Genomic DNA, 230686 nt, shown 5'->3' on the forward strand with positions numbered 1-230686 from the left:
AGAAGATGGAGTGGTTGGTGTGGCCGCCCAGGTTGAACGCGAGGTTCTTGGACAGGGCGCGGATCTGGTCGGGGTTGGTGCCTTCCTCGCGGGCCTTCTCCAGGGCGTCGAGGGCGGTGTTGGCGCCAGCGACGTAGGTGGCGTGGTGCTTGTCGTGGTGCAGCTGCATGATCTCGGCGGAGATGTGCGGCTCGAGGGCGTCGTAGTCGTAGGGGAGGTCGGGAAGCTCGTAGACAGCCATGTTCTCGATCCTTTCATTGTCGGTAATCGTTTGTCCGTCCACCAGTGTGGTCAGTTTCCGTGCACCTCGCAATGATTTGCCTATTGAATTAGTAAGTTCAATGGGTTGAACATATGAATGCACCCGTTAAATCCCATCCCACCTGCAGTGTTCCACCTCTCGGGGTACGCTGGGGATTGATTCACCGTGGCCCACGCACGCCGACCGACACCCACAGGAGCAGCCATGAGAGCCAGCGCAGGTACGAGGATCGTTCTGATCGGGGCGGGGGACGTGGGCGTGGCCTACGCCTACGCACTGGTGAACCAGGGACTCTGTGACCATCTCGTCATCATCGACGTGGACGAGCGTAAGACCTGGGGTCACGTCCAGGATCTCAACCATGCGGTGCCCTGGTCCGGTCACGGGACACGGGTCACCCAGGGCGACTACTCCGACTGTGCCGACGCGTCCATCGTCTGCATCTGCGCCGGGGCCGCACAGAAGCCCGGGGAGACCCGCCTGGATCTCGTCGGTAAGAATGTGTCCATTTTCCGGGACATCGTCGGTAAAGTCCGCGACTCCGGCTTCGACGGCATCTACCTGGTGGCGTCCAACCCGGTCGACATTCTCTCTTACGCCACGTGGAGGATCTCCGGGGTTCCCTCGAACCAGGTCATCGGTTCGGGCACCATTCTCGACACAGCCCGTTTCCGGTCCGCTCTCGGGGAGTACTTCCAGGTGTCCCCGACCTCGGTCCACGCCTACGTCATCGGCGAGCACGGGGACACCGAGCTTCCGGTCCTGTCCGCCGGTTCCGTCGCGGGTGTACCGTTGCCCGTCCGCTTGGCGCAGTCGCCCGACGGTGGGGAGAGCGTCAGTGAGATCTTCCGACGCACCCGCGACGCCGCCTACGAGATCATCAACGCGAAAGGGTCCACGAGTTTCGGTATCGGCGTCGGGATGGCCAGGATCAGTCGGGCCGTCCTGCGCAACGAGGATGTCGTTCTGCCGGTGTCGGCACTGGTCGACGGCCAGTACGGTAGGGATGACGACCCGGCGATCTACATCGGGACCCCGGCCGTGATCAACCGTCGGGGTATCCGGGAGGTCATCGAGCTCGGTCTGGACGACACAGAGCAGGGGCAGTTCGACACCTCTGCGGACACGCTGCAGCAGGTCATGGATGATGCGGGAGTCTTCCGGCTCTGACGCGGCGCATAGTCGGGTGCGGAGCTCAGACCCGCAGGAAGCGCCGGATCAGCGGCATCTCCTCGCGAGCCTGGGCCAGTCCCGCCTCATAGGTCTCCGCCAGCTCGTTGAGCTTGCGGGTGCCGTTACCCAGGGGCATCCGGTGCGGGGCGAAGATGTACGCCTTGCCCCGCCTCTCCTGCTCGAAAATCCAGTCCCGGGTCCGGTTGTACCGGGCGTGACGGTCCAGCATCGACTGTGCCAGGGCCGGGTACTGGGGAAACGCCCGCTTCACGAACCAGGTGAACTTCGAGGCGCTCTTACGGTAGGACCGGGTGCGCGTCATCACCACGAGGAATCGGTCGAAGCCTTCCATCTCGATCGCGGAATCCACCGGGATGCCTCCGGTGGAACCGAACGCGCCGTCGAAGTAGACCTCGGTGCCGATCTTCGTCGGCGGCATGACGATCGGCAGCGATGCGGAGGCACGCGCATGGCGCAGGAAATCATCCAGGCCGTGCATGTCCTCACGTGACCAGTGCACCGTCTCGCCGCTGCGGCCGTTGAAGCCGGAGATACGGAAGTTCCCCGGGCTGGCGGTGATCGCATCCCAGTCCGGCACCATGCTCCGGTCCTCGACCTGGGCGTCGGGGCCGAAGATGTAGCGCGCGTTGAAGAATCCGTCGCCACGGAGGAACGGCCGGATCCCGCCGAAGAGGGGGTCCCCGGGGAAGACGGTGAAGTAGTCGCGTGCCAGCCGGGTGTCATTCGAGAGGTACGTGGCCACGTGCACGGCCGACGCCGAGTTGCCGTAGGTCCAGTCGAACTGGATGCCTTCCTCGAGCAGGGCCTGGACCATCGCAGAGGAGAATGCGGCACGCATGGCCCCACCCTCGAACACCAGCGCGGTGTCGCTGACCGACCTGCTCGGGACGTCCCGTGCCGGGCCCCCGTGCAGAGGGGGTCGGACACCTGCCGGAAAATCTGCCACGGGGAGTCATACTACAGTGCGGCGGTCCGCACCATCGGCCGGATCGGGTAACAATGGGGGACGTGAAGATCATCGCGCACCGCGGGGCGAGCGGTTACCGGCCTGAACTGACCCTCGACGCCTATGAACTCGCCGTTGAGCAGCGGGCGGACGGGGTCGAGTGTGATATTCGACTCACCGCCGACGGAGTCCCCGTCGTGATCCACGACGCCACGGTCGACCGCACGTCCGACGGGACCGGGACCGTCGCGGCGATGTCGTTGGCGCAGCTCCGGGAGTTCAACGTGGGAACAGCGGAACGCCCCCAGCGTGTCCTGACGCTGCAGGAGCTGCTCGGGTTCATCCAGGACGCACAGACCAGTGACTACCGGCCCGAGCTCTTCGTCGAGACTAAACGGTTGGGCAGCGCCGGTGAGCGTGACGGACGTCTCGAGGCGGCGATGAACCGCGAACTGCATGCCGCCGGCCTGGCGGACGGTGGCCCGGACGGCCTTGTCCACCTGATCTCCTTCGACCACGGCTCCCTGGCCCGATTCTCCGCCCTGAATCCGAAGATTCACCGGATCTACCTGCGGAAGGAGTACGTCCTGTGGCGCCTGCTGAAACACGTCGAGCCGATGGACGTCGCCCCGTCGCAGGGATTCTCGGTGTACCGCGCACGGCAGGCGCCGCAGCAGGTCGTCGGCGCCGGTGACCGTACCTACGTCTTCACCGCCAACCGGCGGGACGATCTCCTCTGGCTGCATCGCCACGGTGTCAGGTGGGCCGCCACCGACTACCCCGACCACGCCCGACGGGTGCTCGACGGCGCCGTGAGACTTCCCTGACCGCTAGACTGTGGGCCGTGGCTAAGAAGAACAGGAAGAACAAGAACCAGGACGATCTGCCGGAGGGCATGAGCCGTCGTCAGGCGAAGCTCGCCAAGCGTGCCGCCGAGCGTGCCGCGCTGGAGCGCGACCCCCGCCCCTACGACGGGTTCGCCGCCGAGGCCGACCTGATTGCGCTGCAGGAGTTCGTCCCCTCCGCGTACTTCACCGCGGAGACGGAGAAGGACGCCGGTTTCACCCGCACGGTGACGATCTGCACCGTCCTCCCCGGGGCCGCGGCAGCACTGGTCCGGGCCGACGAGGAGGGCGGCGAAGCACTGGTCGCCCTGCAGACCCAGCACCGCGGTGACAACCCCAACCGGGACCTGGCCTTCGCCCTGGACTGGGCCAGGGACGCGGCACCGGGCAGCAGCCTGGAGGTCGCCGTCGCAGACGGTTCGGAGCCGGCCCTGTCCTCCCTCCTCGTCGCCGACCAGAAGCCGACGATCCAGGTGCGGGACGACTTCAACTGGTGGCTCACCGAGGACCAGCGTGACAACCCGCAGGTTGTCGCCTCCCTCGACCAGGCCAACGCCTCGGTCCTGCCGAGCACGCGTGTGGATGCGGAGATCACCGGATCCGCCTGGTGGATCGACCCGGGGGAGAAGGCGCACATCCGCTGGGTCCGGCCGGAGACGGAGGCGCAGCTGCTCCCCGCGCTCGCCCGCGTCCACGCCGCAGGCCAGCTGAACCTCGGCGAGGACACACGCTTCGCCGGCGTCTTCCGCACCCACGGCATCCTCGTCCCCGTATTCGACCTGGACAACACCATGGACGCCAGCGAGTTCGCGGCACCGTTGCAGGAACTGGACGCCCGGATCGCCACCGCGCTGTCCGAGATCGCGGATGGTGGCTCCCTCACCGCGGAGGAGCAGAAGTCGCGTCAGACGATCATCGCCCGCGAGGTCACGATCCGCTGATCGGCAATCTGTGCCACCATGGGTGGCATGGCTGATACCGCATTCCAAGGAACCCCCGCCCACACCGTCGGTGACCTGCCCGCAGTCGGCGAGCAGGCACCCAACTTCACCACCGTGTCCGCCGAGCTCAAGGACGTCAACGGCGACTCGCTCCGCGGCAAGCGCGTGGTGCTGAACATCTTCCCCTCGGTCGACACCGGCGTCTGTGCCGCGTCCGAGCGGGAGTTCAACAAACGGGCCACCGACCTGGAGAACACCGCCGTCGTCTCCGTCTCGAAGGACCTCCCTTTCGCACTGGGACGGTTCTGTGCCGCAGAAGGCATCGAGAACGTGGAGGCCACCTCCGCCTTCCGATCCTCCTTCGGTGAGGACTTCGGTGTGACTCTCACCGACTCCCCGCTCGCCGGCCTGCTGGGCCGCTCGGTGGTCGTCCTGGACACCGACGGCACCGTCCTGCACTCACAGCTGGTCCCGGAGATCACCACCGAGCCCGACTACGACGCCGCGCTCGCCGTCCTGAACTGACAGCAACCGGTTGGCGCCCGTCAGCGCCGGTCAGCGCAGTTCGCTGAAGAGCTCCTCGGCGGCACCGTCGTCCCAGAGGACCACACTTCCCGCGTCGGTGTCGGCGAATCCGCCGACCGGGACGGTCTGCTGCTCCGCGCCGCGGATCATGCCGAGCGCGAGGCGTGCGAGGTGCCAGACGTGATCGCCCTCGTCCACGGTCAGTGCGTCGGAGAATGCGTTGATCAGGGGAAGGGCCCGGAAAGGGTTGGCGAGGGTGCCGAACGACCCGACCTTCGAGACCACGGCGTTGAGGAACTCGCGCTGGCGTTCCACCCGGTCCAGGTCACCGTTGGCTGAGGTGTACCGCGTGCGTACGTAGCCCAGAGCCGTCGGCCCGTCCATCTCCTGGCAGCCTGCCTCGACATTCAGTCCGGCCATCGGGTCGTCGATGGCTTCGGTCGGGCACAGTTCCACTCCACCGACCGCGTCGACGATCTTCCCGAAGCCACCGAACCCGATCTCCATGTAGTGGTCCATGCGCATCCCCGTGGCGCCCTCGACGGTCTGCTGCAGGAGCTGCGGGCCACCGAAGGAGAACGCGGAGTTGATCTTGCCCTCGCCGTAACCGGGGATCGACACATAGGAGTCGCGGGGGATGGACACCATGGTCGGCTTGCCGCCGAAAGAGGGGACGTGGACGACGATGATCGTGTCCGTCCTGGCCCCACCGTCGGAAAGGTCACCGGCGGCGTACCGTTCGCCGTCCTCTTCACTCATCCCTGCCCTGGAATCGGAGCCCACGAGCAGCCAGTTCGTTCCTGACGTATTGCCGATGCGGCCCTCGTAGTTGGTCAGTGCGTCGACCCGGTTGAGGTTCGAGTCGACCCACCATGCGGTGCCGCCGGCGACCAGGATGATCACCAGGAGCAGTGCTCCGATGATCCGTAGGGGACGGATCCGCCGACGCTTGCGTGGTCGTCGGGACCGTGGTGGCGGACCGGACGGTTGCCCGGACGGTTGCTCAGGCGGCGGCTGCTGCCGGTACTGCCGTTGCGGCTCGTACTCCTGCCGCGGCGGCTGGTAAGGGACGGCCTGTGGCGGCTGTTCCGGCTGCCGACGGTACTGCGGCGGCTGGGCCTGATTCTGCGACCGGGCCTGGCCCTCGCCTGCCGCCCGGTGCCGTGGTTCCGCCCGGTGTTCCCCTCCGTAGGCGCGGGTGGCGTCCTGTGGCGGCGGAACCGCGCCCGAGGAACGACGGGGTACGGGACGCCCGTAACGGTCGAGGATCGGCCGACCGTGCCTGTCGCGGGCGACAGGATCTCCGGAGCGGCCGTCGTTGTCGGGCGGGGTTGGTGACATGGGGACATACTACGGGCTGGACGGGTGGAAAACGGAGTCCCGTAGGATGCTGCTCATGAGTGATGCATTGATGGCAGTGGCGTTTCCGGCGGTCATGGCGGTGGTTCTGTCCATGGTCATCTCGCAGGTGACGAAGGCTGCTGCCCGAGGCGACCTGCCACGATCCGGAGCGGTGGGGATCCGGACGTCCGCCACGAAAGCCAGTGACGACGCGTGGACGGCGGGCCACGAGGCGGCGGCCCCGATGGCCAGGACGGTGACGTTGGGAACGTCCGTGCTGGCGGTGCTGATCATCATCCTGTCGTTCATCTTCGATGGTGCATGGGTGACCGCACTGGGGGTTGTCCCCTTTGTGGTTGTCATCGTCAGCCTCGTCCCCCTGGTACGTGCCGCGAACCGTGCCGCCCGCGCTGCAGAGGCGGCGAAGAAGACAGGGGAGACGGCAACGAAGCGGAAGCGCTGAGAAGGACTCCATCGTCAGCCAGGGGAGCCTTTCCTGGGTGTACGATAAGTCGGTCGACGTTTCCCTGACCGAGGAGAAGTATCCCCATGGCTGTCACGATGGTCCACGGACGTGCTGTCGGGTGGGGTGGAGACCGGCCGGCCCGGGTGCGGTCAACACTTGTTGCTCTCGTAGCCACCGTGTCGTTGGTGTCCGCCGCCTGTTCCTCCGGTGACGGGGGAGGTGACGCCTCGTCCACCGCCGATGAGGATTTCACTCCGGTGACGTTCAGCTCGCCCTGGGGTGACAGCACGCTGGAGGCTCGTCCGGAACGCATTGCCGCGGTGGGGTACAAGGACACCGACATCGTCGCTTCGATGGGTGAGACTCCGGTGATTGTGCCCGAGAACACCGTCAAACAGGAGACCTGGACCCTTGACGCGTTGAGCAAGGATCCGGCGGCGACCTTCGAGTACACGGAGAATGGGATGCCTCCGATGGAGGAGCTTGCGGCGGCCGACCCCGACCTGATCATCGCCAGTCAGCTTGACCTGAAGGATGTCTACGACCAGTTGTCGGACATCGCGCCGGTCATTGCCGCGGAGACCCAGGACGACATCGTGGGCAACTGGCAGCAGACCCTCATCAACCTGGGCGAGGCGCTCGGCGAGGAGGAGCGGGCCGACGAGGTCGTCCAACAGACCGAGGACGCCGTGGTCGCCGTCCGCAAGAAGCACCCGGAGTTCGCCGGTAAGACCGTGTCATTGATCCAGTACTTCGGGCTCGACGAGATGAGACTGCTCAACCCTGCCGGTGGCGATGCGGCGGCATTGTTCAGTGAGATGGGTTTCGATGAAGACCCGGAGACCACGGAGCTTCAGGGCGTGCAGCTCGGCGGGGAACGGGTCGACGACCTGGCCGCCGATGTCGTCATCGTCCTCGACAATTCCGACGGACGGATCGGCGAGCTCGAGGACAGTGCGGTGTTCCGTAGCATCCCCGCCGTCCGGGACGGACACAGCCTGGTGATCACCAACAACGCTTTCACGGAGGGGAACGACCCCTCGTTCGAGGCCAACGGCAAACATTACGAGGGCAACCTCGCCTGGGCCGTCGCCTACCCCGGGCCACTCTGGACGCAGTGGGCGGTGGAGACGCTGACGCCGTTGTTGGCGGACACCGCCCGCTGACGGGGCCTATTCTCCGACGACCGGAGTAAGTTCTCCGCTGCCGCTATCGGTCCACCGTCGAGTACCACTGGTGAACGGACCTGCCTCGTGCTCCCGGAACCAGTAGGTCTCGTCCGGCGACCAACCGGCCATCATCGTCTCCGCAGGTTCCGGATACTGCGTGCCGTCGGGAGGGGCACCCACCGGAACTGCGCGGGTGGCTGTTCGCAGGTATCCGGCGACCGTCAGGTGGACGGCATCCCACTTCTCCGCGACCGCGGACCAGTCCGGCACTGTCCATCGGCCGTCGCGTCCGGTGACTTTGAACCACTCTCTCCGTAGCGTGTACGTCTGATCGAGTGGGAATTCGTCGCACAGTCTGACCCAGTCCTCAGGCTCATTGACTTCGTAGATACGGGGATTCGGCGGCGGTGCGTACGGGAAAGCATGGGCTGTACTGCCGAACCGGTCCTCCTGGAGCGGAACTCCCACCGGCATCTCTGTACCGGGGAAGGTCCTGGTCGAGGGGAGTGCCGGCGCGGGAGGTGTTGTCCACCATGCTCCCCCGGAGCCGGAGAGGGGTGCTTTGGTTGCCGACCGACGGTACTTCTCTTCCGTCGATTTCTGTTCGATTCGCCAGGTCGTGAGCTTCTCGAGGATGTCGCAGTCACTGAGTCCACGGCGTTGTGTGCTCGGGGTACGCTCACTGCGTTTGCCCCAGTAGACGAACCACTGGTCGGCAAGATCGGCCGGGCTGGACCACCAGCGGGTGTGTGGGGATTCCGCGATGAGGGCGGCAGTATTCTTCAGCGCCCCGTGCACGGGGGCTGTGCCGGCGAGGACATCCTGGCCCACGGGGTGCTGCCAGTACACAGCGGATTCGACAGACGTGGTGAGCGCGGCCAGGAGCAGGTCGGGGTCCGGGGGAAGCAAGGTTGTCCGGAGGATCTGCTCGGCAACCTGTTCCGGGGTGATCCTGGAATCCGGGTCCGGTGGGGAACCAGGGTCCTCGTAGATTCGTGACGGGCTGTCGGGGGCAGCAGACGACCGGAACGCGTATCTCCGAGCCTCGGGAACAGGGACCAGGTACTCGGCGGCCTGGCGGACCATACCCCACAGGGAATGTGCAGTTCCCTGGTTGTCGCGGCCATGGCGGTCCTCGCAGGCGATAACGTACTCCAGCACCATCCGTCGGCCTCGGGGACCCTCCAGCAACGTCGTTCCGTCCAGATCCATGTGTCCCAGCGTAAGCAACCGGGGCCCGACGGTCAGAAGAAGACCGTCGGGCCCCGGTTGCGGGGACACGGGGACGTGTCAGGCGTTCGCGGCGGCGCGTCCCATGGCACGCAGACCGGTGTCGGTCATGTGCAGCGGGAGGTTACGACGCTCGGAGGTGGTGTCGATCAGGCCGACGACCCACCGGTCGTTCGAGCACATCTCGTGGCCGCGGCTCGGCCCCTTGAGGTCGACGAAGCTGCCACCGGCGCCGGTGGCTCCGTCACGCAAGGCACGTTCCAGAGCCCACTCGACGTCGGAGACCTGAATCAGGGCGCTCGGCACCTGCACGTTCGGGATGACGTTGATCGGGCAGACCTGGCCGGCGCCGTTGGTGATGTGCGGGAAGCCCAGCACCTTCACATTGGCGTTGGGGGCGAGGCGCTTGACGTGGGAGACGGTGCGGTTCACCGAGTCGCGCAGCTGGCGCTCGATCTGCGAGACCGGCAGCTTGTCGCCGAGGATGTAGGGGTAGGTGTCGTTGGCGCCTGCCCAGATGACGACCTCGTTGGTGCCGGCGTTCAGGGCACCTCCGCGGTTGGCCCGGTCTGCCTGCTCGGTGACGTGCATGCCACCGGTGCGGTAGGAGCCGCCGGCACAGGAGTAGTTGTCGACGTGCTTGCCGGACGCCTGGCCGTAGGAGTTGGCGAACCGGTTGTCCGTGCCGCAACCCGAACCGCTGAGGATCGGGTCGGGCAGGGGGAGGCCCTTGCCGGCAGCCCAGTTGTAGATGTCCGGGTTGGCGACGATGGAGTCGCCGAGGACGACGGTGTTTCCGGGGGCGGCCTGGCTTTCCGGTGCTGACAGCAGCGTCCCGGACAGGGCGGCGACCGTGGCTACGGCGGCGGCTGCGATTCCGGCGATGCGGCGGCCTGCCCGCGATGCCGTGCGGTGTCGTGCGCTCATTACTGAGGTTCCTCTCCTGAAACGTGTCATGTGTCCCGACGTGTCCCCGACAAGCCGTAGACGGATTCGGTCTCCTGAACCGTTTCCTGGGACAACGACGTTACATTAGCGTGACTTTATCCACTAATCATCCAAAATGTAACCCCTGTGGCTAAAGTTGCAATTGTTACGTATGTGGCTGAAGGTGTCAGCCCGGGTTCGGAGCCGCCAGGTAACGCCAGGCGGCCTCGGCCCGGTATGGTAGACGAAAGTAATTTGACGACCCCGGCCCTGGCGCGCCGCCCCGACGTCCGCCCCCTCGTCATGCCGCGCGTACGTTTCACGGGGGAGCGCGAGACGACCACGTACGAGACCACCGAGACGACCGAGACCACCAACCACAGACTCAGAAAAGGAGCGACAGTGTTTGAACAGCTGTCCTATGACCTCAAAGGTGCCGTAAAAGGTGCCAAGGCCTTCGTGAACACAGGATTCCTCAAGGGATCCACCCCTGCCGGCGGTCTCGGGGTGGCTAAGGCGCTGGGACGCTACGGCACCAGTCTCGCCGGCCTCCTCGAGGGGACCACCGCCCGGTTCCCCTCCCGACTGGCGCTCGTCGACGATGACGGCGAACTGACCTACCAGGAGCTGACCAACTACTCCCGGCTCACCGCCCACACCCTGGCCAGCCACGGCATCACCTCGGACAGCCGTGTCGGCATCATGGCCCGCAACGGTCGCGGATTCCTCTTCCCCCTGGCAGCCAAGGGGTACCTCGGGTACACCGTCTTCCTGCTGAATGTCGGTGCCAGCAAGCACCAGATCGCTGAGATCGTCAAGGAGCACAAGCTCGACGTCATCTTCTACGACTCCGAGTTCGACGACCGGTTCCCCGATGACCTCACCGACTTCGGCGCCACCCTCGTCCACGCGGACGCCGCCGAGGGGCACCGCACGGACATCGACTATCCGACGATCGAGGACTTCTGGGCCAACCCCGGTCCCGACAACGACGCATTCCCGGCCCGTCCCACCCAGGGCGGGGTCATCCTGATGTCCTCCGGTACCAGCGGCACCCCCAAGGCTGTCTCCCACACCGAGCCCAGTTTCCCGGTGGGCGTCCTCGGCCCCGTCCTCAAGGGCCTGGACGTCAAGGCCGGGGACCGGCTCCAGCTGACCGCGAGCCTCTTCCACGTCCTCGGCTGGGGTGCCGCAGTCCTGGCCATCACCGCGGGGTGCACGCTGGTGACCCAGCGTGTGTTCAAGCCCGAGGTCGTGCTGCAGCAGGTGCAGGACTACAGGTGCACCGGCATGCTCAGCTCCGCTGTCTTCCTCAAGGACGTCCTGGCCGTGGATGACGGGTCCTACGACCTGTCGACAATGACGTGGATCCTCAACGCCGGCAACGCGATGAGCGAAGACCTCGTGCGTGGCCTGCAGGAGCGCTACGGCAACATCCTGTCCAGCGGCTACGGTTCTACCGAAGGCCTGCTCGTGGCCTACGCCACCCCGGAGGACCTCGCAGAGGATCCGCTCACCGCCGGACACCGGGTGTGGAACGGCCGCCTGGAACTGCTCGACCCGGAGACCGGTAAGCAGGTGGCTCCCGGTGAGGTCGGCATCATCCACGCCCACAACGCCATGTCCATGAAGGGATACCTCGGTAACCGGGACAAGCCTGACTACCGTGACGGCATGCTGGACCTCGGTGACAAGGGTGTCATCGACCCGAAGACCGGTCGTCTGCGCGTGCTGGGGCGCAACAACGACATGATCATCGTCGGCGGCGAGAACATCTGGCCGACCTCGGTGTCCGACATCATCGACCGGGTGGACGGCGTTGCCGAGTCCTACTGTGTCGGGGTGGAGGACGACGAGAAGTTCCAGCGCGTCAAGGCCTATGTCGTCACCGACGGGTCCACCGAGCTGAGTGAGGACGACATCCGCACCCACGTGCGGGAGAACTTCATGGCCCCGGCTGTGCCGCGCGACGTGGTTCTGATGAATCAGCCGCTGCCGCGCAACCCGATCGGCAAGGTCGTCAAGCGCGAGCTGGAGGCCTTCGGCTGAGCGACGTCGTCCGGTTCCGGTGTTGTCGTCTGAGTCACCGCCCAGAACGCTTCGGAGCCGTTTTCTGTTCTGTGCGGTGACTCAGATCGTGTGAGCGGCATGGGGCCACAGGACACACGGGCACAGGGGCACAGGGGCACAGGGGCACAGGGGCACACTGACGTCACAGCCCCGGTGTGGACCCCAGCACCTGGTAGCCCACGAACGCCACGGTGTCGATCAGGCCGTGCGCGATGATCAACGGCCAGACACGGCCTGTGCGGTAGAAGAACCAGACGAAGACCAGCCCCATCACCATGTTGCCCAGTCCGGCGGAATACCCCTGGTAAAGGTGGTAACTTCCGCGAAGCACCGCCGACGCCAGGAAGACCCAGATCCACGGCACCCGGAGTTGGCGTAGTCGGCAGCACAGCCACGCCACCACGAGGATCTCCTCGGCGAAGCCGTTCGCCCACGAGTTCAGGATCAGCAGCAGCAGATCCTGGACGCTGCGGTCCAGTCCGGTCGGGATGACCTCCTTGGACAGCCCCAGCTGTACTGCTCCGACATAGAAGGCCAGTCCCGGCACGCCGATCAGCGCTGCCAGACCCGCGCCGGGAAGAGTGTCGCGCCACCGGGGGCTGAGGTGCACCCCGGACGCGCCGGGCCGCCCCGCCAGTGTCGGCGGCACATGCCGCAGCAGCAGGAACAGCGCCAGCCCACCCCAGGCGACGAGCACGCCGGTGGAGACCAGCTGGAATGCAGGATCGAGCCAGGTCAGTGTCGACTGACGGGCGTTGAGGGTGGTGCTCTGCTCATTGAGGTCCTCCGGCATCGTGGCGGCCTCGAGAAGCCGCAACGCCGAGCGGACCCCGGAGGCGCCGAATGTGACGGCGAGGGCGATGACCAGCTCCCACCGGAGAGCACGTCGGTCGGACCGGTTCATCGCCTGTCCCTGGAAGCGTCCTCGATCAACGCCTCGAGGTCGCCGGGGTCGGCGACGGTCACGGCATCGAGCACGGACGGGTCAGCGTCCACCATCCGTGCCACAGTCTCCTGCAGATGCTGTGCCAGGCCGAGGAGCTCGGCGGCGGAGACCCGGTCAGCGACGGCGCCCAGGTGGACCGAGACCGGCCACCGCCCGGGTGCGGCGTCGGGTGTCACCAGGGGCACGGAGAGTCCCGCCCATCCGGTGAGGTTCCAGAGCGTGGCCCACGGCGTCCAGGCGGTCTGCGCCAGGAAATCCGCGGCGGGGTCAACGACACCAGGTGCCTCCTGCCGGGACATCCGGGCGAAAGCGCCGATGCCGGGCGGCGCGCATGCCAGCATCGGAGTCACGACCACGTCCACGGGACCGGCCGGGTCGCCGTCCCATGCCCTGAGGACGTCCCCCGGGAGCGCTGAGACCGCGTCGGTGGCGTCCGCGATCTCAGCGGGGGTGAGGGCCCGGCCCCGCCGTCTCAACCAGGTGGGCATCATCGTCACAGGATCAGGCAGGTCACGGCACCGGGCTGCCATGATCCGCGAGTACACGTCGAAGCGCTCCACCGGGTACGGGGCCGCCACCGGGCGGACACCGCTGACGGCGGGGTGGGTGACAAGCAGGGACGCGGCAGCCGCCGTGGCGTTGGCCACCGTCGGCTCCACTGCGGTGGCGGTGTGGAACGGACGGTTGGTGTGCCCCAGCCGTAGCGGCCGTGTCGGCGCGGACGGCGTTGACGGTGCGGAGATTCCGTAGGCGCGGGCCGTGAGGTCGAGGTCGCGGGCGATGAATCCCTGCGCCGCCGGATTCGGCAGACCACCGTTGTCCACGGTGTGTGCGGGTTTCAGCCCGGGCAGGCCCACCGCCGCTGCAGGCACGCGGATCGACCCGCCACCGTCGCTGGCGTGGGCGACGTCGACGATGCCGCGTGCCACGGCCACCGCAGCGCCGGACGAGGAACCACCGGACGTCATCCGTCGGTCGACCGGGTTCACCGGACCGGGACCGTGGGCGGGTTCGGTGTAGACCGTCGCCCCGAATTCTGCGGTGACACTGGCCCCGACCAGCCTGGCGCCTTCCTCCAGAAGTCGTGTCACGGCGGTGTCGTCGGCCTTCGCGACCACGGCATGTCCGACAGAACCGAAGGTCGTGACCTCGCCGGCCACGCGGTTGAGGTCCTTGACCAGGACGTCCAGTCCCCGTAGCGGGCCGTGCTCCCGACGATCCTCGTGAGCCCCGTCGTAGATCCTGGCCACACCCAGTTCTTCGGGGGACAACCCGGTGCGCGCGCTCAGTCGGGTGAGTCGCAGCGACACGGCCTCGGTGCTGTTGGAGCTGCCGGTACTGCGGGTGTCTGCAGTGCCTTCCCTGGGTGGTGGGGGATTCATGTCGGACACACTACCGGCGCCCGGTAGATTGGTGTCATGAGTGACATCGAGACGGTGGCCTATCTCGGCCCACGTGGAACCTTCACCGAACAGGCCGTCCTGAATATGACGGCCGCCGGTCACCTGCCGGAGGATGTCGCCCACCGCACGGTGGCCTCCCCTGCGGAGGCTCTGGACCTGGTCCGGCAGGGTGAGGTCGACCGGGCCGTCGTCGCCCTGGAGAGCAGCGTGGACGGGCCGGTCACGCAGACCTTCGACTCGCTGGCCGACGGAGCACCGGTGCAGATCCTGCGGGAACATGACGTCCCCGTCGTTTTCTCGATCCTCGTACGCCCCGGCACCCGGCTCGAGGACGTCCGGACCTTCACCACCCACCCCGTCGCACAGGCTCAGGTGCGGCGGTGGGCCGCCGAACATCTGCCCCACGCGGAGTTCATCCCCGCAAGTTCCAATGGTGCCGCCGCTGCCGCTGTCGCCGCCGGGGAGGCGGACGCTGCGGCGGCGCCGGCACGTGCCGGCGTGCTCCACGAGCTGGAGACCGTTGCGGAGGGTATCGCCGACGTGGCCGGGGCCCACACCCGGTTCGTCCTGGTGGGCCTGCCTCAGGAGCCCACCGCCCGCACCGGGCACGACCGCACCGCCATTGTCCTGCAGGTTCCCAATGTGCCGGCGTCACTGGTGATGGCACTGATGGAACTGGCCACCCGCAGGGTCGACATGTCACGCATCGAGTCGCGTCCGACCCGGGAGAAGGCGGGAACCTACAACTTCCACGTGGAACTTGTCGGACACCTGCAGGACGACGCCGTCGCCGAGGCCCTGGCGGGCCTGCACCGCTACTGCGACCGCATCCGGTTCCTCGGATCCTGGCCACAGGAAGGGTGGGTCGGCGGTGTCGACGGTCCCGACGGCTCCGTGCCGCCCGACTACGCCGCCTCCTGGGAGTGGATCCGGGGGCTGAGAGGGCTGAGCGGTCGGGGTGGACAGCCGTGAGCCGACTGCTGCTGATCCGACACGGGCAGACCACCTCGAATGTCAGCCACGCCCTCGACACCAACCTGCCCGGGGCTGCGCTGACCGACCTAGGCTGGTCACAGGCCCGGGCCGCGGGGGAACGGCTCGCCAGAGAACGAACCGGGGAAGGGGCCGAGGACGGGGACGGACAGGACGCCCCCTTGGCGATGGTGTCCTCACAGGCGTTGCGTGCCCGCCAGACCGCGGCCGGAATCGCCCTCGGCGGCAGCGGCCGTGGTCTGCAACTGGAACGCACCGCGCCGGGCAGTGATTTCGCCGACGCCCTGGCACAACTGGCGGAGCTCGAGGTCACCGACGGTCTCGACCACGTGGACGTGGGACCGGAGGAGTCCGCGACGGCGGGGGCCCCGGCAGCTCTCGGTGGCGGTACCACGACTCATCCCACGGCGTCCGGATCACTCACTCCGTCCGATGTGTCCTCGGTGTCCTCGGCGCTGCACCGCCCGCTTCCCCTGGTGATGCCGGGTGCGGTGCCCGGGATCTCGGAGATCCCCGCCGGACAGTACGAGATGCGGGTGGATCCGGACGCGCACTACGGATACCACCGCACCTTCGCCGAATGGTTGGGTGGGTCGATGGACCTGCCCGTGCCCGGCGCATCCACCGGACGTGAGGTTGTCGGACGGTACCTCGGCACACTGCTGCCGGTGCTGTCCACCGCTCAACGCGCCGGGTCGGATCTGGCGGTCGTCAGCCACGGTGCGGTGATCCGCCTGATTGCCGCCTACCTGGGAAGGGTGGATCCCGAGTTCGCGGTACGGACGCTGCTGCCCAATACCCTGCGGGTTGATCTGGAGGTCCCCGACCTGGGTGGTTCCCTTGCACCGGAGGACCTCAGTGAGGCAGTCGCCGAGGGGTGGAAGGTCACGGACTGGGCCGGGCACGGTGAACCGCCGCGGGCAGGGAGGGGCTGACCAGGACGGTCTAGCCCCACCCGAGTTCGTGCAGGCGGGCGTCGTCGATGCCGAAATGGTGGCCGATCTCGTGGACCACGGTGACCGCCACTTCCTCGACGAGCTGTTCGTGGGTTGAGCAGTACCGGCAGAGGGCGTCCTTGTAGATGCTGATCTTGTCCGGGAGGAACGTGGGCCACTCCACGGAGCGTTCCGTCAACGCCACGCCATGGTAGAGCCCCAGGATCGACGGATCCTCGTCGTTGTGGTCCTCGATGACGATGGCGACGTTGTCGAGGGAGTCGAGCAGCTGCCGGGGGATCAGGCGGAGTCCGCGGTCGACCAGGTCCTCGAAGTCGTCGTCGCTGACCTCGATCACGGCGCCTCGCTGCCGGAAGCCGAGTCGGAGTTGTTGTCATTGTCGCGGCGCGGGTTACGTTCCGGCTGCTTCTCCGGCGGATTGCCGTCGATGGTGAAGTCGCCGCGGACATCTCCCTGCAGGTCGGCGAAGCCGCCACCGTCCCGCGCCTTGGTCAGTGCGCAGTTGACGGTCCGTGACCCGGCGTTCCAGGACTCCTGCGGCAGCGTCGTCCAGAAAGGGGTCAACGTGGACTGGTAGAGGTTCTCGTCGTCTCCGCCACCGAGGAACTCGATGGCCGCGGCGGTGCACACGTCGTCGAGATGGTCGTTCTGCTGCTCGATCGTCGGCCATGCGCCGTCGAAGGTGTCGCCGAGGTTCACCACCGAGGTCACCTGCCAGGAATAGGGCCGGTCACAGTCGGCGACGTCCACCGCATCGCCCTGGGCGCGCATGCACGTCTCCGCCGGTTCAGCGGGCGACTGGTCGGTCTCTGCGGCACGGCCGGTGGCCTCGGCGTAGTTCCCGTCGGCCTGGGGCACGGCCACCCCGCACAGCATCGTGCGGTCACCACCGTCCCACGCGGCCTCCGGGGGCAGGATCGGGACAATGGAGTAGCGGCCCTGCGGGTCGAGGCGCCCGTCGAGGTAGGTGCGGGTGGGACCTTCACACAGCTCGGAGGTCAGCTGCCCCTGCCGCTCCAGGTCGGGTTGCGGGGCGTCCGGCCCGAACTCGCTGGTCGGGTACTGGGACAGGTCCTCGCGGGTGGCGACCTCGAAACGGTGGGGGGAGGCGCAGTCGACCACGGCGAAGTCGGTGGCGATGTCGCCGTCCTGCGACCAGTTCACGCAGTCGGCGGTGTCGGCGTCGGTGAACGCGACCAGTTCCGGGGCTTCTTCAGTGCGGTCCGCGCCACGCTGGGCGACCACCGACGCGCCCTGCGGGGCGAAGTACTCGTAGGCACCTGCCCCGACCGCTCCGGCGAGGGCCGCCGTGAGCAGCACGGTGACCGTCCTGCGGCGGCCTTTGTTCGGGCGTGCGTCGACAGGACGGTCGGATGCTGAGGACGGGGTGCTGGACGACATAACACGCATTCTCTCACGGGGAGTGGACATCGTTAGACATCACTGGACATCTCAGGCAGTGGCGGACAGCGCTGCACACGGTTGGTTCCACTGTAGCTAAACTACGGGGCATGATTGATCTCAAGTTCCTGCGGGAGAACCCTGACGTCGTCCGTGAATCCCAGCGCACCCGTGGCGAGGACCCGGCACTCGTCGACCGGCTCCTGGAGGCCGACCAGCGTCGCCGCGAGGCCATCGCCGCAGCTGACACGGCCCGGGCTGAGCAGAAGGCGTTCTCGAAGACCATGGGTAAGGCCATGAAGGACGCCTCGGACGAGGAACGCGAGTCACTGCGTGCGGAGGGCAAGACCCGTTCCGCCGCGGTGAAGGAACTCGAGGACACGCAGTCGGCCGCGGAGTCGGACGTGCAGGACCTGCAGATGGCGTTGTCGAACGTCGTCAGCGGCGCCCCCGCTGGTGGGGAGGACGATTTCGTGGTGCTGGAGCATATCGGTGAGCCCCGTGAATTCGACTTCACCCCGAAGGACCACCTGGAACTGGGGGAGTCGCTGGGCCTGATCGACATGGAACGGGGCGCGAAGGTCTCCGGCGCCCGTTTCTACTTCCTCACCGGCGACGGGGCGTTGCTCCAGCTCGGCATGCTGCAGCTGGCGGCGCAGAAGGCGCGTGACCACGGCTTCCAGCTGATGATCCCACCGGTGCTGGTGCGGCCGGAAATCATGGCCGGCACCGGGTTCCTCGGCGCCCACGCCGACGAGATCTACCGGCTCGAGGCGGACGACATGTACCTCGTCGGCACCAGTGAGGTCGCGCTGGCCGGCTACCACAAGGACGAGATCATCGACCTGTCGGACGGTCCGGTGCGCTACGCCGGCTGGTCGTCCTGCTTCCGCCGCGAGGCCGGCTCCTACGGCAAGGACACCCGCGGGATCCTGCGCGTGCACCAGTTCGACAAGGTCGAGATGTTCGTCTACTGCCGTCCGGAGGACGCCGAGCAGCAGCACCAGGAGCTCCTGGCGATGGAGAAGGACATGCTCGCCGCCGTGCAGGTCCCGTACCGTGTCATCGACGTGGCCGGTGGCGACCTCGGTTCATCGGCGTCCCGCAAGTTCGACACGGAGGCCTGGGTCCCGACCCAGAGCGCCTACCGCGAGCTGACCTCCACGTCCAACTGCACCACTTTCCAGGCGCGGCGTCTCAAGACCCGTTACCGTGATGAGGACGGCAAGGCACAGACGGCCGCCACCCTCAACGGCACCCTGGCCACCACCCGGTGGCTTGTCGCCATCCTGGAGAACAACCAGCAGGCGGACGGATCGGTCGTCGTGCCCGAGGCCCTGCGACCCTTCGTGGGCAAGGACGTCCTGACCCCGAAGTGAGCCGCGCAACACAACAAGGAGACATAACACGGCATGTGGATTCCCAAAGGCTTCGAGATCCCCACGGGTGTGCCTGACACACCCGCCCACCCGGAATCGAAGGAGCTGTTCTACGGGCGGTTGATCATCCCCCTCGCGAAGTTCTGGATGCGTTATGTCCAGCGGCTGAAGGTCGAGATCTACCACCCGGAGCGCATCCCCACCGACGGCGGGGCGGTGCTCGCGGTGAACCACACCGGCTACTGGGACTTCGTCTTCGGCGGTATCCCCTCCGCGATGAACGGGGGGCGCCTGGTGCGGTTCATGGCGAAGAAGGAGATCTGGGACAACCCGGTCGCCGGCCCAGCCATGTCGGGGTGCCACCACATCCCGGTGGACCGTGCCGACGGGGCCGGATCGGTCCGTGAGGCGACCCGCCGTGCCGCGGGTGGTGAGCTCATCGGGATCTTCCCGGAGGCCACCATCTCCCGGTCGTTCGAGATCAAGGAATTCAAGGACGGTGCAGCACGGATCGCCCAGGACGCCGGGGTGCCGTTGATCCCGGTGGTGCTGTGGGGATCGCAGCGTATCTGGACGAAGGGGCGCAAGCCGATCTGGCGTCCCAAGGACGCCTCGCTGATCCTGTCTGTCGGTGAGCCGGTGGACCTCAGCGGCTCGTCGCGGGAGGCCACTGACCGTCTCCACGAGTCGATGGTCGAGATCCTCGACACGTCCCGCGCGCGTTACGCGGAGGCGTTCGGACCGTTCGAGGACGGCGAGTACTGGATGCCCGCCTCCCTGGGAGGATCGGCGCCCTCATTAGAGGAGGCCACGACCCGGGACCGTGAGGACGCGGCGAAACGCAAGGAGGAGCGGATCCGGCAGGACGCGGAGAAAGCGGCAGGCGTGACCCCGGAGAAGAAGTCCCTGCTGGGACGTCTGCGTGGGAAGCTGGGACGCTAAGTGACTGAGTCGGCTGTACCGGCCGCCCCCACGTTGGTCGTCAGCGACCTCGACGGCACGTTGGTCACCTCCGCCGAGCGGGTGTCGCCACGTGCGTGTGCGGTGATCAACCGCCTGGTGGCTGCCGGGGCGACGTTCATTCCCGCCTCCGGCAGGCCCGCCCGGTGGATGCTCCCGGTGATTGAGCAGCTGGGACTGCGGCCGGTGTGCGTGTGTGCCAACGGGGCAGTGGTCTACGATTCGGCGTCCGACCGGATCACCTACGCCGCTGAGCTACCGGCGGACGTTCTGACCCGCGTCACCGCCACCATTTCAGAGGCGACGGGGCCTTGGCTGGCTGACCGGGGCCTGCCGCCGGTGACGTTCGCTGCGGAGCGCGCCGGGCGCAGCGCCTTTGACCGCGCCGACGAACTTTTCGCCGTGCAGCCGGAGTATCCGCACGCCTGGGACACGGAGGAGCACTCGGTGGAGCCTCTCGACGCCCTGTGCTCGGTGCCGGCGGTGAAGCTGCTCGTGCGGCACGAGGCGATGGAGAGTTCGGAGCTTTTCGACCTGGTCAACCCGGTTGTTGATCCGACAGTTGCGCACGTCACCTGGTCCTTCAGTGGCGGGCTGCTGGAGGTCAACGTCCCGGGTGTCTCGAAGCTGTCCGGTGTGGCGCACGCGTTGGGGGGCGTGGCCGACCATGCGGCGGCACCGGGGGAACGGATGATCCCCGCGCTGGACCCGTCGCGTGTCGTGGCGTTCGGGGACATGCCCAACGATGTGGCGATGCTGCAGTGGGCGGGGACAGGTGTGGCGATGGGCAACGCCGTGGATGAGGTGGTGGCGATCGCCGACCAGTGCACATCCTCGAACGACGACGACGGTGTCGCCGAAGTGCTGGAGCAGTGGTTCTGACAGGTCGAACGCGTGGTTCGAACACTGGCTCGCGGTGTCCGTGGGGGTGAGTAGAACTTGGGGGACCAGCTCAGCGCCCCGACACCAGAGGAGCACCCCACCATGAATGATCTCGACCGTATCTCCGGTATCTCCGGCTCCGTCCCAATCGCGATCCTCGAACCCCTGTCGCGCCGTCGCGTGATGGAGACACTGGAGCGACTGGGCTTCGCCTACCGTGTCGACCGGGAGGCGGAGGTCAGCACGGAATGGGAACACGCCACATACTGGTTCTCCATTGCGGGGAAGGACAACAACGTCCTCTCGGTCACCGGCTACTGGAACGGGTGGATACCCGCTGAGTACCGGGAAGGTCTGCTGGAGGACTGCAACCGGTGGAACAGGGACCACTACATGCCGAAAGCCCATCTCGACGTCGACAGTGACGGTGACCAGCACATTCTGGTCGAGCACGCCGTGGGCTACGAGTTCGGCGTCACCGACGAACAGCTCTACCAGCACATCGGGGTGACGATTAATCCCGGCAACGTCTTCTTCGACGAGTTGAGTGAGACGTATCCCGGCTGGGTCCGCTGACCTCCGTCGGAGGGAGCCGTACTCACACTTGTACTGAGGTGCTTTCCCACAGACATCATGGCAGATGACCGGCAGGTGGGGCGGACCCAGGAATCTTGCCGTTCTCACGCCCGCACGGCCATGATTCTTAGTAGTATCCTTGGTGGAAGGCATCGGCGGAGCTTCTCGTCTCCGTTCCGGTGAACACCACGACAACCACGTCACCATGAAGGAGTCCATATGTCCCAACGCACAGCAATCGTCACCGGCGCCGCCCGCGGCATCGGTGCGGAGGTGGCCGCACGTCTGGCCGACGACGGTATGGCCGTCGCCGTCCTCGACCTCGATGAAAACGCATGCCAGAAGGTCGTTGACCGCATCACCTCCGCCGGAGGGAAGGCACTCGCCGTCGGCGCGGACGTCTCCGACGAGGACGCGGTCAAGGCCGCCGTCGACCGGGTCGCCGACGAACTCGGCGCTCCCACCGTCCTGGTCAACAATGCCGGAATCATCCGAGACAATCTCCTGTTCAAGATGGGTACGGATGACTGGGACGCGGTGATGTCCGTGCATCTGCGCGGCGCGTTCCTCATGTCCCGCGCGGTGCAGGCCTACCAGACCAAGGAAAAGTGGGGCCGCATCATCAACCTGTCGTCGACCTCAGCTCTGGGCAACCGCGGACAGGTCAACTACTCGGCGGCGAAAGCGGGTATGCAGGGCTTCACCAAGACCCTCGCCATCGAACTCGGCAAGTTCGGTGTCACGGCGAACGCCGTCGCCCCCGGTTTCATCGCCACCGAAATGACCCAGGCGACCGCAGAGCGGGTGGGTGTGAGCTTCGAGGACTTCAAGGCCGCCGCGGCCAAGGAGGTTCCCGTCCAGCGCGCCGGTGTTCCGGCCGACATTGCCCATGCCATCAGCTTCTTTGCCAGTGAAGGCGCCGGATATGTGTCCGGACAAGTGCTGTACGTCGCCGGCGGACCGAAGGACTAGAACAATGCGTGTACTCAATGGACTTGATGAACTGCAGGCCGCTGTCGGCGAGCACCTCGGCTACAGTGACTGGCTTGAGATCGACCAGGAACGGATCAACCAGTTCGCCGACGCTACCGGCGACCACCAGTGGATCCACGTCGACCCGGAGCGCGCCAAGGAAGGCCCGTTCGGCTCGACCATCGCCCACGGTTACCTGACGCTGTCGCTGGTCTCGATGCTGGTGTGGCAGATCTACACCGTCAAGGGGACGACGATGGGAGTGAACTACGGTACGGAGAAGGTGCGTTTCCCCGCTCCGGTCCCCGTGGGCTCACGGATCCGGGCGGGGGCGGAACTCCTCTCCGTCGAACCCGGTGGCGGCGGACAGCGTGCGGTGACCCGCGTGACGATCGAACGTGAGGGCGGCGACCGCCCGGTATGCGTCGCCGACGTCCTCTCCGTCCTGAGGTTCTGAGACGACGGGGGACTGGACCTAGATCCGCACCACGATCTTGCCGGTCACGTGCCCACGCTCGATCTCACTGTGGGCCTCGGCCAGGGTGGCGGCGTTCATGCCGATCATCGTCTCGCCGACGGTGGGGATCAGCCGGCCGTCATCGACCATCCCGGCGATGCGGTCCAGGATCACACCCTGCTCATCGACGTCCTCGGTGTCGAACACGGTGCGGGTGAACATCGACTCCCAGTGGATCGAGATCGACTTCTGCTTGAACGGCGCGATCTGGAAATCCTCCGGGTCGTCGATCAGACACAGACGCGACTGCGGTGTCATGATCTCGGCCAGCTCCTCGGCGTGGCCGGAGGAGTTGGAGGTGAAGACCAGGTCGATGCCGTCCGGCTCGAGGTCGAGTACCTGCGGGGCCAGATTGCGGCGGTGGTCGACGACCTCGTGGGCACCCATCTCGACGACCCAGTCGCGCGATTCCTCACGGGAGGCGGTGGCGATCACCGTGAGGCCGGTGAGCGCACGCGCGAGCTGGATCATCACGCTGGGTACACCGCCTGCACCGCCGAGGACCAGCAGCGAACCGTTCGAGTCGATCGACGCGCCGAGCCGTTCGAACAGGGCCTCCCAGGCGGTCAACGCCGTCAGCGGGAGCGAGGCGGCCTCGGTCGCCGAACAGGTGGTGGGGCGGTGGCCGACGATGCGCTCGTCGACCGCGTGGAACCGGGCGTTCGTACCGTCGCGCAGCTGGCTTCCGGCGTAGAACACCCGGTCGCCGATCTCGAAACGTTCGACCTCGCCGCCGACCTTACGGACGACGCCGGCAGCATCGTAGCCGAGGATCGGCTGCTCGCCCCGCGCGAGGGCGTCACCCGAGCGGCGACGCATCTTCGTGTCGATCGGGTTCACCGACACCGCCTGGATCTCGACCAGGAGATCGCGGGGGCCGATCTCCGGCAGGGGGACGGTCACGTCGGTCAGGCACCGGGGGTCATCCACGGGAAACTCACCTGTGACTGCGACGGCCGACATGGTGGTGGGCAGCTCGATTGCGCGGGAACTCATGGCGCCCCATAGTAGGGCCACCGGCATGGCGCCGCACCCGGGCAGGCCACGGGCTGTATCGTTACTGTTCATGAGTGACCGGAACAGTGAATATGATCTGATCGTCGTCGGGAGCGGGTTCTTCGGGTTGACGGTCGCGGAGCGCGCCGCCAGCCAGCTGGACAAGAAGGTGCTCGTGCTCGAGCGCCGCAGCCACATCGGCGGCAACGCCTACTCCGAAGCGGAGCCGGAGACGGGCATTGAGATCCACAAGTACGGTGCGCACCTGTTCCACACCTCGAACAAGAGGGTCTGGGACTACGTCAACCAGTTCACCGACTTCACCGACTACCAGCACCGCGTGTTCGCCATGCACGACGGCACCGCCTACCAGTTCCCCATGGGCCTGGGCCTGATCAACCAGTTCTTCGGGAAGTACTACAGCCCGGACGAGGCCCGGGAACTGATCAAGGAGCAGACCGACGGGCTCAACCCCGAGGACGCCGCCAACCTCGAGGAGAAGGGCATCTCCCTGATCGGCCGCCCGCTCTACGAGGCTTTCGTCCGTGACTACACCGCCAAGCAGTGGCAGACCGACCCCAAGGAGCTTCCGGCGGCGAACATCTCCCGCCTGCCGGTGCGTTACACGTTCAACAACCGGTACTTCAACGACACCTACGAAGGACTGCCGGTCGAGGGGTACACCGCGTGGTTGGAGAACATGGCGAAGAACGCCAATATCGAGGTCCGTCTGGACACCGACTGGTTCGAGGTCCGGGATGAGCTGCGCGCCTCCAGCCCGGACGCACCCGTGGTCTACACCGGCCCGTTGGACCTGTACTTCGACTACGCCGAAGGCCACCTGGGGTGGCGCACCCTCGACTTCGAGACCGAGGTGCTGGAGACCGGTGACTTCCAGGGCACCCCGGTGATGAACTACAACGACGCGGACGTCCCCTACACCCGTATCCACGAGTTCCGTCACTTCCACCCGGAGCGCAAGAACTACCCGGAGGACAAGACCGTGATCATGAAGGAGTTCAGCCGCTTCGCCGAAGGCGAGGACGAGCCGTACTACCCGATCAACACCCCCGAGGACCGGGAGAAGCTGCTACGTTACCGCGAACTCGCCGATGCCGAGACCGCGGACAACAAGGTCTTCTTCGGCGGACGCCTGGGCACCTACCAGTACCTGGACATGCACATGGCCATCGGTGCCGCGCTGAGCATGTTCGACAATAAGGTTTCCCCGCTGCTGGAAGGGTAGCGGCGCGAGGGGCGCGGCCCTTCTGAGAAACAGGCACCATCCTGTGCACGCGATAGCTCTGTTCCACGTGTCCGGGATGGTGCCTTCTTGTGCTCTGAGGTACGGGTGCCGGTCGGTCGTCAGTCGTCTGTCAGTCGTCGAGGTCGGTGGCCACCACGGAGAAGTCGTCGGCCAGGTCGACATCGACCTCGCGTCCGTCCTGCCCCTGGACACTGACCTCGTAGGTCACACCCCGGTCATCGGAGGAGGACACGGAGTCCACGACGCCGTCCCGGACGCCGGCCTCACCGGACGCTGTCAGGGCCGCGTCGATCACGTCGTCGAGCGCATCCAGGTCAAGGACCGGATCCTGCCGGTCGGACTTGTCGGCTTCCTCGGTCTCGACGCGCATGGCACCGTCGGCGGCGACATGAACCTCAGCGGACCCGCCGTCGTCGAGTTCAACCTCGACCTCGTGACCGCTCCCCTCGATGTCGACGGAGCTGGCTCCGTTGCCACCGGCTTCGGCGACGGCCTGTTCCGCAGCGTCCCGGAATGAGGCGGCGTCCGTCCCGGCGGTGGTCGGTGCGCCGTCAGTGTCAGCCCGGTTCTCGGCGGCGACGGTACGCACGCTGTTGTTGCTGTCATTGCCGTCATCGTCGGAGTTCTCCGAGACACCGTAGGCGACGCCTCCGGCCAGGAGCAGGGCGGCGACCGCGCCAGCTCCGATGACGATGCCCTTACGCTTCTTACGCGGCACCGTGGCCGTGTCGGTGGTTTCTGTGTGTGCTGTGTTTCCTGTGTTTCCTGTGTTTTCTGACATGCACCCACCATGTCTGACAGGTACTGAACCCTTTCTGAAACTTGCTGAAAGCCTCTTTATCTCGGCAGGGCAACCGTGAAAACTGCGCCTCCGTGCGTCGCGTCGTCCGTACTCTCGCCAACCACCACCTGCCCGTGGTGGGCCTGGACGATCTCCTTGACGATGGCGAGTCCGAGACCGCTCCCTCCGGCGTCGCGGGCGCGTCCCTCGTCCAGGCGGGCGAACCTGTCGAAGATGCGCTCCCGGTCGTTCTTTGGGACACCGGCACCGTCGTCCGCGACGGTCAGCACGACAGCGGAAGTGGTCCGGTCGGTGATTCGGAGACCGAGAACGACCCGTGACTCCGCATGGCGGGCGGCATTGTCGACGAGGTTGCGCACCGCCCGGCCAAGCAGTCGGGGATTACCCTCCACCTGGGCTGCATCCACACCGGAGGTATCCACAGTGAGTGCACTGATCCGCTTCAGCCGGTCCGCCTCCGCCAACAGCAGGTCGTCGAGGTCCACGGGCTCCGTGGGAGGACGGTGGTTCTCGTCGAGCCGCGCCAACAGCAGCAGCCCCTCCACCAGGTTCTGCATCCGCTCCCCTTCGTCGAGGACGACCTCACTGAGTTCGTGCAGGGAGGTGGCGTCCGGGTAGGACGCCCCGAGCTCCGCGTGCTGGCGCATGGTCGCCAACGGTGAGCGGAGCTCGTGGGAGGCGTCGCTGACGAACCTGCGTTGTACCGCCTGTGAATGCTCGAGTCGTGCAAGCATGCGGTTCATGGTTGTCGCCAGCGCCCCGAGCTCGTCGTCCCCGGCGTCCACTCGGCGGGAGAGCTCGTCGGCGGTGATGCTGTCGACCTGACGGCGGAGGCGTTCGACCGGACGCAGCGCACGCCCGGTCACGATCCACACCACCGCCCCCACCAGCACGATGACCAGTGGGACGGCCACGGCCAGCAGGATCGTCGTCGCGCTGACCGTCTCGTCGACGTGCTCGGTCGTCCGGGCGACGGTGAACGTCCCGGCGTCGGTGTCCTCGGAGACCACCAGGTAGGGTTCGTCGTCCACGGTGACCTGTCGGGACGACTCGCCGGGCTCCGGGAGCTGGTCAGCCTCGTCGTCATTGACCACGGTGCCGGTGTCGCCGGCAGCGTTGAACCGGACGAGCTGGTCATCATCGACTCCGGTAATGATGCTCTCTGCCCGCGAGGGGTCGTTCTCGACCTGGGAACTGAGGGAGTCGAGGTCCTGCTCCGCGGACTCTTCGACGGACGCCGTGAGCACCCGTCCGAGCACCAGTACGGCGACCACCGCGCTGACGACGAGGATCAACGTGACGATGGCGGTCGCCCCTGCCGTGACCCGGGTACGGATCGAGTGGCGTGTCCCGTGACGTGTGGTGGGTTGTGTGCCGGGCACGACTTATCCACCCGTCCCGGACAACCGGTAACCCACGCCCCGCACCGTCTCGATCGCGTGCCGTCCGAAAGGCCGGTCGACTTTGGCACGCAGGTGCCCGATGTAGACCTCGATGATGTTGGCGTCCCCGGTGAAGGAGTCGCCCCAGATATTGGCGATGATCTCCTGACGGGTCACGACCTCCCCGCGGCGGCGCAGCAGGAAGTCCAGCACCGCCATCTCGCGCGCAGTGAGCGTGATCTCCTGATCGCCGCGGAACGCCTGCCGCGCAGCCGGATCGAGGGTCAGGTCACCGGCCTCGAGGACGGCGGGACGTTCCCGGGCCCCGCGCCGGGCGAGAGCCCGGAGACGGGCAATGAGCACCGGGAACGAGAAGGGTTTGGTCAGCCAGTCGTCGCCACCGGTGTCGAGGCCCTCGACCTCGTCCCATTCGCCGTCTTTCGCGGTGAGAAACAAGACAGGGGTGTGGTCGCCGTCGGCGCGCAGTGCCTGGCAGACGCGGTAGCCGTTCAGTCCGGGCATCATCACGTCGAGGACGATGACGTCGTAGTCTGCGTCGGACGCCATGTCGAGTCCGGTGGCGCCGTCATGGGCGACATCGACGACCATGCCTTCGGCCTCCAGGCCGCGGCGTACGCCGTCGGCGAGACGCTTCTCATCATCCACCAGCAGAATCCGCATGGAGTCCAGTCTTGCACGACCCGGCTGAACCGTTGCTGAAGGACAGTGGCCTCGCGGGGGTGGGGTGTGCAGTCGTGAGATCCTCACGAACAGTCCGGCCGCGACTGTGGAAGCCGCTTTTCGGGAACCGGAGGCTGATCAGCAGTGGGGGAGTTATTGGAGCTGATAGCAGGTGTTATTCAGGCCGAACTCCTGCATATTGCAACAGATGAATCATCTGACGCTACCCTGCTCCGGTGGCGGATATCCGGCTCCTAGCTGGGAAGATGTGCGTCTTGGGATCGGCTTGGATGGCCGATTCCTGGTGGACTGTCATCGCTGGCGTTATGCCTTGCACTTTTCTGACCTCAGGTTATTGCGCCACGTCTCATCGGGTGCAGCTTGTGTACGATCGGCCGGTCCTCCGGCCTGTGGAAGAGGTCGTTGAGACCGTGCTGGATGGCTGGCGCAATCAGCAACTCTCACGCAGCCTGCAGTTCGACATGATCCTGGCCTTCCCCGCAAATTGTGGACAGGTAACTAAGCTGCTTCGGGTAACTCAGCAGCAGGTTTGTTGAACAGAATCATTTCAGACTCCACTGGTGGAACGTAGTCAAGCGCGGAGTGAAGCCGCCGACGGTTGTAGACCACCTCAAACCAGCGGGCGACAGCCTGTCGAGCCTCATCCCGGGTCGGCCAGGCGTATCGGTTATAGAACTGAAGTTTTCAACGTGGCCCAACACGCTCGGCCATCGCATTGTCCCAGCACACTCCGGTACGGCCCATCGACTGCAACACCTGCAGGTCCCGGCACACGTTATGCATCTGTTCGCTGGTGAACTGGCACTCGCGATCGGCATGGAACACCAGGTCAGAAGGCCGTTCGCGGCGTAGGGTGTGCGCCATGCGCAGGGTCGTTCCACCAGGTCAGTGTGCATGCGTGTCTATCTCCCAGCCGATGATCCGCCGGGAATGCGCATCGGTGACCGCTGCCAGTTACACCTAGTCTTCACCGTTACACAGGTAGGTGATGTCAGAAACCCAGCAGCGATCCAGCACGCCCTGGTCCCAGCTGCATTTAACCAGGTCGGAGATTACGTGGGCGTCGACGCAAGGCAACGTGGGCACCGGGGAGAACTTCTTCGGGCTGATGCCCTCGAAGGCCCCGGTGGGCCATTGACTCCGCCACGGTCTTCACATCCACGGCGGTGCCTTCACGGGCCGGCTGGGCATGCACCCGGGGAGCGGCGTAGACCTTGTCGGACTCCGCAAACACGGTGAGGACCTTCGCGTCGAGAAGGTCACTCCCACGGCGCTGTGGGCAGGGATGCTCGGCCTGCCGTGCAGACCAGGCGTAGAACCCGGAGCGGGACACTCCCAGCAGGTGTGCATGCGGGTGAGCTCGTAGTTCGCCTTCTTCCGTAGCCATCAGTTCGAACCGACCGTCGGTTGTTGGCAAGGCTTGCGAAGAAGGCTGCTGCTTCTCCCAGAAAATCATTACCTTTGTGCAGATCAACGACCTGACGGCGTACCCGTTTGAGTCCGGCGCGTCCATCCAGGTCCAACTTGCAGGTGGGCTCACCGGCACGGTCGGCGTGTTCGGTGGCGACCCAGTTGCCCAGCGTCTAGGCGCCGACATTGAGCTCACGGGCGACTTCGGCGATACTCCGCCCGGTGTCGATGAGCAGTCGGGCTGCTTTGTGCTTGTACTCGCGGCTGAAGCTGCGCCGTGGTCGCTTGCCGACAGTATTGTCGGTCATGGTGACATCCTCTCGTGCGGGACAGGTCCCGCTAAATCGGGTGTCCACTCAACGAGGGTAGGGCCAACACTAGGAACTTTGCGCCGCCGTATCTGTACGTGTTGCGGCATTCCCGGCCGTCGTATCGATACGTTCGACATGTGCTGGCCAAAATCCGTCCGGCACTTCCGTGTCGCGCGGTTTCGGCGAGCAGGAGCCACGTTGGGAAGGGTGCTTGCGTCGACATGCCGGTACGGTTCGGTCTGAGACGATCCGTCGAAACGCGGTTGCTAGTGGGAGCGCTGGCGTAGTCCGGTTTCGATGATGGTGATCGCGGCGGTGACCAGCGAGTCAGGTGCGACAGTTTCTGGGCGCATGGCGTCGTTGCGTAGCGCGACTGACAACATGCCGTTGAGCATTCCCCACAGGGCGGTGGCGGCGGACTCGGGGTGCAGGCCCGCGGTGAGCTCGCCGGCGTCCATACCCTCGCGTAGGAGGTCGGTCAGTTGTTGATGCTGCTCGGTAGCCAACGCGGCGATTTGCTCGATGGCCCCGGGGTCCTCGGGAGGGTTGACGAAGATCTTGAATGCTTGTGGCCGGTCGAAAGCCAGACGGATGTAGGTCTCGCCGACTCGGCGTAACCGCTCGTCTGCGGACCCCTTGCCATCGTAGGCGGACCGCATGAACTCGCGGGTCTGTTCGAGGGCGCGTTCGGCCACCGCGACGAGCAGCGCCTTCTGTCCACCGATCCGGTTGTAGACGGTCTGCAGGGACACGTCGGCGCGTTGGGCGACCATTTCCGCGGTCACGGCCGGGGCGCCGCCCTCGAAAAGCAAGTTCTCGGCGACGTCGACAAGGCGGGCACGCATTTCTGCGACGCGGCGCTGCGTACGGGTCGATGTGGTCTCGGAGTTCGACGGTGTAACCATGCCTTGACTATAAACGAATACACCATTAGAGTCAGATCAATCAATAGAGTTCACTCCATTTGGGAAGGTTTGGCCATGGCGACACGCACCACCATCCAATTCACCTCGCACGGCGAGCAGTGCACTGGGTGGCTGTACCTTCCCGACCTTCCCGCCTCCGCAGCGCCGCCGCCGGTTATCGTGATGGGCCACGGCCTGGGCAGTGTGCGCACGATGCGTCTGGATGCGTACGCCGAGCGGTTCGCTGCCGCCGGATATGCCTGCCTGGTGTTCGACTACCGCTACTGGGGTGACAGTGGGGGGCGGCCTCGACAGGTGATCGACATCACCAAGCAGCGCGAGGATTTCGCCGCGGCGCTTGCGTACGCCCGCAGCCTGTCGTCCGTGGACGGGAACCGCGTGGTGGTGTGGGGTACGTCGTTCGGGGGTGGGCACGTCATTGCCGTTGCTGCCGACGACGGCCACGTCAGCGCCGTGATCGCGCAGTGCCCGTTCACCAGTGGTCTGGCCTCTGGCTTGGCGATTCCGGCCCGGACCTCGATCCGGCTGATGGCGCTGGCCATCGTCGACCAGATCCGCGGGGCCGTGGGTGCGGCGCCGCTGTTGATTCCCACCGCCGGCCCTCCCGGCACGGTCGCGCTGATGACCGCCCCCGACGCCGAAAAGGGCTTTCTCAGCCAAGTGCCCGTCGGCGGTGCTGGTGGCTTTGAGAACAAATCGGCCGCCCGGATCTCACTCCACCTCATGCGCAACTTTCCTGGCCGCCGTGCGGCCGAGATCACCGTCCCGATCCTGTTTGCGGTGTGCAAGACCGATTCCGTCGCCCCGGCCGGTCCCACCCTCAAGTACGCCCTCACTGCACCCGCTGGCGAGATCAAGCTCTATCCCGAGGGTCACTTCGACATCTACCTCGGGGAACCGTTCGAGAGGGTCGTCGCCGACCAAATCGACTTCCTGGCCCGCAACGTCCCTGTCGAGGAGCCGTAAGCTTCTAACCGGGTAGCTTCAACCAGCCCGCCATCACTGTCACGGAGGCTCCTATGAGAGTGCTAGTGCCGTTGCCTGACAACGATTTTGACGTCACCGAAGTCGCCGTACCGTGGCGCCTGATCACCGATGCCGGGCATCAGGTTGTGTTCGCCACCGAGCACGCAGGCGTAGTACCCCAGGCTGATCCGCGTCTCCTCGCCGGTGTGCTGTTCGGGCAACTGGGCGCCGAGCCCGAACCGAAAGCGTTCTACCGAGAACTCGAGGCCTCTCCCGAGTTTCGGGCCACCCAGGCTTGGTCCGAACTGGATATGACGCAATTCGACGGGTTGATCCTTCCAGGCGGCCACGCGCCCGGCATGCGACAGTACCTAGGATCAATCGAGCTTCAGCAGCAGATCGCCCGCTTCTGGGCTCTCAACCGGCCCGTCGGCGCAATCTGCCACGGCGTCCTGGTCCTCGCGCGCACTCAGGACCAAGACACCAGTTTGAGTGTGCTGGCGAGGCGCAACACCACCTGCCTGCCGAAGTGCATGGAGCGTGCTGGGTACCTCCTGACCGCCTGGCGTCTCGGCCGCTACTACCGCACATATCCAGCGTATGTAGAAGACGAAGTCCGATCAGCGCTCATCGACCCTGGATCACAATTCCACCGAGGCCCCCTCGAGATCGCGAGGCGAGGAACCGCCACGGACCACACCCACGCATTCACCGTCGCGGACGGCAACTACCTTTCCGCACGATGGCCCGGCGATGCGTACCTGTTTGCCGATCGCTTTTTGGAACTCCTCACTTCGAAGTCATAGATGTGAGAACCAGACTCACTCCTGTCGTGCTGCACCATCGCGACGGTCGAGTGGTAGCTGGACTCAACCTGACGCTGCGATCGTGGTTGCGACCCTGAAAACTACAGCCGAGAGCACGAGCACAGTCGACGTGTGCAACATTCCGGCCCCATTACGCGATAATCGTTGACTGACTGTGGTACCCGACTCTGCGCCAAGACCCTCCCCATCACTGCCATACGCGCGTATTTCGCGTTCGGCCGGGGTAGAGTGTGAAGTCCGGTCGTGAATGTGCAGTGATCGACTATGCAGGGTCTCCAGTTAGTGGCCCAGATGTCAATATGAGTCAAACCGCTAACACGAAGTACGTGGCACACCCTTTCGTCATCAAAGTGGATCGGTATGACACCATCATGACGAATCTAGAGAACTGCATCTACTGCCCAGGGACCTGTACGAGACAGTTGGCCATACCAGTGGGTATGGCCAACTGGGGTGGAGGAGAAAAAACATAAATCAGTGAAGAACAGTACGGATTCCGCCGGAATATGCTTCTCCCATCCAGGGCAAGCCTGTGATGACAACAGGGTCCTCGAGATCGAAATCGCGCAAGGTCGTCGCCTACCACACTCCTACCGAGCCGCCCTCAAAGATACCGGTTGTGGCATCGTGGATAGATCTAACAGTTTCATACCCTTCCCCGATTCCCAACGCGACAACGAGCACGTGCGCATGGCCCTGGACGCCGCACTGGCGGGTATCGGCGGGTGGGGTTCCACTGGAACGGCTATGACCTGGACGTGACGATTGTGCATGACCTGCTGCTGGTCGAGACCGGGGTGTACATCGGTGGACTGGATCGGCCGGAGCTGGAATCCATGGCCAGTGCTGTTGCCGCGCACAATGACAATGTCACCGGCACTGCTGCGGCGTTGGTGAATCTGGGTAGTCAGGAGCAGCCGGACTGGGTGGTGTGGGCGTTGAACCATCGGACGGCCAGTGCGATGGATGACGGGCAGTTGGAGTTGACGGTCATGAGTAGTGCGGCAATGGTGTCCACGACCGTCGCTGATCTGCTGGGGCGACCCGCACCAGCTGCCTGATGCGCGTCGTGCAGTGCACACGCGCCGGGGTGCCGCCCTTCCTACCCCAGCCCCGTCAACCGGAGCGCGGTGGCGATCTGGTCGCGGATAAACTCGTCCTTGGCATTGTCGTCTGCTTCGGACAGCCGCATGGAGCCGGAATGGATACCGTCCCTGAGGATGTGGGCCAGTCGTTCAGGCGGCACCGCCAGATCCGCCTCACCGGCACTGAGATTGCCGAGGAAACGGCTGTACCGCCTCACCGTGAGTTCCGGCGCGCGTGACCAGACTGCATTGACCTCAGGATCGACTTTGGCGGCGAGTTCGATTGTCCCCACCAGGCCACCGTTGGCGAAGATCGCGTCGATGTAGGCGCGGGTCGTGGCTGCGATGATGACCGCAGCACTTTCCCCTTCGAGTCCGTCGAGGAACTGCGCCTCGATCAGCTCGGTCCCGACTTGCTCCACCAGCGCCAGGAAGACTTCGTCCTTGGACTTGAAGTAGACGTAGAACGTCGGGCGGGAGGTTCCCGCCCGACGGGCGATCATCTCGATCGTCACGGAGGCGTAGCCGACGTCGTTGAAACACTCCGCAGCAGCGGCGAGGAGTTCCTGGCGACGGAGGTTTCCGGACGCCTGGTGGCTGGCCCGCTGTCGGCTCTCGATGGTCATGGTGTGGTGTCCCCTTTGGCAAAGTCATCCGACAGGGGCAAGCTTACAGTCGGCTATCGCGCTGCCGGAGATGCCGTCGGTGTCTCGGGGGCACCGGATTCGGCGGGAGCTTCGGTGCGGCCGCCGGTATCTGACATACGGGTGTGCTCGATACCGGGGACGGCGTGGGGGTCGTCGCGGACGAACTTCGGGTTCGTCTCCGGGAGATACCAGGCGCAGAAGACGTTGATTGCCGCCATGGCGATCATGTAGATCGACACGCCCCAGGTTCCGCCGTTGGCCGTGGCGATCAACCAGGTCATCACCAGGGGAGCTACGCCGGAGACCGCGACGGCGGCGATCTGGTAGGCCAGGGACGCTCCGGAGTAGCGGATGCGGGGCTCGAAGAGCTCGGCCATGAACGCTGCTAACGGCCCGAAGATCAGGGCCTGTCCCACCGAACTGATGAACATGGCCACGACGAGCAACGGTGCAGAGGTCGTTTCCGCGAGCCAGAAGAAGGGGAAAGCCCATACAACCAGCAGCGTGGCGCCGGCGATGATGAGAGGGCGGCGTCCGATGGAGTCGGACAGTTTGCCGGTGTACATGATCAGCAGCGGCATGAGTACCGACGCGACCATAATCGCGGTCAGTACCGTGTTGCGATCCATGCCCAGGCCGTTGTCCTCGGGTGAGGCGGTACCGAAAGACAGGAAACCGGCGATAGACACGTAGAACGCTGAGTTTGTTCCGGCGAGCAGGCCGGCACCGAGCAGAATCTTGCGCCAGTGCTTCGTGATGGCCTCGCGCAGCGGGGCCTGGGCGACTGTGGCCTGTCCGGATTCCGCCCGGACATCGGCGACCTCTTCCTTGAGCTCCCTGAACTCCGGGGAGTCCTCGACCTTGAGATGGATGTAGGCGACGATCGGGATGAGTAATGCGGAGCACAGGAACGGGATGCGCCAGCCCCAGCTGATGAAAGCCTCGTCGGACATCGCCAGGCTGCAGCCGATCATCATGAGGTTGCCTAGGAACAGTCCGAGCGGGACGCCCATCTGGCCGAACGTTCCCGAGAACCCGCGCTTCTTGGGTCCTGCGGATTCGGTTAGGAGGAGGACGATACCGCCCCACTGTCCGCCGCATGCCAGGCCCTGGATGAGACGCATCGTGACCAGAAGGATCGGTGCCGCTGCTCCGATAGCTGCCTGGGATGGGAGGCAACCGATGAGGAAGGTGGCCAGTGCCATCGCGCTGAGCGTGATGATAACCATGGGCTTGCGTCCGACCTTGTCGCCGTAGTGGCCGGCGAGAATGCCGCCGACGGGGCGGGCGATGAAGCCGACGGCGAAGGTGCTGAAGGACAGCAGGGTGCCAACCAGAGGTGAGACTTCAGGGAAGAAGACCTTGGGGAAGACCAGTGCTGCGGCCGTTCCGTAGATGAAGAAGTCGTACCACTCGATGGAACTGCCGGCCAGGCCGGCGGCAAGCAGTTTGGAGTGGGCCTTCCGGTTGGGTTCCGCTGTGGACTGTTCCGCGGAGGAATGTCGTGTCATGAGGTGACCTTTACAGGTGGGGTGTGCGGTGGGTCACATCGATTCCACTTTACATTGACGTCAATGTCAAGAGTTTCGAAAACAAATCTTCCGACGGATACGAAAAGACGCCCTGCCAGCGACAGGGCGTCCTTTTTCTGACGTGCTCAGGCCTGGTAGACCACACGTCCGACGGTCGTGCCGTCCGCCAGGCGCTGCAGTCCGTCCGGCACCTCGTCGAAGCTGAGATGCTCGCTGACCAGGGGGGCGACCTTGCCTTCGTTCGCCAGCGCCGTCAGCTCCTCATGGCAGTGGCGCACGGCGGCGGGGTCGAACTTGTTGTACAGGCCCCAGTGCAGGCCGAGGATCGAGTAGTTCTTGATCAGGGCGTGGTTCAGTGCGACCTCCTGGATCTCACCGCCGGCGAACCCGATCAGGACGATGCGGCCCTCGAAGGCGATGCATTTGGTGGAACGGCGGTAGGTGTCCCCGCCCACCGGATCGAAGACGACGTCAGCGCCGCGTCCACCGGTCTCCTCCTTCACCACCGCCACGAAGTCCTCGGAGTGGCGGTCGACCACGACGTCCGCACCCAGCTGGCGGGCGATCTCCGCCTTGTCCGGGCCGCCGACCACACCGATGACGCGTGCGCCGGCAGCTTTGCCGATCTGGATCGCCGCACTGCCCACGCCGCCGGCCGCGGCGTGGACGAGCAGTGTCTCACCGGCCTTCAGCTGGGTGCGTCGGTTCAGGGCGAACCATGCCGTCTGGTAGCCGATGAACAGCGATGCAGCCTGACCGTCCTCAAGTGACTCGGGCGCGGGGAAACACGTTGCGGCACTCAGGACGGCGTACTCGGCGAAGCGCCGTAGGGAAGTTCCGAGGTGCCGTAGACGCGGTCACCTAGAGCGAGCCCCTCAACGCCCTCGCCGACGGCGGTGACGTCACCGCAGAGTTCGACACCGGGGGTGAAGGGTAGGTCGGGGCGTACCTGGTACTTGCCCCGACACATCAGGACGTCGGGGAAATTGGAGGCCGTGGCACGCGTCTTGACCACCACCTGCCCGGGACCGGGCTCCGGGATGTCCGTCTCGACGGCGGTGAGGACCTGCGACGGCTCACCGAGTTCGGGTACCTGCCATGCTCTCATTACTGCTCCTTGCTCTCGATAGTCCGTGCGATCTTGTTCATGCCTTTGAGCCACCGGTCAGGTGTGGTGGCCCGCTTCGCGTAGTAGTCGGCCACTTCCGGGTGGGGGAGGATGTAGAAGGTGTCACCCTGGAGGGCGTCCATGACGGTGTCCGCCACCTGCTGCGGCGTGAGGGCTGTGTCCCGGCCGAGCAGCTCCTGGTACGGGCCGGTGCCGGCGAGCATGCGGGTCTGAACCCCCTGCGGGCAGATGGCCTGGACCACGACACCCTGGTGGCGGTAGGTGGCCGAGAGCCACTCGGCGAAGGCCACGGCACCGTGCTTCGTCGCTGAGTACGCCGGAGCACCCAGCATGGTCAGCAGGCCCGCCGCTGACGCGGTCACCACGAAACGTCCCCGACCGCGTTCTGCCCAACCCGGCACCAGCAGCCGTGCCGCGCGGACGTGGGCCATCATGTTGACCTGGACGGAGGTGTCCCAGTCTGCCTCGGCGGCGTCGAGGCCGTGTCCCCGGTCGACTCCCGCGTTGGCGAACCACGCGTCGATCTCGCCGTAGGCGGCGCGGGCCCGTTCCACGAGGGACGCCACGCCTTCCTCAGAGGCGGCGTCGCCGACGACGACCAGGCTCTCGCCGCCGGCGTCGATGATCTCCTGGCCGGTCCGTTCCGCGCCGGCTTCGTCGAGGTCGGAGACGACGACCCGGGCACCGTTCCGGGCGAGGTTGCGGGCGATCGCTGCCCCGATACCGTTACCGGCCCCGGTCACGACGACCGCCGAGCCTTCTGTGGTGAACGCCGTCGTCTGTCCGGCGTTGTGTGCTTCTGTCATCCTGAGTGGTGTCCTTTCGGGTGCTGTCCGTTCTCGCCGGGACGTGGCCCGAGTGGTGTCCCGGCGGACAGCGGAGTGGTGACCGGGGCAGGTGACCCGCGCGGGGTACCTACTAAGCAGTCGCTTAGGTACACTCTACTGTGCACTGTGATGTCGACCACGTCAACCGTGTACTCATGAGGTGCCCCACTCCATGCCGGAGTTGCCCGCCAGCGTTGCAGGAAGAACCGACAATGACGCCGTCCGAGGGAGAAGACGACAGTGACTGAAGGCAAGAGCGACGACAATCCGACTGCCCGTACCGCCGGTGCCAGGGACCGGCTTCTGTCGGCCGCCGCGGAAGCGTTCGCCGACCGTGGCTTTCACGGCACCACCACCCGCGACATCGCGGGGGCCGCGGGGATGAGCCCGGCAGCGGTCTACGTCCACTTCCCGTCGAAGGAGGAGTTGCTGTACCAGCTCATGCACGACGGGCACCTGCAGACACTGGAGGTGATGGACGATGCGGATCTCCCGGAGGCCCCGGCCCCGCAGCGGTTGGCGTCGGTGATGTCCGCCTTCGCCCGCTACCACGCGCTCGAACACACCGGGGCGAGGGTGGTGAACTACGAACTGGCGTCACTGTCAGCCGAGCATGCTGTGGTGGTGTCCGCCTTGCGGCGCGAGGTCACGGCACGTCTACGGGACATCGTGGATGCCGGTGTCGCAGAGGGCGAGTTCCGCACACCGGACTCGCGGACCTGCACGGAAGCGCTGTTGTCGATGGGGGTCGACATCGCGCGGTGGTACCGTGACGGCGTCTACATCAGCCCGGACGAGATCGCGGACTTCTACGCGCAGCTGGCGCTGCGCTGTGTGGGGCGCGACCTCGAGTGACACCCGGACGAGGGCGGGCAGCGGGTCAGGGCTGGTCGCCGGAGGAGACGTTCACCATCCAGGAGACCCCGAACTTGTCGCGGACCTGGCCGAACCAGTCGCCCCACATCTGCTTCTCGAGAGGGAGTACGACGGTGCCGCCGGCGGACAGTCCCTCGAACCAGCCGGCGACCTTGTCGTACTCACCGGCATCGCCGCCGATGCAGAGGTCGACCGGAGGCGCGTCGAATTCACGCGGATCGGTGTCTGCGGTGTCACAGGCCATGAACGTCCACCCGTCAGGGGTCTCCAGGTGGCCGTGCATCAACAGGGGCTCACGTTCCGGCGTGTCGGCAGCTCCTGCCTGGCCGAAGGTGAGGGTGTCTGCCTTGCCGCCGAAGACCTCGGCATAGAAGGCCAGGGCATCCGCGGCAGTGTCGCGGAACTTAAGGTAGGGGTTGAGCCAGGTGGACATGACGGTGACCTCTCGGTGGTGGTGTCTGCGTCGTGGGGCTGTGGGCACCACGAGCACCACGAGCACAGGGGGTGACCTATGTTACAGGCGTAACCTGACACAGTATGGACGACAGCAACAGCCACAGGACCTGGCGGCAGTACTACCCCGAATGGACCAGCCCGGAACTGGAGTACGACGGGGCCGGGGAGCGTACTCTCGCGGCCGTCTTCGACCACGCGGTGACGACATGGCCGGACCGTGCCGCCATGACGTTCTTCGGCTCCACCCTCACGTACGCCGACTATGGACGACAGGTCCGCAAGGCGGCGTCGATGCTGCACAACCGCGGTGTCCGGAAGGGTGACCGCGTGGCGATCGCGCTGCCGAACTGTCCGCAGGCGCTGATCAGCTTCTACGCCGTGCTGTCGTTGGGGGCGACCGCCACGCTGCACAACCCGCTCTACACCGCCCGCGAACTCGCCGTCGCGTTCAAGGACCACGGTGCGAAGGTCGGCATCTTCTGGGACAAGGCTGTGGAGGTCGCCCGCGAACTGCGTACTGTCGCCCCGCTCGAGCAGATCATCCCGGTCACCGTCACCCGCGCGATGCCGGTCTACCTGCGCGTGGCGCTGAAGCTTCCGGTCAAGCCCGTCAGGGCCATGCGTGACAAACTGCAGGGCAGTACCGACGGGCTCACCGAATGGTCCGACCTGGTCAAGGACGCCTCCGAATCCGAGGGCCGTGCGTTGATCGAGACGGCGGAGGTGGAGCCCTCCGATCCGGCCATCGTGCTGTACACCTCGGGCACCACAGGGACGCCGAAGGGTGCGGCGCTGTCGCACGCCAACCTCTGCGCCAACATCATCCAGGGGGTCGCCTGGGTTCCGGAGCTGGGGCAGAGAGCGGAGCCTGAGCGGATGCTCGCCGCGCTGCCGATCTTCCACGCCTACGGGCTGACGATGAACATCACCCTCGCTCCGCTGATCGGCGGCACCGTGGTGCTGTTGCCGGCACCGGAGAAGCCCCTGCTGGCCTCGGCGATGAAGAAACAGAAGCCACCTGGGTCCCGGGGGTACCTGCCCTCTACCAGACGATCATGGACATCGCGGAGAAGCAGAAGATCGACATCTCCGGGGTCAAGGCCAGCTTCTCCGGTGCCTCCGGGTTGCCGGTGGAACTGGTGAAACGCTGGGAGAACATGACCGGTGGACTCCTGGTCGAAGGGTACGGACTCACGGAGACCTCACCGATCGTGATCGGCAACCCGATGAGTACCGACCGTCGGCCCGGATACGTGGGCATCCCGTTCCCGGACACCGATGTGCGGGTGGTCGACCAGGACGACCCCACCCGCGAACTCCCCGACGGTGAGGCCGGCGAGCTGGTGGTGAAGGGACCGCAGGTCTTCGGCGGCTACCTCAACCGTCCGGACGCCAATGAGAAGGCCTTCGTGGACGGTTGGTTCCGTACCGGGGACATGGCGGTGAAGGAGTCCGACGGTTTCGTCAAGATCGTCTCGCGCATCAAGGAGATGATCGTGACCGGCGGGTTCAACGTCTACCCGGCAGAGGTGGAGGAGGTGCTCACCGAGCACCCGTCCATCGCCCAGGCCAGTGTCGTGGGCCTACCGCGTGACGACGGTTCGGAGACCGTCGCCGCCGGCATCGTCCTGGAGGACGGTGCCCGGTTGGACGAGGAGGTGCTCAAGGAGCACTGCAGGGAGGGGTTGGCCCGCTACAAGGTGCCACGGGTCTTCCAGGTGTTCGATGAACTGCCCTCCGACCAGTTGGGGAAGGTCCGCCGGGTGGAGGTGCGGGAGCAGATGCTGGGGTAGCAGGGACATCTCCGGTCCCGGGCTCCTTCTCACCCGCTGACGCAGCAACCCCAGAGGTTGGTCCCACCGACCTGCGGGGTTGCTGGGCGCCGCAGGAGTCGTTGCAGTCATTCCGGCGGGTGCATACTCCTCCCGAAGGCTCCGGGAGGGGTGTGGCCCGCCACACGGTGTCACGGAGTCACGGAGCCTGCATCTGCCACGCATCCCACAGCCGTGAGTAGTGGCCGTCGCGGGCCAGGAGATCGGTGTGCGTCCCGGACTCGGCGATCGCTCCGTCGTCGAGCACCACCACCAGGTCAGCGTCGCGGGCCTGGGAGAGTTGGTGGGCGACGATGACGGATGTCCTCCCGGCCGTGACCGCGTTCACCGCAGCGTCCAGCAGGGAGAGGGCGTCGCCGGCCCCGGCATGGGCGGTGGCTTCGTCGAGGACGATGACCGGCGGATCGGCGAGAAGCACGCGGGCCAGCGCCAGCAGCTGGATCACCGACTCGTCGAGTGGACCGGTGTCATCGAGGGTGACCCTCTCTCCACGGTCCGGTGCCACGGCCCTCAGCGCCGCGAGGAGTTCGGCGTCCGTCGCGTCCGGCGCGGCGAGCCGCAGGTTGTCCGCCACCGACTGCGAGAACTGGTGGAGTTCCTGGGTGACCAGCGCACAGGCAGGCGACCCCTCCACAGTGACAGCATTGTCGGCGGGAACATCGCCAACGGTGACGCTGCCCTGGTCGGGTCGTAATGCACCGGCGATGAGGCGCGCGAGCGTCGACTTCCCGGACCCGGAGGCACCGACCAACACAACCCGCCGTCCGGCGGGGATTGAGAGCGAGACCCGGTCGAGGACCACGCCGGTGCCGTTGTACCGGAACGAGATGTCCCTGATCTCCACTGGTAGAGGCAGCCTTCCGGCGCAGTCCGCGACGGTCTGTGGTTCGTGGACGGAGCGGGGAGCCACCAGAACGCCGACGAGCCGGGCCAGTCCCACCTCCGCCCGCTGAAGATCGTCGATGCCGGCCAGCAGGACACTCACCGGGGTGAAAATCCGCTGGAAGAATAGCGCTCCAGCCGTTGCCGCCCCCACAGTGAGTGCCCCGGCGTCGACCCGCCAGAACCCCACGCAGAGGACGGCGGCGAGACCGAGGAACTCCGCGGTATTCAGGCCGCCGTTGAAGACGTTGCGCACCTTCGTCGCCGCACGGCCGATCTCCACGGCGGCGAGACTCCGCGCGGCGATGAGGCCCAGGCGTGCGTCTTCCTCGGCGTGCGCGCACACCGTCTGCGCGCCGTTGACAGTCTCGATCAGTGCCTGGCCGCGTTCGGCGTCCATCCGTTGTTGACGGACGTACAACGGCCGCGACCTCCGCAGAAAGACCACACCGGAGAGAAGTTGGACGGGGACGGCCACCAGTGCCGCCAGCGCCAGCCACGGATCCAGTACGGCGAACCCCAGTGCGGTGACCAGCAGAGTGAACAGCGACTGGGTGGTGCGTGGAAGGACCTCGGTGACTGCGGTGGTCACGGATTCGACGTCGCCGGTAATGCGCGAGACCACATCCGAGCTACCTGCGTTCTCCACGTCGGTGGTGTCCAGATTCACCGCGGCCTCGAGGACGTCTTCCCGCAACCCTGCCAACACCGCCTGCAACGTGCGTACCAGAAGACGCCCACCCCACAGGACGAGTATGGCGGCGACAACGCCGGCCACCACGATCCCGCTGACAGTGAACGCGACACGTCCCAGGCCACGCCCGTCGATGACGTCGTCGACGATGCGTCCCTGCAGGACGGGGACCACGAGAGCAGCGGCGGAGCCGACGGTGAAAGCTGCGACTGCGACGGCCAGCGCCCCCAGCCGGCCACCCAGCAACGAGCCGACCGTGCGGAGTGTCTGCCGGACGGTGGCCTCGGGGAGGCAGGACCCCACCGCGCTCACAGGTCCACCACCGTGTCACAGTGGCCGAGGACCATACGGTCGGACGACACCATCAGCACGGCCCGGGATCCGTCGCGACGGGCGTGCGAGACAATCCCGGCAGCCACGTTCCGGGACGTCACCGGGTCCAGGGATATCGTCGGCTCGTCGAGGACGAGGACGGGGCCGGCCGTATGGAGGGCGCGCGCCAATACGACCCGCTGGCGTTGTCCCCCGGAGAGTCGGCGGCCGTCTTCCCCGATGGCGGCCTCGGCGGACCCCAGGTGACCGATCACGTCGTCGAGCGCGGTGGCGGCCACGATGTCAGGATCTGCCGCGTCGTCCGTGAAGGTCACGTTTTCCCGGAGGGAGCCGGTGAACAGGGTCGCGCCCCGAGGCGGCACGGTGACCGTGTGCCGCCACGCCTCCGGGCCCAGATCGAGGGCGTCCACTCCGCCGAGGAAGAGTTCGCCACGGCGCGGGGCGGTACGGAATCCGAGGAGATCCGTCACCCGCCGCGCGTCTGTGGCGTCCGTGACGTGCAGGCCGACAACATCGCCGGGAACCACCGTCATTGTGGTGCCCGAGTCCGTCATCCAGGTCAGTTCAGTACCGGTGGGGGCGAGAGCGCCCGACGTGTCCCTCGCGCCGGGAAGCAGGAACTCCCCGGAGAGGAACTCCTGCAGTCGTGCCGCCGAGGCGCGTTTATAGGCCCAGTTCGCGCCGAACGTCCCGATGTGCGCCAGCGAGGCCTTGAGGAACTGTGCCAACCCGATCACCGTCACCAGTTCGCCGGGGGTGATAACCCCGTTGACGGTCATCCATCCGGCGGCGAAGGTCAGCAGTGCCAGATAGAGCAGTGACACGATGTCACTGACCGCGTCGTAGCTGCGGAGTGAGACCGCCGAGGCGACCGCGGCGTTGCGAGACCGTGTGCTGGCCTGCCGGTAACGCCGTACGATCTCGCCCTGTGCCCGCAGCCCACGGAGGATGCGGAGGCCCACCATGCGTCGGTGGCGACGTCACTGGCTGCGGCGACGGCGCGTTGTTCGCTCCGCCCGCGGTAGAACATCGGTCGGGCGAGTCGCTGCATGAGGAACAGGACCGCGACAGCACCACCGAGGACCCCGATGCCCAACGGGACGGAGATGACCAGCAGGGCGCCGGTGGCGGCGACGAGCCCGGCCACCGTGGCGAGTTGCTGGGCGATGCTCCAGGCGACACCGGCCACCTGGAACGTGTCGTTCGTGGTGATGGAGAGTGTCTCGCCAGTGGGACGGGGAACGTGGCGACGGGCGTGGAGGACCCGGCCCACCGCGAGTTGTCGCAGGTCGTGCTCGGCGTGGCCGTAGACCCGCACCATGCCGAGCATCGCCCGCTGGTAGGCCAGCGACATCAGCAGGAAGGCTCCGGCCAGGACACCGAGCCAGGTGACCAGGGCATGGAGGTCGCCGGGCATGACCGCCCGGTCGATGATGACACCGATGAGCACGGGGACGGCCGCCTCGCCGAGATCGTGGACGATCAGTCCGCCGGTGCAGAGCGCGAGGCGCCCGGCGCGTCTGTCACGTGTCAGCGCGATGCGCAGAATCTGCCTGGTGGTGACGGTGCTGGGGTCCTCCGGCAGGTGGGTGTTCGGTGGGGTCCGCATGACAGTTCACGCTAGGGACGCCGGGAAAGTCCGGGAGGACGAGAGTTGTCGTGCAGCGGACACTGCGTCGGCAGCATTGTCTTGTCCCGCCGTTCTGTCCGTTCAGCGACCCAGACTGACCGAACCGCAAAGGGTACCCTCAGTAAAATTCGCCGCATATGCCGGATATCCGGTAGATCCGTGAACGAGAGGAACAGCGATGCAGTCAGTCCGTACCACAGGCCGCCGTGCGGTCGTAGCCCTGCTGACCGGAGCCGCCGTCCTGACGGCCGCGGCTTGTGGGACGTCCGCCGACGGGCAGGACGCCGACGGACGTCGCACAGTCGACAGCGCGTACGGTCAGGTCGAGGTTCCGGACGACCCCGAGCGTGTCGTCGCCGTCTCGTACGACACCCCGTGGCAACTCAAATCCCTGGACGTCACACCGGTGGGTGCCCAGGACTACGGTGACTACTCCCAGGGTTTCACCGACGAGCAGATGGAGTTCGTGGAGCAGGCTGACCCGGTCGGGAAGTTCTTCGACCTGGATATCGAGGCGGTGGCGGCCGCTGAACCCGACGTGATCGTCGGTGATGTCCTCGAGATCGACGAGGACATCTACACGAAGCTCTCCGAGATTGCCCCGACCGTCATTGTTGAAGGGGAGACCCGGGGGGACTGGAAGACCATCGTCGGTGAGATCGCTGCCGCGGTCGGCGCCGAGGACGCTCTCGCGGAGACGACGGCGGCCTATGAGAAACGGCTGGGGGAACTACAGGACGAGTACCGTGACGTGCTCGACACGTACTCCTTCGCCTCGATCGGGCCGATGGCGGATTCCGCGAACTTCTACATCAACTACCCTTCCGGGATCCTGGGCGCGGTGTACGAGGAGATCGGCATGCGCACGGCGCCCTCGGTCCCGACCGGTGAGTTCCCTAAAGGCTGGGAGGAATACTCCACCGAGAAGATCGGCGAACTGCTCGGCGAGGCCGACGTTGTCCTCGTCCCCGTCCTCGCGGACGGGACAGTGGACCCGGTCATGCAGGAGATCATCGACAGTCCGCTGTTCCGGCAGCTGAAGGCTGCACAGGACGACCATGTCGTCCGCATTGACGGGCTTGTCACCGACTACGAGTCTGCGACGGCGTATCTCGACGTCATCGATGACAAGGTCCTCGCGCCGCTGCAGGACTGATCCCCACCACCCTCCCCGATCGGAGCAATCATGTCCCCAGTGACATCCCCAGTGACATCCCCAGTGACCAGATCCCGTCGTACCGTGGCCACCGTAGCCCTGGCACTGGCGGTCGTGCCGACCCTGCTTGCCGGATGCTCGGCCGCGGATGAATCGACACCGGATGGTTCGTCCACCGCACGTGACGGAGACACACGGGTCTTCGCCGAACCGGATGACGGGGCGTTCCCGGTCACGCTGGACCACGCCTACGGTGAAACGACGATCGAGGAGCAGGCAGAGCGCGTGGTCGTCGTCGGCTGGGCGGGAGCGGACCTCGCGGTCCAGCTCGGTACGGTCCCGGTGGCGCAGGGAGTAGCCGGGGGAGAGGGCGACAGCGCGGACTACCACCCTGGTTCCGGGAGGCGGTCGAGGAACTCGGGGCTCCACTGCCGGCCACCGATCCATCCTGGAACGGGGAGAGGTCGACGTCGAGTTCGTCGCGACACAGGAGCCCGACCTCATCCTCGCCATCAGCTCAGGAATTAGTGCCGACGAGTACGACCGTCTCTCCGACGTCGCGCCGACCGTCGCTTTCCCGGACGAGGCCTGGGGGACGTCCGCAGAGGACCACCTGACGATGGTCGGCGATGCCTTGGGGCGTTCCTCCGAGGCAGAGAAGATCACCCGGGAGCTCGACGAGAAAATCAGTGAGGTGGGTGCCGGGCACCCCGAGCTGTCGGATGTCTCGTTCCTCTACGGGTTCCTCCCCACGGACGGGCAGACGGTGATCTTCTCCGAGGCAGACCCGCGTGTCACGACACTGGAGCAGTTGGGGCTGGTGCCCTCGTCCGATCTGGACGAGCTCGCCCGGGAGGCGGACGGGGTGTCGAGCTTCAACGTCGCCGTCGAACGACTGATCACCACGGACACGGACATCTACGTGACCACCGTCGACCGCGCGGAGTGGGACGCCGCCGTGGCAGAGGACCGTGCCTTCGCCGCGTGGGGCCCGGTCGCCGCGGGGAATGCGGCGGTCATCGACGACCCGGACGTCGGCCTGGCGCTGGCGACCTCCACTCCGCTGAGTCTGGCCTGGGCCGTCGAGGATATCGCGGACGATCTCTCCGCAGCGGTGGACTGACCTTCAGTGCACTGAACCGTGCAGGTCAGGCGGAGAGCTGTTCGACGACGTACTCGGCGAAATCCGCTCCGACCTTCGAATAGCCGGCACGGTGGTTGTAGAGGAGTTGAGGGGTCTTCCCGTCCATCACGGCCGGCAACCGCTTCCAGAGTGCGTCATCGGCGACGGGGGAGTCTGGATTCTGTACCAGGATGACGTCCGCCTCCGTGAGAATGTTGAGGTTCTCCTTGCTGTACAGCCGCAGTGATCCGTCGGGCTCGCGGGAACCGCTGTCGGTGAGCAGTGAGAGGCCCAGGTCCGTGAGAACCTCAGGGGCAAGGTTCTCGTCCTCGAGAACGAACTGGTCGTCCTGCAGCGCCACCACGGCGACGGTCTTCCCTTCGTAGGCGGACAGCGTGCTGCGTCCCTCGTCAATCACGTGGTGGTAGTCGGCGATGCTCTGTTCCGCGTCGTCCCGTCTGCCCATTTGTTCGGCCTGGTCCAGCAGGGGCTGCAACCACGCGTCGGAATTCTCGGCTCCCTCTGCCTCTGATTCGGACGTCAGGTCACCGTCAAGCCCCAGCACCGGCGCGATGCCTTCCAGGCGTTCCTGTTGTTCACTGTCGTAGGTGTCGAACCATGCTGCAGTCGTGATGATCAGGTCAGGCTCCATGTCCGCCACCACCTCGGCATCGGGGGCGGTCGTGTCGAAGGGGTACCTGGTCACCGAGTCGGGTAGATCATCGTTGACCACGTTGTCCTCCGCGGATTCTGCTGTGATCTCGGGCGTCGCCACGAGGTTGAGCCCGGTGATCTCCGCGAACTCGGGGCAGAGGCGGGTCTCGATACACACCACCCGCTGGGGGTCGGCGGGAATCTCCACCTGTCGGCCCGCGTAGTCGAAGGTGATGGTGTCGGCGGCGTCGGTACCACTGGTGCCGCTGTGTCCGTCTCCGTCCGTCGCACAGGCGGTGAGGACGGTAAGGACGGTAAGGGATGTCAGGGATACAGCGTACACACCGGTGAGCAGGCGCCCGGTGAAACGTCTTCTGGGTGTCATGGCGTTGACGCTAACCGCAGGAGGGTGTGTGAAACGGACAGATTCTGTCTGCCGTACGACAGTGCCGCACGGTCCGGTCGCTGCGCGGGTGACATCTCCGCGAGGTGAGCTGTCCGTTCCGCGAAGACATGAACACGTAGGGTTGCCTTAGCAAATATATCGGGAGTAGGGGCCGGGTGGGCCTCACTCTGACGGCAGGAGACTGATATGAGTGCAGGTCAGGTAGACCCGCAACCTCGGATCCACCGCGCGGACGTGACTGCGGTGACACGGGTAGGCAAAGCGATGGTCCGGGTCACCCTTGGTGGACCGGACATGGTGGACTATCCGACCACCGGTGTCGGCGACGAATGGGTACGGGTCTTCTTCCCCGACGTGCCGGGGGAAGCAGTGCGTCTACCGCGGCTGGAGGGGCGTGGCTGGGTCTACGACGACGGCGTCGAGCCGTCTGAGATGCGCACCTACACCATCCGTGACTGGCGTCCCGGTGAGGTGGACGTCGACTTCGTCGTCCACGGCACGGGCGTCGCCACAAACTGGGCGACGTCGGTGGACGTCGGCGGACAGGCCGGTCTGACGGAGCCCGTCGCCGTGTACCGGCGGGCGGAGGACGCCGGCCACCAGTTCCTCTTCTGCGATGAGCCGGGGCTTCCGGCTGCCTTGCGGATCTGTGAGGAGGCGCCGGAAGGGCTGGCGTCCACCCTCGTGTGTGAGGTCCGGGACAGTGGCTACGAGATTCAGCCTGCCCGGGACGACATCGACTGCATCTGGTTGGCAGGTGCGGGCAACGGTGTGGCACCCTCCCGACTACCGGACGTCCTGTCCGGGATGGACATCCCGCAGGGAGCCGCGGTGTGGGTGGGTACGGAGTCACGTGTGTCACGGACCCTGCGCCGTCAGCTCCGGGAGGAAAAGGGGCTCGCACGAACTGCGGCGACCACGATGGGGTACTGGGTCCATGACAAGGAAGGATGGATCGCCGCCTATGACGCATTGGGCGAGGAGTTCGCCGACAAGGTCCGCACCCTGTACGACAGTGACCGGGACCCGGACGAGGTCGCAGACATCGTCGACGGGCTCTACGAGAAGAACGGCCTGTGACCGTCCTGCAGGGGGCTCCCGCGGAACTGGCCACCGACGCATTGACACCCGACGCCTGATACCCGGGGACTACCTGTTGACCATGCGCGAACTCCGTTACCCGAGCCCTCTCGAGCCGGAGATCTGTTCCTCCGTAGACCATCGGCACGACCGGCATCACGTGGTGTTCTGGCCGATGCGGGGTAGTGCTCACGTCGACGTGGACGGATACCGCCACCACCTGCCGCTCGGGCACGGGATCTTCGTGCCGGCGGGGACGGTCCACCGCGCAGACACGAGCCCGTCGACGACATTGACGGCCGTGTACATCAGACCGTCGGCGTGGGAGGGGCAGGACGACCGTGTCCGGGACGTGACCGTGAACTCCGCGACGCGGGAGATGCTCGTGCTCCTGGCATATCAGGGGTTGAGCCGTGACCAACGGTTCCGGGCGCAGCGGCTGTGCCTGGAGTTCATGTCGGAACCGTCCCTGCCGGGCCTGGAGCTCCCGCTGCCGGACAGTCACCTGATCCAGCCGATCACCCGTCATATCCTGGAGCGACCGGACGACGCGCGTTCCCTGGACGACTGGGCGTGGATCCTGAACACCAGCGGTCGGACGATCGCGCGTGCGTTCCGGGCGGACACCGGGCTGACCTTCAGCGAGTGGCGGACCGTCGCGAGGATGTCGGCGGCGGTTCGGCTGCTGGCGGACGGGGTGCCGGTGGGCGCCGTGTCCCGGAAGGTCGGTTACACCTCCGCCAGTGCCTTCAGTACGGCAATGAAGCGTGTCACCGGCCGGGGGCCGCAGTACTTCCGGGCGGTACGGTGACCCGCTACCTCCTCACCACGGTTGAATTCCCGACGTCGCGTCTGCGAACGTGGCGGGACGAGGTCCACCGTCGAGACGAACTGATCTGGGTGACGTCCGGGGCGGTCACCGTGCACACCCCGTCGGGCGTATGGGACTGTTCGCCGGGACGTGCGATCTGGGTCCCGCAGGGGGTGCCGCACACCATTGACGCAGCGGCGGACAGTGTCGTGCAGGCCACGTTCTTCGCTCCGGGAGCGGTGGCTGGAGCCGCCACCGAGGGGGCCGCACGGCTGTCCCTGGACGAAGCCGTCGTCGTCGAACTCCTGCCCGCCGTACGCGAGCTGCTGGTCCTCAACGCCGGGCGTGACATGCCCGACGCCAGTCGACTGCGCCTGCAGCACCTGGTGCTGGACCTGCTCTGCCCGGCGACGGAGATCATGGTCGGGCCCCGATGCCGGAGTCACCCCGGTTGCGCACCGTGGCCCTCCGTATCCTTTCCCGGTTGGACGCGAAGGACTCCACCGCCGACTGGTCCGAACTGGTCGGGGTGTCCCAACGTGAACTCGTCCGTTCCTTCGTCCGGGAAACCGGGGTGTCCCCCATCCAGTGGCGTATCCGTGCCCGTGTGAGGGCGTCGCTGCCGCTCCTGTACTCCGGGATTCCGGTGGCGTCCACGGCGAGACGTCTGGGTTACCGGAGCGCCGGGACCTTCTCCGAGCATTTCCGCGACGTGATGGGAAGAACCCCGGGAGCCTACGCCCGTAACCGGATGAAAACCGGGGAAACCGGGCCGGATACCGGTGCCGTTGCCGGTTAGCATCATCCCCGTGAAAACAACCAGGTCAATGCGTTCGTCGTCTTCGTCGTCTTCGTCCCGTCGTTCTGCCGCCAGTGCTCTCCTTCTCGCGGTCACGGTCGCCCTTGCCGGGTGTTCCGGTGCCGAGGAAGGTTCCGGTTCTCACACCGGTGACACCAGGACGGTCACCGACGCCCTCGGCGAGGTCACCGTCCCCGCTGATCCACAGCGTGTGGTGTCCACCGACTTCTTCTCGTCGAGTGTGCTCATCGACGTCGGGATAACCCCCGTCGGCGTGATGGAGGGAGTCGCGGAGCCGGACAGTCGTCCCGCCCGTTACGTGGAGGCGTTGGACGGGGTGGAGCAGCTGAGCACCTACGCCGAGATCGACGTCGAGAAAGTCGCACAGCTCGATCCGGATCTGATTGTCGTCGACGCTGAATTTCCGGAACCGGAGACCCTTGAGCGGCTGGAGAGGATCGCCCCGCTGTTCCACGTGGATCTCACCGGGGACTGGGCTGACCGGGCCCTCAGCATCGCCGACGGCGTCGGACGTCTGGACGAGGCAGAAGCGCAGCAGCGGGATTACCGTGGCCGGGTAGAGGCGGTCTCCGAGGAGTACCGCGATGTCCTGGACTCCACGCCGCTGGCCATCGTGTCGATCAACACCACGGAGAACACCTGGGCGTCCTACGCGCCGGGTGGGTGGCCGACGCCGGTCTGGATGGACGTGGGTGCAACCTTCCGCACCCCGACCCCGGGGGAGGCGGACAGCGCCGATGACTGGGTATGGGTCTCGGACGAGGAACTGTCGAAGCTAAGCAACGCAGGGATGATCATCGTGCTCGAGAAAGAGCAGCTGGTCCGGTACGCGGACAACCCGATCTGGAAGCAGCTGCCTGCCGTGCGGAAGAACCGGGTATTCACCGACTTCCCCTCGCCGGCGACATCGTCTTTCCGATGGGGGATGGACAACCTCGACTCTGTCGAGTCGATCCTGTCGGAGGTCCGTGACGCCTGATTCTGCGTGCGCGACGGGGAGTGCGACCGGACGAGTGTTGACAATGATTACATTGATGTTTACAGTGTCATCATAGTGAAACAGGGCAGTCGACGAAAGGCACGATCCATGCAGACCATCCTCGGTGCGAACGGGCAGATCGGAACCGAGCTCGCCCGCGAGCTCCATGACAACTACACCACCGATATCCGGCTCGTCAGCCGTCATCCGAAGAAGTTGCACGACACCGACGAACTGGTCGCGGCTGACCTCATGAATGCCGGGGAGACCGACTCCGCGGTCGCCGGCAGTGACATCGCCTACCTCACCGTCGGGCTGCCCCCGGACAGTGAACTCTGGGCCGAGCAGCTCCCCACGATGATGAAGAACACCATCGACGCCTGCGAGAAGCACGGCACCAAGCTCGTCTTCTTCGACAACACCTACATGTACCCGATGACCAGCGAAGCGCAGACGGAGAACACACCGTTCACCCCGAACGGCAGTAAGGGCCGCACCAGGGCCACCATGACCACGATGCTCCTGGAGGTCATGGAGCAGGGCAGGGTCGAGGCAGTCATCTGCCGCGCCCCGGAGTTCTACGGCCCAGGCAAGACCCAGAGTTTCACCAACTCCCTGGTGTTCGACGCCGTCGCGGAGGGGAAGAAGGCCCGGGTGCCGTTGAGCGCCGACGCCCGTCGTAGTCTCATCTGGACCCCGGACGCCAGCAGGGCCATGGCCCTGATCGGCAACACCGACTCCGCCTACGGCCAGACATGGCATCTCCCCGTCGACAAGGAACGCATCACGTACAAGGACCTTGTCCGTCTGGCGTCACGGGAGTGGGGACGTGAGGTCGGCTACTCCGTCGTGCCGAAGGTCGCGTTCGCCGTCGGGCGCCTGTTCAGCAAGAACGTCCGCGAGCTCTGGGAGCTCCTGCCGCGCTATGCGGTGGACAACATCTTCGTCTCCGACAAGTTCGCCGAGGCATTCCCGGACTTCCGGGTCACCACCTACGCCGAAGGTGTCGCCGCACTCCACCGGGAGCGGGCGACGTCCTGACCCCTGTCTGGCGGAGTTCGGTCAGAAGACGCTCTCGTCCAGGTCGTTGAAGAGCGAGTCGGGGTTCCCCAGTCGGTCGAGGACCGGGTCGACCTTGGGGAGCTCGCGGGTGAAGAAGTACTCTGCGGCAGCCAGTTTGCCGGCCGCCAACGGCGACCCGGCCGCGTCGGCGGCGCGCGCCATGTCCAGCCAGATCCAGGCGACGACGATGTGGCCGGTGGCCTCCAGGTAGTCCGTGGCATGTGCCAGTGCGGCTGCGGCGTCGCCGTCCTTCCACAGGGCCTGGGTGACGCTGACGAGGTGCTGCAGCCGGTCGGCGAGCGCAGACGAGTACTCCGGGAACCGGTCGGCTGTGGCCGTGACCGTTTCCGTGATGGTGTCGACGAGCAGTTGCAGGCCCGCACCGTTCTTCATCACGACTTTGCGTCCCAGCAGGTCCTGACCTTGAATGCCGTGCGTTCCCTCATGGATGGGGTTCAGACGGTTGTCACGGTAGTACTGCTCGACGTTGTAGTCGCGGGTGTAGCCGGCGCCGCCGAGCACCTGGATCGCCAGGTCATTGGCTGCGGGGCCGTACTGGGAGGGGAAGCTCTTCACGATGGGGGTGAGGACGTCCAGAAGCAGTTCCAGACGGTCACGTTCATCGCCGGAGGCGACGGACGCCAGGTCCACCAGGTGGGCGGCGTAGAGACACAGCGCCATGGAACCTTCGGCGTAGGCCTTCTGTGCCAGCAGCATACGGCGAACATCGGCATGCTCGATGATCGGTACCTGGGGTTGTGCCGGATCCTTCGCCCCGACCGGCCGTCCCTGGGGGCGGCTCCGGGCGTAGTCCAGTGACTCGAGGTACCCGGTCATCGCCAACGCGGCGGCACCGGCACCGACGCCGATCCGGGCCTCGTTCATCATGTGGAACATGTACTGCAGGCCGCGGTTCTCCTCGCCGACGAGGTAGCCCACGGCGCCTGCAGAACCACCGGGGGTGTGGGCGCCTTCGCCGAAGTTCAGGAGGGTGTTGGTGGTCCCGCGGTAGCCCATCTTGTGGTTCAGGCCGGCGAGGACGACGTCGTTGCGTTCCCCGGACTTCAGGAACTTCGGGACGATGAAGAGACTGAGGCCCTTCACCCCGGACTCTGCCGGGCCGGTGCGGGTGAGCACGAGGTGAATGATGTTGTCGGTCATCTCGTGGTCGCCACCGGAGATCCACATCTTCGTGCCGGTGATCCTCCAGACGTCGTCCGGGTCCCCGTCAATTTTCCGTGCGCGGGTCTTCACGTCCGACAGGGACGATCCGGCGTGCGGCTCGGAGAGGCACATCGTTCCGCTGAAATCCCCGGCGAGCTGGGGGTCTGCGTAGTCGGCGATCTGTTCCGGCGTGCCGTGCGCGATCAGCAGCGCGGCGTTCCCCATCGTCAGCATCGGGTAGGCGGCGGAGGAGATGTTGGCCGCCTGGGGCCAGGCGAAGCACGCGCGGGAGACGGTGAACGGAAGGTCGACCCCACCGTGCTCCTCGCCGAAGGAGGCGGCGGCGAGCCCGGACTCGGCGAAGGCCTTGAGTGCCGGAGTAATCGCCTCGTGGGTGTGGACCCCTGAAGCGTCGAACGTCGGCTCGTCCATGTCGGAGGCGCGCAGGTGGGGACGGAACCACGTTGCCGCGAGGTCGCGTGAGGCGTCCAGCATGGCGTCGAAGGTCTCCCGCGAATGGTCGGAGAACCTGTCGTGCTCGGTCAGCGCCTCGACGTTGAGCCAGTCGTAGAGGAGGAAGGAGAGGTCGTCCTGGGAAAGGATGTCAGCTGTCATGCTTTCCAATGGTAAACGACCGGGCATACTCCCGCGTAGTTTTCAGGTTCGGGGCTGTCGGAGCCTGGGTGGCAGACCCGTCTGTCAGCCGGGCAGGGGTACGGTACGTTCTGAGGGCTGAAATCGACCGTATCCTCTGCCGTCTCACCGGAAGATCTGCCACCTCGCCGCACTGCTGAGCCCGAATCTGCGTCCTGTCACGCGTTCCACTCTGCACCCGCCCCGCCGCACCTCGCAGGCGATTCACAGGTGGATTCAGCGTGCCCGACTACGTCCGGACCGCCATGATGGGGAATAATCGTCGGCGTACAACTGTCTAACGGAGGCCGGCGTAGAACTTCATGAGCGCAACCACTGAGATGAGCGACGATCGCCGTGACGATCGCTACGACCCGCGGCGCCTTGCCCGGGTCATTCTGCCGAAGAGGGGAGAGCCCAGGGACGTCCGCTCCCTCTACATCGTGGAGAATGAGCAGACCCCGGGGCGTGTCACCGCACTCTCCCGCACGTCCGCGCGGATTCCCGCCGGGGAAGAGGTCAGCTTCGAGAGCTACTTCAACGGATTCCCGGCGTCCTACTGGCGCCGATGGAGCCAGCTCGACGAGGTGCAGCTGCGGGTCGATCTGACCGGTGACGCCCGCATCGACATCTACCGTTCCAAGATCGACGGATCGCGTATCGCCGTGACCGGCGGCATCGTCGACGTCGACGAGGACGGCCACGGGGTCGCGGAGTTCACCATGTCGCTGGCTCCCTTCGAGGACGGCGGCTGGATCTGGTTCGACATCACCTGTGAGTCCGAGACCACGATCCACAGCGCCGGATGGTTCGCCACCGTGGACGCCGCCGACCAGCGCGTCGTCTCCGACACCGTGGTGACCGACCCGGTCACGGGGGAGAAGAAGACCCTCAAGGAGGGCGACCTTCTCACCGCCCCGGAGCCGCGGGTGACCATCGGCATCCCCACGTTCAACCGTCCGGCCGACGCCGTCGCAGCCCTGGAGGCGCTGTCCTCCGACCCGGTGGTCGACTCCGTCGTGGACGCGCTGATCATGCCCGACCAGGGGACGAAGCACCCGAAGGACGAGCCGGGCTTCCCGGCCGTCGAGCAGCACTACGGTGACCGGTTGCGCATGCCGGTGCAGGGCAACCTCGGCGGTTCCGGTGGTTACTCGCGCATCATGTACGAGGCGCGTCACCCCGAGCGCGGCACCGACAGCCCGTTCATCCTCTACATGGACGACGACATCGCCATCGAGCCGGACAGCGTGCTGCGGTCACTGGCGGCGTCGCGGTACGCGTCCTCCCCGATGCTCGTCGGTGGGCAGATGCTGAACCTGCAGGAGCGCAGTCACCTGCACACCATGGGCGAGATCATCGACCGTGGCAGCTTCATGTGGACCGCTGCACCGCACACCCACTACGACCACGACTTCTACAACCACCCGCTGCGCGACCGCGGGGAGTACGGCACGAACGCCTCGGGCGAGAAGATCGACTCCAAGGACCTGCACCGTCGCATCGACGCCGACTACAACGGCTGGTGGATGTGCATGATCCCGCGCGTCGTCGCCGACACCGTCGGTCAGCCGCTGCCGCTGTTCATCAAGTGGGACGACGGTGAGTTCGGTCTGCGTGCCCGTGACCACGGTTTCCCCACGGCGTCGTGGCCGGGCATCGCCATCTGGCACATGGCCTGGTCCGACAAGGATGACGCGATCGACTGGCAGGCGTACTTCCACCTGCGCAACCGGCTCATCGTCGCCGCCCTGCAGCACGAGGGCAGCCCGACGGGCATCATCACCTCGATGACGAAGGCGACCGCCAAGCACCTGATGTGCCTGGAGTACTCCACCGTGGCGATCCAGAACGAGGCGATGAAGGACTTCCTCGCCGGTCCCGACCAGCTCTTCGAGATCCTGGAGACCGCCCTGCCGCGCATCAACGCCCTGCGCAAGCAGTACCCGGACGCCGTGGTCATCCCGTCGTCCTCCGTCCTTCCTCACGCGGACGGCGGCCCGGCGAAGCTGACCGACATCCCGTTGACCCCGGTGGCCAAGGTGACCCGGCTGGCCAAGGTCGTGGCGAACAACCTCCGCCAGGCCGATCCCCACCACCATGAGGTTCCGCAGGTGAACCTGCCTCCGATCGAGGCCCGCTGGTTCTCGCTCGGTCGGCTCGACGGCGTCACCGTGACCACGGCCGACGGCACCGGAGTGGTCTACCGCAAACGTGACCGGGACAAGGCCCGGGAACTGGCGCGGGAGTCCGCCCGTCTGCAGAAGGAGGTGGCGACGCGCTTCGACGAGATGCGGCAGCGCTACCGTGTCGCGCACCCCGAACTGACCAGCGTGGACGCCTGGGCCCAGATCTTCGAGCCGGGGGAGAGCTGATGAGTGGGACGGAGGCGGATGTCCTCGTCGCCCTGCAGGACGCTCTCCTCACGGACTCCTCCGGCCGGGCCGTGCTGGGTGCGGCCCGGGGGCTGAGCCACTTCGGTGAGCACGCGCTCGGCTGGTTCGCGCTGGCCGGCGCCGGCGCCGCGGTCTCGGCCGCCCGTGGCAGGACGGCTGCACCGTGGGTGGAACTCGGGGTGTCCGCATTCACCGCCCACGCCGCCTCCGTCGTCCTGAAGAGGATCGTGCGACGCCGACGCCCGTCAGATCCGCGGATCCGTGTCGGTGTCGGCACTCCGTCGCGTCTGAGTTTCCCCTCGTCCCACGCGACGTCGACGGCCGCCGCGCTGACGGCGCTGAGCCGGATCACCGGCTCCCGTCTGCCGCTCGCCGGCGTGCCGGTGATGATGGCCTCCCGCCTCGTCCTCGGCGTGCATTACCCCACCGACGTCCTCGCCGGAGTTGCCCTCGGTGTGGCGACGGAGAAGACCGTCCACCGAACTGCGAAGGAGATCAAGCGATGACTCGTCCCGGGACGGATCCGGAATTCGACCCCACCGAAACCCACGACACCAATGAGCGTCCGGGTGAACGCCAGGCGTTCATCGGGTCGGAACCGCACACCTCAGGGCTGGAGGAGCCGGCGGCGTGGGAGGACCAGACCTACGCCCGGCAGGAATCCGAGGAGGCTGCTGCAGGGTCGGGTCACCGTGCGCCCCGGAATCTTCCCGAGGCGATGATCAAGGCGCTCCGTCCCAAGCAGTGGGTCAAGAACGTCCTGGTGGTCGCGGCGCCGGCGGCTGCCGGTGGCGACCTGCTCTTCCAGGGGCGGGTGATCACCGACATCATCATCGCCTTCGTCGTGTTCTGTCTCGGTGCATCGTCGATCTACCTGGTCAACGACGCCAAGGACGTGGAGTCCGACCGTCAGCACCCCACGAAGCGGTTCCGTCCGATCGCGGCGGGTGTCCTGCCGGTGGGGCTGGCCTACGCCATGGCGGTCATCCTCATCGTTGCCGCGGTGGGCCTGAGTTTCCTGGCTTCCAACGGCGGGTCTCTGGCGATCGTTATCGGCGTGTACATCATCCTGCAGCTGGGGTACTGCTTCGGGTGGAAGCACCAGCCGGTGATCGACATCGCACTGGTCTCGTCGGGGTTCATGCTGCGTGCCATGGCCGGCGGTGTGGCGGCGAGCATCGACCTCTCGCAGTGGTTCCTGCTGGTCGCGGCTTTCGGTTCGCTCTTCATGGCGGCCGGTAAGCGGTACGCGGAACTGAAGCTCTCGTTGCGGTCGGGTGCGAAGATCCGTAAGTCGCTGGAGAGCTACACGCCGACCTACCTGCGGTTCGTGTGGACGCTGTCCGCCACGGCCGTGGTACTGGCCTACGCGCTGTGGGGCTTCGACATGAGCCAGCAGCATCCCGGCCACGCCTCGGTCTGGTACCAGGTCTCGATGGTTCCGTTCACCGTCGCGATCCTGCGTTACGCCGCCGACGTCGACCGCGGTGAAGGCGGTGCGCCGGACGAGATCGCCCTGAGCGACCGGACGCTGCAGGCCCTGGCCCTGATCTGGGTGGCGACGATTGCGGTCGCTGTCTACGTGATTCCGGCTGTCACCTAGCTGGATGAACCCTGGCGTAACGCTTGGTGTCGGCTTGACGATATTCTTGGCGGAAAAGATCACTGTTTGGTAACGTTCCGAACACTGTAGGCACCGACGGCACAGAAGGCGCCGTCTGACAAAAGCACGTAAAGGAAAACATGACGACTGCCACCGGAAAGCACCGGTCCGCGACCGGCTCGCTGGGCCGCAAGATCATGGCCCTGATTGTCGCGATCGGCACCGCCTTCGGGTTGGCCAGTGTCGTGGCTCCGAGCGCCTCCGCCGACGACCGCGGGATTCTCGGTCCCCGTTGCAGCTGGGCGAACTACAACTTCTACGTCCAGAACTGCTGGTTCTACTCCGCAGCGATGGGCCAGGATATCCAGGTCCAGATCAAGCGCTCCAACAGCGACTCGGCGATCTACCTGCTCGACGGGCTGCGTGCCCGGGACGACTGGAACGCCTGGACCTACCTGGGCCACGGCGTCGACCAGTTCGTGAACGACGACGTCAACGTCGTCATGCCGGTCGGCGGCGCCTCCCAGTTCTACGCGGACTGGATCGGACCGTTCAACGGCTCCACCACCCCGAAGAAGCCGCGGTGGGAGACCTTCCTGACCAGCGAGCTGCCGGCGCAGCTGGCGCAGAACTTCGGCATCAGCCAGAACAAGAACGCCCTGGTCGGTCTGTCGATGGGCGGTACCGCCGCGATCAACCTCGCGTCCCGCCACCGTAACCAGTTCAAGCAGGTCACCTCGCTCTCGGGCTACCTGAACACCACGGCGCCGGGCATGTACATGGCCCTGCAGTTCGCCATGAACGAAGGTTCCCCGGGTGCGAACATCTGGGACATGTGGGGCCACCCGGTGCACCCGACCCGCTTCGCCAATGACCCGCTGCTGAACGCCCCCAAGCTGGCTGGCATGCCGGTGTACCTCTCCGCGGCGGCCGGAATCCCCGGCCCGCGGGACGACTTCATGGCCAACCCGGTCGGTGGTATCGCCGGTATCGGCCTGGAGTGGGCGTCGCGCGGTTCCACGGCGACCTTCGAGCTGGCCGCCCGTGCCTCCGGTGCGAACGTGACCGCCAGCTACCCCGCCGTCGGCGTGCACAACTGGACACTGTGGACCCCGGAGCTGCAGAAGGCGCGTCCGAAGATCCTCGACGCACTGAACGTGTGCTACCGCGCAGGGAAGCCGGTCTGCTGATCAGCAGGTAGCTGACGACACGGACCGTCACGGCCCGGGAGATGACTGACATCTCCTGGGCCGCACGCATACACTGCACAAGTATGGAAACAGAAGCGAACGGTTCAGGGGAGCGTCGCCGGTTGCGGCCGGTGGACCGGGGAGCGCGACCCTACTTACGTGGACGGCTCCACGAGAATGCGGCCTGGTATTTCGGTGGGACGGGCACCGCACTGACCGCGACGGCCTTCATCCTGCACGGCAATACGACGCTGGCGTGGATCACCGCGCTGTACTCACTCTGCCTCCTCGGGCTGTTCGCGGTCTCGGCGCTGTACCACCGTGCACCGTGGCGCAGTGAAGCTACCGTGCAGGCGTGGCGGCGTGCAGACCACTCGATGATCGCCATCTTCATCGCGGGTACCTACGGGCCCATCGCGGTGTACGCCTTCGACTCATGGTCGGACGGCCTGTGGATACTCCCGGTCTGCTGGGTGCTGGCCATCGCTGCGGTGGCGATGAACATCTTCTGGATCGGACACCCGCGGTGGCTGGACGTCATCGTCTACCTGGCGCTCGGATGGCTGGCGATTTTGAAGCTGGGGGGTTTCATCGGGGCGATTCCCGTGGTTCCCGGCATACTCATCGTGCTGGGGGGCGTCATCTACTCCCTGGGGGCGGTGGTCTACGGCCGTCAACGGCCGAATCCGTCGGCCCGGTGGTTCGGCTTCCACGAGGTGTTCCACGCTGCGACGATCGTGGCCGGTGGACTGCACCACGTGGCGATCTGGATACTCGTTCTGGCGTAGACGGGGGTGCTACACTTCCGGTAGAAACTAAGTCTCAAGTAAAACTTCAAGGTTTTGGCGTGTTGTCCCGGGAAACCGGCGACCTGATTGCCATAATTGCCGGTGTTGCCGTCACGGTTGGCCGTGGCGGACACCGGTTCCGACCGGACGTCGGCAGTGGGAGGGGAACCCGTTGCCGGGGCCCGGTGGGGACGGTGGGGCATGTCGCGCCACCGTCGCCGACACTGCCGATGCCGTCGAGACGTACCTACGAAGGAAGAACGCCACCACCATGAGAATCGCTGCGAATACCCGCACCGGGAAGTCCCCCGCCAGCCGTCCGTCCCGACGGACGTCACGGCGCGTCGGTGCCGCCGTCCTGGCGCTGCCGCTCTCGGTGGCGCTCGCCCTCCCTCTCGCGGCCCCGGCCGCTGCGCAGGGAGGCAGTCTCGGCAATTATCTCGACCCGGACGATGTTCCTGAGCGTCCCACGCAGGACGTCACGGAGCAGGATCTCCCCGGACTTCCCGACGGAGTGGACGTCGACCGCGTGGAGTGGCTCTCCGACCGGTGGGCGAACGTCTACATCAACACCCCCTCCATGCCGGAAGGGCCGGTGCTGGTCCAGATCCTCCTGGCACGCGACTGGTACAGCCAGCCCGACCGCGACTTCCCGTCGGTCTGGGCCCTGGACGGTCTGCGGGCACGTGACGATGAGTCGGGATGGACGCTGTCGACGAATATCCAGCAGTTCTACGCGGACAAGAATGTCAACGTGATCATGCCCGTGGGCGGTAACTCGTCCTTCTACACGGACTGGGACCAGCAGCCCGAGGAGGGCAAGACCTACAAGTGGGAGACCTTCCTGACCCAGGAGCTCCCGGCGGTGCTCCGTGAGGGGTGGCGTACCAGCGAGCAGCGCGCCATCACAGGGATCTCCATGGGTGGTACCGCTGCAGTGAACCTGGCGCAGCGGCATCCCGAGCTCTTCCAGTTCGTCGGTTCCTTCTCCGGCTACCTGGACACCACCTCGCCCGGCGTCCCGCAGGCGATCAACTACGCCACGAACGACGGTGCCGGTTACGACGCACAGCGCATGTGGGGCCCGTACGGGTCTGAGCGGTGGAATGAGAATGATCCGAAACAGCATGTGGATGCCCTCAAGGACATGACGGTGTACCTGTCTGCGGGCAACGGCAACGCTGGCCCGTACGACGAGCAGGGACCGATTCCGGGGTACCCGGCGAATCCTGCGGCGTTCGGGTTGGAGGCGATGTCGCGGATGACGACGCAGACATTCGCCAATGCCGCCAAGCGCGCAGATGTCGACGTCGTTACCAAGTACCGCAGCTCGGGGACGCATGACTGGCCGTACTGGCAGTACGAGATGACCCAGGCGTGGCCGTACATCGCCCAGACTTTCGGCCTGTCCGAGGAAGATCGTGGGGCGAAGTGTGCCGCCGTGGGCAAGATCGCCGAGGCAGAGAAGCGTCAGCGCAGCCAGAACCTCGGGGCCTGCACCACCAACGAATATGACGCAGCCAACGGCGGCAAGGTCCAGGACTTCCGTAACGGTCGTGTCTACTGGAAGAAGGACGCCGACAAGGCATGGGCGACCTGGGGTCGTATCGGCGCCCGCTACTCGGAGATGGGCGGGTCCAACAGCTGGCTGGGCTACCCGACCGGGGAAGAGCAGACCGGTCTGAAGAATGGCGGCATCCTGCAGCGTTTCGAGAACGGCATCATCTACTGGACCCCGCAGACGGGTGCGGTCGCGGTGAAGTCCGACATCGTCGACGCGTGGGGCAAGAGCAAGTGGGAGACCGGGCCTTTCGGCTACCCGACGTCCGCGGTACAGCAGGTTGCCGGCGGCGGCGCCGTCCAGCAGTTCCAGAACGGTGTCGCCGTGCGGGACAAGGACGGCAAGGTACGCATGATCGAGGGCAAGATCGGCGAGAAGTACATCGAGGCCGGCGGCCCCGCGGACTCCTCGCTGGGCTTCCCCCGTTCTGAAGAGATCAAGGTCAAGGGTGGTGCATTCACCCAGTTCGAGCACGGGAACATCTACTGGTCGGCCTCCACCGGTGCCCACGTCATCAGGTACGGCAAGATCTTCGACGCCTGGGGCGAGGACAAGTGGGAGCAGGGCCGCTTCGGCTGGCCGGTCGAGGACCAGCAGGGCATCCCCGCCGGTGGCGAGGTCGTGAAGTTCCAGAACGGTGAGATCCGCGAGATCAACGGCGACATCCAGAAGGACCCGCGATGAGTATCCGTACATCCACGGTGACGAAGATCGGCTCGGTGGCAGCCGCTCTGGTGCTCGCCGGTTCCGTGGCGGCCTGTGGTGGCGACTCCACCGTGGACAGCGACAATGACGCACAGGGCAGCAGTGTCCCCAGTGTGAGCTCATCACCGACGGGTTCGGAGACCTCTTCGACCTCTTCGCCGACCTCGACCCCGGCACCGGACACCGGGTCGGACGGGGATGCTCCGCGCGACGGAGAGGTCAACGAGGTCGAGGAGCCCGGGGGAGAGGCCGCGCCCCGTACCAGCGAGGACGACGCCTTCCTTGCCGAGCTCAAGGACAAGGACATCGACCTGGAGGATTCCGCGATCCAGGACCAGGTCATCGCCGCCGCGCGGGAGCAGTGTCTGGCCAACGAGGAAGGTCGCGACGGTTTCGCCGTCCCGATGATCGCCGGTCAGCTCGAGGTGCAGGAGCTCACGAAGGTTTCTGCGGAGGATGCTGAGCGCATCATCGTCGAGGCAGCGGAGAGCAACTACTGCGGCTGATCCGGCTGCTTATCCACCCACCTCGGATGTGCCACCACCTCCGAGGTGGTTTTTCTGTCGCTGGTGGTGCTTCCGGTGCCTGTGCACTCGTACAGGACCCGGACGGGACGGTCCGTCAGTCCTGACCGGAGGCTGCCAGATCACTGCCAGGAACACCGGGTACTCTGACTGGCCATGAGAAAGTTCCTCACCATCGTCGCGGCCCTGGTTCTCGCCGTCGTCCTTGTCATCGGTATCGGCCAGTGGGTCAACCGTGGCACGGGCCCGGACGAGCCGGCTCCCGGCCCGGGGCCCACGCGCACCACGGACGCGCAGCAGCCGGACTCCTGCCCGGACTACCAGCTGTTCGCAGCACCGGGTACGTGGGAGTCCACCGCCGACGATGATCCGATCCATCCGTCGTCGCGTCCGCAGTCTCTGCTGCTCAATGTCACGCAGCCACTGCAGGAGGAGTTCGGCGACGGGGTCGACGGCGGCCAGCTGAAGAGCTGGACGCTGCCGTACACCGCCCAGTTCCGCAACATCCAGGCGTTGCGTGAGATGTCGTACGACGACTCCCGCAACGAGGGCTACGCCAAGCTCGAGAACGAGATGATCTCCGTCAACGAGATGTGCCCGGCAACCCGCATGATCATCGTCGGCTTCAGCCAGGGTGCAGTACTCGCCGGTGACCTGGCCACCGCGATCGGCAACGGCCAGTCAGCCGTCCCCGCCGACGCGATCGCCGGAGTGTCGCTGATCGCCGACGGACGCCGTGAGGACGGCAAGGGTGACCTGGTGGGCAGCCCCGACGCCACGGGCATCGGCGCGGAGATCGCCCTGAGTTCGGTGGGGCCGCTGGTGGCACCGATCGTGCCGGGGGCGTCGATGCGTGGTCCACGCCCGCAGGACTTCGGTGCGCTGGGGGACCGGACGCTGCAGTTCTGTGCGCCGGCGGACCTGGTGTGCAGTGCGCCGCGGGACATCGGCAACGCCATCCAGCGTGCCCATGACCTCATCGACGCCAACAAGGTGCATGCCGAGTACTCCAGCAACGGCACCGTCGTCGACGGTGGCACCGTCCCGGAGTGGATCAACAACTGGGTCCGCGACATCATCGCCGAAGGGCGCTAATACCCGCATACCGGTGGTCGAGACGATAGAGTTCGTTAGAGTCTTTGCAGAAAGCAACACGATGAACGCTACGCACACAGTAATGAGGGATACCTGATGGACATCAGCGCCGCGATGGCACAGTTCTACGACGACAAGGGCGAGATCGCGATCCCGGATCAGCTCTCGCTCTCCGCCATGTGCGAGATGCTGTACTCGATGGCACAGATGGAGGGCGCGGTGGACACCCCGCTGATCACCTTCCACGATTTCAGCGGCAGCCCCGAAGGCGAGACGGTCACCTGGACCCGCGCCGAGGTCAACACCCGCATCAAGGCGGTGTGTGTCCGGCTCCAGCAGGTCACCGAGCGCGGTGACCGGGTCGCCATCCTCGCCAACAACAGCCCCGAGTACCTCTTCGGGTTCATGGGTGCCCTGTACGCGGGCACCGTCCCGGTGCCGCTGTACGACCCCACTGAGCCGGGCCACGCCGACCACCTGTCCGCCGTCCTGGGCTCCTCCACCCCCACGGTCGTGCTGACGAACAAGACGTCCGCAGGGCACGTCCGTAGCCACTTCTCCTCCCTCCCCTCCGCCGAACGCCCCCGCGTGCTCACGATCGACGCGCTGCCGGACTCGCTCGCCGAGGAGTGGCAGAACCCGATGATGGCGATGATGGAGAACCCGGAGCTGGCCCCGAAGTCCAGCGACCCGGCGTTCCTGCAGTACACCTCCGGTTCGACCCGCACGCCTGCCGGTGTGGTGCTGACGCACCGCAGCATCGTGACCAATGTGCTGCAGGTCTTCCAGGCGGCGCAGCTGAAGACCCCGCTGCGTCTGGTGAACTGGCTGCCCCTCCACCACGACATGGGGATCATCCTGTCGGCGTTCGTGCTGATCCTGGGTATTCCGCAGGACCTCATGGCCCCGCGTGACTTCATCCAGGACCCGGGACGCTGGATCGGCCAGCTCGGTGACCGCGGCGACGATCTCAACGTGTACACCGCCGTGCCGAACTTCGCCCTGGAACTCGCCTCCCGCTACGCCGACCCGGCGAAGCGTGCCGACCTCGCCGACGTCGACCTCAGCCACGTCGAGGGCATCATCAACGGTGCGGAGGCCGTCAGCCTGCAGTCCGTGGACCGGTTCTGCGACGTCTTCGGTCCGTACGGGTTCCGTCGGTCCACGATGCGCCCGTCCTACGGTCTGGCCGAGGCGACAGTCTTCGTCACCACCCCGCAGACCGAGGAGCGGCCGAAGCTGCGGGTCTTCGACCGGGAGAAGCTCGCCGGGGGACAGGCCGTGGAGGTGTCCGCGGACGCCGAGAACGCCGTGCCGATCATGAGTGTCGGTGAGCCCGGACCCTCACTGTTCATGCCGATCGTCGACCCCTCCTCCGGTGAGGAACTCGCCGAGGGGACCGTCGGCGAGGTGTGGCTCAACGGCGGCAACATCGCCGCCGGCTACCTCGACCGCGAGGACGACACCACCGAAGCATTCCGCAACTCCCTGCCCGCCGACAAGCGACTCTCGCAGGGCTCGGCCGCAGAGGGAGCACCGGAGGACAACTGGCTGCGTACCGGCGACCTCGCCGTCGTGGTCGACGGCCAGCTCTACATCACCGGCCGTATCAAGGACCTCGTCGTCGTCGCGGGTCGTAACCACTACCCCCAGGACATCGAGGCCACCGCCGCAGACGCCACCGGGGGCCACGTCCTGCCGGGTGTGCTCGCCGCCTTCGCCGTGAACGGTGAGCTCATCGAGAACGCGGCCGGGGGTGACTCCGGCTCCGAGCAGCTGGTGATCGTCGCCGAGCGTGACCCGGAGGCGTCCGCCGAGGGCGACGCTGAGGCCGTCACGGCCATCCGGTCGGCCGTCACCGCCACCCACGGCGTCCAGCCCGCCGACATCCGCATCGTCGACGAGGGCACGATCCCCCGGTCGTCGGCCAACAAGATCGCCCGCCGTGTCTGCGCCAAGGCGTATCTCGACGGTCGGTTCGACCGGTAGTCGACTAGAGTGGACGACGTCCTTTTTGTAGCGTGGCGACGGCCACCGTCGATATCACGTTGACGGTGGCCGTCGCGCCCGTTCTGGTCACCTCTCCTCTTCTGTCCGTCATGAAATAAGGATGATCTTCTCCGAAATGTCTGAAACGTCTGGAACGTCTGGAACGTCTGCAACCCCCGGGAACGAGAACGCCCGTGCCGCTGAGCCGGCGCCCACCACGGCCGCCGGTATGCGTGGCTGGTTGCGTGACTGGGTGCAGTCCACGACCGGTCTTGACGTCGCCGAGATCACCGACGACAGGCCCATGGAGGAGTTCGGACTGTCCAGTCGGGATGTCGTGGTGCTCTCCGGGGAGCTGGAACGGCTCACCGGAGTCTCCCTCGACGCCACCGTGGCCTACGAGTACAACACCATCGCCGCACTCGCCGGCTTCGTCCTCGCCGGCGGAACGCGCGCTGCCCGGGGTGTCGCCGGTGGCCACCGCACACAGCGGCAGGGCGGTGCCCGAGGCGGCGGACTGGACCCGGAGGACCGGCAGATCGCCGTGGTCGGCATGGCGGGCCGCTACCCGGGCGCGGACGACGTGGACGCCATGTGGCGCATGTTCGAGCAGGGCCGCAGCGGCGTCGGTGAGCTGCCGGAGGGGCGCTGGAGCGAATACGGCGACGACCCGGAGATGTCCCGTCGGATGGCTGAAGCCGTCCTCACCGGCGGCTACATCGACGACATCGCCTCCTTCGACGCGGAGTTCTTCGGACTCTCGCCGGTCGAGGCCGCGAACATGGACCCGCAGCAGCGCATCCTGCTGTCGCTGACCTGGGAGGCGCTGGAGGATGCCGGCATTCCGGCGAACAGCCTCCGCGGCAGCGACGTCGGGGTCTTCATGGGAACCACGAACAACGACTACGGCATGCTCATCAGTGCGGACCCCACCGAGGCGCACCCGTACGCGCTGACCGGTAACTCGAGCGCGATCGTCGCCAACCGCATCTCCTACGCCTTCGACTTCCGCGGCCCGTCGGTCGCCATGGACACCGCCTGCTCATCGTCGCTGGTGGCCATTCACCAGGCGGTGCGGGCACTGCGGGACGGCGACGCCTCGGTCGCGGTCACCGGCGGAGTGAACCTGCTGGCGAGCCCGTTCGCCACGATCGCGTTCTCGGAACTCGGCGTCCTGAGCCCCACCGGTGGAATCCGGGCGTTCTCCGACGACGCCGACGGCATCGTCCGGTCCGACGGCGCCGGTGTCGTCATCCTCAAGCGTCTCTCGGACGCCCGACGTGACGGTGACGACGTGCTCGCCGTCATCGCGGGCTCGGCCGTGAACCAGGACGGGCGGTCCAACGGACTGACCGCCCCGAACCCGGAGGCACAGGCAGCGGTCCTCGACGCCGCATACGCCGACGCCGACATCGACCCGTCCGTGGTCGACTACGTCGAAGCCCACGGCACCGGAACCATCCTCGGTGACCCCATCGAGGCGGGGGCGCTGGGTCAGGTGCTCGGCGCCGACCGTGACGTGGCGTCGCCACTGCTCCTCGGCTCGGCGAAGACGAACTTCGGACACACCGAGGCGGCCGCCGGCGTCGCCGGTGTCATCAAGGTGGTCTCAGCGATGCGCCGCGGCGTCCTGCCCCCGACCATCAACTTCACCGGCCCGAACCCCTACATCGACTTCGACCGGGAACGGCTCGAAGTCGTCGAGGACCCGCGTGAATGGCCCGAATACTCCGGTGCGCCGGTCGCGGGGGTCTCCGGCTTCGGTTTCGGCGGCACCAACGCCCACGTCGTCCTCGTCGCACCCGAGGGCGCGGCACCGGCGGAGGACGCTGCGGCGCCCCTCCCGGACGTGATCGACTGGGCAGGGGTCCAAGACAGTACAGAGAGCACAGAGGGCGCCGACGGGTCCGGTGAGGGTCGTCCGCTGCCCCGACTGATCCCGGTGTCCGGGCTGCTGCCCTCCCGCCGCCGGACCGCTGCCGCCGACCTGGCCTCCTGGCTGGAAGGTAAGTCGGGTACGTCGGGCAATGCCGTACTCGCCGGCACCGCAGCGGTCCAGGGCGACCGCAACCACGGGCGTTCCCGGGGAGTGGTGGTGGCACACGACACCGCCGAGGCGGTCGCCGGGCTGGGCCGGTTGGCCGAGGGCAAGAAGGGTGCCGGAATCTCCGTCGCCGACAGCCCCGAACGCGAGGGTGCGGTGTGGGTCTTCTCCGGCTTCGGATCACAGCACCGCAAGATGGGCAAGGAGCTCCACGCCCTGTCACCGCAGTTCGCGGCACGGCTCGACGAGATCGACGAGGTCGTGAAGCGCGAGTCCGGTTTCTCCGTGGTCGAGATGATCCTCGACGACGCACAGAACTTCGGCACCGAGACCGCCCAGGTCGGTATCACCGCGATCCAGATCGCCCTGACGGACCTGATGACCGGGATCGGCCTGCGCCCCGCGGCGATCGTCGGTCAGTCCATGGGTGAGATCGCCGGTGCCTACGCCGCGGGCGGGCTGTCCATGGAGGATGCCGTCACCGTCGCCTGCCACCGCGCCCGCCTCATGGGTGAGGGCGAGACCCTCCTGCCGGAGGACAAGCAGGGGGCCATGGCCGTCGTGGAACTCGGTGTCGAGGACCTCGTGGAGTTCCAGAAGGAGCATCCGCAGTTCGCCGCCGTGGAACCCGCCGTGTACGCCGCACCGGGTATGACCACCGTCGGCGGACCGGCGCAGCCCGTCGCCGATCTCGTCGAGCACCTGGACGGTCAGGGCAAGTTCGCCCGCATGCTCAAGGTGAAGGGTGCCGGGCACACCAGTATGCTCGACCCCATCCTCGGCGAACTCCACGCCGAGATCAGCGGCATCACACCACTGCCGATCCATACCCCGGTGTACAGCAGTGTCGACCGTGGCGTGGTGTACCGCCCGGGTGCCGTCCTGCACGACGCGGACTACTTCCTGCGCTGCACCCGTTACTCGGTGTGGCTCTCGGACGCCACCGGCCTGCTCTTCGACGAGGGGTTCCGCACTTTCGTGGAGTTCTCCCCGAACCCGGTCGCCCTGATGCCGATGATGAACACGGCCTTCGCCCACAACGCCGGTGAATCCAGCCTGATGTACCTGCTCAAGCGCAAGGAACCGAGCATCGACACCCTGCTGGCCACGGTCGGCGAACTCTATGTGCGTGGTGCCGACGTCGATTTCCGTCGTCTCAACTCCGTGGACGGTGAGCCCGCGCGGCCCGGGCGCGCCGTCTCCGGCATTCCGGGTGTGCACTGGAACCTGCAGCGTTACTGGACTGCGGCACGTCCCGGTGGCGGCTCGGTCCGTGGCATCCCGGGGCGTCGTGTCGCGCTGCCGGACGGGCGCACAGCGTTCGCCGTCGCGGCAGCGGAAGTGCCCAGTGTCGACGCTGTCGCCGAGGCCGCCGCGCGTGCGGTGGTCCCGGATGCGGTGGTCGCCGCGGTGGAGACCTACGGGACCCTGCCGACCGACGGAGAGGTGACCACCCTGGTCGCCCGCACGCTCGGTGGGTTGAGCGTGCACGTCTACGCGATGGACGGCGCAGCCGCTGCCGCCGGTGCAGAGGGCGCCGGTGAGTCCCGCCTGGCCGGTGAGGCCTTCGCCGCGTCACCCACCACGGGTGTCGCCGCAGCGGCCTCCCGTGCCGTCCAGGAGGCGCAGGACGGGCAGAACACCGGTAACCCGGTGCATCCGACTGGTCCGGCCGGGCCGTCGGCGCCGTCGTCGGCCAGGAACTCCCTGCCGTCGGTGGACACGGATGCCGAACGCTGGAGCCCGGAATCCGGCGAGAGCGTCGCCGACCGCCTGCGCAGCATCGTCTCCGAATCGATGGGTTATGACATCGACGACCTGCCCGGGGAACTGCCGCTGATCGACCTCGGACTGGACTCCCTGATGGGTATGCGCATCAAGAACCGGGTCGAGTACGACTTCGCCCTGCCGCCGCTGAATGTGCAGGCGCTGCGCGACGGGTCCGTCGACGAGGTCATCGCCCTGGTCGAGCAGATGGTGCAGGAGAGCAACGCTGAGACTGCCGGTGATTCCGCCGGTGCCGTGGATGCACCCGCAGCCCGCTCCGCAGAGCGCACCGGGAACGGTGAGGGGGTCGGTGTGGCTCCCCGTGACGCCTCCGAGCGCATGGTCTTCGGCACCTGGGCGTCGCTCACCGGAGCGGCCCCGGCCGGCGTGACCAGCACCCTGGCGGAGATCGACGGCGAGACCGCCGCCGCGATCGCCGCACGGTTGAGCGAGCGCTCGGGCGCCGACATCACCGCCGGGCAGGTCAGTGCGGCACGGACCCTGGAGCCGCTGGCCAACCTCGTGCGCGACGTCTTCGAGACATCCGTGGACGGCAACATCCGTGTCCTGCGGGCCCGCCCCGAGGGCTCGGAGAGCCCGGCGGTCTTCGTGTTCCACCCCGCCGGTGGATCCAGCGTGGTCTACGAGCCCCTGACCCGTAGGCTGCCCTCCGACGTTCCCGTCTACGGTGTCGAGCGTCTGGAAGGTTCACTCGACGAGCGGGCCGACGCCTACGTCGCCGACATCACCGCACTGGCGGACGGTCGTCCCGTGGTGCTCGGTGGCTGGAGCTTCGGCGGCGCCCTGGCGTTCGAGGTCGCCCACCGTCTGGAGAAGTCCGGCGAGGTGAGCGTCGGGCATCTCGAACTGCTCGACCTGGTCCGTCCGGCGAACCCGGCCCCGGACACGACCGAGGAGATGCACGCCCGCTGGGACCGGTACTCCGCCTTCGCCAAGAAGACCTACGGTATCGACATGCCGGTGCCGCACGACCTGCTCGAGAGCCAGGGTGAGGAAGCGCTCATCGGGATGATGAGCATGTTCCTGCAGAACACCGACGCCTCCTCGCACGGCCTCGCCGCCGGCGTACTGGAACACCAGCGGGCCAGCTTCGTCGACACCCGCATCCTCAACACCCTGGACTTCGAGCGGTGGGCCGAGGTGACCGCCCCGGTGACCCTCTACAAGTCGGAGGGCATGCACGAAGGCGCGATCGAACTGGAACCGTCCTTCGCCGAGATCCCCGCCGACGGGGGCTGGGACGGCGTCGTCGACGACCTGGAACTCGTCCAGCTCGCCGGTGACCACCTGGCCGTGCCCGATGAGCCCTCGATCGGCATCGTGGGCGCCCGGATCACCGAGCACCTGCGCGACATCTCCGAGCGGAACTGAGTGCGATAGCGTGGAACCCATGACAGGAACACCGGAACACCCCTGGTTCGGCGACGAGACCGTCGCCGCGGAACGCACCGCACCGGGCACAGGAAGGTCCACCGCCGAAAAGCTGGAGGACCTGCACTCCCGGTTGGAGGAGGCCCAGGACCCCGGTAGTGAACGCGCACGGCAGAAGCGCGATGAGGCGGGCGGAACGACACCGCGTCAGCGTATCGACGCGTTGTTGGACGCGGGGTCGTTCACCGAGATCGGTGCGCTCGGGCGTACCCCGGGAGAGCCGGAGGCACCCTACGGCGACGGCGTCGTCACCGGGTACGGCAGGGTCGACGGTCGCCCCGTCGCCGTCTACGCCCATGACAAGACCGTGTACGGTGGCTCGGTCGGCGAGACCTTCGGCAAGAAGGTCTGCGAGGTCATGGACATGGCCACCCGCATCGGCTGCCCGGTCATCGGCATCAACGATTCCGGCGGCGCCAGGATCCAGGACGCGGTGATGTCCCTGGCGATGTACTCCGAGTTGTCCCGGCGCCAGCTCCCGTTGTCGGGACAGTCGCCCCAGATCTCGATCCTGCTCGGGAACTGCGCCGGCGGTGCCGTGTACGCCCCGGCGACCACCGACTTCCTGGTGGCGGTGGAGGACCAGACGACGATGTTCGTCACCGGCCCCCAGATCATCGAGTCCGTCACCGGTGAGAAGATCAGCATGCAGGACCTCGGCGGTGCCCGCGTCCAGGCGGCCAACGGGAACATCAGCTACGTCGGCAGTGACGAGGACGACGCCTTCAGCTACGTCCGCGAACTCCTCGCACACCTGCCGAGCAGTGCCTTCGAGGCGACCCCCTACACTCCCGCGCCGCCGGACACCCTCAACGAGCGTGACGCCGAACTCGTCGATCTGATTCCGGACGACCCGAACTCCGGTTACGACATGATGGACGTGCTCACCCGGATCTTCGATGACGAGGACGTGCTGGAGGTCCAGCCGGACTACGGTCAGAACGTGATCACGGCCTTCGCCCGTATCGACGGACGTTCCGTCGGTGTGGTCGCCAACCAGCCGATGTCGCTGGCGGGCTGCCTCGACGCCGAGGCAGCGGACAAGGCTCCCGGTTCATCCGGATCTGCGACGCCTACAACATCCCGCTGGTGTTCGTGGTGGACACCCCCGGCTACCTGCCGGGCGCGGAGCAGGAGAAGCTCGGCCTGATCCACCGCGGCGCGCGGCTGGGCTTCGCCATGGTGGAGGCCACGGTGCCGAAGATGACCGTGGTGGTGCGCAAGGCGTTCGGCGGAGGTTACGCGGTGATGGGGTCGAAGAACCTCGGCGCCGACGTGAACCTGGCCTGGCCGACCGCCCAGATCGCGGTGATGGGTGCCGAGGGCGCGGCCGTGATGATCCAGGGCCGTCAGCTCGCCGCGATGCCGGAGGAGCAGCGTCCCGCGGCGAAGAAGATGTTCATGGACTTCTACAACGCCAACATGACCAGCCCGTACGTCGCTGCGGAGCGCGGTTACGTCGACGAGATCATCGATCCGTCGCAGACGAGGCTGCGGCTGCGTCAGTCGTTGCGGCTGCTGCGGGACAAGCAGGTGCTGGAGCCGGAGAAGAAGCACACCATCATGCCGATGTGACCCGTGCGCCCGGATCACGGGAGACAGCACATGCCCCCGGACTCACGGAGTCCGGGGGCATGTGCGTCAGGCGGGCCGGTTCTAGCTGTCGACCCAGTCCTTGATCTGTGCATTGGGGAACGCCATGGAGTCTGAGCTCACATGGTAGGTCTCCATGCGGGCGTCGAGGACCCGGGTCTTCCCGGAGAGGAGGTCAGGTAGCCCCAGTCCGATCTTCGACAGCTCCTTGGCGATGTCGTCCGGTGCCCAGTCGGCGTTGATGGTGATCGGCAGGGCCGTGTTCACGCCCAGCAACTCCAGCGTCATGGTCACTTCCTGGACGAAGATGTGGAAGTTTCCCGTCAGGGTACTGGTGTTGTTCAGGGTGTCCATCATTTTGTCGGGCACGCCCAGATTATTCGGCCCGAACTGTACCCGGAGGTTCTCCAGGACGGTCTTGTCGGCGTCAATGCGAAGGGCCTTCTTCGGGCCCTGCATGGTGTCGATGGTGACGTAGGAGAGCTTCATCCCCGGCGTCATCGCCGCCGCATCCGCCTTGATCGTGAACGTGTTGCCGTTCGGCGGGATCATTCCTGGCACCGGCTCGGGAGGGGCCACGTTGAGTCCCGGGATCTCCACCCCGAGGGAATCGAGCGTGTTGTCCAGGTCGTCCTGCAGCTGATTGCCGTCGGGAAGACGGAACTGCGGGAGGTTCAGGTCCGGGGTCTCTGGCAGGTTCGGGAGGTCAGGCAGGTTGGGCAGGCGGGGGCTGGTGTTGTCACCGTTGCCGCCGTCGGTGTCCCCGGCGCCGTCATCGCCGTTGTTGCCGTTGCCCTGGCCAGGGATCTGGAGGTCCGGAAGCTGGATATCGGGCAGGCCGGGAATCTGTGCGCGGGCGTCGGGGGTCTGGATACCGACACCGACCGTCACTGCAGCGAGGACGGCGACGACCGACTTGGCGGTTCCGGCACCCGTCGCCGACTTCTTGCCGGCTTTCTCCGCTTTCCGGGCTTTCTTGGCTTCCTTCTTCGCGGACTTCTCCGCTTTCGCGTCCTGCCGGGACTGGGGGTCCCAGGCCAGGGCGAGGGCGCCGCCGATCAGACCGAGGATCAGGCCGATGCCGAAACCACCGAAATTGGACTGCCAGAGCGCCAGGATCGACAGGATGATGGCGGCGACCCCGGCGAGGATCCGTCCTTCACCGCGGAACCAGCACATCAGACCACAGGTGATCAGCAGAATGCCGATGACCGCCGTGGAGACCCCGCCCATGGTGGAGATCTGGATCTGGATGTTGGACACGGAGAATGACAGGTAGGCCGGCGCCATGATGACGATGCCGGCCAGCATCATCAGCAGTCCGGCGCCGAAGGGACGCCCCTTGCGCCAGCGGCTGAAGCGACGGTTCTGCTTCTCGAGCTTCTCTGAACGGGAATCCGCCGTACCCGAGGTCGCGGACGTGTCGGTACCGTCCGCAGACGTGTCAGCGTCGGTGACACTCTCGTCGACGGCGTCGATGGACCGGGTGGTCTCGTTGACGTTCTCCTCGGATCCGTCGGCCCCGTTCACGCCCGAAGGCGTGGTGGAGTCGTCAGGCATCAGCACTCAGCCTCGTCGACGGAGACAACTCCCACCTTTGCTCCGGCAGCAGTCAGTTTGTCCGCAGCGATGGAGCTGGCCTTGATGACCTGGTCCCAACCGTTGAGGGCTTCGGCGTGCAGGCCCCACGAGCCGGCGGGGGCCTCATCGTCGAGCTGGCTGGCGTCCACGCCGATCTGGGCACCTTCGAGGGTCATGCCGCCGACGAGGCCGGGCGCGCCGAGCACGAGGTGCTCGGCGGTGGTGTTGTCACCGGGCACCAGCATCTGGAAGCGCTTCTCGCCCAGGCCGGGGAGCTTCAACGGTGCGGTCATGCACATGTCGGAGATGCTGGCGTCCTCGAAGATCAGCCGGGCGACACCGGTGTCGCCGTCGTGCTGGCTGTCAGTGCCGCCGAAGATCGACACGTCGGTCGCGTCGAGGTTGCTGACCTCCTGGTTGAAGATGGTGTTGGACAAGGCCAGGTTGGCGGACAGACCGCCCTGGGCCATGGCCACACCGACACCGGCCGTGGCCAGGAGCCCGACTGCCATGACCCCGGCGAACCGCTTTCCCTTGATATGTCCCATGTTCGTTCCTCCGTTGGTGAGGGACGCGGACCGCGGACCCTCGGTTAGTAAATATGAAGCCGACTGCCGATCATCGTATCGCTGTCGTACTTGTTTCTGTGAAGAATTCGTAAATTGTAGTGCGCTGTGTCACGGTCGTCCAGTCGTCCTGGTGCTGAACAGGCATAATACCAGGGCGGATATCTGTAGTGCGGCGAGTGCCAGGACCAGTGTCGCCCACCCGATCTGGAAGAAGTACCCGGAGAGCCAGCCGATCACCGAGGAGCCGAGGTAGTAGCTCATGACGTAGGTGGAGGACGCTTCTGCACGGTCCCGGTCGGCGATCTGACCCACCAGTGTCGACGCGGTCGAGTGGACGGCGAAGAAGCTGGCGGTGAACACGAGAACACCGACTACCGTGACCACCACGTTCGGCACGAGGGCCAGGAGAAGCCCTGCGGTCGCGAGGGTGACACCGGTGACCAGGACCCGCGCCGCCCCGTACCTGGTGACGAGTGCTCCGGCGCGTGCGGAGGACCACGTGCCGGACAGGTAGAGGATGAACACCGCCCCGGCCACGGCCTCAGGGAGACCAAACTGGCCGGTCAGACGGAAGCCGAGGTAGTTGTACAGCGAGACGAAGACGCCCATCATCAGGAACGGGAGGATGAACAGGGCGACGAGCCGCCGGTCGTGCCAGTGCCGTCGGAAGGCGTCGAGTTCATGGCGCAGGGTGATCTTCTTCGCCACGAAGTTCCTCTGTGGCGGGAGCGCCCACGCACACACCACGCCGAGGAGGAAGGCGACGGCACCACCGGCGAGGACGGCACCACGCCAGTCGGTGAACTCCAGCACGCTGGACGGGACGAGCCGTCCCAGCAGACCACCGAGAGTCGTCCCGGCGATGTAGAGACCCATGACACGTCCCAGGTGGTCCGGGCGGATCTCCTCGGAGAGGAAGCTCATCATCACCGCCGGCACTCCGGCGACGGCGAGGCCCTGGAGTGCGCGCAGTCCGACCAGCGTGCCGATGCCGGGTGCTGCGGCGAGGAGCAGGCTGAGCGCGGTGGCCACGAGGACGGACACCTGCAGGACCCGGCGCCGTCCGACCCTCTCGGACAGGATGCTGACGGGGATGACCGCCACGGCGAGCATGCCGGTGGTGGCGGACACGGTGAGCGCAGCGGTGGTGGGGGAGACGCCCAGCCCGTCGTGGATCGCCGGGAGGACGGACTGGGTGAGGTACATGGCGTTGAAGCTCGCCAGGCCTGCGGTGGCGGCGGCGATCATGATCCGGCGGTAACCGGGGTCGCCGGGGGAGAGTCCTGCAGTGGGTTCGGGGTCCGTCACGTCCATGTTTTCCATGGTGCTCACTCAGGGCTGACGATCATAATGCATTAACATGTCCTTTGTGTCCCGCTCAACGCATAGGTGGAGGAGAGGATTGAGGCCATGGCCGCGCCGGTGGATCTCGACTGGTTCCTGGATCTCGTGGAGACAGGGAACATGGTGGACACGGCGTTGGCGACGGGGGTGAGCCAGTCGACGCTGTCACGGAGGCTTGCCGCGCTTGAACGCGGCGTGGGTGCCGAGCTCTTCGACCGCCACGGCCGTCACCTCGTCCTCAACCGGCGGGGAGAGACACTTGCGGCGTCGGCCCGGGCCGCAACCGCGACCTGGCGTGCTGGCGTGGAGGAGGTGCGGCGTCTGGTGGACCCGGAGCGTGGCACCGTCCGTCTCGGCTTCATGCACTCGCTGGGGACGTGGTTGGTGCCTGATCTGCTCCGTGAGTTCCGTACCCACCGGCCTGCCGTGGATTTCGACCTGGTGCAGGGGGCCGCGCTCGACCTGGTGGACCAGGTGACGGCGGGCGCCGTCGACCTGGCGATCGTCGGCCCGTGCCCGACCAGCCAGGTCGCCGCCGGTCAGGTCGGCTGGGAGGAACTGGCGGAGCAGCGACTCGGCCTTGCCGTGCCGTCCGGTCACCGGTGGGCGGGACGGGCGACGATCGACCTCGCCGATGCGGCCGAGGAGCCGTTCGTGGCCATGCTGGAGGGCTACGGGACGAGGCTCCTGCTCGACACATTGGCCGCCGACAGCGGCTTCCGTCCCCGCCTGGTCTTCGAGTCGATGGAGTTGACCACGGTGGCGGGCCTGGTCACCGCTGGTCTCGGCGTCGCGCTTCTTCCGTTGGGTGACCCGAACCTGCAGATGGAGGGCATGTCCGTCATCCCCCTCGCCACGGACCGGGTGCGCGAACTCGGCATCGTCTGGGCGACGCCCACCGCGCAGCCGGCGGCGGAACTGGTGTCGCCGGTCGCCGGATTCCTCGAGTTCGTCAGGACGTGGGCTGTCGCCGGGTGACGAAGGAGGCGACGGCGCGCCAGCCGATCAGCAGGATCCCCAGGAAGATCAGTGACGTCAGGACAAAACCCCACGCCACCGAGACGTGCACGATACTGCGCACCACGATGCCGATGAACCAGGTGACTATCAGGATCCCCAGCCCCGTCCCCGGCGCCGGACGGACGACGCCGGTCATCAGAAGGGCCCAGGCGACCGCCAACCCGAGGAGGAAGGGCCACGCGGTCCCCAGCCACCCCAGGATGCTAAAGCCGTCCGTGCTGTGGAAGAGTCTACCCAGCAGTGCGAAAAGCAGGACGGCGATGGCATCGATGGCCAGTGCCATCGTCGTTGCGGTACCGGCGGTGGCGGAGAGCGGACCGGTGTGCCCGGACGTCGCATCGGGGGAGTTCGTCATGGCGTCCATTCTAGGTCGTCGTCGAGACATGGCGCTGCCGCTCCGTCATCCGTTCTCCGAGACACCGCACATGAGGGTAGAGTCAGCTCCCTCTTAGGTCCCGTACATCCCCACGGCCACCCGGGCGACCATAGCGTTGCCGACATGACCATCACTGACGACGTGCGCCGGCACCGGTTGTCCCTGCTTCCGGTCCTGTTCGCGGCTTTCGCCACCTTTTCCCTGCTTCTGGCTGTCCGTACGACACAGGAACCACACCGCGTCTGGGCTGCCTGTGGTCTGGTCACCTACTCGGCGGCGGCAGTCGTGACAGGCGTCAGCGCCGGGACCCGTGCCGGAAGACGCGTGGAGCCCACGGTGTTGTGGTCTGTCGTCCTGGGTGCTCTGGTGGCGCCCACCGGGATCCTGACGGCCAACGGACGTGGGCAACTGGAGGTCCGGGTGGTTGCCGAGTCCGCGCGACGGCTGATGGATGAAGGGACGCCGTACACCGCGGCTCCGGCAGACGTCGGCGACTACAACCCGTATTCACCGATGATGGCGCTCTTCGGCATGCCACGGGCATGGTGGGGCGACGGTATGGTCACTGACCCCCGGCTGTGGTGTGCAGTCGCACTGCTCGTGTGCATGGTGTGTGCGCGTGTCCTGCTGGGGACACCGCGTACGCCAGGACACCGTCTTCTGCTGGTGGCGGTCGGGTCGCCGCTGGTGGCGCTGACGGTGGCAGGCAGTGGCGTTGATCTGCCGGTGACTGGTGCGGTGATTCTCGCGTTGGCGGCGGCTGTCAGCGGCAGACCCGTTGTGGCAGGGGTGGCCGTCGGTGTCGCTGTCGCGATGAAATGGACGGCGCTTCCGGTCGCCGCCGTTGTGGTCATCGTGTTGTGGCGTCGACATTCGCGACATTCGCGACATTCGCGACGGACGGCAGGCACCTCTGCGGTCGTGGCAGGTGGCGTGGCAGCCGTAGCCGCCGTGTGTGGGACAGGCGGTGATCTCGGTGGGTTCGTGCACCACACGATCGGATTCCCGCTCGGACACGGAGCGGTGCCGACCCTGCGGGGAGTCCCGTGGTGGGTGGGCTGCTGCACGGTGTACCGGTGTTGTCCTGGATTCCTACGGGGTTCTCGCAGGTGTGGCGGTCGGGTTGTTGAGGGTACTGACCGCCCGACCACCGGACGTCACCACGGTGGCGTCGTGTACGGCGGCGGGATACGCCGCCCTGTTCCTGCTTGCGCCGTCCGCCCGGGAGGGTTACTTCATCCTGCCGCTTCTGATCGTCGCTGCTGCGTACGCATATCGTGGTCCGGGACAGAGCCGCGTCCCCGGACGACGGGTGGGGGCTCCGGTGGCGGACTCAGCGTCCGATCAGGGGCAGCGGATCGAGCATCTCCACGGCCGCCAGCAGGCTGCGTGGGATGAACTCGGCAGCCGTGAGCCCGACGACGTCAACGACCGACGACACGTCGGCGACGATCCGTTGCACCTGCGCCCGGGACAGTCCGCCCGCTACCGCACCGAGACCGAGCACGATGTCGTCACTGTCCACCACATCGACGTCGAGATGGACCGCCACCTTCGAGCATCCTGTCGCACGCAACCACTCCAGCAGAGGCGCGGATGATTCGCGCAGGTCATCAGGAGCGAAGGACTCCAGGCCCCACTCACCGACGTGCGCGTAGGCGTCTTCTGTCCAGTCGTGCAGACCCGCCAACGCGATACGCGACGGGTCCACGGTGGACGGGAGCAGCGCGCCGATCTCGGGATCACCGTGGCCGGTCAGGTGGCTCACCGCCATCGCATGGTAGCCGTCGTAGTCGGTGTCGGGGGTGTCGACATCGGGGTGGGCGTCGATCCACACGACGGCGAGATCATCGCCGTACTTCTCCGCGAGCGAGGAAAATGGGGCGACGCTGACCGAACACTCGCCACCCAGCGTGAGGATACGGTCGGGGCGGTGCCGACCGATGAGCTCGAGGGCGGACGACAGTGACCGGGTGACAGCCTGACACGATTCAATACCGTCGGTCGTTCCTTCATCGTCGACGGCAGGTGCCGGAACAACCTCGGTCGGGCCGGTGTGGTCGGGGAGGAAGGCGTCGAGAGCCCTGGCACCGACGGCGTAGCCTTTCCTCGCCGTGGCGTAGTCGAGTTCGGGGAGGAGCTGTGCGACATTCTCCCGCGTGGCTCCGTGGAACTGGGGCCAGACGAGCCTGAGAGTGGTGGCGGTGGTAGCAGCATTCTGTTCAGCCATGCACCAATTCTCACATCCGGCGACGGGTCAGTCGGTCTCCGGCTCCGGGTCGTCGACATGCCGGGGCCGTGTTTTACGGTCCCTTCGGTCATTACCGTCCTGACGGTCTGGGTAACGGGGAAGGCGGTCAAGGGCATCGTCGTCTGGAGCTTTGCCGTGCCGGTGCCCCTTGCCGCGGAGCCACCGGTGATCTGCCGGACGGTCAGCCCCCTGCCGGAACGTTGCCGGGACGTGGCGGACGTCTCGGCATCCTCGGCATTGTCCTCCTCTTCCGGACGGACGAACGTCCAGAGGAACACCAGCCAACCGACCAGGGTCAGCAGGGCGAAACTGATCATGCGGAAGACGATCACCGCGGCCACAGCCTGGCCGGACCCCAGTCCTGCGGTGCCCACCAGCATGGTCGTCAGCGTGATGTCGACCGGGCCGAGACCACCCGGGGTGATCTGCGCCTGGCCGATCAACTTCGCGGTGATGAAGGCGAGGACGGCTCCGGCGACGCTGGGTTCTGCACCGATGGCGAGGATGCAGAGGAAGAGACAGATGATCTCGAGCACCCAGTTGAGCAGCGAGACCGAGACGGCGTACCCGAGCCACTTCGGTGACAGGTCGACGGCCCGGAGCTGGTCGGAGAAGCTGCGGATCTGGTCATGGAACCGGTCGAGCGGCTTCTTCCGCTTCCGGTTGAACCAGGTCATGGCCGACAGCAGGCCGGCCTGGACCCTGTCAGGGTGACGGGCGACCCAGTTCGCCGCCAGGGTCAGGGCGATGAGGGCGATGAGGGAGGCCGTCAGGGAGAAGACGTGCACATTCGCCTGCAGGAAGAACACCGCACCGAATCCGAGGATCGCCATGCTCGCCCCGGACAGCGCCCCGGAGATCACCAGGTACCAACTGGCGATCACGCCGGTGGCGCCCCACTTCATCTGCTCGCGGAAGATCATCGCAGCAGAGATCGCAGGACCACCGGGGAACGTGGACGACCAGGCGTTGGCAGACAGGCCCAGGGCATTGGCGCTGGTGCGTTTCACCGGGACCCCGGCGGGACGTAACAGGGCCACCATCACCTCGGCCTGCGCCAGCATGGACAGGCTCATCGCCGCGACGGCCGCGAGGATGTACCAGTTGTTGGCCTGCAGCATCGCCGCCCACCCTTCTTCGAGGAAGTGGTAGTGGTCGCGGGCCAGGAAGATGATGGCACCCAGCAGCATGAGCGTGAGCAACGCCCGCACGCGCGGATCCTTCAGCCAGTGGAGGATCATGCGCCACCGGCGTCGGAGGGGGCTGGTCGTGTGCTCTTCTGCTGCCATGGTGTCCGTCAGCGCTCCCGGTTCCCGGGACGCTGCTCCTCCTGCAGGCGACGCATGAGCTCGCTGAAGGGGATCGCGTCGTCCGAGGTCGAGTGTGCACCGTAGGAGTCGGCGTCGTCGGCGTTGTCGGCGCTGTCGTCGACGGCGTGGGCCTCGGGGATGGGCGAGCGTGAGATCACCGCACCGCCGGAACGGGGGACGTCCGCCGGTGATTCGGAGGCGACACCGACGGTGACCGGCTCAACCGGAGCAGTGGCCGTGGGCGGGCCGCTGTCGTGGCTGAAGCCCTCGAGGCGTTCGTTGTGCCCGATCCGCTTCGACAATGCGGTGACCCACTTCGGAGCCCACCAGCAGTCCTCGCGCAACAGGTACATCACGGCCGGGACAAGCAGCATGCGGATCACCGTGGCGTCGATGACCAGCGCGGCGATCATGCCGAAGGCGATGTACTTCATCATCACGATGTCGGAGAACGCGAACGCCCCGGCGACGACGATCATGATCAACGCCGCCGCGGTGATGATGCCGCCGGTCGTGGCGGTGCCGAATCTGATGGCCTGCGGTGTCGAAGCGCCGTGCGCCCGGGCCTCGACCATCCTGGACACCAGGAACACCTCGTAGTCCGTCGACAGTCCGTAGATGATCGCCACGATGAGGACCAGCACCGGACTCATCAGCGGGCCCGGTGAGAAGTTGAACAGATCCGCACCCACGCCGTCGACGAACAGCGCGGTCAGGATGCCGAGGGTGGCACCGGTGCCGAGGATGTTCATGATCACCGCCTTGGCGGGCAGGATCACCGAACCGAACACCAGGGACAGCAGGATGAACGTGGCGGCGATGATGTACACCAGCATCCACGGCAGTTTGTCGAAGAGAGCCTCGATCGACTCGACCTCCATCGCCGGGGTCCCGGCGACGAGAACCTTGCCGTCGGCGCTGAGACCGTCGCCGATGTCGCGGAGTTCGTTGACGATCCGGTCGTTGTCGTCCCGGTCGGTGATACCGGCCGACAGGACTGTCACGCCGTCCTGCGTCGGACGGGTGACCTGGAAGTTGCCGGTCAGACCCTCCACGGCGTTGGCTTTCTGGAAGACCTCGCCCACCGTGGAGTTGTCACCTTCGATGATCAGCTTCACCGGGTCGGTACGGAACTCCGGGAAGTTCTCGTCGAAGTGGGACTGGGCGACGCGGGTGGTGTTGTCCGGCGGCAGGTAGGTCTCGTTGATGCCGCCGAACTTCACCCCGCTGAGCGGGATGGTCAGCAGGATCAGCAGGGCGACGATCCCCACGGTCATCAGCTTCGCGTGCTTCATCGCGAAGGCCGGGATCTTGCCCCACCAGGACTGCACGGTCGCCTCACGGGTCCGTCCGCGGTGGATGATCGTCCATTTGTCGATCCGGTGCCCCAGCATCGAGAAGATGCTCGGCAGTACCGCCACACTGATCAGGGCGGCCAGCCCGACCGCGGAGATCGCACCGTAGGCCACCGACTTCAGGAAGGCCTGCGGGAACATCAGCAGGCTCGACAGTGCCACCGCCACCATCAGTGCGGAGAACACCACCGTCTTGCCTGCCGAGGCGGTGGTGTTGCGCACCGCGGTCCGGGTGTCGTTGCCCTCGGCGAGTTCCTCACGGAACCGGGAGACCATGAACAGGCCGTAGTCGATCGCCAACCCGAGGCCCAGCAGTGTCACCACCGACTGCGAGAACGTGTTGACCTGGGTGATGCCGGCCAGGATCGACAGGATCCCCATCGACCCGAGGATCGACAGGACCCCGACGATCAACGGCATACAGGCCGCGACGACGCTACCGAAGATGACCAGCAGGAGCAGCGCGACGACCGGGAGGCCGATCAGTTCGGCGCGCTGGATGTCGTCGCCCATACCCGAATCCAGCGCACCGGCGACGGCGGTGGCACCACCGATCTCGACCGTCGCGCCGTCGACGCTGATGTTGTTCAGGTCGTCCTCGATGTCCCGGAAGTTCTTGAGGACCTCGTCCTCGGTGCCGTGCAGGCTGATCGCGGCGAAGGCGGAGGAACCGTCCTCGGCGAGCATCTGCTGCGGACCGTTGTCGAAGTAGCTCGTCATCCCGGCGACGGCGTCCTGGTGTCCGACAGCGATCGCGTTGAGCTGGCTGGTGACGTTCTCCTGCAGCGCCGGGTCGGTCAGGTCGGTGTCAGCGTCGTTACCGGTGACCAGGACGATCACATCGCCGGAGGCGTCGCGGCCGAAGGTCTCCTGCTCGATCTGCGCGGCGCGGGTGGACTCACTGCCCGGATCGTCCCAGCCCTCCTGGCTCATCCGGTCGTCCAGCTGGGTGCCGATGCCCAGGTAGAGCACACCGATCAGCACGATGATGACGGCGGGGATGATCCGACGGAAGCGGAAGGCGATGTCTCCCCATCTCGTGAACACTTAAGAAGGCTCCTTTCAGCGAACCAGCGCGGAGAGAGGCCGGTACGGCTGGAGCCATGCACCGTCGTCCGGCAGGGAGTCGAGGTTGACGCGCGGCAGGGGCGCGCGGAAGACCCCGGGAATGTCCTCCAGGTCGAGGAAGTCCAGGGTCTCATGTTCGACGGCCCAGTGCGCGTGCTCGTGGAAGCCGAGGACGGTCACCGGGATCTCTTCGGCGAGCTCTTCGAGGAGTTCGCGGAAGTTCTGCCCGTCGGCGCTGGCGACCACCAGGCCGTCGAGCACACCTTCGTCGCGTCGGCGCCGGATGTGGTCGAGCATGTCCGGGTCGACGTCGGAGTCCTCGGTCAGTTTCGGCTTCGCGAAGACGGCGAAGCCGACGTTGCGCAGTGCGTCGACCCAGCCACGGATCTGTTCGGCCGACCCCGGAGCGACGTTGGTGAACACCGTCGCCTCCGGTGCCGGTGTCGTGCCGGCGTGCGCGGTGTCACCGGCCGCACCTGCGACGTCGATCAGCCAGCGACCGACCGCGTCGAAGCGGGGACGGTGCACGGCGTCCGGGCGTCCCCCCAGCAGGGAGCCCAGACCCATGTCGATGTTCGGAGCATCCCAGACCAGCAGGTACACCGGATTCTGCTCCGGCTGTCCGCTGTAGGACAGGGATTCTTTGCTCGCTGTGTTCGCTGTGTTCGCAGTGTTCGAGCCGCTCATCGTCGTCTCCAAAGGTACTCGCGGATGGTGTGGTCCTTGTCCAGTCCCTTGCCCTCGAACTTCGTGATGATCTGGCGGTCAGTCAGGACCGGGACGGTACGGCTGCGTTCCGCCTCGTCCTCCGGCCATCCGAGGTACTCCAGATCGGGTTCTGCCTCGACAAGCTCGTCGATCCACCCGGCGTAGTCGGCATGGTCGGTGGCGACGTGCAGGATCCCGCCGGGACGCAGGCGCGAGGCAATGAGGTGCAGCGTACCCGTCTGGATGATCCGACGCTTGTGATGGCGGGCCTTCGGCCACGGGTCGGGGAAGTAGATACGCACCCCGGCCAGGCTGCCCGGGGCGAAGAGCCGCTGCAGAACCTCGACACCGTCCCCCTTGACCATGCGGACGTTCCCGATCCCGCCACGCACCACGGCCCCGAGGAGTTTCGCCAGCCCGGGTCGGTAGATCTCCACGGCGACCACGTTGGTGTCCTCCTCCAGCGGTGCCATGGCCGCGGTGGAGGTGCCGGTGCCGGACCCGACCTCGACGATGGTGTCGTGGCCGGTGCGCCCGAACCAGTCGTCGATGTCGACCGGGTCGGTGAGGTCGTCGGTGAGTTCGATGCCCAGCGACGGCCAGTTGTCCTCCCAGAGGGTCTCCTGGTTGTCGGTGAGGGTGCCGCGTCGGAAACTGAAGCTACCCAGTCGCGGATAGTCGCGTCCGTCGTTAAACTCGGTCTGCAGGGGGCGGCCGCGGCCACCCGAACGCGGTGCTGGGGGATTATCGGGAATAGACATCCCCCACATTGTGGCAGAACACAGCGGTACAGGGAACTAGGGGGAAGTGTGACGGTCATTTCTGTGATCGGCCCGGACGCGCGGGCCGTCGAGCAGGTTACGGCAGGTGTCAGGACGGCTGTGGGGCATCCGGGGCACCCGGGACGACGGTTCATCGCCGGTGCCGGGCCCGGGGAGGCTGACGGCGTCGTCGCCGTGGTCACCTCGCCGGTGGTCACGGCCGACGACATGGAGGTCGTCCGTGCGGTACGGGACGCGATGGGTGTGGTGGTCGTGTACACGGGGGACGGGACGGATCTCGCCGACGAGGCCGGTGTGGTGCACTGCGCCTGGGGCGGTGACGGACACGCCGGCCCGTCGTCGTTGGCGGGATTGGTCGACGTCATCGACGGGATGTGGGTGGACCTGGACCGGTGGGAGGCGGATGCCCGACGTGCCGACGCCGACCGGCTCGACCGGGTACGTATCGCCGTGCGCCTCGCGGCCGACCGCATCGCCACCGACCTGTTGGACGAGGACCGGGCAGGTGTCACCGGCACTGTCGGCGCTGATGGTGCTGGTGGGGCCGACGAGATGGACAGGGTGTTCCGCGCCCGGCTGAGCGTCGCCGTCCTGCAGCAGGGCGTGGAGATGCCGCATCTCGCGCCGGTCGGCGTCGGGGATGCGGAGGAGGCGCCGGCTGTGCCGAGGTCGCCCCGGGAAACGGTGTCCCGGGCGGTGACCGGCGTCGCCGCGGTCGGTGCCGGTCTCGCCGCGTCCGCGGCTGCACTACGCGTGACCGACTCTGTGGCGATCGGGGTGACGGTCGGGCTGGTGGTCATGATGGCGACGGCGACGGTGCGGTGGTGGACGGGACGTGTGGCGCGCCGGGAACAGGACAGGGCGCGGCTGACGGCCACCCTCCGCCGACGCTGGGCGGCGACGGTGACCGACGTCATCGCACGTATCGACGTGCCGACGGTGGCGGGACACCTGCCCGGAGGTGCGTCATGACCGGGTGGGACGATATCGGGTTGCCCGGGGCCGCCGGGGTGGACCCGGTGACGGTCGGCGCAGACGGACCGGGTACGACCGGCTCGGGGCTGCTCCTGGACCTCGGGGACGAGACGTTCGGGCTGCCGGGGTCCTGTGTCCTGCCGGGGGAGGAGTCGGTCACCCTGGCTGACGAGACCGGGATGACCATCTGTGCTGACACGGACGGGGACGGGCGCGTCGACACCCTGTCGGTGGTGACGTTCGACGGTGGGTGGTCCTCGTGGCGTCGCCAGGACTGTATGGACGGCTCGGCAGCGGCGACGGAGATGGACGCAGATGTGTCTTCTGTCACAGCGGAGGGTCCGGGTACCGGGGAGTGTATGCTCGACGGAGAGTCGGACGAACAGGGTGAATGCGCCGGTGAACTGGGGCGACAAGGTGACGGCACGCACCACGTCCCCCCGTCTACCCCCGGAAACGGACGTGGATCGTGGGACGCGCGCGGGTGGGAATGTGTGGACAGGGGGAACTGGGGTTAGTCTTGTGAGACGCAGAAGACCTCATCAACTCTCAGAACAGTTCTGAAACACATCTCGTCAGGAGTTTTCATGACCATCCCCGGGCTCGTCGGCCAGCCACCCACCCAGCACGAGGAGCTCCTCGCCTGGATTACCGAGGCAGTCGAACTTTTTCAGCCGGAGAACGTGGTCTTCGTCGACGGGTCCCGGGAAGAGTGGGACCGTCTGACCGGTGAGCTCGTCGAGGCAGGCACACTGACCAAGCTCAACGAGGAGAAGCGTCCGAACAGCTTCCTCGCCCGCTCGAACCCGGCGGACGTCGCCCGTGTCGAGTCCCGTACCTTCATCTGCTCCGAGAAGCAGGAAGGCGCCGGCCCCACGAACAACTGGGCACCGCCGGCGGCGATGAAGGAGGAGATGACCGAGCACTTCGCCGGTTCGATGCGCGGGCGCACCATGTACGTCGTGCCGTTCTGCATGGGCCCGATCAGCGACCCGGAGCCCAAGCTGGGCGTGCAGCTCACCGACTCCGCCTACGTCGTGCTCTCCATGGGTGTCATGACCCGTATGGGCCAGGAGGCCCTCGACAAGCTCGGTACCGACGGCGCCTTCGTCCGGTGCCTGCACTCCGTCGGTGCACCCCTGGCTCCCGGTGAGCAGGACGTGCCCTGGCCCTGCAACGACACCAAGTACATCACCCAGTTCCCGGACACCAAGGAGATCTGGTCCTTCGGTTCCGGTTACGGCGGAAACGCCATCCTCGCCAAGAAGTGCTACGCCCTGCGCATCGCCTCGGTCATGGCCAAGGAAGAGGGCTGGCTCGCCGAGCACATGCTGATCCTCAAGCTGACCAGCCCGGAAGGCAAGGACTACCACATCCTCGGTGCGTTCCCGTCCGCCTGCGGCAAGACCAACCTGGCGATGATCACCCCGACCATCCCGGGCTGGAAGGCGCAGGTCGTCGGCGACGACATCGCCTGGCTGAAGTTCGGCGAGGACGGACATCTCTACGCCGTGAACCCGGAGAACGGTTTCTTCGGCGTCGCGCCGGGTACCAGCTACGGCTCCAACCCGATCGCCATGGAGACCATGGAGGCCGGGAATACCCTGTTCACCAACGTCGCGCTCACCGACGACGGCGACGTCTGGTGGGAGGGCATCGGCGGAGACGCCCCCGAGCACCTCATCGACTGGAAGGGCAACGACTGGACGCCCGACTCCGACGAGAAGGCCGCACACCCGAACTCCCGCTACTGCGTGCCGCTGGCCCAGTGCCCGGTCGCTGCACCGGAGTTCGACGACTGGAAGGGCGTCAAGGTCGACGCCATCCTGTTCGGTGGTCGCCGCGCAGACACCGTGCCGCTGGTCTCCCAGACCTACGACTGGGAGCACGCCACCATGGTCGGTGCGCTGATGGCCTCGGGCCAGACCGCAGCCCAGGAGGGTGCCGTCGGCACCCTGCGCCACGACCCGATGGCGATGCTGCCCTTCATCGGCTACAACGCCGGCGAGTACCTGCAGCACTGGATCGACATGGGCAAGCGCGGCGGCGACAAGATGCCGGACGTCTTCCTGGTCAACTGGTTCCGTCGTGGCGATGACGGCCGTTTCCTGTGGCCCGGTTTCGGCGAGAACAGCCGTGTGCTCAAGTGGATCGTGGAGCGCATCGAGGGCAAGGTCGGTGCCGACGAGACCGTGGTCGGGCACACCGCGCGCTACGAGGACCTTGACCTGGACGGTGTCACCGAGCCGGAGGAGGACATCCGTACCGCGCTGACCGCACCGCCGGAGCAGTGGGCCAGCGACATCGAGGACAACGACGAGTACCTCACCTTCCTGGGCCCCAAGGTCCCCGAGGAGGTCTGGGAGCAGTTCCGCGCCCTGAAGCAGCGTGTCTCGGACGCCAAGGCCGCCAACGCGTAGAGCAGCCTGAGGCCCACTGCGGGGGACGCCGATGCCGACCGTCTTGATCTGTTGCGACAAGTTCAAGGGGTCGGCATCGTCGCGTGCGGTGGCGGCTGCCCTCGGACGGGGGCTGGAGTCCTCGGGCTGCCGCGTGGTCGCTCTGCCGTTGGCCGACGGTGGTGACGGTACGCTCGAGGTCTTCGACGACCTGGGCTACCACCGCAGGTCTGTCGCGGTCCGTGGTGCTGACGGGGAGCGGATGCCGGCGGAGTACGCCCTGGAGGATGCTTCTGTCGACGGCGGACGGACGGCGGTGATCGAGATCGCCCGCGCTGCGGACTGGACATGGTCTCGGCCGGCGGCGAGGCGCCTGGGCGCGGGTCCGCCCGTCAGGCGGGGTCCTGGGGTGTCGGGGACCTCATTACCGCCGCGCTCGACGAGGGCGTCGGACGGATCATCCTCGGACTCGGCGGGAGCGCCACCACGGACGCGGGGTTCGGCATGGCCGGAGCACTGGGTGCGGTCTTTGTGGATTCCGCCGGGGCACCTGTCACCCGGGTCGGGATCTCGCTGACGTCGCCGCCGTCGATCTGGACGGGCTGGATCCCCGGCTAAGGGAGGTGGAGGTCGTTATCGCTTCCGACGTCCGCAACCCACTGTGCGGCCCGGACGGTGCGGCGGCAGTCTACGGCCCGCAGAAAGGTCTGGCACCGGAGGACGTTGACGAGGTGGACAGCGCCGTCCGTGATTTTGCTGCGGTGGTCGAGGACGTGCTCGGTACATCCGGGACGGCCGAGCTTCCTGGCGCGGGTGCGGCCGGTGGTCTCGGATTCATGGCGCTGGGGTTACTTGGCGCGCAGATGCGCTCCGGTGTCGGTCTTGTTCTGGAGGAGACCGGCTTTGCCGGTGCGCTCGGCACCGCTGACCTGGTCGTCACCGGCGAGGGGCGGCTGGACGCACAGACGCTCAGCGGGAAAGCCCGGCCGGGGTCGCCGAGCGTGCCCGGGAAGCTGGTGTTCCCGTCGTCGCTGTTTGTGGACAGAACCAGCTCGACGCCGTCTCGGCCAGCGACCTCTTCGCCGCCGTATACAGCCTCACGGACCACGAGCCGGACGTGGATAAGTGCCTCCGCGATCCGCTGCCGATCCTGGAGCGTATCGGGTCCGAGATCGGTGCCGGGCTCAACCGGTGAATCGCGGTTATGCTGGGCGGCATGACTGACCGTCCTGTCACCCGCCACACGATCTTCCAGAACTCCCTGATGACCGCTCTGCTGGACGGCATCTACGACGGTGAGATGACTGTCGGCGAACTGCTCGGCAAGGGGAACTTCGGGCTGGGAACCTTCGACGCCCTCGATGGCGAGATGGTGATCATCGACGGCACCTGCTACCAGCTGCGGCATGACGGCAGCGCGGTGCGTGCCGACCTGGAGGCGAGGAGCCCGTACGCGGTGGCGACGAACTTCGTGCCGCGGATCCGTCGCCGCGCCCCGCAGGACATCCGGCGTTCCGAACTGTCCGACTTCATCGACGACATGACGCCCTCAGCGAACTACATGTATGCCGTGCGCATCACCGGGCGGTTCAGCGACGTGACCACCCGCACCGTCGTCCGGCAGTCGAAGCCGTACCCGCCGATGACCGAAGCGGTGGGGGATGACGCCGAACAGCACTTCACCGACGTGTCCGGGGTGATCGCGGGGTTCCGCACACCGATCTTCGAGAAGGGGATCTCGGTGCCCGGGTGCCATGTCCACTTCATCGACGACGGTCGGACCGTGGGCGGGCACGTCCTGGACTTCACTCTCGCCGAGGGCAAGATCGAACTGTGCCCGGGCACGGACCTCGACCTCCGCCTGCCGCTGACGTCGACGTTCTCTTCGGCGAACCTCGACCCCGAAGACCTGGACGACCAGTTGCACGCCACCGAGGTCAAGGACTGAGGATCAGCCCACCGGTCGCGACGGAGCGGCGGTGACGGCGGTGGTTCCGGTGCGGAGGTAATCCACCACGGCATCGTCCACAACCGTGTTGCCCACGCCGACCTGGGCGTGACCCGGCCCGTCCACGGTGATGACGTGGCTGTTCATCGCCTCCGCCATCGGGCGGTGGGTGCGGTAGAGGGTCTGCGGATCACCAGTTCCCTGGATCTGCAGTGGGCGGACGTCCAGGGCATCACCGTTGATGTCTACGTCCGGGGCGTTCGGTTCGATGCCTGCGCAGTTGATTCCTGCTGCGGCAGTGTCACCGGGGAGGGAGAACACGTCCTGTTCGATGAAGTTGTTCCACAGTGCACCGGGAACTCTCAGGGGGTCAGCAGCGACGCGGTTCTCGTTGCAGATCACCATGGACTGCATTGCCTGAGTCGCCTTCATCTGGTTTAGCGCTTCTGGATCAGCGTCGGCCTGGGCTTCGATCTGCTCCTCAGGGGAGGGGAGCTGTGTGGTGCCGTTGATGATCGCAGCCAATTCTCCCCAGAACTGTGGTTGTGGCAGTACCTGGTGCGTAGCCACCAGGGTCGTTGATGCAGCTTGGCTTGCACCGGGGGCGCTGACCATGCGGAAGAGGTTCTCCAGCTGTGCCTGCGGCTGGCCCGTTGCGGTGAGAATGTCCGCCGCGGGTTGGCCTGCCCACTGCAGACCCTCAGGCAGATCGCCGATCTGCGCGGGCGGTGGGACGACCGTCGGATTCGTGCCGGATTCCTCGACGATCACCCGTGACCACGCCTGGTACACCTCCAGCGGCGTCTCACCGAGTCCGTAGATGTCGTTGTTGTCCGCGGTCCATTCAAGGAAGTCGTGGAGCGCACCGGTGTAGCCGTCGGTCTGGTCATCGAGCGTGCCTGCCCATGTTCTGTTCTGGTCCGACCCGGAATCGAGGACGAGTTTGTCGGTGTGCTCCGGGAACAAGGTCGCGTAGGTGGAACCGAGGTGGGTCCCGTAGCTCACCCCCATGACGGAGACGGTGTCCTCGCCGAGGGCAGCACGGACATCGTCGAGATCGTGTGCGATTTCTGAGGTATTGACCGAATCGGTGTAGCCGGGCGTGCCGATCTCACACGCAGCCTGAAAATGGCCTGCCGGTTCCGTGAGGTTCGCGCGCAACGGGTCCCAGCCTGTCGGCTCGTGGTCGCAGTCCAGAGGTGTGGAGCCGACAAGGCCACGGGGTTGGACGGCGACCATGTCCCACTCGTTCTTCATGTCCTGCGGCCACTGGAGCAGGTGGTCCTGAGTGCCAATGTGCGTGTACGCATCATCGCCGGGGCCACCGGGGACGGCGAACAGCGTCCCCCGGTGTGCGTCAGGATCAGCGGCAGGGATGCGGACGAAGCCGACGGAGATCTGTTCGCCGTCCGGTTCGGCGTGGTACATCGGGACGTCGATGCGTCCGCACTCCGCGGTGTCCACAGTGACCTGGATGGGGCATGCCTCCCAGGTGATGTTGCTGGAGGAGGCGGGCTGTGGGATGCCGCCTTCCACAGCGGTCCCGGCCGTTGCTGCAGGTAGTCCACCGGCAGCGACGACGATAGCGGCCAGGATGGCGGGCATAGATGTGCGAGCTCGCAATGGTACTGATTCTCCTGAAACGTCGTGGGAGGATTCTGAATCAAATGTATATGAAGACTCAGATGTGATGAGGTTCGGGGCCCGGGACGGGGCTGGCTAGTGCGAGCGTGCCGGATTCCGGCTTCCCTTGGCGGCGCACCGCGGATCTCGGCACGCTCCCACTGATCTGGCAGAGCAGGGGGACGTCACGTGGGACCCCTTGTCCGGTGCCGCTACTCCGTGTAGCGTCCACAGACGCAAACAGACCGATCTGTCCATCAGCAGATCTCACGGGAGGATCTCATGCTCATCACCGGACTGGCCGTCGGCGCCGTCCTCGGCTTCGTCATGCAACGTGGCCGGTTCTGCGTCACCGGCTTCCTGCGCGACATCTTCACCCAGCGGACCTGGCGCGGTGTGACTGCGCTGCTGGTCGTCATCGCCGTCCACGCCGTCGGCCTCACCGCGCTGATGAGTACCGGGGTCATCGACCCGGTCGTCAGCGATTTCGCGCCCGCAGCCGTGGTCATCGGTGGCTTCGTCTTCGGTCTCGGCATCGTCCTGGCCGGCGGGTGCGCGTCCGGAACGTGGTACCGCTCCGGCGAGGGCCTGGTCGGTTCATGGATCGCCCTGGCGATGTACGCGCTGTCCTCGGCGGCGATGAACTACGGCCCGCTGTCCGGTTTGAACGAGTGGCTCGGCGGCTACACCGTCGAGGCCACGACCGTCCCGGAGACCCTCGGTGTGACGCCGTGGGTATTCGTGGTGCTCATCGTCGCAGTCACCGCACTGATGGTGCGGCGTTACGTCGCCCGCGACCGTGCCGTGCCGAAGCCGGCCACCCTCGCCCCGAAGAAGACGGGTATCGCGCACCTGCTCACCGAGAAGCCGTGGCACTTCTACGTGACCGCCGCGATTATCGGTGTCATCGGCGTGATCGCATGGCCGCTGTCCGCGGCAACCGGCCGTAACTCCGGACTCGGCATCACGACCCCGTCGGCAGACCTGGCATCCTGGCTGACCACCGCGAACCCGGCGAACTGGAACTGGGGCGTGCTGCTGGTGCTCGGCATCCTCGTGGGTTCCTACATCGCGGCCAAGGCGTCGGGGGAGTTCCGTGTGCGGGTACCGGACGGTCGGCAGGCGGTCCGGTCGGTTGTCGGTGGAGTGATGATGGGCGTCGGCGCCGTCTGGGCCGGCGGCTGCACCGTGGGTAACGGCATGGTCCAGACCTCCTTGTTCAGTTACCAGGGTTGGGTGGCGATCGTGGCGATCGCCCTCGGCGTCGGCGCAGCGGCCAAGATCTGGCTGAAGCCGGATCAGCCCTACAATCCGCAGGACGACGGCCCGTCCGCGGTGGCCGACGACGATCCTGCGCCCGCCGTGACCATCGTGCCCGAGACCGCAGCAACCACCGGGACGTCCGGCAACGCCGTGCTCACCGCACCGGCGCTGACGGCGTCCGCGCTGGGGATCGTCGGGTCCACGGCCCGTGATAAGGGAAATCTCACTGATCTGGGCAACGGTCGGTGGAAGATGGACACCCTGGGTGCGGTGTGCCCTTTCCCGCTGATCGAGGCGAAGGACGCGATCAAGCGCATCGACGTCGGCGAGGAGCTGGTCATTGAATTCGACTGCACGCAGGCGACGGACGCGCTGCCGCGCTGGGCGGCGACGGACGGTCACGAGGTGACACAGTTCGAGACCGCCGGGGACGCAGGTTGGGTGATCGCGGTGAAGCGCGGCGCATAGTTGTCCCGGCGGGCCGAGCGTGGCCCCTGGTTACCCCCGGTGAACGAGGTTTCGCTAGCCTGTCACCATCGACGTTTCTACACATTCCTCGCCACCGGCCTGGCGGTACATCCCCGGTCGGTCGTTTCGGCGGTTCCTGTTGTGTGGATGCATCGACCTTGCGGGGAGTCTGACGTTCCGGACGTTGCTGGCACTGTTCCCGGCACTCATCGCCCTGGTGTCGATTCTTGGGTTGTTCGGACAGAGTGAAGAGTCTGTCGTGTCCCTGCTCAACGAGGCAGAGGACATTGTCCCGGATTCCGCGTGGGGAGCAGTGGAACCGGTTCTGTCGGAGATCCTGAATACCCCGTCCGCGGGCCTGGGGCTTGTCCTCGGTCTGGCGACGACCTTGTGGACCGCGTCCGGATACGTCAAGACCTTCGGCCGGGCGATGAACAGCATCTATGACACCACCGAGGGGCGGGGGCTGATCAAGTACAACCTCCAGATGTACCTGCTGACCGCATTCCTGCTGGTGCTGATCGCCCTCGGGATTGTCGCGTTCAGTATCTCCGGGCCGATCGCCGAGATGATCGGCTCCGCGGTCGGGCTCGAGCAGACGACGCTGCGGATCTGGGGAGTCGCACGCTGGATCGTGATCGCCGTGGTGGTGATCCTACTTGTCGGACTGTTGTACCGGACGACGCCGAACATCCGGGTCCGCGGTATGCGGTGGGTCAGTGCCGGTGCCGTGCTGGCGATCGGGGGAGCGGTCCTGGCGTCACTGGTCTTCTTCTTCTACGTGTCCAATTTCGGCAACTACAACGCCACCTACGGCACCCTCGCAGGTGTCGTGATCCTGATGCTGTGGTTGTTCATCGTCAACATCGTGCTGTTGTTCGGGGCAGTGGTCGACAGCGAGGTTGAACGGGTCCGGCAGCTGAAGGCGGGGATGCCTGCGGAGGAGAGTCTGCAGCTGGAGGCCCGCGACACCGTGGCCATCGAGAAAGCGGAGGACCAGCTGGCACGCGACGTGGAGCGTGCCCGCACGGTGCGTGAGGCTGCCGAGGCTGACACTGCAGAGTAGGCGTGACGCACGACACAGTATTTCACCGTTTTCGCTTCCTCAACAGTTCTGTTTCGGGTAGTGTTCTGTGACGCATACTACATTTCCACAGCGACTTAATGGAGGACACCATGGCTTGCCCGTACTCCGGCCATGAGGGCGATCTCGCCGATCTGACGAAAGAGACGTCATCGGACGCCTCACTGACCAGCACTGACACCGCCGCCGAGAAACCGAAGAAGCAGCCTCGTCGCGGGACGAAGGGCGACAAGCTCGCCCGGGCGGACGAAGGATTCTTTGGTCCCGGGTCGGTGGCATGGAAGGTCTGGGGCTTCCCCGGCTCCGCACTGCACGGTTTCGCACGCGCGGTGACCATCGAGCACCTCGACCCGGACCTGGTCGCTGCAGTCGACGAGTCGGGGCAGGTCATCAAGCGCACGCCGATCCGCTATGACCGTACGATGGAGTACTTTGCGGCGATTCTCGTCGCCGACGCCCAGACCGTCACCCGTATGTCGGACATCCTGATGAAGGTCCATGACCGCTCCTACGGTGTGAACCCAGTGACCGGGAATAACTACGAGGCCAACCGGCCGTCTTCCCAACTCTGGATCCACATCACCGCCTGGCATTCCATCCTGTACGTCTACGAGAAGTTCGGCCCCGGCAAGCTCTCCCGTGACGAGGAGAACGAGTACTGGGCGCAGTGTGCGATTTCGGCGAAGTTCCAGCCGATCAACCAGGAGGAGATCCCGACGACGCGTGGCGAGGTGCAGGCGTACCTGGACAGCTGGCGTGAGAAGCTCTCGGCCTCTGAGGCTGCGGTCTACAACATCAACCACATCCTCAACGGGTTCGAGACGATTGAGCCGGACCTGCCGAAGTGGCTGCAGAAGATCGGTCGCCCATTGCTCCGGCGCAGCGTTATCGCGACATATCCCCGGTGGATGCGCAAGATGATGGGGCTGTCTCCGCAGTCCAAGTTGATGGATACGCTGTCCATTGCCGTGTGGAAGCCGATCTTCAAGGCTATGCAGGTCGAGCCGCGGCTGATGATGTGGATGGTCAAGAGGATCTGCCCCCGGGCGACCCGCTTCTATGAGCCGATTCTCTTCAATACGCCGGCAGAGTCCCCCAAGGTGTACACCCCGGAAGTGGCTCGTCGGATGTTCGGCAACCCGCTGACTCCGCTTGAGCAGCGCGAAGAACTGCTGAAGAAACGAGAGGAGGGGACGGGGCAGAAGGCTTACAGCCACAACCACGAGGACACCATCCTCGAGTTCAAGAACGCAGAGTCTGAAGAGACCACTAAGGAGACATTGACGGCTGGCGGCTACAAGGTGGGTTAACCTGCTCGGCATCATCTAGGAGGCCACTTCCAGGCCTGACAGGGCGACTACAGTGCACGCGGTCGCCCCTTGGTGTCGGGGTCACGGTGACCTATGCCACAGATTTTTCCCGTTTTTACTTCCGGAATGATTCTGTTTCGGGTAGTGTTCTGTGACACGTACTACATTTCCACGACGATTTAATGGAGGACACCATGGCTTGCCCGATTTCCGGCCATGAGAACGATGCTGTGGATACGGCAGACAACACCCCGAAGCAGAAGTTCCGCCGGGGTGGCAAGGGAGACACGATCACCCGTGCAGACGAGGGGTTCTTCGGCCCCGGTTCTGTGGCGTGGAAGGTCTGGACCTACCCGGCCTCCGCTCTGCAGGGCTTCTTCCGTGCGGTGACCATCGAGCACCTCGATCCGGATCTCGTCGCCGCTGTCGACGCCTCCGGCCAGGTCATCAAGCGTATGCCTACCCGGTACGACCGGACGATGGAGTACTTCGCGGCCGTCACCTTCGCCGATGCGCAGACGGTCACCCGGATGTCAGACATCCTGATGAAGGTCCATGACCGCTCCTACGGTGTGAACCCGGTGACGGGAAACAACTACGAGGCGAACAAGCCGTCCTCGCAGCTGTGGATCCTGGTCACCGCCTGGCACTCGATCCTGTACGTCTACGAGAAGTTCGGCCCCGGCAAGCTCTCCCGTGACGAGGAGAACGAGTACTGGGCACAGATGTCGATCGCTGCCCAGTTCCAGCCGATCGACCTGGATGATGTGCCGAAGACCCGCGGCGAGGTGCAGGCGTACCTGGACAGCTGGCGTGAGAAGCTGTCGGCGTCCGAGGCTGCGGTCTACAACATCTCCGAGATCCTCGATGCCTTCGAGAACGCATTCGTCGATCTTCCGAAGCCGCTGCGTGTGGTTGCCCGCCCGCTGTTCCGTCGCAGTGTCATCGCGACCTACCCGCACTGGATGCGCGGCATGGCAGGGCTGAAGCAGTCCAAGGCCATGGATGCTGCGATGTTCGCACTGTGGAAGCCCATCCTCCTGGGATTCCAGCGTTCACCGAGTGCGCTGATGTGGGTCGTTCACCGGATCTGCCCGCGTGCTGAGCGCTACATCGAGCCGGCCATCCGGAAGATCCCGGCAGAGTCGCCGAAGGTCTACACCCCGGAGGTGGCCCGCCGGATGTTCGGTAACCCGAAGACCCCGCGTGAGCAGCGTGAGGAACTGCTGAAGCTGCGTGCCGAAGGTAAGGGTCAGAAGGCTTACGGCCACAACCACGAGGACACGATCCTCGAGTTCAAGAACGCGGAATCTGTCGAGTCGACCGATGAGGTCGTCAACAGTGAAGAGTTCAAGGTCGGATAGTCCCGACCCGGGTTCCTGGTACTACGGCCGATCGTGCTCTGCACGGTCGGCCGAGGTGTTGTCGGAGCCGCTCAACGAACCCTGTCGACCGGACGACTGGCGCTTCCGTCGCCGGTCCCGCACCACGAGATACCCCACGAACGCCACTACGGCCACGACCAGGGCTACGTAGACCCAGGTGGAGTAGCGGTCCATCACGTCGGACACCGTGGTCCAGTTCTCGCCGAGAGCCACGCCCAGCCAGATCAGTACACCGTTCCACACCCCCGAACCAACCAGGGTGAGCAACGAGAACTTCAGCAGGCCCGTGCGGTGCACCCCGGCCGGGATGGACACGAGACTCCGGACGCCGGGTACCAGACGTCCGAAGAGGATCGACGCCTCGCCGTACCTGCTGAACCAGTGCAGTGCCTTGTCCACGTCCTCACCCTCGGTGAGCCACATCCTGTCCGCGATGGCGCGGAGCCGTTCCGCGCCGACGACCGCCCCCAACCAGTACAGCAGCCATGCGCCGAGCATGGACCCCGTCGTCGCCCCGATGAACGCGGCCCACACGTTCAGCTCACCCAGTGTGGAGCTGAAGCCGGCGAGAGGGAGGACGAGCTCGCTGGGGATCGGCGGGAACACGGTCTCGATGAGGATCGCGAGGCCGACGCCCAGGGCGCCGAGGGTGTCCATGAGGGAGACAACCCAGTCGACGAGAGAATCAAACACGCGGGTCCTCCGGAACGGTCAGACGAAAACAGGCCATAGTTCCGGTAAATATAGCGTCCGTAACTGGCAGGGCACTGGCAGGCGCCTGGGAACGCAGAACGACGGTCACCGTCAGAGACAGTGACCGTCGTCAACCCTCGCCGGGGCGTCGGGTGCTGTTAGCCCTTCAGGGAGTCCAGCGGGGCGAACCGGTCGCCGTAGGCGGCCGCGAGCTCCTCGGCACGGGCGACGAACCCGGTGACACCGCTGGTCGGGTAGTCGTCACCGGCGTCTGTCGGCAGTGCGGCAGCGGCCGGACGGGCGTAGTTGCTGATGAACTGGCGGCTGCCACCGGTCCACGCCGGGTAGCCGATGCCCAGGATCGAGCCAATGTTGGCGTCGGCATCCGAGGTCAGCACGTTCTCGTCGATGCAGCGCTGGGTCTCGAGGGCCTCGATGAACAGCATGCGCTCGATGAGGTCGTTGAGCGTCGGGGCACCGTCAGCGGAACCGCTGGTGGACTCCAGGTCAGCGCCGGCGGTGGCGGCTTCGCCGTCGGGGACGGTGACCGGGGTGATGCCCAGCTTGTCGCGGACCTCACCGCGCAGGCCGGACCACAGGCCGGCACGACGGCCGTTCTCGTCGTACTCGTAGAATCCCTTGCCCTCGAGCTTGCCGGGACGGTCGAACTCGTCCAGCATCGCGTCGACCAGCGCATTGACGCCGCCGTCGTCGACGGTGACGCCGGCTGCTTCGGCGGCCGCGGCCGTCTCGGCACCGATCTTGCGGGCCAGCTTCAGGTTCAGCTCGTCCTGCAGCTGCAGCTGCGGGGCGGGGTAGCCGGCCTGGCGTCCGGCCGCTTCGATCACGGCGGGGTCGACGCCCTCGACGAGCATACGCATCGCCTCGTTGAGCACGGTCCCGATCACGCGGGAGGTGAAGAAGCCGCGGGAGTCGTTGACCACGATCGGGGTCTTGCGGATCTGGCGCGCGAAGTCCAGCGCCTTGGCCAGGACGGCCGGGTCGGTCTTCTCGCCGGAGATGATCTCGATCAGGGGCATCTTGTCCACGGGGGAGAAGAAGTGCAGGCCGATGAAGTCGGCGGCGCGGTCGACGCCCTCAGCCAGTCCGGTGATCGGCAGGGTGGAGGTGTTCGACCCCAGGACGGCCGTGGACGGCACGGCGGCCTCGATCTCGGCGAAGACCTTGTGCTTGAGCTCGGTGTTCTCGAAGACGGCCTCGATCACCAGGTCGACGTCGGAGAGGTCCGCGTAGTCGGCGGTCGGGGTGATGCGTCCCAGCAGAGCGGCGGACTTCTCCTCGGTGGTCTTGCCACGCTTGAGGGCCTTGGCCTCCAGACCCTCGGAGTAGGCCTTGCCCTTCTGGGCGTTCTCCTCGGAGATGTCCTTGAGGACGACCTCGATGCCGGCCTTCGCGGCGACGTAGGCGATGCCGGCGCCCATCATGCCGGCACCGATGACACCGACCTTCTTGAAGGTCGTGGCGGGGTACGGCGTGCCGTCCTCCTGCACGGGACGGGAGCCGCCGCCGTTGCAGTGGTTCAGGTCGAAGAAGAAGGCCTGCATCATGTTCTTGGACGTGGGGCCGGTGACCAGCGAGACGAACCAGCGGGTCTCCACGGCTGTGGCGTCCTCGAGGCGCTTGAGCTGCGCACCCTCCACGGCGGCGGACAGGATCGCCTGCGGGGCGGGCATCGGTGCGCCCTTGATCTGCTTGGTGACGTTGGCGGGGAAGCTCGGCAGCATCGCGGCGAGCGCCGGGGTGGTCGGGGTGCCGCCGGGCATGCGGTAGCTCTTGCGGTCCCAGGGCTGGGAGGCTTCCGGCTCCGAGGCGATCCAGCCTTGGCCGCGTCGATGAGTTGGTCGGCGGGGACGATCTCGTCGATCAGGCCGGTGTCCTTGGCGGCGTCGGCGCTGAACTGGCGGCCGGTGGTCAGGACCTTCATCAGGGCGTCCTGGATACCGAGCATGCGGGTGACACGGGCCACGCCGCCGCCACCGGGGAGCAGGCCCAGGGTGACCTCGGGGAGGCCGAACTTGGCGCCCCTGGTGTCCGCGGCGATGCGGTGGTGGGTGGCCAGCGCGATTTCGAGCCCACCGCCGAGGGCGGTGCCGTTCAGGGCGGCGACGACCGGGACGCCGAGCGTCTCGATGGTGCGCATGTCGGCCTTCATCTGGTCGAGCTGTTTCTGGAAGCCCTCGGCGTCGGCCGGGGTGGACCTGATCATGGACTTGATGTCGCCACCGGCGAAGAAGGTCTTCTTCGCGCTGGTGACCACCACGCCCTTGACCTCGCCGGCCTCGACACCGGCCTTCAGCTTCTCCGCCGTCTCCGTGAGGGAGGACTGGAAGGCGTCGTTCATGGTGTTGACGGACGAGCTGGGGTCGTCGATGGTGAGGGTGACCACGCCGTTGCCGTCGGTCTCCCAGGCGATGATGTTGTCGCTCATGAGGTGTATCTCCTAGAGAAAATCGGTGTTCAGCAGTGGTTAGACGCGCTCGATGATGGTGGCCACACCCATGCCCGCGGCGACGCAGAGGGTGATCAGGGCGTAGCGTCCGCCCGTGCGGTGCAGCTCGTCGACGGCGGTGCCGGTGATCATCGCACCGGTGGCACCCAGCGGGTGGCCCATGGCGATGGCGCCACCGTTGATGTTGAGCTTCTCGTCCGGGATGTTCAGGTCGCGCTGGGCACGCAGGACGACGGAGGAGAAGGCCTCGTTGATCTCCCAGACGTCGATGTCGTCGGCGGTCAGGCCGGCCTGCTCCAGGGCGGCGCGAGCTGCCGGCGCGGGGGCGGTGAGCATGATCGTGGGCTCGACACCGGTGGTCACCGCAGCGACGACGCGTGCACGCGGGGTGAGGTCGTTCTTCTTGCCGGCGGCCTCGGAACCGATCATCAGCAGTGAGGCGCCGTCGACGATGCCGGAGGAGTTACCGCCGTGGTGCACGTGGTTGATGGTCTCGAGCTGCGGGTACTTCGTCAGGGCCACGGCGTCGAAACCGCCCTGCTCGCCGATCGCGGCGAAGGCGGGACGCAGACCGGCGAGCTTCTCCGGGGTCGTCCCGGGACGGATGGTCTCATCGCGGTCCAGGACGGTCACGCCGTTGCGGTCCTTGACCGGCACGACGGAGTTGGCGAACCGGTTCTCGTCCCAGGCCTTCGCGGCACGCTCGTGGGAGCGGGAGGCGTAGGCGTCGAGCTCCTCGCGGCCGACGCCGTCGAGCGTGGCGATCAGGTCGGCGGAGATGCCCTGCGGGATGAAGTCGTTGGCGAAGGAGGTCTCCGGGTCCATGGCCAGGGCGCCACCGTCGGAGCCCATGGGGACGCGGGACATCGACTCCACGCCACCGGCGAGGACGAGGTCCTCCCAGCCGGAACGGACCTTCATCGCACCCAGGTTCAGGGCGGTCAGGCCGGAGGCGCAGTAACGGTTGATCTGCACACCGGTCGCCGAGTAGGGCAGACCCGCGTTCAGCGCGGCGGTCCGGGCAATGTCCATTCCCTGGTCGCCGAGCGGGGTGACCACGCCGGAGATGACGTCGCCGACCGCTGCCGGGTCGAGGCCCGGGTTACGGTCGAGGATCTCGGTGATAAGCCCACTGAGCAGGTCAACGGGTTTGACGGTGTGGAGGCTGCCGCCGGGCTTGCCTTTACCGCGCGGGGTTCGTACGGCTTCGTAGATGAAAGCCTCGGGGATGCTGTTGTTTGTCATGACGGTCCTCACTTGCCTCACTTGTTGGTGCGACGACATCGGTGTGCAACATGTGTCGCCGATCACTCTATCCCCATATGTGGTTGCATGCGGCATTCGGGCGAGGTTCGGGGGTGCCGTTTTCCTGCGGTTTTGTGTCGTGAAGCTACACGGTGACCTGTTTCCGCAACACCAGAACCAGGTTCGAGACCGCCAGTTCCCGCACTCCCGGGACGTTGACCATCCACCACGCCCACCACGGGTGGTAGCGGGGGAAGGCGGCGAGGAACTCGGCGTCCTCCGCACGTTGTCCGGACGCGGCGTCCTGCGCATAGCGCAGTCCGTCGGCACAGGAGACGTTGAACAGGCTCTCGCCCCAGCGGTTCTTGGGCGGATGGCCGTTCTTCCTCTCATACCGGCGCGCCGCGTACTCCCCGCCCACGTAGTGCTGCCACAGGCCGGTCTCATGCCCACCGAAGGGTCCCAGCCAGCAGGTGTACGAGAAGATCATCAGCCCGCCAGGTCGGGTGACACGCAGCATCTCGTCGGCCATCCGCCACGGGTCGGAGACGTGCTCGGCGACATTGGAGGAGTAGGTGATGTCGAAGGCCCCGTCGGCGAACGGAAGGTCCATGCCGGACCCACGCACGGAGGACTGCAGATGGATCCCGGCCGCAGCCATCTCGCCGACATCCGGCTCGCAGGTGACGTAGTCACCGGGCCCGACCCCTGCCGCAGCAAACGCCCGGCCGAAGTAGCCGGGGCCGCCGCCGACATCGAGGATGCGGCATCCGTGGAGGGGGGCGCCGGACGCATCGTTCCAGAGGTCGGTGAGGAGACCGACCGTGTCCTCGGCGAGGTGACCGTAGAACCGGTCGGGGTCGCTCTGCTCGAAGCGGAAGTCGCCGAGCAGGCCGAGGGAGCGGCGCAGTGTCGCGCGTCGGCGGAGAGTGGGGAGTCCGGGACGGGAGGAGGGGCCGGAAGAATCCGAGGGCATGTGCTGATGATCCCACTACGGGTTCTGTGCAGGCAATACGGGACTGCGCAGCGGCTCGTCTGCCATTGCTCCAGTGCACCATGTCCCCCCATGTACAGAACGATAACTACAGGAGAGCACGTTGATATGCGCAGTGCGACGGGGCGCCGATGCCGTGCCTGTATCGTGAGAACGGTCATGAAGGTTCTGTTGCTGTGTTGGCGCGACTCCGGCCACCCGGAAGGCGGTGGTAGTGAGGTCTATCTCGAGCGCGTCGCGGAATACCTCGCGCGGCAGGGGCATACGGTGACGTTCCGCACCGCCCGCTATCCCGGATCGGCACCGTCGGAGGAGCGCAACGGGGTCCGCTACAGCCGTGGCGGCGGAGCCCTGACCGTGTATCCGCGGGCATGGTGGTACATGCTGCGTAGCGAGCGTCCGGACGTGGTCGTCGACACGCAGAACGGTGTGCCGTTCTTCGCGCGCATGATCGCCGGGGCAGGACGCGACGGTGCACGCGCCGTCCTGCTGACCCACCACTGCCACCGTGAGCAGTGGCCGGTCGCCGGGCCCGTGCTGTCGCGGATCGGCTGGTTCCTCGAATCGCGTCTGTCGCCGTGGGTGCATCGGCGGACGCCTTATGTGACCGTGTCGGAGCCGAGTGCCGAGGAACTCGTGGATCTCGGGGTGGACCGTCGACGGATCACCGTGATCCGCAACGGCGTAGACATCCCTGACTCCGTCACCACCGGTGACACGGGGGGTCAGGGACGGTCAGGACGGTCAGGACGGTTCCGCCTGGTCACGCTGTCACGGCTGGTGCCGCACAAGCAGATCGAGCATGCCATGGACGCGCTGGCCAGCGTCCTTCCCCGCCACCCGGAGACGTATCTCGACATCATCGGTGACGGGTGGTGGTCTGAACGGTTACGACGGCACGCCGAGGACCTCGGGGTGTCAGGGCACGTGATCTTCCACGGTCATGTCAGCGAGGAGGTCAAGCACCGCGTCCTGGCGCGGGCGGACCTGCATGTCCTGCCCAGCAGGAAGGAGGGCTGGGGTCTGGCGGTCATCGAGGCGGGCCTGCACGGGGTGCCCACGCTGGGCTACCGCTCGTCGGCCGGGTTGCGCGACAGCGTCGTGGACGGTGTCACCGGAGTCCTGGTCAACTCGGAGGGTGGGCTGATCAACATGCTGGGCCAGTTGATGGAGGACCCGTCCCGCCTGTCGAGGCTGGGGGAGGCTGCACGGGAACGTGCGGGGACGTTCTCCTGGCAGCGGACCGGCGCGGCCTGGGAGGAACTGCTCACCGGTCTCAGGAAGTAGCGCCCGGACGGCCCCGGAACAGCCTCCGGGCCACGCGGAACACGAGAACGAGCAGGCACGCCAGGCCCAGCGCACGTCCGAGGGGATGGAGGATGCTGAGCGAGAAGATGACCGGGAGGTTCTGGTCTGCCCGTGACGTGGGGTAGGCGAGAGCCGCAATGATGAAACACGCCGCCGTCACCAGCGCCAGGGCCTTGTCCGGCCACCGGAAACTCACGGCCGCGACGCCGACAACGAGGATGAGCAGGATACCGCCCGCCACCAGTGAGCTGATGAGCGGATACAGGTCATCGGCGGTGTCGCGGGGGAGGAGCTGTGCCAGGGCGGCGGCAAACCCGAAGAGGGCGACGGCTGTCAAGAGGCCGACGACATAGGGGCCCGGACGGCGCTCGCGTCGCGGGGGTTTCTGGAAGGGGACAACGTCTCCCCAGTACTCGTCCATGAGGTCTCCTGCGGTACTGCCGACGGGGAAACCAGTTTACCCCAGGTGCTCGACCAGGATGCTCACTCCGATGGCGACGAGTACGAGCCCACCGATGAATGTGGCGGGCCTGCCGAGCTTCCGGCCGCCGTGGTGACCGAGCCAGCCACCCGCCAGGGATGCCAGGAAGGTGATCACGCCGATCAGCCCGACGGCACAGAGAATGTTGATCGGCACGAGCGCGAAGCCGATGCCCACGGCGAGGGCGTCGATGCTCGTCGCGATGCCGAGAGTGAGGACGGAGCGGACGGTGAATGCCGTCGCCGTCGTGTCGGACGGGCCGGCGGTGACACTGTCGATGACCATCTTCGCCCCGATGCCGCCAAGCAGTGCGAAGGCGATCCAGTGGTCGACGCTGGTGACCAGGTCGGCGACGGACGATCCCACTGCCCAGCCGATCAACGGCATCACCGCCTGAAAGGCACCGAAGACCAGGGACAGCAGCAGTATCCGGCGCATCACGTGCTCGCGGATCGTCGTTCCCTGGACGACGGAGACCGCGAAGGCGTCGGCGGACACCCCGAGGGCGATGAGGAGAAGTTGGGTGGTTGTCATGGTGTCGGCGACCTCTTTTTCGGCTGTTCCGGCATGGGTGCTGGGCCGAAGGTCTCGTTCGCCTGCGGTGCTGTCGCGGTGCGGAAAACAGCGCAGGTGCGGTGCCGGGCCGGGCGGGACGGCCGGTATGTCGACACAACGCCGGCCGGGGTGGCCGGGAACTACTCCCCTTCTCGTAGGGTGACGCGCGGGACGGGCCGTGCGTCGGGAGTGGACTGTATCAGCAGGTCAGAGAGTGCGAAAGCACGTTTTTGAGAGTTCGACCCGAGAAACTCCGGAGAGTTCGGCCATTGACAAGAGCACTTCGCCGTGTCAGTGTATTAGGTACCTAATACAGAGAGACAAGATGGCGGAAACGCAGTGAGGAGGTGGCCGTGGAATTCGACAACTCGTCCCCGATCTGGAGTCAGCTGCTCGTGGAGTTCTCACGGCGCATCGTGACCGGTCAATGGACACCGGGGGCACGTCTTCCCGGCGTCCGCGAGCTTGCCGCCGAACTGGGGGTGAACCCCAACACCGTCCAACGGTCGCTGAGTGAACTCGAACGGGCCGGTCTGTGCCGCACCGAGCGGACGGTGGGACGGTTCGTCACCGAGGACGGCGACCGGATCAACGAGGAACGCCAGAACCTGGCGCGGGGTGCCGTCGACGATTTCGTCCGACGCGTCCGCGGACTGGCACTGAGCCGGAGCGAGGCGGAGACCCTCGTCGCGACCAGGTGGGGAAAGACAGATACAGACACAGAAACGGAGGAGTCATGATGGACACCCCACACACCACGGGCCTGATCCACGCCCGCGCGCTCAGCAAGAACTACGGCCGTCGGACGGCGCTCGCCAGCATCGACCTGGACCTGCAGCCCGGCCAGATCGTGGGCCTGCTCGGCGAGAACGGCTGCGGGAAGACGACCCTGCTCAAGACGCTCGCCGGCGTCCTGACCGGATACGACGGCGAGGTGGCCATCGCCGGGCATGCCCCGGGCCCGGAATCCAAGGCGCTGGTGTCCTTCCTGCCGGACGTGGGATTCCTCATCCCGTCCCACAAGGTCAGCTTCTGCCTGGCGATGTGGAGCGACTTCTTCGCCGACTTCGACATCGACAAGGCCCGCGCGATGATCGCCGACTTCGGGATCGACGAGGGGCTCCGCATCAAACAACTTTCCAAGGGCATGCGGGAGAAGGTGCAGGTGGCGATCGCCATGTCACGTCGCACACCGGTCTACCTGCTCGATGAACCGATCTCCGGGGTGGACCCGTCCGCCCGTGACTCGATCCTCAGGAGCATCATGGCGAACCTCTCGGAGGACTCGCTGCTGCTGATTTCCACGCACCTCGTCCACGACCTCGAGCCGATGCTCGATGCGGTGGTGATGATGCGCTACGGCCAGGTGATGCTCCAGGGCAGTGCCGATGACCTGCGCGCCCACCACGGCACCAGCCTGGACGGCATCTTCCGGGAGGAGTACCGATGACTACCGCAACGACACCGACGACACCGACGACACCGACACGCACTCTTTTCCGCTATGAGTGGCTGCGCACCCGCAGCATGCTCGCCGTCGTCCTCGGCCTGGCGGTGCTGGCGATCCTGCTCTGCACGGCGTTGATCGCCGTCGACTGGACGGTTTTCAGCACCCTCGCCGCGGGCGTCGGGATCATGGTGGTCATGGGCTTCACCCCGGTCATGCAGATCGTGCTCGCCGTGGACTACTGGCGCTCCAGCTACGGTGCCTCCGGCTACCTCACACAGACCATCCCGGTGAAGGGCAGCCGAATCTTCACGGTGAAGATGCTGTGGGCCGTGGTCGTGACCACGGTGAGCCTGATGGTGACCGTGCTCCTCGGCTGCCTGCTCTGGGTCGGGTTCTCCGCCGGTAACGAGCAGGTCACCGGCCTCGGCGAGATGTTCCGGGAGCTCCGGACGGCAGTCTCTGACTCCGGCGTGCCGGCGTGGCTGATGGTCAGCGTGCTGGTCGGTGGCTACCTGGCCACCCTGACCGGGCCGGTCCAGTACTACTTCTCGATCTCCCTGGGCAAGGAGCGGTGGCTGCAGACCCTGGGCGCCGGTGGTCCGGTGCTGGTGTTCTTCCTGCTGGGCATGGTCAGCCAGGTGGTGGCGCTGATCGGACTGTTCGCCATCCCGGTGGGCATCACCGGCGACACATCAGGGTGGACCCTGGGTGGCTACAGCCTGCTGGACGAGATCGGACGCGATCCGGGTACGACGTCCTCCTATGATTCGATGATGCCGCTGGGCTTCATCCCGCCGATGGTCATCCTCATGCTGCTGTGCCTGTGGCGGACCGTGTACTCCTGGAACCGCAAGGTGGAGCTGGAGTAGGGGGCCTGATCATCCCGCCCCGATTCACCTGTCGACGGCGTAGAGGGTCCACCGTCCGGACGACCAGAGCTCATCGTGCTCCCGCAGGACGTCGGCCATGCCGCGGGTGTCGACGCCACCGTTCCCACCGGCTCCACCGTCCTCGACGACGACCAGGTCGATACCCCGGTCCGCCAGCGTGTCCTCCCCGGACGCCAGCTCGTTGAGGGCGGCGACCGTGTCCGGATCACCGTCGACCAGGGCACCGTCGACGATCAGGTAGCCCGGGTCGAGGGGCCGGCCGGGCAGCATCTTGAGTGCCGGGTCCAATGCGGGACGGTCCCCGATCATCCGGTAGTTACCGGGCGGCCACAACAGGGTCCGGGTAGTTATCCCGTGATCGTCCTGCCAGGTAGTGACCTGGTCGGCGAGTTCCTCGTAGACGCCGTCGAGTTGCACGGGGGCGAGGTCGGCGAGATCCCGCGGCAACACGGGTACCGCGACCCACACCAGGGCGAGGACGGCGGTGGAGCATGCGGCGGCCGTGCGCCGTCCTGCCTGCACCACGGGTGTCACCGCCGAGGCGAGGAGGACAATCAGCCCGGGAAGCGCGAGGACCACGAACTTCTGGGAGTCGCGGACCAGACCAGCTCCCGGCACGTATTCGAGGAACCACCCGGTCACAGTGATCCCCGGGGCAGTGGACATCAGGGCCGGGACCACGACGGACGCCAGGGCCAGCCAGACCAGGGGGGCACCCCGTAGCCGACCGCGACGCGACAGCAGGACCGCAGCCACGACGGCCGCGAGCGCCAGGACCACTCCGGCACCGGTGCTCACCGGTGCGAGTGCTTCGCGGGAAGCGGGGATCGCGTCAGCATTCCAGATCCCGCCGAGCCCGGCCAACGCCCCCAGCGCGCCGACGCCCGGTTCTGCCCCGGCAGCGAACAACGCAGCCCCGGCGGCATCGGTCCGTGTCGCGTCAGCACCCGCGGTGACCAGCGTGGGGATGACCCAGGGGAGGGACAGGACCGTGCCGACGGTGCCGATGCAGACGACGGTGAACACCCGTCGCCGCGGCGCTGCGCCGACGAGAGCCGCCACTGCCGCGGTCAGGGTGGCCAGGATCAGGCCGGTCGGGGTCAGGGCACTGACCAGGAGGAGTACGACGAGGGCGACCAGCGATGCCGGCGAGCGTCGCATCGCGCTGACGGCCACGGCGGGCAGCAGCACCCCGGCGAGGACGACCGACCAATGTCCCTGCAGTAGTCGTTCGGCGACGTAGGGATTCCACAGGGTGACTGCCGCGGCGAGCGCGCCGGCGACCCAGGCCCCCCGACGGCTGTCACCGCTGTCGCCATCGCGACCGACGACCTGCCGGACGAGTGCTGCCGCCCCGAGGGCACCGACGTAGCCTCCCGCCAGCATGAGCACGCTGACCGTCACCGGTGGTGGGCAGAGCGGGGACAACCAGGCCAGCACCGTGTCCTGGGGGACGGCGCGCGGAAGCCCGTCGCGGGCGGTGGCCAGGTCGTTCAGGGCCATGGAGTGGGGGACGACCATGTCCCGGAGGATCAGGGACGGGGTCGCGGAACCCGGGCCCGCATAGCTGAACAGCGTGGAGAGGAACGGCCAGAAGACGATGCCGACCAGCAGTGCGCACCAGAGGTGGAGCAGGAGCGGCGGGCGCACCGTGAGCGGTCGCGACGGGCTCTGGTCCTGCGTGGTCATCGTCTCATCGTAGGCAGGTGCGGCATAGTACGCCTCGCTGGGAAACCCCACCGGTAAAACAGCAGGTCGCCACGGGGTGGAGGTGTCAGTTGCGGTGGCGACCGGCGGCCCGGGAGAGCAGGAAGCCGATGATGAGCAGGATGACACCGATGATCCCGGCGCCCCACGGCACGTAGGTGCCGATGAGGTCCATGGTCTTCAGACCGTCCTTCGCGCGTGCCATCTGGTTGTCGTGTGTCTCGTCGTTGAACTCACCGGGGTAGTACAGGGCGGTGCGGGTCGGGTTCTCCAGCTCGCGCTCCCGGTTCTCCGGCTTGGCCATCTCCTCGGCTTCCGCATCGTCGCGGGCGTAGAACATCCAGACTTCCTCGGCGCCGTGGACGATCACGCCGGTGTCGGGCTGGACTCGCAGGACGCGGTTGACGGTGTAGTACCGGCTCATCTCGACCTCCGGGCCCAGGTCGGCGTCCGCCGCGTCGTCCGAGCCCTCTGCGTCGTCGGCGCCCTCATCGGAGTCTTCGTCGTTCGTCGCGGCGGGGTCGTCCTCCGGATCCCATCCGTCGACCTCGTCGGGGGTCAGCCCCCACTTCGCGGCCGGGAACGACAGCTTCAGCGAACCGAGGGACTGCCGGTCGGCGGCGCTGAGCTCACCGTCACCCTTGAGCATGGCCTCCACGTTGGGGTACATCTCCGACGGGCCGATCTCCTGCTCGAAGCGGTAGACCGTCTCGCCGTCCATCTTCTCCTGGTCGACGAAGTCGATGTCGTTGGTCTCCATCAACCGGTGGTCGAAGAACGGGTAGGCTTTCTTCTCCGTGTTGAAGGGGAACTGGAACTGCAGGCCGGTCCGGGTGAACTGCGGGACGTCCTCCTGGACGTTGCCGCCGTCGGCCCCGGGGGCGGTGATGTTCAGTGACGAGGTCGGCTCGTCGACGGGGAAGGCGGTCTTGCGGTCCAGCGTGACCCGGTCGATCTCGGCGGAGAGCAGGTTCTCCGGCTCCGGCAGGTCGGCCTGGTAGACGGTACCGCCGGCCTCCAGGGTGACCTCGTCGTCGTCGGTGGGGTCCTGGGCCATGACGAACCGCTGGGACTGAATGTCGGTCTCCGGCCAGATGAAGCAGCTGACCACCTTGTTCTCCCCGCGGCACTCCGGCAGTGAGTCCTTCCCGGCCACCGGCTTGTCGGCGGCGAGTGCCCCGGCATCGGTCAGGATCCCCGGCGTGACCTTGGTGACCGTCGCCGACTCGATGTCCTTCGGGATGACCTTGCCTTTGGGGAGGACGTAGATCGGCAAAGCCAGTGCGATGACCAGCAGTGCGGCGCCGAGGATGATGGCGAGGTGGGAGAAGACCTTCTTCATGGTGGCCTGGTTCCTGTCCTGGTGTACGTCAGAGAGCGGGGTGTTCACGGCTACTTTACCGGCTGAAACTACGATGCCGGGGAGGAACGCGCTGCGAAAAACAATAATGGTGAGAGACGTTCACCCGTGGGAGGCTCGGAGAGTAGCGTCACCACGGTATCCTGATCGTCGATGAGCACGCCGAGCCGGTCCCCGAAAGCTTTCCTCCCCGCCCTGGAGGGGTTGCGTGCGGTCGCGGCGTTGGGGATCATCGTCGCCCATGTAGCCTTCCAGACCGGCAACGACACCGGCGCGCTGGTCAACCGGATGATGGCACGGCTGGACTTCTTCGTTCCCGTCTTCTTCGCACTGTCCGGCTTCCTGTTGTGGCGCCGTCACGCTGCAGAGACGGGGTGGATGTCCTACTACGTGAAACGCCTCGGCCGAATCATGCCGGCCTACTGGGTGACAGTGGTCGTCGTGCTGCTGTTGTTCCCGGTGGCGTCGGAGGGCGGCGCGCCGGGGCCGGTGGCCACAGTGGCGAATCTGCTGCTGCTGCAGAACTACGTGCCGGACGGTCTGGTCGGTGGGCTGACGCACCTGTGGTCGCTGTGTGTGGAAATGTTCTTCTATCTGCTGATGCCGCTGCTGGCGCTTGCGGTGGGACGGCGGAGTCGGCGGATGAGGGTGACTGCGATCCTCGCCGTGGGGTGCCTGAGCTACGTGTGGCCGTTCATCGCGTGGCATGACGCGGAGGTGAACGCGCACATCATGCCGTGGGCCTTCCTGTCCTGGTTCGGGGCGGGACTGCTCGCCGCCGAGCTCGAGGGCTGGTTGGCGGACACCGGGGCTCCGGGACGGGAAGGTGCCGCCCGTGCCGTCCGGCGATGGGCGGGGCGACGGTGGATATGGATTCTGCTGGCGGTGCTGGCGGTGTTCGTCGCCGCCGTGGACGGACCTGAGGGGCTGGTCACTGCGGGGGACGGTGAGTTCGCCCGGCGCACTTTCTACGGCATGGTCTTCGCTGCCAGCCTGATTGTCCCGTGGGCGGTGCAACCGGAGTCCCGGGTGCTGGACTCGGCGGTGATGCAGGCGTTGGGGCGGTGGTCGTACTCCATCTTCCTGTGGCACATGGCGATGTTGTCGCTGGTGTTCCCGCTGCTGGGGATCGGACTGTTCCAGGGGCAGACGGTGCTCGTACTGGTGGCGACGGTGGTGTTGACCATCCCGGTCGCGGCGCTGAGTTACGCGCTGGTGGAGGACCCTGCACGCCGGGCGGTGAACCGGTGGTGGAAGGGCCGTCTACTTGATAGATCTATCAAGTAGCTATCAAGTAGCGTGCGTTTGAGATGTATGCTGCCGATCTGAACGCTGGCTATGGCTCTCGGTCGTGACGCCCGAAGTGTTGTTCCGACACTTTGACGGAGATCTCGCAGAGAGCTTCGGCGGCGGGGCTGTTGCTGTCGTTTCGGACAGCGAGAGCGAGGAAACTCTCTGCCCGGGTGTCCGAGAGTTTCACGAAGTCGACGCCGAGGTAGGGGATGAGGGAAAACTGGTGGGACACGAGTGTCACCCCGATATGACTGGCCACCAGACTCATGAGCATCGGGGTGCTGCTCGCGTAGTCGACGAAGTTCGGTGCGAAACCCGCGGCAGCGCATGCCTGGGCAGTGGATCCGCTGATGCCACCGCCGAGAGCCTGCGAGTACGTCAGGAACTTCTCATCGGCGAGTTCGGCGAGTGCGATGGTGGACCGCCCGGACAGTGGGTGGCCGCTCGGCAGGGCGGCAATGAGGGGATCGGGGTGCAGCATGGTCAGATCGACGGTCTGTGACTCCACCGGGGGTCGAAGATAGGCGACGTCCACTCCGCGTTGTTCGAGGTGGTCGACTGATTCGAAGGAGTTCATCTCCCGCAGCTGGAGCTGGACTTCAGGGAACTCCTGCCGGAACTGCTGGAGGACGTGGGGGAGAAAATCGAAGGCCACTGGTTCGGTGTAGCCGACGGACAGGGAGCCCGTCTTCCCGGCTGCGGCATCGGCCGCCACACGTCGGGCGCGGTCATTGACCTCGAGGAGGACCCTGGCCTCGGCGAGGAAGGCGGTACCGGCAGTGCTGAGTTCGACTCCGCGTCCCGCCCGGTTGAACAGCCGCACACCGAGTGCGGACTCCAACGACTGAACCTGTCTGGTCAGGGGGGACTGGCTGACGCGAAGACGGAGCGCTGCACGCCGGAAATTGGATTCCTCGGCCACTGCAATGAACGAGCGCAGTTGGTGAAACGTGAAATCTGATGCCATGAACAGCAACCATATCCGAGATAATTGCAATAGACAGCAAATATGACCTGCGTTACTGTTTTCCCTACGAAGTAATCCACACCACACACCGCCACACTGAGGAGGACCCTGATGATCACTCTGGAGGCTGTTGACGTCGAATTTCCCAAGCCGGGAGCTGAGTCGGAACGAGTACATGCCCTGGCGAATCTGGACCTGACCGTTGAAGACCAGGAGTTTGTCTGTCTGCTGGGCCCGAGCGGTTGCGGTAAATCGACGGCACTCAACCTGATCGCAGGGTTCACCACCCCGAGCCGCGGACACGTCGAGGTCGACGGTCAGCCACTGGAAGGCCCCTCACCGGAACGGGGTGTTGTCTTTCAGGAGGCCACGTTGTTCCCCTGGATGACTGTCCGGTCCAACGTGGCGTTCGGCCCGAAGATGCGGAAGTCGGAGTCATCCGAGACGATCGAGAAGAACGTCGACCAGTACCTGGAGAACGTCGGTCTCGCGGGGTTCGACAAACACCTGCCCAAAGAGCTGTCCGGTGGTATGCGGCAACGCGTCGGTCTGGCCCGCGTCCTGGTCAACGATCCACCGATCCTGCTCATGGATGAGCCTTTCGGTGCCCTTGACGCGCAGACACGGATCACGATGCAGGAACTCCTCCTGGAGCTGTGGGAGAGAGACCGGAAGACGGTCCTCTTCGTCACCCACGACATCGATGAAGCGCTGATTCTCAGCGACCGGATCTTGGTCATGTCGCCGCGCCCGGGGCGGATCAGCAAGGAAATTCGCGTGGATCTTCCCCGCCCCCGGACCCATGAGCTGATCACGGACCCGGACTACGTCCGGCTCCGTCAGGAACTGTTCGAGGAGCTGCGGCACGAGACCCATCGCGCCGATGAGCTCATCGAGCAGGAAATGTCGAAAGGACGCTGAGTCATGAGTACATCACTGACCAGAAACTGGGTATTCCGGCTTGTCGTGGCGATCATCCTGTTGGCAGCCGTTGTCGTGGCTGGTCGTACCTATGCCGCGAAATCCGGGACGGCCGACGAGAACAGGGTGAGGATCGGCTGGGTCTCGGCCGCGACCTGGGTCCCGTGGGCCACGCTTGACGAGGAGCTCGACGACGGCACCAATGTCGAACTCACCCCGTTCAAGAGCTCGAATGATGCTTTGACAGCCCTCGCCAACGGCTCCGTGGACATGGCACCGGTGGGATACAACAACCTCGCGTCGTTGCTGACGTCCGGAAATCCACGTGTCTCCTTCGTGTCCGGTATCAGCTCCAACGGTTCAGTGTTCCTCGCCAGAGAAGGCAGCGGCATTGATTCCTGGGACGACCTGAAAGGCAAACGCATCGGCTCCGTCCGCGGCTCGACCCAGTACATCAACCTGGCTGCCGCCATGGAGACCCGTGGCATGGACATTGACCGGGACACCCAGTACATGAACATGCAGTCCTTCCCGGACCTGAATCTTGCGCTTCAGCGCGGTGACGTCGACGGTATCGTCACGTTCCCTCCGCTGTCCGGGGAAGCAGAGGAAGCCGGCTACGGTCACATCGTTCCCGACATCCAGGACAGTCTCTATGACGGGTCGTTCAGCGTCGCCAGCGGGATCCTCGCCAATGACGCGTTCCTGGAGAATAACCGGGACGAAGCGGTGGAGGTGATGCGGGCCTTCAGCAAACGGCTGGAAACGCTGGCGGACGACCCGGAGACCTGGGAGCGCGAGTACCAGGACATCACGGGAAGCTCCGGTACGGGGATCAGCACCGCACTGGAGAAGAAGTACATCGTCCCGATCCTGGAGATGCCCGAAGACGAGATCAACGGCGTTCCTCCGGTCCTCACCAGGCTCGGAATCATCGACGACGACGACAACACTGCACTGGCCGAGCACCTCGACTACTCGATCCTTGAGGACGTCACGGGGAGAACCGCGACGGACCTCGGCAAGAACGGGGACAATTCATGACTGACACAGCATCAGCACACACCGTGAAGAACACCGCTGCGGAAAAACGTAAGCCACGGCAGAGGCGTCGGTCCTCGTCGCACTCGAAAGTGCAGTCGATTTCCCTGGCCCTGATCATCCCCGTGATCATCGCAGTCGTCTGGGAAGTCGCAGGACGGGCCGGCTGGATCGCCGACGGGTTGTTCCCTCCGTTGAGCGTCTGTGTCGCCGCATTCGTCGACTGGGTCTCAGGGATCGGGCTGTTCACCTCCGACTTCACCCCGTCGGAGGCGTACTCCACAACGTGGTTGGCTCACGTGGGAGCTTCCGTGGGGCGTGTCCTGATGGGATTCGTCCTCGGCTCCGTCCTGGCCATCGTCTTCGGCATACTGGCCGGGATCAGCTGGCACGCCAAGCGCATGATCGACCCGACGATCAACGCCATCCGACCGATCTCGGTGACCGGCTGGGTCCCGATTGCGTTGATCATCTTCGGTATCGGCGACCAGCCTGCCGTCTTCCTCACGGCGCTCGCGACGTTCTTCCCCGTGTACGTCAACACCCTGTCGGGGGTGCAGCGGGTCGACCGTGGCCTGATCCGGGCGGGCAGGATGCTCGGCGCACCTCAGTACAAGGTCGTGATGAGCATCGTGCTGCCGGCCGCGTCGCCGAACATCATCACCGGCCTCCGGGTATCGCTCGGTATCGCCTGGACCACCGTCGTCGTGGCCGAGATTCTCGGTGCGAAGTCGGGCGTCGGTTACGTCCTCATCGACTCGTACAACCAGTTCCGCTTCGATTACGTCATCGCCGCCATGGCGACGCTCGGCATCTGCGGAATTGTCACCGACAAACTCCTGCAGTGGATCTTCGCGGATGCGCTGCGGTGGTCAGACAACTGACCCCACCTCCACAACACACCACCACCTCCGCGGCCGTCACTGACACGGCCCGGCAAAGAGAAAGGATCCACATGGACCGCAACGACGTTGACTGGAAGGGCTACTTCACCGCCCCGGTCACACCCTTCACCGCCGATGGTGACCTCGATGAGAAAGCCTTCGGTGACATCATCGGAAGCTCTGTGGATGCCGGTGTGCACGGTATCCTCGTCAACGGCAGCACCGGCGAATGGTTCAGCCAGCGGGATCCGGAGCGACGGCGTCTGGCTGAGATCGCCGTCGCAGAGGCCGGTGGCCGGGTACCCGTCATCGTGGGTGTCACCTGTACCCGCCCCGACGACACGGTCAGCCTCGTGGAGCATGCTGAACGCGCTGGTGCCGACGCGGTGATGGCTTCGCCGCCACCGATGGCACGCCCGACCGCGGTCGAACTGGACACCTACTACCGCACGGTGTTCGGTGCCACCGGCCTCCCCGCGTGGATCTACAATTTTCCGCAGGACAACGGCCACTACATCGATCTCGACACGGTGGAACGTCTGGCGGAGATCCCGAACGTGGTAGCCATCAAACAGAGCGCCCCGGGTGAAGACACACTCATCCAGACCATCGAGCGGGTCAGCGACCGCCTGATCGTCTTCGGACACATGCTCAGCAGGCTCGGGTTGGCGTTCATTCGGTCAGACTTCGGAGGAGACGGACATTTCGGCAGTGGTCTTCTCCTGGGGTCGGACATGCCGGGGTTCTTCGAACACGCCTGGGCCGGCAACTATGACGCAGCCGGCGAGATCGCGGACCGGTTCAGCGAACTGATGGCGGTGATGCACGGTGATCGGGCGGACGGCTACAACTGGGCGTTCGGCGGCATGCAGCCGACACTCAAGGCCGCCATGAACCTCCTCGGTCAGCCGGGCGGGTATCCCCGTGCCCCCAAACTTCCGGTTACCGATCCCGACTCGCTGGACCGTATGGCCCAGGCACTCCGAACTGCCGGTCTCACGGTGAACTGATGTCGACCGTCGTTCCTCCGCGGGCCATCGTCGACAGGTCGGAACTCATCGCCGGTTCACCACTGGCAGCGGTGAAGGATCAGGCGTTGGGGCTTCTTCCTGCGTTGACGGCCGGCTACCTGGAGACCGGGGCGGGGGACCAGAAGACGGTGCGGCTCAACACCGGTGATTTTGACCGGGTCCGGCTGGCACCCCACGTCCTCCGGGACGTCACGGAGCTGTCGACTGCGACGACGCTGTTCGGTCGCCACCTGTCGTCCCCGCTCGTGGTGGCGCCCGTCGGATCGCACGGCCTCTTCCACCCTGCCGCCGAGTGCGGGACGGCGTCCGGCGCCGATGCGGCCGGCCTCCCCATGGTTCTCAGTGCGTACTCCAACACACCGATCGAACGGGTCGCCGGGCACACCGGCGCCGGCGTCTGGGCTCAGATCAATGTTCCGCCCGACAGACAGTATCTCCGGCGTTTTCTCGACCGGGTGCAGCACTGCGCCGAGGCCGTCGTCATCACCGTGGATACCCCGGTCGTCGGTGCACGCGAATCGCAGGTGTGGGACGGTCTCACACTCCCTGACGGGCTGACGTACCCCATGCAGGACGGCCTCGACCCCCGGCCTGAACGGGGCGACAGCATCTACCGGAGTGCGCTGGACGCAGGATTCACGCTGTCGGTACTGGAAGACGTGATGGAGCGCAGCCCGCTCCCGGTCATCGTGAAAGTCTCCTGAGAGGAGACGATGCGCGTGCGGTGGTACAGGCTGGAGCAGCTGCCGTGATCGTCTCCAATCACGGTGGCCGAAACCTGGATTCCGGGTTGTCGACGATCCGCGCGCTTCCTGCAGTGTCTGCCGCCGTGGACGGCCAGGTGCCCGTCTTGATCGACGGGGGCATCCGCCGGGGCACCGACATTCTGAAGGCTCTGGCACTGGGCGCCAGCGGAGTGCTTGTCGGGCGACCGGTGATGTGGGGGCTGACGGTCGCGGGCGCCGCCGGAGTCCGGCATGTGCTGAGCACGTTGAAGCGTGAGTTCGCGATGGCGATGGCGCTCTGCGGCGTGCGTACGGTGCACGACATCACTCCGGACCTCATTCATGACCAGCAGTGGAACAGCCACTGAGAAGCACAACGGAAAGAGACGGTACACACCATGTGGATCCTGAAACAGCCGGGCCCCTGCGAGTTCACCCGTTATGACGTGGACGTGCCGACGTCAGCGGATCTCGGTGACGGCGATGTGCTCCTGGAGTTCCTGTTCGGTTCGATCTGCGGCAGTGACATCCCCAAGTACCGCGGGATCATGGATCCGGACAATCCGTACACCGGGAATCCAGGCGTCCCTCTCCACGAGATTGTCGGTCGCGTCGCACTGAGCCGGTCGTCCAGGTTTCGCACCGGGGACCGCGTTGTGGGCATCGTCGAAGAGTCCCGCGGGCTCTCGGAGTACATCGTGGATCCGGACAAGTACCTGGCGTCCGTCCCCGACTCGTTGACTGACCGGGAAGCGGTGATCATGCAGCCGGTCGCGACGGTGCTGAGCTCGTATTCACGGGTGGGCCCGCTGACAGGGAAGCGGGTGGCTGTTCTCGGACTCGGGCCGCTGGGAGTGCTCTTCACACACATCGCCAGGTCACTCGGAGCGGCACACGTGGTCGGGGTCGACCGTATCGACAGGACGGACGTCGGTGAAACGTTCGGTATGGACGAGACGGTCACGGGTGACAGCCGGCAGTGGGCGCAGTCGCTGGTGGACGCCGAGCGACCGGACCTGGTGGTCGATGCGATCGGTCACCGTGAAGAGATCGTGGCTGATGCGGTCACCGCCGCTCGTCCTGGCGGGGAAGTACTAGTCTACGGGCTTCCCGAAGACTGGTACGCCTTCCCGATGCGGGCGTTCTTCCGGAAGGGGTTGACCATGGCGGCGGGAGCAACCCAGTCCTGGGACACCTATCTGGCAGCGGCGGGCGACTACGTCGTTGCACACGGTGACCTGCGGCGGAGCTACATTACCCATGCTTTTCCCATCACACAGGTCAGCGAAGCATTCGAGCTCTACGCGTCGCCTGCGAGAGGCAGGCTGAAAGTCGGGCTTGTCCCGGACAGTGCTGAAGCGTAGCTGCCAGATCAGGACTATCTGCCGCTGACGTCGGCAGCGAGGAGGAAGACACCGCGATGGAGTCCACGTCGATGATCGAGACGAAGTTACGTACTGACCGGGCAACGCGCGGGGCGTATGTGTCCGACGCCAGCATCTTCCGACGAGTTCCCGCCGCCGTCCTCGAACCGGAGTCGGTTGACGACATCGTCGCCGCGGTCGCTTACGCCGACGAACAGGGCTGGGACGTGACGGTTCGCGGCGGCGGAACGTCGGTGGCAGGTAACGCCATCGGCGAAGGTCTTGTCATCGACCTGTCGCGGAGGTTCAACCGCATCCTCGAGATCGACACCGACAGTCGCACCGCGAGAATCCAGCCCGGTGTGATCTGCGACGATCTCCGGAATGCTCTGGCACCCTACGGTCTGACCTACGGCCCGGACCCGTCCACCCACAGCAGGTGCACCGTGGGTGGGATGATCGCCAACAACGCCTGCGGCTCGCATTCTCTGGCCTGGGGAACGGCCGCCGACAACCTGGTGGAACTCACCGTTCTCCGGGCAGACGGCTCGCTGGTCACCCTGCAACGCGGTGGTACATCGGACAGTGCCCTCACCGCGGAACTCCGCGGTCTGCGCGACGAGTGGATCCGTGAATTCAGACTGGAACTGGGCCGGTTCCCACGTCAGGTGTCCGGTTACGGCCTGCACTACCTGCTGGATGAGAACGGCTTCGACACCGCCAAAGCTTTCGCCGGTAGCGAGGGCACGTTGGGGATCATCGTGGAAGCGGTGGTGACGTGCGTCCCTGTACCGTCGCACACGGTACTCGCCGTGCTCGCGTTCACCGACATCTTCTCCGCCGCAGCTGCTGCCCCGTCGACGAGGCGACGGGGCATAGCGACGAGCGAGGGGATGGGTGGCGATCTCCTCGACGCTTTACGGCAGTCGCAAGGGCAGGACGCCGGGACGTTGCTGCCCGGCGGGGCGGCTGCCGGCGGCTGGCTCTACTGCGAGGCGACCGGAGACACGCAGGAGGAGGCATGCACAAGGGCGACGGAGCTGATCACCGAATTTGAGTCCGATCCCGGCTGTCCCGTGGTTGACGCCGTCGTCGTGGAGGATCCGCGCGAGATGCGCGAACTGTGGAAGATCCGTGAGTCGGCCGCGGGTCTGGTCACCCGGCTGCCGGACGGGGGTGAGGCGTGGCCGAGTTGGGAGGATTCCTCGGTACCCCCAGGGAATCTCGCCGACTATCTGCGGGATCTGTACGCGCTCCTTGACTCGCACGGACTCCGGGGCATTCCGTTCGGGCACTTCGGGGAGGGGTGCGTCCATATCCGGATCTCTTTCGACCTGGGTACAGAGGCGGGGCTGGAGACCTTCCGTGCCTTCATGACGGATGCGGCGGCTGTGGTGGCACGACACGGCGGGTCGTTGTCCGGGGAACATGGTGACGGACGTGCCCGGTCCGAACTCCTCCCACTGATGTACAGTGACCGCGCTCTCTCGGCCTTCCGCCGCGTCAAGGAAATCTATGATCCGGGGACGAGGATGAACCCGGGGCTGCTCGTCGACCCCGAGCCCTTCGACCGTGGGGTTCGCCCGGGGCCGGGTCAGCGGGCGCACGAGTTCCTGCCGATTCACAGTTTCCCGGATGACCGTGGATCCATGGTGAATGCTGTCAACCGGTGCGTAGGTGTGGGCCTGTGCCGGTCACAGGACGGTGCGATGTGCCCGTCATTCCAGGTCACCGGTGATGAGGTGCATTCCACCCGCGGGCGCGCCCGGATCCTCTCGGAAATGTTCCGGGGTGAGGTGTACCCCGAGGCACTCAGCTCGGACGACGTGAAGGAGTCGCTTGACCTGTGCCTGTCATGCCATGCCTGCGCCTCAGAATGTCCGGTCAACGTCGACATGTCGGTCTACAAGTCCGAGTTCCTCCACCAGCACTACCAGGGCAGACGTCGACCTCGGGCACACTACTCCATGGGGTGGCTCCCACTGACGAGCTTCCTGCTGCATGCGGTGCCTGGTGCGGCACGGATGGTGAACGCTCTGCTGGGCATCGACGTCGTGGGGAGGCTCGTCATGAAGATCGGTGGGCTGGACACCTCCCGGTCGATGATCACATTCGCGGACGCCAGTTTCCAGAGCGTCCGTCGACGCCAACGTCAGTCGTGGACCGGGGCCGTTGGCTCCTCTGGGTCCCCCGGCACCCTTCGGGACGCGGGGCCCGGACGGATCGTCCTGTGGCCCGACAGCTTCACCAACCACATGGACTCCGGCGTGGCCCAGGACGCCTATGCCGTTCTGACGGCCATGGGGTACGAGGTGAACGTGCCGTCCGGCTTCATGTGTTGCGGGCTCACCTGGCACTCGACCGGGCAGCTGACGACGGCGAAGAAGGTCATCCGCCGTACTCTCGACCGCATGGAACCGTGGCTCGACGGCAAGACCCACGTCGTCGTCCTCGAACCGTCCTGCGCATCAATGCTGACCGACGAGGCCCCACGCCTTGTGCCGGAGGACCCCCGTGCCTCCGCGCTGGCGGAACAGGTCGTCACCCTCGGGGACGTTGTGTCGGAACACCACCGGGCATGGATGCGTGACCAACGGTTGACGTGGCCGTTCGACGAGATCCACGGGTCGGCGTTGGCGCAGGTGCACTGTCATGAACGGTCCCGACGCGCCCACGGTGGAACCACGAATGCCCTCAGGTTGTTGGGAGTGGATGAATCAACCGTGGAGACCGGCTGCTGCGGGCTTGCCGGGAACTGGGGTTTCGAACCCGGACACGCGGAACTGTCGAGGGATCTGGCGGAGCGGGAGTTGTTTCCGCGGATCCGGGAACTCGACGAGGACACCTACGTCCTCGCTGACGGGTTCTCGTGCCGGACACAGATCCGGGAAGGGTTCGGTGACCGGAAGACCGGCATGCATCTCGCGCAGGTGCTCCGCCGCGCGTTGACCGGTACAGCTACGGGTCGCTGACCCGTGTCGGCCCTACCGGGTCAGCCCTGCCGTGTTGCCGTGTGCGTCTCCGCATCCGGGGGAGGGGGTCCGGTGGATACAGCGCCGCACGCCGTGGCCACCACGCAACCGAGGAACAGCAGCTCCGGGATCCACGAGTAGCCCGCGTAGTCTCCGCCGCCCCACGGCCCACGCACCATCATCACCGCGCCTGCGCCGCCCAGGATCATCGCCAGGGTGGCCGGCCTGGTCAGATAACGGAGGATCCGGACACCCCGCGAGGCGGCGATCCGCCCAGGGAGACGGCGGACACCAGCAGGTACACCGAGGACGAGTGCCATCGTCGCCGCACCGACGATCCCGCCGGGAAGACCGGCAACTCCGACCGACAACGCGAGCATGCCTGCACCGGAAAGCACACGCCGGGGTGCACCAGGCCGACCGTCGGACGCCTCCACCACCTGGTCCGTCCCGGCGGAACGCCGGCCGGGCCACCGTGCGTACCGTGTGGTCCGTGCGCTCCACGCGCTCCACGCGCACAGCCATCCGAGCAGCAGCACCAGCGCGCCGAGCAGCCCCGCGCCCAGCCACCGTTGGTAGGTGTCCGTCGCCGTGAAGCTGACCTCAAGTGCCGACGTGATCTCGTCGTCCGACATCCCGTCGCCCGCGCCCGCCGGGACGACCCACCCCTGCTGCCAGCCGTTGACCGTCACCGACTCCAGGGCGGTCCCGTCGAGTTCGGCGGCGCGTCCGCTGTTCACGGCGGTCGAGGTCACGACGATCCGGTCGTCGGACGCCGTCCCGTCGCCGTCGGCCGCTGTCGCCGAGACTGCCTCCTGCGTCTCGCCGTCCTGCACATCGAGGGAGACCCACCGGTCGCGGCTGCGGACCTCGTGCTCGCCGGGGTCCAGTGTCACCGTGTCACCACAGTTCACCGGCTCCCCGTCGAGGGTGCTGGCAGTGTCCCCGCCCGCGGCACAGCGGTCGGATGTCAGTGCCACCCTGACCGGTTCCGCTCCCTCGGGCACGGTGATGACACGTCTCATCTCAAACTCGTAGATCTCCTGCCCCAGGACCCACCGACGCGGCGTCTCATCCCCAGCCGGCACGACGATGTCGCGGCGCGGGGTCACGTCTTGACCGCTGGCCAACTCGGTGAGGGTGATCTCGCTGAGCCCCGGGTCCCCCCAGGAACCGACGATGCGCAGTTCGACCCGGTCCGCCTCCCCGCTGGGCAGGACGATGGGCCGGTCAGTGCTGTCGGCCTCGCGGTAGCCCGGTACCAGCGTGGTCGTGGAGGCCACGGTCTCGCCGTCGAGGTACGTGGTGGCCTGCACACGTACCGGGCTCCCGGCGGCGCGTGCCGACAGTGACATCTGGGAGCGGGGTTCGTCCAGGTCTACGGTGAGGGTCTGGTTGATCGGGGATCCGGTTCCCGGCCGCCAGGCCGTCTCCGTGACACCGTCGACCGCGGCGGACGGGCCGGAATACGGTTCCGCCCCGTTGAGGGATGTCGGGTCGGCGGCGGAGGAGCTTGCGGTGATCCTGCCGCCGCGCTCCTTGACCTGGGTGAGCTCGGCGTCATCGAGTCCGGTGGGGTAGTCGCGGACCGGGTTCCGGGTGTCGCGCGCGTCATCGACGGCGCGGATGTCGGATTCGGCCCCGGTGACGTTGCCGTAGTTGTGCTCCCTCAGGGTCGGGGTGTCGGTCACCGTGTCGGGGACAGGAGCCCTGTCAGCACCGGTACCGTCAGGAAGATCTTGGACGAGGATCCGGTCGCGGGGCGACCGTCCTGTCGCGGCATCGGCGGCGGCAAGACGGGGCAGTACCTCCGGACCCCCGGCGGTGACCTCCAGGTCGGCGGCGTCGACCACGTGTGAGTGTCCCCCTGCATAGTCGCCGTCCACCCGGAAGATCCGGATATCTCCGTCGCCGATGTCGGCGACCTCGGTGAATCCGTCCGCTGCCGCGGAGTCGGTGAGCGTGCGCAGGACGGCCCGGGCGCCGGGCGTGTCGGCGGTGCGTGCCAGGTCAGTACGCACCAGCAGGTACCCCACACCCTGCTGCAGCAGAGCGTCCGCCAGCGCCGGGTTCGCGCCGGCCGCGCCGTCGGCGACGAACTCACGTTGGAGTCCGTCGAGCCCACGGATCGCCTCCGGTGGCACCAGGGGGACGGCGTCGCGCACCACCCACGGCACGTCCAGCAGCGCCTGCGCCGGCTCATCCCGCGTATTTCCCCACGTCTGCCGGGCGGTACGCGCCTCCGGCAGGATCATGGTGCGGGTCTCGTCGGCCCCGTTGGCAGGATCGTTGAGCCAGTCCGCGGCCTCCTGCCAGGACGACGGCACACTACGGTAGCCGTCCTCGGGCACCAGCCGCCCGGTCCACGCCGGCGCGGTGGCGACTGCCACGACCAGGACAACCGCGGTCGTCGTCACCACCGACCGGTTCTTCTCCGGATGCAGCCACGTCGTGGCGTCCCGGGGCGCAGTGAGTCCGCCGAGGACGTGGGCCACCCCGACGACCAGCGGGAGGTGGATCAGGGGGTCGAACTTGTGCAGGTTGCGCAGCGGCGCCCCGGCACCGTCGAGGAACGCCTGGACCTGCTCGGCGACCGGGGAGAACGGTGTGGCGGCCACACCGAAGACGGCCACACCGACACCGAGGATGACCAGCCACGACCCCGCGAACGGCGCAGGACGGCGCAGCCGCCTCGTCCCCGCCAGCCCTGCCAGCCCCAGCAGGGCGACCACCAGTGTCGCGGCCACGAACACCGCTTCGGTGGCCACGGCGAACCCGGCCTGGCGCTCGGTCGACAGGAACGCCGTCCAACTCGTCGCCCCCGCAGCACCTCGCCCAGGTTGAACCAGTGGTGGTCAGCCCGGCGGCCTCGATGTAGTCGGTGAACGGTGGGGAGTACCGCCCCAGGATCACCAGTGGCCCGATCCACCAGAAACAGGCGAGTACCCCGCCCGGGACCCACCAGAGGGCGAACCGCCATGCCGTGCGGCGGCGCACCGCTGCGTCGCCGCCGGTCGCGAAGACCCCCTGTGTCAACCACCACACCACCGCGGGCACCACCGCCGCCAGCGTCGCGACCGCATTGACCGCCCCCAGGCAGAGCACCGCGACGGCGGAACCCAGCCCGGCGACGGCGAGCCGTCGGGTCGTCGGACGCGGCCCCGGCAGCAGAACGCGTACGACCGGCAGCATGATCCACGGCACGAGCGCCACTGTCCACGCCTCCGAGGAGATCGCCCCGAGTGTGGTGAGGATGCGTGGACTCAGGGCGAACAGGACCGCCGCCACCAGCCGCGACAGCCGTGACCCGGTCCCCGTCGCCTCCAGGAGCCTGACCACCCCGGCGAAAGCGAGGAACAGCAGCAGCGCCCACCACAACCGCTGGGTCAACCAGTCGGGGAGCGGGTCGAGCAGGGCGAAGAACAGGCCCTGGGGGAAGAGGTAGCCGTAGGCCTGGTTCTGGAGCTGTCCCAGGGGGAAGACATCCGTCCAGGGGGACAGGGCCTGCGTGAGGAAACCCCACGGGTTCGCCGTGAGGTCGTGTTTGGTGTCGGCGACGGTCAGTCCGGGCCCCTGGACCAGGGCCAGGAGAAGCCAGAGGAGGCCGGCCAGGCCCCAGCCGCGACGGGAGAGTGTCACACCTGTCAGTTACCGGCGGGGGTCACCGGCGCTCGCCGTACTGGATCGAACCCATCACCGCATCATCCACGGCGATCTGGTTCGTCGGCAAGTCTGAGGAGTCGGCCATGCTGCCTGCGAACAACGCCGCAGCCCCACCGAGGACGATGCCGACGACCGCGGAGGCGACGGCGGGGCCGAGCGTACGGCGGGGCTGAGAGTCAGTCTCGGTGGGCATGGTCATTCCCGTCAGTGGAGGAAAGGTGGATGAGATTCACCAGATGATACTACCTGGTCTCCGTATCCGCGACGTTTTCCCCGGCCGTGTCGGTCTCACCGGCGTCATTGGTGTTATTGGCGTCGTCGTTATCGTCGTCGACCGACGGGACGATCAGCACCGGGCGTCCCGCATGCTTGACCAGACTGTCGGACACACTGGACTGCAGCAGCGACCGCCACCCGCTCAGTGCGCGGGACCCGGCGACGATGATGCTGACGTCGAGTTCACGCGAGGCGTCGACGATCGCGCTCCAGATCGCGGTGGCGGACTCCACGAGGAAGGGCTCGGTGGAGAAACCGTGTCCTTCGGCGAGGCTCACACCTTCCCTGCAGATCGCCACCGCATCGGCGTAGGCGGGGTCCTCGGTGTCGTCGGTGACGGCCGACCAGTCGTGCTGCATCATGCCGCTCATACCCGCGGTACGTGCCGCCTGCCGGTGGATCGGCTCCCACACGGTGAGGATGTAGGCGTTCCTGGTCGACAGGAAACGACCTGCGTAGTCAATGGCGCCACGGGCCTCGTCGGAGCCGTCGAAGGCGATGAGGACGGTGTCCCCGTCGAAGGAGCCGACGTGGGCTGCCGGGTTCTCGGGGCTCTCGGATGTCTCATTCCTGGATTCGCTAGCCATGCCCATGAGCGTAGTACGGTCGGGGAGTGATGCGACGGCAAGGTCGAGAAGTCACCCCGAATTTTCCGAACTTTTTTGGTGAGAGCCTCACCGCACCACCGTCCGGTGCCGGAGGAGAGCCCCCGAGAGACTCTAGAAAGCAGGAGGTCACGCGTGGTCACTGTTCAACGACGCACCCCCGTCACCATGCTCGCCGCCGCGGCAGCGGGTGCCCTGGCGTTCAGCCTGGTGGCGTGTTCCTCTCAGGACGACGCCGCGGAGGACTCCGCGGGCGGCGCAACGTCGTCCGCGTCTTCCTCTCCGTCGTCCCCCTCGTCTCCGTCCTCCTCCGACACCCCGGAAGACGAGTCCACCTCCTGCGTGGACGGCGAGCAGGACCTGGCGACACTTGCCGCGTCGACCCTGGCGGTCGGGGTGGTCGGCTTCGACGACGCCGCGGAGGCCGTCGACGCCGGTGTGCGCCACATTTTCATCGGGTCGTCCACTGACCTGTCGATCCTCGACGGTCAGGGAGACCCGGAACGCAGCATCACCGCGCTGAAGGAGCGCGCCGCTGACGCCGGCGGGGAACTGACCGTCTCCGTCGACGAGGAAGGGGGCCAGGTCCAGCGGCTCGGCGAGATCATCGGGGACCTGCCGTCCGCCCGGGAACTGGCGGACACGCTGTCCCCGGAGGAGGTACGCGGTGTCTTCGCCGAGCACGGTCGCAAGATGCACGACCTGGGCATCACCATGGACTTTGCGCCGGTGGTTGACCTCGCCGGCGGGGAGTCGATCAGCGACAACGCCATCGGGGACCGGGCGTTCTCGGACGACCCCGGTGTGGTCACCGACTATGGCCGGGCCGCGGTCGAGGGGCTGCTCGACGCCGAGGTCACCCCGGTGATCAAGCACTTCCCGGGACATGGCCACGCCACCGGCGACTCGCACGAAGGCACCGTCACCACGCCGCCGATCGGGGAAATGGGGGCGGACCTGGCTCCGTTCGCTGAGCTGTGGCAGATCCCGGGTGTGGCGGTGATGGTCGGTCATATGCAGACACCGGGGCTCGACAGTGAAGGTACCGGCGACGTCGTCGGTGCGGAGACCCCCTCCTCGCTGAACCCGGAGGCCTATGCGTTGCTGCGCGGCGGTCTTGAGGGCGACGGCCCCGGTTTCGACGGCATCGTGTTCACCGACGACCTCACCGGCATGCAGGCCATCACCGACCTGCATGACGGACCGCAGGCGGTGGTGCAGGCACTGCGTGCGGGGGCGGACGCGCCGCTGACCTCCACAGCCGCAGACGTGCCTGCGACAGTGGACGGCCTCGTGGCCGCGGTGGAGAACGGTGATCTGGACCGTGACCGGCTGACGGAGGCGGCGGACCGGCTCTGCGCCGTGTGAGCCTCGGGTACCGCCGGGGGATAATCACCGGTTATTGTGAGGAGCGTGAGCAGTAGCAACCCCAACGCCAGCAACCCCACAGGACCGACTGACCCGTCGGACGACCAGTGGGGCTCCCAGGGCAGCAAGCACCGGCGGAAGCGTCGTCTGTGGCCGGTGTGGACGGTCGCGGGCATCGTCGGACTCGGGGGAATCCTCTACGCCACCGACATCATCATGACCGAGGGCAACGTCCCCCGCGGTGTGACGGTCGGTGGCATCGACGTGGGGTCGATGTCGAAGTCCCAGGCTGAGGCGCGGCTGAAGAACCAGCTGTCGGACGGTGCCCGTGCCGAGGTCGAGGTCGCCGCCGGCGACATGTCGACCACGCTCGACCCGGCGCAGTCGGGCCTGTCCATCGACTGGGCGGCGACGATCGACCAGGCCGGCCAGCAGCCGTTGAATCCCGTCACCCGGGTCATGAGCTTCTTCCAGCAGCGTGAGGTCGGCACGGTCAGTGCCTTCAACGACGAGTTGCTGGACAAGATCCTGACCCGCGTCGAGCAGGACCTCACCCGTGACCCGGAGAACGCTGAACTCTCCATCGACGACGCCGGTGCGGCGGACGTCGTCGACGATGTCGCCGGACAGACCGTCGACACCGACGATGTGCGCACCGCGGTCAAGGACCACTGGCTCAACGACCAACGACGGGTGAGCGTGGACGCGGACGTCACTGAGGCGGATGTCCGTCGTGACGCCGCCGATGACGCCGTCGAGGAGGTCGTCGACAAGGTCACCGACGGTGACGTCATCTTCGCCGGACGCGACGACACCGACGGGGTGCTGCGTCCCGCCGACATGGGACGTATCGTCACCTTCGTCCCGGAGGACGGTGCTTTCCGGGTGGACTGGAACCGCGACGCGGCCCAGGAGATCCTCGACGCGCAGCTCGGTGACACCGAGGTGGAACTGCGTAACGCCGGATTCACCGGCACCGGGCGCAACCTCGACGTCACCCCGTCCCAGGACGGTGTGCTCATCGACTGGGAGAAGACCCTCGACCCGATCGAGGAGAAGCTGCTGGACACCACCGAACGCCGTCACGAGGTGACCTACGAGGAGAAGAAGGCGACGTACACCACGGAGATGGCGGAGAAGGCCAGCTTCGACGACGTCGTCGGGTCCTTCACCACCGGTGGCTTCGCGGACGACTCGGGTGTGAACATCCGCCGGGTCGCTGAACAGGTGGACGGGGCGATCGTCCTGCCCGGCGAGACGTTCAGCCTCAACGGTCACACCGGACCGCGTGGCGAGGCGCAGGGGTACGTCGACGCCGGCATCATCCAGGACGGGCACGCCGACAAGGCTGTCGGCGGCGGCATCAGCCAGTTCGCCACCACCCTGTACAACGCCTCCTACTTCGCCGGTATGGAGGACGTGGCACACACGCCGCACTCCTACTACATCGACCGGTACCCGGCCGGTCGTGAGGCGACCGTCTTCGAGGGGGCCATCGACCTGCAGTTCAAGAACACCTTCGACACTCCGGTGCTGATCGAGACGCAGGCGGACTCCAGTTCGCTGACGGTGGACCTGCGCGGGGTGAAACAGGTCGAGGTCGAGTCCGACACCGGTGCCCGGACGAACTACACCGATCCGGAGCGGATCGAGCTCTCCGGTGACACCTGTTCGCCGTCCTCGGGTGCCCGCGGCTTCACCGTGACCGACACCAGGACCGTGCGTGATCTCAACGGTGGTGTGCTGTCGCGGGACACCACGACCACGGTGTACGACCCGGCCCCCATCGTGAGCTGCAGCGACTGATCTGGAACGGCCCTTACGGAACTGTAGTGCGCGTGAAACTGGCCGGTTACACGGCGGTCCTAACGTAGTGACCAGTTCCCGGGAATGCCGGGGACCCACCCCTCATAAGGAGAATCACCATGGGTCTTGTTGCTGGTCTCGTTGCTATCGTCGGCGATCTTCTTCACCTGCTGCTCGGCGGTCTGTGACCTGACGCTCCGCTCCGCCGGGGCCTGTACGTGACGTTCTGTCGCGTACGGGCCCCTTTTTCTGTGCTTGATCTGCCTGATCGGCCTGATCTGCCTGATCTGCCCGGGTGCGGCGCGGGACAGAGGTCACAGGGTGGAACTCCCCGCCGATTCCAACCCACGGTTGTCGTCTGGCCGTGGGGACGCTCCGCGTACACAGTCGGGCCCGCTACCGGAGGGTGCTCCGGCGGCGGGCCCGACTGTTCTCATGTGTCGCGCCACCGGGTTCGTGAGGAGAGAGGCTCCGGACGTTTTCCACGCGGTGCACCGTCAAGAGAGGAGAGGAGGACGGTGCATCGTGGGCGTTGAGGGGTGTGTTGCCCGGAGGGGCCGATGGCGAACTGTTGAGTTGTGTGCCAGGGGCGGAGACCGGGGCGAGGAGAGAACCGAGGATCACCGGTAGCTCGTTGCTGGCGTGCCATGAAGATAGGCAGGCCAACTGGTCATCTGCAACGGCGGAAAAAGCGCTGTGGGGGTGGCCAGGTGGCCACCCGTACACCGTCCCCCGAGGAAATTGACAGCGTTCTTCCAGTACAGGTGCACCATCGTTTTCCTGCCACGTTCGTTACGCTCCCGGCAGACAATTTCTTCCGGGGGTAGAACATCACCAAGTATATGCTTAGCTCATATTCCTGACATGATCTGTCAAGTTCGGGGAAACACCTCGGTAACCGTGGCGCGGGGGCCGGTCCGGACGGGCAGGGTGTTCGCCCCCTCGCCCGGCCACGGGGCGATGAACAGGCCGGGCACCGGACGTAGGATCCTCCAGACAGCCAGCGTCCCGCCGACCGTGAGCACGGTCAGGACCAGGGTGCCTGCAGTCGCCGTCACCGGAGAGGACGTGAGCCCCGGGTCGTAGGCCAACAGCACGCCGAGGACGGGGAGGTGGAGCAGATAGACCGGAAGGGTGTTGCGGCCGAACCAGTCCAGGTGCAGCCAGGGCATGTGACGGGCGATGAGGGTGGCCGTGATGATCCCGGTGGACATCCCCAGCGCGGTCAACGGCAGCCAGCACACCGAGGACAGCCCGATGCCGGTCACGGTCACCCCGGCGATCCCCGCCGCCCAGCTCCCCCCGGTCACCAGCAGGGACAGCACCGACGCCCGCTCGGCGACGGCGGCGATGATCCGGTGCCCGTACACCCCGAACTGGAACACCACGAGGTGTGTCAGCGTGCGCTCCCAGGCGAAGTTCTCGACGGTGACCCAGTCGAACGCCACTGGCAGTGAGACGACCGCACCGATGCTGAACTGCAGCCACAGCGGCAGGGGACGCATCAGCTTCACCACGGCGTAGTAGATCGCCAGGGCGTAGATGAACCACGGTCCGTAACTCGGGTCGAGCGGGACGCCGATCAGGTGCATCAGGGTGTAGTCGGCGTCGTTCCAGGGGAACACCTGGGCAGACAACGTCCACATGGCACTCCACAGGAGGAAGAGCCAGAGGAACGGTCCGAGACGGTTCTGCACCTGCCAGGGCCACGGGCGGTCGATCCTGCGGAGGAAGAAATAGCCGGCCATGGCGAAGAACAACGGCATGCGCACGGTGCGGAGTGGTGACATGGCGTCGAGGACACGAGGGTCGTACCAGGATTGGTCCACTGCCGCCGTGGCGACGTGCATCAGGACGACCAGCAGGATCGCGGCCCCCTTGACGGTGTCGATCCAGGCGACGCGCATCGTCGGCGTGCCGGTGGCGGTGGTCTGATGTGTGCGTACGGGCATGGGGCCTCCTTGGAGAGTGGGGAGGGGCAGGGCAGGGGTCAGCAGTCGAGGGTGGTCATGGCGCGGGCCCATCCGGCGGTCTGGTAGCCGGCCTGTTTGACGTGGGTGAGGAGCGACCGGGAGCTGGCAGGCCGGTTGACGGACAACTCACCGTCCCAGCACCGGCTGAAGTACAGCCGGACCCGCTCGACGTGTTCGCGTCCGGTCGCCAGCACCATGGCAGAGGTCCAGTGGTGCTCGGCGGCCAGGCGGGCGAACTCCTGTGCTTCCCCACGGGTGGTCGACGGGTCGGGTGCGAAACAGTGCACCCGGACGCCATCCAGTGGGGCGCACCAGGTGTCGTGGAAACGCTGCACCCCTGTGGGATCAGAGATCACCAGGTCGGGGATGCCGTTGTCCTGTGCCAGTTCCCTGGCGCGGAGCATATCGGCGGGTGCTGCGCCGCCGACCTGCATCAGGACGTCCACGTCGGAGGGGAGGGGGTCGAGGCGCGGGAGATAGATTTTCGTCAGCGCGAACCAGCCCCACAGGCACAGCGAGAACACCAGGAGCAGGATGCACAGGCGTCGGAGTATGAGCATCTAGCCGTTCCCCACGTGGATCCGCCCGTCAGCGTCCCTGTCGTCCCTGTTGTCCCTGTCGGCACGGGTCGGTGCTGTGGGGGCGTTTCGGGTGTTCGCCCCGTCGCCGGTCCAGGGGGCGGTGTAGATTCCCGGGATCCGGCGGGTCACCCGCCAGATCAGCAGTGCCGCGGCGACCGCGAGGACGGTGGACAGTACCGGTACACCGACGGCGACCACGGCCGTCGAGGGAAGCCCCAGGTCGAGGCTGTAGAGGGCACCCAGCAGCGGGACGTGCAGCAGGTAGATCGGCAGGGTGTTCTTTCCGACCCATGCGAGTTTCAGGAACGGAGCATGTCGGTCGATCAGGACGGCGGCGGTGATCCCCATTGCCATACCCAGCAGCGTCACCGGAATCCGTGCCGGATTGTCCAGGCCCAGTCCGAGGAAGAACAGGGCCGCGGTGGCCGCGCCCCACAGGCGCCGTACCCGAGCAGCCACCACAGCGACGCGCGGTCGGCGATCGTGGCGAGGGTGCGGTGGGCCAGAGCGCCGATCTGGAAGGCGATGAAATGGGACAGGAGCGAGGTCCACACCCACGAGTCGATGGTCAGGAGACCACACGCGACCGGCAGTGAGACGGCGGCACCGACGAGGAACTGCAGCCATACCGGCAGGGGGCGCATCAGCTTCACGGCGACGGTGTAGATCGCCAGGGCGTAGATGTACCAGGGGCCGACGGACGGGTCGACGAACAGCCGGACGATGTCCTGCAGCGACGTCGTCCCGGAGTCGCCTGCGCGGTGCCAGGGCAGGACGTCGAAGACGAGCAGCCACACCGCGGTCCAGAGGATGAACAACCACAGGAAGGGGCCGATGCGGTTGCGCAACTGCCATGGCCAGGGTCGATCGACACGTCGCAGGATGAAGAACCCGGACATGGCGAAGAACAGGGGCATGCGTACTGTCAGCAGCGCCGAGGTGAGCATGGACAGCTGGTCACCGGACCAGGACTTGTCCTGGGCCAGGCTGACCGCGTGGTAGAGGACGACCAGGATCACGGCGACACCTTTCACCGTGTCGATCCAGGTGAGCCGGGGTGTGGACGGCATGGGGAGCTCCAGTCGAAGGTCAGTGCCAGGGGTCAGTGTGACACCAGGGCGGCAAGCGCGCGGACATCCTCGGCGACAGCGTCGAGCAGGGCGGTGTACTCCTCGGCGGCGGTGAAACCGACCGGGTCCGCATGGTCGTGGAGGATCCGGGGCAGACGGTGGCGCAGATGAGGTAGCTGGGTCAGTGAGGTGAGGTCGCCGCTGCGGTGCCATTCGGCGAGCTGGTGCAGTCGGAAGGTTCGTTTCAACAGTGCCGGTGCGAGACGTAGGCAGTGGTCGACATGGGTTTTCTCGAGTCCGACGACGAGGTCGGCGTCCTGCAGGATCCGTCGGTTCACCCGGCGTGCGGTGAAGCCGGTGCCGTCGATCCCCTGCCGGGACAGGTAGTTCAGGGAGCGCGGGTCCATCGGGTATCCGCTCATCCCGGCAGTGCCGGCGCTGGCCACGGTGACGGTGCCGGTCGGTACGCCGGGCTCCGTGGGGATCGCGTCACGCAGCAGGTATTCGGCGGCGGGGGAGCGGCAGATGTTGCCGGTGCAGACAATGAGGATCTTCATCGGGGGCTCCGTCCTGTCCGCGCTGTCCGTCCTGCCCGACCTGTCTGACGTCCCCGGGGTTTCTCTCCGAGGACGACCTGTCCGGCCCGGAACCGACGCAGGACGGTCACGCCGAGCACCGACAGTCCCACGCCGCCGATCGTGAGGGCGACGGACACCATCGCGCCCGCTCCGTCGGTTCCGCCAGTCAGCTCAGATATGCCGGTGGCAGAGAGGACCACCCGCACTGCGCCGATGGCGAAGGAATGCAGCAGGAAGATACCGGATGAGTAGCCGCCGATCCAGGCCAGTACCCGGTTGGACAGTCGCCATCCGAGGAAGACCATGGGAAAGAGGATCCCGAGACCGATGCCGACCAGACTGTGCCGTGAGTCGAAGGCACCGTCCACCCCGGGCATGTGCCCGGTCAGAGAGAGCTGGACGGCCACAACGACCGTGATCAGCACTGCGGTGCAGCCCCAGCGGGTGGCACGGGTGGACGGGATCAGAGAGAACCGGCTCATGGCGATACCGCCGAGGAAGAACGGTGCGAGGGTGAGGGCCTGGCCGACCTGGAGGAACCGGAACTGTTCGGTGTGGGCCACCAGGACGATGATCAGGGACAGGCAGAACACCAGGCCGACGGAGAGGCGGGAGGACAACAGGGACCGTGAATCCAGCAGGGCGACCACGGCGAAGAGCCAGAACGTGGTCAACAGGAACCAGTACGGGCTCAGCGAGTAGAGCAGCCAGTGGACCGGTTCGAGCTCGCGGGTGGTGTTCGTGCCGTCCAGGTAGACCTGGGTGACGCCGATGGCGGGGACGAAGATCACGTAGGGCACCAGCAGGCGACGGACCTTCTTGCCCATGAAGCTGAGGTAGCCCGACGGGGCATGCAACGGACGCCAGGCGTACACCAGACCGGAGAGCAGGGTGAACAACGGCATGCGCAGGTAGTCCACGGAGTCGGTGTAGTAGCGCAGGGCGCTGTCGTCGGCGACGTGGAGACCGTCGGTGGAGCTGTACCCGATGACGTGGAAGCTCACCAGGAGCAGGCAGGCGACGCCGCGGAGGGTGTCGACGGCGAGGTCGCGTGACGGGGGACTGGAGGCGTGGCCGGGTGCCACGGCAGTCTCCTGCCGGATCTTGTTGGAGGTCATCAAACCGTCCTACGGGGTGTGAGGGGTGAATCGGAGGGGCTGGCTGGGAGGGAGCGAGAGGAGAGAGTGAGGAGAGATAGGAGAGACAGGAGAGAGAAGCACGAGGGCGGAGAGTGCCCCGAAGTTCCTCTCATCCTAGGCAGGCTCCACGAGGCGGGCAACGCGAACACCCCCTACAATGTCTTCCATGACCAACGTCGACAGGTCCCTCACCCTGCCGTCGGAAGCCAGGACACTCTGGGTTCACTGGGGTCGCACCGGTGGCGGCCCCCGATTCCTCGCCGATCTTGTCGAAGGGGACCGGAACCGAGAGTCTCTCCAGGTCGGCGACGCCGACCAGCATGTCCAGGCTTCCGTCACGTCCGCAGTGTCTCAGGCGCCGTACTTTCCGTCCTCTCCGTACCCTCTGGCTTTCCTCTCCTACAATCCGGACGCCGAGATCGCGCCGCGTTTCGCCGCCCAGGCCCGTGGCGGCGTCCCGGCGTTCCCGGTACCGACCTACACCTCGATGGCCGGGGTCATCCTCGGCCTGCCCCGACTGGTGTGGAACTCCCTCCGGTTGCGTCGGTGGATCCGGCGGCACCGCATCGAGCGGGTGGTGTGCGTGATGGAGAGCGTCTACCAGTCGCTCGCCCTGCCCGTGCTGGTCCCCGGTGACGTGGAGTACGTCTCCTGCATCCACGACGGGTCCGCGCATCCCGGGGAAGGCAGCCTGGTCCAGGCCGTCGGTCGGCGCAATGAGCTGCGCCGCGCCGACCGGGTGGTGACCTTCTCGGAGGCGGTGACCGGGATCCTCGCCGACCAGGTGACGGTGCCGATCACGACCGGCGATCACCCGCCGTTCGATCTGGAGGATGCGGCGACCGAGCCGCGCGACCTGCCGGACGGCTCAGGGCGGGTACCGGTGATCGGCCTGTTCGGACGCCTGCAGAAGTACAAGGGCATCGATGTCGCCCTGGCAGCGATGCGTGTCCTGGAGGAACGGGGTGCTCCGGCTTGCGAGCTGCGGATCATCGGCTCCGGGCCGGAGGAACGGCTGCGCGAGACTCCGCTCGGAAACTACGCCACCTGGGACAACCGGTGGGTCCCCGAGGACGAGGTCACCGACGTCGTCCGTGGCTTCGACATCATGCTGCTGCCCTACACCGAGGCCAGCCAGTCCGGACCGGTGACCCTGGCACTGGCACATGCGGTGCCGTGCGTGGCGACCCCGGTCGGGGCGATCCCCGACCAGGTGGACGGGTTCGGCATAGTCACCGATGACATCACCCCGGAGGCCGTCGCCGACGGGATCGAGAGTTTGCTCACCGACCCCGCCCTCTACCGCGCGTTGTCGTCCGGCGCGATACGTCGGGTGGCCGAGCAGCCCGACTGGTCGGATCTGGCGTCCCTGATCCGCAGTGGTGCACAGACCCACCCTGCCCAGGCGCCGTCCACCGATCCGGTGCCCTCGCGCCGGGAACAGGCCGTGGCCCAGGTCAAGTGGGCGGGCCAGCGCCTCGTCGGACTGATCAACTCGCACCTCCCGTTGCCCCGTGCGCGCCCCGCCACCGGTGGGTCCGCGACCGGGCGGGTGAGGGTGGTGCTCCCGGCGTCCCACGGCTCCTTCGGCGACGAGGCCATGGGGCTCGTCGCTGCGTCGTCCCTGCAGCACCTGCTGGCAGACGCGGGTGTCGACGCCGGTGTGGACCTCGTGGTCCCCGGCGACGCCGCTCCGTGGCGGCGCCTGGTACCCGTGGACGTCGGTGTTACCCCACTGAGCGATCTGACCGTTGGACGCGGTACCGTCCCGACCGCCACGACGGTACGGGAACTCGCGTCGGGACCGTTGGTGGTCATCGGTGCGGACACCCTCGCCGGCGACTATGAACTGGCGTTGCTGGCGACCCGGGTGCGGATGCTGAACGTCGCTGCTGCGGCGGGCCACCCGGCGGCGTTGGTGAATTTCAGCCTGCCGACGACGGTCCACCCCGCTGCCGCCCGTATCCTCCGGAGCCTGGATGCGGAGGTGGTGGTGCGCGCCCGCGACCGTCTGTCGGCGCAGCGTGCCACGGAGATCCTCGGGAGGACGGTGTCGAGCACCCCCGACATCGCGGCACTGCTTCCGCCCACCCCAAGGCCTGTGGACGCAACGGCGCCCGTCGTCTTCGTACCGAATGCCCACCTCGGCGGCATGTACGGCGTCGGCACGGAGCACCTCGTCACACTGTGGCGCGACCTCGGCCTCAGGATGCGGGAGCAGGGCGACGACCGCCCGATCGAGGTCGTGGTGCACGACGTCCGCGACAGCGTGGGCGATGTCGCTCTCGGGCGCCGCGTCGTCGACGCCCTCGCGGCGACGGGTGTGGATGCGACGCTGACCGTCCCCACCACCGCCGCGGAGGCGAAGGCGGCCATCGCCGCCGCAGACCACTGTGTGTCGGCACGGATGCACGCCTGCGTGGCCGCGTTGAGCAGTGGAGTCCCCACCGTCGGGATCGGCTACGTGGGGAAGTTCAGTGGTCAGTTCGACTGGTACGGGGACCTGGGCTCGGTGCTGGAGTACCGTCCCGACCTCACTGCCGACGAGATCCTCGAGCGGGTCCGGATCATCCGGGGAGGCGCGGTGACCGCATGCGACTCCGTGGTCGACCTGGTCCGCGACGACTACGGGGCCCTGGTCGGCGCGACTGTTGGGTGATACCGCATTAGTGCGCTTCAAGGGTGCGTGCTGGGCACACGGTGCTTTGTGCTTTCCACGAACATGGCCCTGCCCCAGAATACCAGTATCAACGATATCTATATGTCCATCGGGCGGTCGAACCTGGGCTTCGGCGACATCGTTCCGGCCCTTACTCTTGCCCCCTGCATCCGAATAGACAGTGTCGATAGCGGGCAGGGGAGCTGTGCAGGTGGGCGGTCTGAATCCGTAGCAGCGCCCTGGGGCGGTGAATGAGTGGTTGAATGAGTGGTATGACTCCCCGCCCCATCGATTCAGAAACTATCACTTCGGGTACTCCCCGCGGTACCACAGTGCTGGTCGACTCGCTGCAAGCACGGATAGTCAGGCTGATCCGCGACAAAGGATGGGAAGCAGGAACACGTCTGGTGGAGCGGTCCTTAGCCTCGCAGTTACGAGTCTCGCGCACCCCTGTGCGCGCGGCCCTTGCTGAATTGGAGGAATCGGGCGTTGTCGCGCGCGCTCAGCGGGGGTATGTCGTTGCGCAGGTCCCAAGTGAGCCCGATATTGATCAGCCAGAAGACCGAGTCTCTCGAGCGTACTTCGCTATCGCGCAGGATAGGCTTGACGGCACTCTGGAAGAACAGGTCACCGAGCGTGCGCTGATGCGACGGTATGCTCTCTCCGCTCCTGAACTGTCGGATATTCTTCGCCGGATCTCTTCGGAAGGGTGGATCGAGCCCAATCCAGGCTACGGTTGGCGGTTTCTGCCGACGTTGACGTCGGCGAAATCCTATGCAGACAGTTACCGATTCCGGCAGTTGGTTGAACCGGCCGCGTTGCTGGAACCGGGCTACCGGGTGGATCGTGAGGCCTTGATGGCGTGCCGTGCCGAGCAACAGGCCTTAGTTGAGGGTCGAGTCCAACGTATTTCCGGTCCGGAGCTCTTCGATCTCAATTCTCGGTTGCACGAGACTATCACTGCAGGGTCAAACAACGAGTTCTTCATTGAGTCACTGTCACGCATCAACAAGCTGCGTCGCCTGATCGAGTACCGCAGGACCCTGGTCCCCAAGAGAGCAGCGATCAGATGTGCCGAACATGTCCATCTGGCGGACTTGGTGCTCGCTGGACGTTTGCAGGATGCCTCAGTTTTCCTTGCAAGCCATCTGCGCACCGTGGGGGTCGAGAAAACATCGCCGCGCCGTTAGAAACAGCTCGATGCTCTGGTCTGCTGTCCACCGGTGGTGAACAGCAGACCAGAGCATCGTTCACATAGCTCAGGGGTTCAGCGCTTCCCTAGAAGGCCGCGTGCACGTGGGAGTAATGGGTGGCCTGAGGTGGTGCAGACAAGTGAGGCATCACCAGTTCCCGCCAGGTCGAGAAGTCATCGGAGGCACGGAAACCCTCTGTGTGATCCTCGATAGTGGTCCACCGGATATGCAACCGGTAGAGCTGCGGATCTTCGACCTGGCGCACCAGATCGAAGGTGCGGGCGCCGGTGGCTCGCTGGAAGACAGCGGCGGCTTCATCCACTGCGGCTTCGAATGCCGCCTCGGATCCTGGGATGACGTGCAGATCCACGACCTCGGTGACCGATGAGGTGGCGCCGGCGGTGCTGACGGAGGTGGATTCTCCGTCGATGCGGCCGTGCTCGCCGGAATCCATCAAGGTACGCGTCGCGTCGACCGAAGCATAGGTCCAGAGGATGCGCATCTCTTCGGTGTCGGAGGCGTTCTCGAAGTGATGCGGCACGTTGGCCGGCACGAAGGTCGTGTCAAACGTCGACAGTTCGGTACGTTGCCCGTCAATGTCGACGATTGCGGTGCCGGCGATGACCACGACTAATTCGACGACGTTGTGGGTGTGATTGCCGATCTGTGCGCCGGGTTCGAAGATGGTCGTGCCGTTGAGGAATGCCGTCGCACCGCGGGCGTAGGTCACCAGGGGTACAGTGCGTGCTCCGCCGCCCCTGTTCTTGGAGGGCAGTTCGCTGGGACGCAGAACCAGGTTGTCGAAGGAAGAGGTGTTGGTCATGATCTACTGTCCAATCCAGATGGTCTTGGTGTTGGTGAACTCGCGGATACCGAGGTGGGACAGCTCACGTCCGTAGCCTGAACGTTTGATCCCTCCGAAGGGGAGCCGGGGGTCGGAGGCGACCTTGCCGTTGATGAACACCGCTCCGGCATCGATCTGACCCGCCAGTGAGCGGGCCTTGTGCACGTCAGCGGAGAAGATCGTCGCGCCCAACCCGTACTCGCTGGTGTTGGCCAGCTCGATGGCTTCCTTATCGCCAGAGACTCGGGTGATCGCGGCGACTGGGCCGAAAGTCTCCTCATCGAATGCTGCCTGCCCCGGGAGAACGTGGTCGAGGATCGTCGGCGGGTAGTAGGCTCCGGGGCCGTCAGGGAGCTCGCCGCCGAGGAGTAGGTCGGCTCCCTGGGCCACGCTGCGCTCTACCTGTTCGTGCAGGGTGTCGCGAAGATCAGGTCGTGCCAGCGGGCCGATCTGTGTGGAGTCCTGGGCAGGATCACCGGTGACAAGTTCACGGGCCTTGTCCACAAAGAGCTTGGTGAACTCATCGGCCACCGAGTCGACGACAATAAAGCGTTTGGCGTTGACGCAGGACTGCCCGGTGGTGTTGAACCGGGAAGCCACTGCGGTAGAAGCGGCATGTTCCAGATCAGCATCGGCCAGCACAATAAATGGGTCGGAACCGCCGAGTTCCAGGACCTGCTTTTTGAGCACGTTGCCCGCTTGACTGGCCACAATTGCGCCGACCTCGGTGGACCCGGTGAGGGTGACTGCGGCGATGCGTGAATCCTCGATGATCGCCCGCACTGAGGAGGAAGACACCACCAATGAGTTGAACAGGCCTTCTGGGGCGGAGACTTTCGCGATGGCGGTGTCGACGATTTCCTGGATTGCCCGGGCGCACCCGGTGACATTGGCGGCGTGCTTCAGGACCGCAGCGTTGCCGGCGGCGAGTGCTGGGGCGGCGAAGCGGAAGAACTGCCAGAAGGGGTAGTTCCACGGCATGATCGCCAGCACCACCCCGAGCGGGTCGTACTGCACGCCGCTGACCGCGGCGTCGGACTCGATCGACTCAAACGCCAGGAAGTGTTCGGCGTTGTCAGCGTAGTAGTCCAGTGTCAGAGCTGACTTAGCGACTTCTGCCCTGGCTTCGGTGATCGGTTTGCCCATCTCGTCGGTGATCAGTCGAGCGTAGGTTTCCTGATTGTCGCGCAGCACGGCAGCTAGGGCAGTGAGTAGCCCGGTGCGTTCGGCGACTGGGGTCTGGCGCCAGGTCTGGAAGGCCTGATGGCTTGCAGACAGCCGTGCTTCGATCTCGTCTGCAGTGTGGTTCGGGTACTCGGCGAGCACGGTGCCGGTAGCGGGATTGATGGAAGAAGGCATTACTTATCCTTTCTTGTGGGGCACGGGGCCGCGTGGCCGCCGGGAGTTTTCGTGTGGGTGAGAGGTGCGTTGCTAGCTTGTCGGTGCATTCTGCAGCTCTTGGAGGACGCGATTCGAGAACTCCTCTGTACTGGAGCTCCCGCCGATATCCCGCGTGCGTGCGGAGGGGTCGTCGAGGGCGCTTTCGACTGCTGCTTCAATCTCTTGAGCCGCGGTGATCAGGCGGGCATCGTCAGACCGGTGGCCATACCAGTCAAGAAGCATCGCTGCTGAGAGGATGAGTGAGGTGGGGTTGGCGATGCCCTGCCCTTGGATGTCCGGAGCCGACCCATGCTGTGCCTGTGCGACAGCCGTATCGGTACCGGCGTTGAGTGAACCGCCGAGTCCCAGGCTTCCGGAGAGCTCCGATGCTTCGTCAGAGAGGATATCGCCGAACATGTTGGTGGTGACCAGGACGTCGAAGGTCTGGGGTCGGCGGATCATATGGGCGGCTGCGGCATCGACGATGAGTTCTTCGAGCTCTATATCGGGGAACTCTGTAGCGACCTTGCGGACTTCGCGGAGGAACAGGTTATCGGAGAGCTTCAACACGTTGGCCTTGTGCACCGCCGTGACCTTCTTGCGGCGAGACGAGGCAAGCTCGAAGGCTGTGCGAGCGACCCGTTGGCTGGCGTGAGCGGTGATTTTCCTGATGCTGAACGCGGAATCCGGGTCTGGCATGAATTCGCCGGAACCAGCGTACATATTCCGGTCGGAGTAGAAGCCTTCGGTGTTCTCCCTGACGATCACGAGATCCATGGGGTCGCGCAGAATGCTCAAGTCATCCCGGGACCGACACGGCCGGATGTTGGCGTGGAGTTTGAACACGGTGCGCAGCTCCGCCGATGGGTTGATCCCGCCTTCGGATCGAGGCGGGTAGTCGTAGTGGGAAACTGGCCCCAGAATGACCCCGTCGACGTCGGGGATTCGATCGAGGATGCGCTGGGGCAGGGTGGTCGACTCGTTGTGCAGAGAGGCCAGCCCGATCTCGGCGGTCTCGAATTCCAGGCCGAGGTCGCGTGCGGTGTTCAGGTACTCGAGTACCTGCAGGGTTGCCGAGGAGATTTCCGGTCCGATGCCGTCGCCGGGAAGAACGAGGATTTTCATGATGTTTCGAGCCTTTCGTGTTGTTGAGTGGTTGTCTACGCCCTGCAGGGGGTAGGGGACAGGGGTAGTATCTGTTATGAGCAGCTATCCGATCACCGAGTACAGGATCAGCGCGAGAGCGACGGTAATGCCGCCGCCGATACGGGTGGCGATCTGCGCGAATGGCATCAGTTGCATTCGGCCACCGGCGGTGAGGATGGCGATGTCGCCGGCGCCGCCCATGCCACTGTGGGTGGCTGTGACCATGGCAGCTTCGACCTGGTGGAGTTTGACGAAGCGTGCGGCGAAGAAGCCTCCGGTGACCATGCCGAGTACTGTCACAACAATGGTTACGAGATTGGCCGGGGCAAATCCGGCGATCAGGCTCTCCCAGGGGGTCTGGGTCAGACTGAAGATGAACAGGACGGGGAATGCCAGGGTGGTGATGGCGAACTTGTAGACGAAGGAAGCACCAGCTTTCAGACGGGGCGAGACCAGGTGGGCGAGCGTGAATGCCACGGCCAGGAAAAGCATGACGACCGGAGCGGGCCACGAAAGCAGTTCGTTGAACAGGATCCCGACGAGGTAGAGAGAGACGGCGACCATGAATGCCGCGGCGATCGCCTTGATCAGGTCTGCTCCTTGCAGTTTGGCCTCGGGGTCTTCGTCAACGTGGATGGGAGTGGGGGCGAGCTCGCCGTCGCCGCTGAACTTCGGGTAGCGGCGGCCTAGCAGGTTCAGCAGTCCTGCGCTGATCACTGCGGTGAGGTTACCGACCATGATCGGGGGCAGTACTCGAGCGAGGAGTTCGCCCTGTTCGATTCCGTTAATCTGGGCATAGCCCAGAGTCAGTGGTATCGCTCCCTCGCCGACGCCTCCTGCCATAATCGGGACGAGGACATAGAAGAAAGTGTCATGCGGTCCGATCCCGAAGATAAGCCCGGAGATCATCCCCAGCGTAATTGCCAGGGCCGTGCCGGCGAGGAGAGGGACAAAGATCTTGACGAACCCTTTAATCAGTACAGAGCGGTTCATCGACAGGATGCTGCCGACGATGACTGCGGCGATGAAGAGGTTGAGGATCTTGCTGGTGGAGAAGAAGTCTCCGACGGCGGTGACCATCGGTTCCGGGATCAGGTCGAGATAGCCCAACAGGGAGGGAAAGAATGTCACCAGGATCGCTCCGCCACCGATGTGGCGAAGGCCTGGTACACGATTGCCGATTTCACCGAGGGTGAAGGCGAAGACTGCGGCGATGCCGATGACGAAGGCGAGCTCGCCGCTGACTCCATTGATGGCGGTGAAGATGATCATCAACGCGATCATGAGAATGTAAACCGGCAGCGGGATGATGCCGACATCGAAGTCCATGAGCTTCCACCAGCGAGTCCGCCAGCTGTTGTCGTGCGACAGGTTATCGGGGCTTGGTGGAGCCGCCGGTGGTGCCTCGTTGTCTGACGATTTGTTGTGGGACATCATTACTCCAACTGGCTTTCGGGTGTGTGGTGGGCCTCGGCGGTGGGCGAGGGGTCTGTGGTGGGGAAGTCGTACAGGGAGGCGGGGTTGTGGGTGAACACGTCTGCGACAGCTTGGGGGGTGGGAAGCCAGTCAGAGATGTCCTCGACTGATGTGGTGGCGTTGTAGTTGCGGAACGGCTCGATGGCGTCAAGGCTGCGTGTGGCACGGTCGCGTCCGCCACCGGTATGTGGCCAGTCCGATGCCCACAGCAGACGTTTCGGGGAGATGCTGGCGAGATCGCTGACAAACGGGGGGAGACCATGCGCAATGTCTGCCGGATCACCGAGTCGGTACGGTGCCGAGAGCTTGATCCAGACGTGGGGGTGGGAATATAGGTGGAGCACGGTGGCGGCTCCGTCGAGTGTGCCGGCGGTCGTGGCGTGTACACCGCCGAAGTGGTCGAGGAGGATCGGAACGGGGGAGTCTTCAATGAGTGTCCGTGCTTGCTCGAGCATGGAGTGTGCAGCGAAGATTTCCACAAAGAGGTTGTGTGTGGCAGCCCGTTGGATAAGGGCAGCCAGTTCATTGGTGAAGTTGGTGGTGGTACCACGTGGGTCGGAACTGACGTTGAGTCGAAGTCCGCGGACGCCAGTGGCGACCATTTCATCGAGTTCCCCTGGCGTTGTCGCGGAATCGACGACGGCGACGCCCCGGCATATCGCTGGTCCCAGCTCTGCCATTGCTGCGAGCATGGCTCGGTTATCTGAACCGTAGACACTGGGTTGAACGAGGACGACACGTTCAGTGCCTACGCGTTGCAAGTGCTCTCGTAGCTCCGTGGTGGTCGCCGGCCCGGGGGTGTATGAGCGTGCTGGTTGGTAGGGGGACGTCGCGGGGCTGAAGACGTGCACGTGGCAGTCGGTTGCTCCAGGGGATCTGATCATCATCAACTCTGGCTCCTAGCTCGTGTGATCGCTGACACAATGACGATATCTGGAGATTTGGTATTTTACAACGCAAAATACCAAAACGGTTCCGGTTTAGGTTCGTTAAAATTGATGCTTAGGTCTCTGACCTGCCGTTACCCTATCCGCAACACGCCGGTGTGCTTCTCCTATACGCCTAGCCAGGTCAGGATCGCTGCAAGCACAACTCCAGCCCAGCAGGTGAGTGTAAGTTGGTCGTACGTGGTCGCAGCCGACGCAATTGCTACATCAAGTTGAATGCCCGCTCGACCACGTTGCAGCGCTTGCACTTGTCGGTATCGAAGTTCGTTGACCTTCCGCCCCGCTGTCTTTGCGTTCGTGCGAACTGATCTCGGTGCGGTTCTTTGGGGTGACTGCAGCAATCCGTCGCGGACAGAGATCGTCACGGTTCATCCCGGTGGTGTAGGCGTTGTCCGCGAACCCTATCCGGCCTCATGTGTGGGGGCACCACAGGTCAGTCGTGGTGCACGGAGGCTTTCGAGCATGTTCTGGAGTATGACCCCGTCATTACGCTGCCCGCCAGCGACTGCCACCGAGGGCGGTCGGTAGCTCGCCTCGATGGCATAGTGCACTTTCGTAGACAGCCCGTCACGCGAACGGCCGATCCCTTGACCGTCAGGCTCGGCTTAGTGGACCGGCAGATTTTCTTGTAACTCGAAGCATCCCGCTGCGTACTGGTCCGGGCGCGGCACAGTCGTACCTTGCTGGTGAGCACGATTGATCGTCGCCTCGACCAGCGCATTCCGATCGATCACGCCGGAGGCGTCAGTTTCGGCGAGATTCAGCGCGGACATGCGATCCCAGGTACCATCAGCGGCTTACTGGCGCTGTTGCCTCCAGATCGATTGTCGGGGACCGGGTCATTCGGGGAGATTGAGCCGCGGGATTCCGGTCCAGTATTGGTAGATCATGCCTGCGACCGCACGTCGATTGCCCTCGAATAGGTGTTCTTTCTTGCCCTCGCTCTGCGGCGACAGCGGCTCGCTATGCTCCCTCTGCTCGTTCATGAAATTCGACTGATGTGCCACATAACCCAGCTTGCCGCAAGGCCACCCACGCATATAGGAGACGCAACACTATCTCATACGCCGTTGCCGTGATCCTGCGGGGAGAATTTCTGTGTATCGATCCGGTTCTCCAGTCATCATGACTGGTAAGATCACCGGTCCGTGGGAAAGGCACTGGAACGTAAAAGAATGCATAGAGGACCCGCTTGTTTTTCTCAGAGGAGCACCTCACCGCACCGGCCGCAACGCAATCACCAGGAAAGCTACCGCGGCAAGGGTCTGCACCACCACGATGCCGCCCAGCAGGACGGCGCCCGAGGTCGCCAACAGGACGACGAGAGGGACGAGGCGTCCGACCGACCACAGGAGGAACCCCCTGTCGTGGCCTTTCATCAGGGGGATCTTCACCGACAGGTTCGTCGCCAGCGACGCCACGCAGAACACGGCGGTCGCGGCGAGGACCAGGGGGGTCAGGGCATCGTCCTCCGGCAGGGAAAAGACCAGCGCCCCGGTCTGGATCGCGGCGCACACCGCGCCGAGCAGCAGGCCGCCGACGGCACAGACCCGGCACCAGCGTCGGGTGACGGCGGCGTCACCCTCCCGGATCGACGCAGCGATCTTCGCCTCCAGCGACGGGGCGATGACCTGCTGGGCGAGGGACCCGAAACCACCGGTGAGGCGCACGACGACCGCCCAGATCTCCTGGTACTGGCCCAGGAACGGGGTGAGGAACCCCTGGATCTGGAAACCGCACTCCGACAGCAGCGTCGCACCCGTGGCCCGCGACGAGACGACGAGATAGCCGCGGTGTTCCCGGTCCAGGAGCCGCGGTAGGTCGCGGACGAACACCGTGACCACCCGGTTACGGGTACGGGTCACGATCAACACGGCACCCACGAGCGGGTTCACGATCGCAGCGACGATGAGGCCGGCCTGGAACGGGGCGACGAACACCACCACGACGGTCACCAGGACGTTGACCACCCCGTAGACCAGCCGGGCAGTGGAGTAGACGTCCATCCGCTGTTCCTGGGTCGCCACGGCGACGGCCATGAGGTAGACCCCGTTCGAGATGACGAGCAGCGCCGTCCACCCGGCCACGGCCGCTGTTCCGGGCACACCGACGGTGGTCAGGATGCCGGCGACACCCGCGCACACCAGTGTGGTCGACAGCAGTGCACCCAGGGACACCGAGGTCGCGGTGCGCCGCACCGGGTCCGCCAGCGTGAGATACCGGCTGTGGAACCCGAGGACCGAGGTCCGGGACAGCACCGTGGCGAGCGCCAACGGCAGCATCAGGTAGGCCAGTTGTCCGGTCTCCTGCCCGATGATCGGCAGGAGCATCGCCAGGAAGTTCAGGCCCTGGCCGATCAGTGCGGGGCCCATGCGTACCACCGACGACAGCCGACCGGTCAGGGACGGACGGGACGGGCGGGAAGGACTCAGCGGTCCGCTCCCACCGTCTCCCTGGAGGCGGCGTCCGATGAGTCGGCAGCGTCGACCCCGTGCCGCGCCGGCTGGGCCGCAGGCTCCGACGCCGTCGCTGCCTGCGAGGAGCGCTGGACGGCGGCCGCGGTGTTTCCGTAGCCGTAGCCGTTGCGGTAGTAGCCCTTGCCCTCGGACTTCGGGGTCATGGTGAACACGGTGCCCAGGACGTGGGCGCCGACCTGGGTGAGGTTACTGGTGGTCCGGGTGAGCTGGTCGACGGTGGTGTCACCGTGGCTCACGGCCAGGATCAGACCGTCGACGGCGGAGGACACCAGGGCGGCGTCGGTCACCGGGATCACCGGAGAGGCGTCGACGATGACGTAGTCGTACCGGGCGTCCAGATCGGTCAGCACGTCGCGGAAACGCCGGGAACCGAGGAGCTCGGCGGGGTTCGGCGGCTGAGGACCGGAGGTGACCACGGTCAGCCCGTCGCGACCGGACTCCTGCACGATGTCGTCCACGCCGGCGGCACCGGACAGGACGGTCGACAGCCCGACCTCGGACTGCAGGTCCCCACCGAGGTAGTCGGCGACGCGGGGGCGACGCAGGTCCGCGTCGACGAGGCACACCCGTTCACCGTCGTCCGCCAGGGCGAGGGCGAGGTTCGTGGCCAGTGTGGACTTGCCTTCACCAGGCATGCCGCTGGTGACGGCGATGACCGTCGGCGGGTTGTCGACGTCGAGGAATCGCAGGTTCGTGCGCAGCTCGCGGAACTGTTCAGCGGCGATCACCGGTGCCGCGGCGAAGTCGAGGACATGGGAGCCCGCGGACCCGGAGAGGTTGTCACTGGTGCTGATCGTGCCGATCGCCGGTGCACCGACGATGTCGGCGATCTGACGACGGTCACGGATCCGGTTGTCGGTCATGCCGCGTACGACGGCCGCGACGAGGCCAAGGATCAGCCGGCGCCGGCACCGATACCCACGTTCTGCAGGATCTTCGGTGAGGACGGCGCATCGGGGGTCAGCGCATCGTTCAACGGTGCCAGCTGGGGTGCGCTGGACGGCCCGTCGGGTGCGGTGGTGGTGTTGAGCTCGGCGACCATGGCGGTCAGCTGGGCGGCCGCGGAGTTGGCGAGGTCACGGGCCTCCTCGGCGTCCCCCGCCACGGCGTTGATGTTGAGGATCACCGTGTCGCGGTTGGCTCCGGCGGTGAGCATCGAGGCGACCTCCGCCGGGCTCTGGTCGAGCCCGAGGTCCCGGGCGACGCGCTCACCGAGCGCGCGGCTGGTGGCTATCTCGGCGTAGGTGCCGACCTGGCTCTGGCTCAGCAGCGTGCCGCGGTAGGCGTCGGTGGAGTTGCCGGTGTTCGCCGCGCCGACGTACAGCTGCGAGGTTGCGGTGTACTGCTTGGTCATCAGGGCGGACGCGCCCCAGCCGAGGAGGCCGCCGATGACGGCACCCACGATGAGCATCCAGAACGACGTGCGCAGGTACCCCAGGTAGGTGGCCAGATGGTTCTGTTCTGAAGGGGAGGAGGGGGTGGTCATGGGGATCCTTTTCTGGTTGGTGTGTTCTGTCTGTTGCGTCCGGTACTTCTCCATGAGCGCGACGGCACCCACGATCAGCGGCACCATCGGGGTGGCGTGGCGTAGCGCTGACCCCCAGTCCGGCTCGAAGAGCCCCTGGACCACGAGGAAGGACAGGGGCACCGCGGCGAAGCGGGCCATCATCCGGCGGTCACGGGCCGGGATACGGTGGCGGTCAGTGCCGTGGGCGCGTGTGGTGGCCGTCGCCGCAGCCACCGCGCTGATCCAGATCAGGGCGAAGAGGAGACCGATCACCAGGTAGTACGGGGAGAACTTCGCGGCCATCGGCAGCGGGACGATGAAGAACATCGTGGTCAGCACAACATTCACCACACCGCCGAAGGGCTCAGGCAGATCAATGAACCGCCCGATGATCGACCCGGTCACGGCCTGCCGGGCCTCACCCTCGTTCACCGCGGTACGGAAGTAGTCGGCCGGATCGCCGGTACCGATCCAGACCGCCAGCCCGGCGAGGGCGCTCAACAGGGCCAGGATGCGCAGCACCCGCCAGGGCGTGGCGGTGATGCGGCGTCCCGAGACGGTGGTCCGTCGGGCCAGCAGGAGCCGCAGGACGACGTAGATGACCGCGACGATGGACCAGTACGTCCGGTACTCGGTGCCGAGCAGGGCGAGCGCGGCGACGACCACGATCTCCCCGGCCAGGTTCACCGGCATCAGCACGATCACGATCATGCCCAGGGAGATCAGGATCTCCTTGGTGTAGGTCGCCTGGTACAGGCCGATGAGTACCGGGGTTGCCAACGCCAGGACCAGCGATATCCTGCCGGCGTGCACCCCGCCGACACGCACGAGCACGATACCCAGTGCTGTCGATCCGATCACCGCACCGAACACCGAGGCCGCGGTCGGTGCGTCCTCCATGCCGAGGGCGGTGTAGAAGTGCGCGATCACCGAGTACGAGCCGTAGCCCAGGTCCATCGCACTGAACGGGGAGGTCATGATCTCCCGGATGGTGCCGGCGTCATTACCGAAACCACCGAAGCGTCCGGTGATCGTGGCACGGGCCACCAGACCCACGACCACCGCCACCGTGCCGAGCAGCACCGCGACGAGCAGTGGCGAGTTCAATGGCGAGTTCCGGGGCGAATTCCGGGCGGTGGTCAGCGGGCTACGCCCGGCGTCTGAGCTTCTGCGCATATGTCCTCCTTCCTGTGATTTCGAGCGCCAGCGAGTAGGCCTCCGTGAGTGCCGCATGCTGGCGTTCGGGGGTGTGGGATTCGTCGAGACCGGCCCAGTGCGACGGGTCGCGGCGGTCCCGCAGGATCGCCACCGCCTTCGCCGCCGCGTCCTGCGGAGAGTCGAACCGGGCGGTGGCGGGGCACTCCCGCAACGCGGGGATGTCGCGCACCAGCAGCGGGACGCCGACCCGGCGAGCTTCGAGCACCGCCATGGGGAATCCGTCCCACCGGGTGGTGTGCAGGACCAGGGAGAGCCCGGCGACCTGTCGGCGTAACTCCTCTCCGGACAGCCATCCGGTCACCTCCACACCGGCGGCGGTGAGTACGTCGACCAACGAGGTGCCCTTGCCGTCCCCGGCGCCGACCCACACGAACCGTGCCTCGGGGATCTGCCGACGGATCAGTCGCGCGGTCTCGGCGAAGAACGCCGGGTCACGTTGCGGCGTCACCCGGGAGACCACGCCGACGACCGGGCGCGACACGTCCTGCGGGGGCGACCAGCTTCCCGGCACCGCCGGGTGGTCGTCCATCAGGGCGTTGGGCACGACGACGACAGGTGTCCGGCCCAGGCCGACCATCAGCTCGCCCTCCCACTGCGCGCAGGACGCGCCGACGGTGGTCAACGGGTGCAGGGAGCGCTCCATCGCACGAAACGCCCGGCGCTTCCACCGGGGGATGTCGGCACGTTCGAAAGCGAAGCTGTGCGGGGTGTAGACCACGGGCCGTGCCGGGCGTCCCGGGGTGACCAGGTCGAGTGACCGGGCGACCCGGGTGTAGGCCCCGGCGAAACTCGAGTGGGCGTGCACCACGTCGGGACGGTGGTCGGCGACGGCCCGGCGGACAGCCGTCACCGCGGAGGCGGGGGAGGACGGAAGTTGCTCGTCCACGGCGAAGGCGCCGGGGGAGCGGACCGCGGTCGGTGCGGTGCTGCGGGCGTTGTTGGCCAGCAGCAGGTGGCGGTACTCCGGGGTCAGCCTGGCGTACTGGTTGACCGCGGTGGCCACCCCACCGTCGAAGCAGTCGGTGACATGCAGGATGGTGGTCATCTAGTAAGCCCCCCTCGACAGGACGACCGCGCGGACGGTCTGCAGGATGGTGCGGATGTCCAGCATGAGCGACCAGTTGTCCACGTAGTACAGGTCCAGTTTCTCCGCCTGGGCGGGGGTCAGGTCTGAGCGGCCCGAGACCTGCCACAGTCCGGTGATGCCGGGCCGGACCTCCATGCGCATGCGCATGTCGTCGCCGAAGGCGTCGACCTCGTGCTGCAGGTGGGGACGGGGCCCCACGACGCTCATCGTGCCGAACAGGGCGTTGACGAACTGCGGGAGCTCGTCGATGCTGGTCTTCCTGATGAACTTGCCGACCTTGGTGACCCGCGGGTCGTCCTTCATCTTGAACAGGCCGTCGGCGCCGACCTCCTCGCGGAGCTTCTGCAATCGTTCCTCGGCGTCGGTGTGCATGCTGCGGAACTTGAAGATCCGGAACGACTGACCGCGGTAGCCGATGCGGTCACTGACGTAGAACACCGGGCCGCGGTCCTCCAGTTTGATCGCCAGTGCCGTGACCGCCAGGATCGGTGAGACCGCCACCAGGGCGAATGCCGAGACGGCGATGTCGAAGAGCCGCTTGGACAACCCGTTGGCCGCGTTGAACCGGGGTCGGTCCACGTACAGGGTGTGGCTGGGGCCGAACGGGACCACGTTCAGCCGGGTGCCGGCGATGCCCTCGATCATCGGATCGAGGTAGAGACGCATGTTCAGCCGGTCCAGGTGCCAGGAGAGCCGACGCAGGTTGCGGTGGCCGAAGTCCGCCAGGGAGGCGACCCACACCGCGTCACAGTTGTAGCCGGCGGCGGTGGCCACGAAATCCTCGTTGGAGAAGGACTCGTCGATGCAGATGGAGTTGATCGGGACGTCGCCGGTGTCGGCCAGTTTGTCTCGGTTGTGCGGGTCGGTCACCAGGATCGCGTGGATCCAGCCTGGATCGCCGGCGCGTCCTGTCTTTCCTGTGCCCGTGGCGTCCCGTGGTGTGTTGTTCTCGTGCCACGAGGTGCACAGCAGTTTGTTGATGTCGGCGACATTGCCGATCACCAGGAACTGGCGCTGCAGGTCCGTCCGGAACCGGGAGGTGTACCGGCGTGACAGGTGACGGGTGACGGTCATCAGCACCAGGCCGGCCGGCAGCGCCATCAACGCGAACTGGCGGAACAGGCCGTAGTTCGACAGGGCGTCCACGCACGCCAGGACCGCGAAGTAGAACAACGACCCCTTGAGCACGTACTCCCGTCCGATCGACGGGAACGCCCGTGCCTGGTGGCTGTACCCACGGCAGACGGCGATCGCGACCACCCAGCACATCGTCAGCAGTGAGGTCATGCCGAGGCTGCGCAGGGAGAAGAACTCCTCCACCAGTGCCCAGCCCAGAGGCTTCCACAGGTAGAGGCTCAGTGCATTGGCCAGGAATGTCGCCGCGAAGACCGCGAGCGCGTCGGACACGATGAAGTACCACTTGCGCTGCAGGTGACGGTCCTGACGTCGGTCCAAGGCATGCGAGATGCGCTGGACGCTGGTGCCCCCGCCGTGGTGGCGGGAGGAACCGGCGGATGTATCCGGAGACGTGTCGGGGGACGGAGGTGAGGGGTCAGTTGATGCTTTTCCGAGGATCACGGTGAATCACTTTGTTCGGCCCGAAGCAACGGCGACGGGCAGTGGAGAGAGGGGAGAGGGTGAGGGGTGAGTGAGAATCTGAGGGAGGAGAAGAGGGAGGGAGGAGAGCGAGAGGAGAGCGAGGGGAGAGACGGGGAGAGGGGAGAGGTCGGAGGAGAGGTGTATGTGTTGCTCGTTGGTCATGCTAACCACTAATGGTCGGTCTGGCTACCGGAGAGGCTCTCAGGGAGATCCGACAGGGGTGACGATTTCTCCTCCGATACAGTTAGGGGATGACTGCGAACTCCCCGGCGCCCTCTGCAGTGGACCTCCGAACGAATCTCCGACGTTCCGCAGGCCGACACCGGCTGCCAGCCCCGCGTCCCGTGGGCTGGAGCCTGACCGTGGCGGCACTGTCGACGGTGATGATGACCATTGACATCACCATCGTCCTGGTGGCTCTGCCGGCGATCACCACGGACCTGGGCCTGTCACTGTCCGGAGCCCAGTGGGTCATCAACGCCTACAGCCTGACCTTCGCCTCCCTCATGCTCGCCGCCGCGAGCCTGTCGGACATCATCGGACGACGACGGATCTTCCTCATCGGCCACGTCCTGTTCCTCGGCGCCTCGGTCGGTTGCGTCCTGACCGGGACGGAAGCAGGGATCATCGCCTTCCGCGCGCTACAGGGTGCCGGCGGCGCGCTGGTATTCGGGACGTGTACCCCACTGCTCGCCGACGCCTTCGACCCTGCCGACCCGGGGTCCTCGGCGAAACGCACCCGGTCGGTCGCGGCGATGATGGGCATCGGTGGTGCCGCCAGCGCCTTCGGCCCCCTGGTCGGCGGTGCACTGGTGGAGACCGGCACCTGGGAGTGGATCTTCGCGATCAACATCCCCATCGGCATCTTCGTCATGGTCGCCACCATCGTGTTCATCCCCGACCTGCACCGCGAGGAGCGGGAAGCCCGTCGTGCTGTCCGGCAGAGCAGTGCTGACGGGGGCACCGGGACGTCCGGGGCACTGCGGGGTGCGCGGATATCGCCGTGGGCGATGGTACTCATCATCGTCTCGCTGGTGCTGGTCAACTACGGCATCATCGACGGGCAGGAGCAGGGGTGGACCAGCGAGATCATCATCGCCTCACTGGCCGCCGGTGTGCTGCTGTTCGCCGCGCTGATCCTCTTCGAGCTGTCCAAGCGGGACCGGGCGATGGTCGACTTCCGGCTCTTCCGGATCCCCTCTTTCGCGACGGTCACCTTCAACGCCTTCGCCTCGCGCATGTTCAGCTTCGGCATGATGCCCTTCATCATCCTGTGGCTCGCCGGGCAGCTGGAACTGTCCGCCCTGGAGATCGGCTACGTCTCCAGTGCCCTGGCGGTACCGATGGTGGTGTTCTCCGCGGTGGGGATCGCTCTGGTGCGGTGGGTGCCGGTCGGTGTGGTCCAGGCGGTGGGCATGCTGGTCGTCGCCGGCGGGCTGATGCTTGGCCTGGTGATGGACGTCGACTCCGGCTGGGCGGACCTGCTGCCGATGTACCTGGTGCTGGGTGCCGGCACCGGGCTGATGCTGCCGCACGTGATGTCCCTGGCGGTGGCGGTCGTGCCGTCCGAACGCACCGGCATGGCCACCGGACTGGCGAACACTGCCCTGCCGTTGGGTACCGCGTTCGGTGTGGCGGTCTACGGGGCCTACCTCTCCGACCGCGTCAATGCGGGTATCGACGGCATGCAGTTCCCGCCCGGGATGCCACCGGCGATGGAGAGTCAGCTCCGCGACGCCGCCGAGGGCGGCCTGTTCCAGCAGATTGCGCAACGCTCGCCGGAGTTCGCCCGCGAGGCACTCGGTTTCTTCATCGACGGACTGCACGGCATCTTCATCATCGCCGCTGTCCTCGCGGTGATCGGCGCGCTCGCCAGCCTGATCTTCATCCGCGGCAAGGACGGCACCGGACGCAAGAAGCAGGAGCAGGCGTAGTCCCGAGCTACAGCTGGCAGCCGTCCGGGCCGCAGGATGCGTCGTCCCGGGCACCGGAGACAGTCGGGAGGGAGGTCGGTGCGGGGTGCGAGCGTTCCCATTGCTGTTCCAGCGCGCGGCTGAACACCTCGACCGGTTGCGCGCCGGGCACGGCGAGCTCCATGTCGAGTACGAAGGTGGGGACGGAGTTCAGTCCGAGGGACGCAGCCCGTCGGACGTCCGCCTCCACGGCGGGGATCCATGATCCGCTCTGCAGCTCGGCGGCGATGTCGTCGGCGTCCAACCCTGCGGCGACGCCGATGCGCGTCAGGACGTCCGTCGAACCGATGTCCTCACCGTCCTCGAAGTGGGCCCGGAACAGGGCCTCCTCCACGGTGTCCACGGTGTCGGTGGCGCCGGTGGCGGCCTTCTCCTCTGATTCCTTCGCCAGCTGGATCAGCTGGTGGGCCTTCATGGAGTTGGCGACGACCAGAGTGTCGAAGTCGTAGTCCAGTCCCTCTGCGGCGGCCTGTTCGGTCACGTGGCCGAACATCTGCCGGACCTGGTCGACCGGCATTCCCTTGGAGGCGGCGAGATACTCGGCCTCGGAGCGGTCGTCATGCTCCGGCAGCGACGGGTCGAGCTGGTAAGAGTGCCAGGTGACTGTCACGTCGTCACGGTGCGGGAAGGCTGCGAGGGCGGACTCGAACCGGCGCTTGCCGATATAGCACCAGGGGCAGGCGACGTCAGACCAGATATCGATGTTCACTGCCTGTTCAACGCGGATGTCCGGGCGGCTATTCCGCGGTGGTGTGGTGGTGCGGTGGTGTCGACGGCGCAATGGCGCGACCGTCGGTCGGTCATCTGGTCGGTCATCGCACCCCATAATCAGCTTATTCTGAAAAAGCCCCAGGTCAGCTTTGGAGAAGCTGCTTCTGGGGTGCGAAAAGTGCGCGGACCGGGGGTAAGCCAGGGATCAGCCCCCGGGCCGGTGACGCAACGGTCTACCCGCGCCGGATCTCGTCGGCGAGCGCGTGGAACTCGGTGCTCGGGTTACCGAAGCGGTGCAGCGTCATGGACACGGCCTGCTCCTTGAGCCACAGGCGCAGCTCGACCCGTCCGGACGCGGTGACCTCGTCGTTGAGCAGGCACACCTCGGGACGGTCCGCCAGCTTCTCCAGCGTCTCCGGGTTCCGCGTGCCGATCACACGCACCCGGGCACCGACGCCGTCGTCCAGCACACCGGCCGACAGGCGGGTGGCGAAGGAGTCGTCGTCTGCCGTGACGACGGGGGTCGGCTGTCCGCCGACGCCGAGACGCACCGAGGCGGCCAGCACGTCGGAGACCTCGGAGCTCACGGCGGGGTCGACGACCACCCGCACCGGGGATCCGGCGCGGTGGGCGGCGAGGACAGCCCGGGCGACCTCGACGGGGCGGGCGTCCGCGCTGATCCGCAGCACCATGTGGGCGGGGCGGTAACGGAAGATGTTCGCCTCGGCGGTCAGGCCGGTGACGTCCCGAGGGGTACCGAACTCGGCCTCCCAGGCGGCGATGTCGGAGCGGGCCGCCTCAGCGAGCCATGCGGCGTCGGCGTCGGACAGGGCACCGTTGCGCTGCAGCTCGGCGATGTACCCGTCGACGGGGCCGGACCCGGTGGGGGTAGCAGCCGAGGAGGATGCGGGTGCGGTGGTGTCGTCGGACCAGTTGCCCATGAGCATCACGTAGTTCGGGCCACCGGCCTTGGAACCCAGACCCACGGAGGACTGCTTCCAGCCGCCGAAGGACTGGCGCTGCACGATCGCGCCGGTGATGCCGCGGTTGACGTAGGCGTTACCGACCTCGATGCGCTCCACCCAGGTACGGACCTCGGCGGGGTCCAGGCTCTGGATACCGCCGGTCAGACCGAAGTCGGTGGCGTTCTGCAGGGTGATGGCCTCGTCCAGGTTCTCGGCCTTCATCAGGCCCAGGACGGGGCCGAAGACCTCGGTGAGGTGGAAGAACGAGCCGGGCTTCACGCCGTCCTTGATGCCGGGGGACCACAGTCGACCGGAGTCGTCGAGCTGGCGCGGCTTGAGCAGCCAGCTTTCACCGTCCTCCAGGGTGGTCAGGGCGCGCTCGAGTTTGTCGCTGGGCAGCTCGGTGAGCGGGCCCATGTCGGCGCGCATGTTGGTGGGCCAGTCGATGATCATCGACGACGCGGCGTCGACGAGCTGACGACGGAAGCGCTCGGAGGAGTACACGCTGCCGACGAGGATGCCCAGGGAGGCGGCCGAGCATTTCTGGCCGGCGTGGCCGAAGGCGGAGTACACCATGTCGGCCACGGCGAGGTCGCGGTCGGCGGCGGGGGTGACGATGATGCCGTTCTTGCCGGACGTCTCGGCGTTGATCTTGAGCTCGGGACGCCAGGACTCGAACATCGCGGCGGTCTCGGAGGCACCGGTGAGGATCACGCGGTCCACCGACGGGTGGCTGACGAGGGTGCGTCCGGCCGTGCGGTCGGCGGGGTAGACGCCGCGGAGGACCTCGCGTGGCACGCCGGCGTCCCACAATGCGTCCAGGATGGCCATGGAGCAGTGCGGGGTGGGCTTCGACGGCTTGTGGATCACCGCGGCACCTGCGGCGAGGGCGGCGAAGGTGGAGCCGGCGGGGATGGCCAGCGGGAAGTTCCACGGCGGGGTGACGAGGACGACCTTGTCCGGGGTGAAGCGGGCGTTGTTGACCTCCTCGAGCTCCAGTGCGTAGTGCGCGTAGTAGCGGGCGAAGTCGATGGCCTCGGAGATCTCGGTGTCCGCCTGGGAGACGGCCTTGCCGACCTCGGCGGCGGCGATGGAGATCAGGTGGCCGCGTCGGGCGGCGAGCAGGTCCGCGGTGCGGTAGAGGATGGCGGCGCGTTCGGCGGCGGGCAGGGCGGCCCATTCGGCGGAGGCGTCGCGGGTGGAGGTGACCAGGGAGTCGATCTGCTCGTCGGCGACGATCTCCGGGGCGGTCTGGGCATCCAGCCAACCGTCCTTGGCCGAGGTGGCGATGGCGTCCACGGCCCACTGCTGGTTCGCAGGCAGGGACGGGTCGGTGTCGGGTTCGTTGTCGAAGACCGGGAGGCCGTCGGTGTAGGACGCGGCGAGTTCGTCGGAGGACGGCTCGACCTCGGCGCCGCGGTCCTGGCGGTGGTTCGGCAGCGGGGCGGTGTAGCCGTCGGCGCCGAGGATCTCGGACAGGTCACCGAGGGACGAACGGAAGCGGGCCTCCTCGCGCCGGAAGATGTCGTTGCCGGGTTCCAGGTCGAAGATGCCGGACATGAAGTTGGCGCTGGCGGCGTTCTCCTCGAGACGACGCACCAGGTAGGAGATGGCGACGTCGAACTCCTGGGGGCGCACGGCCGGGACGTAGAGCAGCAGCTGTCCCACGTCGGAGCTCACGGCGTCGGCCTGCTCGGTGGCCATTCCCTGCAGCATCTCGAACTCGACGCGGTCGGTCACGCCGCGCTTGACGGAGAGCAGGTGGGCGAAGGCGATGTCGAAGAGGTTGTGTCCGGCGACACCGAGGCGCAGCCGCGCATGTTCTCGGGGTGCATCGTCCAGTCCAGGACGAGCTTGTAGTTGGCGTCGGTGGCCTGCTTCGAGCCGCAGGTGGTGACGGGCCAGTCGGCGACCTCCGCGTGCACGGTCTCCATGGCCAGGTTGGCGCCCTTGACCAGGCGGACCTTGATGCCGGCGCCACCGTCGGCGACGCGCTGGTCGGCGAAGGCGGAGAGCTCCTGGATCGCGCCGAGGGCGTCGGGCAGGTAGGCCTGCAGGACGATGCCCGCCTCGAGGTTCTTCGTCTCCGGCAGGCTGAGCAGGCGACGGAAGACGGCGATGGTCAGGGCGAGGTCGCGGTACTCCTCCATGTCCAGGTTGATGAACTTGGAGCCCTCGGGGGCGCGGGCGGCTTCGATGTAGAGCGGGGTCAGACGCTCGACGATGTAGTCGACGGTCTCGTCGAAGCCCCAGAGGCTGATCCGGGAGGCGATGGAGGACGCCTTGATCGAGACGTAGTCGACGTCCTCGCGGGCGAGCAGGCGGCGGGTCTCTTCGAGGTGGTGGTCGGCTTCCTTCTCGCCGAGCACGGCCTCGCCGAGGAGGTTGATGTTGAGGCGGTGGCCACCGGCGGTGAGCTCGGCGACGGCCTTACCGAGCTTGTTGTCGCGGGCGTCGACGATCATGTGGCCGACCATCGAGCGGATACGCTGGCGGGCGGCAGGCACCACGACCTGTGGGATGACAGGAGCCAGAGCGGAGCCCATCTTGATCTGGGCCTTGTCCAGGGCGCTGAGCGTGTCGGGCATGATGGCGCCGAGCTCGGAGAGTGCGCGACCGGCGGCGCGCTGGTCCTCGGTGCGGACGACACGGTCGACGAAGCCGACGGTGAAGTCGAGGCCGTTGGGGTCCGAGAGGACCGCGGAAAGACGCTCGGCGGACGGGTTCGCCTTGACCTTCGAGTTCTTGCTCGCGTTGAGCCAGGCGGTGACCTTGGCGACGGCGGCGTCGGCGAGGGATCCGAGGTGGTCGGCGGAGACACCGGTGCTTCCGGCTGCTGCGCTCGCCTGGGAGCCTGTCGTGGTGGTCGTTCCCTTGTCAGCTGCGGGTTTCGCGGTCGTCATGGTTGTCCTCCTCGGATGCTTTCTTGATCGATGTTGTTCATGGTGACGTGCCTGTGCTGCCACTGATACTGGTCGAGTATCGGCGTATCGCCCCCATCGTCGGCAGTGCCAGTTACGGCAGGAGAGACACTTTGAGTCAAAAATCGGTAAACGGCGGTGAAGGTGTGGCAGGATGTGCTTATGGGTACCGGTTCCCCCGCTGAGATTCAGGAGACGTCGCCGCCCCGGGGGAGGCCCCGGGTTCAGGAGGTGGCGGACGAGGTCGTCGCCGGTGTTCTGGCGACGGCGGGGCCGCGGGTCGGTGGCCGTGACTACTCCACCCGCCGCATCGCGTTGATGACGGGGCTGAGTCAGCCGGTGGTCAGTCGTGCGATGCGCCGGATCCGGGCGGGCTCGGATGACACGACGGCGGTGGTGGTGCCGACCTCCGGTGACTTGTGGATCGTCGGTTTCCGGGTCGAGTACCCGCGCGTGACCCTGCTTTTCGAGGAACGCGATGGTGTGGGTGAGGGCGATGGTGAGGCTGCTCAGGACGGTGTCCGTAGTGGTGAGCGGCAGGCGTCGGAGCGCCGTGCGACGTCGTTGATGGCTGCGCTGCGGGTGGCGGGTGTGTCGGGGTGGCCGCAGAGTCAGGCGACGTTCGATGCCGGTGATGAGAGCCTGCCGGCCGGGGTTGTCCGCGTTATGTGGGAGCCGGGCGGTCAGAGTTGGGACGGCTTCCTCGGTCAACTCTCCGCGGTCCTGGACGCGTGTGTTCCGACTGTGGATGCGATCCCCGGCGACCTGCTGGCGCAGTTGTCCGTCGCCGTCGGGCACGGGCTGCACGGGTTGCAGTGGGAACGTACCCGGGGAGGTACTGCCGGGGGCCGTCGGACGAAAAATGACCCGGATTTTGACTCGAATTACTTATCTCTTGCGGAGTATCCCCCGCCCTCCAACGCCCGGACGGAGGCGACACCGAGACATCTTCAGAATGAAATATCGGTCACCGAGCAGATCGCCATCGCCCTGCGCAAGGAGATCATGAACGCCGGATTCCGTCCCGGCGACCGGGTGACGAGTACCCGCTTGGCGAACCACCTGGAGATCCCGCGGTCGGCAGTGCGGTCGGCCATGCGACGTCTGGTGGATGACGGGCTGCTCACCGCGACCGGGGGGACGTTCGCGCTTCCACTGGTTACCGGCAGCGACATCATTGACCTGTATGCGGCGCGACTGCAGGTCGGGCGCGTCCTGCTGCGTGCGTGCTCGGGGCGATCCCGCCAGCAGATGTTGGCCCCGCAGCTGGCACTGCGGGCGGTGGTGGCTGCCGCGGAGCACGGTTCGGCGTCCGACGTGGACCAGGCGGACCTGCATTTCCAGCAGACGCTGGCCGATGCCAGTGGTCTGCCGCAGTCGTCCCGCGTCTTCCATGCGCTCACCCTGCGGTTGCGCATGTTCATCTCGGTGCTGCAGTTGGACTACACCCCTGCGGTGCAGCGCATCGTGGGGGACGACCGGTACATCCTCAATGCCCTGTTGTCGGGCAACGTCGACGGTGCGCTGCGGGTGTGGCGGGCGAAACTGGACAATGCGGTGCGGCACATGGTCCATGTGTCGCCCACGACGTTCGACCCGGCGCTGTGGGAACGGCTGGTGGGGGAGGCGTAGCGGGGCTCCGTGCCCCCGGCGATAAGTTAGAGGGCACCTCCGGACTTTCCGGAGGTGCCCTCTGAACTGCTGTGGAGCCGATGACGGGAATCGAACCCGCGTATTCAGCTTGGGAAGCTGATGTTCTACCATTGAACTACATCGGCGCTTGTGCTTCGGCGGTCGCGCTTTCGCACTGCCGATGACTTTAACACAGTCCAGCGGCGGGGTGAGACAACGGGGTGGCAGCTGGTCCGCTAGGGTAAGTGACGTGCTTCTTTCCGATCGAGACATCCGCGCAGCCCTCGGTTCAGGTGACCTCGCCCTGGACCCGTTCGACCCGACCCTGATCCAGCCGTCGAGTATCGACGTGCGTCTCGACCGGTACTTCCGGGTGTTCAACAACTCCCGTTACACACACATTGATCCGCGCCTGCCGCAGGAGGATCTCACCACCCTCGTCGAGGTCGGCGACGGAACCGGTGAGGACGGAACCGCCGTCAGCGACGGTGGCGTCGCCGCCGAGGCGTTCATTCTGCACCCCGGCGAGTTTGTCCTCGGGTCCACGCTGGAGTTGGTGACGGTGCCGGACAACCTCGCCGCACGTCTGGAGGGCAAGTCCTCGCTGGGGCGTCTCGGGCTCCTCACCCACTCGACGGCCGGCTTCGTGGACCCGGGGTTCACCGGTCACATCACCCTGGAACTGTCGAATACGGCGAACCTGCCGATCGCCCTCTACCCGGGCATGAAGATCGGACAGCTCGCATTGTTCAACCTCTCCAGCCCGGCCGAGGCACCTTACGGTTCCGGCCCGTTGGGCTCGAAGTACCAGGGCCAGCGCGGGCCGACGCCGTCGAAGGCCTACCTGAACTTCCGGAAGTAGCCCGGGCAGGAGAGCTGAGGGGCGGTTCGCGTCGTCCCCCGTCCGACGACGGTGGTCGGTGACCGGGCAGAGCAGACTCTCCACACACACCTCGCCCGGCGAGCATCGCTGCTGCCGGGGGCGGGGGCGTGACGTTTCAAGAGGAGAATGCTCAGCTGCCGTATACGGGTCCTTTCGCCGGGTGCCGTCGTTGCGACGGTCGGTTCACGTGCGTTGGCTCCGGTGACCACCGTGATCTCGGTGTCTCAGTGGCCTCCGAAGGCGCTGACATTCAATCTACGAACCGAGGATTAAAGATCCATGGGAACGCGGTGCGGTGTCGCTGGGGGGTCACTGGCGTGATGGTACCGATGGCGCCGCTGTCTTCGCTGTCGCTCCTGTGGCGAAATCCAGGGCCTGGGGCAGGCCGTCCGTCCATCCGGCGTGCCCGGCGGGATCCCTGTCCACCCGGTAGGTCACGTCCTGGCCGTTCGCTCTGGCCTTCCCCACGAGGTTATTCGTGTACGGCATCGGTGAAACGGTGTCGAATGCCTGCTGGTAGATGAAGACGGGTGCATCCCACCCGGAGGTCGGGAGGTTGAGATGGCGGACAAGCGCACCGCGGAGTGGTCCGTCCGAGAGCGGTTTCGTGACCATGTCACCGAGGGTGGTGGAGCCGATTTCTTCTGCCATCTCAAAGTAGTTGAGTTCTTCGGCGGAGTTGACGATCTCCCGTCCTCTGTCAGTGAGGTAGTCGTCGAGGGGGAAGTCGGGATCGGCGGCGCGGAAACCAGCCAGCACGTATCCGACGTACGTCATCAGGTCGGGTTGGCTGATCTGCATCCACGGCGCAACCCTGGTGATTTCGTCGGCGACACCGGCAGGGACGCCACCAGCAGTGGCGGCGGCGAGATGGAGTTCGGGGGCGTAATCACTGACCATCGATGCGGCGGCCACTGACGCATGACCCCCCTGGGAGTACCCGTTGGTGACGAACGTGGTGGAGACGTCGGAGGTGATAGTGTTCGCCGCCCGCACAACGTCGATCATCGCAGCCCCGGCACTGTGCGTGTTCAGGTACGGGTGGACCCCGTCGGTGCCCAGCCCCACGTACTCAGGGGCGGCGACAGCGAATCCGGCATCCAGCCATTCGGCGAGATACTGGTCACCGGAATTCCCCTCACCGACCCATCCGGTGTAACTGACGTTCTTGTCTCCTAATCCCTGGGTACCGTGGCCGTAGGCGACGACCGGCCATCCGCCGTCCGGCGCGGGGCCGTCGGGCAGGTAGAGGGTGCCGAGGCTGGTCGCCGCCCCACCGTCGGGACCGGACGTCGTGTACTCGAACACCCACCCGCGGGAGGCGTGGGTGAGAACGAGCTCCTCGGGAAGATCGTCGACCCTGACGATGCTGCCGGTCCTGCCCTCCACACCAGGCTGCCCGGGGTCAGGGAATGCGGCCCCTGCTGTTGCGGGCGCTGCTCCTGCGGTCCCCAGGAACACGGCAAGGATCAGCGCGGCAGGTGCGGTAGCGATACGGCCCCGTGGGCGGTGGTGGGACGTCATAGGACGGATATTAGCCCGCACACCGCCCTGGGGTTACCGGACGTCGTCGGGACGGAAGCCAGCCTCGACCGCCAACACCGCGAGCTGCACGCGGGTGGACGCACCGAACTTGCCGAGCAGCTGGGAGACCTGCTTCTTCACCATGCTCGACGATCGTCCGGTCTTCCGGCTGATCTCGGCATTGGACAGGCCGATGCACAGCAGCGACAGGATCTTCTCCTCCGAGGCGGAAAGACGGGGCAGCTCCGGTGACACCGTCCGGCCCAGTGGCGGTTCCGGTGCGGTTGAAGGACGGGCTTCGTGCACCTCCGGCGTGAGATGCCGCACCAGGTTCGATGCCGGTTGTGGACTGACCACAGTTCCGCCGCTGGCGGTGGCGAGCACGGTGTCGATGATGAACTCGGGACGCGAACTCTTGAGAATGTAGCCCCGACCGCCCTGCGCGAGCACCGAGAGCATCGTCTCCTCCTCGTCGAGCGCTGTCATCGCCACGAACACCGGGGGATCCGGGAGTGCGCGGACGTGGTTGAGCAACTCCACACCGTCCATACCGGGCAGGTGGATGTCGGCCAGGACGACGTCAACGGGGGTGTCCCCGGCGCAGTTCGTCAGGATCTCGAGCGCTTCGGGACCGGTGGATGCTTCGCCCGCCACCTCGATGGGCTCACCTGCAGGCGATCCGAAGTAGAGGCGTAGGGAAGAAAGGACGAGAGGATCATCGTCCACGATCAGCAGGCGGACACGGGGAGAGGGCATATCAGGCAGGGTGCTGGTGGAGTCTCTCAGCGTTTACGGCACCACGGAAGGTTGGGCTGGTACTTGCAGCTGAAGATGTCGGAGATCGACCGTTTGGAGTCGACCCAGGAGGATGAGAGGGGCGCGGAGACGGACGACGGGGCCGGCGATGATCCAGAGGCGTTCGTCGTGACGGACTCCGCGGAGGAGACCCCGGTCGACAGCCCTGCAGTGAGCGCGACAGTGGTGGCCGCCAGGAGAAGACGACGGCCGTGAGCAGGCAAAATTGACATAGGTGCTCCTAGGATTGGCGTGAGGGGTGATTATCAAGATTTGATAACAACTATAGGCAGTCGGAGGGTGGTACGCCAGAAGAGGGCGTCCGATCCCCCCACCGTCGCCGTGCCCTCAGGCGTCACGCTGCCCGTTCGCTCACTGGGGGTGGCCACGCCAGCCTCCACCGTACCCCCGGCCTTCGCGGCCCTCGTCCGCATGGAGTCCAGACCCATCCCGCTGGACAGCACGTCGTCCCGGATCACCCCGTCGCGAGAGTGGACAGGGTTGGTCATGGTGATCACGACGTCGTCGTCCTGCACGTGGCAGCCCAGGTAGACCGTCGAGTGAGGGAGGGCGTGCTTCGCCGCATTCGACGTCATCTCGGTGAGCACCTTGACCGCGGTATCCCGGTCGATCCAGGGGCCCGCCGAGGCGTCATGCATCTCTCCGGGGTCGGGCGCATTCACCATCGCGGTGACATCCGGTGGCAGGTCGATGGTCGAGCACACCTTCAGCGAGTGTGCCTCGAGTTCCTGTGCCGCCCTGGCGACGGCGACGTCGAGGGGTGGGCCGGCGACCCGGGTCCGGAAACAGGCGCGGGTCGGATTCTCGTTGAGCAGTTGCAGCATCGTGCGCAGGTTGGACAGGGCCTCTCTCGACGACTCCGAGATGTGCTCGAGCCCCTGACGGTGGTTCGTTCCACCGTCCGGCGGGAGCAGGGTGAGAGCCTGGGCCTGCATCACCACACTGGTCAAGGACGTGGCGACAGAGTCGTGCAGTTCGCGGGCGAGTTCCAGGCGTTGCTGACGCTCCTGGGCGGCGAGAGAGCGCCGGAGCTTCTCGCGTTGGCGGCCGTGGTTCGCCCGTGACCAACCGATCATGTAGGCCGCGACGAGGACCAGGGCGACGATGGTCAGTGCCGCCACATCGGTGGTCAGTGACATGTCCTGGGCGTCGACCGCGGACAGGACCCAGTGCGTGAACGCCAGAGACCCGCCGAGCAGGATCTGCCCACTGGCAGTCACGATCTCCACGATGAGCATGGTGAAGAAGATGGAGTACACGGGTACGACGTCGTCGAAGACGAACGTCGCCAGGACGAGCAGGAGCGAGAGCATCGAGGCGGCGACGGGGAATTTCGCGGCACCGCCGACGAGCACCAGTGTCAGGCAGGCGACCACGGCCGTGCCGACAGGAACGGTGTCCGGGATCTCCAGCAGCTCGAACAGGGTGAGGGCCGCGGCCAGGACCGTCTCGATCACGCCCAGCTGCGTGAGCCGACGGGTCCGGAGGAAGGAGAGCAGCCGGCGGGGACGGTGAGGCGTCCGGGAACTGGCGTTCACGTCAGGGGCGTCCTACTGCCTGTAGGAGGACAGGAAGTTCCCCAGCCGGTCGATCGCCTCGGCGAGGTCCTGCTTCCACGGCAGGGTGACCACGCGGAAGTGGTCGGGGGACGGCCAGTTCATGCCTGTGCCCTGCACCATCTGGATCTTCTCGGAACGCAGCAGGTCGAACATGAACTGCTCGTCGTCGTGGATCTCATGGACCTCGGGGTCGATCTTCGGGAAGGCGTACAACGCGCCCATCGGTTTGACCACACTGATGCCGGGGATCTCGTTCAGCTTCGTGTACGCGGTGTTGCGCTGCTCCAGCAGCCGTCCTCCCGGCAGGACGAGGTCGTCGATCGACTGCCGCCCCGACAGCGCGACCTGGATGCCGTACTGGGCGGGAACATTGGCGCACAGACGGGTCGACGCCAGCAACGTCAGCCCCTCGATGAAGCCCTTCGCGTGTTCCTTCGGCCCTGTGATCACCGCCCACCCGGCCCGGTAGCCGGCGACCCGGTAGGCCTTGGACAGGCCGTTGAAGGTAATGCAGAGCAGGTCGGGGGCCAGCGACGCAGTATTCACGTGCACGGCGTCGTCGTAGAGGATCTTGTCGTAGATCTCGTCGGACAGCAGCAGCAGGGAATGTTCGCGGGCGATGTCGACGATCTTCTGCACGACCTCGCGGCTGTACACCGCGCCCGTGGGGTTGTTCGGGTTGATGATCACGATCGCCTTGGTGCGCTCGGTGATCTTCGACTCGATGTCCTCGATCGACGGGGCCCAGTCGTCTTCCTCGTCGCAGAGGTAGTGCACCGGCTTCCCGCCGGACAGGGTGGTCGCCGCCGTCCACAACGGGTAGTCCGGCGCAGGGATGAGCACCTCGTCGCCGTCGTTGAGCAGGGCCTGGGTGGTCATGGTGATCAGCTCGGAGACGCCGTTCCCGATGAACACGTCGTCCATGTCGAACGCCGGGAAGTCCGGGACGACCTCGTACCGGGCGACGATCGCACGACGGGCGGAGGGGATGCCCTTCGACTGGGAGTACCCCTGCGCGTACGGCAGGGCGGCGATCATGTCCTGCACGATCGTGTCGGGGGCGTCGAAGCCGAAGGCTGCAGGGTTGCCGGTGTTGAGCTTGAGGATGCGGTGACCGTCCGCCTCCATCCGCTCGGCCTCGGAGTTGACCGGGCCGCGGATCTCGTAGAGGACGTTCTGGAGCTTCGTCGACTGGTCCAACGGGCGTGGCTGCCGGGGCGCGCTGTGCCCGGCGAGTCCGCTATGACCACCGTGACCGTCGGGCTCCTGCGCGTTCTTTTCTTCAGTGCTCATTCCAGCAATTGTGCCAGTCGCCCTGCCGCCGTGACAGTCGACCGTCCGAACTCGCCGGAATCAACCGTGTAGGTCAACCCTGATTCGGGTGGTCACTCCCCGGCGCCGTCTCCTTCACCGGTTCCGGGTCCGGTGTCACCGCCCTCGGTGCCGCCTTCGTTACCACCGGTATTGCCGCCGTTGTTGCCGCCGGTGCCGTTGCCGCCGCCGTTGTTACCGTCGCCGCCAGTCCCGCCACCCGGGGTGGTCTGGTTGCCGCCGCCGGTGTTGCCGTTACCGCCGTTGTTCCCACCGTTGCCGTTGTTGCCGGAGTTTCCACTGTTTCCACTGTTTCCACTGTTCCCGCCGTTACCGGGGTTCTGCTCACTCGGGGCCGGTGACTGGGAGGAGGGGGCGGACTCCTCCGACTCCTCCGGGGTGGCGGGGGTGTACTCCTCGGGCTCGTTGTACTCCGGCTCGTAGTAGTAGTCGCTGCCCGCGCTGTTGTCGGGCTCTGCGGTGGGGATCGACTTGTTCGAATCCCAGGCCTCTGGGCGATGGTAACTGGGGACGACGCTGGAGTAGGGGGAATGCCGCTCTTCACCGTCGCCGGTGCGCATCAGTGCGACAGCCGTGGCTGCGCCGATGACGGACAGTCCCAGCCCGATGACGAGGATCCAACCCCACGTGGGGAACCGTGCGAACCAGGGATGCGAGCCGTTGCCCGGCGGTGGGCCGTCGGAATCCCCTCCACCACCGGTGGCGGGGGTGGACGCCGAGGAGGCTCCGTCTCCACCTGCACCTGCGCTGGCACCGGCGTCAGCGCCGACTGCCTCGGAGGCGCCGGCGGTCGGGATGACGGTGGTGGCGGTATCTTCCTTGCTTTCGCTGAGCTTCTGCTCGTGTTCGGAAATGCGGTCGTCGTTGACGATCGGGATGATGCCGGTGACCTCAGGATCGCGGGCGGAGCCCAGCGGTTCCCCGTCGTCGGTCACCTCTGTCGATTCGGCGTCGATGACCTCCCGGTCACCGTCGGGCCCGGTGGTGCCGTGTGTGTCGCCGGAGGAGTCGACCTCGGCGTCGTATCCCTCGGCCCCGTCGAGGCCGCCGGAGCTGCCCGCCGGTGCTCCCGTGGAACTGCCGTCGGCTCCCGCCGTGGCGTCCTTGGAACCCATGGAGAACTCGGTGTCCTCGAACGCGTCAGTATCGCGCGGGAGGTCATCGCCATGGTGGCGGTGGGGGTCTGAGGGGTTGCTCATCTGGTCTCTTCGTCTCGTCACACGGTTCTGCGCCGTGCTGTATGGCACCGGCGCACGGAACGGTCCGGTCTATTCTAGCCCCCGAGGACTATCACACTAATCCGCGGCGACGTCGGACGTGTCGTCCTGCTCACTCCGCGAGTCGGGAGATGATCTCACCGCGTGTGGTTCTCCCCTCTGGTGTGCGCAGCAACGGGAAGTTGTGGAGCGCACCGTCGACAACGGTCATGCCGCATCCGCTACGTCGGGCGAGGAGTGTCGCGTCGGCGTGCAGCACGTCCCGTGTGCCGCTCCAGATATGCACGGGCGGCAGGGACGCGAGGGCCGCATCCGACGCCTTCAGCGGGCTGACCAGCACCGAATCGACGCCGACGAGCCGTCCCCACGCCTCCCCTGCGATGCGGAGTCCGTCCGGGTGCAGCCAGGGGTCCTCGGCGGCGAGTTCGTCGGTGCCGGGGCTGCTGCAGGTCGCGTCGAGCCAGGGGGAGCTGAGGACGACCCGGTCGATTCTGCTGGTCCGGTTGCTCCTGTCGGTCCGGTCGAGCATCCAGCCCAGTGCGAGGCCGGCACCGGCGGAGTCGGCGGCGAGTCGGACACCCAGACCTGATGCGTCGGCTTCGGCGACGGCGCGGTCGAGCACCGTGTCAAGCAGTCGGGCGGCGGCGGTGGCCTCGTACTCCGGTGCCAGCCCGTAGTCGGGGACGATGACCTTCATCCCGGCCCCGGCGATGTCGCTGATGAAGTTCCAGTGGGCGGTGCTCAGGCCGTGGACGTAACCGCCGCCGTGGACGTAGATGCAGATGTCCAGCGGTGTGTCCCGCGGGTCGTCGGTGGCGGGCACGAGACTGTGCGTGGTGAACTCGCCGTCCGCGGTGGTGACTGTGTCCGTGACCACGTGGTTGACCTGGTAGAGCTCATGGGGCACGGGAGCGGACGGATGTGCTCGTCCCATGAGGTCGCGCACTTTCTCCGCAGAGGACCAGGATGACCGTCCGGATCGTCCGGGGAGGGCGGCGAGGAGGCGCATCTGCAGGCTCATGGAGGTTGATTCTAGGGGAGTGCGCTGCGCTCCAGAAAGCTCCGGAGAAAGCTCCGAAAAAAAGTTGAGTGAACCGGGAACAACTTTGACGCGCCGTGAGTTGTACAGGATGTCAGACATTGAGTCGCAAGCACTCAACTCAGGTTGACACCTCGGAACGGCAGGTGCAGACTTGAGCGCGGCTCACTTAACAAGCTCAAGAACAGCAGGAGGAAGTCAACATGGGACGTGCAGTCGGAATCGACCTGGGAACCACCAACTCGGTCGTCAGCGTGCTGGAAGGTGGCGAGGCCACCGTCATCGCCAACTCCGAGGGCGCCCGGACCACCCCGTCGATCGTCGCCTTCGCCAAGAACGGTGAGGTGCTCGTCGGACAGTCCGCGAAGAACCAGGCGGTCACCAACGTCGACCGCACCATCCGCTCCGTCAAGCGCCACATCGGCGACGACAGCTGGACCACCGGCGAGATCGACGGCAAGAAGTACACCGCCCAGGAAATCTCCGCCCGTACCCTCCAGAAGCTCAAGAGGGACGCCGAGTCCTACCTCGGTGAGGACGTCACCGACGCCGTCATCACCGTGCCGGCCTACTTCAACGACGCACAGCGTCAGGCCACCAAGGACGCCGGCCAGATCGCCGGCATGAACGTCCTGCGTATCGTCAACGAGCCGACCGCCGCTGCCCTGGCCTACGGCCTGGAGAAGGGCGACAAGGAGCAGACCATCCTGGTCTTCGACCTCGGTGGCGGTACCTTCGACGTCTCCCTGCTGGAGATCGGCGACGGCGTCGTCGAAGTGCGTGCCACCTCCGGCGACAACTCCCTCGGCGGCGACGACTGGGACCAGCGCATCGTCGACTGGCTCGTCGAGAAGTTCAAGACCGCCAACGGTGTTGACCTGTCCAAGGACAAGATGGCCCTGCAGCGTCTGCGTGAGGCGGCGGAGAAGGCCAAGATCGAGCTGTCCAGCTCCCAGCAGGCCAGCATCAACCTGCCGTACATCACCGTCGACCAGGACAAGAATCCGCTGTTCCTCGACGAGACGCTGTCGCGTACCGAGTTCCAGCGCATCACCCAGGACCTGCTTGACCGGACGAAGAAGCCCTTCGAGTCCGTCCTGAAGGACGCCGACTTCAAGGTCGCCGACATCGACCACGTGGTGCTCGTCGGTGGTTCGACCCGCATGCCCGCCGTCTCCGACCTGGTCAAGGAACTGACCGGCGGTAAGGAGCCGAACAAGGGTGTCAACCCGGACGAGGTCGTCGCCGTCGGCGCCGCCCTGCAGGCAGGTGTGCTGCGCGGAGACGTCAAGGACGTCCTGCTGCTCGACGTCACCCCGCTGTCCCTCGGTATCGAGACCAAGGGTGGCGTGATGACCAAGCTCATCGAGCGCAACACCACCATCCCGACCAAGCGGTCGGAGACCTTCACCACTGCCGAGGACTCCCAGCCCTCCGTGCAGATCCAGGTCTTCCAGGGTGAGCGCGAGATGGCTCAGCAGAACAAGCTGCTCGGCTCCTTCGAGCTCGGTGGCATCGCCCCCGCTCCGCGTGGCGTGCCGCAGATCGAGGTCACCTTCGACATCGACGCCAACGGCATCGTGCACGTCACCGCCAAGGACAAGGGCACCGGCAAGGAAACCTCGATCACCATCCAGGACGGCTCCGGCCTGACGCAGGAGGAGATCGACCAGATGGTCAAGGACGCCGAGGCCCACGCCGACGAGGACAAGAAGCGTCGCGAGGAGCAGGAGGTCCGTAACTCCGCCGAGTCGATGGCCTACCAGACCCGCAAGTTCCTCTCCGACAGCGAGGACAAGGTCTCCGAGGAGACCAAGACCAAGGTCGAGGACGCTGCGACCGCCGTCGACGAGGCGCTGAAGGGCGACGACATCGAAGCGATCAAGGACGCCGTCGAGAAGCTGTCCGCCGAGAGCCAGGAGATGGGTAAGGCCATCTACGAGGCCGAGGCCGCCAACGCTGAAGGTGGCGAAGGTGCCGGCGAGGGTGCCGCTGACGACGACGTCGTCGACGCCGAGGTCGTTGACGAGGACGACAACAAGTCCGGAGATGATTCCAAGTGACCATGCCCGACAACCCCGGTGACCCGGACGTGACCGACGAGGAGTACACCTCGCCGGACCTGGCCGAGACCACCCCGGAAGAGGACGCAGTCATCGACGCCGAAGCTGCTGACGGTGCGGTCGACGCCGAGACCGTCGAGGCCGAGGAAGCTGCCGAGGAGACCACCGAGGCGCTTGCCGGTGATGTCGAGGACGGGGTCCCCGAGACCGCGGACGCCGACATCGACGGTTCCGGCGAACTCTCCGACGCGGAGGCCCAGCTCGCCGAGCGCACCGCCGACCTTCAACGGGTCAGCGCCGAGTACGCGAACTACCGTCGCCGTACCGAGCGGGACCGGGTGGGCATCGGTGAGGCAGCGAAGGCGGACGTCGCCGCCTCCCTGCTGCCGATCCGGGACGACCTGGATCTCGCTGAGCAGCACGGTGACCTCAACGGTCCGCTCAAGGCCGTGGCCGACAAGCTGGACTCCGTGCTCAACGGTCTGAAGGTCGAGACCTTCGGCGCCGAGGGCGATGAGTTCGACCCGTCGAAGCACGAGGCTGTGCAGGACACCTCCAGTGGCGACGACAAGGCCGTCGGCACCGTCCTGCGCAGGGGCTACCGCCTGGGCGACCGCGTGCTGCGCACCGCCATGGTGGTCATCGCAGACCGCTAGCCGACTCCCCCATCCCGGAGTCTCCCCGAATACGTCTCCGCCCGTGCGCTGTTCCCCGGACAGCGTGCACGGGCGGAGACTTTTTCAGCAGTTCAGGACTCGATGCGTGACGCGAGATAGGCGTCCGGGTGGATCGCGACGACCTGCTGCCCGTCAGCATTGGTGGAGATGTCGGTGAAGGCGGTGGTCTCACCCTCGTGCCAGAGGTGCAGTCGGGCGCTGAGCGGACCCGGATTGCTCCGGTGCTGGGTCAGGGCCTCGGTACTCATGGCCTTGATACCGTTCAGCAGGTCCTGGCCGGTGCTGACCTCGCGGATCAGCAGCAGGTGGCGGTGGGGAGTCGCGACGAGGACACCGTGGGTCAGGTCGAGGTCGGGAAGCCACCGGGGGAGCAGGTCGTCGAGGAACAGGGTTGCGCTGGACAGGAAGAACGAGTCAGACTCCACCGTCCAGAACCGTGCTGCGGTGTCGGCCTCCAGGACCTCCCCCTGAGCAGTTCCCCGCACGATCTCCTGGACCGGCGTCACACTGACGTGGCAGTCGACCAGTTCCTGCCAGGTGTTGCGGTAACCGACCCGGTACAGGTCGCTGAGTTCCTCGGTGGTCGCCGAACCGTGGGCGGCCAGCGCGTCGTCATCGAGCACCATCACCGTGTCCGGTGTGTCGAGCACCAGGCAGACGTGGAGGTCACCGGTGAACTCCCGGGAGGCGTCGTCGACGGTGCCCGACATGGCGGCGAGCGTCTCTGTCGTCGCGAGCCGGATACGGAGTTGTCGCAGGAAGTCGGCGTCGGGCAGGTCTGCGAGGGAGTGACGGGGAGACTCACCGGTGCCGGTGGTGACGGCGTGGATGTGGCTGCGGATCAGTTCGAGGAGTTCAGAGAGGTTGGCGTGGGCTCCCGTATCGGCGAACTGCAGCGAGAGGGTCTCCAGGCTGATGAACAGCGTCGCCGGTTCCGGGGAATCTGAGGGGTGCTCGGGCGGAGCGACGTACCGGGCCTCGATGACGGCGTCAGGGCGCAGGGTGGTGTCGTAGCCCTCGTCGTCGAGCAGGCGCAGGGTCTGTTGACGCAGGAAGTCGGCTCGGTGACGCGGAAGGTGGGGGAACATCCCGTCCGGCGCGGTGGGGTCGGAGTCCCGCCGTGTGGCGCGGCGTTTCCTGCCGTTTCGGAAGAACATGCCTGTCTACATTATCGGCCGGTCACACAGTGCGGTAGTACTCCGCCCGGTAGGCCTGTTCCTCGGCAGCGGAGGCGGTGACCTTCTCACGACGCTGCGCCATGATCCGGACCTGGGGACGCCCGGACCCTGCGCCGACGGCCCCGCCGGCCGCGGCTGCACTGTCGGACGGAGAGTCCGTGCCCTCCGTGCCCTCCGTACCCTCCGGCATGGCATCACCCATCTCCACGGTCTCGGTGAACCTGCCCTCGGCGACGACCAGTGAGGTCTCGTTGATGACACCGCGGACCTGCCGTCCCATGATCCGGATGCCGAGTCGTCCCCCGGTGTCGTTGACGCCCTCGACGACGAGCGTGCCGGGGCTGTCGCCGCGGCGGGCGGTGACGTCGGTCAGGGCGACACTCATTTCCCCGGTGACGACGTCGGGGCCGGGGAGCCCGGCGCCGAGATCCCCGGAGTCCCCGGTCACCACCACCGGGGAACCGGTCACGGTGACGCTCTCGCCGTCGGTGTCGAGGTCGCGGCCGAGCACGTCCTGGCACCGGGTCGCACCGGGGACCGTGACCTGCAGGGACGATCCCTCGGGCGGGATCCACGGTTCGGGGTGCGGGAAGTAGCTGTCGGTGCCGTGGGCGGCGTTGTTGAGGTAGCCGTCCTGCCTGCTCCAGAGCACCCAGAACGCCGAACCGTCACGGGTGAACCGTAAACCCCGCAGGTCGGGGTGAGGGGACTCGATCCAGCCGAGGAACTCCGCACCGTCGAGCATCTCCGCGGCGAACGCGAAGGCGGGGAGAGACGGTTTGGGTGAGCGGTCCGCGTGCAGGAGTCCGTAGTGGTACTCGGATTCGGTGGGGTTCACGCCGTACTTGTCGTGCCAGAGTCCGTCGGCGAGTTGGAACCAGTGCACCCCGCTGACCCCTTCCGCCTTCGCGAGCATGAGGGTCAGCAGGACGGAGTCTGCGGCGGTGCGTTCGTCGTCGTACCACCAGGCGTTGGGGCGGGTGCAGGCGTAGGTCTCGGTGAGCCACAACTCGGTGGGCGAGTCGGCGTCGGTGGTATGGCCGTCGAGATAGGCGCGGGCGGTGCGCACCTGCCCGAGGAAGTTCCATTTCCCGCCGTCGTAGTCGGGCACGTAGTTGCCACGGCCGGCGTGTTCGGCGATGCCGTCGAGCAGTTTCCAGCCGTCGCGGTCGCGGATGGTGTCGAGGAACTGGGCGTCCCATCCCGCCAGGGGCATGGCGAGCAGTTTGGCGTCGGTGCCCCGACGGTCCATCTCGGCGCGGAAGGGGATGAGCCACTGGTCGGTGTACTCGGTGGCGAGCTCCACGGTGTCGGCGCCGGCGAGACTCCATTCGTTGAGGAGTTCGTAGTGCGCGGCACCGGCGTTCTCCCCGCGGTCGAGAGCTTTCTCCGCCCACTCGCTGAAACTCTCACCACCGGAGGCGTCATCGAACTTACCGGGCGATCCTCCGGGCTGTGCGGCGGTGCTGATGCCGAGTTCACTGGATTCCTCGGCGGTCAGCCAGGGGTTACGCAGGTGCCGGACACCGAGACGACGCCACAGGGCGCGTTCTGCACTGCGTGACTCCAGCCCAGGACTCTGTGCGCTGCCGGGGGACGGTGTGGAGGCGAAGCCGCCGAGTCCGATGATGGACTGGTCGGACGGCCCGAAGTCATGGTCGGGCCAGACGGCGGCGGCGGTGCGGGCGAAGGAGTCGGCGCTGGTGGCCTCGATGGAGCACCAGGACCGGGGACCGGGCAGGTTGATGGTGACGTCGGTGTCGACGTAAGCGGCGGAGCCGGCGGAGTCAGCGGAGTCACCGTCCCGCGGGACGGCCACCTCATGGTGGGAACGGTGGATCTCGGTGCCGTCGAAGTCACGGGCGATGACCTCGATACTCGTGCTGGATCGGGACTGCGTGGACTGTGCGGACCGTCCGGCGAGACCGACGGTGAAGGTTCGCGGGCCACTTCCGGCGACGACGTTGTAGGTGGCTGCACTGGTGATGTCGACGGTGGGGTCGGGCAGTCCCGTGCTCCCGAGCACGGCGCCGGCGAGCAGTGTCCGTCCGTCGTCGACGAGACTGCGGGCCGTACCGACGGTCGTGTCGGCGCGGAACTCGATACGGGAGCGCCAGACACCGTCGTCGTCGCGGGACGGTGCGGCGTGCAGCATCGTGTCGCTACGGGAGGTGCTGGTGGCGGTGGTGATACAGCCGTAGAGCCGGGCTGCACCGTCGTCAGCTTCGTCACCGTCGCCCCCCTCGCTGTCCGGCATGTCCCAGTCGATGAAGTTGAGTTCGGCGACACGCTCCTGGACCGGCACTCCGCCGCGGGAGTCGCGCACCCACCGGCTGGCGGGGACGTGGAGTTCGGAGGTGTCACGGGCGTCCACGAGGGTGCGGTAGACCCGTCCGCCGCGCAGCAGCGCCCGTCCCGCGGAATCAAGGCCGTCGCCCGGAGCGGTGAACTCCCAGTCGGCGGTGACCCGGCCCCCGTCGGCACGGTAGGTGACCGAGGCGGTGTAGTCCGGATCGGTGACCTCGAAGTTGATGCGGACGGGGCCGGAACCGGGACGGCCGTTGCCGGGGTCGTCGACGGTGGCGCCGCGGGTGCCGGTGGAGGTGGTCAACCGGTACCCGTCGAAATGGACCAGACGGCGCCCTGTCGTGGTCAGGACGGTGACGCGTCCAGGATGGTCGTCCCCGCCGACCTGCAGCTGCAGCGGGCCGGGATCGACGGCACGGGGGAGCCCGTCCGACCCGTCGTCCTCGTCGCGGCTGCGGAGCAGTGCCCCGCCACCGAGGACGGCACCCGCCCCGAGGACGCCGACACCGCCACCGATGAGGAAAGCCCGCCGACTGAGCCCGCCGGATACACGTCCGGTGTTCGCCTTCTTCTTCACCGTGGTCAGTTCTCGCTCTCGAGCCGGGACAGCAGGTAGTTGTCGGGGTCGACCTCGAGGATTCTCTGGCCGTCCTCGCCGGTGGTGATGTCGGTGAAGACGCGCACGTCGCCGTCGTGCGCGAGGTGGAGCCGGGCGGTGAGCGGGCCGGGGTTGGTGGTGAGCTGGGCGAGCGCGACCGAGGTCATGGTGTTGATCCCGTCGAGCAGGTCCTGTCCGGTGGTGACCTCCCGGACGAGCATCAGGTGACGGTGTGGCACGGCGACCATCACCCCGGCGGAGGTATCCAGGTCGGGGAGCCAGCGGGGCAGCAGTTCATCGAGGAACAGCGGGGCGCTGGCGAGGAAGAAGGAGTCGGACTCCACGACGTGGAAGTGTGCGCCGGGGGCGTCACCGTGTACATCGCCGTGGACCTCGTTGACGTCGACGGTGGCGTCGTGGAGCTCCTGCCAGGTGTTGCGGTACCCGACGCGGTAGAGGTCGGCGAGTTGCTCCCGGGTCGCGGTGCCGTGGGCGGCGAGTGCCTCGTCGTTGAGCGTCATGATGGCGTCCGGCGTGTCCAGGACGAGGGAGACGTGCAGGTCGCCGGTGAAATCGCGGGAGGCGTCGTCCACCGCGCCGGACGCGGCGTCGAGGGCGCTGTGTGCGGTGAGCCGCACGTGAAGGTGCCGGAGGAAATCGGCGTCCGGCAGTGCGTCGACGTCGATCTCGGTGAGCACCGTGGCCAGGAAGTACCGGATCAACTCGATGATCTCGGACACCGGTGCATGTGGCGCTGCGGCGATCTGGAGGGAGAGGTTGTCCAGGCCGATGAGTCGGCGGGGCTGCGGGGGCCGGGCGTCCTGCTCCGTCTTCCTGTCCTCCCCCTCTTCCCGATCCTCCCGATCCTCCTCGGGGGCGGGTGTGGCGACGATGTACCCGTCCGGGCGCCAGGTGGTGTCGAACCCCTCGGCGTGGAGGTACCGCATCGTCTCCTCCCGCAGCAGGTCAGCGCGCTGGCGGGGGAGGTGGGGGAACATCGCGTCGGGTGCCTCCGGGTCGACGACCCGCCGTGGGGTGGGCCGCTTCCGACCGTCTCTGGAGAACATGGGAACCTACCCTAACAGCCGGGAATGTCTGCCGCTCGACGTGCGTTACAGGAGATAGACCTTAGCGTGATAGGCTCAAGTTTCATGAGAGGGTTCCGGGCTCTGCGGCCAGTGGCTGCGGCCCCCGGAGACACAGCAGAAGACCGGAGACCCCGGCACAACCGGGACTGTTCAGGAAGAGAGGAACCAGGTGGCCCAGAAGGAGTGGATCGACAAGGACTACTACGCCGACCTCGGCGTGTCGTCCACCGCGGAGGCCGACGAAATCAAGAAGGCCTACCGCAAGATCGCGCGGGAGAACCACCCCGACGCACACCCGGGGGACACCGCGGCCGAGAACCGGTTCAAGACCGCCTCGGAGGCCTACTCGGTACTCGGTGACAAGGACAAGCGCGCCGAGTACGACGAACTGAAGCAGATGGTCGCCAGCGGTGGCTACGGTGCTCCGGGCGGCGGTTTCGGTGGGTTCGGAGGCGCGCCCGGCGGTGCCGGGGGCACTGGCCGCCCTGGAGGCGCCGGCGGTTTCGACGGTTTCGACCTGGGGGACCTCTTCAACCGTGCCGGTGGTGGTGGCGGTGCCGGTGGAGGTTTCAGTGACGTCTTCGGCGACATGTTCGGCGGCGGTTCCCGCGGGTCCGGCACCCGCACCCAGCGACGGACCCGTGGTGCGGACGTCGAGACGGAGATCACCCTGGACTTCCGCGAGGCGACCAAGGGTGTCACCGTCCCGATCCGTCTGACCAGCCCGGCAGCATGTACGACCTGCCACGGCTCCGGTGCGACTCCGGGGACGTCGAGCTCCCGGTGCGGCACCTGTTCCGGGACCGGTGTGGTGTCGGAGAACCGTGGTGCGTTCGGCTTCTCCCGCCCCTGCTCCGACTGCAACGGCACCGGCACCCGGATCGAGGACCCGTGCCACGACTGCTCGGGGACCGGCCGGATCACCCGCACCCGGACGATCACCGTGCGCGTGCCCGCCGGTGTCGTCGACGGACAGAAGGTCCGCCTCGCCGGCCAGGGTGAGGCGGGCGAGCGCGGGCGTCCCGCCGGTGACCTGTTCGTCACCGTTCACGTCCGGCCCGATGACCTCTTCACCCGCAACGGTGACGACCTGAAGATGACCGTGCCGGTCAGCTTCACCGAACTCGCGCTCGGTGGGGCGGTCACTGTGCCGACGCTGGACACCCGCGTGCGGGTGAAGATCCCGGCGGGAACCGCGGACGGGACGACGCTGCGTATCCGTGGCCGCGGTGTCACCAAGCGCAACGGTGCGTCCGGTGACCTGCTGGTGACGGTGAAGGTCGCGGTGCCGAAGAATCTCGACGAGGGCGCGGCGAGTGCGTTGCGTCACTACGCTGAGGAAGAGAAACGAACCGGTTTCGACCCCCGTGCGGGCTGGTCCGGCAACTGACAGACAGCTGGTGATTGAAGATGAGTGACAGGAACGGAGACGTTCCGGGCGAATCCCGGGAGGTGTTCGTGATCTCCGTCGCCGCGGAGATCACGGGGATGCACGCACAGACCCTGCGCACCTATGACAGGTTGGGGCTGGTCTCACCCGAGCGGACCAGCGGCGGCGGTCGCCGCTATTCCCGTGACGACATCGAGCAGCTGCTGGAGATCCAGCGGCTCAGCCACGACGAGGGGGTGAACCTCGCCGGGATCAAGGCGATCATCGACCTCCAGAACCAGGTCCGGGATCTGAAGGACGAGGTGGACGTGCTGCAGTTGAGGCTAGCAAACGCCGAGCAGAACTCCGGTCAGGCGGCGCGGGGTGGTCGCCGCGGCGAGATCGTCCACGTCCCACGCTCCACCGCTGTGGTGCTGTGGGAGCAGCGTCGCCGCCGGGGGCGGGGATCCTCGTCGTCCGGGTCGTCGGGATCGCCGGACGACCCGAAGCGCTGAGCGGGCCGCTGGTTCTTCACTGAGGTTGTCGCCGGCACTGCTGTGTCAGATATCGCACTCCATCATCAACTTCAGAAAATCTGACCTGGCGTTTTGGCATGTTAAGCACCTTATGGAGTGCGAATGTTAACTGCCCTCTGGCCGGAGGAATTCTCCGGGGGCGTTCGTCCGTGAGTCTCATGTGTGCGGCGGAAGGTGCGCAGTGCGATCGAAGATCGCGGGGTTGTCGCTGAACCTGGCTTCACGCTCGATCAACTCCAGGAGATACGCCTGGACACTCTTCCCCTGCCGTCGCGCCTGTTCGGCGATGCGGTCGCGGGTGTCTTCCGGGACGTCGCGAATCTGGAGCGAGACGGTCATGCATGTATTATATATGCGCCTGCGAGCGAGTGGCTCCTACAGGCTCAGCGTCCCCTGGACGATCAGCACCACCGCAATGACCGCCGCCACGGTGACGCCGACGGCTATGACCCATTCGAAGGCGTTGAACACGCGTCCGCCGGCGCGGCGGCGCGTGACGATGTAGGCCACCATGCCCGGGACGATCAGCACCATGCCCATCAGGACGTACTTCACGTCCGCGGCGTAGAACAGCCACAGGGAGTACACGAACGCCAGGACACCGATCAGCAGGTGCCGACGGTTGGTCGAGCCTCCCACCGTCGGGCCGGAGAGGTCGAACTTCGTGCCGGCATCCGGGTGGGATATTCCTTCACCCCGGGTGCACAGGAAGATCAGGTACAGCGCCGAGAACAGGTAGGGGATCAGGTACAGCGACGTCGCCAGCTGGACCATCGTGGTGTAGGCGGACTCGTTGAGGTAGAAGATCACGATGAACAGCTGGATCACGATCGCCGAGAACAGCTGGGCGACGACCGGGGCACCACGACCGTTGACGTACCCCAGCTTGCGGGGGAGCAGACCGTCCTGCGCCATCAGGGTGATCGGCTCGGCGCACAGCATCTGCCAGGAGACGTAGGCGCCCAGCACGGAGATGCACAGGCCGATGGAGACCAGCCCGGCGCCCCAGGGGCCGACGACGATCTCGAGGACCTCCGCCATGGAGTTGTCACCCATCGCGGCGAGTTCTTCGCGGGGCGCCACCCCGTAGGACAGGAAACTGACCATGACCAGCAGCAGGAAGACGGTGAGGAAGCCCAGCAGAGTCGCCATCGAGACGTCCTTGCGGCGGCGTGCCCGGCGTGAGTACGTGGATGCGCCCTCCACACCGATGAATGCCCACACCGTGAACAACATCATGCCCTTGACCTGGTCGGACAGGCTGGCTGCCTCATCGGCGTTGTCGCCGAAGGTGTTCGCCGACCCCCAGAAGTCGGCGGTGAAGATCTCGGTGTGGAACCCGGCGAAGACCAGGATCCCGAGGAACGCGAGAATCGGCAGGAGTTTCGCCGCGGTCGTGACGACGTTCAGGACGGCTGCCTGGCGTACTCCCCGTGACAGTGCCAGGAAGATCACCCAGTTCAGTCCCGACACGAAGAACGCCTGGACGAGTGACTGGCCGTCGGCGAAGAGGGGGAGGAAGTGGCCGAGCGAGCCGAAGAACAGGGTGGCGTAGCCGACCTGGGCGATGATGCTGCCCAGCCAGTACCCCCAGCCGGAGGCGAACCCGACGAAGTCGCCGAGACCGCCCCGCACGTAGCTGTACACCCCGGAGTCCAGGTTCGGCTTGCGCTGCGCCAACGCCTGGAAGACGAAGGCCACGCACAACATACCGATACCGGTGATCAGCCAGCCGATGACCGCGGCACCCGGCGAGGCTACCGCGGAGATGTTCTGCGGCAGGGCGAAGATGCCCGCGCCGACGCAGGATCCGACGATGAGGGAGACCAGGGTCGGCAGCCGGACAGTGTCCCGTCGGGGCAGTGTGCCGGGGTCTGAGGTGGTGTCAGTCACGGGGAGACAGAGTATCCCGGATCAGTGATCTTTCACCAGCGCGCGCAGATGGCGCAGGATAGCGGCACCGTCCTGGCTGATTCCGTTGTGTTCCCAGCGGTTGGTGACGTGGGGACGCAGCCCCCGGATCGTCGAGGCGGTGTCCATCGACAGTTCGAAGGGGACGAAGATGTCGTCGAGGTAGACGGCGGCGGCGGTCGGGACGCTGGTCTGCTGCAGCTGGTCGGCGTCGTAGAGGGGCGTCCAGTCGTCCTTTGCCGCGAGCAGGTCGGCGACTGCCTTCCACGGGCGCAGCGCCGGATCTTCCTCGAACTGCCAGGGGAAGAAGTGCTCTGCGGTGAGGTACAGGGGGCTGTCGGCGCTTGCGGTGTTCTCCGCGAAACCGGGGATCTGTTCGCGGATGCGGTGGGCCGACCAGTTCGTGGCGGCGTCGATGCCGTAGATCGACTCGTGCATCACCCCGTACAGCGGGGCGTCCGACACGCTGAGGTGGTCGGCCAGTTCGCTGAGGAACGGAGTGCGTAGGCGACGGCGTCCCACCGCACCCGGGCTGCCGGGGACCGTACGGAAGGGATCTTCCAGCAGGTAGGACAGCATGTCGAACCCTCCCGTCCGGCCGAGGTTCATGCCGACGGTACGGAACCTACGCGACGTCAGCCGTTCGCCGGTCGGCAGCGTCTCCTCGGTGTCGTCCAGGTGACGGCAGATCTCGGCCACGCGGTGTTCCGCCCAGGGGAAGCGCGCATAGAAGCGGTCGTTTCGTATGGCGGTCTTCGCGAATGTGGCGCGGTAGATGTCGTCCACCCGGGTGTGCGGGTCGTTGACATAGCCGGGCAGTCCACCGGTGAAGAAGGCCTCACGGACGCCTTCGGGGCGGAGGGAAAGGTAGGAGGTGATGCAGAACCCGCCGAAGGACTGGCCCAACAGCGTCCAGGGATCTTCGCCGAGCGCCCGGCGAAGCAGTTCGGCGTCCTCCACGATGCTGTCGGCACGCAGGTGGGTGAGGTACTCGGCCTGGTCCTGGGGCGTGGGGCCGAGCGCTTCGGGAGCTGCGACATCGACGGGTGTCGAGCGGCCTGTGCCGCGCTGGTCGAACAGGATCACCCGGTAGTGGTTGAGTGCCTCGCCGAGCCACCCCGACAGGGATCCGCCGTCACCGGGCGCCACGGGGCGGGGCGCTCCGTGGCCGGGACCGCCCTGGAGGAACAGCAGCACGGGACGGCCCTCGCCGCCGTCCGGTACGTACTCGCGGGCGTAGACCTCGATGGTGCGGGGGTCCGGGGAGCGGTGGACCAGCGGCGCGGTGAGGACGTGTTCCCGGACGGAGTGTCCGTGGCGGCGGGTCGAGGTCGACCGGAGATCGGGGGAGGCAGTGGAGGCGGTGGAGACGCTGGGTGTCATGCTCTCCAGTCTTACCGGAGCGGGTGGACCTGGAGTGGTCCCGGGGACGGTTCCCCGGCGGGGCTCTGGGCGATCGCTCCCGTCCTGTCAGCCCTGTCCGACGGGAAATTGTTCTTACCCAGTGCACGCATTCTCCCCGGGAGTGTGCACCGGCCTAGAACTATTAGTTCGGGGCGAGCACCCCGTCGGAATCGAAGAGGAACTCCCCGCCGACCATGGTCGCGCGCACCTGGATGTCCTTGATGTGGCTCGGTTCGACCTCGTCGATCGGGTCGGACAGGACGACGAGATCCGCCAGTTTCCCCGGCTCCAGCGTCCCCTTGGTGTCCTCCTCATGTACCGCGTAGGCCGATCCGTGGGTGTAGGCACGGAGGGCCTGATGTGCGGTCAGCGACTCCTGCGGCCCGATATGTACGCCCCCCGCGGACCGACGGTTCACCATGTCGTGGATGCTCAGGATCGCCTCACCGGGTACCACAGGTGCATCGGTGGATCCTGGTAGTTCGACGCCTGCATCCACGAAGCTCCGCATCCGGTAGGCGAGGTCGAGGCGGTCTGCGCCCAGTGCGGCTTCGAAGCCGTCACCGAGTTCAGAGAGGAACCTGCCCTGCGGGACGGGGATGTGACCGCCGGTGATGATGCGGGAGACCTGTTCGTCGGATGCCACTGCGACATGCTCGAGGCGGTGCCTCACATCCGTCCGGGGATGCAGGCGTTGGGCTTCGGCGTAGGCATCGAGTACTTCGTCGAGGGCCCGGTCGCCGATGGCGTGCGCCGCAATCTGCCAACCGTTGCGGTGCGCGGTGATCAGCAGACGCCGCATCTCGTCCTCGTCCCACTGAAGGAGCCCCGCGTTGCCGGGTGTGTCGTGGTAGTCGCAGCACATCGCGGCAGTGCGCCCGATCAGGGAGCCGTCGCTCATGATCTTGACCGGGCCGAGTCGTAGCCGGTCGTCGCCGAGGCCGGACCGGATTCCGAGGTCGATTCCCCAGCCTTCCTCGAGCCCGTCGACCCCGATGTCGCCGAGGTCGTGGAGGGCGTCGATGTACGGCATGAGAGTCAGGCGGGTGGTCAGCAGACCCCGGTCCCTGACTTCCTGGTAAGCGCGGATGTCGGCGGGACCGTGTCCGATCATCGTCCCGGAGACACCCGGTTCGGTCACGCTGGTGATCCCGTTCTGAAGACACCAGCGGGACGCGGCGGCGAGCCCGTCGATCAGGTCCTCCTGGGGGACCGGGCGCAGGACGTGCGTGACCAGTGTCATCGCCTGTTCCTGCAGGAGGCCGTTGAAGGTGCCGTCGTCCCGCCGTCCGAGTGCGCCGCCGTTCGGGCACGTCAGTTCTACGGCTGGATCGTGACCTGCCCGCCGCAACGCCTCTGAATTGACCACGGCCATGTGGTGGGAGTTGTGGAGCAGGTAGACAGGCCGCCCGCCGGCGATCTTGTCCAAGACCTCCAGGTCAGGATGCCGGTCGCCGAGTTTGTTCTGGTCGTACCCCTGCGCCATGACCCATGCGTCCTCCGGACGACGGGCGGCGTATTCCTTCACCCGTCGGTAGAGCGTGTCCAGGTCGGGTGTCGTGGCCGGGGTGAGGTCAAGCTGGACCATTTCGAGTCCGAGCATGGAGAAGTGGAGATGTGCGTCATTGAAACCCGGGACGACAGGGGCGCCGTTGAGATCGATGCGTGTGTGTGCGTCGACGCCGGTGAGATCGTCGTCGAGGCCGACCACCCGCCCGTGCAGGATGCCGATCGTGTGGGCATGTGGCCTGGTCGCCGAAACCGTGGTGATGTTCGCATTCTCGATAATGGTGTCGATGTACATTCTCATGCCTCCATGGGGGAGTGTGGGGTGTCGGAGTTGGTGGAGTCGGTGGCTTTGGCGGCTTCGGCGGCACTGGCAGCATTGTCGACGTGCCGCTGCTGTCGCTCGGTGGCGGCGCTGAAGCCCGTGATCGCCGCGAGGGCCGCAACTCCGATGATGGTCACCAGGATCAGCACGATGTTGAATCCGGCGACGCCCTGCCAACCGACGGAGTTCAGGAACAACTGCGCGAGCATGGGCGTCGTCCCGCCGATGAGCGTCGACGACGCCTGGTAGGCGAAGGAGACGCCGGTGTAGCGGACCTCAGGAGGGAACGCCTGAGCCAGGAACCCGGCGAGGACCGCGTAGTAACCCGCGCCCGCCATGTAGGACAGGTAGATGCCGACCGCAATCAGGACGAGGTTGCCCGTGTTCGCCATGAGGAACATCGGGATGACGAAGATCGCCTGTGCGACCAGGGAGACCACCATGAACCGGCTGCTTCCGATGCGCTCAGCGATACGTGTCGCCAGCGGTTGCCAGAGGAACTGGAGGACGGCCGCGCCCAGCAGGATGTTGAGCATGTGCTGTCGGTCGATGCTGAGACTGTTGGTGGCGTAGGAGAGCATGAAGGTGCTCACGAAGTAGGCCATGGCGATTCCGATCGCGCTGGCGAACACGGCCGCAACCGTCGGTTTCCAGTGGTCGCGGAGCAGTACAGCCAGGGGGATCTTGACCTGTGCGTTCTCTTCCTTTGCCCGGATGAACTCGGGGGACTCCTCCAGCCTGGTGCGGATGACAAGACCGATGATCACCAGGACGGCGGAGAGCAGGAAAGGAACCCGCCAGCCCCAGGCGATGAACTGGTCATTGGGAAGAAGCGCGATGAGGGAGAAGGCGGCAGTTGCGAGAATATTGCCGGCGGGAGATCCCTGCTGCACCCACATCCCGCCCCGGACCGTCTTGCTCTTTGCGTCGGATTCGGAGGCGAGCAGGACGGCGCCGCCCCATTCCCCTCCCACACCGAATCCCTGGAGGGCACGGAAGAACACCAGGAGGACCGGAGCCCAGACGCCGATGGTGTCGGCGCCAGGCAGGATTCCGATGCAGAATGTCGCTGTTCCCATGATCAGCAGTGTCGCGACCAGGGTGTTCTTTCTGCCGACCTTGTCGCCGAGGTGGCCGAAGACGATCGCGCCGACGGGGCGGGCGAGGAACCCGGACCAGAAGGTCGCGAACGACAGGAGGAGGGCGGTGCCTTGAGTCTGATGGGGGAAGAAGACCGGGCCGAATGCGAGTGCGGCGGCCGTGCTGTAGATGAAGAAGTCGTACCACTCCACGGTGGTCCCGAGAAACGCCGCGAAGCGTGCTTTCCCGGCCTGACTGCGGTGTCCGGTTGGGTCGCTTAGTCGTTGATCGTCGATGACGTGGGACATCAGGTGCTCTCTTGTGAGTGAGGATAAACAGATTAACCAATTGTGAACCAGGTAACTCATGCAGTCGAATGCTATTTTTGTACTGATCCCATGCATTGGAGGCATATACCCGTGGAACTCAGGACAGTGAAGTACTTCCTTGCCGTTGCCGAGGAAGAATCGGTGACCCGCGGTGCCGCTCGGATGCACATATCCCAGCCTGCGGTGTCCCGTCAGATCGCCGCGCTCGAGAAGGAACTGGGGACGGAGCTCTTCGAGCGTTCTCACGGCCGACTGAACCTGACCCACGCTGGCCGACGGTTACGGGTGATGGCCAACGATCTCGTCCGCCGCGAGGAGATGATGGCGGCAGCCACACGAGCTGAGCGTCCGACGGAGATGACGTTGAGGATCGTCGCGCAGGAGACCACCGTCCTGCGGACGTTGACCCCCTTCACTGCGCAGCGTGGAGCAGAGCACCCTCTGGTGGACGCGGTCGAGAGCCGTCCTGCCGAGGTCTATGCGACTGTTCAGGAAACAGGCGCCGACCTCGGGGTGACCACGATCGCCCCTCCGGCAGACTGGGACTCCCGGAAGCTGTGTGACATCGGACTCACCGCCCAGGTCTGCAGTGGTCACCGGCTGTACGGGCAGAGCACCGTCGAGGTCGCTGACCTCGTCGATTACCAGTTGATCCTCATGGAGGATGCCTACGTGTCAAGGACACGGTTCGATGCGGCGGTGGTTGGTGTCGGGGCCCGGGTCAGGCAGCCGATCGTCATGCGGTCGGCTCCGATCGCCCAGGCGCATGCGGCGTCGGGACGGGGAGTCGCTGTCCTCACGGACGCTCCGGCACACGGACTGCATGCCGTCCACATTGTTCTCGACGGCGAACCGGTGACGATGAGCTTGTACGCAGGGTGGGATCCGGAGCACTACGCGAGGAACGTGATCTCGGCGTGGGCTGATGACTTCGGCTCATGGTTGCCGACGGCTGCGGAGAACGTCTACGCCGGGCGCTGAGCCGCAGGCGGTAACGGAACACGGTCACGACAGGTCATAGTCGACGACCACGGGGGAGTGGTCGGAAAGGCGCACGCCATGGTGGTCCCGGTCGACCGTGGTATCCACCGCCGTACGTGCCAGACGGGGAGTGGCGAGGTGGTAGTCCAGCCGCCACCCCGAGTCATTCGCGAAGGACTGTCCGAGCCACGACCACCACGAGTACGGGCCGTCCTCGTCAGGACGCACGTGCCGGACGACGTCGACCAGTGTCCGGGTGGACAACTGGGCACCGAACCACTCGCGTTCCTCCGGAAGGAAGCCGTCATTCTTCTGGTTGCGGCGCCATGCCGCGAGATCCCGGCGGGTGTGGGCGATATTGAAGTCGCCCATCAGGAGGAACTCGCGGCCCGATGCGGCGGCTGCCCGGCGGGTGCGTGTGAGATAACGCGAGAACCCGGCCATGAAGCTCATCTTTCGGTCGTAGCGTGCTCCCCCGTCGGGGGCGTCGCGCATACGCTCCGGTCGTTGGAGCTCGGCCGGGAGCCCGCCTTTCGGCAGGTAGAGACTCGCGATGGTGACGGGTTCGTCGGCGAGGTCAACCTCAACGTAGCGGCCCTGGCCGGCGAATGCCCGGAGTTCCCGGGCAAGCCCCACGTGATCGGGGGCCGGTACCTGCCGGAGATCGTCGGGGCCGGCATCGGGGCCACCGAGCAACGCGGTGCCGCTCCAGGACCGTACTGCTGCAGGCTGGTACCGGGTGAGGACGGCGACGCCGTTGCGCCCGGGGATGTCACCGGTCTCCAGGGCCACGTGGTAGTTGCCGAAGGCTCCTTCCGGAAGCTTGTGGGCCTGGGCCCGTACCTCCTGCAGGGCGACGACATCGCAGTCTCGGGTGGCAAGCCAATCGGCGAATCCTCTGCGGTGCGTGGCACGGATCCCGTTGATGTTGGCAGTTGCGACGCGGAGCATCCCCTGAGGCTACATCTCACCCGGACAGTTCAGGTGACCAGGCAGCCGCCTTCGACGGGCAGGGTGATGCCGCTGATGTAACTGCTGGCGTCGCTGGCAAGGAACAGCAGGGCCGCGGAGAGTTCATCGTGCTCGCCGAGGCGTTTGAAGAGCGTGCGGGGGATGACGACGTCCTCGAAGTACTGGGGGTCAATCTGGTCTGTCATCTCGGAATGGAAGTACCCCGGGGCGAGGGTGTTCACCCGGATCCCCTTCCGGGGCGTCCACTGCTGTGCAAGGTCGCGTGTGAGGCCGATGATCCCCGCCTTGCTGGCCGAGTACGCGGCCTGCGGCATACCCAGCGTGGTGAGGCCGAGCATGCTGCCGACATTGACAATGGATCCGCCGGACACCATCGCCGGCCCAGCGGCCTGCGCCATCCAGTAACACGAGTTCAGGTTCAGCTCGATGGTCCCGCGGAACTGCTCAGGAGTGTCACGGCTGACTGGAGCCATGTAGGCGGTGCCGGCGTTGTTGACGAGAATGTCGACCCGTCCGAACTCTTCGACCGCCCGGTCGGCCAGCGCCCGGCAATCGTCGGGGTCGGTGACGTCAGCACGTACCGCGACGGCTCTGCGGCCCTGTTTCTCGACCAGTCGGACGGTCTCGGCGAGCCTGTCCTCCCGTCGCGCACCCAGTACGAGGTCGGCACCCGCCTCCGCCAGGGCGGTGGCGAACGATACACCGAGTCCGCTCGAGGCGCCGGTGATGATCGCGACTTTTCCTTCCAGGTTGAATCTGTCGAGAATTCCCATGTGAGTCCTTCCGTGAAAAGGCGGCAGTCGCGACTCCAACGTCATCCGCACCGGCCTACGGTGCGGTATCGGCGGACGTGACAGTTCTCTTGTCTCCGAGACGTTAGACCAATGAGGTTAACCTTGCAAAATGAAAGTAGTCGTCTGTCGTCTGCGCCGAGGCGTGCGTTGTCTCGGGCGCGTGGCTAAAGGAGGGTGCCGGTAGTGGTGGTGGGGGCGGGAACGCCGGATCAGATCGGGTAACCGGTCACCGGGCCTGCGGTGTTCGGCTCCCATCCCAGCTCGGGTGCGACATGTTCGGCGAAGGCGGAGAGGATCCTCAGGTTGGCGTCCACTCCGAGCTGACTGGGGATCGTCAGCATCAGGGTGTCCGCTTCCATGACCGCCGCATCCTTCTTCAGCTCCTCGATGAGCTTGTCGGGTTCGTCGGCGTAGGTGCGGCCGAAAGTGGCGGTGCTGTCGTCGATGTAGCCGACCCCGCCGTCGTCGCCTGAGCCGAACATGCGGCGGTCGGTGTCCGAGAGGATCGGGAAGATCGACCGGGACACCGATGTCCGCGGTGTCCACGAGTGGCCTGCTTCCTTCCACGCCCGGCGGAACAGTCGGAGCTGGTCAGCCTGGAGATCGGCGAACTGGTCGCCGTTGGCCTCGGTCAGCAGCGTGGAACTCATCAGGTTCACACCCTTCTGCGCGGCCCATACGGCGGTGTCGCGGGAGCCTGCGCCCCACCAGACATGCTTGCGTAGCGACAGTGAGGTGGGCATGACAGGCACCTGCGCATTCGGCTGGTACATCCGTGGATACTGCTCGTCGAGGGGGAGCGCGGTGGCGATCCCCTCCCCGTCGACGGCGGACATGAAGCGGTCGAACTTCTGCCGTGCCATCTCCGCACCCTTCGGATCGTCGGGCTCCGGGTGGTAACCGAACTCGGCGTAGCCGCGGTCCACCGGTTCGGGCGATCCGCGGGAGACGCCGAGGGCCACTCTGCCGTCGGAGAGCAGGTCCAGCTGGGCGGCCTCTTCTGCAAGGTGAAGGGGGTTTTCGTAACGCAGGTCGATGACGCCGGTACCGACCTCGATGTGCGTGGTCCTGGCCGCGGCAGCGGAGAGGATCGGCATGGGTGCGGCGTGCTGCGGAGCGAAGTGGTGTACGCGCCAGTAGGCCCCGTTCACGCCGATCTCGTCGGCGCCGACGGCAATGTCCACGGCGTTCCTGATGTTCTCTTTCGCGCCGGGCATGGTGCGTCCCGGGGTGGAGCGTCCGGATGCGCCGAGGTCGTAGTGGCCGAAACTGAGGAAGCCGAAAGCCTTCATGACATCTCCTGGAGATCTAAAGTAGTTGACACGTCAACTATATGGCAGAAAAGGCACCACCACAAGGGCGCTTGACGAGGAGGCGGCAGGACACGATCAGTCGTTCCCCGCCAGTCGTCGGGCCGCCACCTGACCGGCAAGACGCCCGGCGCGGTTCGCCCCCACCGTGGATGCCGTGGACCCGTAACCGGCCAACAGGACGCGGTCGTCCCGAACCACCTCGACCTCGTTGACCACGGTGATTCCGCCTCCGGGCTCACGCAGGCGCAACGGCGACAGATGGTTGAGGGCCGGACGGAAACCGGTGTTCCAGAAGATCACGTCCACCGGCTCCCGGTGGCCCCGGGCGAAAGGACGCCAGCTGTCTGGTTGGACCAGATCCTGTCCTGTGCCCGGTAGGTCGGTACTGCCGAAGGTCACCGAGCTGTCGTTGATGCGGGTGAACATGCCGCGGGAGACGAGTGTCCCGTCGGCTACGCCGTCGAGGTACCGGGGCAGGGCCGGTATGCCGGTGTTGCGCACCACCGAGGCCGGCCGCCGCCCATGCTCGGTGTCTGCACGGACCCGGCGTTCCACCTCCCGTCCCCAGTTGCCGTCGTCATTGTCGAACGTCCGGTCCACGAAATTCGGCGGTCGGCGTGTGGCCCAGACCGTGGACGCGGCACCACCGGGTTCGTGGAGTTCCAGCAGGAACTGGACGGCGCTCAGCCCTCCACCGACGACGAGTACCCTGTCACCGGCGAAGTCCTCCTTCCTCGTGTAGTCGGCGGTGTGCAGCTGGCGTCCGGTGAAAAGGTCGATGCCGGGAATGTACGGGATGTACGGGTGCGTCCAGGTGCCGGTGGCGTTGATCAGCATGCTCGTCTGCAGCCGGGAACACTGCCCGTCCATCACGACCGTCACGGTGAGCGGCCCCGGGGCCTCCCCGTCGACCCGGATGACGCGGGCGGGCCGCTTGACCCGCAGGTCGAAGGTGTCCTCGTAGGAGCCGTAGTAGTCGGCCACCAGGTCGGACGCGGGGATACCGGGGTCAGGCCGGGGCATCGGCAGACCCGGGAGGTCGGCGATGCCGTGGGCGCTCCCCAGGGTCAACGAGTCCCACCGGTGTCGCCACGCCCCGCCGGGACCGTCGTTGCCGTCGAGGACAAGCATCTTCTCTCCCGGGGTGATGCCCTTGCGTGCCAACGCGTGGGCGGCGGCGAGCCCGGCCTGCCCGGCGCCGATGATGATCACCGAGTACATCAGCGCACCTGTTCCAGAACATGGTCGTCGGACAGGTAGCTGCTGTGGGAGTCCCATTCGCCCCGGAACCACAGGTAACCGTCGGTCATACGGCCCAGGATACGTCCGACGACACCGCCCTGCTGCCCGGACGGGAGGCCGTTGGACGTGTCCGCGCCGAAGCCTGCGGAGGTCGGGTCAACCCCGTGCACACCTCCCGATGCTCCGGTCGTCGCACCGATGAGATCACCCGGTGCCCGCCAGGAGTGGATCTCCGCCCCACCGTCCGGGGCTCCGACATGCATCTGATCCGCACGTTGTACTCCGGTGCCCGGGCTCCCGAGCAGGTGGACGGTGTCCGCGTCCAGCGGGGTGGACGGGTCCCGTGCTGCCGCACCGACGAGCGTTGTGCCGTAACTGTGGGCCACGATCTGCAGCTCGGCGCCCTCAACCGAGCGGTTTCTCAGGGTCGACTGCACGCGACGCAACGCCGGCGCCCCGGCTCCCGCGTAGGCGGGGTTCATTCCGTGACCCACGTTCCCCGGCGCGTTGTAGCCATGCCAGGCGATGACGGCGTGCCCGGCACCGGCGATACGTCCCGCACCACCGGCAGATCCCACCAACGCACCGTCCGCCGAGGAACCGACACCGCTGACCAGTGTGGTGATCTTGTCCGCTGTCCGGATGTTGCCGACCACGACCACCGCCTCCCCGTCGATCTGCTCCACCGTGACCCCGACGGCGTTCGGGTCGAGTCCCCGGAGGGCAAGTTCCTGGCGGGCGGCGACGACGGCCGTGCGCAGTGCCGCCTCCCGGGAGTCGTCCAGCGGAGCAGTCAACCCCGTCGGCATGGTCACTGCCGCGGAGGTTGCAGCAGAGTCGGCGATGAATTCGGCGGCAGCATCCCGGGCGTCCGGTGTTCCACGGTCGACCGCAGATACCGGCGGTGCCTCACGCACTGAACACAACGCGGCGATCACCGCTGCCGCCGCATCGTCCAGAGCAGTGGCGAAGGTGCGGCAGGCGTGCAGGGCCAGCGACCACGCTGCAGCCAGAGCTGACAGCGGTGGCAGGGAGACCGGTGGCGTCACCGTGCCACCCGGCGACACCTGCATCCCCGTCCTCCGGGCCAGTGCCAGGACCGGCGCAACCTGGGACCTCACCTGCGACAGCACCGTGGCATGGTGTCCCAGCACGGTGCCCACCCACCGGGCGGAGACGGTGGCCGCGAGAAGCCGGTTGGCGGAACTGTCGATGCGGTGGCGCATGGCCTCGGACGCGGTACCGGTCCAGCCCACCAGTTTCCCGTGCTCCCGCAGTTCCGTGCCCGTGGACTCCAGGTCCCGTGCCGTGGCGGACCACCGACCGGCGACGGCGGCGGCGTCCTCCAGCGGTGCGTCGGCGAGCGCGCGCACGTCCATCAGCGCACACCTGCCGGTGATTCCGACAACGATGCCGCGGCGTCCCGCTCGGCGGTCTCCACCACGTCAGCGAAGGACCTCAGGTCAGTACCGAGCACCTCGAGCACCCGGGCCTCCCCGTCGACGGCGTGGGAGACCCGGTCGGCACCCTCGACCAGCGCAGCGAGCGTCTGCCCGCCCGGCACGGCAGAGGACGCCGGAACACCCGCGGCGAGAACGTCCGCCGCAGCCGTCACCGCCGACGCTTCCCTGTCCAACTCTCGGGCTGTCGTCCTGACCTGTGACGGACGGACACCGAACACGGCGGTCATACTGCCTCCTGGAATAACCGGTGAACTGCGGTCCCCGGAGACTACGACAGCCGCGCACCAGGACGGAAGGACGCCGCCCCGGGCCGGCGGCACTGTGCATAACTTTCGTCGAATTCAGCGCCACGTCCCGGCATCCTGTGCATAACCCGCCGACCCGGGGCGTCAGTCCAACCGGCCCTCAAGCCGGTCGATATAGCCCCTGCTCGTGGCGTCCAGGCCGGTGAACGTCACCGACTTCCCCCGCCGCGCGTACTGCTCGCGCACCCCCTGAAGTGCCGCCACCGTCGACGAATCCCATACCGTCGCATCCGAGAAATCGACCGTGACCTCATCCGGGTCACCCACGTAGTCGAACTGGTACACCAGGTCATTCGACGAGGCGAAGAACAACTGACCGTCCACCCGGTACCGCCCGCTGCCCTCGCCTCCGACCCGGTCCACCCGGGTCAGGTGAGCCACGCGCCGGGCGAACGCCACCATCGCCGTGATGACCCCCAGAATCACCCCGACCGCCAGATTGTCCGTGACCACCGTGGAGACCACCGTCACCAGCAGCACGATCGTCTCGGACACCGGCATCACCCGCAGCGTGCGCACGCTGTTCCAGTCGAAGGTGGTGAAGGCGACCACCAGCATCACCGCCACCAACGCGGCCATCGGAATCTGCCCCACCAGATCCGACAAAGACACCGACAACACGATCAGGAACACCCCGGCCAGGAAGGAACTCACCCGGGTCCGCGCACCGGCCTGCTTGACGTTGATCATCGTCTGCCCGATCATCGCGCAGCCGCCCATGCCCCCGAAGAACCCCGTCACCAGGTTCGCCGCGCCCTGTCCCAGAGACTCGCGGGTCTTGTCCGAATGCGTGTCCGTCAGGTCGTCGACCAGTTTCGCCGTCAGCAGGGACTCCATCAGCCCCACCAGGGCCAGAGCGACCGCATAGGGGGCGATGATCCCCAACGTCTCCGCCGAGAACGGCACCGAGGGCACCCCGAACCCCGGGAACGACGACGGTAACGCACCCTGGTCTCCCACCGTCGGAACATCCCAGCTGAAGACCGTCACCGCCAGGGTGATCAACAGGATCGACGCCAACGGCGCCGGGAAATTCGTCGTCAAGCGGGGGAACAGGACGATCACCAGCAGCCCGGCCGCCGTCAACGGATACACCAGCCACGGCACCCCGAACAGATGCTGCAGCTGCGCCGAGAAGATCAGGATCGCCAGGGCATCGACGAACCCCACCATCACCGAGCGGGGGATGAAGCGCATCAGCTTCGCGACGCCCAGCGCACCCAGCACCATCTGCAGCACGCCGCCGAGAATCACCGTGGCGAGCAGATACTCCACACCGTGGTCGCGGGCGACGGGGAAGATCACCAGGGCAATCGACCCCGCCGCACCCGACACCATGCCGGGACGCCCGCCCAGCACCGCTGTCACACAGGCCATCGTGAACGCCGCGTACAAGCCCATCATCGGGTCCAGTCCTGCCACGATCGCGAAGCTCAAGGACTCCGGGATCAGCGCGAACGCCGTCACCAGACCGCCGAGGACCTCGACGGTGAGGAGGCGGGGGCTGCGGAGGGCGGTTAACACACTGGCCGGGGAACGTTCGGCGGCAGAAGAACTCACCCGACAATCCTAAGCCGGTCACGTACCCTTGGCAGCATGCGCATCGCCGTCATCCAGATGAACTCCGTGCCGGACGTCGACAAGAACCTCGAGAAAATCAGATCCTATATCGCCGGATCCGCCGAAAACGGCGCCGACCTGGTGGTCTTCCCTGAGGCTGCGATGTTCCCCTTCGACGCCGGACGCCTCGACGTCATCGCCCAACCGCTCGACGGCCCCTTCGCCCGCGCCGTCGAGAAAGCGGCGAAGGACGCCGGCACGACCGCCGTCGTCGGCATGTTCACCCCTGCCGACACCGTCTACCGGTTGCCGTCGGGGGAACTGCAGACCGAGCCGGTGGAGGGCTCCGGACAGGCGAACAAGTTCCGACGCGTCCACAACACCCTGCTGATCACCGGTCCACAGGGCACCGAGCACTACCACAAGATCCACACCTTCGACGCGTTCGGTTACCGGGAATCCGACACCGTCAAGCCCGGCACCCGCCGGGTCACCTACGACATCAACGGCGTGACCATCGGCTTGGCGACCTGCTACGACATCCGTTTCCCCGGACACTTCTACGCGCTGGCGGAAGAGGGCGCCACAGTCATGGTCGTCCCCACCGCCTGGACCGACGGCCCCGGCAAACTCGACCAGTGGCGCACACTCACCGCCGCCCGGGCACTCGACACCACCAGCTACGTTGTCGCCGCCGGGCAGGCACGGCCCGGCTCCCCGGACCGCTACGGGCAGAATGACGGACCGACGGGCATCGGCCACTCCGTGATCGTCAGCCCGGGCGGGGCCCGGCTGGCGGAGACCGGGTACGTCGCCCAGATCCTCATGGTCGACATCGACCCGAACCATGTGGAGAAGGTCCGCAAGGGGCTTCCCGTCCTCAAGGGGCACCGGCAGGACCTGGAAATCGGCAAGAAAGGCGCGTAGTAGGGAACCCGGGTCACGTCCTGCGCAGCAGCCACACGAAGTACGGCGCACCGACCAGGGCGATCATCAGCCCTGCGGGCACCTGCGCCGGGGCGATCAGGGAACGACCCAGCCCGTCGGCCAGGCCCACCATCGCCGCGCCGAGCACCATCGCCACCGGCAGTACGCGGGCGTGCCGTCCTCCGACCAGTGCCCGGGCGAGGTGAGGGGCGACCAGACCGACGAATCCGACCACACCGACGGCCACCACGCTCACCGCGGCCAACACGGCAGCGAGCGTCAGCAGTCCCAGCCTCGTGCGTTCCACCGGCACGCCGAGGACCCGTGGGGTGTCTTCGTCCATCGACATCAGGTCCAGGTGTCGCCGCAGCATGACCAGCACCGGCAGGGACGTCAGCAGGACCACGGCCACGGGGATGACGTCGGGGAACGTCCTGCCGTAGGTCGTCCCGGACAGCCAGGTGAAGATCCTTGGTGTGTCGTAGGGGTTCGCCCGCAGCAGCAGGAAAGTCGTCATGGCGGAGATGCCGTAGCCGCAGCCGATACCGATGAGCACGAAGCGGTCCGGAAGCAGACCGCCCCGCCAGGCCAGCAGCGTGACCAGCGCGAAGGTCGCCAGACCTGTCGCCACCGCCAGGGCGACGAGGACGGGGCGACCGCCGTCGGGGAGCAGGGTGGTGGCGATGACGGCCCCGAGGCCCGCACCGGCGGTGATGCCGAGCAGCCCGGGTTCGGCCAGGGGGTTGCGGACCGTCCCCTGCACCACCGTGCCGGCCACACCGAGCGCGGCGCCGGCCAGGACGGCGGCGACGACCCGGGGGACGCGGGTGTCGAGAGCTCCGCCGACCAGATCCGGCGCGGCGTCGCGGAGCCACAGTGCCACGTCGCCGAGCTTGAGCCACAGACTGCCGGCGAGCAGACCGTAGACGACAGCACCGACGAGCAGCAGGACGGCGATGAGAAGGACCAGGAGGAAGCGACGCCGGGCCTGGGCGGGGGTGAATGTTCCACGACGGGCACCGGCGTTGGCGCGGGCGGAACGCACCACACCCTGGTCGCGCATACGCATCGCCAGGACCACGATGACCACGGCGCCGAGCAGCGAGGTCGGGATGCCGGTGGGGATCGACGCCGCCTGTTCGGCACCGAGGACGGCGCGCAGCAGTGCGTCGGACAGCAGGACGAGCAGCGCGCCGACCAGGCCGGTCACGGGAATGAGCACGGCGTGGTGGCGCAGGCCGCGGATGCGGGTGGAGAGCAGCCGGGCGAGCACTGGAGCACCTAACCCGATGAAGCCCAACGGTCCGGCGACCGTCACGGACAGGGCGGTGAGCAGGACCGCGAGGATGACGGCGGTGGCGCGGGTGGCGCGGACCGGGATGCCGAGGGTGGTGGCGGTGTCGTCGTCGCCGAGCGAGAGGACGTCGAGGCGGCGGGACATCGCGACTGCGGCGACGAGCCCGAGCAGGATGACCGGTACGGCGCGGGCCGAGGCATCCACGCTGAGCTGGGACAGGGATCCGGATCCCCAGGCGAACAGTCCGGTGGTGTTCTGGCTGAACAGGATCAGCAGCATGCCGGTGACCGCGTCCAGTGCCATGGCGATCGCGGAGCCGGCGAGGATGAGCTTCGTCGTCCCGGTGGAACCGCCGCGGCCGGATCCCGCACCCGTGAGTGTCAGGACCAGGGTCGCGCTGGCCAGACCACCGGCGAAGGCGACCAGTCCGGATGCCCAGAACGGGACGCTGACGCCGAACGCCGCCACCGCGGTCAGGGTCACATAGGATCCGGCGGTCACCGCGAGGGTGTCGGGGGACGCCAGTTGGTTGCGTGTCACCGACTGCAGGAGGATGCCGGCGACGCCGAGCGCGAATCCGACCGTGACCCCGGCGAGGAGCCGCGGGATCCGTGATCCGGAGAGGATACTGTCGACGGGCACGCCGTTGACGTCCTGCGGCGCACCGGGGTGCCCCACGGCGTACAGGACAAGGTCGCGGATACCGAGGCCGGAGGTGCCCTGGGTCAGGTGCCACGCGCTGACGCAGACGATCCCCAGGATCAGGGCGACGATCAGCGCAAGTGGTGCGAGGGGTGTTCTGGTCGTCCTCACTTGGTGTCGGAGGATCCTTCTGAGCCTTCTGAGTCTGCCACAGCCTTGACCGCGTCGACGAAGGCGTCGATCAGCTGGATGCAGGAGCGCGGGCCACCGGCGGCCCAGAGGTCGTTGGGGAACTCGTGGGTGCGGTCGTCCTTGACGGCGGGCAGGTTCTTCCAGATCGGGTTGGAGGTCATGGCCTGGACGTAATCGTCGGCGCCACCCTGGGATCCGGTGTAGAACAGGTTCGCGTCGCCGACGGCGGTGAGGCCCTCGATATCGGTCTGGGCGAGACCGAAGGAGGGGTCGACCCCGCCGTCGCCGTAGGAGTCGTTGATGTCGTCGGTCCAGGCGGAGGTCATGCCCAGTTCTTCGCCGAGCTGTGTCATCAGTGCGCCGTCGGTGTAGGGGCGGATGGTCAGGTTACCGCTCTCAACCCAGCCGTCGAAGTAGAGGAAGTCGGATTCGTCGCGTTCCTTGAGGGTGGCCACGGTGTCGGCGAGGTCGTCGCGGGCGGCGGCGAGGTGGTCGTCGAATTCCTGGTTGACCTCCGCGGCGCGGGCGGAGCGGCCCGTGGCTTCACCGATCTTGGTGAGGACGTTCTTGACCGTGCCGATCTGGTCGGCGGCGTCGGCACCCTTCACCGCGAGTACGGGGACGTCGCGTTCCTCCAGCTGGGTGAGCACGGCGTCATCGGCGCTGAACGCCTCGACGATGATCAGGTCGGGGTCGGCGCCGTAGATGGCGTCGAGATCGGGCTCGCCACGTTCGCCGGCGTTGACGACGTCGTCGGGCAGGGCCTCGGCACTGACGTAGGTGCTGTAGTCGTCGGGGGACGCGACGGCGACCGGGTCGACGCAGAGACTGATCGCGTCCTCGATCTCCTGCCACTCCAGGACCGCGACACGGCTGGCGGGCTTGTCGAGCTCCACTGTGCGTCCGAGGTCGTCGGTCATGGAGACCGGGTCGGTGCTGGTCTCGATGTCACCGTCGCAGCCGGCGGCGCCGGAGGTCGGCACCTCGCCGGAGGCGTCGGCCGAGTCGGACGACCCGGTGTCGGTGGTGCCGCAGGCGGCGAGGGTGAGCGTCGCGGTGGCTACGGCCGCGGTGAGCGCCGTGGCGGCGGTGGGGAGCCGTCGGTGGATTCTGGACAGGTGCATGGATGGTCCTTTCAGGGGGTGTCCCGGACGCGTCCCCGGTCAGGGTGTCGTCCGATCGGGTCGATGCGTAGGCGGCCGGTGCGGGGGTCCACACCGACGTCGACGGGGATGTCATAGGCGGTGCTGATGTTCTCGGCGGTCAGGACGTCCTGGGGCGGCCCGGTGGCGAGGATGCGGCCCTCGGTGAGCAGGACGAGATTGTCGGCGACACGCAGGGCGTGGTCGAGGTCGTGCAGGACGACGCCGACCGCGACTGGGCTGGAGCTGTGCCCGTCGGCGAGGTCGCGGATGAGGTCGAGGATCTCGGTCTGGAAGCGCAGGTCGAGGTGGTTGGTGGGCTCGTCGAGCAGGATGACACCGGTGTCCTGGGCGAGGCAGGCGGCCAGCCAGGCACGTTGGACTTCGCCGCCGGAGAGCTCACCGGCGTTGCGGTCACCTTGTCCGCCATGCCGGTGACCTGCAGGGCATGGTCGATACTGGCGTGGTCGTCGGGGCCCAGCCCGGCGAAACGGCGGCGGTGGGGGTGGCGTCCGAAGCCGACGATCTCGCGCACGGTCAGTCCGTCGGGGGTGGGCCGGGACTGGGAGAAGAGGGTGAGTCGGGTGGCGACGTCGCGGGGTTGAGCAGGGAGATGTCGTCACCGTCGAGGCGGACGACACCCTCGTTGACGGGGTGCAGGCGGGCCAGGGAACGCAGCAACGTGGATTTCCCGGAACCGTTCGGGCCGACGAGTGCGGTGACGGTGCCCGGTTCGAGGGTGACGGAGACGCCGTGGACCACCGTGGACCTGCCGTAGCCGAGGGTGAGGTGCTCGCCCTCCAGGGTGCGGGCGGATGCGGTGGACATGGGTGTGCTGGTGATCCTTCGGGGAGAGTTGGCCGGGGAATGGCCGGGAGCCGGCCGGGAGATGGCATAGCCTAACCTCAAGAAGAGTAGGGCAGCATAACCCGTGTCCGCAATCTCGTTTTCAGGACATCCGATTCGGGTCAGCGGACATCCCTGAGGTGGTGGCTCGGCCGGTAGGTGCCGGGTGTCGTGCCCATCATCCGGCGGAAGGTATCGATGAAGGTACTGGTCTGGGCGTAGCCGAGGGCGCTGGCGACGTCCTGCACGGGTGTCCCTTCACTGAGCAGGGTGAGCGCACGCTGGATGCGCAGGGTCAGGCGCCACTGCCCGAAGGGAAGGCCGGTGGACTCCGGGAAGGCGCGGGTGACGGTGCGTTCGCTGGTGCCGAGCCGTCTGGCCCAGACCTCCAACCCACTGAGATTGCCGGGATCATCCAGCAGCGCTCGGACGACAGGGGCGATGCGGGGGTCGTCGGGGACGGGGAGGTCCAGCGGGGTGGCCACGGGATGCAGCACGTCGAAGACCACGGCTTTGGCGCGGCGTCGCTCGCCGTCCGACAGGGTGTCCTGTCCGAGGTGGGTGAGCAGGGATTCGAGGACGGGGTTCATGGCCACCACGGTCACCTCGTCCGGCGGGGTGAACCCCTCGGGAGAGTGGTCGGGGGCGAAGAGGGTGCCGTAGAGAGTAACTCCTGAGGACACCTCACCGGAGTGGGCGGTCTCGGCGGGGATCCAGATGCCGCGACCTTCGGGGACGGCGAAGATGCGGTCGTGTGCGCGGGTGGTCATCGCACCACGTCGGACCCACACCAGTTCATGGCAGTCGTGACGGTGTGTGGGCCAGCTGGTCGGCGGGTTCGTCGCCCCGGCGGTGACGATGGTGTGCGGGGTGGACGGTGTGACGGTCATGGCTCGGCGATGATCTGCTCAGGATCCACACCGGCGTCGGTGAGGGCATGCACCTGGTCGCGCACGGTGTCGGGGTCCTCTCCGGAGACCAGGACGAGGGTGCTGCCACGGTGGGCCGCTGTCAGTGTTGTCGCCAGGGCGGTCTCTGCGGCGGTGACGTGGTCCTCGTCGGTGACGACGGGGGTGAAGGTGAACCAGGGGAAGCCGCGCTCCAGTCCGCGGAGGTCGGTGAGTCCGTGCAGGTCGCGGGAGGTGTCGGCCCCCCAGAACAGGTGGACCGGTGGCGGGTCGTCTGCACCGGACACCTCCATTACCAGGGCGCGCAGCGCGGCCAGGCCGGAGTTGACGGCGATCATCACGACGTCGGACGGAGCGTCGTCGCCGGTGGGGATGCCGAGTCCACCGGTCGGATTGGCGACGACCCAGGTCTCGCCGACCTCGGGTTCGCCTGCGGACGCAGGGCAGTGGAACTCCAGGTAACCGGCCTGGTTCGGGGGCAGTGCCGAGGCGTACTGCTGCCACTCGTCCGGCGCAGCGGGGGTCCGGACCTCCAGCGTCTGCCCGGCCCACCCTGTCTCAGTGGACGACGCCTGCAGTCGCACGACGGTGGTCTGCGCGGTGCGGTGTGCGACCTCGAGCACCGTCGCGGACAGTGAGGCGGGGACGCCGGCCTCGTCGTCCTCGACCGCACCGAGTGCGACGATCCGCACGGCGTTGTCCACCGCCTGCAGGAGCTCCGTCAGGCCGTCGGGAATGCCCAGTTCGGCGGCGCGCCGGTAGGTCAGGTCGACTCCGGGGTAGGGGTGGCCGAATTCTTCGCACACAGCGCGGCCGGCAGCTTCGGCCGCTGCTTCGTAGTGCTGCATCGTCACCCCGAACTTGCGCAGGTCGCGGCCGAGGTAGGCGAGCTGTGCGGTGTGGTGCTCGCTGAACTCCGCCTGGTTCCCGGTGAGTCCGTTCGAGGCGTGCAGGACGGCCCGGCGCAGCATCTCGCGGGGGACAGGTGCCGCAGGGGCGGCGGCACCACCGGCGGTGGACGGGGAATGGTCGGGGGCGAGGGGAGTGGCCAGTGTGGTGAAGTGGGTGCGGGTGCGTGCGGTGATGCTGTCGATGCGCTCGCGTGCGACCTGCACTGTCGAGGCCAGGTCGTCGAGATCGGTGGTGCGTCCCCTCTCCTGTGTCATGGGGACCATTGTGGCATGTCGGCGGGCGTCGTCCGGGCCGACACGGGAAAGTGATGCAGATCACAGTATGACAGGTAGATTGAGTGGAACAGACTCAACCTTGGCGACGTTGGAATGGCCGTAAGCGAAAGTTGACACGAACGCGCTAAAGTAGACACCGGCACGCACACGCAGAAAAGGAGACTGACGATGAGCGGATTCACCCCCACTACCCGTACCCAGGAGGCGATGCAGGCGGCACTGCAGTCCGCCAGCGCCAACGGGAACCCGGACATCCGTCCGGCGCACCTCCTCGTGGCGATCCTCGACCAGGAGGATTCCATCGCCCGCCCCGTCCTGCAGGCCGCCGGCGTCGACGCCGACGACGTCCTGCGTGACGCCCGCGACCTTGTCGCCGGGTACCCGCAGGCGTCCGGATCCGGCATGGCCAACCCGAACTTCAACCGGGACGCCCTGAACGCGCTCACCGCCGCCCAGGAACTCGCCGAGGAGCTCGGCGACTCCTACGTCTCCACCGAGGTGCTGCTCGCCGGTATCGCCAAGGGTGACTCCGAGGCGGCCAAGGCCCTGCACACCCGGGGTGGCACCTTCGAGGCCGTCCGTGGCGCCTTCGAGTCGGTGCGTGGCAACCGCAAGGTCACCACTGAAGAGCCGGAGGGCCAGTTCCAGGCGTTGGAGAAGTACTCCACCGACCTCACCGCCCGGGCCCGCGAGGGCAAGATCGACCCGGTCATCGGACGCGACCAGGAGATCCGCCGCGTGGTCCAGGTGCTGTCCCGTCGCACGAAGAACAACCCCGTGCTCATCGGTGAGCCTGGTGTGGGCAAGACCGCCATCGTCGAGGGGCTGGCCCGGCGCATCGTCGCCGGAGACGTCCCGGAGTCCCTGCGCGGCAAGAAGCTGATCAGTCTCGACCTGGGATCCATGGTCGCCGGCGCGAAGTACCGCGGCGAGTTCGAGGAACGACTCAAGGCCGTCCTCGACGAGATCAAGGAGGCCGAGGGCGAGGTCGTCACCTTCATCGACGAACTGCACACCATCGTCGGCGCCGGTGCCACCGGTGAGTCCGCGATGGACGCCGGCAACATGATCAAGCCGCTGCTCGCCCGCGGTGAACTCCGCCTCGTCGGCGCGACCACCCTCGACGAGTACCGCAAGTACATCGAGAAGGACGCCGCTCTGGAACGTCGTTTCCAGCAGGTCTACGTCGGCGAGCCGACCGTGGAGGACACCGTCGGCATCCTGCGTGGGCTCAAGGAACGCTACGAGGTCCACCACGGCGTGCGCATCCAGGACTCTGCGCTGGTCAGTGCGGCGTCACTGTCGGACCGTTACATCACCAGCCGGTTCCTGCCGGACAAGGCCATCGACCTGGTCGACGAGGCCGCGTCCCGGTTGCGCATGGAGATCGACTCGCGACCCGAGGAGATCGACGACTCCGAACGTATCGTCCGCCGACTCGAGATCGAGGAGATGGCGCTCAGCCAGGAGACCGATGACGCCTCCAAGGACCGCCTGGTCAAGCTGCGTGCCGAGCTCGAGGACGAGCGCGAGAAGCTCAACGGGCTCATGGCCCGTTGGGAGAACGAGCGCGGTTCCATCGACCGGCTGCGTGAACTGAAGGAGGAACTCGACAACCTGCGCACCGAGTCCGAGATCGCCGAGCGCGACGGGGACTACGCCCGGGTCGCCGAACTGCGCTACGGCCGTATCCCGGAGTTGGAGAAGCAGGTCGGTGAGGCTGAGTACGAGGCTGCCCAGGCCGAGGAACAGCGCATGCTCACCGAGGAGGTCACCCCGGACACCATCGCCGAGGTCGTCTCCGCGTGGACCGGTGTGCCCGCCGGCAAGATGCTGGAGGGCGAGACCGAGAAGCTGCTGGCCATGGAGAAGGTCCTCGGCGGACGGGTCGTCGGACAGTCCGAGGCCGTGACCGCCGTGTCGGACGCGGTCCGCCGTGCCCGCGCGGGTGTCGCCGACCCGGACCGTCCGACCGGGTCCTTCCTCTTCCTCGGACCGACCGGTGTCGGCAAGACCGAGCTGGCGAAGTCCCTGGCGGAGTTCCTCTTCGACGACGAGCACGCCATGGTGCGTATCGACATGTCGGAGTACGGCGAGAAGCACTCCGTGGCCCGGCTGGTCGGTGCACCTCCCGGATACGTCGGCTACGACGCCGGTGGTCAGCTGACCGAGGCCGTGCGGCGCCGCCCGTACACGGTGGTGCTGTTCGACGAGGTGGAGAAGGCGCACCCGGATGTCTTCGACGTGCTGCTGCAGGTCCTGGACGAAGGTCGCCTGACCGACGGGCAGGGTAGGACGGTGGACTTCCGCAACACCATCCTGATCCTCACCTCGAACCTCGGTGCCGGTGGTTCGGACGAGCAGGTGATGAACGCGGTGAAAGCGGCGTTCAAGCCCGAGTTCATCAACCGGTTGGACGACGTGGTCATCTTCGACGCCCTGTCGCAGGAGCAGCTGACCTCCATCGTGGAGATCCAGGTCGCGCAGCTCGCCGAGCGGCTGGCGGCCCGGCGCCTGGAGCTGCAGGTCACCGAGGACGCCAAGGTGTGGCTCGCCGAGCGCGGCTACGAACCTGCCTACGGTGCCCGGCCGCTGCGCCGTCTGATCCAGAAGGCGATCGGCGATGCGCTGGCGAAGAAGCTGCTGGCCGGTGAGGTCCGTGACGGCGACACCGTGAAGGTGGACCTGCCGCGCAATGCCGACGGTGTCGCCGACCCGACCGCGGACGCGCTGTCCATCGAGTCGGTGGCGCACGAGGGGTAGTTCGCTGCCCCTCCCCGGGACGCGCAACGAGGAAACAGGCACCATCCTGTGCACGCAGATCACCCTGATCGCGTGCACAGGATGGTGCCGATTCGCGTCACCGGGTCCGGCGTAGGTGCAGGGCCGTGGCAACGGCATGGCGCACGTGCTCGAGCAACTCCTCCCGGTCCCTGATGAGGTCCTTGTTGATCCGGACCGCCTCCCACCCGAGGGTCTTGAGCTTCTGGTACAGACGGAAGTCGGTGTCCCGCTGTTCCGCGTTCGTGTGGTGCCTCCCGTCGTAGTAGAGCGCCACCCGCAGATCCGGGCAGACGAGATCCGGTGTGGTCCTCTTGCCGCGGAAGTGCCGTGCCTCGTGCTCGTCGAGCACCGCACCGTCCTCCAACGAGATCGTGACCTGCGAGGTCCAGGTGCAGCTGGAGGGAAGCTCGTCCCGGACGATGAGCCGCATGATCGTCTCCATGGGGGACTGGGCCCCTTCATCACTGAGTTCGAGGAGTCTCTTCACACGGCGTCGATCCACGATGTGCCTCGCCCCTGTCAGGACGTCGTCGGCGGTGACCAGAGTGCACTGGTAGAACGCGTCGATGAACTGGGTCGCACGGACCTCCACGTCCGTGAGACCCGGAACAACAGGAGTCCACCACGTCTTCTTTCCGGCGAGAATCGTGGCCACGCACTGGGCGGCGGCCGTCGGGGCATCGACGACACGGAGGTCGGGGAACCGGGGATCGACGTTCACCGTCGGCAGGCTGTCACGCAACCTGCGGAAGACGGCGCCACCTGGGATCGTCGGGTTTCGACGCAACCTGCGGGACAACAGGACGACGCTCTCGTTGTCCGCCCAGTACGGAAGTCCGTGTGCAGCGGCGGCGCACCAGCCTGCCCCCACGCAGTCCTGGGCCAGCAACCAGTGGCAGCGGAGCCGGGTGAGGACGTCCCACCGGTAGGGCTCAGGTTCACAGCCTGTCCAACCGTCAGGACCGAGGCGGTGCCCGGTCATCCACGCAGGTGTCGGACCCGCCGGCGGCAGCAGCACACTGCGCACCGGTGCCTCCCACCTGTCGGCTGTGCGCCTGGGCACACCGGAGCTGAGGGCGTCTTTCCGTAGCCGTGGCACCCGCGACGGGTAGACGCGACGTGTGAAGAGCGGTCCCCGTCCGGGCCTGATGCGCCCGTCTTTCTCCGCCCTGTTCCAGTGGTATCCCCCGAATTGTGTCCCCATGGGACTGATCTAACACCACTATCGAGGAAGAGGATCGGGCTTATCCACAGCCCTGCGAATGGGCACCGTCCTGTGCACACGATCCGGCCGGAACGTGTGCACAGGACGGTGCCCATTTCCACCCGTGCCAGCTACGACGCCCCCGGCGTGTCGAAGAACGTCGCCGCGTCGATCTCCTCCAGCGGGATCCAGGCCGTTGAGGTACCTGCATCGTCGGCCCAGGGCACCGCACCGTTGCTCCGGAGCTCGAGCGCGGTGACGGGCCGCTCGTCGATCTGCAGTACCAGGGCGTAGATCGCGGCGAGGATATGCGCGCACGGTCGCTTCCGTGCACGGCATGTGCACGTCGCCGTGACATCCGGTGTGTCGGGGGTGACCGACACACCGGCTCCGGTGAGTTGTGCGAGCAGGGCGTCGGGGAGGTCGCCGCTGGGGTCCGGACGATAGGCGGACAACACGTCGGCGGCGGCACCGGCTTCCTTCTCGGTCCATGGAGCCAGGTTCAGGACGACGGTGGCGGTGGAAGACCCGTCGCGTACCGTCGCCGCCGGTACTCCCGGTGTTCCCGGCCCTGTCAGATCAACCTTGTGGTTCCTGGCGAGACTGCGTGCCTTGGGGAGGTTGCTGCGCGGTGGTCCGTCGGTGCGTTCCACGGTGCGCAGCCAGGCCCTGCCCCAGAGCGTGGCCCCGAATTCCGTGTCAGCCATCAGTAGGTCTCCTTCAGTTCGAGGACGTCGCGCAGCTCCTCGTCGGACATGCTGGTCAGCTCGGCACGGTCATCGCCGGTGACGACGTCGGCCAGTCCCTTCTTCGCCCGGTGCATCTTCTCGATGTAGTCCTCGAATGTCCCGCCCACGACCAGGGTGTGGACGCTGAGCCTGTTCTTCTGTCCGATGCGGTGCGCCCGTGCCGTCGCCTGTTCCTCCACCGCCGGGTTCCACCAGCGGTCGTAGTGGATGACATGTGATGCGCGGGTCAGGTTCAGGCCGAAACCCGCGGCCCGCAGACTGAGGATCAGCACGGGCGGAGCGTCCTCGTCCTCCTGGAAACGACGGACCATCTCGTCCCGTTAGGCGGCGGGGAGGCCCCCGTGGAGGAACGGCAGGGTACCGCATCCGAGCTGTTCGGCGAGCCCGGTGGCCAGTATCTCGCCCATGGCCCGGTACTGGGTGAAGATCAGGGTGTACTCCCCGGCGGCGACGATTTCGTCCACCATCTCGGCGACCCGGTAGAACTTCGCGGAGCGGCCGGTGTGGTGGTCGGGGTGCTGGTTCGGGTCGTCCTTCCGCAGGTACTGGTCAGGGTGGTTGCAGATCTGCTTCAGAGAGGTCAGCAGGGTGAGGATCTGACCGCTGCGGCCGGTACCGGTGTGGAAACCGGTGGTGAACGCGGCGGTGACGGCGTCGCGGTAGAGGGTGCGTTGCGCCGGGGTGAGTCCGCAGATCACCGTGGAGTCCAGGCGCTCGGGGAGTTCGAGTGCGACCTCACCTTTGGTGCGCCGCAGCATGTAGGGCGCGACGGTGCCCGACAGACGCGCTGCCGCGGTGCGGGACTGCCGTTGCCGGATCGGTGTGGCGAAACGTGTCCGGAACCGTGCCCTGGTGCCCAGCACCTGGGGGACGGCCACGGAGAACAACGACCAGAGTTCGTCCAGGTTGTTCTCCACCGGCGTGCCCGTCATGATGATCCGCGCGGTGGCCTCCACGTCGACAGCGGCCCGGGTGACCTGTGACGTCGGGTTCTTGAGCTGCTGGGCTTCGTCGAAGACGGCCATGTCCACTGGCGGGATGTCAGGCCGGTCAGGTCGGACGGGCCGTCCTGTGCACCGTGGTCCGAGCGCAGGAGCGGGTAGCTGGTGAGCACGACTGCGCCGGCGGGCAGATCGTCGGGAAGTCGGCGGTCGGTACCGTGGTACCGCAGGACCGTCATGTGGGGTGCGAAGCGTTGCAGCTCGCGCGCCCAGTTCCCCAGCAGTGAGGTGGGGCAGACGACCAGGTGCGATCGCACTGCGGGATACGTCGCGAGCAGGGCGATGACCTGTAGCGTCTTACCGAGCCCCATGTCGTCGGCGAGTACCGCGCCTCCGTCGTCACGCACGCGCTCCCGTAGCCAGGACACCCCGTGTGCCTGGTAGGGGCGCAGGTCCGCCTGCACCTGTCCGGTGTGGAGCTGTTCGGCGGTGTCCAGGTCTGTCCGGAACCGGGCGATGAGTGTGTCTGCGGTCGGGATCGCCGTGCCGTCCGGGGTGGGGACGGCATGGCCGGCGGGTGGCAGAGTGGCGGCCACCTCAGCAAAGGCCTCGTCGGCGTCGCGCCCGCGTCGGGTGCGTGGACGGAGGGCGACGCGGCTCGCCGTGCGCCACGCTCTCGCGGAATCGTCGAGGTGACGCACCCGGGTCAGTGCCGACAGGCACTGGGCCGTCGTGGTGAGGTCGGTGACACAGACGTCGACGTCCTCGACGTTGAGCGTCTCCCCGTCAGGGACGACGAGACGCGTCGTCGTCATACGTCCGGCGGGTAGGCCTGCGGTGGCCATCGTGGACGGAATGTACGGGACACCCCACCACGCGAACCCGTATTCGTCGGGGAGATAGGTTCCTGCAGGCGTGGTGTGGGCTGAATGGCCAGGGGAATCATCTCTCCGGTCTTGCAGGGTGGGCAGGTGCGCCGGGCAAGGCTAAGGGAACTGCCGGGGGCGCGCATATGGGAGTGACTCCGGGGACAACACTTTCGGGTGTGGCGTGGTGACCGTCTACCTCGGCGCATCGTGCAGGACGTCAGACATCAGCAGCAGGTCGAATGGCCCGGACCAGGGGCGGGGAAAAAGGGAGGTGCCGTCGACGACAGGTGTGGAACTGTGCCCTGCGCGAACCGCGGCCTCGGCGAGTGGCCTGTAGTCACCGAGGGGGTAACGCGCCCGAGGGTCGCCGGGGGTCCACAGTGCACCGGCGACCCGGTAGACGCCGAGTTCTCCGCGGGCGAGATGCGCACCGAGGGAACCCTCGAGTGAGGGGTCGAGGTGTTAGGTCTGCTCGAACACAAGGATCCGCTCGTGGGGACGGTCGGCCGCGAACCGGCGGAGGTTGTTGAACTGGGCCCGGTCACGGACGGCGAGGTCCCGGTGGGCACCGCCGCTGTCTCCGTCGCCGAAGGCATCCAACCCGGAGAAGATCACCCGCCGTGAGGACGGGACAGCGGCGTTGTGTCCACGAACCCACCGCAGCAGCGCGGCATTGTGCGCCAGCGGGGTCCGGAACCAGGACCACATCGCGGTGACCACGTCGTCCGGCGGATCATCCGGGCCCTGCCCGGCAAGGTAGCGGTCGACCGACTGGGCCTGGTCCACATTGGTTTCTGCCGCGATCAGCCGAAACCAGCCGGCACGCACACCGTGGATGATCACCGCGTTGCGGGCCGACAGGTACTCGGCGCAGTTGTGCAGGCCTTCGGACCAGCCGACGACCCGAGCACCGGTGCTGAGGGCCTCGAGGGCGGGGATGCTGGCGGGGTCCAGGACAGGAAGGAGGTTCCCGTCGGTCACAGTGGCGACTCGCCTTCGGCTGCGGACTGCAGCAGCGGCAGGTAGTTGTCGAGCATCCACGGCAGGCTCAGGACCGAGATCGCACTGGTGGCATACACCATCGGCGGGTCAGTCAGCGGCACATAGCCGCCATGCTCCACGGCGGGGATGCGGGCGAACCCGGGGTCGGATTCCAGTGACTCCCGGATATCCTCGCTGAGGTACCAGGAGACCAGGACGTCGGAGTCTATCGACGCCCAGTTCTCCTTGCTGACCTGCACGGCGAAGGAGTCGCCGGTGGTCGGGACACTGGGTGCGACGGTGAAGCCGAGCTGTTCCAGCAGGCTGATCCGTGAGTCGGTGGCGAGGTAGGTGTTGAGGCCTTCACCGGTGGTGCCCGAGGCGAAGGCGATCGTCTTCCCCTCGAACTCGGGGTGTTCCGCCTTGGCGTCGGCGATGAGCTGGTGGGTGTCGTCGACGAGCTTCTCGGCCTGCTCACTGCGGCCGAGTGCTTCGCCGACGATGGTGGTCTGATCCTCCCAGCTGGTCTGCCACGCCTCGCCGGGGTAGGCGACGGTGGGCGCGATGTCGCTGAGCCGGGAGTACTGGTCGTCGGTGACCCCGGAGTTGACGGCCAGAATCACGTCCGGCTCCAGGTTGAGGATGTCCTCGTAGGGGAGATCGTCCGACGTGGCGTCGAGTAGTTCGGGCGTGGTGCCCCCGTCACCCCCGTCACCACTGTCGATGTGTTCGCGGTCCCACGGCAGGATGCCGGTGCCGTCGGTGGTGTCACTGCTCATGTCCGGCATACCCACGGGGGTGACGCCGAGGGCGAGGGCGATGTCCTGGCTACCCCAGCCGATGGTGACCACGCGCTCGGGTTCTTCCTCGATCGTCGCCGAGCCGAGGGCGGAGTCGATGGTGACGGGGAAAGAGGACGAGTTGGCACCGGAGTCGCCGGATGCACCGACGTCAGTGGAGCCATCGGAGTCGCTGGAGTCTCCGGAATCGCTGGAGCAGGAGACGAGCGCCACGGCGAGAGCGCTGGCACAGACGGCCGCCGAGAGACGGCGTACAGGTGCGGGGAGGGTGATGGTCATGGGGTTCCTCGGTGACGAACGGATGGAATTCTCAAAAGGATAGCCTAAACTACCTTCACTGAGACCGGTGGTGGTGACATCTGTCATCAAATCCACGTGACATCCGCGGCGCAGCTCATGACAAACCCCTCTACCTGCAACGTCGTCTGCCCGGCAGGATCGGTGTCATGACCACGACACCAGCCATCAGCGTTCATGACCTGACACGGACCTACCAGTCGAAAAAGAAGAAGGACGCCTCCACCGCCGTCAAGGGAGTCTCCTTCGACGTGCGACAGGGTGAGGTCTACGGACTGCTCGGCACCAACGGCGCCGGGAAGACCTCCACCCTCGAAATCGTCGAGGGCCTCGCCGCCCCGACGAACGGCACCGTCCGCGTCCTGGACAAGGATCCCGTCGCCGACCGCGCACAGATCCGTCCGGAGCTCGGCATCATGCTGCAGTCCGGCGGCCTGCCCAAGGAGCTGACCGTCGCCGAGACGATGCGCATGTGGGCCGGCACATGCTCGACCCCGCTGCCTGTCGACGACGTGCTCGGCGAAGTGGACCTCAACCACCGCACCGACGTCCGCGTCGGCTCGCTCTCCGGCGGTGAGCAGCGCCGGCTCGACCTCGCCTGTGCCCTGCTCAACGACCCCAGCATCATCATCCTCGACGAGCCGACGACCGGCCTCGATCCGGAGTCACGCAGCCGGACCTGGGAGCTGCTCTCCACACTGAAGAACCGTGGTGTGACGATGATCCTCACGACCCACTACCTCGAGGAAGCGGAGAAGCTCGCCGACCGGATCGCCATCATGAACAACGGTGTGATCGCCGTGGAAGGACGGTTGGACGAACTCGCCGCCACCGAGGGCGCCGAGATCAGCTTCACCCTTCCTCAGTCCGGGGCCGCCGGCCGCATGCAGGACATCTTCCCGTCCTTCCCCGGGGCACAGGTCACCAGGGACGGTGAACAGTTGCGGATCGAGACCTCGCGACTGCAGGAGGACACCCACCGGCTGCTGGACTGGGCCGCCACCAACAACGTCGCCCTGGAGCACTTCTCCGCCCGCCCGGCCAGCCTGGAACGGGTCTTCAGCAAGATCGCCGGCACCGACTCCTCCGTCTGAAAGGAACCATCATGAGCACCGCAACAGCCCCCACCACCACCGACCGCACACCCACCCGCACCGGCGGCTCGCCGGTCACACGTTTCATCGCGCTGGCCCGTGCCGAGACCCTGCAGTTCCTCCGGAACAAGACATTGCTGGTCAACGCCACCCTTGTTCCCATGGGTTTCGGCCTGGCGATGTACTTCATACTCTCCGGTGACGACGAGCAGTCGAAGATCGAGGCCAGCGCGATGGCGATGGAGTACTTCCTGCTCTTCGCGTTGATGTTCGTGCAGTTCTACACCGTGCTGTCGATGGTCACGACCAGACGCGACGAAGGCGTGCTGAAACGTCTGCGCACCGGTGAAGCACGGGACGCCGAGATTCTCGGAGCGTCGTCCTTCCCGGGAGCTGTCCTGACCATCCTGTTCACCGTCGTGATGTCCGGCCTGCTCATGGCGTTCGGCGCGCCCGGCCCGGCCAACGTGGTGCCGATCATCGTCGCCGTCTTGCTCGGGCTGGTTGTCACCAGTGGTTTGGCACTGGTGACGAGTGGATTCACCAAGAATCCTGAAGCTGCCCAGATCACGTCGATGCCGGTGATGCTCCTGATGTTCGCCACCATGGGCAACTTCCGCCAGCTCTACCCGGAGGGCGTCGACGACGTCCTTGCACGGACCCCGTTCGCGCTGATCTTCGATCTCGCCCAGTACGGGTGGGCAGGCAACACCACGGTGGACCGGATGAATGAGGTGGCTCCGCTGACCTCTGGCGAGGTCCTCGGTGAAACCTGGCAGATGATGCTCATCCTCGTCGTGTGGGCTGCAGTCTGCGTCTGGGCCGGGGCACGGTATGTCCGCTGGGATGTCCGGCACTGATTCTCCACTGATTAAATGGACCGCATGAATCCCACAGTGCTGCAGTCCGTCACCAGTCCGCGCCGGACATGGCGCGAACTGGGGGCGGGCGCGAAGCTCGCTGTGTACACCCGGTTGTCGATGCACTCCGCAATCATCGGCACCGGTGTCGTCGCGATTGTTCTGCCTCTGCTGAACCTCAATCCTGATGTGTCGCTCTCCGGGTGGCAGCAGTTGCTCATCATCGGCCTCGCCGTGGTGTTGATGGCGGTCACCGTGGTGATCACCGAATACCGTCCTGAGTTCAACACCCGGGCGAGACCTCAGACGCAGCGACTGCTGCTGGGTGCCGCGTTGGTGAGCTTTGCCGTGTGGGGCACGGGACTGCTCATGTACCTGCTGGGAAGCGGGTCCCTGGCGCTGACCGGCATCTTCCTGGTGTTCGTGGCCGTCACGGTGGCACCGTTGGGTGTATTGCCGTGGTTGAGGTGGCGTTGGCCTGTCACCCTCGTTCTGACCACTGTGACGGCGGTGCTGTTGTGGTCGGAGCTGATGTGGTGGCCGATGTTCTGGGGGACATTCCTGCTCTGCATGGCGACGTTGTCGGCCTGGACGGTCGGTGTCGCCAAGCAGTTGGACCGCGCCCGCCTCACGGAGTCGGCCCTGCAGGTCAGTGAGGAGCGACTGCGGTTCTCCCAGGAGCTGCACGACACCCTCGGGCAGCGACTGGCGGCCATGTCGGTCAAGGCGGAGTTGGCACGTGCCCTGGCGAAGCGGGGCGACGACCGGCTGGACGGTGAACTCGCGGAGTTGCAGGAGCTGGCCCGGACGTCGGTCACCGAGATGCATGAGGTGGTCGACGGCTACCGTGCGGTGAACCTGTCCACTGAGGTGGAGGGCGCCCGCCAGCTCCTCAACAGTGCGGGTGTCCACCTGGAGGTCGATGGCGACCCGACAGAACTCTCGGCGCCGATGCGGGAGCTGTCAGCGTGGCTGGTCCGTGAAGGAACCACCAACGTCGTCCGGCATTCCTCGGCAACGCGGGTGCGCCTGGCATTCGCCTCCGGTGACACCAAGTCGGTCTGCATGAGCAATGACGGCGTCACCAGAGGGATCGAACGGCTGTCGGGCCTGGCGGGGATCCGCCGTCGTGCGGAACCGCTCGGAGCCGAGCTTGTCGCCGAACGCGACGGTAGTCTCTTCCACGTCACCCTCACCCTCAAGGAGTAGGCCATGAGCGCAGACCCCGCCATCCGCATCGTCGTGGTGGACGATGAATCCCTGGTCGCCAGTTCCCTGTCGACCCTGCTGTCCCTGGAGGATGATCTCGATGTCGTCGCGACGCTCGGCTCCGGCGAGGAAGTGCTCGACTGGTGTCACCGCCACCCGGCCCCGGACGTGGTCGTCATGGACCTGCAGATGGGCGGCATCGACGGCATCGAGACCGCGGAATCCCTGCCGGACGGGGTGAAGGTCCTCATCGTCACCAGCCACGGCCGTCCCCGCCAGCTCAAACGCGCGCTGGCGGGTGGGGTGCTCGGATTCGTCCCGAAGACGTCCTCGGCGGAGGAGTTCGCGACGGCGGTGCGGACGGTGCGTGCCGGACGCCGCTACCTGGACCCTGAGCTCGCCGCGACGGCGATCGGAGTGGGGGAGTCGCCCCTGACTGAGCGCGAGGCCCAGGTACTCGAGGTCGCGGGGCAGGGCGGTTCGGTCGAGCAGATTGCCGCAGCGGTGCACCTGGCGGCAGGAACGACCCGTAACTACCTGTCGTCGGCCATGGGGAAGACCGGAGCGTCCACGCGCTTTGAGGCGTGGCGTATCGCCCGCGAGCGTGGTTGGTTGTGATCCCGGGCATGTACCGGACGCGCCGGGCAGCGCCTGGACGCTTTCCCTCGTAAACTGGCCGCCATGACGCAGAGCCAGACCGAACCATTCATTTCCGCCGTGGATCTCTTCGAGGCCAGTACCCGGGGCGAACCCGTGACCGTCCTCGACTCCGACTGGGAGTGGGGTGAGCACGCAGCCTGGAACCTCTACGTCACCCGGCACATCCCGGGTTCCTTCTTCTGTGACCCGGGCACCATGCTCTCCGGGTCCCCGTCCACGGAGGCGGGCCGTAATCCGCTGCCGAACAGGCACGTCCTGCAGCACTACGTGGATGACTGGGGGATTCAGCCGGGGCTGCCGGTGCGCATCTACGACCGTGGCGGGCTCATCTACGCCGCCCGCGCCTGGTGGATCCTGCGGTGGGCCGGGGTCACGGACGTCCGGATCCTGGACGGAGGGACGCCGGCCTGGCTCGCTGCCGGTGGCGACATCGCCGCCGGTATCGGCTGCCTGCGTGGACGCGGGACGTTCGAAGTGCTGGCGGGAGGTGCACCGACGATGCCCACGGCCACCCTGGACGAGGTCATGGAGATCTCCGCGACGGCGACGACCGGTGCCGCGGCACCACTGCTGATCGACACGCGTCCCGCAGACCGTTTCGAGGGGCGCCGCGAGCGGCTGGACCGCCGGGCCGGCCACATCCCCGGGGCGATCGGGGTTCCGGTCGCCGAGCTCCTCGACGAAGGGCGTGTCCCGCCGCCGGAGATCGTGCGCGAGCGCCTCGCCGGGCACGGCATCACCGGTGACGACGTCGCTGCCGAGGCTGTCGTCTACTCCGGGTCAGGTGTGAGCTCTGCGTTGTTTATCGCGCTGATGGAGCACGCCGGTCTGCCGGTGGCACGGCACTACGTGGGCGGATGGTCGCAGTGGGCGTCCGACCGCTCCCGTCCTGCGGCCCTGGGGTAGAACTTTTCTGGTCGAAATAATGCGGTTACGCCGCGCCGGAGGTTCCTGACGGTTTATCCTTTTGCCACCGCCACACATCACCGCAACAGGATACGGAGGTCCCATGAAGGACGTAGGGGACGCAGGGAAGTCGAGCGCGCCGGAGACCACGGGGACCACCGGTGCCGCTCGGCGTCCGGGAACCCTCGATGTCGTGACCCCCATGCCGGGCACCGTGGCACCGCTCTCCGCGGTGCCCGACCCGCTGTTCGCCGCCGGCACCGTGGGGCCGGGGATGGCCGTCGTCCCGGACCCCGGGGTGGAGTACGTGACCGTCTGTGCGCCGGTGGAGGGCGTGGTCACGCGCCTGATGCCGCACCTCTTCCTCATCCTCACCGATGACGGGCTCCCGGTGCTCGTGCACATCGGCATCGACACTGCGCAGTTGGACGGCCAGGGGTACTCGCTGCATGTCGAGCAGGGTCGGCGGGTCCAGGTCGGGGAGCGGATCACCACCTACGCCCCGTTGTCGATCGGCCGTCTGGGCTTCGACCCGATCGTGTCGGTGGTGATGATGCAGCAGGACGGTGGCGTCGAGGAGGGGCTGATGCCGGGGGAGCCGTCCGAGCCGGGGGACGTGTTGTTCCGGTTCTGACACCTGCAACGCCTATGCTGGTGCCATGCTCCGTCGATTCACTACCGTGGCGTGCGTCCTCCTGATGCTGCTGGGGGTCACGCGTCTCGGGGACCGGGTGGATCCGCAGTGGGGGGAGCTGATCTTCTACTCCTACTTCGGGGTGCTGATCCTGCTGATGCTCAGCGCGATCGTCTTCACTGAGCGGGGGTACTTCGGTCCGGCCCGGCACCCGGTCAACCGGGTGTTCACCGGCCTGAGCTGGGTGGGCACGATCGGTGCCGTCGTGCTGATGCTGGAGCTGGTACTGGGCAGTGGGATGCTGTTGTGGGTCAACGTCATCGCCAGTGCCTGCATGTTCACCGGCACGGTCGGTGCTGCGGTGGTGGCGCTGTCCGCCCGGCCGTGGCGTGACCTGTTCTACTCGCGACGGCCGTGAACTCCTGCTACAGCCCGTGTTTTGCGGCGATGATCCCGCCCATGGTGTCGCGGGGGAGAAGCCGTGCGGCAGGGAAGGCGAGATGTGAACTCGACCCTGTGGCGTAGAGCGGGCGGGGGCGCTTGTCGCCGACGGCTTTGAGGATCTCTGTGGCGACCTGTTCGGCGGAGATGCCGGTGGACTCGTTGTCGTTGAGGTGGCTGAGCATCGTGTGGAACTCATCGGCGTAGTGACCGTGGTCATCGATGTAGATGGTGCGGCGTTCCGACAGGCCGGTGTTGATGGCGCCGGGCTCCATCACGCAGACCCCGATCCCGAACCGGCTGACCTCGCGCCGCGCGGAGAATGCGAAGGCCTTGATTGCGGCCTTCGATGCACCGTAGCTTCCCCGGTAGGCCAGCGGGAAGCTGCCGAGCATGGATCCGACGAAGACGATGCGGCCGCGCCGCGCATCACGCATCTGCGGGAGCAGGAGCTGGGTGAGTTCGACATGGCCGATGACGTTCACCTGGAAGAGCCGTTCGAGGGCGTCGCGGGGGAGTTCCTCGAGCGGGCCGTTCTGGCTTTCGCCGGCGTTGTTGACCAGGACGGTCACTGGTCCGGCGCCGAGTTTCTCCAGTTCTGCCGGGACGGCTGCGATCGAGTCCGGATCACCGAGGTCCAGCGGGATGAGCTCGACGCCGTCCGGGGTGTTCGCCCGGGATGCGTCGGAGGTGGGGTTACGGGAGGTTCCGATCACCCGGAACTGGCGTTTGAGCAGTTCCTTCGCGGTGGCCTGCCCGATACCGGAGGTGGCTCCGGTGACGAGTGCGGTGTCCCCCTGCCGGGGGACGGGGAGCTTGGGGGTGCGGTACCGGGAGAGGAAGGATGTTTTCGTCATGCAACCAGTGATACCCGTTTCGCTGCCGTCCCGTGGACCAGATCCTGGTTTGGGTTACAAGAAGCCGGTTTCTGCGTCGGCAGAGTGTGGTTTCTGGCACCCAGACCAGGATCAGGTGGACGCCGGACGTCGGCGGGCTCGCGCGGCCAGGGCGAACAGTCCCGCAGCGAGACAGACAATCGCGCCGGAGACGGCGACCACGGCACCTGCGTCCTGCGTCGCAAGGACCACGCCGCCGAGCGCGCCGGCGACGGTGACGCCGAGATACGTTCCGGAGGTGTTCAGAGCGATCGCGGCATCCGCCCCGTCACCGGCGGTGTTGGAGAGCAGCGCCGTCAGTGCGGGCGACAGGGCGAACGCGCCGAGCGCCTGGACCGCGCCCAGCGCGACGAGCACAATGATCATGGTGGATTCCAGCGGTGCCAGGGACCAGAGGAGCCACGCTCCGAAGCACCCTGCGCCGAGGGTGAGCAGGGCCAGCACGATCGTCGGACGGGGGCCGATCTTGTCCGTCAGTACGCCGCCCACCCAGACACCGATGACGCCTCCGACGCCGGAGACGGCGAAGGCGACGGCGCGTAGTTCATGGCCGGGGGCGGCGCCGGCGAGAAACGGTGCGAGGTAGGTGAAGGCCATCATCGACCCGGACATCGCCACCACGTTCACCCCGAGGGTGAGTGCCACCGGTGGCGCGGTGAGGGCGCGGAGCTGGCGTGCCACGGGGACTTCCTCGTCGCCTTGTGCATCGGTGACCATGGTCATCCGGATGGCGAGCAGTGCCGTCAGGGCGCAGGCAGCGAGGACGAGGAAACTCCCCCGCCATGACCAGACGTGGGCGATCGTCGTACCGACGGGCACACCGAGCGCGATTGCCCCGGTCACGCCCATCGCGACGACGCCGATGTAGCGGCCGATGCTCTCCGGCGGGGCCTGCCGGGCGGTCCAGGAGAAGATCGCCGGCGTCGAGGCACCGGCACACAGCGCGGCCACCACGCGGAGGATCATGAGGATCCAGAAGGCCGAGGTGGCGGCCGCGGCGATGTTGGCCAGTGCGAACAGTGTCAGGGTCGTGGTGAAGAGCGTGCTGCGTCGGACGCGTATGAGACTCACGGCAGCGACCGGTGCGGAGAGCGCGACGGTCAGGGAGAACACGGTGACCAGTTGCCCGGCCTGGGGCTCGGACACTCCCAGGTCAGCGGCGAGGTCGGGGAGGACGCCGGCGATCACGTAGTCGTCGGTGTAGAAGACCAGCGCGGTGAACAGAAGGGCGAGGAGCCAGGGAGGGAACTTCATGACGAGGCACCGTCGATCATGTCGTGGAGCGTGTCGGTCAGGATGTTGATCATCTCGTCCGGGTGGAGATCGCCGTGGCCGGTGGTGACGTCGAAGGTCATACCCACCATCAGGGATTTGACCGTCGCCGCGCGCCGGGCGAGTTCATCGGCGGGGACGTCGAGTCCGGCGAGGACGCGCGCGACCACGGTCTCCATGGAGCGGGACATCTCGTCGGTGACGGCACGGAAGACCGCCTGCGTCCGGGAGGCGAGCATGAACTCGCCGAGCACGATATTCTCGCGTCGTCTGACGTCGTCCAGGGGGAGGAGTTCGGCGAGGGCGTCGACGGCGCTGCTGACGGTGTGGGTGCCGGCCTCTCCGGAGAGGTCGTGACGGGTGAGGCGCTCGTCCATCTGTCGTCCGACGTGGACGGCGGCGTCCGCCAGCAGGTCGTGCTGGGTGGGGTAGGTGTGCCGGATGCTCCCGATGTTCAGGCCGCTTTCGGTCGCGACGTTGCGGAAGGACAGTCCGTCGAGTCCGCGGGTGTCGACGAGTCGGAGGGCGGCGTCCAGGATCTGCGTTCGGCGCTGGTCGGGGTCCACTACTTTCGGCATGGGCGCTAATTTATCACATGTGTGATAAAAATTGTCCGGCCCCCGGTCCGCTGTGGGAGTGCATAATCGGTGGCTAGGATCCGCGCCCCCGAAGCAGAGCAGGGGGAGTGGCAAGGGGCACGCAATCCGCCGATCCAGGTGTGGCAGATCACTTCTCCGGTTATACTGACCCCGATCGACGCACCATCCACAACTGAATCCGCCGTTCGCAGCCACTGTGGGAGAGGCCAGGCCCAGCGCCGGCCGCCGTAGGAGCAACACCTCCCCGTCGACACTCTCAGGCACCAGCACCATTGTGGCGAGGCAGCTCTGGAAAGAGCCGGTCACCGTCGTCCGTGACCCGGCCGCCGAAGGAGAAAAAGCTCTCAGGCACCATCGACAGAGTGGGGAGGGAGTACACCCGTGTCCGCACGACAGCACACAGGAAGAGACCCCCTGACACATGGCAACGCCCCACGACGCATTCCCGAACCGTCATATCGGCCCTGACGCCGCCGCCACCTCGGAGATCCTCGCCACCCTCGGTTACGGCAGTTCCCAGGAACTCGCGGCCGCAGCCCTGCCCGCCAGCATCGCCCAGCAGGGTCCGATCGGCCTCGCCCCCGCGCTGGACGAGACCGAGGCCCTGGCGACGCTGCGTGGCTTCGCCGAGAAGAACACGGTGAAGAAGCAGCTCATCGGTGCCGGCTACTACGACACGGTCACCCCGGCGGTCATCCGTCGCAATGTGGTCGAGAACCCGGGCTGGTACACCGCCTACACCCCGTACCAGCCGGAGATCTCCCAGGGCCGCCTCGAGGCCCTGCTGAACTTCCAGACGATGGTCGAGGACCTCACCGGCCTGCCGATCGCCGGTGCCTCGCTGCTGGACGAAGCCACCGCCGTGGCGGAGGCCGTGCAGATGATGGCACGGCTGAACACGAAGGCAGAGAAGAAGGACGGTGTTGTGCTGCTGGATGCCGCACTGCACCCGTCGAGCATCAACATCACCCGCGCTCGCGCCGCTGCAGTGGATATCCCGGTGGAGATCGTGGACATCACCGCAGCAGAGCTCGCCGCCCGCGAGGACGCCCTCATCGGCGTCGTCGTCTCGAATCCGGGCACCACCGGCGGACTGCGTGACGACCTCGGCGAGGTCATCGCTGCCGTCCATGGGAAGGACGGCCTGGTCACGGTGGCCTGCGACCTGCTGGCACAGGTGCTGGTCACCTCGCCGGGTGAACTGGGCGCGGATATCGCGGTGGGCTCGGCGCAGCGTTTCGGCGTGCCGTTGTTCTTCGGTGGCCCGCACGCGGCGTTCCTGGCCTGCCGGGAGAACATGCAGCGCAAGCTGCCGGGCCGCATCGTGGGTGTGTCGGTGGACGCGGAGGGGACCCCGGCCTACCGGCTGTCGCTGCAGACCCGTGAGCAGCACATCCGTCGGGACAAGGCGACGTCGAACATCTGCACCGCACAGGCGCTGCTGGCGGTGGTGGCCAGCTTCTACGCTGTCTGGCACGGCCCGCAGGGGTTGCGCGAGATCGCCACGGCGGTGCACGGTCGCGCGACCGCCCTGGCCGTCGGCCTGTCCGAGGCGGGTCTGACCCTGGCGCACGACCGGTTCTTCGACACAGTCACCGTGCAGGTGCAGGACGCCGCGGCTACCGTCGCTGCGGCCTGTGACAAGGGTTTCAACCTGCGGCACGTCGACGACACCCACGTCGGTGTCTCCGTCGGCGAGTCGACGACAGACGACGACATCGCGGAACTGCTGCAGGTCATCGCGTCGGTGAACAGCTCGGTGACGACCACCTCCTTCACCGCGCAGGACGGCCCACTGTCCGACCTGCTGCGCACCGACGACATCCTGACTCACCCGGTGTTCCACTCGGTGTCCTCGGAGACGCAGATGATGCGCTACATGCGTCGCCTGGCGGACCGGGACCTGGCGCTGGACCGCACGATGATCCCGCTGGGCTCCTGCACCATGAAGCTCAATGCCGCGGTCTCGATGGAGCCGATCACCTGGCCCGAGTTCGCCGGGATCCACCCGATGGTCCCGGAGGACCAGGCCACCGGCTGGTGGGAGCTCATCGACGACCTGGAGGACCGGCTGGCGAAGATCACCGGCTACGCCGCGGTCTCCGTCCAGCCCAATGCGGGATCCCAGGGCGAGCTCGCCGGCCTGCTGGCGATCCGCCGGTACCACGTCGCCAACGGTGACGACCAGCGCACCCTCGTCCTGATCCCCGCGTCCGCCCACGGCACGAACGCCGCGTCCGCCGCCCTGGCAGGCCTGAAGGTCGTCGGTGTGAAGAACGCCGAGGACGGTTCGATCGACCTGGACGACCTCGACGCGAAGATCGACAAGTACGGCGAGCAGATCGCCGGCATCATGATCACCTACCCGTCCACCCACGGCGTCTTCGAGGAGCATGTCCGCGAGGTGTGCTCGAAGGTGCATGCCACCGGCGGGCAGGTCTACATCGACGGCGCGAACCTCAATGCCCTGGTCGGCCTGGCGCAGCCGGGCGAGTTCGGCGGCGACGTCAGCCACCTGAACCTGCACAAGACGTTCACCATCCCGCACGGTGGCGGCGGTCCGGGCGTCGGCCCGGTGTGCGTGGGTGAGCACCTGATCCCGTTCCTCCCGTCCGACCCGTGGGCCGACGTCACCGTTGAGCCGGGCGTCCAGGAGGGACGCCCGGTGTCTGCCGCGAACCAGGGGTCCGCCGGCGTGCTGCCGATCTCCTGGACCTACATCGCCATGATGGGCGACGAGGGCCTCACCGAGGCCTCCCGGATGGCGCTGGTGAACGCGAACTACATCTCCCGCCAGCTCGCCGACAGTTTCCCCACCCTGTACACCGGCGAGAACGGCCTGGTCGCCCACGAGTGCATCCTGGACCTGCGCGAGCTGACCAAGCAGTCCGGCGTCACCGCCGCGGACGTGACGAAGCGTCTCATGGACTTCGGTTTCCACGCCCCCACACTGGCCTTCCCGGTCGCGGGCACCCTGATGGTCGAGCCGACGGAGTCCGAGGACAAGCACGAGCTGGACCGGTTCATCACCGCCCTGCGCACCATCCGCGCCGAGATCGACGAGATCATCGCCGGGGACGTCGCTGTCGAGGACTCCGTCCTGCGCCACGCGCCGTTCACCGCGGAGTCCGTCATCCGCGACGACTTCGAGGACGCGGTGTCCCACGGCCACTTCTCCCGCGAGAAGGCGGCGTTCCCGGTGCGCACGTTGCGCCGCGACAAGTACTTCCCCGCCGTGCGCCGCATCGACGACGCCTACGGCGACCGCAACCTGATGTGCTCCTGCCCGCCGCTGGAGGACTTCGACATCGAAGCTGACACCGAGAGTGAGAACTGATGACCAAGCACACGGCCCTGCACCCGGTCCATGAGGCGCTCGGCGCGAAGTTCACCGACTTCGGCGGCTGGGACATGCCCCTGAAGTACGACAAGGAGCTCGAGGAGCACCGCGCCGTCCGTGAGGCCGTCGGAGTGTTCGACCTGTCGCACATGGGCGAAGTCCGGGTCACCGGGCCGGACGCCGCCGCTTTCCTCGATCACGCGTTGATCTCCCGGCTGTCGGCGGTGAAGATCGGCAAGGCGAAGTACTCGATGATCTGCACCGACGACGGCGGCATCATCGATGACCTGATCACCTACGTCCTGTCCGAGGACGAGTACCTGGTGATCCCCAACGCCGGCAACGCCCCCGCCGTCGCCGAGGCGCTGCGTGAGCGAGCCGCGGACTTCGACGTGACCCTGACCGACCAGACCGACGACATCTCGCTGATCGCCGTGCAGGGCCCGCAGGCCGCCGCGGTGATGCTGGAGATCGTCGACGCGGTCACCGACGCCCCTGAAGCGTCGGGGGCCTCGGGGGCCTCGAGTGCCGTCGGCACCGTGGAGGCCGCGGTCGCCGGACTCGGCTACTACGCAGCTTTCCAGGGCACCGTCGCCGGCGTCCCGGCGATCATCGCCCGTACCGGGTACACCGGCGAGGACGGTTTCGAGATCTTCGTCGAGAACGGGACCGACGGCGCACAGGCGACCGCCGTGTGGGACGCGGCCCTGGCTGCCGGCGAGCCCCACGGGGTACGCCCCTGCGGCCTGGCCGCCCGCGACACGTTGCGGCTGGAAGCAGGCATGCCGCTCTACGGCAATGAGCTCAGCCGGGAGCTCACCCCGGTGGACGCCGGGCTGGGGATCCTCGCGGCGACGAAGTCCAAGGACGAGTTCGTCGGACGTGACGCCATCGTCCGCGCCAAGGAGGAAGGCACCACCCAGACCCTCATCGGCCTCGTCGGCGAGGGTCGCCGTGCAGCACGCGGCGGCTACGAGATCCAGAACGCCGACGGCGTCCGGCTCGGCGAAGTCACCTCGGGTGCCCTGTCGCCGACGCTGGGGTACCCGGTGGCCATGGGCTACGTGTCCGCCGATGCTGCCGCTGAGGGCGGGGCCGCGGCCGTGGGCTCGACGGTGACCGTCGACATCCGCGGCAAGGCCCACCCCTATACCGTCGTTGCGCTGCCGTTCTACTCGCGCGAGAAGTAACATCCACCCTGACTGCACCATCCTGACCTGCCTGAGGAGAAAACCATGACTGCACTGCCTACCGACCGCCTGTACTCCGAGGAACATGAGTGGGTGAACTCCACCGAGGTCTCCGAGGGCGACACCGTCCGCGTGGGCATCACCCATGTCGCCGCCGAGGCCCTGGGTGAGATCGTCTTCGTCGAGCTGCCCGAGGTCGGCACCGAGATCGAGGCCGGCGAGCCCTACGGTGAGGTCGAGTCGACCAAGTCCGTCTCCGACATCTACGCCCCGGTGTCCGGCGAGATCACCGCGGTGAACGAGGACCTGGAGGACAACGCCGGTGTGATCAACGACGATCCTTACGGTGAAGGCTGGCTCTACGAGGTGGCGGTGTCGGCTGCTCCCGCAGACGGCGACCTGCTCGACCACGAGGCGTACGCCGCGGCCAACCAGTAGTTCCCGGCTCCCGGGCCGCCTCGTTTATGCTTGGCATGATGTCTGTCGCCGTTGTCGCTCTTGTGCTCGGGCTCGCGTTGCTGGTTTTCGCCGCGGCCCTGTTCTGGCGTGCGTCGAAACAGCCGTCGGCACGGAGGTCAGCACGGTCACCACAGGAGCCCGCCTCTCCGGAGGCGGAGGACACCCACGCATGGGGCCGTCCCGTGGACCAGAGCGACCAGGCTTCCCAATCCGCCAAACCCGCCCAGACTGACCGGCCTGACCAGCCTGCAGACCAGGTCGCGGAGCCGGTCGTCGAATCGGGGCCGGAAGCGCAGTCGGAGCCCGCATACGTACCCGAGCCCACACCGGCGTTGCAGGATACGGCTGGGGAGTCGGCTGGGGAGGCGGACGCCCCGGCGGATCCGGAGCCGGTCGGCGAGCCCATCCCGGAGTCCCGTCAGGACGGGTCAGGTGCCGTAGGCGACTCAGCTGACGCCGTGGCACCGACGTCCGAGGCGTCGTCCAACGGCCTGTTCGCCGGTCGCCGTGCACGTCGGCAGTGGGCCCAGGCCCACGGCTACGAGTACGCCAAGGAGGACCGCTACCTGCCGGGGGAGTGGCCGGACAGCCTGATGACCCTGATCAGGGCGGATGCTGCCGCGGGGTCGGCCACCACCGTCGCCCGTGACCTGGTCTCCGGGTTCACCGGCGGCCACCAGTTCCACCTTGCTGAGGTCAACGGCATCACCGTGGTGGCGCTGCGACGTGAGGTGTTCTCCCCGGTGCAGGTGCATCTGTCGGACGGGGCGGCGATGCCGGCGGGGATGCGTCATTCCGAACTGTGCGACCGGCCGCCGTACACGGGGTACTCCTCGGACAACCGGGCGCTGGACCGGATGCTCGACAGCAGGGTCGACGCGGCCCTGCACGCCCTGGCCGGTTCCGTGTCGGACATCGCGTTCAGCACGACGTGGGTCGCGATGAAGATGGCCCGGCGGACGGATCCTCCGATCTGGGACCACGTCATCGTCCAGGGACGTGCGCTGGTGGCGGCGTCGCGCGTGCTGCCTCCGCGGGTCACCTCGCACGAGCTGGACATGACCAACGCCGACCCGACCCGACCGCGTGTGCGCGGGACGGTGGACGCGGTTGTCGTTGAGGAGGGGCAGGACGACGCAAACGACACGAACGACACAAACGACACGGTCGACGCACCTGCCCACCGCGGGCATCTGCGCGCGGTGCCGGATGCGGAGCCACCGGAGACGACGTCCGATGACCTGGCCGAGGCCGGTGCCTCTGACGAGCGGGACGACCATGCCGGGCGTACCGAGGAGTCCCGACCGCGGATGGAGCGTTCCTCCACCCCTGTTGATTTCCCGACCCGCTCCGAAGGCCAGACGATGGGTGACATCTCCGGCTTCCCGGACGAGGACGGTGGGGAGACGGTCGAGGCTGACCCGATCCCGGCGGTCGGGGAGGACCCGGACCACAGTCGGACGATCTCGGGCGGCGGGCCGCGGGTGATCCGTTCGGCGGAACGGCGTTCCACCATCTTCGGCGACGGTGATGACGTCGCCACCACCTCCGCAGAGGTGGACGTCATCGGCGGGGCTGCGGGCCCGGCGTCCCGTGGACGGCACCGCGCGCCGTCGGCGCGTCACGCACGTCATGCGGGGGAGTCCGGCGAGCAGACCGACTACCCGGAGGTCGACGCCGAGGTCGTTGATCCCGAGGACAACTGAACCCCGTAAGATCCACATCAGAACCCGCCCCTAGAATCTGCCCCAGTCTGAGATACGCAAAGGACGCCTCCATGAGCACGCCCACCGTCAACGCCGACAAACTGCAGCGACTCGCCGAACTGGTCACCGACCTCGCCGTCGTCCACGGCCGGGTGACACTGTCGTCCGGCAAAGAGGCCGACTACTACGTGGACCTGCGCCGGGCCACATTGCACCGTGAGTCCTCGAGACTGATCGGCGAACTGCTGCGCGAACTCACCGCTGACTGGGACTACGTCGCCGTCGGTGGGTTGACCCTGGGCGCGGACCCGGTGGCCACCGCCGTGATGCATGCCGGTGAGGACGTCGACTCGTTCGTGGTGCGTAAGGAGACCAAGAAGCACGGCATGCAGCGCCGTATCGAAGGCCCGGACATCGAGGGCAGGCGGGTGCTCGTCGTCGAGGACACCACCACGACCGGGAATTCCCCGCTGACCGCTGTCGCCGCCGTGCGGGAGGCGGGCGCGACCGTGGTGGGTGTGGCCACCGTGGTGGACCGTGCCACCGGCGCGAAGGACGTCATCGAGGCCGAGGGTGTGGAGTACCGCAGCCTGCTCGGTCTGGAAGACCTGGGCCTGGCCTGATGCGGGTGTGGCGGGCGGCGTACCTCGCCGCTGGTGCGGTGTCGGTGGCGGCCGCTGCGGTGGGACGTCGCGGCGACCGGGTGACGCAGGTGGTCAAGCCCGCGCTGATGCCGCTGCTGGGTGCTCATGCGTGCGCCCGTGCCTCCCGCGGTGACCGTCTGCCCGTGGTGCTCGCCGGGCTCGCCGGTGGCCTGCTGGGCGACGTGATCCTCATGGGGAAGGACGGCCGAAGCGAGGACGCGTCCGTGCGCGCCCGCAACCTCAACCTGGGGTCCGCCGCGTTCAGCGTGAACCAGGTGGCCTACATCAGCGAGCTGTGGCACCGGGGCCACCGGCCATGCCGCTCGACACTGGTGCTGCGCGCGCCGGTGCTCGCCTCGGGGATCGTCACCGCAGCGACGGGCGCGCCGGCCGCTCTCCCTGCCGCCGCCGGCTACGGCACGGCGTTGGCGACGACGTCGGTGCTGGCCGCGGACCCGGAGGTCGGCGGCGGAGATTTTTCGGGCGCCGGTCTCGGCGGCAATCTGTTCGTCCTGTCCGACGGCCTGATCCTGGCGCGCCTGGCGTTCCTGCGTGGTGAGTCTCCGGTGGTGCAGCGGCTCGACGGGCTGGTGGACGGCCTGGTCATGGCGACGTATGTGGCGGCGCAGCTGCTGATCGTCGAGGGGCTGACGGGGCATACGGCGAAGACCGGGCAGGCGGGGCGGAAGAAGTGAGCGAGGAGCCGGCAGAGCAGTCACCCGGCCGGGGCCCGACGGAGTGGTTCGATCACCCGGTCGGCGTCGGCCCGTGGAGTGAGGAATACCCGGGCGTCCCGTTGCCCGAGGACGTCCACTTCGACCCAGAGTTGCTGGAGAACGGGGACCGGCGCAATGTCGTCGACGGGTACCGTTACTGGCGGTTGGAGTCGATCGTCGCGGACATCGACGCCCGGCGGCACAAGCTGCACATCGCGATCGAGAACTTCGAGAATGACTCGAACATCGGCACCGTGGTGCGCACGGCGAATGCGTTCGCGGTGGACACGGTGCACATTGTCGGGCGTAAGCGGTGGAACCGGCGCGGTGCGATGGTCACCGACCGCTACCAGCACCTGCTGCACCATGCGGACACGGCGTCGGTGACTGACTACGCGCGGGAGCATGAGCTGACGGTGGTGGCGGTGGACAACACCCCGGGGTCGGTGCCGCTGGAGACCGCTCGGCTGCCGGAGCGGTGCCTGCTGCTGTTCGGCCAGGAGGGCCCAGGCGTGACGGCCCAGGCGCAGGACGCTGCGGCGTTGACGGTGTCGATCGCCCAGTTCGGCTCGACGAGGTCGATCAATGCCGGGGTCGCTGCCGGCATCGCCATGCATGCCTGGGTCCGCCAGCACGCGGACCTGGGGGATGCATGGTGACCGGGGTTCTACTGAGCGGGCTTCTTCGACTGGGTTGAGGCGAATCCTGAGGGGAGCCGGTTGTCGACGAAAGCACCGACTACTACTCCAGCGAATACGCAGGGGATGATCAGGAACAAGGGGAAGAGCGGATAGTCGTTCCCGATGACGTTCGGCCAGATTGCATTGAGTGCCACCAGGAGCACGCCGATAGTCCCGAAGACACCGAGTGCCCTTTGACCAGGAGTCGACTTGCGCGGTCCTTCATACTGAGCGGCGTACTCCTTGGGTGTGCCGAATTCCTCCTGGGGTGAATTCCCTGCCGACGCGGCGTCATCGACGGTGTGGAGGACTTCTGCGACGGCATTTTCCTCGCATCCGCGGCGACGGAGTTCGTAGGCGAGGTCGTTGTAGTAGCTCATGGGGCTCCTACGGTGTGGTTCGTGGGTGTTGTTTCTGGTGGGGGCGGGGAGTCCAACGTGGTGTTCAAGGTCTGTTGCAGAGAGAGCCACTGACGTTGCAGCGTGTCACGGTGTCGCTGGCCCTCGCTCGTGATGGTCAAGATCTTCCTGGCGGGGCCGGTTTCCGGGGTCTGCCAGTGGCTGGATACGAGGTTCGCGTGCTGCAGTTTGGTGAGTTGCGGGTACACGGTCGTCCCGCGGACGTCGAACCCCAGTTCCCGGAGTTGTTCGATGAGCCCGTAACCGTGGCTCGGGGCGTGGGAAAGCATGTCAAGAAGCAGTAACGGCAACGCTGGCCGTATCCAGTCTCCGAAGCTGTGTTCCTCAGTCACAACTACAGGCTAACGCGACCTAGTTTCTGTAGAAAGTAGTTGTGCGATGGAGCGCCGCTGCACCATCCGGATCGCGCTGTTGGCATCGCTGCCATGAACTACTGGCAGTACCTCACCACTGGCGTTAAGTCGGATGACGTGCTGTACCGGAAGTCCCTGTACAACACAATGTTCATTGACGGAGCACTTGGCGTGGCGGACTACCGCACGTTTAGGTGACAGGTGGGTTCTCAGGCCGCGAGGCTCACGGCCGGGTTCATGATCGTCTCGTATTCGATGGGGTTTATCGGCCCAGACGGGCCTGCCGCCGACGGCGGTGGTAGGTCCACTCGATTCAAGTGATGATCGCGATGTGCAGTTCCTCTCGAGTCATGCCGACTCTTCACAGTTCGGAGTGCGTAGTTGGTGCGGGGTGAGGGCTCGGGCCGGCACAACATATAGAGGCCCTGGCCGGTACAAGATCAGAACTGCAGAGCTTCCACCTGACCGAACCAGGACCCTACTGGCAACCTCGTCGCTGACACCAAATGCCACACTGCCGTACTCGGCCTGACGAGCACCGATGCTGCCGACGCCGGTCCGCTCACCACCATCAGGGCCACCCCGGTATCCGTCACCGATTCCTGCCCGAACTGCGCGACCCCCCGGGGTGAAGCGGGACCATGTCACCCGCCGCCTGGTGGACCTGCCGGTGGTGAGGCTCCCCATCCGCCTGCACGTCCGGGTGCCCCGCTTCACCTGTGCCAAACCCACCTATGGTGAAAGAATCTTCCAGATCTCCCTGCCGTGCGTCTATGACGGGGCGAAGCTGAACCGGCGGGTGACTCGCTGGATCTTCCAGCGCCTCGCCGTCGTCGCCGATGAGCGTGGCGGCGACCGCCAAGGCTCTCGGGGTGGACTGAGAACTGGTCAACCGAGTTGCCGTCACCGCCGTACGGAACCTTGTCTATGCCGACCTCACCCACCTGGCCGGGTGCGAATCCTGGGAGCCGATGAGCATGTCTGGAAGCACACCCGCCACCCCGGCGAGCCGTCCTCGATGGTTACGGTACTGGTAGATCTGACCCCGCTGGCCGACGGGGTCGGGCCGGCACGTCTGGTTGACATGCGGCCGGGACGCAGTGCAGACGTCCTGAAGACCTGGCTGAGTGAACGCGACCCGGACTTCCGGGATGGGGTGCAGGTCGTGACGAGTGGCGCAGGTCCACCGCGTACGCCACCGCCTTGGACCACGCCCTACCTACTGCGCGCGATGTCATGGACCCGTTCCACGTCGTCCACATGGCCGCCGACAAGCTCACCAGATACCGGCAACGCATGCAACGGGAAATCACCGGTCGCCGCGGACAGAAGGACGACCCCGTGTACAAGCACCGCCGGACTCTGTTGACCAGGACGAACTTCCTCACTGACCGGTAGAAACAACACCTGGATCTGCTGTGGGACACTGATGACGACTACGTAGCACTGCACATCACCTGAGAGTTCTACCAGGACCTGGTCAGCGAGTACGGGCAGCCGGACAGATCGCAGGGGAAGAAGTTGATGGGCAGGGTGATCACCACGCTACGTAAGAGTCTGCCTGCGGGGCTGGAGGAACTGGCGCAGCTCGGGCGGACACTGTGGCGCCGGCGCGAAGAGGTCCTAGCCTACTTCGACATCGGTGTATCCAACGGGCCGGCGGAGGCAATCAACGGGAGGCTGGAGCACCCGCGGGGCGTCGCTCCGGGGTTCAGGAATCTGGACCACTTCATTTTGATGCCCCTTGATTCACTCATGCTAGCCGAGGGACCGGATCAACGCACTCTAGAACGCGAAGAACCGTTACGCCATGGCTTGAAATCGGGAATGCTATTCTAGGACAGTGCGAAGAACGATTTCATCGCAGTATTGGCCCCGGCAGCGCCGACTCGGCCTATCGATCCGATGAGGTGATGACGGCTCGGGGGCGTGGACGAACCTCCGTGATCTGAACTTCAGATCCCCTGTCCGAGTGCACGACGCAACCAGCGTCGCGGCGCCTGAATACCGCGTTGTCGAGAGTGTTCACCGAGAGGCGGGCCCGCATCCGGTCGCCGATGGAGTAGCTCACGATGCGGGGCGGAGAGCACGTCTTTGATGGCTCAGAGGTAGGCCTTGCCCTCGTCGGTCCAGTGCGCTGTGGTATCAGTGAGCCAGAGTTCGTTGGTGTCATCGGCTGTTGAGTCGGTCAAGTCCTGGGAAGTGGTGTATCTCCCTTCCGCTGAAACAGTGTGTTCGACTCCAGGTCGAGGACCGTCACGAGCCTGATAACGGGTCCGGCTCATGCAGCCTCCTGCGCAGTGGAATCGGCGTCGATGACGTTGACGGTCATCATGGTGCGCGTCTGCTCCAGGCTTACCAACGACATGTACCGCTTCTGCTGGATCCAATCGTCGTGCCGCTCGGCGAGCACCGCCCCGACCAACCGGACGACCGCGTCACGGTTCGCCGAAGATCCCCACGACGTCGGTCCGTCGACGGATCTCACGGTTGAGTCGT

The 230686-nt window shown here is 66.5% G+C and carries 190 protein-coding genes, 1 tRNA gene, 16 pseudogenes and 1 riboswitch (1 of these 208 cut by a window edge); of the genes and pseudogenes, 99 read left to right on the forward strand and 108 right to left on the reverse strand.

Features of this window, described 5'->3' with window-relative positions; genetic code table 11:
* Window positions 1-241: superoxide dismutase (locus BJF89_RS09955; protein WP_369803697.1), on the reverse strand; the 241-nt coding region annotated here is incomplete at its 3' end.
* Window positions 242-466: 225 nt separating this feature from the next.
* Here BJF89_RS09955 and BJF89_RS09960 point away from each other — a divergent pair.
* Entirely contained in the window at window positions 467-1432 is a 966-nt protein-coding gene (locus BJF89_RS09960; RefSeq protein ID WP_075814497.1) for an L-lactate dehydrogenase, read from the forward strand.
* A 25-nt stretch (window positions 1433-1457) separates the two neighbouring features.
* Here BJF89_RS09960 and BJF89_RS09965 read toward each other — a convergent pair whose 3' ends face one another.
* Entirely contained in the window at window positions 1458-2402 is a 945-nt protein-coding gene (locus tag BJF89_RS09965; RefSeq protein WP_075814499.1) for a patatin family protein, read from the reverse strand.
* A gap of 53 nt (window positions 2403-2455) precedes the next feature.
* Here BJF89_RS09965 and BJF89_RS09970 point away from each other — a divergent pair, with 53 nt between their 5' ends.
* The 3 genes from BJF89_RS09970 to tpx all read left to right on the forward strand — a co-directional run bounded on the left by BJF89_RS09970 (window position 2456) and on the right by tpx (window position 4713).
* Window positions 2456-3229, forward strand: coding sequence for a glycerophosphodiester phosphodiesterase family protein (locus BJF89_RS09970; RefSeq protein WP_083650637.1), 774 nt, complete (start codon window positions 2456-2458; stop codon window positions 3227-3229).
* A 68-nt stretch (window positions 3230-3297) separates the two neighbouring features.
* Window positions 3298-4188, forward strand: coding sequence for a DUF5926 family protein (locus BJF89_RS09975; RefSeq protein ID WP_075814927.1), 891 nt, complete (start codon window positions 3298-3300; stop codon window positions 4186-4188).
* Between the two features lie 27 nt (window positions 4189-4215).
* Window positions 4216-4713 carry a thiol peroxidase gene (gene tpx, locus BJF89_RS09980; protein ID WP_075814929.1) on the forward strand — a complete coding sequence of 166 codons (498 nt, stop codon included), beginning with the start codon at window positions 4216-4218 and terminating at the stop codon, window positions 4711-4713.
* 30 nt (window positions 4714-4743) lie between these two features.
* On the opposite strand, the gene BJF89_RS09985 is transcribed toward tpx, so the two are convergent.
* Entirely contained in the window at window positions 4744-6054 is a 1311-nt protein-coding gene (locus BJF89_RS09985) for an LCP family protein (RefSeq protein ID WP_083650638.1), read from the reverse strand.
* Between the two features lie 55 nt (window positions 6055-6109).
* Here BJF89_RS09985 and BJF89_RS09990 point away from each other — a divergent pair, with 55 nt between their 5' ends.
* The gene (locus BJF89_RS09990; RefSeq protein ID WP_075814933.1) at window positions 6110-6517 is read left to right on the forward strand and encodes an SdpI family protein; all 408 of its coding nucleotides are present in this window, start codon (window positions 6110-6112) and stop codon (window positions 6515-6517) included.
* Window positions 6518-6603: 86 nt separating this feature from the next.
* Complete coding sequence (locus BJF89_RS09995; RefSeq protein ID WP_075814501.1) at window positions 6604-7686, forward strand: ABC transporter substrate-binding protein; 1083 nt, start codon at window positions 6604-6606, stop codon at window positions 7684-7686.
* Window positions 7687-7692: 6 nt separating this feature from the next.
* On the opposite strand, the gene BJF89_RS10000 is transcribed toward BJF89_RS09995, so the two are convergent.
* Entirely contained in the window at window positions 7693-8901 is a 1209-nt protein-coding gene (locus tag BJF89_RS10000; RefSeq protein ID WP_139311977.1) for a hypothetical protein, read from the reverse strand.
* Between the two features lie 78 nt (window positions 8902-8979).
* Window positions 8980-9846 carry a GDSL-type esterase/lipase family protein gene (locus BJF89_RS10005; protein WP_075814505.1) on the reverse strand — a complete coding sequence of 289 codons (867 nt, stop codon included), beginning with the start codon at window positions 9844-9846 and terminating at the stop codon, window positions 8980-8982.
* Between the two features lie 255 nt (window positions 9847-10101).
* On the opposite strand from BJF89_RS10005, the gene BJF89_RS10010 reads away from it, so the two are divergent.
* Window positions 10102-11895 (forward strand): AMP-binding protein, encoded by a 1794-nt coding sequence (locus tag BJF89_RS10010; RefSeq protein ID WP_255372586.1) that lies wholly within the window; start codon window positions 10102-10104, stop codon window positions 11893-11895.
* 163 nt (window positions 11896-12058) lie between these two features.
* On the opposite strand, the gene BJF89_RS10015 is transcribed toward BJF89_RS10010, so the two are convergent.
* Window positions 12059-12820, reverse strand: a complete 762-nt coding sequence (locus tag BJF89_RS10015; RefSeq protein ID WP_075814507.1) for a CPBP family intramembrane glutamic endopeptidase — start codon at window positions 12818-12820, stop codon at window positions 12059-12061.
* Window positions 12817-14244 (reverse strand): amidase, encoded by a 1428-nt coding sequence (locus tag BJF89_RS10020; RefSeq protein WP_083650670.1) that lies wholly within the window; start codon window positions 14242-14244, stop codon window positions 12817-12819. Before BJF89_RS10020 ends, BJF89_RS10015 begins: the two co-directional genes overlap by 4 nt.
* A gap of 36 nt (window positions 14245-14280) precedes the next feature.
* Between BJF89_RS10020 and pheA the strand changes: the two genes are divergently transcribed.
* Window positions 14281-15237 carry a prephenate dehydratase gene (gene pheA, locus BJF89_RS10025; protein ID WP_075814509.1) on the forward strand — a complete coding sequence of 319 codons (957 nt, stop codon included), beginning with the start codon at window positions 14281-14283 and terminating at the stop codon, window positions 15235-15237.
* Window positions 15234-16193: a histidine phosphatase family protein gene (locus BJF89_RS20020; protein ID WP_075814511.1), complete on the forward strand. Its 960-nt coding sequence runs from the start codon at window positions 15234-15236 to the stop codon at window positions 16191-16193. Before pheA ends, BJF89_RS20020 begins: the two co-directional genes overlap by 4 nt.
* 10 nt (window positions 16194-16203) lie before the next feature.
* Here the strand turns inward: BJF89_RS20020 and BJF89_RS10035 are convergent, their stop codons facing one another.
* Together BJF89_RS10035 and BJF89_RS10040 are read right to left on the reverse strand one after the other, a co-directional pair.
* Window positions 16204-16551 (reverse strand): metallopeptidase family protein, encoded by a 348-nt coding sequence (locus BJF89_RS10035; protein ID WP_075814513.1) that lies wholly within the window; start codon window positions 16549-16551, stop codon window positions 16204-16206.
* On the reverse strand, window positions 16548-17615 hold the full coding sequence (locus BJF89_RS10040; protein WP_075814515.1) for a septum formation family protein: 1068 nt from the start codon (window positions 17613-17615) through the stop codon (window positions 16548-16550). Before BJF89_RS10040 ends, BJF89_RS10035 begins: the two co-directional genes overlap by 4 nt.
* 110 nt (window positions 17616-17725) lie before the next feature.
* On the opposite strand from BJF89_RS10040, the gene serS reads away from it, so the two are divergent.
* From serS to BJF89_RS10070, 6 genes are all read left to right on the forward strand, one after another.
* Window positions 17726-18994: a serine--tRNA ligase gene (gene serS / locus BJF89_RS10045; RefSeq protein WP_075814517.1), complete on the forward strand. Its 1269-nt coding sequence runs from the start codon at window positions 17726-17728 to the stop codon at window positions 18992-18994.
* A gap of 33 nt (window positions 18995-19027) precedes the next feature.
* Window positions 19028-19936 (forward strand): 1-acyl-sn-glycerol-3-phosphate acyltransferase, encoded by a 909-nt coding sequence (locus tag BJF89_RS10050; RefSeq protein WP_075814519.1) that lies wholly within the window; start codon window positions 19028-19030, stop codon window positions 19934-19936.
* A complete protein-coding gene (locus BJF89_RS10055) occupies window positions 19937-20836 on the forward strand; it encodes an HAD family hydrolase (protein WP_075814521.1) in 900 nt (299 codons plus the stop codon).
* A gap of 102 nt (window positions 20837-20938) precedes the next feature.
* Complete coding sequence (locus BJF89_RS10060; RefSeq protein ID WP_075814523.1) at window positions 20939-21412, forward strand: YbjN domain-containing protein; 474 nt, start codon at window positions 20939-20941, stop codon at window positions 21410-21412.
* Between the two features lie 219 nt (window positions 21413-21631).
* Window positions 21632-22384, forward strand: coding sequence for a 3-oxoacyl-ACP reductase FabG (fabG, locus tag BJF89_RS10065; RefSeq protein ID WP_075814525.1), 753 nt, complete (start codon window positions 21632-21634; stop codon window positions 22382-22384).
* Between the two features lie 4 nt (window positions 22385-22388).
* A complete protein-coding gene (locus BJF89_RS10070; RefSeq protein ID WP_075814527.1) occupies window positions 22389-22841 on the forward strand; it encodes a MaoC family dehydratase in 453 nt (150 codons plus the stop codon).
* An 18-nt stretch (window positions 22842-22859) separates the two neighbouring features.
* On the opposite strand, the gene BJF89_RS10075 is transcribed toward BJF89_RS10070, so the two are convergent.
* Entirely contained in the window at window positions 22860-23897 is a 1038-nt protein-coding gene (locus BJF89_RS10075) for a zinc-binding alcohol dehydrogenase family protein (protein ID WP_255372587.1), read from the reverse strand.
* A gap of 70 nt (window positions 23898-23967) precedes the next feature.
* On the opposite strand from BJF89_RS10075, the gene glf reads away from it, so the two are divergent.
* Window positions 23968-25143, forward strand: coding sequence for a UDP-galactopyranose mutase (gene glf / locus BJF89_RS10080; protein WP_075814529.1), 1176 nt, complete (start codon window positions 23968-23970; stop codon window positions 25141-25143).
* A 130-nt stretch (window positions 25144-25273) separates the two neighbouring features.
* Here the strand turns inward: glf and BJF89_RS10085 are convergent, their stop codons facing one another.
* From BJF89_RS10085 to BJF89_RS10115, 5 genes and pseudogenes are all read right to left on the reverse strand, one after another.
* Window positions 25274-25945, reverse strand: a complete 672-nt coding sequence (locus tag BJF89_RS10085; protein ID WP_075814531.1) for a hypothetical protein — start codon at window positions 25943-25945, stop codon at window positions 25274-25276.
* A gap of 56 nt (window positions 25946-26001) precedes the next feature.
* The gene (locus BJF89_RS10090) at window positions 26002-27348 is read right to left on the reverse strand and encodes a HAMP domain-containing sensor histidine kinase (RefSeq protein ID WP_075814533.1); all 1347 of its coding nucleotides are present in this window, start codon (window positions 27346-27348) and stop codon (window positions 26002-26004) included.
* A 3-nt stretch (window positions 27349-27351) separates the two neighbouring features.
* Window positions 27352-28029 (reverse strand): response regulator transcription factor, encoded by a 678-nt coding sequence (locus tag BJF89_RS10095; RefSeq protein ID WP_075814535.1) that lies wholly within the window; start codon window positions 28027-28029, stop codon window positions 27352-27354.
* Between the two features lie 519 nt (window positions 28030-28548).
* Window positions 28549-29768 (reverse strand): annotated as a pseudogene (locus BJF89_RS20025) (IS3 family transposase).
* A gap of 269 nt (window positions 29769-30037) precedes the next feature.
* Entirely contained in the window at window positions 30038-30676 is a 639-nt protein-coding gene (locus BJF89_RS10115; RefSeq protein WP_075814539.1) for a TetR/AcrR family transcriptional regulator, read from the reverse strand.
* 75 nt (window positions 30677-30751) lie between these two features.
* Between BJF89_RS10115 and BJF89_RS10120 the strand changes: the two genes are divergently transcribed.
* From BJF89_RS10120 to BJF89_RS10130, 4 genes are all read left to right on the forward strand, one after another.
* Window positions 30752-31663, forward strand: coding sequence for an alpha/beta hydrolase (locus BJF89_RS10120; RefSeq protein WP_075814541.1), 912 nt, complete (start codon window positions 30752-30754; stop codon window positions 31661-31663).
* A gap of 53 nt (window positions 31664-31716) precedes the next feature.
* On the forward strand, window positions 31717-32469 hold the full coding sequence (locus BJF89_RS10125) for a type 1 glutamine amidotransferase domain-containing protein (protein ID WP_075814543.1): 753 nt from the start codon (window positions 31717-31719) through the stop codon (window positions 32467-32469).
* A gap of 648 nt (window positions 32470-33117) precedes the next feature.
* Window positions 33118-33252: a hypothetical protein gene (locus BJF89_RS19530; RefSeq protein ID WP_255372588.1), complete on the forward strand. Its 135-nt coding sequence runs from the start codon at window positions 33118-33120 to the stop codon at window positions 33250-33252.
* Window positions 33249-33551, forward strand: coding sequence for a hypothetical protein (locus BJF89_RS10130; protein ID WP_139311981.1), 303 nt, complete (start codon window positions 33249-33251; stop codon window positions 33549-33551). The genes BJF89_RS19530 and BJF89_RS10130 overlap by 4 nt, the downstream gene beginning before the upstream one ends.
* 41 nt (window positions 33552-33592) lie before the next feature.
* On the opposite strand, the gene BJF89_RS10135 is transcribed toward BJF89_RS10130, so the two are convergent.
* The 4 genes and pseudogenes from BJF89_RS10135 to BJF89_RS10150 all read right to left on the reverse strand — a co-directional run bounded on the left by BJF89_RS10135 (window position 33593) and on the right by BJF89_RS10150 (window position 37689).
* Entirely contained in the window at window positions 33593-34201 is a 609-nt protein-coding gene (locus tag BJF89_RS10135; protein ID WP_075814547.1) for a TetR/AcrR family transcriptional regulator, read from the reverse strand.
* Between the two features lie 53 nt (window positions 34202-34254).
* Entirely contained in the window at window positions 34255-35733 is a 1479-nt protein-coding gene (locus tag BJF89_RS10140; protein ID WP_083650641.1) for an MFS transporter, read from the reverse strand.
* Between the two features lie 146 nt (window positions 35734-35879).
* Window positions 35880-36862: pseudogene (locus BJF89_RS10145) on the reverse strand (NADPH:quinone oxidoreductase family protein).
* Window positions 36862-37689: an SDR family oxidoreductase gene (locus BJF89_RS10150; protein WP_075814549.1), complete on the reverse strand. Its 828-nt coding sequence runs from the start codon at window positions 37687-37689 to the stop codon at window positions 36862-36864. The pseudogene BJF89_RS10145 and the gene BJF89_RS10150 overlap by 1 nt, the downstream one beginning before the upstream one ends.
* Window positions 37690-37950: 261 nt before the next feature.
* Here BJF89_RS10150 and BJF89_RS10155 point away from each other — a divergent pair, with 261 nt between their 5' ends.
* Window positions 37951-38565: a TetR/AcrR family transcriptional regulator gene (locus BJF89_RS10155; RefSeq protein WP_075814551.1), complete on the forward strand. Its 615-nt coding sequence runs from the start codon at window positions 37951-37953 to the stop codon at window positions 38563-38565.
* Window positions 38566-38590: 25 nt separating this feature from the next.
* On the opposite strand, the gene BJF89_RS10160 is transcribed toward BJF89_RS10155, so the two are convergent.
* On the reverse strand, window positions 38591-39019 hold the full coding sequence (locus tag BJF89_RS10160; RefSeq protein WP_075814553.1) for a VOC family protein: 429 nt from the start codon (window positions 39017-39019) through the stop codon (window positions 38591-38593).
* Window positions 39020-39123: 104 nt separating this feature from the next.
* Here BJF89_RS10160 and BJF89_RS10165 point away from each other — a divergent pair.
* Window positions 39124-40835, forward strand: a pseudogene (locus BJF89_RS10165) (long-chain-fatty-acid--CoA ligase).
* A 178-nt stretch (window positions 40836-41013) separates the two neighbouring features.
* On the opposite strand, the gene BJF89_RS10170 reads toward BJF89_RS10165, so the two are convergent.
* From BJF89_RS10170 to BJF89_RS19540, 3 genes are read right to left on the reverse strand one after another with little or no spacing between them, the layout of a single operon-like run.
* Window positions 41014-42762, reverse strand: a complete 1749-nt coding sequence (locus BJF89_RS10170; RefSeq protein ID WP_075814555.1) for an ABC transporter ATP-binding protein — start codon at window positions 42760-42762, stop codon at window positions 41014-41016.
* Window positions 42759-43562 (reverse strand): ATP-binding cassette domain-containing protein, encoded by an 804-nt coding sequence (locus tag BJF89_RS19535; RefSeq protein ID WP_369803708.1) that lies wholly within the window; start codon window positions 43560-43562, stop codon window positions 42759-42761. The genes BJF89_RS10170 and BJF89_RS19535 overlap by 4 nt, the downstream gene beginning before the upstream one ends.
* A 17-nt stretch (window positions 43563-43579) precedes the next feature.
* Window positions 43580-44392, reverse strand: a complete 813-nt coding sequence (locus BJF89_RS19540) for an ABC transporter transmembrane domain-containing protein (RefSeq protein ID WP_075814559.1) — start codon at window positions 44390-44392, stop codon at window positions 43580-43582.
* A gap of 199 nt (window positions 44393-44591) precedes the next feature.
* Here BJF89_RS19540 and BJF89_RS10185 point away from each other — a divergent pair, with 199 nt between their 5' ends.
* The 3 genes from BJF89_RS10185 (at window position 44592) to BJF89_RS19550 (ending at window position 46692) form a co-directional block, all read left to right on the forward strand.
* Entirely contained in the window at window positions 44592-45569 is a 978-nt protein-coding gene (locus BJF89_RS10185) for an ABC transporter substrate-binding protein (protein WP_075814561.1), read from the forward strand.
* 84 nt (window positions 45570-45653) lie between these two features.
* Window positions 45654-46097, forward strand: coding sequence for a hypothetical protein (locus BJF89_RS19545; RefSeq protein WP_255372589.1), 444 nt, complete (start codon window positions 45654-45656; stop codon window positions 46095-46097).
* The gene (locus BJF89_RS19550; RefSeq protein ID WP_255372613.1) at window positions 46072-46692 is read left to right on the forward strand and encodes an ABC transporter substrate-binding protein; all 621 of its coding nucleotides are present in this window, start codon (window positions 46072-46074) and stop codon (window positions 46690-46692) included. The genes BJF89_RS19545 and BJF89_RS19550 overlap by 26 nt, the downstream gene beginning before the upstream one ends.
* A 25-nt stretch (window positions 46693-46717) precedes the next feature.
* On the opposite strand, the gene BJF89_RS10195 is transcribed toward BJF89_RS19550, so the two are convergent.
* Window positions 46718-47731: an ABC transporter substrate-binding protein gene (locus BJF89_RS10195; protein WP_075814563.1), complete on the reverse strand. Its 1014-nt coding sequence runs from the start codon at window positions 47729-47731 to the stop codon at window positions 46718-46720.
* Between the two features lie 207 nt (window positions 47732-47938).
* On the opposite strand from BJF89_RS10195, the gene BJF89_RS10200 reads away from it, so the two are divergent.
* The 6 genes and pseudogenes from BJF89_RS10200 to BJF89_RS10220 all read left to right on the forward strand — a co-directional run bounded on the left by BJF89_RS10200 (window position 47939) and on the right by BJF89_RS10220 (window position 52483).
* Window positions 47939-48832, forward strand: a complete 894-nt coding sequence (locus BJF89_RS10200) for a siderophore-interacting protein (RefSeq protein WP_075814564.1) — start codon at window positions 47939-47941, stop codon at window positions 48830-48832.
* An 82-nt stretch (window positions 48833-48914) separates the two neighbouring features.
* On the forward strand, window positions 48915-49643 hold the full coding sequence (locus BJF89_RS10205; protein ID WP_255372590.1) for an AraC family transcriptional regulator: 729 nt from the start codon (window positions 48915-48917) through the stop codon (window positions 49641-49643).
* Window positions 49644-49753: 110 nt separating this feature from the next.
* Window positions 49754-49816, forward strand: a pseudogene (locus BJF89_RS20030) (AraC family transcriptional regulator); the annotation flags it as partial.
* A gap of 260 nt (window positions 49817-50076) precedes the next feature.
* Window positions 50077-50442, forward strand: a complete 366-nt coding sequence (locus BJF89_RS19555; RefSeq protein WP_255372591.1) for an AraC family transcriptional regulator — start codon at window positions 50077-50079, stop codon at window positions 50440-50442.
* Window positions 50443-50452: 10 nt separating this feature from the next.
* Window positions 50453-51442 (forward strand): ABC transporter substrate-binding protein, encoded by a 990-nt coding sequence (locus BJF89_RS10215; protein WP_255372592.1) that lies wholly within the window; start codon window positions 50453-50455, stop codon window positions 51440-51442.
* A gap of 108 nt (window positions 51443-51550) precedes the next feature.
* Entirely contained in the window at window positions 51551-52483 is a 933-nt protein-coding gene (locus BJF89_RS10220) for an NAD-dependent epimerase/dehydratase family protein (RefSeq protein ID WP_075814569.1), read from the forward strand.
* 21 nt (window positions 52484-52504) lie between these two features.
* On the opposite strand, the gene BJF89_RS10225 is transcribed toward BJF89_RS10220, so the two are convergent.
* The gene (locus BJF89_RS10225; RefSeq protein ID WP_083650644.1) at window positions 52505-54283 is read right to left on the reverse strand and encodes an acyl-CoA dehydrogenase; all 1779 of its coding nucleotides are present in this window, start codon (window positions 54281-54283) and stop codon (window positions 52505-52507) included.
* A gap of 341 nt (window positions 54284-54624) precedes the next feature.
* Here BJF89_RS10225 and BJF89_RS10230 point away from each other — a divergent pair, with 341 nt between their 5' ends.
* From BJF89_RS10230 to BJF89_RS10280, 11 genes and pseudogenes are all read left to right on the forward strand, one after another.
* Window positions 54625-56676: a glycosyltransferase gene (locus tag BJF89_RS10230; protein ID WP_075814573.1), complete on the forward strand. Its 2052-nt coding sequence runs from the start codon at window positions 54625-54627 to the stop codon at window positions 56674-56676.
* Entirely contained in the window at window positions 56676-57203 is a 528-nt protein-coding gene (locus tag BJF89_RS10235) for a phosphatase PAP2 family protein (RefSeq protein WP_075814575.1), read from the forward strand. The genes BJF89_RS10230 and BJF89_RS10235 overlap by 1 nt, the downstream gene beginning before the upstream one ends.
* Complete coding sequence (locus BJF89_RS10240; RefSeq protein WP_083650645.1) at window positions 57200-58300, forward strand: decaprenyl-phosphate phosphoribosyltransferase; 1101 nt, start codon at window positions 57200-57202, stop codon at window positions 58298-58300. Before BJF89_RS10235 ends, BJF89_RS10240 begins: the two co-directional genes overlap by 4 nt.
* 140 nt (window positions 58301-58440) lie before the next feature.
* Window positions 58441-59490: an alpha/beta hydrolase family protein gene (locus tag BJF89_RS10245; protein ID WP_075814577.1), complete on the forward strand. Its 1050-nt coding sequence runs from the start codon at window positions 58441-58443 to the stop codon at window positions 59488-59490.
* Window positions 59491-59573: 83 nt separating this feature from the next.
* Window positions 59574-60278, forward strand: a complete 705-nt coding sequence (locus BJF89_RS10250) for a hemolysin III family protein (protein ID WP_187344698.1) — start codon at window positions 59574-59576, stop codon at window positions 60276-60278.
* 271 nt (window positions 60279-60549) lie between these two features.
* Window positions 60550-62523, forward strand: coding sequence for an alpha/beta hydrolase-fold protein (locus BJF89_RS10255; RefSeq protein WP_075814581.1), 1974 nt, complete (start codon window positions 60550-60552; stop codon window positions 62521-62523).
* On the forward strand, window positions 62520-63050 hold the full coding sequence (locus BJF89_RS10260; RefSeq protein ID WP_075814583.1) for a DUF732 domain-containing protein: 531 nt from the start codon (window positions 62520-62522) through the stop codon (window positions 63048-63050). Before BJF89_RS10255 ends, BJF89_RS10260 begins: the two co-directional genes overlap by 4 nt.
* 174 nt (window positions 63051-63224) lie before the next feature.
* Window positions 63225-64163 carry a cutinase family protein gene (locus BJF89_RS10265; protein ID WP_075814585.1) on the forward strand — a complete coding sequence of 313 codons (939 nt, stop codon included), beginning with the start codon at window positions 63225-63227 and terminating at the stop codon, window positions 64161-64163.
* Window positions 64164-64259: 96 nt separating this feature from the next.
* Window positions 64260-66152 (forward strand): FadD32-like long-chain-fatty-acid--AMP ligase, encoded by a 1893-nt coding sequence (locus BJF89_RS10270; protein WP_075814587.1) that lies wholly within the window; start codon window positions 64260-64262, stop codon window positions 66150-66152.
* 229 nt (window positions 66153-66381) lie between these two features.
* On the forward strand, window positions 66382-71355 hold the full coding sequence (gene pks13, locus BJF89_RS10275; protein ID WP_139312002.1) for a polyketide synthase Pks13: 4974 nt from the start codon (window positions 66382-66384) through the stop codon (window positions 71353-71355).
* A gap of 19 nt (window positions 71356-71374) precedes the next feature.
* Window positions 71375-72990, forward strand: a pseudogene (locus BJF89_RS10280) (acyl-CoA carboxylase subunit beta).
* A gap of 81 nt (window positions 72991-73071) precedes the next feature.
* On the opposite strand, the gene BJF89_RS10285 reads toward BJF89_RS10280, so the two are convergent.
* From BJF89_RS10285 to BJF89_RS10295, 3 genes are all read right to left on the reverse strand, one after another.
* Window positions 73072-74568, reverse strand: a complete 1497-nt coding sequence (locus BJF89_RS10285; protein WP_139311982.1) for a DUF6114 domain-containing protein — start codon at window positions 74566-74568, stop codon at window positions 73072-73074.
* Entirely contained in the window at window positions 74568-75137 is a 570-nt protein-coding gene (locus BJF89_RS10290; RefSeq protein WP_075814589.1) for a DUF6230 family protein, read from the reverse strand. The genes BJF89_RS10285 and BJF89_RS10290 overlap by 1 nt, the downstream gene beginning before the upstream one ends.
* Before the next feature lie 129 nt (window positions 75138-75266).
* A complete protein-coding gene (locus BJF89_RS10295) occupies window positions 75267-76481 on the reverse strand; it encodes an MFS transporter (RefSeq protein WP_075814947.1) in 1215 nt (404 codons plus the stop codon).
* An 87-nt stretch (window positions 76482-76568) separates the two neighbouring features.
* Between BJF89_RS10295 and BJF89_RS10300 the strand changes: the two genes are divergently transcribed.
* Complete coding sequence (locus BJF89_RS10300; protein WP_075814591.1) at window positions 76569-77480, forward strand: LysR family transcriptional regulator; 912 nt, start codon at window positions 76569-76571, stop codon at window positions 77478-77480.
* Here the strand turns inward: BJF89_RS10300 and BJF89_RS10305 are convergent.
* Complete coding sequence (locus BJF89_RS10305; protein WP_075814949.1) at window positions 77455-77877, reverse strand: DUF3054 domain-containing protein; 423 nt, start codon at window positions 77875-77877, stop codon at window positions 77455-77457. The two genes, BJF89_RS10300 and BJF89_RS10305, sit on opposite strands and share 26 nt — an antisense overlap.
* A gap of 144 nt (window positions 77878-78021) precedes the next feature.
* Between BJF89_RS10305 and BJF89_RS10310 the strand changes: the two genes are divergently transcribed.
* Window positions 78022-79296, forward strand: a complete 1275-nt coding sequence (locus BJF89_RS10310; protein WP_075814593.1) for a glycosyltransferase 87 family protein — start codon at window positions 78022-78024, stop codon at window positions 79294-79296.
* Here BJF89_RS10310 and BJF89_RS10315 read toward each other — a convergent pair.
* The 5 genes and pseudogenes from BJF89_RS10315 to trmB form a co-directional block, all read right to left on the reverse strand.
* Complete coding sequence (locus BJF89_RS10315) at window positions 79232-80128, reverse strand: arginase family protein (protein ID WP_075814595.1); 897 nt, start codon at window positions 80126-80128, stop codon at window positions 79232-79234. The genes BJF89_RS10310 and BJF89_RS10315 overlap by 65 nt on opposite strands.
* Before the next feature lie 350 nt (window positions 80129-80478).
* Window positions 80479-81438: pseudogene (locus BJF89_RS10320) on the reverse strand (YbhN family protein); the annotation flags it as partial.
* 8 nt (window positions 81439-81446) lie between these two features.
* Window positions 81447-83861, reverse strand: coding sequence for an MMPL family transporter (locus BJF89_RS10325; RefSeq protein ID WP_075814597.1), 2415 nt, complete (start codon window positions 83859-83861; stop codon window positions 81447-81449).
* 15 nt (window positions 83862-83876) lie between these two features.
* Window positions 83877-84569: an NYN domain-containing protein gene (locus BJF89_RS10330; protein WP_139311983.1), complete on the reverse strand. Its 693-nt coding sequence runs from the start codon at window positions 84567-84569 to the stop codon at window positions 83877-83879.
* Window positions 84566-85351: a tRNA (guanosine(46)-N7)-methyltransferase TrmB gene (gene trmB / locus BJF89_RS10335; RefSeq protein ID WP_139311984.1), complete on the reverse strand. Its 786-nt coding sequence runs from the start codon at window positions 85349-85351 to the stop codon at window positions 84566-84568. Before trmB ends, BJF89_RS10330 begins: the two co-directional genes overlap by 4 nt.
* Before the next feature lie 48 nt (window positions 85352-85399).
* On the opposite strand from trmB, the gene BJF89_RS10340 reads away from it, so the two are divergent.
* The 7 genes and pseudogenes from BJF89_RS10340 to budA all read left to right on the forward strand — a co-directional run bounded on the left by BJF89_RS10340 (window position 85400) and on the right by budA (window position 90694).
* Window positions 85400-86344 (forward strand): hypothetical protein, encoded by a 945-nt coding sequence (locus tag BJF89_RS10340; RefSeq protein ID WP_255372593.1) that lies wholly within the window; start codon window positions 85400-85402, stop codon window positions 86342-86344.
* Window positions 86341-86865: a DUF6802 family protein gene (locus BJF89_RS19000; protein ID WP_075814601.1), complete on the forward strand. Its 525-nt coding sequence runs from the start codon at window positions 86341-86343 to the stop codon at window positions 86863-86865. The genes BJF89_RS10340 and BJF89_RS19000 overlap by 4 nt, the downstream gene beginning before the upstream one ends.
* Before the next feature lie 69 nt (window positions 86866-86934).
* The gene (locus BJF89_RS10350; protein WP_075814603.1) at window positions 86935-88767 is read left to right on the forward strand and encodes a phosphoenolpyruvate carboxykinase (GTP); all 1833 of its coding nucleotides are present in this window, start codon (window positions 86935-86937) and stop codon (window positions 88765-88767) included.
* A gap of 31 nt (window positions 88768-88798) precedes the next feature.
* A pseudogene (locus BJF89_RS19560) lies at window positions 88799-89080 on the forward strand (glycerate kinase); the annotation flags it as partial.
* Between the two features lie 14 nt (window positions 89081-89094).
* Window positions 89095-89633: pseudogene (locus BJF89_RS19565) on the forward strand (glycerate kinase); the annotation flags it as partial.
* A 128-nt stretch (window positions 89634-89761) separates the two neighbouring features.
* Window positions 89762-89941, forward strand: a pseudogene (locus BJF89_RS19570) (glycerate kinase); the annotation flags it as partial.
* 21 nt (window positions 89942-89962) lie between these two features.
* Window positions 89963-90694: an acetolactate decarboxylase gene (budA, locus tag BJF89_RS10370; RefSeq protein WP_075814955.1), complete on the forward strand. Its 732-nt coding sequence runs from the start codon at window positions 89963-89965 to the stop codon at window positions 90692-90694.
* Between the two features lie 3 nt (window positions 90695-90697).
* Here the strand turns inward: budA and BJF89_RS10375 are convergent, their stop codons facing one another.
* A complete protein-coding gene (locus tag BJF89_RS10375) occupies window positions 90698-92299 on the reverse strand; it encodes an alpha/beta hydrolase (protein WP_075814608.1) in 1602 nt (533 codons plus the stop codon).
* A 300-nt stretch (window positions 92300-92599) separates the two neighbouring features.
* Here BJF89_RS10375 and BJF89_RS10380 point away from each other — a divergent pair, with 300 nt between their 5' ends.
* The 4 genes from BJF89_RS10380 to BJF89_RS10395 all read left to right on the forward strand — a co-directional run bounded on the left by BJF89_RS10380 (window position 92600) and on the right by BJF89_RS10395 (window position 97806).
* Window positions 92600-94048 carry a YeeE/YedE thiosulfate transporter family protein gene (locus BJF89_RS10380; protein ID WP_075814610.1) on the forward strand — a complete coding sequence of 483 codons (1449 nt, stop codon included), beginning with the start codon at window positions 92600-92602 and terminating at the stop codon, window positions 94046-94048.
* A 136-nt stretch (window positions 94049-94184) separates the two neighbouring features.
* Entirely contained in the window at window positions 94185-95114 is a 930-nt protein-coding gene (locus BJF89_RS10385) for a YihY/virulence factor BrkB family protein (protein ID WP_255372615.1), read from the forward strand.
* A 110-nt stretch (window positions 95115-95224) separates the two neighbouring features.
* Window positions 95225-96442 (forward strand): oxygenase MpaB family protein, encoded by a 1218-nt coding sequence (locus BJF89_RS10390; protein ID WP_075814614.1) that lies wholly within the window; start codon window positions 95225-95227, stop codon window positions 96440-96442.
* Window positions 96443-96636: 194 nt separating this feature from the next.
* Entirely contained in the window at window positions 96637-97806 is a 1170-nt protein-coding gene (locus BJF89_RS10395) for an oxygenase MpaB family protein (protein ID WP_075814957.1), read from the forward strand.
* Between the two features lie 21 nt (window positions 97807-97827).
* Here the strand turns inward: BJF89_RS10395 and BJF89_RS10400 are convergent, their stop codons facing one another.
* The 4 genes and pseudogenes from BJF89_RS10400 to BJF89_RS10415 form a co-directional block, all read right to left on the reverse strand.
* Window positions 97828-98520 carry a DedA family protein gene (locus BJF89_RS10400; protein WP_139311985.1) on the reverse strand — a complete coding sequence of 231 codons (693 nt, stop codon included), beginning with the start codon at window positions 98518-98520 and terminating at the stop codon, window positions 97828-97830.
* A gap of 158 nt (window positions 98521-98678) precedes the next feature.
* Window positions 98679-100969, reverse strand: a pseudogene (locus tag BJF89_RS10405) (3-hydroxyacyl-CoA dehydrogenase NAD-binding domain-containing protein).
* Window positions 100970-101008: 39 nt separating this feature from the next.
* Window positions 101009-102235 (reverse strand): acetyl-CoA C-acetyltransferase, encoded by a 1227-nt coding sequence (locus BJF89_RS10410; protein WP_075814617.1) that lies wholly within the window; start codon window positions 102233-102235, stop codon window positions 101009-101011.
* A 145-nt stretch (window positions 102236-102380) separates the two neighbouring features.
* Window positions 102381-103211, reverse strand: coding sequence for a bifunctional 2-polyprenyl-6-hydroxyphenol methylase/3-demethylubiquinol 3-O-methyltransferase UbiG (locus BJF89_RS10415; protein ID WP_075814619.1), 831 nt, complete (start codon window positions 103209-103211; stop codon window positions 102381-102383).
* A 177-nt stretch (window positions 103212-103388) separates the two neighbouring features.
* Between BJF89_RS10415 and BJF89_RS10420 the strand changes: the two genes are divergently transcribed.
* Window positions 103389-104516 (forward strand): glycosyltransferase family 4 protein, encoded by a 1128-nt coding sequence (locus BJF89_RS10420; RefSeq protein ID WP_075814621.1) that lies wholly within the window; start codon window positions 103389-103391, stop codon window positions 104514-104516.
* On the opposite strand, the gene BJF89_RS10425 is transcribed toward BJF89_RS10420, so the two are convergent.
* Window positions 104506-104958, reverse strand: coding sequence for a hypothetical protein (locus BJF89_RS10425; protein WP_075814624.1), 453 nt, complete (start codon window positions 104956-104958; stop codon window positions 104506-104508). The two genes, BJF89_RS10420 and BJF89_RS10425, sit on opposite strands and share 11 nt — an antisense overlap.
* Window positions 104959-104994: 36 nt before the next feature.
* Entirely contained in the window at window positions 104995-105552 is a 558-nt protein-coding gene (locus tag BJF89_RS10430) for a manganese efflux pump MntP family protein (RefSeq protein ID WP_075814628.1), read from the reverse strand.
* 374 nt (window positions 105553-105926) lie between these two features.
* Here BJF89_RS10430 and BJF89_RS10435 point away from each other — a divergent pair, with 374 nt between their 5' ends.
* Genes BJF89_RS10435 through BJF89_RS10445 form a run of 3 tightly spaced genes read left to right on the forward strand, consistent with a single transcriptional unit; the run spans window position 105927 to window position 107892 of the window.
* A complete protein-coding gene (locus BJF89_RS10435; protein ID WP_075814630.1) occupies window positions 105927-106313 on the forward strand; it encodes a GntR family transcriptional regulator in 387 nt (128 codons plus the stop codon).
* Window positions 106310-107023 (forward strand): ATP-binding cassette domain-containing protein, encoded by a 714-nt coding sequence (locus BJF89_RS10440; RefSeq protein WP_075814633.1) that lies wholly within the window; start codon window positions 106310-106312, stop codon window positions 107021-107023. The genes BJF89_RS10435 and BJF89_RS10440 overlap by 4 nt, the downstream gene beginning before the upstream one ends.
* The gene (locus BJF89_RS10445) at window positions 107020-107892 is read left to right on the forward strand and encodes a hypothetical protein (RefSeq protein WP_075814636.1); all 873 of its coding nucleotides are present in this window, start codon (window positions 107020-107022) and stop codon (window positions 107890-107892) included. Before BJF89_RS10440 ends, BJF89_RS10445 begins: the two co-directional genes overlap by 4 nt.
* Before the next feature lie 24 nt (window positions 107893-107916).
* Here the strand turns inward: BJF89_RS10445 and BJF89_RS10450 are convergent, their stop codons facing one another.
* Together BJF89_RS10450 and BJF89_RS10455 are read right to left on the reverse strand one after the other, a co-directional pair.
* A complete protein-coding gene (locus tag BJF89_RS10450; RefSeq protein WP_075814961.1) occupies window positions 107917-109602 on the reverse strand; it encodes a hypothetical protein in 1686 nt (561 codons plus the stop codon).
* A gap of 85 nt (window positions 109603-109687) precedes the next feature.
* Window positions 109688-111010: a DUF3068 domain-containing protein gene (locus tag BJF89_RS10455; RefSeq protein ID WP_255372594.1), complete on the reverse strand. Its 1323-nt coding sequence runs from the start codon at window positions 111008-111010 to the stop codon at window positions 109688-109690.
* 123 nt (window positions 111011-111133) lie between these two features.
* On the opposite strand from BJF89_RS10455, the gene BJF89_RS10460 reads away from it, so the two are divergent.
* Window positions 111134-112267, forward strand: a complete 1134-nt coding sequence (locus tag BJF89_RS10460; RefSeq protein ID WP_075814638.1) for an acyltransferase — start codon at window positions 111134-111136, stop codon at window positions 112265-112267.
* Window positions 112268-112316: 49 nt separating this feature from the next.
* Here BJF89_RS10460 and BJF89_RS18585 read toward each other — a convergent pair whose 3' ends face one another.
* Complete coding sequence (locus BJF89_RS18585; protein WP_075814641.1) at window positions 112317-113240, reverse strand: LysR family transcriptional regulator; 924 nt, start codon at window positions 113238-113240, stop codon at window positions 112317-112319.
* Window positions 113241-113351: 111 nt separating this feature from the next.
* Here BJF89_RS18585 and BJF89_RS10470 point away from each other — a divergent pair, with 111 nt between their 5' ends.
* From BJF89_RS10470 to BJF89_RS10505, 8 genes are all read left to right on the forward strand, one after another.
* Window positions 113352-114161, forward strand: a complete 810-nt coding sequence (locus BJF89_RS10470) for an ABC transporter ATP-binding protein (RefSeq protein WP_075814644.1) — start codon at window positions 113352-113354, stop codon at window positions 114159-114161.
* 3 nt (window positions 114162-114164) lie between these two features.
* Window positions 114165-115205: an ABC transporter substrate-binding protein gene (locus BJF89_RS10475; RefSeq protein WP_075814646.1), complete on the forward strand. Its 1041-nt coding sequence runs from the start codon at window positions 114165-114167 to the stop codon at window positions 115203-115205.
* Window positions 115202-116086, forward strand: a complete 885-nt coding sequence (locus BJF89_RS10480; protein WP_083650650.1) for an ABC transporter permease — start codon at window positions 115202-115204, stop codon at window positions 116084-116086. Before BJF89_RS10475 ends, BJF89_RS10480 begins: the two co-directional genes overlap by 4 nt.
* A 71-nt stretch (window positions 116087-116157) precedes the next feature.
* Complete coding sequence (locus tag BJF89_RS10485; protein WP_075814648.1) at window positions 116158-117096, forward strand: dihydrodipicolinate synthase family protein; 939 nt, start codon at window positions 116158-116160, stop codon at window positions 117094-117096.
* Window positions 117096-117821, forward strand: a complete 726-nt coding sequence (locus tag BJF89_RS10490; RefSeq protein ID WP_075814650.1) for an alpha-hydroxy acid oxidase — start codon at window positions 117096-117098, stop codon at window positions 117819-117821. Before BJF89_RS10485 ends, BJF89_RS10490 begins: the two co-directional genes overlap by 1 nt.
* 20 nt (window positions 117822-117841) lie before the next feature.
* Entirely contained in the window at window positions 117842-118210 is a 369-nt protein-coding gene (locus tag BJF89_RS10495) for an alpha-hydroxy acid oxidase (RefSeq protein ID WP_158026057.1), read from the forward strand.
* A gap of 30 nt (window positions 118211-118240) precedes the next feature.
* Window positions 118241-119206, forward strand: coding sequence for a zinc-binding dehydrogenase (locus BJF89_RS10500; protein WP_075814652.1), 966 nt, complete (start codon window positions 118241-118243; stop codon window positions 119204-119206).
* 56 nt (window positions 119207-119262) lie between these two features.
* Complete coding sequence (locus BJF89_RS10505) at window positions 119263-122178, forward strand: FAD-binding and (Fe-S)-binding domain-containing protein (protein ID WP_139311987.1); 2916 nt, start codon at window positions 119263-119265, stop codon at window positions 122176-122178.
* A 20-nt stretch (window positions 122179-122198) separates the two neighbouring features.
* Here BJF89_RS10505 and BJF89_RS10510 read toward each other — a convergent pair whose 3' ends face one another.
* The 4 genes and pseudogenes from BJF89_RS10510 to BJF89_RS10525 all read right to left on the reverse strand — a co-directional run bounded on the left by BJF89_RS10510 (window position 122199) and on the right by BJF89_RS10525 (window position 126704).
* The gene (locus BJF89_RS10510) at window positions 122199-124946 is read right to left on the reverse strand and encodes an alpha-(1->3)-arabinofuranosyltransferase family protein (RefSeq protein ID WP_075814654.1); all 2748 of its coding nucleotides are present in this window, start codon (window positions 124944-124946) and stop codon (window positions 122199-122201) included.
* 136 nt (window positions 124947-125082) lie between these two features.
* Window positions 125083-125817: pseudogene (locus BJF89_RS19575) on the reverse strand (alpha-(1->3)-arabinofuranosyltransferase family protein); the annotation flags it as partial.
* Between the two features lie 22 nt (window positions 125818-125839).
* Window positions 125840-126034 (reverse strand): DUF2613 domain-containing protein, encoded by a 195-nt coding sequence (locus tag BJF89_RS10520; RefSeq protein ID WP_075814967.1) that lies wholly within the window; start codon window positions 126032-126034, stop codon window positions 125840-125842.
* Between the two features lie 49 nt (window positions 126035-126083).
* Window positions 126084-126704 (reverse strand): universal stress protein, encoded by a 621-nt coding sequence (locus tag BJF89_RS10525; protein WP_083650674.1) that lies wholly within the window; start codon window positions 126702-126704, stop codon window positions 126084-126086.
* A 153-nt stretch (window positions 126705-126857) separates the two neighbouring features.
* Here BJF89_RS10525 and BJF89_RS10530 point away from each other — a divergent pair, with 153 nt between their 5' ends.
* Both BJF89_RS10530 and BJF89_RS10535 read left to right on the forward strand, forming a co-directional pair.
* Window positions 126858-128090, forward strand: a complete 1233-nt coding sequence (locus BJF89_RS10530; RefSeq protein ID WP_255372595.1) for a glycoside hydrolase family 3 N-terminal domain-containing protein — start codon at window positions 126858-126860, stop codon at window positions 128088-128090.
* Between the two features lie 36 nt (window positions 128091-128126).
* The gene (locus BJF89_RS10535) at window positions 128127-129896 is read left to right on the forward strand and encodes a VanW family protein (RefSeq protein ID WP_369803700.1); all 1770 of its coding nucleotides are present in this window, start codon (window positions 128127-128129) and stop codon (window positions 129894-129896) included.
* Between the two features lie 872 nt (window positions 129897-130768).
* On the opposite strand, the gene BJF89_RS10540 is transcribed toward BJF89_RS10535, so the two are convergent.
* From BJF89_RS10540 to BJF89_RS10565, 5 genes and pseudogenes are all read right to left on the reverse strand, one after another.
* Entirely contained in the window at window positions 130769-131848 is a 1080-nt protein-coding gene (locus BJF89_RS10540) for an acyltransferase family protein (protein WP_075814659.1), read from the reverse strand.
* 38 nt (window positions 131849-131886) lie between these two features.
* On the reverse strand, window positions 131887-132429 hold the full coding sequence (locus BJF89_RS10545) for a hypothetical protein (RefSeq protein WP_075814661.1): 543 nt from the start codon (window positions 132427-132429) through the stop codon (window positions 131887-131889).
* Window positions 132430-133520: pseudogene (locus BJF89_RS20035) on the reverse strand (acyltransferase family protein).
* Window positions 133521-133552: 32 nt separating this feature from the next.
* A complete protein-coding gene (locus BJF89_RS10560; protein WP_075814667.1) occupies window positions 133553-134077 on the reverse strand; it encodes a protein tyrosine phosphatase in 525 nt (174 codons plus the stop codon).
* Window positions 134074-135216 carry an acyltransferase family protein gene (locus BJF89_RS10565; protein ID WP_075814669.1) on the reverse strand — a complete coding sequence of 381 codons (1143 nt, stop codon included), beginning with the start codon at window positions 135214-135216 and terminating at the stop codon, window positions 134074-134076. Before BJF89_RS10565 ends, BJF89_RS10560 begins: the two co-directional genes overlap by 4 nt.
* A 187-nt stretch (window positions 135217-135403) precedes the next feature.
* Here BJF89_RS10565 and BJF89_RS10570 point away from each other — a divergent pair, with 187 nt between their 5' ends.
* The gene (locus BJF89_RS10570) at window positions 135404-137896 is read left to right on the forward strand and encodes a glycosyltransferase (RefSeq protein WP_075814671.1); all 2493 of its coding nucleotides are present in this window, start codon (window positions 135404-135406) and stop codon (window positions 137894-137896) included.
* Window positions 137897-138228: 332 nt separating this feature from the next.
* Window positions 138229-139086 (forward strand): GntR family transcriptional regulator, encoded by an 858-nt coding sequence (locus BJF89_RS10575; RefSeq protein WP_255372596.1) that lies wholly within the window; start codon window positions 138229-138231, stop codon window positions 139084-139086.
* An 88-nt stretch (window positions 139087-139174) separates the two neighbouring features.
* On the opposite strand, the gene BJF89_RS19135 is transcribed toward BJF89_RS10575, so the two are convergent.
* The 5 genes from BJF89_RS19135 to BJF89_RS10605 all read right to left on the reverse strand — a co-directional run bounded on the left by BJF89_RS19135 (window position 139175) and on the right by BJF89_RS10605 (window position 144822).
* Window positions 139175-139912 (reverse strand): cupin domain-containing protein, encoded by a 738-nt coding sequence (locus BJF89_RS19135; RefSeq protein ID WP_083650654.1) that lies wholly within the window; start codon window positions 139910-139912, stop codon window positions 139175-139177.
* 3 nt (window positions 139913-139915) lie between these two features.
* Complete coding sequence (locus tag BJF89_RS10590; protein ID WP_075814675.1) at window positions 139916-141292, reverse strand: NAD-dependent succinate-semialdehyde dehydrogenase; 1377 nt, start codon at window positions 141290-141292, stop codon at window positions 139916-139918.
* Between the two features lie 72 nt (window positions 141293-141364).
* Complete coding sequence (locus BJF89_RS10595; RefSeq protein WP_075814678.1) at window positions 141365-142438, reverse strand: isocitrate/isopropylmalate dehydrogenase family protein; 1074 nt, start codon at window positions 142436-142438, stop codon at window positions 141365-141367.
* An 84-nt stretch (window positions 142439-142522) separates the two neighbouring features.
* Entirely contained in the window at window positions 142523-143788 is a 1266-nt protein-coding gene (locus BJF89_RS10600; protein WP_139311989.1) for a 2-hydroxycarboxylate transporter family protein, read from the reverse strand.
* A gap of 107 nt (window positions 143789-143895) precedes the next feature.
* A complete protein-coding gene (locus tag BJF89_RS10605) occupies window positions 143896-144822 on the reverse strand; it encodes an amidohydrolase family protein (protein ID WP_075814683.1) in 927 nt (308 codons plus the stop codon).
* A gap of 746 nt (window positions 144823-145568) precedes the next feature.
* Between BJF89_RS10605 and BJF89_RS18600 the strand changes: the two genes are divergently transcribed.
* Window positions 145569-145805: a hypothetical protein gene (locus tag BJF89_RS18600; protein ID WP_139311990.1), complete on the forward strand. Its 237-nt coding sequence runs from the start codon at window positions 145569-145571 to the stop codon at window positions 145803-145805.
* A gap of 291 nt (window positions 145806-146096) precedes the next feature.
* Here the strand turns inward: BJF89_RS18600 and BJF89_RS10615 are convergent, their stop codons facing one another.
* From BJF89_RS10615 to BJF89_RS10635, 5 genes are read right to left on the reverse strand one after another with little or no spacing between them, the layout of a single operon-like run.
* Entirely contained in the window at window positions 146097-147254 is a 1158-nt protein-coding gene (locus tag BJF89_RS10615; RefSeq protein WP_075814686.1) for a hypothetical protein, read from the reverse strand.
* A 56-nt stretch (window positions 147255-147310) separates the two neighbouring features.
* Window positions 147311-148222 (reverse strand): CpsD/CapB family tyrosine-protein kinase, encoded by a 912-nt coding sequence (locus BJF89_RS19580; protein ID WP_075814688.1) that lies wholly within the window; start codon window positions 148220-148222, stop codon window positions 147311-147313.
* Window positions 148223-148254: 32 nt separating this feature from the next.
* Window positions 148255-150042: a YveK family protein gene (locus BJF89_RS18250; protein ID WP_255372597.1), complete on the reverse strand. Its 1788-nt coding sequence runs from the start codon at window positions 150040-150042 to the stop codon at window positions 148255-148257.
* Entirely contained in the window at window positions 150014-151129 is a 1116-nt protein-coding gene (locus BJF89_RS10630) for a glycosyltransferase (protein WP_075814693.1), read from the reverse strand. The genes BJF89_RS18250 and BJF89_RS10630 overlap by 29 nt, the downstream gene beginning before the upstream one ends.
* Entirely contained in the window at window positions 151130-152749 is a 1620-nt protein-coding gene (locus BJF89_RS10635; RefSeq protein WP_075814695.1) for a sugar transferase, read from the reverse strand. It abuts the gene before it with no gap.
* A gap of 66 nt (window positions 152750-152815) precedes the next feature.
* Between BJF89_RS10635 and BJF89_RS19585 the strand changes: the two genes are divergently transcribed.
* Both BJF89_RS19585 and BJF89_RS10640 read left to right on the forward strand, forming a co-directional pair.
* On the forward strand, window positions 152816-152944 hold the full coding sequence (locus tag BJF89_RS19585) for a hypothetical protein (RefSeq protein WP_255372598.1): 129 nt from the start codon (window positions 152816-152818) through the stop codon (window positions 152942-152944).
* 77 nt (window positions 152945-153021) lie between these two features.
* Window positions 153022-154704 carry an MFS transporter gene (locus tag BJF89_RS10640; RefSeq protein ID WP_255372599.1) on the forward strand — a complete coding sequence of 561 codons (1683 nt, stop codon included), beginning with the start codon at window positions 153022-153024 and terminating at the stop codon, window positions 154702-154704.
* A gap of 7 nt (window positions 154705-154711) precedes the next feature.
* Here BJF89_RS10640 and BJF89_RS10645 read toward each other — a convergent pair whose 3' ends face one another.
* Window positions 154712-155452: a DsbA family oxidoreductase gene (locus BJF89_RS10645; RefSeq protein WP_075814699.1), complete on the reverse strand. Its 741-nt coding sequence runs from the start codon at window positions 155450-155452 to the stop codon at window positions 154712-154714.
* A 235-nt stretch (window positions 155453-155687) separates the two neighbouring features.
* Window positions 155688-159322: pseudogene (locus BJF89_RS10650) on the reverse strand (bifunctional proline dehydrogenase/L-glutamate gamma-semialdehyde dehydrogenase).
* Between the two features lie 180 nt (window positions 159323-159502).
* Between BJF89_RS10650 and BJF89_RS10655 the strand changes: the two are divergent.
* The gene (locus tag BJF89_RS10655; RefSeq protein WP_075814701.1) at window positions 159503-160972 is read left to right on the forward strand and encodes a GntR family transcriptional regulator; all 1470 of its coding nucleotides are present in this window, start codon (window positions 159503-159505) and stop codon (window positions 160970-160972) included.
* Between the two features lie 72 nt (window positions 160973-161044).
* Here the strand turns inward: BJF89_RS10655 and BJF89_RS10660 are convergent.
* Window positions 161045-161118, reverse strand: a tRNA-Gly gene (locus tag BJF89_RS10660).
* Between the two features lie 104 nt (window positions 161119-161222).
* Between BJF89_RS10660 and dcd the strand changes: the two genes are divergently transcribed.
* Window positions 161223-161834 (forward strand): dCTP deaminase, encoded by a 612-nt coding sequence (gene dcd / locus BJF89_RS10665; protein ID WP_075814703.1) that lies wholly within the window; start codon window positions 161223-161225, stop codon window positions 161832-161834.
* A gap of 330 nt (window positions 161835-162164) precedes the next feature.
* On the opposite strand, the gene BJF89_RS10670 is transcribed toward dcd, so the two are convergent.
* The 7 genes from BJF89_RS10670 to BJF89_RS10700 form a co-directional block, all read right to left on the reverse strand.
* Window positions 162165-163379, reverse strand: coding sequence for a lipase family protein (locus tag BJF89_RS10670; protein WP_083650655.1), 1215 nt, complete (start codon window positions 163377-163379; stop codon window positions 162165-162167).
* Between the two features lie 33 nt (window positions 163380-163412).
* A complete protein-coding gene (locus BJF89_RS10675; RefSeq protein WP_075814707.1) occupies window positions 163413-164135 on the reverse strand; it encodes a response regulator transcription factor in 723 nt (240 codons plus the stop codon).
* Between the two features lie 26 nt (window positions 164136-164161).
* Window positions 164162-164407 carry a hypothetical protein gene (locus tag BJF89_RS18605; RefSeq protein WP_139311991.1) on the reverse strand — a complete coding sequence of 82 codons (246 nt, stop codon included), beginning with the start codon at window positions 164405-164407 and terminating at the stop codon, window positions 164162-164164.
* A gap of 33 nt (window positions 164408-164440) precedes the next feature.
* Window positions 164441-165733 carry a sensor histidine kinase gene (locus BJF89_RS10685; RefSeq protein WP_075814711.1) on the reverse strand — a complete coding sequence of 431 codons (1293 nt, stop codon included), beginning with the start codon at window positions 165731-165733 and terminating at the stop codon, window positions 164441-164443.
* A gap of 12 nt (window positions 165734-165745) precedes the next feature.
* Complete coding sequence (locus BJF89_RS10690; protein ID WP_083650656.1) at window positions 165746-167047, reverse strand: pyridoxal phosphate-dependent aminotransferase; 1302 nt, start codon at window positions 167045-167047, stop codon at window positions 165746-165748.
* Window positions 167048-167139: 92 nt separating this feature from the next.
* Window positions 167140-168285: a hypothetical protein gene (locus BJF89_RS10695; RefSeq protein ID WP_075814714.1), complete on the reverse strand. Its 1146-nt coding sequence runs from the start codon at window positions 168283-168285 to the stop codon at window positions 167140-167142.
* Between the two features lie 130 nt (window positions 168286-168415).
* A complete protein-coding gene (locus BJF89_RS10700; RefSeq protein WP_255372600.1) occupies window positions 168416-169324 on the reverse strand; it encodes an alpha/beta hydrolase fold domain-containing protein in 909 nt (302 codons plus the stop codon).
* A gap of 221 nt (window positions 169325-169545) precedes the next feature.
* On the opposite strand from BJF89_RS10700, the gene dnaK reads away from it, so the two are divergent.
* The gene (gene dnaK / locus BJF89_RS10705) at window positions 169546-171405 is read left to right on the forward strand and encodes a molecular chaperone DnaK (protein WP_075814718.1); all 1860 of its coding nucleotides are present in this window, start codon (window positions 169546-169548) and stop codon (window positions 171403-171405) included.
* A gap of 2 nt (window positions 171406-171407) precedes the next feature.
* Window positions 171408-172061: a nucleotide exchange factor GrpE gene (gene grpE / locus BJF89_RS10710; RefSeq protein WP_075814975.1), complete on the forward strand. Its 654-nt coding sequence runs from the start codon at window positions 171408-171410 to the stop codon at window positions 172059-172061.
* A gap of 92 nt (window positions 172062-172153) precedes the next feature.
* Here grpE and BJF89_RS10715 read toward each other — a convergent pair whose 3' ends face one another.
* Genes BJF89_RS10715 through BJF89_RS10725 form a run of 3 tightly spaced genes read right to left on the reverse strand, consistent with a single transcriptional unit; the run spans window position 172154 to window position 177232 of the window.
* Window positions 172154-173239, reverse strand: coding sequence for a hypothetical protein (locus BJF89_RS10715; protein ID WP_075814720.1), 1086 nt, complete (start codon window positions 173237-173239; stop codon window positions 172154-172156).
* Between the two features lie 22 nt (window positions 173240-173261).
* On the reverse strand, window positions 173262-176144 hold the full coding sequence (locus BJF89_RS10720) for a hypothetical protein (RefSeq protein WP_075814722.1): 2883 nt from the start codon (window positions 176142-176144) through the stop codon (window positions 173262-173264).
* 5 nt (window positions 176145-176149) lie between these two features.
* The gene (locus BJF89_RS10725; protein WP_075814724.1) at window positions 176150-177232 is read right to left on the reverse strand and encodes a hypothetical protein; all 1083 of its coding nucleotides are present in this window, start codon (window positions 177230-177232) and stop codon (window positions 176150-176152) included.
* A 190-nt stretch (window positions 177233-177422) separates the two neighbouring features.
* Here BJF89_RS10725 and dnaJ point away from each other — a divergent pair, with 190 nt between their 5' ends.
* Both dnaJ and BJF89_RS10735 read left to right on the forward strand, forming a co-directional pair.
* Window positions 177423-178643 carry a molecular chaperone DnaJ gene (gene dnaJ, locus BJF89_RS10730; protein WP_075814726.1) on the forward strand — a complete coding sequence of 407 codons (1221 nt, stop codon included), beginning with the start codon at window positions 177423-177425 and terminating at the stop codon, window positions 178641-178643.
* Between the two features lie 20 nt (window positions 178644-178663).
* Window positions 178664-179137, forward strand: coding sequence for a heat shock protein transcriptional repressor HspR (locus BJF89_RS10735; protein ID WP_075814728.1), 474 nt, complete (start codon window positions 178664-178666; stop codon window positions 179135-179137).
* A 177-nt stretch (window positions 179138-179314) separates the two neighbouring features.
* Here the strand turns inward: BJF89_RS10735 and BJF89_RS10740 are convergent, their stop codons facing one another.
* The 5 genes from BJF89_RS10740 to BJF89_RS10760 all read right to left on the reverse strand — a co-directional run bounded on the left by BJF89_RS10740 (window position 179315) and on the right by BJF89_RS10760 (window position 185692).
* Complete coding sequence (locus BJF89_RS10740) at window positions 179315-179497, reverse strand: hypothetical protein (protein WP_075814730.1); 183 nt, start codon at window positions 179495-179497, stop codon at window positions 179315-179317.
* 36 nt (window positions 179498-179533) lie between these two features.
* Complete coding sequence (locus BJF89_RS10745; RefSeq protein WP_075814732.1) at window positions 179534-181051, reverse strand: amino acid permease; 1518 nt, start codon at window positions 181049-181051, stop codon at window positions 179534-179536.
* A 21-nt stretch (window positions 181052-181072) separates the two neighbouring features.
* On the reverse strand, window positions 181073-182452 hold the full coding sequence (locus tag BJF89_RS10750; protein WP_075814734.1) for an alpha/beta fold hydrolase: 1380 nt from the start codon (window positions 182450-182452) through the stop codon (window positions 181073-181075).
* A 163-nt stretch (window positions 182453-182615) separates the two neighbouring features.
* Window positions 182616-184277, reverse strand: coding sequence for an amidohydrolase (locus BJF89_RS10755; protein WP_075814736.1), 1662 nt, complete (start codon window positions 184275-184277; stop codon window positions 182616-182618).
* Window positions 184278-184279: 2 nt separating this feature from the next.
* On the reverse strand, window positions 184280-185692 hold the full coding sequence (locus BJF89_RS10760) for an MFS transporter (protein ID WP_075814738.1): 1413 nt from the start codon (window positions 185690-185692) through the stop codon (window positions 184280-184282).
* Between the two features lie 111 nt (window positions 185693-185803).
* On the opposite strand from BJF89_RS10760, the gene BJF89_RS10765 reads away from it, so the two are divergent.
* Window positions 185804-186694 carry a LysR family transcriptional regulator gene (locus tag BJF89_RS10765; protein WP_222843830.1) on the forward strand — a complete coding sequence of 297 codons (891 nt, stop codon included), beginning with the start codon at window positions 185804-185806 and terminating at the stop codon, window positions 186692-186694.
* A 24-nt stretch (window positions 186695-186718) separates the two neighbouring features.
* Here BJF89_RS10765 and BJF89_RS10770 read toward each other — a convergent pair whose 3' ends face one another.
* From BJF89_RS10770 to BJF89_RS10800, 7 genes are all read right to left on the reverse strand, one after another.
* The gene (locus tag BJF89_RS10770; RefSeq protein ID WP_075814742.1) at window positions 186719-187645 is read right to left on the reverse strand and encodes an exodeoxyribonuclease III; all 927 of its coding nucleotides are present in this window, start codon (window positions 187643-187645) and stop codon (window positions 186719-186721) included.
* A gap of 29 nt (window positions 187646-187674) precedes the next feature.
* A complete protein-coding gene (locus tag BJF89_RS10775) occupies window positions 187675-188439 on the reverse strand; it encodes an SDR family NAD(P)-dependent oxidoreductase (protein ID WP_075814744.1) in 765 nt (254 codons plus the stop codon).
* A gap of 230 nt (window positions 188440-188669) precedes the next feature.
* A complete protein-coding gene (locus tag BJF89_RS10780; protein ID WP_075814746.1) occupies window positions 188670-189752 on the reverse strand; it encodes an LLM class flavin-dependent oxidoreductase in 1083 nt (360 codons plus the stop codon).
* A 96-nt stretch (window positions 189753-189848) separates the two neighbouring features.
* Window positions 189849-190994 (reverse strand): NAD(P)-binding domain-containing protein, encoded by a 1146-nt coding sequence (locus BJF89_RS10785; protein WP_075814748.1) that lies wholly within the window; start codon window positions 190992-190994, stop codon window positions 189849-189851.
* A complete protein-coding gene (locus BJF89_RS10790) occupies window positions 190994-192394 on the reverse strand; it encodes an alpha/beta hydrolase (protein WP_075814750.1) in 1401 nt (466 codons plus the stop codon). Before BJF89_RS10790 ends, BJF89_RS10785 begins: the two co-directional genes overlap by 1 nt.
* On the reverse strand, window positions 192394-192705 hold the full coding sequence (locus BJF89_RS10795) for a hypothetical protein (protein WP_075814752.1): 312 nt from the start codon (window positions 192703-192705) through the stop codon (window positions 192394-192396). The genes BJF89_RS10790 and BJF89_RS10795 overlap by 1 nt, the downstream gene beginning before the upstream one ends.
* Before the next feature lie 162 nt (window positions 192706-192867).
* Window positions 192868-194343 carry a SulP family inorganic anion transporter gene (locus BJF89_RS10800; RefSeq protein ID WP_075814754.1) on the reverse strand — a complete coding sequence of 492 codons (1476 nt, stop codon included), beginning with the start codon at window positions 194341-194343 and terminating at the stop codon, window positions 192868-192870.
* 36 nt (window positions 194344-194379) lie between these two features.
* Between BJF89_RS10800 and BJF89_RS10805 the strand changes: the two genes are divergently transcribed.
* Complete coding sequence (locus tag BJF89_RS10805; protein WP_075814756.1) at window positions 194380-195270, forward strand: carbon-nitrogen hydrolase family protein; 891 nt, start codon at window positions 194380-194382, stop codon at window positions 195268-195270.
* Between the two features lie 13 nt (window positions 195271-195283).
* Here the strand turns inward: BJF89_RS10805 and BJF89_RS10810 are convergent, their stop codons facing one another.
* The 6 genes from BJF89_RS10810 to BJF89_RS10830 form a co-directional block, all read right to left on the reverse strand.
* Complete coding sequence (locus BJF89_RS10810; RefSeq protein ID WP_222843831.1) at window positions 195284-197380, reverse strand: iron ABC transporter permease; 2097 nt, start codon at window positions 197378-197380, stop codon at window positions 195284-195286.
* Window positions 197377-198525 (reverse strand): ABC transporter substrate-binding protein, encoded by a 1149-nt coding sequence (locus BJF89_RS10815; protein ID WP_139311992.1) that lies wholly within the window; start codon window positions 198523-198525, stop codon window positions 197377-197379. Before BJF89_RS10815 ends, BJF89_RS10810 begins: the two co-directional genes overlap by 4 nt.
* A gap of 11 nt (window positions 198526-198536) precedes the next feature.
* The gene (locus tag BJF89_RS10820; RefSeq protein ID WP_222843832.1) at window positions 198537-199166 is read right to left on the reverse strand and encodes an ABC transporter ATP-binding protein; all 630 of its coding nucleotides are present in this window, start codon (window positions 199164-199166) and stop codon (window positions 198537-198539) included.
* Window positions 199081-199371 (reverse strand): ABC transporter ATP-binding protein, encoded by a 291-nt coding sequence (locus BJF89_RS20040; RefSeq protein WP_222843833.1) that lies wholly within the window; start codon window positions 199369-199371, stop codon window positions 199081-199083. The genes BJF89_RS10820 and BJF89_RS20040 overlap by 86 nt, the downstream gene beginning before the upstream one ends.
* Before the next feature lie 140 nt (window positions 199372-199511).
* Window positions 199512-200279, reverse strand: a complete 768-nt coding sequence (locus BJF89_RS10825; RefSeq protein ID WP_075814760.1) for an AraC family transcriptional regulator — start codon at window positions 200277-200279, stop codon at window positions 199512-199514.
* Window positions 200276-201463, reverse strand: coding sequence for a hypothetical protein (locus BJF89_RS10830; protein WP_139311993.1), 1188 nt, complete (start codon window positions 201461-201463; stop codon window positions 200276-200278). The genes BJF89_RS10825 and BJF89_RS10830 overlap by 4 nt, the downstream gene beginning before the upstream one ends.
* A gap of 189 nt (window positions 201464-201652) precedes the next feature.
* Between BJF89_RS10830 and clpB the strand changes: the two genes are divergently transcribed.
* Window positions 201653-204247: an ATP-dependent chaperone ClpB gene (clpB, locus tag BJF89_RS10835; protein WP_075814764.1), complete on the forward strand. Its 2595-nt coding sequence runs from the start codon at window positions 201653-201655 to the stop codon at window positions 204245-204247.
* A gap of 97 nt (window positions 204248-204344) precedes the next feature.
* Here clpB and BJF89_RS10840 read toward each other — a convergent pair whose 3' ends face one another.
* The 7 genes from BJF89_RS10840 to BJF89_RS10860 form a co-directional block, all read right to left on the reverse strand.
* Window positions 204345-205250 carry a hypothetical protein gene (locus BJF89_RS10840; protein WP_255372602.1) on the reverse strand — a complete coding sequence of 302 codons (906 nt, stop codon included), beginning with the start codon at window positions 205248-205250 and terminating at the stop codon, window positions 204345-204347.
* A gap of 353 nt (window positions 205251-205603) precedes the next feature.
* Entirely contained in the window at window positions 205604-206179 is a 576-nt protein-coding gene (locus BJF89_RS10845) for an SWIM zinc finger family protein (protein WP_075814767.1), read from the reverse strand.
* The gene (locus tag BJF89_RS19595; RefSeq protein WP_255372603.1) at window positions 206179-206532 is read right to left on the reverse strand and encodes a helicase-related protein; all 354 of its coding nucleotides are present in this window, start codon (window positions 206530-206532) and stop codon (window positions 206179-206181) included. Before BJF89_RS19595 ends, BJF89_RS10845 begins: the two co-directional genes overlap by 1 nt.
* Before the next feature lie 9 nt (window positions 206533-206541).
* Window positions 206542-207246 (reverse strand): DEAD/DEAH box helicase, encoded by a 705-nt coding sequence (locus tag BJF89_RS19600; protein ID WP_255372604.1) that lies wholly within the window; start codon window positions 207244-207246, stop codon window positions 206542-206544.
* On the reverse strand, window positions 207150-208007 hold the full coding sequence (locus BJF89_RS19605; protein ID WP_255372605.1) for an SNF2-related protein: 858 nt from the start codon (window positions 208005-208007) through the stop codon (window positions 207150-207152). The genes BJF89_RS19600 and BJF89_RS19605 overlap by 97 nt, the downstream gene beginning before the upstream one ends.
* A gap of 486 nt (window positions 208008-208493) precedes the next feature.
* Window positions 208494-209012 carry an erythromycin esterase family protein gene (locus BJF89_RS10855; RefSeq protein ID WP_075814769.1) on the reverse strand — a complete coding sequence of 173 codons (519 nt, stop codon included), beginning with the start codon at window positions 209010-209012 and terminating at the stop codon, window positions 208494-208496.
* Window positions 209009-210091 carry an iron-siderophore ABC transporter substrate-binding protein gene (locus BJF89_RS10860; protein WP_075814771.1) on the reverse strand — a complete coding sequence of 361 codons (1083 nt, stop codon included), beginning with the start codon at window positions 210089-210091 and terminating at the stop codon, window positions 209009-209011. Before BJF89_RS10860 ends, BJF89_RS10855 begins: the two co-directional genes overlap by 4 nt.
* 167 nt (window positions 210092-210258) lie before the next feature.
* Here BJF89_RS10860 and BJF89_RS10865 point away from each other — a divergent pair, with 167 nt between their 5' ends.
* The 7 genes from BJF89_RS10865 to BJF89_RS10895 all read left to right on the forward strand — a co-directional run bounded on the left by BJF89_RS10865 (window position 210259) and on the right by BJF89_RS10895 (window position 215890).
* Complete coding sequence (locus BJF89_RS10865) at window positions 210259-211203, forward strand: ABC transporter ATP-binding protein (RefSeq protein WP_075814773.1); 945 nt, start codon at window positions 210259-210261, stop codon at window positions 211201-211203.
* An 11-nt stretch (window positions 211204-211214) separates the two neighbouring features.
* Complete coding sequence (locus BJF89_RS10870; protein WP_075814775.1) at window positions 211215-212063, forward strand: ABC transporter permease; 849 nt, start codon at window positions 211215-211217, stop codon at window positions 212061-212063.
* A gap of 24 nt (window positions 212064-212087) precedes the next feature.
* The gene (locus BJF89_RS10875; RefSeq protein WP_075814979.1) at window positions 212088-213272 is read left to right on the forward strand and encodes a sensor histidine kinase; all 1185 of its coding nucleotides are present in this window, start codon (window positions 212088-212090) and stop codon (window positions 213270-213272) included.
* Window positions 213273-213275: 3 nt separating this feature from the next.
* Entirely contained in the window at window positions 213276-213890 is a 615-nt protein-coding gene (locus tag BJF89_RS10880; protein WP_075814777.1) for a response regulator transcription factor, read from the forward strand.
* Window positions 213891-213953: 63 nt separating this feature from the next.
* Window positions 213954-214838 (forward strand): sulfurtransferase, encoded by an 885-nt coding sequence (locus BJF89_RS10885; protein WP_075814779.1) that lies wholly within the window; start codon window positions 213954-213956, stop codon window positions 214836-214838.
* 103 nt (window positions 214839-214941) lie between these two features.
* The gene (locus tag BJF89_RS10890; protein ID WP_083650658.1) at window positions 214942-215472 is read left to right on the forward strand and encodes a PTS glucose transporter subunit IIA; all 531 of its coding nucleotides are present in this window, start codon (window positions 214942-214944) and stop codon (window positions 215470-215472) included.
* Between the two features lie 25 nt (window positions 215473-215497).
* Entirely contained in the window at window positions 215498-215890 is a 393-nt protein-coding gene (locus tag BJF89_RS10895; protein ID WP_075814781.1) for a hypothetical protein, read from the forward strand.
* Between the two features lie 7 nt (window positions 215891-215897).
* On the opposite strand, the gene BJF89_RS10900 is transcribed toward BJF89_RS10895, so the two are convergent.
* The 3 genes from BJF89_RS10900 to BJF89_RS10910 form a co-directional block, all read right to left on the reverse strand.
* Window positions 215898-216770, reverse strand: coding sequence for an SDR family oxidoreductase (locus tag BJF89_RS10900; RefSeq protein WP_075814783.1), 873 nt, complete (start codon window positions 216768-216770; stop codon window positions 215898-215900).
* Window positions 216771-216881: 111 nt separating this feature from the next.
* Window positions 216882-218063, reverse strand: coding sequence for an MFS transporter (locus BJF89_RS10905; protein ID WP_075814785.1), 1182 nt, complete (start codon window positions 218061-218063; stop codon window positions 216882-216884).
* Entirely contained in the window at window positions 218060-218659 is a 600-nt protein-coding gene (locus tag BJF89_RS10910; protein ID WP_075814787.1) for a TetR/AcrR family transcriptional regulator, read from the reverse strand. Before BJF89_RS10910 ends, BJF89_RS10905 begins: the two co-directional genes overlap by 4 nt.
* A gap of 299 nt (window positions 218660-218958) precedes the next feature.
* Window positions 218959-219051, forward strand: a riboswitch (glycine riboswitch).
* A 50-nt stretch (window positions 219052-219101) separates the two neighbouring features.
* Here BJF89_RS10910 and gcvP point away from each other — a divergent pair.
* The 7 genes from gcvP (at window position 219102) to BJF89_RS10945 (ending at window position 227394) form a co-directional block, all read left to right on the forward strand.
* Window positions 219102-222017: an aminomethyl-transferring glycine dehydrogenase gene (gene gcvP / locus BJF89_RS10915; RefSeq protein ID WP_075814789.1), complete on the forward strand. Its 2916-nt coding sequence runs from the start codon at window positions 219102-219104 to the stop codon at window positions 222015-222017.
* Window positions 222017-223210, forward strand: a complete 1194-nt coding sequence (gene gcvT / locus BJF89_RS10920; RefSeq protein ID WP_075814791.1) for a glycine cleavage system aminomethyltransferase GcvT — start codon at window positions 222017-222019, stop codon at window positions 223208-223210. The genes gcvP and gcvT overlap by 1 nt, the downstream gene beginning before the upstream one ends.
* A gap of 45 nt (window positions 223211-223255) precedes the next feature.
* Complete coding sequence (gene gcvH / locus BJF89_RS10925; RefSeq protein ID WP_075814793.1) at window positions 223256-223648, forward strand: glycine cleavage system protein GcvH; 393 nt, start codon at window positions 223256-223258, stop codon at window positions 223646-223648.
* Between the two features lie 35 nt (window positions 223649-223683).
* Window positions 223684-225375, forward strand: a complete 1692-nt coding sequence (locus BJF89_RS10930; protein WP_158026059.1) for a hypothetical protein — start codon at window positions 223684-223686, stop codon at window positions 225373-225375.
* A gap of 71 nt (window positions 225376-225446) precedes the next feature.
* The gene (gene pyrE, locus BJF89_RS10935) at window positions 225447-225998 is read left to right on the forward strand and encodes an orotate phosphoribosyltransferase (protein ID WP_075814797.1); all 552 of its coding nucleotides are present in this window, start codon (window positions 225447-225449) and stop codon (window positions 225996-225998) included.
* On the forward strand, window positions 225998-226714 hold the full coding sequence (locus BJF89_RS10940; RefSeq protein WP_075814799.1) for a lysoplasmalogenase family protein: 717 nt from the start codon (window positions 225998-226000) through the stop codon (window positions 226712-226714). The genes pyrE and BJF89_RS10940 overlap by 1 nt, the downstream gene beginning before the upstream one ends.
* Window positions 226711-227394: a TrmH family RNA methyltransferase gene (locus BJF89_RS10945; RefSeq protein WP_075814801.1), complete on the forward strand. Its 684-nt coding sequence runs from the start codon at window positions 226711-226713 to the stop codon at window positions 227392-227394. Before BJF89_RS10940 ends, BJF89_RS10945 begins: the two co-directional genes overlap by 4 nt.
* An 8-nt stretch (window positions 227395-227402) precedes the next feature.
* On the opposite strand, the gene BJF89_RS10950 is transcribed toward BJF89_RS10945, so the two are convergent.
* Together BJF89_RS10950 and BJF89_RS10955 are read right to left on the reverse strand one after the other, a co-directional pair.
* Window positions 227403-227795, reverse strand: a complete 393-nt coding sequence (locus BJF89_RS10950; RefSeq protein WP_075814803.1) for a hypothetical protein — start codon at window positions 227793-227795, stop codon at window positions 227403-227405.
* The gene (locus BJF89_RS10955; RefSeq protein WP_075814805.1) at window positions 227792-228166 is read right to left on the reverse strand and encodes a PadR family transcriptional regulator; all 375 of its coding nucleotides are present in this window, start codon (window positions 228164-228166) and stop codon (window positions 227792-227794) included. Before BJF89_RS10955 ends, BJF89_RS10950 begins: the two co-directional genes overlap by 4 nt.
* 549 nt (window positions 228167-228715) lie before the next feature.
* Between BJF89_RS10955 and BJF89_RS10960 the strand changes: the two are divergent.
* Window positions 228716-229976, forward strand: a pseudogene (locus tag BJF89_RS10960) (ISL3 family transposase).
* 52 nt (window positions 229977-230028) lie between these two features.
* Here BJF89_RS10960 and BJF89_RS19610 read toward each other — a convergent pair.
* Together BJF89_RS19610 and BJF89_RS10965 are read right to left on the reverse strand one after the other, a co-directional pair.
* A pseudogene (locus BJF89_RS19610) lies at window positions 230029-230367 on the reverse strand (transposase); the annotation flags it as partial.
* Between the two features lie 101 nt (window positions 230368-230468).
* A pseudogene (locus BJF89_RS10965) lies at window positions 230469-230686 on the reverse strand (IS256 family transposase); it runs 1040 nt beyond the window's last position.

Origin of the sequence: Corynebacterium sp. CNJ-954, from assembly GCF_001942345.1 — a bacterium.
GTDB lineage: Bacteria > Actinomycetota > Actinomycetes > Mycobacteriales > Mycobacteriaceae > Corynebacterium.

Bases quoted from the DNA above. Each gene is read 5' to 3' on its own strand.
- BJF89_RS10000 (WP_139311977.1), bottom strand. From the start codon at position 8,901: ATGGATCTGGACGGAACGACGTTGCTGGAGGGTCCCCGAGGCCGACGG.
- BJF89_RS19605 (WP_255372605.1), bottom strand. From the start codon at position 208,007: ATGGCCACCGCAGGCCTACCCGCCGGACGTATGACGACGACGCGTCTC.
- BJF89_RS10725 (WP_075814724.1), bottom strand. From the start codon at position 177,232: ATGTTCTCCAGAGACGGTCGGAAGCGGCCCACCCCACGGCGGGTCGTC.
- BJF89_RS10590 (WP_075814675.1), bottom strand. From the start codon at position 141,292: ATGCCTTCTTCCATCAATCCCGCTACCGGCACCGTGCTCGCCGAGTAC.
- tpx (WP_075814929.1), top strand. From the start codon at position 4,216: ATGGCTGATACCGCATTCCAAGGAACCCCCGCCCACACCGTCGGTGAC.
- BJF89_RS10220 (WP_075814569.1), top strand. From the start codon at position 51,551: ATGCAGACCATCCTCGGTGCGAACGGGCAGATCGGAACCGAGCTCGCC.
- BJF89_RS19535 (WP_369803708.1), bottom strand. From the start codon at position 43,562: ATGACCGTCAACGGGGTTATCACCCCCGGCGAACTGGTGACGGTGATC.
- BJF89_RS19540 (WP_075814559.1), bottom strand. From the start codon at position 44,392: ATGCGGACCCCACCGAACACCCACCTGCCGGAGGACCCCAGCACCGTC.
- BJF89_RS10160 (WP_075814553.1), bottom strand. From the start codon at position 39,019: ATGTCCACCTGGCTCAACCCCTACCTTAAGTTCCGCGACACTGCCGCG.
- BJF89_RS10230 (WP_075814573.1), top strand. From the start codon at position 54,625: ATGAGCGCAACCACTGAGATGAGCGACGATCGCCGTGACGATCGCTAC.
- pheA (WP_075814509.1), top strand. From the start codon at position 14,281: ATGAGTGACATCGAGACGGTGGCCTATCTCGGCCCACGTGGAACCTTC.
- BJF89_RS19555 (WP_255372591.1), top strand. From the start codon at position 50,077: ATGCCGGAGTCACCCCGGTTGCGCACCGTGGCCCTCCGTATCCTTTCC.
- BJF89_RS09990 (WP_075814933.1), top strand. From the start codon at position 6,110: ATGAGTGATGCATTGATGGCAGTGGCGTTTCCGGCGGTCATGGCGGTG.
- budA (WP_075814955.1), top strand. From the start codon at position 89,963: ATGACTGACCGTCCTGTCACCCGCCACACGATCTTCCAGAACTCCCTG.
- BJF89_RS10795 (WP_075814752.1), bottom strand. From the start codon at position 192,705: ATGACCGCCGTGTTCGGTGTCCGTCCGTCACAGGTCAGGACGACAGCC.
- BJF89_RS20040 (WP_222843833.1), bottom strand. From the start codon at position 199,371: ATGTCCACCGCATCCGCCCGCACCCTGGAGGGCGAGCACCTCACCCTC.
- BJF89_RS10445 (WP_075814636.1), top strand. From the start codon at position 107,020: ATGACTACCGCAACGACACCGACGACACCGACGACACCGACACGCACT.
- BJF89_RS10310 (WP_075814593.1), top strand. From the start codon at position 78,022: ATGACCATCACTGACGACGTGCGCCGGCACCGGTTGTCCCTGCTTCCG.
- BJF89_RS19600 (WP_255372604.1), bottom strand. From the start codon at position 207,246: ATGGCCGTCTTCGACGAAGCCCAGCAGCTCAAGAACCCGACGTCACAG.
- BJF89_RS10420 (WP_075814621.1), top strand. From the start codon at position 103,389: ATGAAGGTTCTGTTGCTGTGTTGGCGCGACTCCGGCCACCCGGAAGGC.
- pyrE (WP_075814797.1), top strand. From the start codon at position 225,447: ATGAGCACGCCCACCGTCAACGCCGACAAACTGCAGCGACTCGCCGAA.
- BJF89_RS10375 (WP_075814608.1), bottom strand. From the start codon at position 92,299: ATGCCCGCCATCCTGGCCGCTATCGTCGTCGCTGCCGGTGGACTACCT.
- BJF89_RS10305 (WP_075814949.1), bottom strand. From the start codon at position 77,877: ATGACGAACTCCCCCGATGCGACGTCCGGGCACACCGGTCCGCTCTCC.
- BJF89_RS10410 (WP_075814617.1), bottom strand. From the start codon at position 102,235: ATGACAAACAACAGCATCCCCGAGGCTTTCATCTACGAAGCCGTACGA.
- BJF89_RS10075 (WP_255372587.1), bottom strand. From the start codon at position 23,897: ATGAGTTCCCGCGCAATCGAGCTGCCCACCACCATGTCGGCCGTCGCA.
- BJF89_RS10240 (WP_083650645.1), top strand. From the start codon at position 57,200: ATGACTCGTCCCGGGACGGATCCGGAATTCGACCCCACCGAAACCCAC.
- dnaK (WP_075814718.1), top strand. From the start codon at position 169,546: ATGGGACGTGCAGTCGGAATCGACCTGGGAACCACCAACTCGGTCGTC.
- BJF89_RS10020 (WP_083650670.1), bottom strand. From the start codon at position 14,244: ATGAATCCCCCACCACCCAGGGAAGGCACTGCAGACACCCGCAGTACC.
- BJF89_RS10470 (WP_075814644.1), top strand. From the start codon at position 113,352: ATGATCACTCTGGAGGCTGTTGACGTCGAATTTCCCAAGCCGGGAGCT.
- BJF89_RS10315 (WP_075814595.1), bottom strand. From the start codon at position 80,128: ATGGCTGAACAGAATGCTGCTACCACCGCCACCACTCTCAGGCTCGTC.
- BJF89_RS10330 (WP_139311983.1), bottom strand. From the start codon at position 84,569: ATGAGCGGCTCGAACACTGCGAACACAGCGAACACAGCGAGCAAAGAA.
- BJF89_RS10770 (WP_075814742.1), bottom strand. From the start codon at position 187,645: ATGCTCCGCGTCGCAACTGCCAACATCAACGGGATCCGTGCCACGCAC.
- BJF89_RS10560 (WP_075814667.1), bottom strand. From the start codon at position 134,077: ATGAAGATCCTCATTGTCTGCACCGGCAACATCTGCCGCTCCCCCGCC.
- BJF89_RS09985 (WP_083650638.1), bottom strand. From the start codon at position 6,054: ATGTCACCAACCCCGCCCGACAACGACGGCCGCTCCGGAGATCCTGTC.
- BJF89_RS09970 (WP_083650637.1), top strand. From the start codon at position 2,456: ATGGGGGACGTGAAGATCATCGCGCACCGCGGGGCGAGCGGTTACCGG.
- BJF89_RS10670 (WP_083650655.1), bottom strand. From the start codon at position 163,379: ATGACGTCCCACCACCGCCCACGGGGCCGTATCGCTACCGCACCTGCC.
- BJF89_RS10060 (WP_075814523.1), top strand. From the start codon at position 20,939: ATGAATGATCTCGACCGTATCTCCGGTATCTCCGGCTCCGTCCCAATC.
- BJF89_RS10260 (WP_075814583.1), top strand. From the start codon at position 62,520: ATGAGTATCCGTACATCCACGGTGACGAAGATCGGCTCGGTGGCAGCC.
- BJF89_RS10695 (WP_075814714.1), bottom strand. From the start codon at position 168,285: ATGAGCAACCCCTCAGACCCCCACCGCCACCATGGCGATGACCTCCCG.
- BJF89_RS10490 (WP_075814650.1), top strand. From the start codon at position 117,096: ATGTCGACCGTCGTTCCTCCGCGGGCCATCGTCGACAGGTCGGAACTC.
- BJF89_RS19580 (WP_075814688.1), bottom strand. From the start codon at position 148,222: ATGACCGACAACCGGATCCGTGACCGTCGTCAGATCGCCGACATCGTC.
- BJF89_RS10570 (WP_075814671.1), top strand. From the start codon at position 135,404: ATGACCAACGTCGACAGGTCCCTCACCCTGCCGTCGGAAGCCAGGACA.
- BJF89_RS10255 (WP_075814581.1), top strand. From the start codon at position 60,550: ATGAGAATCGCTGCGAATACCCGCACCGGGAAGTCCCCCGCCAGCCGT.
- BJF89_RS19135 (WP_083650654.1), bottom strand. From the start codon at position 139,912: ATGACCAACACCTCTTCCTTCGACAACCTGGTTCTGCGTCCCAGCGAA.
- BJF89_RS10895 (WP_075814781.1), top strand. From the start codon at position 215,498: ATGCTCCGTCGATTCACTACCGTGGCGTGCGTCCTCCTGATGCTGCTG.
- BJF89_RS10905 (WP_075814785.1), bottom strand. From the start codon at position 218,063: ATGAAGTTCCCTCCCTGGCTCCTCGCCCTTCTGTTCACCGCGCTGGTC.
- BJF89_RS10750 (WP_075814734.1), bottom strand. From the start codon at position 182,452: ATGACACCCAGCGTCTCCACCGCCTCCACTGCCTCCCCCGATCTCCGG.
- BJF89_RS10655 (WP_075814701.1), top strand. From the start codon at position 159,503: ATGGGTACCGGTTCCCCCGCTGAGATTCAGGAGACGTCGCCGCCCCGG.
- BJF89_RS10430 (WP_075814628.1), bottom strand. From the start codon at position 105,552: ATGACAACCACCCAACTTCTCCTCATCGCCCTCGGGGTGTCCGCCGAC.
- BJF89_RS10890 (WP_083650658.1), top strand. From the start codon at position 214,942: ATGAAGGACGTAGGGGACGCAGGGAAGTCGAGCGCGCCGGAGACCACG.
- BJF89_RS19000 (WP_075814601.1), top strand. From the start codon at position 86,341: ATGACCGGGTGGGACGATATCGGGTTGCCCGGGGCCGCCGGGGTGGAC.
- BJF89_RS10520 (WP_075814967.1), bottom strand. From the start codon at position 126,034: ATGCCCACCGAGACTGACTCTCAGCCCCGCCGTACGCTCGGCCCCGCC.
- BJF89_RS10245 (WP_075814577.1), top strand. From the start codon at position 58,441: ATGACGACTGCCACCGGAAAGCACCGGTCCGCGACCGGCTCGCTGGGC.
- BJF89_RS10475 (WP_075814646.1), top strand. From the start codon at position 114,165: ATGAGTACATCACTGACCAGAAACTGGGTATTCCGGCTTGTCGTGGCG.
- gcvH (WP_075814793.1), top strand. From the start codon at position 223,256: ATGACTGCACTGCCTACCGACCGCCTGTACTCCGAGGAACATGAGTGG.
- BJF89_RS10415 (WP_075814619.1), bottom strand. From the start codon at position 103,211: ATGCCCTCGGATTCTTCCGGCCCCTCCTCCCGTCCCGGACTCCCCACT.
- BJF89_RS10910 (WP_075814787.1), bottom strand. From the start codon at position 218,659: ATGCCGAAAGTAGTGGACCCCGACCAGCGCCGAACGCAGATCCTGGAC.
- BJF89_RS10185 (WP_075814561.1), top strand. From the start codon at position 44,592: ATGCAGTCAGTCCGTACCACAGGCCGCCGTGCGGTCGTAGCCCTGCTG.
- clpB (WP_075814764.1), top strand. From the start codon at position 201,653: ATGAGCGGATTCACCCCCACTACCCGTACCCAGGAGGCGATGCAGGCG.
- fabG (WP_075814525.1), top strand. From the start codon at position 21,632: ATGTCCCAACGCACAGCAATCGTCACCGGCGCCGCCCGCGGCATCGGT.
- BJF89_RS09960 (WP_075814497.1), top strand. From the start codon at position 467: ATGAGAGCCAGCGCAGGTACGAGGATCGTTCTGATCGGGGCGGGGGAC.
- BJF89_RS10845 (WP_075814767.1), bottom strand. From the start codon at position 206,179: ATGGCTGACACGGAATTCGGGGCCACGCTCTGGGGCAGGGCCTGGCTG.
- BJF89_RS09995 (WP_075814501.1), top strand. From the start codon at position 6,604: ATGGCTGTCACGATGGTCCACGGACGTGCTGTCGGGTGGGGTGGAGAC.
- BJF89_RS10225 (WP_083650644.1), bottom strand. From the start codon at position 54,283: ATGACAGCTGACATCCTTTCCCAGGACGACCTCTCCTTCCTCCTCTAC.
- BJF89_RS10525 (WP_083650674.1), bottom strand. From the start codon at position 126,704: ATGGCTAGCGAATCCAGGAATGAGACATCCGAGAGCCCCGAGAACCCG.
- BJF89_RS10830 (WP_139311993.1), bottom strand. From the start codon at position 201,463: ATGACACAGGAGAGGGGACGCACCACCGATCTCGACGACCTGGCCTCG.
- BJF89_RS10840 (WP_255372602.1), bottom strand. From the start codon at position 205,250: ATGACCGGGCACCGCCTCGGTCCTGACGGTTGGACAGGCTGTGAACCT.
- BJF89_RS10785 (WP_075814748.1), bottom strand. From the start codon at position 190,994: ATGTACTCGGTGATCATCATCGGCGCCGGGCAGGCCGGGCTCGCCGCC.
- BJF89_RS18605 (WP_139311991.1), bottom strand. From the start codon at position 164,407: ATGTCAATTTTGCCTGCTCACGGCCGTCGTCTTCTCCTGGCGGCCACC.
- BJF89_RS10900 (WP_075814783.1), bottom strand. From the start codon at position 216,770: ATGACGAAAACATCCTTCCTCTCCCGGTACCGCACCCCCAAGCTCCCC.
- BJF89_RS18585 (WP_075814641.1), bottom strand. From the start codon at position 113,240: ATGGCATCAGATTTCACGTTTCACCAACTGCGCTCGTTCATTGCAGTG.
- BJF89_RS10735 (WP_075814728.1), top strand. From the start codon at position 178,664: ATGAGTGACAGGAACGGAGACGTTCCGGGCGAATCCCGGGAGGTGTTC.
- BJF89_RS10290 (WP_075814589.1), bottom strand. From the start codon at position 75,137: ATGGGACATATCAAGGGAAAGCGGTTCGCCGGGGTCATGGCAGTCGGG.
- BJF89_RS10600 (WP_139311989.1), bottom strand. From the start codon at position 143,788: ATGGACTTCGATGTCGGCATCATCCCGCTGCCGGTTTACATTCTCATG.
- grpE (WP_075814975.1), top strand. From the start codon at position 171,408: ATGCCCGACAACCCCGGTGACCCGGACGTGACCGACGAGGAGTACACC.
- BJF89_RS10140 (WP_083650641.1), bottom strand. From the start codon at position 35,733: ATGACACGACATTCCTCCGCGGAACAGTCCACAGCGGAACCCAACCGG.
- BJF89_RS10815 (WP_139311992.1), bottom strand. From the start codon at position 198,525: ATGCACCTGTCCAGAATCCACCGACGGCTCCCCACCGCCGCCACGGCG.
- BJF89_RS10775 (WP_075814744.1), bottom strand. From the start codon at position 188,439: ATGGGAATTCTCGACAGATTCAACCTGGAAGGAAAAGTCGCGATCATC.
- BJF89_RS10050 (WP_075814519.1), top strand. From the start codon at position 19,028: ATGTGGATTCCCAAAGGCTTCGAGATCCCCACGGGTGTGCCTGACACA.
- BJF89_RS10270 (WP_075814587.1), top strand. From the start codon at position 64,260: ATGGACATCAGCGCCGCGATGGCACAGTTCTACGACGACAAGGGCGAG.
- BJF89_RS10450 (WP_075814961.1), bottom strand. From the start codon at position 109,602: ATGACCACGCAGGACCAGAGCCCGTCGCGACCGCTCACGGTGCGCCCG.
- BJF89_RS10875 (WP_075814979.1), top strand. From the start codon at position 212,088: ATGAATCCCACAGTGCTGCAGTCCGTCACCAGTCCGCGCCGGACATGG.
- BJF89_RS10690 (WP_083650656.1), bottom strand. From the start codon at position 167,047: ATGAGCACTGAAGAAAAGAACGCGCAGGAGCCCGACGGTCACGGTGGT.
- BJF89_RS10380 (WP_075814610.1), top strand. From the start codon at position 92,600: ATGCTCATCACCGGACTGGCCGTCGGCGCCGTCCTCGGCTTCGTCATG.
- BJF89_RS10605 (WP_075814683.1), bottom strand. From the start codon at position 144,822: ATGATGATCAGATCCCCTGGAGCAACCGACTGCCACGTGCACGTCTTC.
- BJF89_RS10250 (WP_187344698.1), top strand. From the start codon at position 59,574: ATGGAAACAGAAGCGAACGGTTCAGGGGAGCGTCGCCGGTTGCGGCCG.
- BJF89_RS10595 (WP_075814678.1), bottom strand. From the start codon at position 142,438: ATGAAAATCCTCGTTCTTCCCGGCGACGGCATCGGACCGGAAATCTCC.
- BJF89_RS10235 (WP_075814575.1), top strand. From the start codon at position 56,676: ATGAGTGGGACGGAGGCGGATGTCCTCGTCGCCCTGCAGGACGCTCTC.
- BJF89_RS10615 (WP_075814686.1), bottom strand. From the start codon at position 147,254: ATGGGCCCCGCACTGATCGGCCAGGGCCTGAACTTCCTGGCGATGCTC.
- BJF89_RS10675 (WP_075814707.1), bottom strand. From the start codon at position 164,135: ATGCCCTCTCCCCGTGTCCGCCTGCTGATCGTGGACGATGATCCTCTC.
- BJF89_RS10440 (WP_075814633.1), top strand. From the start codon at position 106,310: ATGATGGACACCCCACACACCACGGGCCTGATCCACGCCCGCGCGCTC.
- BJF89_RS10200 (WP_075814564.1), top strand. From the start codon at position 47,939: ATGAGTGCAGGTCAGGTAGACCCGCAACCTCGGATCCACCGCGCGGAC.
- BJF89_RS10715 (WP_075814720.1), bottom strand. From the start codon at position 173,239: ATGTTCTTCCGAAACGGCAGGAAACGCCGCGCCACACGGCGGGACTCC.
- BJF89_RS10005 (WP_075814505.1), bottom strand. From the start codon at position 9,846: ATGAGCGCACGACACCGCACGGCATCGCGGGCAGGCCGCCGCATCGCC.
- BJF89_RS10265 (WP_075814585.1), top strand. From the start codon at position 63,225: ATGAGAAAGTTCCTCACCATCGTCGCGGCCCTGGTTCTCGCCGTCGTC.
- BJF89_RS10205 (WP_255372590.1), top strand. From the start codon at position 48,915: ATGCGCGAACTCCGTTACCCGAGCCCTCTCGAGCCGGAGATCTGTTCC.
- BJF89_RS10085 (WP_075814531.1), bottom strand. From the start codon at position 25,945: ATGTCAGAAAACACAGGAAACACAGGAAACACAGCACACACAGAAACC.
- BJF89_RS10760 (WP_075814738.1), bottom strand. From the start codon at position 185,692: ATGTCCCACGTCATCGACGATCAACGACTAAGCGACCCAACCGGACAC.
- BJF89_RS10640 (WP_255372599.1), top strand. From the start codon at position 153,022: ATGACTGCGAACTCCCCGGCGCCCTCTGCAGTGGACCTCCGAACGAAT.
- BJF89_RS10125 (WP_075814543.1), top strand. From the start codon at position 31,717: ATGAGAGTGCTAGTGCCGTTGCCTGACAACGATTTTGACGTCACCGAA.
- BJF89_RS10015 (WP_075814507.1), bottom strand. From the start codon at position 12,820: ATGAACCGGTCCGACCGACGTGCTCTCCGGTGGGAGCTGGTCATCGCC.
- BJF89_RS10880 (WP_075814777.1), top strand. From the start codon at position 213,276: ATGAGCGCAGACCCCGCCATCCGCATCGTCGTGGTGGACGATGAATCC.
- trmB (WP_139311984.1), bottom strand. From the start codon at position 85,351: ATGTCTATTCCCGATAATCCCCCAGCACCGCGTTCGGGTGGCCGCGGC.
- gcvP (WP_075814789.1), top strand. From the start codon at position 219,102: ATGGCAACGCCCCACGACGCATTCCCGAACCGTCATATCGGCCCTGAC.
- BJF89_RS10540 (WP_075814659.1), bottom strand. From the start codon at position 131,848: ATGCCCGTACGCACACATCAGACCACCGCCACCGGCACGCCGACGATG.
- BJF89_RS10425 (WP_075814624.1), bottom strand. From the start codon at position 104,958: ATGGACGAGTACTGGGGAGACGTTGTCCCCTTCCAGAAACCCCCGCGA.
- BJF89_RS10755 (WP_075814736.1), bottom strand. From the start codon at position 184,277: ATGTACATCGACACCATTATCGAGAATGCGAACATCACCACGGTTTCG.
- BJF89_RS10135 (WP_075814547.1), bottom strand. From the start codon at position 34,201: ATGACCATCGAGAGCCGACAGCGGGCCAGCCACCAGGCGTCCGGAAAC.
- BJF89_RS10950 (WP_075814803.1), bottom strand. From the start codon at position 227,795: ATGAGCTACTACAACGACCTCGCCTACGAACTCCGTCGCCGCGGATGC.
- BJF89_RS10565 (WP_075814669.1), bottom strand. From the start codon at position 135,216: ATGACCTCCAACAAGATCCGGCAGGAGACTGCCGTGGCACCCGGCCAC.
- BJF89_RS10395 (WP_075814957.1), top strand. From the start codon at position 96,637: ATGGCTTGCCCGATTTCCGGCCATGAGAACGATGCTGTGGATACGGCA.
- BJF89_RS10780 (WP_075814746.1), bottom strand. From the start codon at position 189,752: ATGAAGGCTTTCGGCTTCCTCAGTTTCGGCCACTACGACCTCGGCGCA.
- BJF89_RS10095 (WP_075814535.1), bottom strand. From the start codon at position 28,029: ATGCGGATTCTGCTGGTGGATGATGAGAAGCGTCTCGCCGACGGCGTA.
- BJF89_RS10870 (WP_075814775.1), top strand. From the start codon at position 211,215: ATGAGCACCGCAACAGCCCCCACCACCACCGACCGCACACCCACCCGC.
- BJF89_RS10285 (WP_139311982.1), bottom strand. From the start codon at position 74,568: ATGCCTGACGACTCCACCACGCCTTCGGGCGTGAACGGGGCCGACGGA.
- BJF89_RS10480 (WP_083650650.1), top strand. From the start codon at position 115,202: ATGACTGACACAGCATCAGCACACACCGTGAAGAACACCGCTGCGGAA.
- BJF89_RS10940 (WP_075814799.1), top strand. From the start codon at position 225,998: ATGCGGGTGTGGCGGGCGGCGTACCTCGCCGCTGGTGCGGTGTCGGTG.
- BJF89_RS10120 (WP_075814541.1), top strand. From the start codon at position 30,752: ATGGCGACACGCACCACCATCCAATTCACCTCGCACGGCGAGCAGTGC.
- BJF89_RS10825 (WP_075814760.1), bottom strand. From the start codon at position 200,279: ATGACCGTCACACCGTCCACCCCGCACACCATCGTCACCGCCGGGGCG.
- BJF89_RS10740 (WP_075814730.1), bottom strand. From the start codon at position 179,497: ATGACCGTCTCGCTCCAGATTCGCGACGTCCCGGAAGACACCCGCGAC.
- BJF89_RS10460 (WP_075814638.1), top strand. From the start codon at position 111,134: ATGAGCACGCCGAGCCGGTCCCCGAAAGCTTTCCTCCCCGCCCTGGAG.
- glf (WP_075814529.1), top strand. From the start codon at position 23,968: ATGAGTGACCGGAACAGTGAATATGATCTGATCGTCGTCGGGAGCGGG.
- BJF89_RS19595 (WP_255372603.1), bottom strand. From the start codon at position 206,532: ATGGTCCGTCGTTTCCAGGAGGACGAGGACGCTCCGCCCGTGCTGATC.
- BJF89_RS10865 (WP_075814773.1), top strand. From the start codon at position 210,259: ATGACCACGACACCAGCCATCAGCGTTCATGACCTGACACGGACCTAC.
- BJF89_RS10500 (WP_075814652.1), top strand. From the start codon at position 118,241: ATGTGGATCCTGAAACAGCCGGGCCCCTGCGAGTTCACCCGTTATGAC.
- BJF89_RS10545 (WP_075814661.1), bottom strand. From the start codon at position 132,429: ATGCTCATACTCCGACGCCTGTGCATCCTGCTCCTGGTGTTCTCGCTG.
- BJF89_RS10805 (WP_075814756.1), top strand. From the start codon at position 194,380: ATGCGCATCGCCGTCATCCAGATGAACTCCGTGCCGGACGTCGACAAG.
- BJF89_RS10070 (WP_075814527.1), top strand. From the start codon at position 22,389: ATGCGTGTACTCAATGGACTTGATGAACTGCAGGCCGCTGTCGGCGAG.
- BJF89_RS10295 (WP_075814947.1), bottom strand. From the start codon at position 76,481: ATGGAAAACATGGACGTGACGGACCCCGAACCCACTGCAGGACTCTCC.
- BJF89_RS10860 (WP_075814771.1), bottom strand. From the start codon at position 210,091: ATGACCATCACCCTCCCCGCACCTGTACGCCGTCTCTCGGCGGCCGTC.
- BJF89_RS10390 (WP_075814614.1), top strand. From the start codon at position 95,225: ATGGCTTGCCCGTACTCCGGCCATGAGGGCGATCTCGCCGATCTGACG.
- BJF89_RS10630 (WP_075814693.1), bottom strand. From the start codon at position 151,129: ATGACCACCATCCTGCATGTCACCGACTGCTTCGACGGTGGGGTGGCC.
- BJF89_RS10350 (WP_075814603.1), top strand. From the start codon at position 86,935: ATGACCATCCCCGGGCTCGTCGGCCAGCCACCCACCCAGCACGAGGAG.
- BJF89_RS10930 (WP_158026059.1), top strand. From the start codon at position 223,684: ATGATGTCTGTCGCCGTTGTCGCTCTTGTGCTCGGGCTCGCGTTGCTG.
- BJF89_RS10300 (WP_075814591.1), top strand. From the start codon at position 76,569: ATGGCCGCGCCGGTGGATCTCGACTGGTTCCTGGATCTCGTGGAGACA.
- BJF89_RS18250 (WP_255372597.1), bottom strand. From the start codon at position 150,042: ATGCGCAGAAGCTCAGACGCCGGGCGTAGCCCGCTGACCACCGCCCGG.
- gcvT (WP_075814791.1), top strand. From the start codon at position 222,017: ATGACCAAGCACACGGCCCTGCACCCGGTCCATGAGGCGCTCGGCGCG.
- BJF89_RS10505 (WP_139311987.1), top strand. From the start codon at position 119,263: ATGGAGTCCACGTCGATGATCGAGACGAAGTTACGTACTGACCGGGCA.
- BJF89_RS10700 (WP_255372600.1), bottom strand. From the start codon at position 169,324: ATGAGCCTGCAGATGCGCCTCCTCGCCGCCCTCCCCGGACGATCCGGA.
- BJF89_RS10195 (WP_075814563.1), bottom strand. From the start codon at position 47,731: ATGACACCCAGAAGACGTTTCACCGGGCGCCTGCTCACCGGTGTGTAC.
- BJF89_RS10885 (WP_075814779.1), top strand. From the start codon at position 213,954: ATGACGCAGAGCCAGACCGAACCATTCATTTCCGCCGTGGATCTCTTC.
- BJF89_RS10040 (WP_075814515.1), bottom strand. From the start codon at position 17,615: ATGTCGTCCAGCACCCCGTCCTCAGCATCCGACCGTCCTGTCGACGCA.
- serS (WP_075814517.1), top strand. From the start codon at position 17,726: ATGATTGATCTCAAGTTCCTGCGGGAGAACCCTGACGTCGTCCGTGAA.
- pks13 (WP_139312002.1), top strand. From the start codon at position 66,382: ATGCGTGGCTGGTTGCGTGACTGGGTGCAGTCCACGACCGGTCTTGAC.
- BJF89_RS10115 (WP_075814539.1), bottom strand. From the start codon at position 30,676: ATGGTTACACCGTCGAACTCCGAGACCACATCGACCCGTACGCAGCGC.
- BJF89_RS10150 (WP_075814549.1), bottom strand. From the start codon at position 37,689: ATGACAGAAGCACACAACGCCGGACAGACGACGGCGTTCACCACAGAA.
- BJF89_RS10790 (WP_075814750.1), bottom strand. From the start codon at position 192,394: ATGGACGTGCGCGCGCTCGCCGACGCACCGCTGGAGGACGCCGCCGCC.
- BJF89_RS09975 (WP_075814927.1), top strand. From the start codon at position 3,298: ATGAGCCGTCGTCAGGCGAAGCTCGCCAAGCGTGCCGCCGAGCGTGCC.
- BJF89_RS10485 (WP_075814648.1), top strand. From the start codon at position 116,158: ATGGACCGCAACGACGTTGACTGGAAGGGCTACTTCACCGCCCCGGTC.